Annotated in this window: 223 protein-coding genes, 8 tRNA genes, 1 other RNA gene, 1 pseudogene and 1 riboswitch (1 of these 234 only partly in view); of the genes and pseudogenes, 90 read left to right on the top strand and 143 right to left on the bottom strand. The window is 63.2% G+C overall.

Annotated features, from left to right (window positions below):
- The 17 genes from rplC to B9A15_RS07075 all read right to left on the bottom strand — a co-directional run.
- Window positions 1-213, bottom strand: partial view of a 50S ribosomal protein L3 gene (rplC, locus tag B9A15_RS07160; RefSeq protein ID WP_084409352.1) — the beginning only. 516 nt of this gene lie to the left of the window's left edge; only the first 213 of its 729 coding nucleotides appear in the window; it begins with the start codon at window positions 211-213; its stop codon lies off the left edge, out of view.
- Between the two features lie 26 nt (window positions 214-239).
- A complete protein-coding gene (gene rpsJ, locus B9A15_RS07155; protein ID WP_007066362.1) occupies window positions 240-548 on the bottom strand; it encodes a 30S ribosomal protein S10 in 309 nt (102 codons plus the stop codon).
- Window positions 549-729: 181 nt separating this feature from the next.
- Window positions 730-1,905 carry an elongation factor Tu gene (gene tuf, locus B9A15_RS07150; RefSeq protein WP_084409335.1) on the bottom strand — a complete coding sequence of 392 codons (1,176 nt, stop codon included), beginning with the start codon at window positions 1,903-1,905 and terminating at the stop codon, window positions 730-732.
- A gap of 59 nt (window positions 1,906-1,964) precedes the next feature.
- Entirely contained in the window at window positions 1,965-4,055 is a 2,091-nt protein-coding gene (fusA, locus tag B9A15_RS07145; protein WP_084409351.1) for an elongation factor G, read from the bottom strand.
- Between the two features lie 34 nt (window positions 4,056-4,089).
- Entirely contained in the window at window positions 4,090-4,560 is a 471-nt protein-coding gene (gene rpsG / locus B9A15_RS07140) for a 30S ribosomal protein S7 (protein ID WP_084409350.1), read from the bottom strand.
- A gap of 39 nt (window positions 4,561-4,599) precedes the next feature.
- Window positions 4,600-4,971 carry a 30S ribosomal protein S12 gene (gene rpsL, locus B9A15_RS07135; RefSeq protein ID WP_084409349.1) on the bottom strand — a complete coding sequence of 124 codons (372 nt, stop codon included), beginning with the start codon at window positions 4,969-4,971 and terminating at the stop codon, window positions 4,600-4,602.
- A gap of 687 nt (window positions 4,972-5,658) precedes the next feature.
- Window positions 5,659-9,855 carry a DNA-directed RNA polymerase subunit beta' gene (gene rpoC / locus B9A15_RS07130; protein WP_084409348.1) on the bottom strand — a complete coding sequence of 1,399 codons (4,197 nt, stop codon included), beginning with the start codon at window positions 9,853-9,855 and terminating at the stop codon, window positions 5,659-5,661.
- 151 nt (window positions 9,856-10,006) lie between these two features.
- Complete coding sequence (rpoB, locus tag B9A15_RS07125; protein WP_084409347.1) at window positions 10,007-14,146, bottom strand: DNA-directed RNA polymerase subunit beta; 4,140 nt, start codon at window positions 14,144-14,146, stop codon at window positions 10,007-10,009.
- Between the two features lie 393 nt (window positions 14,147-14,539).
- Window positions 14,540-14,917 carry a 50S ribosomal protein L7/L12 gene (rplL, locus tag B9A15_RS07120; protein ID WP_084409346.1) on the bottom strand — a complete coding sequence of 126 codons (378 nt, stop codon included), beginning with the start codon at window positions 14,915-14,917 and terminating at the stop codon, window positions 14,540-14,542.
- Between the two features lie 54 nt (window positions 14,918-14,971).
- Entirely contained in the window at window positions 14,972-15,490 is a 519-nt protein-coding gene (gene rplJ / locus B9A15_RS07115) for a 50S ribosomal protein L10 (protein WP_084409345.1), read from the bottom strand.
- A gap of 396 nt (window positions 15,491-15,886) precedes the next feature.
- A complete protein-coding gene (rplA, locus tag B9A15_RS07105) occupies window positions 15,887-16,591 on the bottom strand; it encodes a 50S ribosomal protein L1 (protein ID WP_084409343.1) in 705 nt (234 codons plus the stop codon).
- A 5-nt stretch (window positions 16,592-16,596) separates the two neighbouring features.
- The gene (gene rplK, locus B9A15_RS07100; protein ID WP_084409342.1) at window positions 16,597-17,025 is read right to left on the bottom strand and encodes a 50S ribosomal protein L11; all 429 of its coding nucleotides are present in this window, start codon (window positions 17,023-17,025) and stop codon (window positions 16,597-16,599) included.
- Window positions 17,026-17,173: 148 nt separating this feature from the next.
- Entirely contained in the window at window positions 17,174-17,704 is a 531-nt protein-coding gene (gene nusG, locus B9A15_RS07095) for a transcription termination/antitermination protein NusG (protein WP_084409444.1), read from the bottom strand.
- 37 nt (window positions 17,705-17,741) lie between these two features.
- Window positions 17,742-17,939, bottom strand: coding sequence for a preprotein translocase subunit SecE (secE, locus tag B9A15_RS07090; RefSeq protein ID WP_084409341.1), 198 nt, complete (start codon window positions 17,937-17,939; stop codon window positions 17,742-17,744).
- Between the two features lie 132 nt (window positions 17,940-18,071).
- Window positions 18,072-18,147: transfer RNA gene (locus B9A15_RS07085), tRNA-Trp, on the bottom strand.
- Between the two features lie 214 nt (window positions 18,148-18,361).
- Window positions 18,362-19,201 carry a hypothetical protein gene (locus tag B9A15_RS07080; protein WP_084409340.1) on the bottom strand — a complete coding sequence of 280 codons (840 nt, stop codon included), beginning with the start codon at window positions 19,199-19,201 and terminating at the stop codon, window positions 18,362-18,364.
- Between the two features lie 142 nt (window positions 19,202-19,343).
- Entirely contained in the window at window positions 19,344-20,036 is a 693-nt protein-coding gene (locus B9A15_RS07075) for a glycosyltransferase family protein (protein ID WP_084409339.1), read from the bottom strand.
- 283 nt (window positions 20,037-20,319) lie between these two features.
- On the opposite strand from B9A15_RS07075, the gene B9A15_RS07070 reads away from it, so the two are divergent.
- Genes B9A15_RS07070 through B9A15_RS07060 form a run of 3 tightly spaced genes read left to right on the top strand, consistent with a single transcriptional unit; the run spans window position 20,320 to window position 22,568 of the window.
- A complete protein-coding gene (locus B9A15_RS07070) occupies window positions 20,320-21,246 on the top strand; it encodes a hypothetical protein (RefSeq protein ID WP_084409338.1) in 927 nt (308 codons plus the stop codon).
- Window positions 21,233-21,880 carry a hypothetical protein gene (locus B9A15_RS07065; RefSeq protein WP_084409337.1) on the top strand — a complete coding sequence of 216 codons (648 nt, stop codon included), beginning with the start codon at window positions 21,233-21,235 and terminating at the stop codon, window positions 21,878-21,880. The genes B9A15_RS07070 and B9A15_RS07065 overlap by 14 nt, the downstream gene beginning before the upstream one ends.
- Before the next feature lie 49 nt (window positions 21,881-21,929).
- Entirely contained in the window at window positions 21,930-22,568 is a 639-nt protein-coding gene (locus B9A15_RS07060) for a hypothetical protein (protein ID WP_084409336.1), read from the top strand.
- A gap of 271 nt (window positions 22,569-22,839) precedes the next feature.
- On the opposite strand, the gene tuf (B9A15_RS07055) is transcribed toward B9A15_RS07060, so the two are convergent.
- Together tuf (B9A15_RS07055) and B9A15_RS07050 are read right to left on the bottom strand one after the other, a co-directional pair.
- On the bottom strand, window positions 22,840-24,015 hold the full coding sequence (tuf, locus tag B9A15_RS07055; protein WP_084409335.1) for an elongation factor Tu: 1,176 nt from the start codon (window positions 24,013-24,015) through the stop codon (window positions 22,840-22,842).
- Between the two features lie 133 nt (window positions 24,016-24,148).
- Window positions 24,149-24,466, bottom strand: a complete 318-nt coding sequence (locus B9A15_RS07050; protein ID WP_210190484.1) for a hypothetical protein — start codon at window positions 24,464-24,466, stop codon at window positions 24,149-24,151.
- Between the two features lie 394 nt (window positions 24,467-24,860).
- Between B9A15_RS07050 and B9A15_RS07045 the strand changes: the two genes are divergently transcribed.
- Window positions 24,861-25,961, top strand: a complete 1,101-nt coding sequence (locus B9A15_RS07045) for a helix-turn-helix transcriptional regulator (protein WP_084409333.1) — start codon at window positions 24,861-24,863, stop codon at window positions 25,959-25,961.
- A gap of 160 nt (window positions 25,962-26,121) precedes the next feature.
- Here B9A15_RS07045 and B9A15_RS07040 read toward each other — a convergent pair.
- Window positions 26,122-26,195, bottom strand: a tRNA-Gly gene (locus B9A15_RS07040).
- Window positions 26,196-26,225: 30 nt separating this feature from the next.
- Window positions 26,226-26,310, bottom strand: a tRNA-Tyr gene (locus B9A15_RS07035).
- A gap of 221 nt (window positions 26,311-26,531) precedes the next feature.
- On the opposite strand from B9A15_RS07035, the gene rlmB reads away from it, so the two are divergent.
- The 3 genes from rlmB to rfbA are packed head-to-tail and all read left to right on the top strand — an operon-like array spanning window position 26,532 to window position 29,364.
- Window positions 26,532-27,338 carry a 23S rRNA (guanosine(2251)-2'-O)-methyltransferase RlmB gene (gene rlmB, locus B9A15_RS07030; RefSeq protein ID WP_084409332.1) on the top strand — a complete coding sequence of 269 codons (807 nt, stop codon included), beginning with the start codon at window positions 26,532-26,534 and terminating at the stop codon, window positions 27,336-27,338.
- Window positions 27,339-27,358: 20 nt separating this feature from the next.
- Window positions 27,359-28,450 (top strand): dTDP-glucose 4,6-dehydratase, encoded by a 1,092-nt coding sequence (rfbB, locus tag B9A15_RS07025; protein ID WP_084409331.1) that lies wholly within the window; start codon window positions 27,359-27,361, stop codon window positions 28,448-28,450.
- Window positions 28,451-28,479: 29 nt separating this feature from the next.
- Entirely contained in the window at window positions 28,480-29,364 is an 885-nt protein-coding gene (gene rfbA / locus B9A15_RS07020; protein WP_084409330.1) for a glucose-1-phosphate thymidylyltransferase RfbA, read from the top strand.
- Between the two features lie 19 nt (window positions 29,365-29,383).
- On the opposite strand, the gene B9A15_RS07015 is transcribed toward rfbA, so the two are convergent.
- The 3 genes from B9A15_RS07015 to B9A15_RS07005 all read right to left on the bottom strand — a co-directional run bounded on the left by B9A15_RS07015 (window position 29,384) and on the right by B9A15_RS07005 (window position 31,499).
- A complete protein-coding gene (locus tag B9A15_RS07015; protein ID WP_084409329.1) occupies window positions 29,384-30,448 on the bottom strand; it encodes a PDDEXK family nuclease in 1,065 nt (354 codons plus the stop codon).
- A gap of 228 nt (window positions 30,449-30,676) precedes the next feature.
- Window positions 30,677-30,753 (bottom strand) — tRNA-Met (locus B9A15_RS07010).
- A gap of 524 nt (window positions 30,754-31,277) precedes the next feature.
- Window positions 31,278-31,499: a hypothetical protein gene (locus tag B9A15_RS07005; protein WP_084409328.1), complete on the bottom strand. Its 222-nt coding sequence runs from the start codon at window positions 31,497-31,499 to the stop codon at window positions 31,278-31,280.
- 134 nt (window positions 31,500-31,633) lie between these two features.
- Between B9A15_RS07005 and B9A15_RS07000 the strand changes: the two genes are divergently transcribed.
- Window positions 31,634-32,539, top strand: a complete 906-nt coding sequence (locus tag B9A15_RS07000) for a LysR substrate-binding domain-containing protein (RefSeq protein WP_084409327.1) — start codon at window positions 31,634-31,636, stop codon at window positions 32,537-32,539.
- Between the two features lie 33 nt (window positions 32,540-32,572).
- On the opposite strand, the gene B9A15_RS06995 is transcribed toward B9A15_RS07000, so the two are convergent.
- The 3 genes from B9A15_RS06995 to B9A15_RS06985 all read right to left on the bottom strand — a co-directional run bounded on the left by B9A15_RS06995 (window position 32,573) and on the right by B9A15_RS06985 (window position 35,565).
- A complete protein-coding gene (locus B9A15_RS06995) occupies window positions 32,573-33,574 on the bottom strand; it encodes an extensin family protein (protein ID WP_170923196.1) in 1,002 nt (333 codons plus the stop codon).
- Between the two features lie 47 nt (window positions 33,575-33,621).
- Window positions 33,622-34,833, bottom strand: a complete 1,212-nt coding sequence (locus tag B9A15_RS06990) for a L,D-transpeptidase family protein (RefSeq protein ID WP_084409325.1) — start codon at window positions 34,831-34,833, stop codon at window positions 33,622-33,624.
- Between the two features lie 117 nt (window positions 34,834-34,950).
- On the bottom strand, window positions 34,951-35,565 hold the full coding sequence (locus B9A15_RS06985) for a CDP-alcohol phosphatidyltransferase family protein (protein ID WP_084409324.1): 615 nt from the start codon (window positions 35,563-35,565) through the stop codon (window positions 34,951-34,953).
- A 213-nt stretch (window positions 35,566-35,778) separates the two neighbouring features.
- Here B9A15_RS06985 and apaG point away from each other — a divergent pair, with 213 nt between their 5' ends.
- The 6 genes from apaG to sbmA all read left to right on the top strand — a co-directional run bounded on the left by apaG (window position 35,779) and on the right by sbmA (window position 40,479).
- Window positions 35,779-36,174 (top strand): Co2+/Mg2+ efflux protein ApaG, encoded by a 396-nt coding sequence (gene apaG, locus B9A15_RS06980; protein ID WP_084409323.1) that lies wholly within the window; start codon window positions 35,779-35,781, stop codon window positions 36,172-36,174.
- A gap of 110 nt (window positions 36,175-36,284) precedes the next feature.
- Entirely contained in the window at window positions 36,285-36,842 is a 558-nt protein-coding gene (locus B9A15_RS06975; protein WP_084409322.1) for a Uma2 family endonuclease, read from the top strand.
- Window positions 36,843-36,916: 74 nt separating this feature from the next.
- The gene (gene hisF / locus B9A15_RS06970; protein WP_084409321.1) at window positions 36,917-37,720 is read left to right on the top strand and encodes an imidazole glycerol phosphate synthase subunit HisF; all 804 of its coding nucleotides are present in this window, start codon (window positions 36,917-36,919) and stop codon (window positions 37,718-37,720) included.
- A gap of 32 nt (window positions 37,721-37,752) precedes the next feature.
- Window positions 37,753-38,085 (top strand): phosphoribosyl-ATP diphosphatase, encoded by a 333-nt coding sequence (locus tag B9A15_RS06965; RefSeq protein ID WP_084409320.1) that lies wholly within the window; start codon window positions 37,753-37,755, stop codon window positions 38,083-38,085.
- A gap of 7 nt (window positions 38,086-38,092) precedes the next feature.
- On the top strand, window positions 38,093-39,070 hold the full coding sequence (coaA, locus tag B9A15_RS06960; protein ID WP_139798250.1) for a type I pantothenate kinase: 978 nt from the start codon (window positions 38,093-38,095) through the stop codon (window positions 39,068-39,070).
- A gap of 155 nt (window positions 39,071-39,225) precedes the next feature.
- Complete coding sequence (gene sbmA / locus B9A15_RS06955) at window positions 39,226-40,479, top strand: peptide antibiotic transporter SbmA (protein ID WP_084409319.1); 1,254 nt, start codon at window positions 39,226-39,228, stop codon at window positions 40,477-40,479.
- Window positions 40,480-40,610: 131 nt separating this feature from the next.
- On the opposite strand, the gene B9A15_RS06950 is transcribed toward sbmA, so the two are convergent.
- Window positions 40,611-41,462, bottom strand: coding sequence for a hypothetical protein (locus B9A15_RS06950; protein WP_084409318.1), 852 nt, complete (start codon window positions 41,460-41,462; stop codon window positions 40,611-40,613).
- 535 nt (window positions 41,463-41,997) lie between these two features.
- Between B9A15_RS06950 and B9A15_RS06945 the strand changes: the two genes are divergently transcribed.
- Window positions 41,998-42,561, top strand: coding sequence for a polysaccharide biosynthesis/export family protein (locus B9A15_RS06945; RefSeq protein WP_170923195.1), 564 nt, complete (start codon window positions 41,998-42,000; stop codon window positions 42,559-42,561).
- Between the two features lie 51 nt (window positions 42,562-42,612).
- On the opposite strand, the gene pyk is transcribed toward B9A15_RS06945, so the two are convergent.
- Both pyk and B9A15_RS06935 read right to left on the bottom strand, forming a co-directional pair.
- Window positions 42,613-44,049, bottom strand: coding sequence for a pyruvate kinase (pyk, locus tag B9A15_RS06940; RefSeq protein ID WP_084409317.1), 1,437 nt, complete (start codon window positions 44,047-44,049; stop codon window positions 42,613-42,615).
- Window positions 44,046-44,441 (bottom strand): DUF1036 domain-containing protein, encoded by a 396-nt coding sequence (locus B9A15_RS06935; protein ID WP_139798264.1) that lies wholly within the window; start codon window positions 44,439-44,441, stop codon window positions 44,046-44,048. Before B9A15_RS06935 ends, pyk begins: the two co-directional genes overlap by 4 nt.
- 322 nt (window positions 44,442-44,763) lie before the next feature.
- Here B9A15_RS06935 and B9A15_RS06930 point away from each other — a divergent pair, with 322 nt between their 5' ends.
- The 5 genes from B9A15_RS06930 to B9A15_RS06910 all read left to right on the top strand — a co-directional run bounded on the left by B9A15_RS06930 (window position 44,764) and on the right by B9A15_RS06910 (window position 47,789).
- Window positions 44,764-45,090, top strand: coding sequence for a DUF1244 domain-containing protein (locus B9A15_RS06930; protein ID WP_084409441.1), 327 nt, complete (start codon window positions 44,764-44,766; stop codon window positions 45,088-45,090).
- A gap of 204 nt (window positions 45,091-45,294) precedes the next feature.
- Window positions 45,295-45,558: a DUF2312 domain-containing protein gene (locus B9A15_RS06925; RefSeq protein WP_084409315.1), complete on the top strand. Its 264-nt coding sequence runs from the start codon at window positions 45,295-45,297 to the stop codon at window positions 45,556-45,558.
- A 176-nt stretch (window positions 45,559-45,734) separates the two neighbouring features.
- Window positions 45,735-46,838, top strand: a complete 1,104-nt coding sequence (ychF, locus tag B9A15_RS06920; RefSeq protein WP_084409314.1) for a redox-regulated ATPase YchF — start codon at window positions 45,735-45,737, stop codon at window positions 46,836-46,838.
- Window positions 46,839-46,857: 19 nt separating this feature from the next.
- Window positions 46,858-47,322 (top strand): MaoC family dehydratase, encoded by a 465-nt coding sequence (locus B9A15_RS06915; RefSeq protein WP_084409313.1) that lies wholly within the window; start codon window positions 46,858-46,860, stop codon window positions 47,320-47,322.
- The gene (locus B9A15_RS06910) at window positions 47,319-47,789 is read left to right on the top strand and encodes a MaoC family dehydratase (RefSeq protein ID WP_084409312.1); all 471 of its coding nucleotides are present in this window, start codon (window positions 47,319-47,321) and stop codon (window positions 47,787-47,789) included. The genes B9A15_RS06915 and B9A15_RS06910 overlap by 4 nt, the downstream gene beginning before the upstream one ends.
- 37 nt (window positions 47,790-47,826) lie before the next feature.
- On the opposite strand, the gene B9A15_RS06905 is transcribed toward B9A15_RS06910, so the two are convergent.
- The 9 genes from B9A15_RS06905 to ligA all read right to left on the bottom strand — a co-directional run bounded on the left by B9A15_RS06905 (window position 47,827) and on the right by ligA (window position 56,161).
- On the bottom strand, window positions 47,827-48,378 hold the full coding sequence (locus B9A15_RS06905) for an adenine phosphoribosyltransferase (RefSeq protein ID WP_084409311.1): 552 nt from the start codon (window positions 48,376-48,378) through the stop codon (window positions 47,827-47,829).
- A gap of 110 nt (window positions 48,379-48,488) precedes the next feature.
- Window positions 48,489-48,809: a heme-degrading protein HmuQ gene (gene hmuQ / locus B9A15_RS06900; protein ID WP_084409310.1), complete on the bottom strand. Its 321-nt coding sequence runs from the start codon at window positions 48,807-48,809 to the stop codon at window positions 48,489-48,491.
- Between the two features lie 105 nt (window positions 48,810-48,914).
- Window positions 48,915-49,838, bottom strand: a complete 924-nt coding sequence (locus B9A15_RS06895) for a cytochrome c1 (RefSeq protein ID WP_084409440.1) — start codon at window positions 49,836-49,838, stop codon at window positions 48,915-48,917.
- A 36-nt stretch (window positions 49,839-49,874) separates the two neighbouring features.
- Window positions 49,875-51,179 (bottom strand): cytochrome b, encoded by a 1,305-nt coding sequence (locus tag B9A15_RS06890; RefSeq protein WP_084409309.1) that lies wholly within the window; start codon window positions 51,177-51,179, stop codon window positions 49,875-49,877.
- A 23-nt stretch (window positions 51,180-51,202) separates the two neighbouring features.
- Window positions 51,203-51,763 (bottom strand): ubiquinol-cytochrome c reductase iron-sulfur subunit, encoded by a 561-nt coding sequence (gene petA, locus B9A15_RS06885; RefSeq protein ID WP_084409308.1) that lies wholly within the window; start codon window positions 51,761-51,763, stop codon window positions 51,203-51,205.
- Window positions 51,764-51,993: 230 nt separating this feature from the next.
- Entirely contained in the window at window positions 51,994-52,290 is a 297-nt protein-coding gene (locus B9A15_RS06880; protein WP_084409307.1) for an AzlD family protein, read from the bottom strand.
- Window positions 52,291-52,293: 3 nt separating this feature from the next.
- A complete protein-coding gene (locus B9A15_RS06875) occupies window positions 52,294-53,037 on the bottom strand; it encodes an AzlC family ABC transporter permease (protein ID WP_244556821.1) in 744 nt (247 codons plus the stop codon).
- A gap of 336 nt (window positions 53,038-53,373) precedes the next feature.
- Entirely contained in the window at window positions 53,374-53,883 is a 510-nt protein-coding gene (locus B9A15_RS06870; RefSeq protein WP_084409306.1) for a YbjN domain-containing protein, read from the bottom strand.
- 157 nt (window positions 53,884-54,040) lie between these two features.
- Window positions 54,041-56,161 carry an NAD-dependent DNA ligase LigA gene (gene ligA, locus B9A15_RS06865; RefSeq protein WP_084409305.1) on the bottom strand — a complete coding sequence of 707 codons (2,121 nt, stop codon included), beginning with the start codon at window positions 56,159-56,161 and terminating at the stop codon, window positions 54,041-54,043.
- A 173-nt stretch (window positions 56,162-56,334) separates the two neighbouring features.
- On the opposite strand from ligA, the gene B9A15_RS06860 reads away from it, so the two are divergent.
- Window positions 56,335-56,598 (top strand): ribbon-helix-helix domain-containing protein, encoded by a 264-nt coding sequence (locus B9A15_RS06860; protein WP_139798249.1) that lies wholly within the window; start codon window positions 56,335-56,337, stop codon window positions 56,596-56,598.
- Window positions 56,595-56,897, top strand: coding sequence for a type II toxin-antitoxin system RelE/ParE family toxin (locus tag B9A15_RS06855; protein WP_084409303.1), 303 nt, complete (start codon window positions 56,595-56,597; stop codon window positions 56,895-56,897). Before B9A15_RS06860 ends, B9A15_RS06855 begins: the two co-directional genes overlap by 4 nt.
- Window positions 56,898-57,009: 112 nt before the next feature.
- On the opposite strand, the gene B9A15_RS06850 is transcribed toward B9A15_RS06855, so the two are convergent.
- The 25 genes from B9A15_RS06850 to B9A15_RS06725 all read right to left on the bottom strand — a co-directional run bounded on the left by B9A15_RS06850 (window position 57,010) and on the right by B9A15_RS06725 (window position 85,505).
- On the bottom strand, window positions 57,010-58,119 hold the full coding sequence (locus tag B9A15_RS06850; RefSeq protein WP_084409302.1) for an FAD-dependent oxidoreductase: 1,110 nt from the start codon (window positions 58,117-58,119) through the stop codon (window positions 57,010-57,012).
- Complete coding sequence (gene recN, locus B9A15_RS06845) at window positions 58,116-59,789, bottom strand: DNA repair protein RecN (protein WP_084409301.1); 1,674 nt, start codon at window positions 59,787-59,789, stop codon at window positions 58,116-58,118. Before recN ends, B9A15_RS06850 begins: the two co-directional genes overlap by 4 nt.
- A gap of 134 nt (window positions 59,790-59,923) precedes the next feature.
- Window positions 59,924-60,769: an outer membrane protein assembly factor BamD gene (locus tag B9A15_RS06840; protein WP_244556832.1), complete on the bottom strand. Its 846-nt coding sequence runs from the start codon at window positions 60,767-60,769 to the stop codon at window positions 59,924-59,926.
- A gap of 345 nt (window positions 60,770-61,114) precedes the next feature.
- A complete protein-coding gene (lpxC, locus tag B9A15_RS06835; protein ID WP_139798246.1) occupies window positions 61,115-62,053 on the bottom strand; it encodes a UDP-3-O-acyl-N-acetylglucosamine deacetylase in 939 nt (312 codons plus the stop codon).
- Between the two features lie 306 nt (window positions 62,054-62,359).
- Entirely contained in the window at window positions 62,360-63,958 is a 1,599-nt protein-coding gene (ftsZ, locus tag B9A15_RS06830; RefSeq protein WP_084409299.1) for a cell division protein FtsZ, read from the bottom strand.
- A 133-nt stretch (window positions 63,959-64,091) separates the two neighbouring features.
- Window positions 64,092-65,417 carry a cell division protein FtsA gene (ftsA, locus tag B9A15_RS06825; RefSeq protein WP_084409298.1) on the bottom strand — a complete coding sequence of 442 codons (1,326 nt, stop codon included), beginning with the start codon at window positions 65,415-65,417 and terminating at the stop codon, window positions 64,092-64,094.
- Window positions 65,414-66,313, bottom strand: a complete 900-nt coding sequence (locus B9A15_RS06820; RefSeq protein WP_084409297.1) for a cell division protein FtsQ/DivIB — start codon at window positions 66,311-66,313, stop codon at window positions 65,414-65,416. The genes ftsA and B9A15_RS06820 overlap by 4 nt, the downstream gene beginning before the upstream one ends.
- On the bottom strand, window positions 66,301-67,224 hold the full coding sequence (locus tag B9A15_RS06815) for a D-alanine--D-alanine ligase (protein ID WP_084409296.1): 924 nt from the start codon (window positions 67,222-67,224) through the stop codon (window positions 66,301-66,303). Before B9A15_RS06815 ends, B9A15_RS06820 begins: the two co-directional genes overlap by 13 nt.
- 307 nt (window positions 67,225-67,531) lie before the next feature.
- Window positions 67,532-68,143: a LysE family translocator gene (locus B9A15_RS06810; RefSeq protein ID WP_084409295.1), complete on the bottom strand. Its 612-nt coding sequence runs from the start codon at window positions 68,141-68,143 to the stop codon at window positions 67,532-67,534.
- A 56-nt stretch (window positions 68,144-68,199) separates the two neighbouring features.
- Window positions 68,200-69,162, bottom strand: coding sequence for a UDP-N-acetylmuramate dehydrogenase (murB, locus tag B9A15_RS06805; RefSeq protein WP_084409294.1), 963 nt, complete (start codon window positions 69,160-69,162; stop codon window positions 68,200-68,202).
- A gap of 2 nt (window positions 69,163-69,164) precedes the next feature.
- A complete protein-coding gene (murC, locus tag B9A15_RS06800) occupies window positions 69,165-70,580 on the bottom strand; it encodes a UDP-N-acetylmuramate--L-alanine ligase (protein WP_084409293.1) in 1,416 nt (471 codons plus the stop codon).
- Between the two features lie 143 nt (window positions 70,581-70,723).
- Complete coding sequence (gene murG / locus B9A15_RS06795; protein WP_084409292.1) at window positions 70,724-71,815, bottom strand: undecaprenyldiphospho-muramoylpentapeptide beta-N-acetylglucosaminyltransferase; 1,092 nt, start codon at window positions 71,813-71,815, stop codon at window positions 70,724-70,726.
- A gap of 251 nt (window positions 71,816-72,066) precedes the next feature.
- Window positions 72,067-72,360 carry a hypothetical protein gene (locus tag B9A15_RS06785; protein ID WP_139798245.1) on the bottom strand — a complete coding sequence of 98 codons (294 nt, stop codon included), beginning with the start codon at window positions 72,358-72,360 and terminating at the stop codon, window positions 72,067-72,069.
- A 5-nt stretch (window positions 72,361-72,365) separates the two neighbouring features.
- Window positions 72,366-73,523, bottom strand: a complete 1,158-nt coding sequence (ftsW, locus tag B9A15_RS06780; RefSeq protein WP_084409289.1) for a putative lipid II flippase FtsW — start codon at window positions 73,521-73,523, stop codon at window positions 72,366-72,368.
- A 2-nt stretch (window positions 73,524-73,525) separates the two neighbouring features.
- Window positions 73,526-74,917, bottom strand: coding sequence for a UDP-N-acetylmuramoyl-L-alanine--D-glutamate ligase (murD, locus tag B9A15_RS06775; protein ID WP_084409288.1), 1,392 nt, complete (start codon window positions 74,915-74,917; stop codon window positions 73,526-73,528).
- Window positions 74,918-74,922: 5 nt separating this feature from the next.
- Window positions 74,923-76,005: a phospho-N-acetylmuramoyl-pentapeptide-transferase gene (gene mraY, locus B9A15_RS06770; protein WP_084409287.1), complete on the bottom strand. Its 1,083-nt coding sequence runs from the start codon at window positions 76,003-76,005 to the stop codon at window positions 74,923-74,925.
- On the bottom strand, window positions 76,002-77,513 hold the full coding sequence (locus B9A15_RS06765; RefSeq protein ID WP_084409286.1) for a UDP-N-acetylmuramoylalanyl-D-glutamyl-2,6-diaminopimelate--D-alanyl-D-alanine ligase: 1,512 nt from the start codon (window positions 77,511-77,513) through the stop codon (window positions 76,002-76,004). Before B9A15_RS06765 ends, mraY begins: the two co-directional genes overlap by 4 nt.
- On the bottom strand, window positions 77,510-78,955 hold the full coding sequence (locus B9A15_RS06760; RefSeq protein ID WP_084409285.1) for a UDP-N-acetylmuramoyl-L-alanyl-D-glutamate--2,6-diaminopimelate ligase: 1,446 nt from the start codon (window positions 78,953-78,955) through the stop codon (window positions 77,510-77,512). Before B9A15_RS06760 ends, B9A15_RS06765 begins: the two co-directional genes overlap by 4 nt.
- 332 nt (window positions 78,956-79,287) lie before the next feature.
- Window positions 79,288-81,015 carry a peptidoglycan D,D-transpeptidase FtsI family protein gene (locus B9A15_RS06755; protein WP_084409284.1) on the bottom strand — a complete coding sequence of 576 codons (1,728 nt, stop codon included), beginning with the start codon at window positions 81,013-81,015 and terminating at the stop codon, window positions 79,288-79,290.
- A complete protein-coding gene (ftsL, locus tag B9A15_RS06750) occupies window positions 81,015-81,371 on the bottom strand; it encodes a cell division protein FtsL (protein WP_084409283.1) in 357 nt (118 codons plus the stop codon). Before ftsL ends, B9A15_RS06755 begins: the two co-directional genes overlap by 1 nt.
- A gap of 7 nt (window positions 81,372-81,378) precedes the next feature.
- Window positions 81,379-82,404 (bottom strand): 16S rRNA (cytosine(1402)-N(4))-methyltransferase RsmH, encoded by a 1,026-nt coding sequence (gene rsmH, locus B9A15_RS06745; protein WP_084409282.1) that lies wholly within the window; start codon window positions 82,402-82,404, stop codon window positions 81,379-81,381.
- A complete protein-coding gene (gene mraZ / locus B9A15_RS06740; protein WP_084409281.1) occupies window positions 82,401-82,865 on the bottom strand; it encodes a division/cell wall cluster transcriptional repressor MraZ in 465 nt (154 codons plus the stop codon). Before mraZ ends, rsmH begins: the two co-directional genes overlap by 4 nt.
- 642 nt (window positions 82,866-83,507) lie before the next feature.
- Window positions 83,508-83,964, bottom strand: an RNA gene (rnpB, locus tag B9A15_RS06735) — RNase P RNA component class A.
- A gap of 66 nt (window positions 83,965-84,030) precedes the next feature.
- A complete protein-coding gene (locus tag B9A15_RS06730; RefSeq protein ID WP_244556819.1) occupies window positions 84,031-84,795 on the bottom strand; it encodes an N-acetylmuramoyl-L-alanine amidase in 765 nt (254 codons plus the stop codon).
- Window positions 84,792-85,505 carry a J domain-containing protein gene (locus B9A15_RS06725; RefSeq protein ID WP_084409436.1) on the bottom strand — a complete coding sequence of 238 codons (714 nt, stop codon included), beginning with the start codon at window positions 85,503-85,505 and terminating at the stop codon, window positions 84,792-84,794. Before B9A15_RS06725 ends, B9A15_RS06730 begins: the two co-directional genes overlap by 4 nt.
- A gap of 294 nt (window positions 85,506-85,799) precedes the next feature.
- Here B9A15_RS06725 and B9A15_RS06720 point away from each other — a divergent pair, with 294 nt between their 5' ends.
- The 4 genes from B9A15_RS06720 (at window position 85,800) to ppa (ending at window position 89,508) form a co-directional block, all read left to right on the top strand.
- Window positions 85,800-86,576, top strand: coding sequence for a glycoside hydrolase family 25 protein (locus B9A15_RS06720; RefSeq protein WP_244556818.1), 777 nt, complete (start codon window positions 85,800-85,802; stop codon window positions 86,574-86,576).
- Between the two features lie 225 nt (window positions 86,577-86,801).
- The gene (locus B9A15_RS06715) at window positions 86,802-88,037 is read left to right on the top strand and encodes a lytic murein transglycosylase (RefSeq protein ID WP_084409280.1); all 1,236 of its coding nucleotides are present in this window, start codon (window positions 86,802-86,804) and stop codon (window positions 88,035-88,037) included.
- 203 nt (window positions 88,038-88,240) lie between these two features.
- Window positions 88,241-88,747: a GNAT family N-acetyltransferase gene (locus tag B9A15_RS06710; protein WP_084409279.1), complete on the top strand. Its 507-nt coding sequence runs from the start codon at window positions 88,241-88,243 to the stop codon at window positions 88,745-88,747.
- Window positions 88,748-88,971: 224 nt separating this feature from the next.
- Complete coding sequence (ppa, locus tag B9A15_RS06705) at window positions 88,972-89,508, top strand: inorganic diphosphatase (protein ID WP_084409278.1); 537 nt, start codon at window positions 88,972-88,974, stop codon at window positions 89,506-89,508.
- A gap of 126 nt (window positions 89,509-89,634) precedes the next feature.
- Here ppa and B9A15_RS06700 read toward each other — a convergent pair whose 3' ends face one another.
- Together B9A15_RS06700 and B9A15_RS06695 are read right to left on the bottom strand one after the other, a co-directional pair.
- Complete coding sequence (locus B9A15_RS06700; protein ID WP_084409277.1) at window positions 89,635-91,032, bottom strand: uracil-xanthine permease family protein; 1,398 nt, start codon at window positions 91,030-91,032, stop codon at window positions 89,635-89,637.
- A 187-nt stretch (window positions 91,033-91,219) separates the two neighbouring features.
- Entirely contained in the window at window positions 91,220-92,221 is a 1,002-nt protein-coding gene (locus B9A15_RS06695; protein ID WP_084409276.1) for a 2-hydroxyacid dehydrogenase, read from the bottom strand.
- A gap of 217 nt (window positions 92,222-92,438) precedes the next feature.
- On the opposite strand from B9A15_RS06695, the gene B9A15_RS06690 reads away from it, so the two are divergent.
- A complete protein-coding gene (locus tag B9A15_RS06690; protein ID WP_084409275.1) occupies window positions 92,439-92,993 on the top strand; it encodes an SH3 domain-containing protein in 555 nt (184 codons plus the stop codon).
- A 574-nt stretch (window positions 92,994-93,567) separates the two neighbouring features.
- On the opposite strand, the gene irrA is transcribed toward B9A15_RS06690, so the two are convergent.
- On the bottom strand, window positions 93,568-94,014 hold the full coding sequence (gene irrA / locus B9A15_RS06685; RefSeq protein ID WP_084409274.1) for an iron response transcriptional regulator IrrA: 447 nt from the start codon (window positions 94,012-94,014) through the stop codon (window positions 93,568-93,570).
- Window positions 94,015-94,201: 187 nt separating this feature from the next.
- Window positions 94,202-94,693, bottom strand: coding sequence for a hypothetical protein (locus B9A15_RS06680; protein WP_139798244.1), 492 nt, complete (start codon window positions 94,691-94,693; stop codon window positions 94,202-94,204).
- A 133-nt stretch (window positions 94,694-94,826) separates the two neighbouring features.
- Here B9A15_RS06680 and fabA point away from each other — a divergent pair, with 133 nt between their 5' ends.
- The 3 genes from fabA (at window position 94,827) to fabI (ending at window position 97,719) form a co-directional block, all read left to right on the top strand.
- A complete protein-coding gene (gene fabA, locus B9A15_RS06675) occupies window positions 94,827-95,348 on the top strand; it encodes a 3-hydroxyacyl-[acyl-carrier-protein] dehydratase FabA (protein ID WP_084409272.1) in 522 nt (173 codons plus the stop codon).
- A gap of 179 nt (window positions 95,349-95,527) precedes the next feature.
- On the top strand, window positions 95,528-96,742 hold the full coding sequence (gene fabB / locus B9A15_RS06670) for a beta-ketoacyl-ACP synthase I (protein WP_084409271.1): 1,215 nt from the start codon (window positions 95,528-95,530) through the stop codon (window positions 96,740-96,742).
- Between the two features lie 128 nt (window positions 96,743-96,870).
- Complete coding sequence (fabI, locus tag B9A15_RS06665) at window positions 96,871-97,719, top strand: enoyl-ACP reductase FabI (RefSeq protein ID WP_084409270.1); 849 nt, start codon at window positions 96,871-96,873, stop codon at window positions 97,717-97,719.
- 130 nt (window positions 97,720-97,849) lie between these two features.
- Here fabI and B9A15_RS06660 read toward each other — a convergent pair whose 3' ends face one another.
- Together B9A15_RS06660 and B9A15_RS06655 are read right to left on the bottom strand one after the other, a co-directional pair.
- The gene (locus B9A15_RS06660; RefSeq protein ID WP_084409269.1) at window positions 97,850-98,809 is read right to left on the bottom strand and encodes a pirin family protein; all 960 of its coding nucleotides are present in this window, start codon (window positions 98,807-98,809) and stop codon (window positions 97,850-97,852) included.
- Between the two features lie 267 nt (window positions 98,810-99,076).
- Window positions 99,077-99,370, bottom strand: a complete 294-nt coding sequence (locus tag B9A15_RS06655) for a GNAT family N-acetyltransferase (protein WP_170923194.1) — start codon at window positions 99,368-99,370, stop codon at window positions 99,077-99,079.
- A gap of 460 nt (window positions 99,371-99,830) precedes the next feature.
- Between B9A15_RS06655 and B9A15_RS06650 the strand changes: the two genes are divergently transcribed.
- On the top strand, window positions 99,831-100,544 hold the full coding sequence (locus tag B9A15_RS06650) for a DUF4336 domain-containing protein (protein ID WP_084409267.1): 714 nt from the start codon (window positions 99,831-99,833) through the stop codon (window positions 100,542-100,544).
- 30 nt (window positions 100,545-100,574) lie between these two features.
- Here B9A15_RS06650 and B9A15_RS06645 read toward each other — a convergent pair whose 3' ends face one another.
- The 8 genes from B9A15_RS06645 to B9A15_RS23615 all read right to left on the bottom strand — a co-directional run bounded on the left by B9A15_RS06645 (window position 100,575) and on the right by B9A15_RS23615 (window position 106,650).
- Window positions 100,575-101,216 carry a thiamine phosphate synthase gene (locus B9A15_RS06645; protein ID WP_084409266.1) on the bottom strand — a complete coding sequence of 214 codons (642 nt, stop codon included), beginning with the start codon at window positions 101,214-101,216 and terminating at the stop codon, window positions 100,575-100,577.
- Entirely contained in the window at window positions 101,216-101,992 is a 777-nt protein-coding gene (locus B9A15_RS06640; protein ID WP_084409265.1) for a thiazole synthase, read from the bottom strand. The genes B9A15_RS06645 and B9A15_RS06640 overlap by 1 nt, the downstream gene beginning before the upstream one ends.
- A gap of 17 nt (window positions 101,993-102,009) precedes the next feature.
- Complete coding sequence (thiS, locus tag B9A15_RS06635) at window positions 102,010-102,207, bottom strand: sulfur carrier protein ThiS (protein WP_084409264.1); 198 nt, start codon at window positions 102,205-102,207, stop codon at window positions 102,010-102,012.
- The gene (locus tag B9A15_RS06630; RefSeq protein WP_139798262.1) at window positions 102,204-103,202 is read right to left on the bottom strand and encodes an FAD-dependent oxidoreductase; all 999 of its coding nucleotides are present in this window, start codon (window positions 103,200-103,202) and stop codon (window positions 102,204-102,206) included. Before B9A15_RS06630 ends, thiS begins: the two co-directional genes overlap by 4 nt.
- Before the next feature lie 75 nt (window positions 103,203-103,277).
- Window positions 103,278-103,406: riboswitch (TPP riboswitch) on the bottom strand.
- Window positions 103,404-104,015, bottom strand: a complete 612-nt coding sequence (locus tag B9A15_RS06625; RefSeq protein WP_084409263.1) for a DUF2937 family protein — start codon at window positions 104,013-104,015, stop codon at window positions 103,404-103,406. It overlaps the preceding riboswitch by 3 nt.
- 61 nt (window positions 104,016-104,076) lie before the next feature.
- Window positions 104,077-104,871 (bottom strand): aspartyl/asparaginyl beta-hydroxylase domain-containing protein, encoded by a 795-nt coding sequence (locus B9A15_RS06620; RefSeq protein WP_084409262.1) that lies wholly within the window; start codon window positions 104,869-104,871, stop codon window positions 104,077-104,079.
- Between the two features lie 158 nt (window positions 104,872-105,029).
- On the bottom strand, window positions 105,030-106,460 hold the full coding sequence (locus B9A15_RS06615) for a short-chain fatty acyl-CoA regulator family protein (protein ID WP_084409261.1): 1,431 nt from the start codon (window positions 106,458-106,460) through the stop codon (window positions 105,030-105,032).
- 61 nt (window positions 106,461-106,521) lie between these two features.
- Window positions 106,522-106,650: a hypothetical protein gene (locus B9A15_RS23615; RefSeq protein ID WP_273505034.1), complete on the bottom strand. Its 129-nt coding sequence runs from the start codon at window positions 106,648-106,650 to the stop codon at window positions 106,522-106,524.
- A 498-nt stretch (window positions 106,651-107,148) separates the two neighbouring features.
- Between B9A15_RS23615 and B9A15_RS06610 the strand changes: the two genes are divergently transcribed.
- Window positions 107,149-107,418, top strand: a complete 270-nt coding sequence (locus B9A15_RS06610) for an SMc00767 family acetate metabolism repressor (protein ID WP_084409260.1) — start codon at window positions 107,149-107,151, stop codon at window positions 107,416-107,418.
- 151 nt (window positions 107,419-107,569) lie between these two features.
- Window positions 107,570-107,833: an SMc00767 family acetate metabolism repressor gene (locus B9A15_RS06605; RefSeq protein ID WP_084409259.1), complete on the top strand. Its 264-nt coding sequence runs from the start codon at window positions 107,570-107,572 to the stop codon at window positions 107,831-107,833.
- A 52-nt stretch (window positions 107,834-107,885) separates the two neighbouring features.
- Here B9A15_RS06605 and B9A15_RS06600 read toward each other — a convergent pair whose 3' ends face one another.
- From B9A15_RS06600 to ytfQ, 6 genes are all read right to left on the bottom strand, one after another.
- Entirely contained in the window at window positions 107,886-109,151 is a 1,266-nt protein-coding gene (locus tag B9A15_RS06600; protein WP_139798243.1) for an adenylate/guanylate cyclase domain-containing protein, read from the bottom strand.
- 370 nt (window positions 109,152-109,521) lie between these two features.
- A complete protein-coding gene (locus B9A15_RS06595) occupies window positions 109,522-110,259 on the bottom strand; it encodes a FadR/GntR family transcriptional regulator (RefSeq protein WP_084409258.1) in 738 nt (245 codons plus the stop codon).
- A complete protein-coding gene (gene yjfF / locus B9A15_RS06590) occupies window positions 110,256-111,239 on the bottom strand; it encodes a galactofuranose ABC transporter, permease protein YjfF (RefSeq protein WP_139798261.1) in 984 nt (327 codons plus the stop codon). The genes B9A15_RS06595 and yjfF overlap by 4 nt, the downstream gene beginning before the upstream one ends.
- Complete coding sequence (locus B9A15_RS06585) at window positions 111,239-112,288, bottom strand: ABC transporter permease (RefSeq protein WP_084409256.1); 1,050 nt, start codon at window positions 112,286-112,288, stop codon at window positions 111,239-111,241. The genes yjfF and B9A15_RS06585 overlap by 1 nt, the downstream gene beginning before the upstream one ends.
- Window positions 112,285-113,832 (bottom strand): galactofuranose ABC transporter, ATP-binding protein YtfR, encoded by a 1,548-nt coding sequence (gene ytfR / locus B9A15_RS06580; protein WP_244556817.1) that lies wholly within the window; start codon window positions 113,830-113,832, stop codon window positions 112,285-112,287. The genes B9A15_RS06585 and ytfR overlap by 4 nt, the downstream gene beginning before the upstream one ends.
- Window positions 113,833-113,985: 153 nt before the next feature.
- Window positions 113,986-114,948: a galactofuranose ABC transporter, galactofuranose-binding protein YtfQ gene (gene ytfQ / locus B9A15_RS06575; protein WP_084409254.1), complete on the bottom strand. Its 963-nt coding sequence runs from the start codon at window positions 114,946-114,948 to the stop codon at window positions 113,986-113,988.
- A 307-nt stretch (window positions 114,949-115,255) separates the two neighbouring features.
- On the opposite strand from ytfQ, the gene B9A15_RS06570 reads away from it, so the two are divergent.
- Entirely contained in the window at window positions 115,256-118,849 is a 3,594-nt protein-coding gene (locus B9A15_RS06570) for a FecR domain-containing protein (protein ID WP_084409253.1), read from the top strand.
- Between the two features lie 2 nt (window positions 118,850-118,851).
- Window positions 118,852-120,909 (top strand): CHASE2 domain-containing protein, encoded by a 2,058-nt coding sequence (locus tag B9A15_RS06565; RefSeq protein WP_280173781.1) that lies wholly within the window; start codon window positions 118,852-118,854, stop codon window positions 120,907-120,909.
- 4 nt (window positions 120,910-120,913) lie between these two features.
- Here B9A15_RS06565 and B9A15_RS06560 read toward each other — a convergent pair whose 3' ends face one another.
- Window positions 120,914-123,418, bottom strand: coding sequence for a cation:proton antiporter (locus B9A15_RS06560; RefSeq protein WP_084409252.1), 2,505 nt, complete (start codon window positions 123,416-123,418; stop codon window positions 120,914-120,916).
- Window positions 123,419-123,672: 254 nt separating this feature from the next.
- On the opposite strand from B9A15_RS06560, the gene B9A15_RS06555 reads away from it, so the two are divergent.
- Window positions 123,673-124,107, top strand: coding sequence for an RbsD/FucU family protein (locus B9A15_RS06555; RefSeq protein ID WP_084409251.1), 435 nt, complete (start codon window positions 123,673-123,675; stop codon window positions 124,105-124,107).
- 54 nt (window positions 124,108-124,161) lie between these two features.
- Here the strand turns inward: B9A15_RS06555 and B9A15_RS06550 are convergent, their stop codons facing one another.
- From B9A15_RS06550 to B9A15_RS06425, 26 genes are all read right to left on the bottom strand, one after another.
- On the bottom strand, window positions 124,162-124,866 hold the full coding sequence (locus B9A15_RS06550) for an ABC transporter ATP-binding protein (RefSeq protein ID WP_084409250.1): 705 nt from the start codon (window positions 124,864-124,866) through the stop codon (window positions 124,162-124,164).
- On the bottom strand, window positions 124,863-126,164 hold the full coding sequence (locus B9A15_RS06545) for a lipoprotein-releasing ABC transporter permease subunit (RefSeq protein WP_084409249.1): 1,302 nt from the start codon (window positions 126,162-126,164) through the stop codon (window positions 124,863-124,865). Before B9A15_RS06545 ends, B9A15_RS06550 begins: the two co-directional genes overlap by 4 nt.
- Window positions 126,161-127,483 (bottom strand): proline--tRNA ligase, encoded by a 1,323-nt coding sequence (gene proS, locus B9A15_RS06540; RefSeq protein ID WP_084409248.1) that lies wholly within the window; start codon window positions 127,481-127,483, stop codon window positions 126,161-126,163. Before proS ends, B9A15_RS06545 begins: the two co-directional genes overlap by 4 nt.
- A 611-nt stretch (window positions 127,484-128,094) precedes the next feature.
- The gene (locus B9A15_RS06535; RefSeq protein WP_084409247.1) at window positions 128,095-128,358 is read right to left on the bottom strand and encodes a DUF1467 family protein; all 264 of its coding nucleotides are present in this window, start codon (window positions 128,356-128,358) and stop codon (window positions 128,095-128,097) included.
- Window positions 128,359-128,424: 66 nt separating this feature from the next.
- Window positions 128,425-128,829 carry a methylmalonyl-CoA epimerase gene (gene mce, locus B9A15_RS06530; RefSeq protein WP_084409246.1) on the bottom strand — a complete coding sequence of 135 codons (405 nt, stop codon included), beginning with the start codon at window positions 128,827-128,829 and terminating at the stop codon, window positions 128,425-128,427.
- Between the two features lie 124 nt (window positions 128,830-128,953).
- A complete protein-coding gene (locus B9A15_RS06525; RefSeq protein ID WP_084409431.1) occupies window positions 128,954-130,564 on the bottom strand; it encodes a ribonuclease J in 1,611 nt (536 codons plus the stop codon).
- Window positions 130,565-130,741: 177 nt separating this feature from the next.
- The gene (locus B9A15_RS06520) at window positions 130,742-131,518 is read right to left on the bottom strand and encodes a biotin--[acetyl-CoA-carboxylase] ligase (RefSeq protein ID WP_084409245.1); all 777 of its coding nucleotides are present in this window, start codon (window positions 131,516-131,518) and stop codon (window positions 130,742-130,744) included.
- A 15-nt stretch (window positions 131,519-131,533) separates the two neighbouring features.
- Complete coding sequence (nuoN, locus tag B9A15_RS06515; RefSeq protein ID WP_084409244.1) at window positions 131,534-132,976, bottom strand: NADH-quinone oxidoreductase subunit NuoN; 1,443 nt, start codon at window positions 132,974-132,976, stop codon at window positions 131,534-131,536.
- An 18-nt stretch (window positions 132,977-132,994) separates the two neighbouring features.
- On the bottom strand, window positions 132,995-134,503 hold the full coding sequence (locus B9A15_RS06510; RefSeq protein ID WP_084409243.1) for an NADH-quinone oxidoreductase subunit M: 1,509 nt from the start codon (window positions 134,501-134,503) through the stop codon (window positions 132,995-132,997).
- Entirely contained in the window at window positions 134,503-136,515 is a 2,013-nt protein-coding gene (nuoL, locus tag B9A15_RS06505) for an NADH-quinone oxidoreductase subunit L (protein ID WP_084409242.1), read from the bottom strand. Before nuoL ends, B9A15_RS06510 begins: the two co-directional genes overlap by 1 nt.
- A gap of 6 nt (window positions 136,516-136,521) precedes the next feature.
- Window positions 136,522-136,830: an NADH-quinone oxidoreductase subunit NuoK gene (gene nuoK / locus B9A15_RS06500; protein WP_084409241.1), complete on the bottom strand. Its 309-nt coding sequence runs from the start codon at window positions 136,828-136,830 to the stop codon at window positions 136,522-136,524.
- A gap of 22 nt (window positions 136,831-136,852) precedes the next feature.
- Window positions 136,853-137,470: an NADH-quinone oxidoreductase subunit J gene (locus B9A15_RS06495; protein WP_084409240.1), complete on the bottom strand. Its 618-nt coding sequence runs from the start codon at window positions 137,468-137,470 to the stop codon at window positions 136,853-136,855.
- 107 nt (window positions 137,471-137,577) lie between these two features.
- Entirely contained in the window at window positions 137,578-138,069 is a 492-nt protein-coding gene (gene nuoI, locus B9A15_RS06490; protein WP_084409430.1) for an NADH-quinone oxidoreductase subunit NuoI, read from the bottom strand.
- A 123-nt stretch (window positions 138,070-138,192) separates the two neighbouring features.
- Window positions 138,193-138,402, bottom strand: a complete 210-nt coding sequence (locus B9A15_RS06485; RefSeq protein ID WP_084409239.1) for a hypothetical protein — start codon at window positions 138,400-138,402, stop codon at window positions 138,193-138,195.
- Complete coding sequence (gene nuoH / locus B9A15_RS06480) at window positions 138,402-139,454, bottom strand: NADH-quinone oxidoreductase subunit NuoH (RefSeq protein ID WP_084409238.1); 1,053 nt, start codon at window positions 139,452-139,454, stop codon at window positions 138,402-138,404. The genes B9A15_RS06485 and nuoH overlap by 1 nt, the downstream gene beginning before the upstream one ends.
- A gap of 13 nt (window positions 139,455-139,467) precedes the next feature.
- A complete protein-coding gene (nuoG, locus tag B9A15_RS06475) occupies window positions 139,468-141,543 on the bottom strand; it encodes an NADH-quinone oxidoreductase subunit NuoG (protein WP_084409237.1) in 2,076 nt (691 codons plus the stop codon).
- Between the two features lie 2 nt (window positions 141,544-141,545).
- Window positions 141,546-141,800, bottom strand: coding sequence for a hypothetical protein (locus B9A15_RS06470; protein WP_084409236.1), 255 nt, complete (start codon window positions 141,798-141,800; stop codon window positions 141,546-141,548).
- 2 nt (window positions 141,801-141,802) lie between these two features.
- Window positions 141,803-143,107 (bottom strand): NADH-quinone oxidoreductase subunit NuoF, encoded by a 1,305-nt coding sequence (gene nuoF, locus B9A15_RS06465; protein WP_084409235.1) that lies wholly within the window; start codon window positions 143,105-143,107, stop codon window positions 141,803-141,805.
- Window positions 143,108-143,130: 23 nt separating this feature from the next.
- A complete protein-coding gene (gene nuoE, locus B9A15_RS06460; protein ID WP_084409234.1) occupies window positions 143,131-144,612 on the bottom strand; it encodes an NADH-quinone oxidoreductase subunit NuoE in 1,482 nt (493 codons plus the stop codon).
- 127 nt (window positions 144,613-144,739) lie between these two features.
- Window positions 144,740-145,309: a Uma2 family endonuclease gene (locus tag B9A15_RS06455; RefSeq protein ID WP_170923193.1), complete on the bottom strand. Its 570-nt coding sequence runs from the start codon at window positions 145,307-145,309 to the stop codon at window positions 144,740-144,742.
- Between the two features lie 130 nt (window positions 145,310-145,439).
- Entirely contained in the window at window positions 145,440-146,630 is a 1,191-nt protein-coding gene (locus B9A15_RS06450; RefSeq protein ID WP_084409232.1) for an NADH-quinone oxidoreductase subunit D, read from the bottom strand.
- A complete protein-coding gene (locus B9A15_RS06445) occupies window positions 146,623-147,060 on the bottom strand; it encodes a GFA family protein (protein ID WP_084409231.1) in 438 nt (145 codons plus the stop codon). Before B9A15_RS06445 ends, B9A15_RS06450 begins: the two co-directional genes overlap by 8 nt.
- A 10-nt stretch (window positions 147,061-147,070) precedes the next feature.
- Window positions 147,071-147,676 carry an NADH-quinone oxidoreductase subunit C gene (locus tag B9A15_RS06440; protein ID WP_084409230.1) on the bottom strand — a complete coding sequence of 202 codons (606 nt, stop codon included), beginning with the start codon at window positions 147,674-147,676 and terminating at the stop codon, window positions 147,071-147,073.
- A gap of 21 nt (window positions 147,677-147,697) precedes the next feature.
- Window positions 147,698-148,285, bottom strand: coding sequence for a NuoB/complex I 20 kDa subunit family protein (locus B9A15_RS06435; RefSeq protein WP_139798242.1), 588 nt, complete (start codon window positions 148,283-148,285; stop codon window positions 147,698-147,700).
- Window positions 148,276-148,641, bottom strand: coding sequence for an NADH-quinone oxidoreductase subunit A (locus B9A15_RS06430; protein WP_084409229.1), 366 nt, complete (start codon window positions 148,639-148,641; stop codon window positions 148,276-148,278). Before B9A15_RS06430 ends, B9A15_RS06435 begins: the two co-directional genes overlap by 10 nt.
- A 541-nt stretch (window positions 148,642-149,182) precedes the next feature.
- A tRNA-Asp gene (locus tag B9A15_RS06425) sits at window positions 149,183-149,259 on the bottom strand.
- Between the two features lie 760 nt (window positions 149,260-150,019).
- Between B9A15_RS06425 and B9A15_RS06420 the strand changes: the two genes are divergently transcribed.
- From B9A15_RS06420 to B9A15_RS06395, 6 genes are all read left to right on the top strand, one after another.
- Entirely contained in the window at window positions 150,020-150,487 is a 468-nt protein-coding gene (locus tag B9A15_RS06420; protein WP_084409228.1) for a hypothetical protein, read from the top strand.
- 123 nt (window positions 150,488-150,610) lie between these two features.
- Window positions 150,611-151,333: a MotA/TolQ/ExbB proton channel family protein gene (locus tag B9A15_RS06415; RefSeq protein ID WP_084409428.1), complete on the top strand. Its 723-nt coding sequence runs from the start codon at window positions 150,611-150,613 to the stop codon at window positions 151,331-151,333.
- 4 nt (window positions 151,334-151,337) lie between these two features.
- Window positions 151,338-151,724 carry an ExbD/TolR family protein gene (locus B9A15_RS06410; protein WP_084409227.1) on the top strand — a complete coding sequence of 129 codons (387 nt, stop codon included), beginning with the start codon at window positions 151,338-151,340 and terminating at the stop codon, window positions 151,722-151,724.
- A 25-nt stretch (window positions 151,725-151,749) separates the two neighbouring features.
- Window positions 151,750-152,187 carry an ExbD/TolR family protein gene (locus B9A15_RS06405; RefSeq protein ID WP_084409226.1) on the top strand — a complete coding sequence of 146 codons (438 nt, stop codon included), beginning with the start codon at window positions 151,750-151,752 and terminating at the stop codon, window positions 152,185-152,187.
- A 1-nt stretch (window position 152,188) separates the two neighbouring features.
- The gene (locus tag B9A15_RS06400) at window positions 152,189-153,265 is read left to right on the top strand and encodes an energy transducer TonB family protein (RefSeq protein WP_084409225.1); all 1,077 of its coding nucleotides are present in this window, start codon (window positions 152,189-152,191) and stop codon (window positions 153,263-153,265) included.
- 29 nt (window positions 153,266-153,294) lie between these two features.
- The gene (locus B9A15_RS06395) at window positions 153,295-154,068 is read left to right on the top strand and encodes a hypothetical protein (protein WP_139798240.1); all 774 of its coding nucleotides are present in this window, start codon (window positions 153,295-153,297) and stop codon (window positions 154,066-154,068) included.
- 121 nt (window positions 154,069-154,189) lie between these two features.
- Here the strand turns inward: B9A15_RS06395 and queC are convergent, their stop codons facing one another.
- Window positions 154,190-154,888 carry a 7-cyano-7-deazaguanine synthase QueC gene (gene queC / locus B9A15_RS06390; RefSeq protein WP_084409223.1) on the bottom strand — a complete coding sequence of 233 codons (699 nt, stop codon included), beginning with the start codon at window positions 154,886-154,888 and terminating at the stop codon, window positions 154,190-154,192.
- 300 nt (window positions 154,889-155,188) lie between these two features.
- On the opposite strand from queC, the gene B9A15_RS06385 reads away from it, so the two are divergent.
- Window positions 155,189-155,264: transfer RNA gene (locus B9A15_RS06385), tRNA-Val, on the top strand.
- A gap of 82 nt (window positions 155,265-155,346) precedes the next feature.
- Here the strand turns inward: B9A15_RS06385 and B9A15_RS06380 are convergent.
- Window positions 155,347-156,474: a site-specific integrase gene (locus B9A15_RS06380; protein ID WP_084409222.1), complete on the bottom strand. Its 1,128-nt coding sequence runs from the start codon at window positions 156,472-156,474 to the stop codon at window positions 155,347-155,349.
- Between the two features lie 584 nt (window positions 156,475-157,058).
- Here B9A15_RS06380 and B9A15_RS06375 point away from each other — a divergent pair.
- On the top strand, window positions 157,059-157,739 hold the full coding sequence (locus tag B9A15_RS06375) for a hypothetical protein (RefSeq protein WP_084409221.1): 681 nt from the start codon (window positions 157,059-157,061) through the stop codon (window positions 157,737-157,739).
- 119 nt (window positions 157,740-157,858) lie between these two features.
- Here B9A15_RS06375 and B9A15_RS06370 read toward each other — a convergent pair whose 3' ends face one another.
- From B9A15_RS06370 to B9A15_RS06315, 11 genes are all read right to left on the bottom strand, one after another.
- Window positions 157,859-158,239 carry a hypothetical protein gene (locus tag B9A15_RS06370; protein WP_139798239.1) on the bottom strand — a complete coding sequence of 127 codons (381 nt, stop codon included), beginning with the start codon at window positions 158,237-158,239 and terminating at the stop codon, window positions 157,859-157,861.
- Window positions 158,236-158,424, bottom strand: a complete 189-nt coding sequence (locus tag B9A15_RS06365) for a hypothetical protein (RefSeq protein ID WP_084409219.1) — start codon at window positions 158,422-158,424, stop codon at window positions 158,236-158,238. Before B9A15_RS06365 ends, B9A15_RS06370 begins: the two co-directional genes overlap by 4 nt.
- Window positions 158,421-158,624 carry a hypothetical protein gene (locus tag B9A15_RS06360; protein ID WP_084409218.1) on the bottom strand — a complete coding sequence of 68 codons (204 nt, stop codon included), beginning with the start codon at window positions 158,622-158,624 and terminating at the stop codon, window positions 158,421-158,423. The genes B9A15_RS06365 and B9A15_RS06360 overlap by 4 nt, the downstream gene beginning before the upstream one ends.
- A gap of 172 nt (window positions 158,625-158,796) precedes the next feature.
- On the bottom strand, window positions 158,797-159,285 hold the full coding sequence (locus B9A15_RS06350) for a hypothetical protein (protein WP_139798238.1): 489 nt from the start codon (window positions 159,283-159,285) through the stop codon (window positions 158,797-158,799).
- A 108-nt stretch (window positions 159,286-159,393) separates the two neighbouring features.
- Window positions 159,394-160,542 carry an HAD domain-containing protein gene (locus B9A15_RS06345; protein WP_084409215.1) on the bottom strand — a complete coding sequence of 383 codons (1,149 nt, stop codon included), beginning with the start codon at window positions 160,540-160,542 and terminating at the stop codon, window positions 159,394-159,396.
- 55 nt (window positions 160,543-160,597) lie between these two features.
- The gene (locus B9A15_RS06340; protein ID WP_084409214.1) at window positions 160,598-160,876 is read right to left on the bottom strand and encodes a hypothetical protein; all 279 of its coding nucleotides are present in this window, start codon (window positions 160,874-160,876) and stop codon (window positions 160,598-160,600) included.
- Window positions 160,873-161,271 (bottom strand): hypothetical protein, encoded by a 399-nt coding sequence (locus tag B9A15_RS06335; protein ID WP_084409213.1) that lies wholly within the window; start codon window positions 161,269-161,271, stop codon window positions 160,873-160,875. The genes B9A15_RS06340 and B9A15_RS06335 overlap by 4 nt, the downstream gene beginning before the upstream one ends.
- Window positions 161,268-161,987 (bottom strand): hypothetical protein, encoded by a 720-nt coding sequence (locus B9A15_RS06330; protein ID WP_084409212.1) that lies wholly within the window; start codon window positions 161,985-161,987, stop codon window positions 161,268-161,270. Before B9A15_RS06330 ends, B9A15_RS06335 begins: the two co-directional genes overlap by 4 nt.
- 91 nt (window positions 161,988-162,078) lie before the next feature.
- Complete coding sequence (locus tag B9A15_RS06325; RefSeq protein WP_084409211.1) at window positions 162,079-162,417, bottom strand: helix-turn-helix domain-containing protein; 339 nt, start codon at window positions 162,415-162,417, stop codon at window positions 162,079-162,081.
- Between the two features lie 133 nt (window positions 162,418-162,550).
- Entirely contained in the window at window positions 162,551-163,408 is an 858-nt protein-coding gene (locus B9A15_RS06320) for a phosphoadenosine phosphosulfate reductase domain-containing protein (RefSeq protein WP_084409210.1), read from the bottom strand.
- A 92-nt stretch (window positions 163,409-163,500) separates the two neighbouring features.
- The gene (locus B9A15_RS06315) at window positions 163,501-163,713 is read right to left on the bottom strand and encodes a hypothetical protein (protein ID WP_084409209.1); all 213 of its coding nucleotides are present in this window, start codon (window positions 163,711-163,713) and stop codon (window positions 163,501-163,503) included.
- A gap of 302 nt (window positions 163,714-164,015) precedes the next feature.
- On the opposite strand from B9A15_RS06315, the gene B9A15_RS06310 reads away from it, so the two are divergent.
- Window positions 164,016-164,666 carry a hypothetical protein gene (locus B9A15_RS06310; protein WP_084409208.1) on the top strand — a complete coding sequence of 217 codons (651 nt, stop codon included), beginning with the start codon at window positions 164,016-164,018 and terminating at the stop codon, window positions 164,664-164,666.
- Here B9A15_RS06310 and B9A15_RS06305 read toward each other — a convergent pair.
- Window positions 164,623-164,886 carry a hypothetical protein gene (locus B9A15_RS06305; protein WP_084409207.1) on the bottom strand — a complete coding sequence of 88 codons (264 nt, stop codon included), beginning with the start codon at window positions 164,884-164,886 and terminating at the stop codon, window positions 164,623-164,625. The two genes, B9A15_RS06310 and B9A15_RS06305, sit on opposite strands and share 44 nt — an antisense overlap.
- Window positions 164,887-164,938: 52 nt before the next feature.
- On the opposite strand from B9A15_RS06305, the gene B9A15_RS06300 reads away from it, so the two are divergent.
- The 17 genes from B9A15_RS06300 (at window position 164,939) to B9A15_RS06220 (ending at window position 180,069) form a co-directional block, all read left to right on the top strand.
- Window positions 164,939-165,283: a hypothetical protein gene (locus tag B9A15_RS06300; RefSeq protein WP_084409206.1), complete on the top strand. Its 345-nt coding sequence runs from the start codon at window positions 164,939-164,941 to the stop codon at window positions 165,281-165,283.
- A gap of 214 nt (window positions 165,284-165,497) precedes the next feature.
- Entirely contained in the window at window positions 165,498-165,683 is a 186-nt protein-coding gene (locus B9A15_RS06295) for a hypothetical protein (RefSeq protein ID WP_084409205.1), read from the top strand.
- Between the two features lie 821 nt (window positions 165,684-166,504).
- On the top strand, window positions 166,505-167,689 hold the full coding sequence (locus tag B9A15_RS06290) for a hypothetical protein (protein ID WP_084409204.1): 1,185 nt from the start codon (window positions 166,505-166,507) through the stop codon (window positions 167,687-167,689).
- A 150-nt stretch (window positions 167,690-167,839) separates the two neighbouring features.
- Window positions 167,840-168,631, top strand: coding sequence for a hypothetical protein (locus B9A15_RS06285; RefSeq protein WP_084409203.1), 792 nt, complete (start codon window positions 167,840-167,842; stop codon window positions 168,629-168,631).
- A complete protein-coding gene (locus B9A15_RS22485) occupies window positions 168,624-169,079 on the top strand; it encodes a hypothetical protein (RefSeq protein WP_139798237.1) in 456 nt (151 codons plus the stop codon). The genes B9A15_RS06285 and B9A15_RS22485 overlap by 8 nt, the downstream gene beginning before the upstream one ends.
- A 302-nt stretch (window positions 169,080-169,381) precedes the next feature.
- Window positions 169,382-170,065 carry a hypothetical protein gene (locus B9A15_RS06275; RefSeq protein WP_084409201.1) on the top strand — a complete coding sequence of 228 codons (684 nt, stop codon included), beginning with the start codon at window positions 169,382-169,384 and terminating at the stop codon, window positions 170,063-170,065.
- Window positions 170,066-170,216: 151 nt separating this feature from the next.
- Window positions 170,217-172,304 carry a terminase gpA endonuclease subunit gene (locus B9A15_RS06270; RefSeq protein ID WP_170923192.1) on the top strand — a complete coding sequence of 696 codons (2,088 nt, stop codon included), beginning with the start codon at window positions 170,217-170,219 and terminating at the stop codon, window positions 172,302-172,304.
- A gap of 10 nt (window positions 172,305-172,314) precedes the next feature.
- Window positions 172,315-172,560: a hypothetical protein gene (locus tag B9A15_RS06265; protein WP_084409199.1), complete on the top strand. Its 246-nt coding sequence runs from the start codon at window positions 172,315-172,317 to the stop codon at window positions 172,558-172,560.
- Window positions 172,560-174,125 carry a phage portal protein gene (locus B9A15_RS06260; RefSeq protein ID WP_084409198.1) on the top strand — a complete coding sequence of 522 codons (1,566 nt, stop codon included), beginning with the start codon at window positions 172,560-172,562 and terminating at the stop codon, window positions 174,123-174,125. The genes B9A15_RS06265 and B9A15_RS06260 overlap by 1 nt, the downstream gene beginning before the upstream one ends.
- Before the next feature lie 76 nt (window positions 174,126-174,201).
- Complete coding sequence (locus B9A15_RS06255; protein ID WP_170923191.1) at window positions 174,202-175,329, top strand: HK97 family phage prohead protease; 1,128 nt, start codon at window positions 174,202-174,204, stop codon at window positions 175,327-175,329.
- 18 nt (window positions 175,330-175,347) lie between these two features.
- Window positions 175,348-175,785 (top strand): hypothetical protein, encoded by a 438-nt coding sequence (locus tag B9A15_RS06250; protein ID WP_084409196.1) that lies wholly within the window; start codon window positions 175,348-175,350, stop codon window positions 175,783-175,785.
- Between the two features lie 57 nt (window positions 175,786-175,842).
- Window positions 175,843-176,826 (top strand): major capsid protein, encoded by a 984-nt coding sequence (locus B9A15_RS06245; protein WP_084409195.1) that lies wholly within the window; start codon window positions 175,843-175,845, stop codon window positions 176,824-176,826.
- Between the two features lie 107 nt (window positions 176,827-176,933).
- Window positions 176,934-177,299 (top strand): hypothetical protein, encoded by a 366-nt coding sequence (locus tag B9A15_RS06240; protein ID WP_084409194.1) that lies wholly within the window; start codon window positions 176,934-176,936, stop codon window positions 177,297-177,299.
- A gap of 118 nt (window positions 177,300-177,417) precedes the next feature.
- The gene (locus B9A15_RS06235) at window positions 177,418-179,109 is read left to right on the top strand and encodes a hypothetical protein (RefSeq protein WP_084409193.1); all 1,692 of its coding nucleotides are present in this window, start codon (window positions 177,418-177,420) and stop codon (window positions 179,107-179,109) included.
- Window positions 179,106-179,297: a hypothetical protein gene (locus tag B9A15_RS06230; RefSeq protein ID WP_084409192.1), complete on the top strand. Its 192-nt coding sequence runs from the start codon at window positions 179,106-179,108 to the stop codon at window positions 179,295-179,297. The genes B9A15_RS06235 and B9A15_RS06230 overlap by 4 nt, the downstream gene beginning before the upstream one ends.
- Window positions 179,297-179,602, top strand: a complete 306-nt coding sequence (locus tag B9A15_RS06225; RefSeq protein ID WP_084409191.1) for a hypothetical protein — start codon at window positions 179,297-179,299, stop codon at window positions 179,600-179,602. Before B9A15_RS06230 ends, B9A15_RS06225 begins: the two co-directional genes overlap by 1 nt.
- Window positions 179,599-180,069 (top strand): hypothetical protein, encoded by a 471-nt coding sequence (locus B9A15_RS06220; protein WP_084409190.1) that lies wholly within the window; start codon window positions 179,599-179,601, stop codon window positions 180,067-180,069. The genes B9A15_RS06225 and B9A15_RS06220 overlap by 4 nt, the downstream gene beginning before the upstream one ends.
- Window positions 180,070-180,073: 4 nt before the next feature.
- On the opposite strand, the gene B9A15_RS06215 is transcribed toward B9A15_RS06220, so the two are convergent.
- Window positions 180,074-181,366 carry a toll/interleukin-1 receptor domain-containing protein gene (locus B9A15_RS06215; RefSeq protein ID WP_244556816.1) on the bottom strand — a complete coding sequence of 431 codons (1,293 nt, stop codon included), beginning with the start codon at window positions 181,364-181,366 and terminating at the stop codon, window positions 180,074-180,076.
- A 35-nt stretch (window positions 181,367-181,401) separates the two neighbouring features.
- Here B9A15_RS06215 and B9A15_RS06210 point away from each other — a divergent pair, with 35 nt between their 5' ends.
- The 7 genes from B9A15_RS06210 to B9A15_RS06180 all read left to right on the top strand — a co-directional run bounded on the left by B9A15_RS06210 (window position 181,402) and on the right by B9A15_RS06180 (window position 188,881).
- Window positions 181,402-182,211 (top strand): phage tail tube protein, encoded by an 810-nt coding sequence (locus B9A15_RS06210; RefSeq protein WP_084409188.1) that lies wholly within the window; start codon window positions 181,402-181,404, stop codon window positions 182,209-182,211.
- 63 nt (window positions 182,212-182,274) lie between these two features.
- Window positions 182,275-182,808, top strand: coding sequence for a hypothetical protein (locus B9A15_RS06205; protein WP_084409187.1), 534 nt, complete (start codon window positions 182,275-182,277; stop codon window positions 182,806-182,808).
- A 197-nt stretch (window positions 182,809-183,005) separates the two neighbouring features.
- Window positions 183,006-185,291: a hypothetical protein gene (locus tag B9A15_RS06200; RefSeq protein WP_139798235.1), complete on the top strand. Its 2,286-nt coding sequence runs from the start codon at window positions 183,006-183,008 to the stop codon at window positions 185,289-185,291.
- Window positions 185,288-185,812, top strand: coding sequence for a hypothetical protein (locus B9A15_RS06195; protein WP_084409185.1), 525 nt, complete (start codon window positions 185,288-185,290; stop codon window positions 185,810-185,812). Before B9A15_RS06200 ends, B9A15_RS06195 begins: the two co-directional genes overlap by 4 nt.
- 218 nt (window positions 185,813-186,030) lie before the next feature.
- Window positions 186,031-187,791, top strand: coding sequence for a hypothetical protein (locus B9A15_RS06190; protein ID WP_139798234.1), 1,761 nt, complete (start codon window positions 186,031-186,033; stop codon window positions 187,789-187,791).
- Window positions 187,788-188,171, top strand: coding sequence for a hypothetical protein (locus tag B9A15_RS06185; RefSeq protein WP_084409183.1), 384 nt, complete (start codon window positions 187,788-187,790; stop codon window positions 188,169-188,171). The genes B9A15_RS06190 and B9A15_RS06185 overlap by 4 nt, the downstream gene beginning before the upstream one ends.
- Window positions 188,168-188,881, top strand: coding sequence for a hypothetical protein (locus tag B9A15_RS06180; RefSeq protein ID WP_084409182.1), 714 nt, complete (start codon window positions 188,168-188,170; stop codon window positions 188,879-188,881). Before B9A15_RS06185 ends, B9A15_RS06180 begins: the two co-directional genes overlap by 4 nt.
- On the opposite strand, the gene B9A15_RS06175 is transcribed toward B9A15_RS06180, so the two are convergent.
- Entirely contained in the window at window positions 188,878-192,399 is a 3,522-nt protein-coding gene (locus B9A15_RS06175) for a bifunctional DNA primase/polymerase (RefSeq protein ID WP_170923189.1), read from the bottom strand. The genes B9A15_RS06180 and B9A15_RS06175 overlap by 4 nt on opposite strands.
- 885 nt (window positions 192,400-193,284) lie before the next feature.
- On the opposite strand from B9A15_RS06175, the gene B9A15_RS22895 reads away from it, so the two are divergent.
- From B9A15_RS22895 to B9A15_RS06120, 12 genes are all read left to right on the top strand, one after another.
- Complete coding sequence (locus B9A15_RS22895) at window positions 193,285-193,449, top strand: hypothetical protein (RefSeq protein ID WP_170923188.1); 165 nt, start codon at window positions 193,285-193,287, stop codon at window positions 193,447-193,449.
- Window positions 193,446-193,970 carry a hypothetical protein gene (locus B9A15_RS06165; protein ID WP_084409179.1) on the top strand — a complete coding sequence of 175 codons (525 nt, stop codon included), beginning with the start codon at window positions 193,446-193,448 and terminating at the stop codon, window positions 193,968-193,970. The genes B9A15_RS22895 and B9A15_RS06165 overlap by 4 nt, the downstream gene beginning before the upstream one ends.
- Window positions 193,967-194,188 (top strand): DUF7940 domain-containing protein, encoded by a 222-nt coding sequence (locus B9A15_RS06160; RefSeq protein WP_084409178.1) that lies wholly within the window; start codon window positions 193,967-193,969, stop codon window positions 194,186-194,188. Before B9A15_RS06165 ends, B9A15_RS06160 begins: the two co-directional genes overlap by 4 nt.
- Window positions 194,185-194,736: a lysozyme gene (locus B9A15_RS06155; protein WP_244556815.1), complete on the top strand. Its 552-nt coding sequence runs from the start codon at window positions 194,185-194,187 to the stop codon at window positions 194,734-194,736. Before B9A15_RS06160 ends, B9A15_RS06155 begins: the two co-directional genes overlap by 4 nt.
- 97 nt (window positions 194,737-194,833) lie before the next feature.
- Window positions 194,834-195,166 carry a hypothetical protein gene (locus B9A15_RS06150; protein WP_084409177.1) on the top strand — a complete coding sequence of 111 codons (333 nt, stop codon included), beginning with the start codon at window positions 194,834-194,836 and terminating at the stop codon, window positions 195,164-195,166.
- Complete coding sequence (locus B9A15_RS06145; protein ID WP_084409176.1) at window positions 195,163-195,462, top strand: hypothetical protein; 300 nt, start codon at window positions 195,163-195,165, stop codon at window positions 195,460-195,462. The genes B9A15_RS06150 and B9A15_RS06145 overlap by 4 nt, the downstream gene beginning before the upstream one ends.
- Window positions 195,455-195,724 (top strand): hypothetical protein, encoded by a 270-nt coding sequence (locus B9A15_RS06140; RefSeq protein WP_084409175.1) that lies wholly within the window; start codon window positions 195,455-195,457, stop codon window positions 195,722-195,724. Before B9A15_RS06145 ends, B9A15_RS06140 begins: the two co-directional genes overlap by 8 nt.
- Window positions 195,724-196,026 (top strand): hypothetical protein, encoded by a 303-nt coding sequence (locus B9A15_RS06135; protein ID WP_084409174.1) that lies wholly within the window; start codon window positions 195,724-195,726, stop codon window positions 196,024-196,026. The genes B9A15_RS06140 and B9A15_RS06135 overlap by 1 nt, the downstream gene beginning before the upstream one ends.
- A gap of 2 nt (window positions 196,027-196,028) precedes the next feature.
- Complete coding sequence (locus B9A15_RS22890; RefSeq protein WP_170923187.1) at window positions 196,029-196,205, top strand: hypothetical protein; 177 nt, start codon at window positions 196,029-196,031, stop codon at window positions 196,203-196,205.
- Window positions 196,206-196,318: 113 nt separating this feature from the next.
- Complete coding sequence (locus B9A15_RS06130) at window positions 196,319-196,651, top strand: hypothetical protein (RefSeq protein ID WP_084409173.1); 333 nt, start codon at window positions 196,319-196,321, stop codon at window positions 196,649-196,651.
- A 182-nt stretch (window positions 196,652-196,833) separates the two neighbouring features.
- Window positions 196,834-197,556: a Crp/Fnr family transcriptional regulator gene (locus B9A15_RS06125; protein WP_084409172.1), complete on the top strand. Its 723-nt coding sequence runs from the start codon at window positions 196,834-196,836 to the stop codon at window positions 197,554-197,556.
- 73 nt (window positions 197,557-197,629) lie between these two features.
- Entirely contained in the window at window positions 197,630-198,766 is a 1,137-nt protein-coding gene (locus B9A15_RS06120) for a GGDEF domain-containing protein (protein ID WP_084409171.1), read from the top strand.
- Here B9A15_RS06120 and B9A15_RS06115 read toward each other — a convergent pair.
- Both B9A15_RS06115 and B9A15_RS06110 read right to left on the bottom strand, forming a co-directional pair.
- Window positions 198,763-199,125 carry a DNA-binding transcriptional response regulator gene (locus tag B9A15_RS06115; RefSeq protein ID WP_084409170.1) on the bottom strand — a complete coding sequence of 121 codons (363 nt, stop codon included), beginning with the start codon at window positions 199,123-199,125 and terminating at the stop codon, window positions 198,763-198,765. The genes B9A15_RS06120 and B9A15_RS06115 overlap by 4 nt on opposite strands.
- A 32-nt stretch (window positions 199,126-199,157) precedes the next feature.
- On the bottom strand, window positions 199,158-200,615 hold the full coding sequence (locus B9A15_RS06110) for a sensor histidine kinase (RefSeq protein ID WP_139798232.1): 1,458 nt from the start codon (window positions 200,613-200,615) through the stop codon (window positions 199,158-199,160).
- 536 nt (window positions 200,616-201,151) lie between these two features.
- On the opposite strand from B9A15_RS06110, the gene B9A15_RS06105 reads away from it, so the two are divergent.
- The 3 genes from B9A15_RS06105 to B9A15_RS06095 all read left to right on the top strand — a co-directional run bounded on the left by B9A15_RS06105 (window position 201,152) and on the right by B9A15_RS06095 (window position 202,560).
- Window positions 201,152-201,931, top strand: a complete 780-nt coding sequence (locus B9A15_RS06105) for a phage regulatory protein/antirepressor Ant (protein ID WP_084409168.1) — start codon at window positions 201,152-201,154, stop codon at window positions 201,929-201,931.
- Between the two features lie 64 nt (window positions 201,932-201,995).
- Complete coding sequence (locus B9A15_RS22885) at window positions 201,996-202,166, top strand: hypothetical protein (RefSeq protein ID WP_170923186.1); 171 nt, start codon at window positions 201,996-201,998, stop codon at window positions 202,164-202,166.
- Window positions 202,167-202,290: 124 nt separating this feature from the next.
- The gene (locus tag B9A15_RS06095) at window positions 202,291-202,560 is read left to right on the top strand and encodes a hypothetical protein (RefSeq protein ID WP_084409166.1); all 270 of its coding nucleotides are present in this window, start codon (window positions 202,291-202,293) and stop codon (window positions 202,558-202,560) included.
- A 66-nt stretch (window positions 202,561-202,626) separates the two neighbouring features.
- On the opposite strand, the gene B9A15_RS06090 is transcribed toward B9A15_RS06095, so the two are convergent.
- The 5 genes from B9A15_RS06090 to B9A15_RS06075 form a co-directional block, all read right to left on the bottom strand.
- Window positions 202,627-203,589 (bottom strand): metallophosphoesterase, encoded by a 963-nt coding sequence (locus tag B9A15_RS06090; RefSeq protein ID WP_084409165.1) that lies wholly within the window; start codon window positions 203,587-203,589, stop codon window positions 202,627-202,629.
- A 6-nt stretch (window positions 203,590-203,595) separates the two neighbouring features.
- The gene (locus B9A15_RS06085; protein ID WP_139798231.1) at window positions 203,596-203,997 is read right to left on the bottom strand and encodes a hypothetical protein; all 402 of its coding nucleotides are present in this window, start codon (window positions 203,995-203,997) and stop codon (window positions 203,596-203,598) included.
- Between the two features lie 71 nt (window positions 203,998-204,068).
- A complete protein-coding gene (locus B9A15_RS22880) occupies window positions 204,069-204,236 on the bottom strand; it encodes a hypothetical protein (protein ID WP_170923185.1) in 168 nt (55 codons plus the stop codon).
- Entirely contained in the window at window positions 204,233-206,203 is a 1,971-nt protein-coding gene (locus B9A15_RS06080) for an AAA family ATPase (RefSeq protein ID WP_084409163.1), read from the bottom strand. Before B9A15_RS06080 ends, B9A15_RS22880 begins: the two co-directional genes overlap by 4 nt.
- A 90-nt stretch (window positions 206,204-206,293) precedes the next feature.
- Entirely contained in the window at window positions 206,294-206,638 is a 345-nt protein-coding gene (locus B9A15_RS06075) for a hypothetical protein (protein ID WP_084409162.1), read from the bottom strand.
- A gap of 178 nt (window positions 206,639-206,816) precedes the next feature.
- On the opposite strand from B9A15_RS06075, the gene B9A15_RS06070 reads away from it, so the two are divergent.
- Window positions 206,817-206,910, top strand: a tRNA-Ser gene (locus B9A15_RS06070).
- Window positions 206,911-207,033: 123 nt separating this feature from the next.
- On the opposite strand, the gene B9A15_RS06065 is transcribed toward B9A15_RS06070, so the two are convergent.
- Genes B9A15_RS06065 through B9A15_RS06055 form a run of 3 tightly spaced genes read right to left on the bottom strand, consistent with a single transcriptional unit; the run spans window position 207,034 to window position 210,246 of the window.
- Window positions 207,034-208,059, bottom strand: coding sequence for an Hsp33 family molecular chaperone (locus tag B9A15_RS06065; RefSeq protein WP_084409161.1), 1,026 nt, complete (start codon window positions 208,057-208,059; stop codon window positions 207,034-207,036).
- 4 nt (window positions 208,060-208,063) lie between these two features.
- Window positions 208,064-209,002, bottom strand: a complete 939-nt coding sequence (gene argF, locus B9A15_RS06060) for an ornithine carbamoyltransferase (protein ID WP_084409160.1) — start codon at window positions 209,000-209,002, stop codon at window positions 208,064-208,066.
- A 26-nt stretch (window positions 209,003-209,028) separates the two neighbouring features.
- Window positions 209,029-210,246: an aspartate aminotransferase family protein gene (locus B9A15_RS06055; RefSeq protein WP_084409159.1), complete on the bottom strand. Its 1,218-nt coding sequence runs from the start codon at window positions 210,244-210,246 to the stop codon at window positions 209,029-209,031.
- Window positions 210,247-210,669: 423 nt separating this feature from the next.
- On the opposite strand from B9A15_RS06055, the gene B9A15_RS06050 reads away from it, so the two are divergent.
- Complete coding sequence (locus tag B9A15_RS06050) at window positions 210,670-211,278, top strand: GcrA family cell cycle regulator (RefSeq protein WP_084409158.1); 609 nt, start codon at window positions 210,670-210,672, stop codon at window positions 211,276-211,278.
- Window positions 211,279-211,486: 208 nt separating this feature from the next.
- Here B9A15_RS06050 and B9A15_RS06045 read toward each other — a convergent pair whose 3' ends face one another.
- The 5 genes from B9A15_RS06045 to ettA form a co-directional block, all read right to left on the bottom strand.
- Window positions 211,487-212,128, bottom strand: a complete 642-nt coding sequence (locus tag B9A15_RS06045; protein WP_084409157.1) for a DedA family protein — start codon at window positions 212,126-212,128, stop codon at window positions 211,487-211,489.
- Between the two features lie 481 nt (window positions 212,129-212,609).
- The gene (locus B9A15_RS06040) at window positions 212,610-213,008 is read right to left on the bottom strand and encodes a response regulator (RefSeq protein ID WP_084409156.1); all 399 of its coding nucleotides are present in this window, start codon (window positions 213,006-213,008) and stop codon (window positions 212,610-212,612) included.
- Complete coding sequence (locus B9A15_RS06035; RefSeq protein ID WP_084409155.1) at window positions 212,989-214,479, bottom strand: sensor histidine kinase; 1,491 nt, start codon at window positions 214,477-214,479, stop codon at window positions 212,989-212,991. The genes B9A15_RS06040 and B9A15_RS06035 overlap by 20 nt, the downstream gene beginning before the upstream one ends.
- 503 nt (window positions 214,480-214,982) lie before the next feature.
- Window positions 214,983-215,309: a carboxypeptidase-like regulatory domain-containing protein gene (locus B9A15_RS06030; RefSeq protein ID WP_084409426.1), complete on the bottom strand. Its 327-nt coding sequence runs from the start codon at window positions 215,307-215,309 to the stop codon at window positions 214,983-214,985.
- Window positions 215,310-215,509: 200 nt separating this feature from the next.
- Window positions 215,510-217,159, bottom strand: a complete 1,650-nt coding sequence (gene ettA / locus B9A15_RS06025; protein WP_084409154.1) for an energy-dependent translational throttle protein EttA — start codon at window positions 217,157-217,159, stop codon at window positions 215,510-215,512.
- Window positions 217,160-217,395: 236 nt separating this feature from the next.
- On the opposite strand from ettA, the gene B9A15_RS06020 reads away from it, so the two are divergent.
- The gene (locus B9A15_RS06020; RefSeq protein WP_084409153.1) at window positions 217,396-218,340 is read left to right on the top strand and encodes a DUF1499 domain-containing protein; all 945 of its coding nucleotides are present in this window, start codon (window positions 217,396-217,398) and stop codon (window positions 218,338-218,340) included.
- A gap of 46 nt (window positions 218,341-218,386) precedes the next feature.
- Here the strand turns inward: B9A15_RS06020 and B9A15_RS06015 are convergent, their stop codons facing one another.
- Window positions 218,387-219,397 (bottom strand): MBL fold metallo-hydrolase, encoded by a 1,011-nt coding sequence (locus tag B9A15_RS06015; protein ID WP_084409152.1) that lies wholly within the window; start codon window positions 219,395-219,397, stop codon window positions 218,387-218,389.
- 235 nt (window positions 219,398-219,632) lie between these two features.
- Here B9A15_RS06015 and B9A15_RS06010 point away from each other — a divergent pair.
- The 3 genes and pseudogenes from B9A15_RS06010 to B9A15_RS22480 form a co-directional block, all read left to right on the top strand.
- Window positions 219,633-219,707 (top strand) — tRNA-Gln (locus B9A15_RS06010).
- Between the two features lie 106 nt (window positions 219,708-219,813).
- Window positions 219,814-221,793 (top strand): DUF6538 domain-containing protein, encoded by a 1,980-nt coding sequence (locus tag B9A15_RS06005; RefSeq protein ID WP_342170269.1) that lies wholly within the window; start codon window positions 219,814-219,816, stop codon window positions 221,791-221,793.
- Between the two features lie 347 nt (window positions 221,794-222,140).
- Window positions 222,141-222,915: pseudogene (locus B9A15_RS22480) on the top strand (IS3 family transposase); the annotation flags it as partial.

Raw genomic sequence — 222,915 nt, 5'->3', positions numbered from 1 at the left:
CTGAGCGAAGACGCCTCGCATGGCCTTCGACGTGTTCTTCACCTTGGCAAGGCCGGCACCGAGCTGAACGGCGGTATAGCCATTCTTGTCGACGGTACGCTGGCCAACGACCTGCAGGTTCTCAACTCTCAGAACGGTCACGGGGACATGCTCTCCGGCATCCGTATAGATGCGGGTCATCCCGACCTTCTGCGCGATCATTCCTGAACGCATGGGTGTCATCCTTCCCCGGCTCTCGATCAGAGCTTGATCTCGACGTCGACGCCGGCGGCGAGGTCGAGCTTCATCAGCGCGTCGACCGTCTGCGGCGTCGGGTCCACGATGTCGAGAAGACGCTTGTGGGTCCGCATCTCGAACTGCTCGCGGCTCTTCTTGTCGATGTGCGGCGACCGGTTCACTGTAAACTTCTCGATCCGCGTCGGAAGCGGGATCGGACCGCGCACATTCGCTCCGGTGCGTTTGGCGGTCGAAACGATCTCGCGCGTCGAGGCGTCGAGGACACGATGGTCGAACGCCTTCAGGCGGATGCGAATATTCTGGCCGTTCATTTCATTCGTCCTCTCGTCGGAGCCTGCCGGCGGGCCGGTGCTGTCCGAGCGCTCTTGTCTTCTTGTCAGCCAATTCGGTGGCGGGTCGCCCGCCCTCCCCTCGTCCGGACAAACCCGGGCGAAGGATCAAGAAAAAAGCGCGCCCCGCTAAGGCCGGGGCGCGCCCAACTCCGCTCGTCGATTACTCGACGATCGATGCGACGATGCCGGCGCCGACGGTGCGGCCGCCTTCGCGGATGGCGAAGCGCAGCTTCTCTTCCATCGCGATCGGAACGATCAGCGTGACGTCCATCGTCACATTGTCGCCCGGCATCACCATCTCCGTGCCCTCAGGCAGCGTCACCACGCCCGTCACGTCCGTCGTGCGGAAGTAGAACTGCGGGCGGTAGTTGGTGAAGAACGGCGTATGACGGCCGCCCTCTTCCTTGGTCAGGATGTAGGCTTCGGCCTTGAACTTCGTGTGCGGCTTCACCGAACCCGGCTTGCACAGAACCTGACCGCGCTCGACGCCTTCACGGTCGATACCGCGGATCAGCGCGCCGATATTGTCGCCCGCCTGGCCCTGATCGAGCAGCTTGCGGAACATCTCGACGCCCGTGACCGTCGTCTTGCGGGTGTCCTTGATGCCAACGATCTCGACTTCCTCGCCAACCTTGACGATGCCGCGCTCGACACGGCCGGTCACGACCGTACCGCGACCCGAGATCGAGAACACGTCCTCGATCGGCATCAGGAAGGGCTGGTCGACCGGACGCTCCGGCGTCGGGATATAGGCGTCGACCTCGGCCATCAGCTTGCGGACCGCATCCTCGCCGATCTCCTTGTTGGAGTCTTCGAGAGCGGCCAGAGCCGAACCCTTGACGATCGGAATGTCGTCGCCCGGGAAGTCGTAGGACGACAGAAGCTCGCGAACCTCGAGCTCGACCAGCTCCAGAAGCTCCTCGTCGTCGACCTGGTCGACCTTGTTGAGGAACACCACGATCGCCGGAACGCCGACCTGACGGGCGAGCAGGATGTGCTCGCGGGTCTGCGGCATCGGGCCGTCGGCCGCAGAGCAGACCAGGATCGCGCCGTCCATCTGAGCGGCACCCGTGATCATGTTCTTCACATAATCGGCGTGACCCGGGCAGTCGACATGGGCGTAGTGACGGTTCTCCGTCTCGTATTCCACATGCGCCGTCGAAATCGTGATGCCGCGGGCCTTCTCTTCAGGCGCCGCATCGATCTGATCATAGGCGCGGAACTCGCCGAAATACTTCGTGATCGCCGCCGTCAGGGACGTCTTGCCGTGGTCGACGTGACCGATCGTCCCGATGTTCACATGCGGCTTGTTCCGCTCGAACTTACTCTTGGCCATAAGGCCCTCCATTCACTTCTTTAAACTGGCTCGCGAAGGAGCCGGAAACCGTTCGGAGATCAGGCGTATTTCTTCTGGATCTCGTCGGCGACCTGGTTCGGAACCTGCTCGTAATGATCGAACTGCATCGTATACTGCGCGCGGCCCTGAGACATGGAGCGCAGCGTGTTGACGTAGCCGAACATGTTGGCGAGCGGCACGAAGGCGTTGACAACCTGCGCGATGCCGCGGGACTCGGTGCCCTGGATCTGGCCGCGACGTGAGTTCAGATCGCCAATCACGTCGCCCATGTAATCCTCGGGCGTCACAACCTCGACCTTCATGATCGGCTCGAGCAGACGCGGACCGGCCTTCTGGATGGCTTCGCGGAAGGCCGCACGGGCTGCGATCTCGAAGGCCAGAACCGAGGAGTCGACGTCGTGGAAAGCACCGTCCAGAAGCTCTGCCTTGATGTCGACCATCGGGAAGCCCGCGATCGGACCCGAGGTCATGACCGAATTGATGCCCTTCTCGACGCCCGGAATGTACTCCTTGGGAACCGCGCCACCGACAATCTTCGACTCGAAGGAATAGCCTTCGCCGAGATCGGCCGGAGCAAAGTGCAGCTTGACGCGAGCGAATTGGCCCGTACCGCCGGTCTGCTTCTTATGGGTGTAATCGACGTCGGTCGCCCGCGAGATCGTCTCGCGATAGGCCACCTGCGGCGCACCTACATTCGCCTCGACCTTGAACTCGCGCTTCATGCGATCGACGAGAATGTCGAGATGAAGCTCGCCCATGCCGGCGATGATGGTCTGACCCGATTCCTCGTCGGTCTTGACGCGGAAGGACGGATCCTCGGCGGCCAGACGGTTGAGCGCCAGACCCATCTTTTCCTGGTCGGCCTTGGTCTTCGGCTCGATCGCGATCTCGATGACCGGATCGGGGAACTCCATACGCTCAAGAATGACCGGCTTCAGCGGATCGCAGAGCGTGTCGCCCGTCGTCGTATCCTTCAGCCCCGCCAGAGCGACGATGTCGCCGGCATAGGCTTCTTCGATGTCCGAACGCGAGTTCGAATGCATCTGAAGCATGCGGCCGACGCGCTCGCGCTTTTCCTTCACCGTGTTCATCAGGGACGTGCCCTTGGTCAGAACGCCGGAATAGATGCGCGCGAAGGTGAGCGAACCGACGAACGGATCGTTCATGATCTTGAAGGCGAGCATGGAGAGCGGCTCGTCGTCGGACGACTTGCGAACCAGCTCGGCATCCGTCTTCGGATCGATGCCGCGGATCGCCTTCACTTCGACCGGGGAAGGAAGGAAATCGACGACCGCGTCCAGAAGCGGCTGAACGCCCTTGTTCTTAAAGGCCGAGCCGCAGAGGACCGGCGTGAACCAGACGTCGCAGGTGCCTTTGCGGATCAGACGGCGCAGCTCGTCATTCGAGGGCATCTCGCCTTCGAGATACTTCTCCATGGCCGCTTCGTCGATCTCGACGGCCGCCTCGATCATCGCTTCGCGATACTCTTCGGCCTGTGCCTTGAGATCCTCGGGGATATCGAGAATGTCCCACTGCGCGCCGAGGGTCTCGTCGCGCCAGACATAGGCCTTCATCTCGATCAGATCGACGACGCCCTTGAGCTCGCTCTCGGCACCGATCGGCAGCTGAATGACGATCGGGCGCGCACCGAGGCGCGACTTGATCATCTCAACGCAGCGGAAGAAGTCGGCGCCGATCTTGTCCATCTTGTTGACGAAGATCATACGCGGGACTTCGTACTTGTCGGCCTGGCGCCAGACAGTCTCGGTCTGCGGCTCAACGCCGGCATTGGCGTCGAGAAGCGCGATCGCACCGTCGAGAACGCGCAAGGAACGCTCGACTTCAATCGTGAAGTCGACGTGACCCGGCGTGTCGATGATGTTGAAGCGGCGCTTCTTGCCGTCGCGACCTTCCCAGAAGGTGGTCGTCGCAGCCGACGTGATCGTGATGCCGCGCTCCTGCTCCTGCTCCATCCAGTCCATCGTTGCGGCGCCGTCATGGACTTCGCCGATCTTGTGGGACTTGCCGGTGTAGAAGAGAATACGCTCGGTCGTCGTCGTCTTGCCGGCATCGATGTGGGCCATGATGCCGAAGTTACGGTAGTCTTCGATTACGTAGTCGCGTGCCATTTGGCGCTCGCCTCTTGAAATTTCGAAGCCAGAATTACCAGCGATAGTGCGAGAACGCGCGGTTGGCCTCAGCCATACGGTGCGTGTCTTCGCGCTTCTTGACGGCCGTACCGCGGTTGTTGGCGGCATCCATGAGCTCGCCGGACAAACGGTCGACCATCGTGGTCTCATTGCGGTTGCGGGCCGCCGTGATCAGCCAACGGATCGCCAATGCCTGACGGCGCTCCGGGCGAACGTCGACGGGAACCTGATAGGTCGCACCACCAACACGACGCGAACGAACTTCGACATGCGGCGCGATGTTCTCAAGCGCCTGATGGAAGACCGCGACCGCGTCCTGACGGGTCTTGTCGTGAACGGCGTCGAAAGCACCATAGACGATGCGCTCGGCAGTCGACTTCTTGCCGTCATACATGACGGCGTTCATGAACTTGGACACGATGAGATCACCGAACTTCGGATCCGGGTTGATCTCACGCTTTTCGGCACGATGGCGACGGGACATTCGCTGCTCTCTTAAAGATCGTTGCGGCGCGACAGGCGCTTACTTCGGACGCTTGGCGCCGTACTTCGAGCGACGCTGCTTACGGTTCTTGACGCCCTGGGTGTCGAGAACGCCGCGGATGATGTGGTAACGCACACCCGGAAGGTCCTTCACGCGGCCGCCGCGGATCATGACCACGGAGTGCTCCTGAAGGTTATGCCCCTCGCCCGGGATGTAGCCGATGACTTCATAGCCATTGACGAGACGGACCTTGGCGACCTTACGCAGAGCCGAGTTCGGCTTCTTCGGGGTCGTGGTGTAAACGCGGGTGCAGACGCCGCGCTTCTGCGGGTTCGCCTCGAGCGCCGGAACCGTGTTGCGCTCAGTCGGACGAACGCGCGGCTTCCGGATCAGCTGGTTGATGGTCGGCATTCCAACCTTCCCTCTACTTTCTCAATCGCAATGTTCGAAACGAAGCAAATCCCTCGCGGCACGAACGAAGACATCGTCATGCGCGAAACCGAGCCATCGCCCTTGAAACAGGGGGGCGGCTCGGACAGAACCAGAGGATCACCCAAAGGCGATCATGAACCAGAGATTGGCGTCTCGTTGAACGAAGCCTTGTTTGAGACGAGTAACTCCCGGACGCGGCGTCTACGGGAAGAGTCGGCCTCACATCGGCTCTGTTGGAGCGCTACTTAACGAGTCGCTCAGTCATCGTCAACCCCTTGCAGGGCCGGGTTTGGCGCATTCTCAGCGCTCAGACGGGCTCGCACTGGCGTTTCGGCATCCCTGAGAGCGAGCGATCGCGTTAATTTAAATTAACAGCGTCGGTCTTCGCTCGAAAACCATAGGAAAATTTGACCGAATTCGTCGAGTCGCGGGCGTGTCATGGCATTTCCAAGGCGAGCCTGATCCGAGTCTCGCTGATGTCACTTTGTGAGGGACGGGTTTAGCGCCGGGTCGCATCAGGGTGCCCATCAGCATGTGATTCTCGCAGCAAAATCCGGCGTTTGGTCTCCCGCTTCGAATGAAAGGCGCCTTCGGGCGTGGTCAAAGGAAAAGGCCGCCCCGAAGGACGGCCTTTTCAGCATGTCAGCGATGACGGTTCTGCGGCAATTACTCCGCAGCGTCGCCCAGCGAGGTCAGGAGGTTGTCGCTCTCGGCCGTGTTCGAGGCCTTGCGACGATCCTCCAAGATCAGATCGTCACGCGAGGTCGCGATCCGACGGATCTGGGTCATCATCCCGCCCGTACCGGCTGGGATGAGGCGGCCGACAATGACGTTCTCCTTCAAGCCCTGCAGCGTATCGACCTTGCCGGCGACCGCCGCCTCGGTGAGAACGCGGGTGGTCTCCTGGAAAGAGGCCGCCGAGATGAAGGACGGCGTCTGGAGCGAGGCCTTGGTGATGCCGAGCAGCACCGGATTGCCCGAGGCCGGCTTCTTGCCTTCCTCTTCGAGACGCTCGTTGATCTCCGCCAGCTCGATCCGGTCGACATGGTCGCCCGGAATATAGCCGGAGTCGCCCGACTCGACGATCTCGATCTTCTGCAGCATCTGGCGAACGATCACCTCGATGTGCTTGTCGTTGATCAGAACGCCCTGCAACCGGTAGACTTCCTGGATCTCGTTGACGAGATAGCTCGCCAGAGCCTCCACGCCGCGAATGGCCAGAATGTCGTGCGGCGCCGGATTGCCGTCGAGAATGTAGTCGCCCTTCTCGATGAGGTCGCCTTCCTGGAGATGGAACGGCTTGCCCTTCGGGATCAGGTATTCCACCGGCTCCAGCGTCGAGTCGTTCGGCTCGATGATGATGCGGCGCTTGTTCTTGTAGTCGCGTCCGAACTTCACCGTGCCGTCGATCTCGGCGATGATCGCGTTGTCCTTCGGCTTGCGCGCCTCGAAGAGCTCGGCCACGCGCGGCAGACCGCCCGTGATGTCCTTCGTCTTGGCGCTTTCCATCGGAATACGCGAAAGCACGTCACCGGCCTTCACCCGCTGACCCGGCTCGACCGACAGAATGGCGTCGACCGACTGGAAGTAACGAGCGTCGGAACCGCGAGCCAGCTTCAGCACCGTGCCGTCATCGCCCTTGATGACGATCGCCGGCTTCAGATCCGAGCCGCGCGGGCTTGCCCGCCAGTCGATGACCGCACGCTTGGTGATGCCGGTCGACTCGTCCGTCTGCTCCGACACGGAAACGCCATCCACCATGTCCTCGAAGTCGATGACGCCTTCGAGCTCGGTCAGCACCGGGCGGGTATAGGGATCCCACTCGGCAATACGCTGGCCACGACGCACGGTGTCGCCATCGTCGACGAAGACGCGCGAACCGTAGGTGACGCGGTGCGAGGCTCGCTCGACGCCCTTCCCGTCCAGGATGAGGATCGCCATGTTGCGGCCCATCGCGACGAGACGTCCTTCGGAGTCGCGCACGACGTTGCGGTTGCGGATCGCAACGGTACCTTCATAGGACGCTTCCAGGAAGGACGAGTCCACCACCTGCGCCGTGCCGCCCATGTGGAAGGTGCGCATGGTGAGCTGGGTGCCCGGCTCGCCGATCGACTGTGCCGCGATGACGCCGACGGCCTCGCCCATATTGACGGGCGTGCCGCGCGCAAGATCGCGACCATAGCAGACGCCGCAGATACCGGTCCGGATCTCGCAAGTCAGCGCCGAACGGATCTGGATCGACTGGATACCGGCCTTCTCGATCAGCTCGACATCCTTCTCCTCGATCATCCGCCCGGCTTCAACGATGACCTCGCCGGACTGCGGATGCAGGACGTCCACGAGCGCCGTGCGGCCCAGAACCCGCTGGCCGAGCGAGGCGACCACCTGGCCAGCATCGACGATCGGCTGCATGGTCAGGCCATTCTCGGTGCCGCAATCGGTCTGCGTGATGATGCAGTCCTGCGCGACGTCGACGAGACGACGGGTCAGATAGCCCGAGTTCGCGGTCTTCAAGGCCGTGTCGGCAAGGCCCTTACGGGCGCCATGGGTCGAGTTGAAGTACTCGAGAACGGTCAGACCTTCCTTGAAGTTCGAGATGATCGGCGTCTCGATGATCTCGCCCGACGGCTTGGTCATCAGGCCGCGCATGGCCGCCAGCTGACGCATCTGGGTGGGCGAGCCACGGGCGCCGGAATGCGACATCATATAGATCGAGTTCATCGGCTTCTGACGGCCGTTCTCGTCGAACTCGACCGCCTTGATGCGGCCCATCATCTCGTCGGCGATCTTGTCCGTGCACTTGGCCCAGGCGTCGACGACCTTGTTGTACTTCTCGCCCTGGGTGATCAGGCCGTCATTGTATTGCTGCTCATATTCCTTGGCGAGCGCCTGGGTCTCGGCGATCATGTCCTTCTTGGTGTCGGGGATGAGCATGTCATCCTTGCCGAAGGAGATGCCGGCGAGACAGGCGTGCTTGAAGCCGAGCTGCATGATCCGGTCGCAGAAGATCACCGTCTCCTTCTGTCCGCAATGGCGATAGACCGTGTCGATCATCTTGGAGATGTTCTTCTTGGTCATCAGCTGGTTGCAGATGTCGAAGGGAACGGCGGCGTTCTTCGGCAGAAGCTCACCGATCAGCATGCGGCCCGGGGTCGTCTCGTGGATCTGGGATACGGGATTGCCATCCGCATCCACGGTCTTGAACCGGCCCTTGATCTTCGTGTGGAGCGTCGTCGTCTTGGAATAGACCGCGTGCTCCAACTCGCCGATGTCGGAGAACACCATGTTCTCGCCCGGCTCGTTCTCATTCATGATCGAGAGGTAATAGAGCCCGAGCACCATGTCCTGGGACGGAACGATGATCGGCGCACCATTGGCCGGATGCAGGATGTTGTTCGTCGACATCATCAGGACGCGCGCTTCCAGCTGCGCCTCGATGGAGAGCGGCACATGGACCGCCATCTGGTCGCCGTCGAAATCCGCGTTGAAGGCCGTGCAGACCAGCGGATGCAGCTGGATCGCCTTGCCCTCGATGAGGATCGGCTCGAAGGCTTGGATGCCGAGACGATGGAGGGTCGGCGCGCGGTTCAGAAGAACCGGATGCTCGCGAATGACCTCGTCGAGGATATCCCAGACTTCCGGACGCTCTTTCTCGACCAGCTTCTTGGCCTGCTTGACCGTCGAAGAATAGCCCTTGGCGTCGAGCCGCGCATAGATGAACGGCTTGAACAGCTCGAGCGCCATCTTCTTCGGCAGGCCGCACTGATGCAGCTTCAGGTTCGGACCGGTCACGATGACCGACCGACCGGAATAGTCGACGCGCTTGCCGAGAAGGTTCTGACGGAAGCGGCCCTGCTTGCCCTTGAGCATGTCGGAGAGCGACTTCAGCGGACGCTTGTTGGCGCCCGTGATGACGCGGCCGCGACGGCCATTGTCGAACAGCGCGTCGACGGCCTCCTGCAGCATCCGCTTCTCGTTGCGGATGATGATGCCCGGCGCGCGCAGCTCGATCAGCCGCTTCAGACGGTTGTTACGGTTGATGACGCGGCGGTAGAGATCGTTGAGATCCGACGTCGCGAAACGGCCGCCATCGAGCGGAACCAGCGGACGCAGGTCCGGCGGGATCACGGGCACGACGCTCATGATCATCCATTCCGGCTTGTTGCCCGACTCCAGGAAGTTCTCGACGATCTTCAGCCGCTTCATCAGCTTCTTCGTCTTGAGCTCCGAGGTGGTCGTCGCCAGCTCCTCGCGCAGGTCACCCGCGATCTTCTCCAGATCCATCGAACGCAGAAGCTCCTGCAGAGCCTCGGCGCCGATCAGGGCCGTGAACTGATCCTCGCCGAACTCGTCGACGGCGATCATGTATTCTTCCTCCGACAGGAGCTGATGCTCCTTCAGAGTGGTCAGGCCAGGCTCGGTGACGATGTAGTTCTCGAAATAGAGAACGCGCTCGATGTCCTTGAGGGTCATGTCGAGCAGCGTGCCGATGCGGCTCGGCAACGACTTCAGGAACCAGATGTGAGCGACGGGGGCGGCAAGCTCGATATGGCCCATGCGCTCGCGGCGCACGCGCGAGAGGGTGACCTCAACGCCGCACTTCTCGCAGATGATGCCCTTGTACTTCATCCGCTTGTACTTGCCGCACAGGCACTCATAGTCCTTGATCGGACCAAAGATGCGCGCGCAGAACAGGCCGTCACGCTCGGGCTTGAACGTGCGGTAATTGATCGTCTCCGGCTTCTTGATCTCGCCAAACGACCAGGAGAGGATCTTCTCAGGGCTCGCGAGCGAGATACGGATCGTATCGAAGCTCTGCGCGGCGACCTGCGGGTTGAAGATGTTCATGACCTCTTGGTTCATGCTCTGTCTCCTTGAGGCTTTCGCCTACAGCGGGCGGAGTGCGGGGGACCACTCACCCTCATATTTCTAGGAACCCGTCAGCCGGCGGCCCCGAAAGGGTCGCCGGCATCGACCGGCTTGGTAAAGCCGGCGGTCATGGATTCGCGGCGGATCACTCCGCGGCGTCTGGCAGTTCTTCCGGCCCACCGGCGCGCTCGGGCGCGTTCGACAGATCGACGTCGAGACCCAGCGAGCGCATCTCCTTGACGAGAACGTTGAAGCTCTCGGGGATGCCGGACTCGAAGGTGTCGTCGCCGCGCACGATCGCCTCGTAGACCTTGGTACGGCCTGCGACGTCGTCCGACTTCACCGTTAGCATTTCCTGCAGCGTGTAGGCGGCACCATAGGCTTCGAGAGCCCAGACCTCCATCTCACCGAAGCGCTGACCGCCGAACTGCGCCTTGCCGCCCAGCGGCTGCTGGGTGACCAGTGAGTACGGGCCGATCGAACGGGCATGGATCTTGTCGTCGACCAGGTGGTGCAGCTTCAACATATAGATGTAGCCGACGGTCACCTGACGGTCGAAGGGTTCGCCGGTACGCCCGTCATGGAGCGTCACCTGCCCCGAACCATTCAGCCCGGCCTTCTCCAGCCATTCGACGATGTCCTTCTCGTTCGCACCGTCAAAGACGGGGGTCGCGATCGAGACGCCCTTGGTCATCTGCTTGGCCAGCGTGACGACGCTGTCGTCGTCATAGGTCTTCACCGGCTCGTTGCGCTCGTTGTCCCCGAGCAGGCCCGAGATCTCCTGGCGGAGAGGCTCGACATTCTGGTCCTGCTTGTAGGCTTCGAGCATCTCGCCGATCCGCTTACCCATGCCGGCACAGGCCCAGCCGAGATGCGTCTCGAGGATCTGTCCGACATTCATGCGCGAGGGCACGCCGAGCGGGTTGAGCACGATGTCCACATGGGTACCGTCCGCCGTGAAGGGCATGTCCTCCACAGGCAGAATGCGCGAGACGACACCCTTGTTGCCGTGACGGCCGGCCATCTTGTCGCCTGGCTGGATCTTGCGCTTGACCGCGACGAAGACCTTCACCTGCTTCATGACGCCCGGGGGCAGCTCGTCGCCGCGCTGGACCTTCTCGACCTTGTCCATGAAGCGGGCTTCGAGGGTCTTCTTGGCCTCGTCATAGACGTTGCGCAGATCCTCGAGCTCGCCCTGGAGCTTCTCGTCCTCGACGGCGAACATCCACCACTGCGAGCGGGGATATTCCTCCATCATCTCGGGCGAAAGCTGGGTGCCCCGCTTGAAGCCCTTCGGCCCGGAGATCGCCATCTTGCCGGCGAGCATCTCGGTCAGACGGCCATAGACGTTGCGGTCCAGAATGGCCTGCTCGTCGTCGCGGTCCTTGGCGAGCCGCTCGATTTCCTCGCGCTCGATCGCCATGGCACGCTCGTCCTTTTCGACGCCGTGACGATTGAACACGCGAACCTCGACCACCGTGCCGTAGGTGCCGGGAGGCATGCGGCTCGACGTGTCGCGAACATCCGAGGCCTTCTCGCCGAAGATGGCGCGCAGGAGTTTCTCCTCCGGCGTCATCGGGCTTTCGCCCTTCGGCGTGATCTTGCCGACCAGGATGTCGCCCGGCTGAACCTCGGCACCGATATAGACGATGCCGGCCTCGTCGAGATTCTTCAGCGCTTCTTCCGACACGTTCGGAATATCGCGCGTGATCTCCTCAGGCCCGAGCTTGGTGTCACGCGCCATCACCTCGAATTCCTCGATATGGATCGAGGTGAAGACGTCGTCGGCAACGATCCGCTCCGAAAGAAGGATCGAGTCCTCGTAGTTGTAGCCATTCCACGGCATGAAGGCGACGAGCACGTTCCGGCCGAGAGCGAGATCGCCGAGATCGGTCGAGGGACCGTCCGCGATGATGTCGCCCTTGTTCACCTTGTCGCCCACGGTCACCAGCGGACGCTGATTGATGCAGGTGTTCTGGTTGGAGCGCTGGAACTTCATCAGTCGGTAGATGTCGACGCCGGACTTGCCGGCTTCGAGATCTTCCGTCGCGCGGATGACGATACGGGTCGCGTCGACCTGGTCGACGATACCCGTCCGACGCGCACCGATGGCCGCCCCGGAGTCACGCGCCACCACCGGCTCCATGCCGGTGCCGACGAAGGGCGCCTCGGCCCGCACCAGCGGCACGGCCTGACGCTGCATGTTCGAGCCCATCAGCGCGCGGTTGGCGTCGTCGTTCTCGAGGAACGGGATGAGCGCGGCGGCAACCGAAACGAGCTGCTTGGGCGAGACGTCCATGAGATCGACATTCTCGCGCGGCGTCATGAAGACGTCGCCCTGATGGCGGCAGACCACAAACTCGTTCTGGAACCCGCCCTCGTCGGTGAGGATCGCGTTTGCCTGCGCGACGTGGTGCTTGGATTCCTCCATCGCCGACAGATAGACGACCTCGTTGGTCACCTTGCCGTCGATGACGCGGCGATACGGGCTCTCGATGAAGCCGTATTTGTTGATGCGCGCGAAGGTCGCCAGCGAGTTGATCAGACCGATATTCGGGCCTTCCGGCGTCTCGATCGGGCAGATGCGGCCGTAATGGGTCGGATGGACGTCGCGAACCTCGAAGCCCGCGCGTTCGCGGGTCAGACCGCCCGGTCCAAGCGCCGAGAGACGACGCTTATGGGTGATCTCCGACAGCGGGTTCGTCTGATCCATGAACTGCGAGAGCTGCGAGGAGCCGAAGAACTCGCGCACGGCGGCAGCCGCCGGCTTGGCGTTGATCAGATCCTGCGGCATGACCGTGTCGATCTCGACCGAGGACATACGCTCCTTGATCGCGCGCTCCATGCGCAGGAGACCGACGCGATACTGGTTCTCCATGAGCTCGCCGACCGACCGCACGCGGCGATTGCCGAGATTGTCGATGTCGTCGATCTCGCCGCGACCGTCACGCAGGTCGACCAGCGTCCGAACCACCGCGATGATGTCTTCCTTGCGCAGGGTGCGCACGGTGTCTTCGGCCTGGACCTCCAGACGCATGTTCATCTTCACGCGACCCACGGCCGAAAGGTCGTAGCGCTCGGCGTCGAAGAACAGCGAATTGAACATCGCTTCCGCCGTCTCCATCGTCGGCGGCTCGCCGGGACGCATGACGCGGTAGATGTCGAACAGGGCGTCTTGACGGCTTTCGTTCTTGTCGGCCGCCAGGGTGTTGCGGATATAGGCGCCGATATTGACGTGATCGATATCGAGGACCGAGAAGGTCTCGTAACCGGCATCGACCAGGGTCTTCAGCGTCTTCTCGTCGAGCTCGTCGCCGGCTTCGAGATAGACCTCGCCCGTCGCGAAGTTGACGATATCCTCGGCGAGATAGTTCCCGTAGAGATCCTCTTCGCTGATACGGATCGCCTTCACGCCCTTTTCGGCGAGCTGACGCGCCTGACGTGCGGTGACCTTCTTGCCGGCCTCGACCAGCACTTCGCCGGTGTCGGCGTCGACGAGATCGGTGAGCATGCCCTGGCCGCGCACGCGCTCGACCGAGAAAGGCGCACGCCAGCCGATCTTGTCCTTGGAGAATTCGACCATATTGTAGAAGGTCGAAAGGATCTCCTCGCCATCCATGCCGAGCGCCATGAGAAGGCTGGACACGGGGATCTTGCGGCGACGATCGATACGCGCATAGACGATGTCCTTGGCGTCGAACTCGATGTCGAGCCAGGACCCGCGATAAGGGATCACGCGACCGGCGAAGAGCAGCTTGCCGGAGGAGTGCGACTTGCCCTTGTCGTGGTCGAAGAAGACGCCCGGCGAGCGGTGCATCTGCGAGACGATCACACGCTCGGTGCCGTTGACGATGAACGTGCCGTTCGACGTCATCAGCGGCATGTCGCCCATATAGACGTCCTGCTCCTTGATGTCCTTGATGGACTTGGAGCCGGTGTCTTCGTCGATATCGAACACGATCAGACGAAGCGTCACCTTCAAGGGCGCGGCGAAGGTGAGATCGCGCTGACGGCACTCCTCGACGTCGAATTTCGGCGCCTCGAACTCGTACTTAACGAATTCGAGCATAGACTGGCCGGAAAAGTCGGAAATCGGGAAGACCGACTTGAAGACGGCCTGAAGACCCTCGTCGGCGCGACCGCCGACAGGCTCTTCGACCATCAGGAATTGATCGTAGGAAGCCTTCTGAACCTCAATGAGGTTCGGCATCTCCGCGACCTCGGGGATGTGACCGAAGACTTTGCGCACGCGCCTGCGACCGCTGAACGTCGTCGTCTGTGACATCGTCGCTCCTTCTCGTGACGTCTCGCCCTTGACCAGAGGGCTGAATGATGGGCTTCCTTAAGGGAAGCACCGTCCGCTGGCGGCGCGGACGGGGAATTTCGAAACCGGGACCTCGGGACCCGCGTTTCCGCATGGCTCAATCCGTCGAGCCGTCCGGAAACGCGCCGCGTCCGGCGCATTGCCATATCGTTATCCGAGACCATTTGGCCTCTTCGTCGGAGCCTCGACGGCCCCGCGATCGTCTTGCGTCCTTAAGGCCTCTCATCCGGGCTGCCGATGACCCGCCAGACGGGATCACGGCGAAAGGACCATTATTCCAGCACGCAAGGCGGAACGGCAAAAGCCGTCCCGCCCGCGTCAATCGCATGATTTTCAGCGCGGCATCCGCCGCCCTTACTTGAGCTCGACCTTGGCGCCAGCCTTTTCGAGCTGCTCCTTGATCTTGTTGGCCTCGTCCTTGTCGACGCCTTCCTTGACCGGCTTCGGAGCGTTGTCGACCAGGTCCTTGGCTTCCTTGAGGCCGAGGCCGGTGAGCGCGCGGACTTCCTTGATGACGTTGATCTTCTGAGCGCCAGCGTCAGCGAGGATCACGTTGAACTCGGTCTGCTCTTCCTCGGCCGGAGCGGCAGCGGCACCACCGCCGGCAGCGGCCACGGCCACAGGAGCAGCGGCGGAAACGCCCCACTTCTCCTCGAGCATCTTCGACAGCTCGGCCGCCTCGAGGACGGTCAGAGCGGACAGGTCTTCAACGATCTTGGCGAGATCAGCCATGTTTCTCTTCCTTCAGTTCGAACAATTTGAGTTGAGCAGCGAGGAACCATTGCCTCACGCCGCTTCGTCCTTCGTGGCATACGCGTTGAGCACCCGGGCGAGCTGTCCCGCCGGGGCCTGAACGACACCTGCGATGCGCGTAGCCGGGGTCTGGATCATACCGACCAGCTTCGCACGCAATTCGTCCAGCGACGGCATGGTGGCGAGAGCCTTCACACCGTCTGCGTCGAGCGTTGTGGATCCCATCGCTCCGCCGAGGATGACGAGCTTGTCGTTCCCCTTGGCGAAATCGTTGGAGACCCTCGGCGCCGCGATCGGATCGCTGGAATAAGCGATCAGAGTCTGGCCCTCGAACAGGTTCGAGATGCCTTCGGCGTCCGTGCCTTGAAGAGCGATCTTGGCGAGGCGGTTCTTCGCGACCTTGACGGTGGCTCCCGCGTCCCGCATACGCGAACGAAGATCGTTCATCTGCGCGACGGTGAGGCCGGCATAGTGGGCCACGACAATAGCGCCCGAGTCCTTGAAGGTCTCGTGCAGCGTCGTGACGAATTCGCGTTTTTCCGCTCTGTCCACTGCCTCTCTCCAGTTGGCTCCTATCCCTTTCGAGAATGGAGCCGGTTGCCTTTTGCCGCCCGGGATCATCCGGACGACGCTCGGAGATCCTGTCCCCTCACCCGATCCTGACAATTCCCGAGGGAACCAGCAGGCGGCGCAAGGCATTCAGAGGTTCGAACCGAAGATGCAAGGAGCGATCCGCTCCCTTCAAATTCGGGACTTCACCCCGTCTCATGAAGGCTTTCTGACGATTATGGACCGCATGATGCGGCCCGCCCTCAATCTCGGACAGGCATTTGAAAGGAAGGCGAAAGCCGCCTTCCCTTAATCCGGGCAGAACCCGGAAACTCGAATGGGTGAGCCGCACATATAGGTGCGCGACCCGCCCATGAAAAGATGTTGTCGTTCCGGCGATTAGGCCGAAGCGACGGCCAGCGTCGACGGGTCGACCTTGACACCCGGACCCATGGTCGAGGTCAGCGCGACACGCTTGACATAGTTGCCCTTGGCGCCCGACGGCTTGGCCTTGTTCACCGCATCAGCGAACGCGCGGATATTTTCCGCGATCGCATCGGCGCCGAAGGAGACCTTGCCAACGCCCGCATGGACGATGCCAGCCTTCTCGACACGGAACTCGACGGCACCGCCCTTGGAAGCCTTGACGGCAGCCGTGACGTCCGGGGTCACCGTGCCGACGCGCGGATTCGGCATCAGGCCGCGCGGGCCGAGGATCTTACCGAGACGACCGACCAGAGCCATCATATCCGGGGTCGCGATCGCGCGATCGAAATCGATCGTGCCGCCCTGGATCTGCTCGACCAGGTCTTCCGCACCGACGATATCGGCGCCGGCGGCGCGGGCTTCGTCAGCCTTGTCGCCACGCGCGAAGACGGCGACGCGAACGTCGCGGCCCGTGCCATTCGGCAGATTGACCACGCCGCGGACCATCTGGTCGGCGTGACGGGGATCGACGCCGAGATTCATCGCAATCTCAACCGTCTCGTCGAACTTGGCGCTAGCGCGCGACTTGAGAAGTTCGACCGCTTCCTCCAGCCCATAGAGCTTGACGCGGTCGAGGCCCTCGCGGGCGGCGCGGATGCGCTTACCGATCTTTGCCATCGTTCTTACTCCGCGATCTCGAGACCCATGGACCGGGCAGAGCCCTCGACCATCGCCATAGCGGCGTCGATGTCGTAGGCGTTGAGGTCCTTCATCTTCTTCTCGGCGATGTCACGCAGCTGGTCGCGCGTCACCTTCCCGGCGGTCGCCTTGCCGGGGGTCTTGGAACCCGACTTGAGGTTCGCCGCCTTCTTGAGGAAGTAGCTCACCGGCGGGGTCTTCATCGCGAAGGTGAAGGACTTGTCCTGGTAGTATGTGATGACCACCGGGATCGGGGAGCCCTTCTCCGCTTCCTGGGTCTGCGCGTTGAACGACTTGCAGAACTCCATAATATTGATGCCACGCTGACCGAGCGCCGGGCCGATCGGGGGCGACGGGGTCGCCGAACCGGCCGGGACCTGCAGCTTCAGCTGGCCCGCAACTTTCTTAGCCATATCTCCTGCCTTCTTCTAGACGACCGATCCCGGCGTCATCGCCGCCTCGGCCTCTCTTGCAGTCCGCGCGGTGCGGGTCACGGGTCGGCTGAATGGCCCCGCTCGCCTTCCGCACGCTTGAGGCCCCTCGTAAGAGAGCCCTTCTCGATCAGACCTTTTCGACCTGACCGAATTCCAAATCGACCGGCGTCGCACGCCCGAAGATCGATACCTCGACCTTGAGCCGCGCCCGCTCGTCGTCGACCTCCTGAACCACGCCGTTGAAGGACGCGAACGGACCGTCGGAGACGCGGACCTGTTCACCCACATCGAAGGAAACGGTCGGCTTCGGCCGCTCGACACCCTCCTGAACCTGATTCAGGATCTGGTTCGCTTCCTTCTCGGTGATCGGGACCGGACGATTGTCAGGCCCGAGGAAGCCAGTCACCTTCGGCGTGTTCTTGATGAGGGAGAAGACCTGATCGGTCAGCTCCGCCTTCACCAGGACATAGCCGGGAAAGAACTTGCGCTCGGCATTGACCTTTCGGCCACGGCGCACCTCGACGACATTTTCGGTCGGGACGAGGATTTTTTCGAACTTCTCGGTCAGACCCTTCTGCCGGGCCTGCTCTTCGATCGATTCGGCGACCTTCTTTTCGAAATTCGAATAGGCGTGAACGATGTACCAGCGAGCGGCCATGAAACTCGTATCAACTCCGAAAAATTTGCTGTCGCCCTCAGGCGCCGGCATTCATGATAAAGCCGACGGCGAAGCCGAGGGCCTGGTCGGCCACGAAAAAGAAAGCAGCCGCAAAGGCGACCATCACGAACACCATGATCGTCGAGATCATGGTCTCCCGGCGAGTCGGCCAGGAAACCTTCGAGGTTTCGCTGCGAACCTGCTGCAGGAACGTGAAGGGATTGGTCTTCGCCATGGAAACTCAGCTATCGATTGGTCACGGCCAAAGCGCGTGCAGGCCACCCCGGCCCCACGCGCCTCAAAACCTTTTAGAACACTTAACCGCTGTCGCGGCGATTCTCAAGGGCCATTCGTCGCTTGCGATAAATGGCAGGGGCAGAGGGGCTCGAACCCCCGACCTGCGGTTTTGGAGACCGCCGCTCTACCAACTGAGCTATACCCCTTCGCAGCCGCTGACATAAAGCCGGCTTCGCCCGAGTGCAAGCCGATTCTTGCTGGGCGGGCGAAGACGGGGTGCGGGGGCTGCGAAACACCGCAGGGCTGAGGTTCACGCATCTGTGTTCCAGAACGTCCGATCAATTGCCGTCCACTCTGACGCCGCTCTTACACGTGATCGGGCTTGGGGCTCCGCGATTCGCTCCGCGGCCAAGACAAAGTCTATGACTGCTTGCCGTCTCGATTTTTCGATTCCTGCAGGCGCTCCTTGCGCGTCTTTGGCTTAAGGCGCCGCAAGAAGCCGTCGAAGCCAGCATTCACGCGGGTTAGCTGAAAGAGCCGATCAATCGCCTGGTTCGCCGAGGCAAGCCGCGTCGCTAGAACCTCTTCCGATGCCAGAGCAATCGTCTCGACCGGTATGTCCGGATAGCGAGAAGCAATGCGGACGAGCGGCGGCCGATCCGACAAACCCGGCACCACGAGGCGCCCCGTGCGCCCTAGAAGACGAATGACGGTTTGCTCGAAGGTCCAATCGTGATCGTCGAAGAGCTTCCAGCGTACGGAGCGAACGGCGGAGAAGCCTTCGAGAACCACGCGAGACGGCATCATATCCGATAGAAAGACCGCGAGGGCAAAACCGCTCGTCGGCAGATGGGTCTGGGGATAGAAATCCGTCATCAACGGCCCGGCGTGGAACCAGCCGACTTTCGCCCCGCCGAAATCGCTCGCGGGACTTGGTGCTTCTTCTCCACCGCAGGTGAGGTTGAGGATGCCGTCGAGCGATCCCGGCGCAAAACAGTCGAGCACGGTGCCCACCTCCTTGCGATAGACGATATTCGCGCCGGCCGGGCTGGAGCGGGCCACCAAGAGAGCCCGCCCTTCAAAGGGTGATGTGAGGACCTTGTAGGCCTTGTTGAAGAAGACATAGAGCGCGTCCGCGCCATGGCGCTCGCGCAAGCCGCTCATATCCGCCGCATCGCTATTGGCGACCAGCACGATTTTGGGAAAGGCTGAGAAATAGGCTCGCCAGTCGTCCTCACTCGCATGCCAATTCGCTGCCATGCCTCGTTTCCCCTTCGTCGCGGCCGCTCAGGACCGGTTTGCCGCGAAGACCTCGCACGCCCCCTCATTTCGAGCGCCAGTTATGAACGGTAGGCCGCTATTGCCAGCGGCCTGCCGTCTCATCCGTTCAGATGCGTGTGCCTCAGCCGGCGCGCTGCTGAACGAAGAGAGTGCGCTCGCGGGCGGCAAACCACTCATCGGCATAGTCGTCGTTCTTATATTCCTCGAAATACGGTCCGCCATCGGTGAAATGGACGTTCTTGGCGTCGTCTTTGTGGTCGTACTCGTTGACGAGCCAGTTCCACTCGGCCGGGATCTCGCCGATATTCTCGTCGCCCTCCAGCCATTTGAACTGATGCAGCTGCAGACCGGTCGCCGTGTTCACATAATCCGGCGTCAGCGCCCGGCATTTGGCATTATTGAACAGGATGACGCTCGACCAGTTCTTCTTTTCGTATTTGGTCTGGGTCTGGCCGAGGAACTTCGTCTCGACCTTCGGCGTGTAGTCGTGCTTGACGCACTGCACCGCATAGCGCTCGTCGCGCAGGGCCCAAAGCTCGGCGATATCGGCGCGCATCAGCATGTCGCAATCCATGAAGAGCGCCCAGCCCTGATAGTCGCAAAGGGCAGGCACCATGAAGCGCGAGAAGGAAAACTCCGTCGACTGGAGGCTGTTGCGCTCGCGGTCGAAGACCCCCTTCAGATTCGACAGAACCAGCGGCGAAAACTCGACCGGCATCGTCGAGTTTTCCAAAATACTCTGGCACAGGACGTGATAGGCGATCACTTCCTTCGTATCGAAACCGATGAATACGCGTGCAACGTCGATCGACATGAGACCCTCTCGGCAGGCTCCTCAGGGGGAGCATTGAAACTGAAATCCTCCGCTACCTATCGCCTCGCCACGGCAAGGTAAATCCTCACCAGTGGTGGGCCGCTTTGGCGAAGGTCGTCCTTGTCGTCTGCCGGGTAAAATGGCCGACACGATGTAAAGCGGCGGCTTGAAGTCCTCTTATCACCCCCATTCAGCTGCGATCATGGTGTCCAGACTCCTCGGCAAGGCGTATCGGCGAAGACACGGACTCGACGGCGAACCGGAAACACCCCATGAGAGCCGTATGACGAACGAACAACCGCACATCATCAAGAAGAAGCGACATCCGCTCTGGCGCCGGCTCGCCCTTCAGGCGATCGCGACCGGCACCGCACTGCGCGCAGCCCGCGGACGCATTCCGGCTACGAGCGACGCCACCCGGCACACGGTCCTCCGCAAGCCCGAGATCGGCCGCCCCTGCATTCTCGCGGCTGCCGACGACGTCTATTTCGGCAATTTCGCGATCCCGCTGATCCTCTCCTGCGCGCTCAACGCGCCCGAGACCCAGATCCATATCGTGCTCATCCGCCCCTCTCAGCAGACACTCGATCGGATCGAGGCGCTGGCCAACACCCTCGCGCCCTTTCGGGTCAGCTGGTCGGCGGATGAGAGTGCGATCCCGGACGAGCTGGCGATCAAGGCGATCTATTATACGAGCGCGCGCTTCGTTTTCCTGCCGACCCTTCTCGATCTCTGCGAGGACAGCGTCTTTTGCATGGATGTGGATGCGTTGGTCCTCAAGGATATCTGGCCGGTCTATAAGGCAGCGCGCGGGATGAGCGACATTCAGCTTTATGCGCGCAACGAGCGGTCGGCCTCGCGACGTTTCATGGCCGGCGCGATCGGCGTTGAGCCGACGACGGACGGCAAACTCTTCTCAAGAGCGCTGCGCGAGGCGCTTCTTTCGGCATTCCGTCTGAAGCCGCGCTACCATGTCGATCAGATCCAGATGAATTTCCTCCTCCAGACGCTCGATCGAGTCCACCCGATCGCGCGCAGCCAAGTTCCCGTCTCGCTCTGCGATTACGAGTTTTATCCGAACTCGGCCATCTGGACGGCCAAGGGTTGGGCAATCAAGAATTCCGATCAGTTTCAAAACGCGCTCGGCTCGGTCATGGACGGGGCAAGAGCGCGTTTCGGTTACCAGGACAAGATAGATGAATCGGCGTAACAGCCTCAAACGGATCGGCAAGATCGTCGACGAGCTCGACCTCTCCTCAAAAGGCTGGATCGTCTTCGGCTCGGCGCCCGATCCGATCCTCCCCGCTTCCCTCACCGGCCACTATGCGCGGGTCGACATCAACAATGCCGGGCGTACGGCGCAGGAACTCGGTCTCGGCCCGGCCGATCTCACCATCCGAACAAAGAAGAAGAGCTGGAGCGAGCATCCGAAGCTCGACACCAAGGCGCTGATCTGGATTCACACCATCCCCGCGCCCATGCTCCGCCTCCTGCTTTTGACCAAACCCCATCGCTCAATCGGCTGGGTCGCCAAATTTACCAAGGCAGAGCGCGACGCACTGGTCGAGACGGTCAGCGGCGTGCGCCTCGAAAATGTCGGCCCCTGGGACAAGGTGTCGAACGGCGTCGCGGCGGCCTGTCTCGGTCTCCATTTCGGCGTCCCGGAAATTGTTCTCTCCGGCATCTCGCTCAGCAAGGCCGGCCATTCCTATAATCAGCTGGGACGCACCCGCTATCAGGTGGATGAGGATCGGGCCGTGCTCTCGGCATTGGCGAAGGATCCGCGCCTTGCGACCTCCGAGCCCGATCTCGCGACCGATCTCGGCCTGCGGCTGGTGTCGTGATCATGTTGGCTGAGACCGCCCCTAAGCCGCTCGCGGGGTCCGAGCAGCCATGAAGATCGATCGCTATCGCGGATGGCTCGGCGAACTCGGCATTCTGGACCGACCATGGTTGATCCTCGGCTCGGCGCCCTCCCCGACCCTGCCCGCCGGCGTCCTCGCGGACCATGCGCGTGTCGACATCAACAATTCCGGTCGCACGGCCGAGCAGATGGGGCTCGGCCGCGCCGATCTCACATTCCGCGCCAAAGCCAAGCCGTGGAGCGAGCATCCCAATCTCGATACCCACGGGCTTCTCTGGATCCACACAAAGCCGCGCTGGTACGCCAAGCTGAAGCTTCGATACCGGCCCCACCGCCATATCGAGTCGTTGGAGGTTTTGACCCCAAAGGTCAGGGAACGGATCGTCATGGCCGAGACCGCCTTGCCAGTCTCCGAGATCGGCGATCTCGGCAAAGTCACGAACGGGATCGCGGCGGCCTGTTTCGGCCTCGCCTGCGGCGTTCCCTCAATCGTTCTGGCCGGCATATCGCTAACCTCCGGCGGGCATAGCTACAATCAGAACAATCGTGCGCGCATGCAGATCACCGAGGATCGCGCCGTTCTAAAAGCTCTCGCGAAGCGGAACGACGTTTCGACGACCGAAGCCGAGCTTGCCGAAGAGACGGGGCTCACGTTGTTTCGGCGTTGAATGCTCTGCACCTGCCCGGGGTGCAATCCCCATCTGGAACGAACGGCGACTGAAAGCTGGAAACTGATACGAAAACGGGCCCCGCAGGGCCCGTTCGCGTTCATTCCTTGCTGGCCGTCGGCCGCTTTCGGCACGACGTCCGCTCGTCGATTACTCGACGATCGATGCGACGATGCCGGCGCCGCCACGCGAAAACGGGCCCCACAGGGCCCGTTCGCGTTCAATCTTCTACTGGCCGTCGGCGCTTCTCGGCACGACGTCCGCTCGTCGATTACTCGACGATGGATGCGACGATGCCGGCGCCGACGGTGCGGCCGCCTTCGCGGATGGCGAAGCGCAGCTTTTCTTCCATCGCGATCGGAACGATCAGCGTGACGTCCATCGTCACATTGTCGCCCGGCATCACCATCTCCGTGCCCTCAGGCAGTGTCACCACGCCCGTCACGTCCGTCGTGCGGAAGTAGAACTGCGGACGATAGTTGGTGAAGAACGGCGTATGACGACCGCCCTCTTCCTTGGTCAGGATGTAGGCTTCGGCCTTGAACTTCGTGTGCGGCTTCACCGAACCCGGCTTGCACAGAACCTGACCGCGCTCGACGCCTTCACGGTCGATACCGCGGATCAGCGCGCCGATGTTGTCGCCCGCCTGGCCCTGATCGAGCAGCTTGCGGAACATCTCGACGCCCGTGACCGTCGTCTTGCGGGTGTCCTTGATGCCAACGATCTCGACTTCCTCGCCAACCTTGACGATGCCGCGCTCGACACGGCCGGTCACGACCGTACCGCGACCCGAGATCGAGAACACGTCCTCGATCGGCATCAGGAAGGGCTGGTCGACCGGACGCTCCGGCGTCGGGATATAGGCGTCGACCTCGGCCATCAGCTTGCGGACCGCATCCTCGCCGATCTCCTTGTTGGAGTCTTCGAGAGCGGCCAGAGCCGAACCCTTGACGATCGGAATGTCGTCGCCCGGGAAATCGTAGGACGACAGAAGCTCGCGAACCTCGAGCTCGACCAGCTCCAGAAGCTCCTCGTCGTCGACCTGGTCGACCTTGTTGAGGAACACCACGATCGCCGGAACGCCGACCTGACGGGCGAGCAGGATGTGCTCGCGGGTCTGCGGCATCGGGCCGTCGGCCGCAGAGCAGACCAGGATCGCGCCGTCCATCTGGGCGGCGCCGGTGATCATGTTCTTCACATAGTCGGCGTGACCCGGGCAGTCGACATGGGCGTAGTGACGGTTCTCCGTCTCGTATTCCACATGCGCCGTCGAAATCGTGATGCCGCGGGCCTTCTCTTCAGGCGCCGCATCGATCTGATCATAGGCGCGGAACTCGCCGAAATACTTCGTAATCGCCGCCGTCAGGGACGTCTTGCCGTGGTCGACGTGACCGATCGTCCCGATGTTCACATGCGGCTTGTTCCGCTCGAACTTGCTCTTGGCCATTTCCCACTCTCCGAATGGTCGGTCTTCAGTTTCGGCGCGACATAGAAGACCGAATCGAACAAAGCAAGAGTGCTGGCCTCGCATACGGGGCGGGCGCGTGGGCAGTTCGCGGGTCCCACGCGCCCGCAATGCATCATTCGTGCAGCGTGAAGGTGCCAAGATCACAGAGATTGACGTCGCGGCTTTCCGCTTCCTCGCCATCTTCGAAGACGGCGCGGATATCGTAGTCGCAGACCGAACGTCCGTCGGCGATTGTCGCCGTCACCTCGTCACCGGGAGCGACCGCGGAACTGACCATATTCTCTTCCCAGTCGTCTGTATCGACGGGCGAGACATAAAACTCGACCACCGTGCTGCTGGTGTCGTTGACGACGGTGAAAGCGAGATCTTCCGCAAAGGCCGGACCAGCCAAAGCGAAGGACATCCATGCGACGAAACTAACCCTGATCATTGTTGTCGAAACCCGATTGATGGGAATCGCAGATTATCGCTTGAAAGCCCTCGAAACCATGCCCTCCGGCGTGCGCAGCGCAGAATATTTCGAGCGTTCCGCATCCAGCTTCGCCCCGCGTCAGCGCGTATGCTAACGCTGAGATATAATCAGCATCGAAAGACGATATATAGCTCGCATGAGACACAACTGACTGGCGAAATGCGAGCGCCTGCCTTAAGGATATGGCCGGGATATTGGTACTCATCTCTTGCGCGCAATCGGAAACCCCACAGTTTGGCCGTGGGAGCTTGCTTGCCGAGGGCCGAACGTCAGCTGAGGCGCCGACATCGCTGCGGGGCGGGATCGACGATCGTTGGCCCGTGCGTCTGTGTGAACAAGGGTTTGTGGCCTCATGGCAGACAGAATCGAATCGACTATCGATGCCATCCATGCTGGCGCCCACGGCCATCTCGACTGGTCGTCCATTCTCGAAAAGACGGCCAAGACGGCAAGGGTCGAGCGGATGACGCTGCTGATCTTCGATCCGGAGAATGGCGTCCTTCAACAGACATGGCCCTTTGATCCGGAAGGGCTGCATCTCTACGCGACCACTTACGCGCCTTTCGACGTTCGCATCGAGCGCGCATTGTCGCGGCCCTCGATGCAAATCATCAGCACGCCGAATTTGATGTCGCCGGCCGAGATTGCCCAATGTCCCTTCCATCAGGAATTCGTGCGGATCTATCCCGACTCCTGGCACATGACGGGACTGTCCATGCGCAGCGGGCGCATCCTGGCGGCCCCCTTGATGCACAGCTCGGCGCGCCACGGCCCGCCCGACGAGGAACAGACGAAGTTCCTGTCGATCATCGGGCCGCATCTCGTCTCGGCCTATCAGTTCAGAACAGCGACGGCGGCCCTTCCGCCCAAAGCATCGCCCTTCGAAGACGCGTTCGATGCCATGGCGGACGGCATGGTGGTCTTCGACATGTCGGGATCGATCGTGACCCTCAATCCGGCCGCCCGGACCCTCATCGAGGCAGACGGAACGCTGAGGCTGGTCGGACGGACGCTCAGCTGCGAGGATCGGGCCTCGCGTGAACGGTTGGCACTCTTGATGGGCGCGGTTCTCCGATTCCAGGCCGGACAGACCTTCACCTTGCCAAGGCCGATCCTCGTCAAGCGCGCTTCGGGCGCCATGCCGCTGAAGATCAGCGCCTTCGCTTCGCCGGGCGCGAACCGCGCTCAGCCCTACGGCGTCCTGACCATCCGCGATATGGCGAAGGCAAGGCTTCCCTCCGCCGACATGATTCGGCAAGTCACACCCTTATCGAATGCCGAGGCCAAGCTTTGCGAAGCGCTGCTCGTCGGCACCAGCATGTCCGCTTACGCAGACGCGAACGGCCTGTCGGAGCACACGGTTCGAACCCAGTTCAAAGACGCCAGAGCCAAGCTGAACGCGTCCAACCAGGCCGAAGCGATGGTGACCTTGATGCGGCTATGCGGCAGCTGAAACCTCGCAGCGAGGCTCAATGCGCTAAAAATACCAGGACAATCGGTCCTTTCCGCGAAGACGACATTCGAACCAGCAAAAAGCGATCGAACGGCGCGTCCGACGCGCAGGAGATTGCCTGAAAGCGGCAAGCCGAAAAACAGTGGAATCAGGGAAATGATGGAGCGGGTAGCGGGAATCGAACCCGCGTATTCAGCTTGGAAGGCTGCTGCTCTACCATTGAGCTATACCCGCATGCAGGCATCATACGCGATTTCGCGGCGGTGGTGGAGGGGGCTGGATTCGAACCAGCGTAGGCTTAGCCAACGGATTTACAGTCCGTCTCCTTTAACCACTCGGACACCCCTCCGAGCCGCAGCGTTTCCAGTGCATTCGCACCGGAAACCCGCCTTCCGCTGCCGAAGCGGCGAAAGCGATGAGCGGCCTTATGGAAGGAGGGACCCGGACTTGTCAACGCCCTTCTCGCATCGAATTTTTCCGCAGCGCTCGGCATGGGGTCGAGGACGGCGCATCCATCGTGCTCGAAGACCAGCAGTTGTCGCCCTCCTCCGCCTCGGCTAAAGCCATGGAATGACCGATCGTCCTGCCTCCGGCACGCCCAAAGACACCCACTACGCCAAGCTGCGCCGCGCCCATCGCGACCGGCAGCGACAGGAGCCGAGCGCCGACACCGGCCGCGTGACGCTCTACGGCATCCACACGGTGACGGCCGCGCTCGCCAATCCCCAGCGTCGACTGCATCAGCTGAAAGCGACGCTCAATGCTCTGCGCCGGATGGAGATCGACGAGGCCGCCCCACCCTGCCCTCTCGAGATCGTCGAGCCCAAAAAGCTCGACGCCGAACTTGGCGGCGAGGCCGTGCATCAAGGCGTGATGCTGGTGACGGAGCCTCTGGAGCCCTTGCGCTTGGCCGATCTCGGCGATGCTCGGCTGATTCTCGTCCTCGACCAGGTGACCGACCCGCATAATGTCGGGGCGATCCTGCGCTCGGCCACCGCCTTTGCCGCAGACGGCCTCGTCACGACGGCTCGGCATTCCCCGCAAGAGAGCGGTGTCCTGGCCAAGGCCGCCTCCGGCGCGCTGGAACATGTGCCGCAGATCGAGGTGCGAAATCTCGCCGATGCGCTGGAGGCGATCTCACGAAAGGGCTTCAAGACGATCGGCCTCGATTCGGAAGGCGAATCGACCTTCGAGGAGTGTTTAGACGCCGACCGGATCGCCATCGTACTCGGCGCCGAGGGCAAGGGTCTGCGTCAGAAGACCCGGGCAACCTGTGATGCCTTGGCGCGGCTCGAAATGCCCGGCGCGATCCGTTCTCTCAACGTCTCCAACGCCGCGGCCGTCGCCCTTTATGCGACGCGCCGACGGCTTGGCTGACCGAACGCTTGCCGGCCGCCATGACGCTTGATCCGCAGCATGCCTCCGAGCCTTTGCGATTTCTCGTCACCGGCGGCGCGGGCTTCATCGGATCGGCGCTGGTTCGCCACCTGATCGCGCAAACCCGGCACGAAGTACTCGTGGTCGACGCGCTGACCTATGCCGGGAATATCGCCAATCTGACGCCGGTGGCGGACGATCCGCGCTATCGGTTTCGCCAAGCGGACATTCGCGACGGCGACGCGATGGAAAAGGCATTCGCCGAATTCGATCCCGATATCGTCATGCATCTGGCCGCCGAAAGCCATGTGGATCGCTCGATCGATGGGCCGATGGACTTCATCGACACCAATATCGTCGGGACCGCCGTGTTGCTCCAGGCCGCGCTCCGCCACTACGGAACCCTTGCAGAGCCCCGGCGAACCCGTTTCCGCTTCCATCATATCTCGACGGACGAAGTGTTCGGATCACTCGGGGCCACAGGCCACTTCTCCGAATCGACGCCCTATGATCCCCGTTCGCCCTATTCGGCCTCGAAGGCGGGCTCCGATCATCTCGTTCGCGCCTGGCATCACACTTATGGCCTGCCGATCCTCCTCACCAATTGCTCGAACAATTACGGGCCGTATCATTTCCCGGAAAAGCTGATTCCGCTCGTCATTCTCAATGCGATCGAGGGCAAACCGCTCCCGGTTTACGGCAAAGGCGAGAACATTCGCGACTGGCTCTATGTGGAGGATCACGCCCGCGCGCTGGCCCTTGTCGCCGAATCCGGCCGGCCGGGGGAGACCTATGCGATCGGGGGCCATAACGAGCGGCGCAATATCGACGTGGTCGAGACGATCTGCGCGATTCTGGATCGAGTAAGGCCGGACCCGCAGGGCCCTCATGGCCGGTTGATCACTTTTGTTGCGGACAGGCCGGGCCATGATGCCCGTTATGCGATCGATGCTGCGAAGATCGAATCGGAACTCGGCTGGCAACCGGCGGAAAGCTTCGAAACGGGCCTCGAAAAGACGGTGCGGTGGTATCTCGACAATGAAGACTGGTGGAGCGCTATCCGCTCCGGCCACTATCGCGGCGAAAGGCTCGGTCTTCACGGCCGGTCGTGACTGAACAGTAAGCGCATGGGCAGGACGATATGAGAGGCATTATCCTCGCTGGCGGCAACGGCACCCGGCTTCATCCGATGACGCTATCGGTCTCCAAACAGCTCCTGCCGGTCTTCGACAAGCCGATGATCTATTACCCGCTGACGACTTTGATGCTCGCGGGGATCACCGAAATCCTGATCATCTCCACGCCGCAGGATCTGCCCCGCTTCCAGGCGCTTCTGGGGGACGGCGCCCGCTGGGGGCTCAAACTCTCCTATGCCGAGCAGCCAAGCCCGGACGGGCTGGCCCAGGCGCTGATCATTGGCGAGGATTTCATCGGCGGCGAGCCATCGGCGCTGATTCTCGGGGACAATCTCTTTTACGGCCATGCGCTCTCGGAGATGATGAAAAGCGTGCGCGAACACGCCCTCGCCGATCGCGGCGCAAGCGTCTTCGCCTATCACGTGGCCAATCCCGAACAGTATGGCGTTGTCGAATTCGACGCCGAGAGGCGCGCGATCTCGATCGAGGAAAAGCCGCAGGCGCCGAAGTCGAAATGGGCGGTGACCGGGCTTTATTTCTACGATGGGCGCGCCTCGCGCTTTGCGCGCTCGCTGAAACCCTCACCGCGCGGCGAGTTGGAGATCACCGATCTTAACCGCATCTATCTGGAAGAAGGCACGCTGGAGGTCGCCCTGATGGGTCGGGGCTATGCCTGGCTCGACACCGGCACGCCGGAGGCCCTCCTCCAAGCGGCGGAATTTGTTCGCACCTTGGAGCAGCGCCAAGGTTTTAAGATCGCCTGCCCCGAAGAAATCGCCTTCCGTCTTGGCTATATCGACCGCCAAGCCCTGCGCCGGCTCGGCGAGAGCCTCGGCAAGAGCCAATATGGCGAATATCTTCTGAGCCTCGACAACGACCGGCTGGGATAAGGCGACGGTCTCGCCACCGTCATTCGCTCGGCGCGAAGGCAATCCGATGATTTGGGAAGGCGTCACGCAGATTGGCCATGGCCTGCATCCAATCGGACCCGCCCCACTGGTTCAAGAAGGCATAAGTCCGACCGCCGATATGGACCAATTCATCCTCGCCGCAGAAATACCGGATCGGATCGAAGCCACGCCCCTCCTTTTCCCGCTCTTCCCGGGCCAGGCGAATGAAGTCCTCGGAATTGACCTCGCCTTGGACGGAGACGAGAGCGCGGTTGGCTCTCGGGCCGCACTGTTCGGCGACCCGTTCCGGCGAGACACCGTTTTCGACGAGGTAACGAAACACAAGATGGATTGCATGGCGCTTTGCCAGCCCCTTCAATGTGCGATCTCCAAGGATGACATCGTAGCTGGTCCGATCGCGCGCCCCCGTGCGTGCCTCTCGCTCCTTGCGCTTCTTTTCGCTGACTCGGACCTGATAGTCCGCGACCTCGCGAAGCGGAATGATCTGCTGGACATCGACGAGAATCCGGCCGTCGATGTCGTAAGGCTGCAGACGCACACAGCGAATATCGATGCCGCGGTCGATCAGCCACAGAACCGATGTCGTCAGTTCGCGGCTGAACTCAGCGGAAGCCAGGACGATGCGGACGTCCTGCGCGAAGGCATTGTCGTCGGGCTCGTCCCAGCCGAGGAAGTCGAGCAGCTCGGCCCGCGCATCCCTGGCCTCATTGCCGGTCTGCGCGAGGTAGCGAGCGAACACATCGGCGGCCTGAGCGAAGGTCATGGTCGAGACCATCGCCGCGTAGCGGATGGACTGAAGATCCATATGGCCTCCGTCTTCCGTCCGCTTCAATTCGATCACCACGAGATTGGCGTTGCGGTCGATACCGAGTAGATCGATGCGCCTGCGCGACTCGTCCCAATCCCCGAACTCCTCCGCGATCACCAGCGTGTCCGGCGCGACCACCGAGATGTTCGCCCGCAGCAGGCGCTGGAGGTCGCGCCGTTCCCGCAACTGCGCGAGACTGAAAGTGGTCCGGCTCAGAGGGCGGATGTCTTCACTGGCGAACTCATAGATCGGCATGGGCAATTCGAACCTATCGGGAATTGCACCTATCCAACCGCAGCGACGACGCCGCCGCAAGCACCATCGGCCGCCAAAACCCCGCCCGGTGCCGCATCCGTGCCGCACGGAGCAAACGGGATTGGTCATGATGCTTCAAAAGCTGTCGGGACGAACCAACACAGAATGCAGCGAAACGCAAAAAGCCGCCCATGGGCGGCCAAAACGTATCATTTTTTGTCGGAAAGTTGGTTGCGGGGAGAGGATTTGAACCTCTGACCTTCAGGTTATGAGCCTGACGAGCTACCGGGCTGCTCCACCCCGCGCCACCTCCGAAGCGCCGTGTTTTGTGTGCGGCGCCGTTCGGTGAGCCCTACTTATGCGACGTCTCGATGAATGCCAACCCCCCGCCTTCAAAAAATCGCAGAGCGAAGCAGAGATTCTGAAAAGCGCATGGATAACAGCGGCTTGAACAGGGGCGCCGCGCGATCCCATTCGGGCCATATGCGGCGATGAGGGCGCTTGGTTCAGGAACTGGGAGCGAATCGAGAGGCGTTTCGAACCGGGGCAATGGGGTCGGGGCGACCCAGCCCGCTCTCGTGTTCGAGGCCTGAAGTTGGGGGCGCCTGTTTGGTCTTGGGATTCGAAGTCCGATGGCGGAAAGGTCGCATGAAGGCCGAGGGGCGCGATCCGGGGGTTCGGCAGCGCGACGCCGTTTTTCAGGGGACAGGGCACCGTGCGAATAACGACAGATTCCTCAGCGCTTCGGGCAAGAAAAAAGCGGACTGGCCATCATGGTCAATCCGCTCTTCACTGTGCGTTGATTGTGTTTGACGACGCCCAGCGCCGATTAACCACGCGAAGCTCCGCGATAGCCCGTAAAGCGCAGCTCATGCAGCATACGGGACATGAAACCGGTCGACTCGGTGGTGTCGCTGTCCTTAGCCATGCCGAGATCGGCGAGCATGTGGCGGTCGAGGGTCTTCATGGCCTTGGCGGCGAGCTCGCTCTTGCGGCTGGCATTGGGCTGGCGGCCGGGGGCGAAAATGGCAGTCTGATGGTTGAACCACATGGCATCACCTTGATGTGTCGGGAGTGCGTTTGCACCCCTCATCTGTGCGTCCGAGCTTCTGAAATCCAGCGAAAAGGACTAAAGGGTCCGATGAATGAAATTCATCGTAACCGCCGCTTAACCAAGGCAATCCCATGAACACGGCATCGGCGTCGCTTCTCATCGAAATGGACCTTGCGCGAACCGTGGTGGCCATCTGCGAAACGCAGAGCTTCACCCGGGCGGCCGAGCGGATCGGACGCACGCCGTCGGCCGTCAGCATTCAGGTCAAGAAGCTCGAATCCCTGCTTGGCCGAGAGCTTTTCCAGCGCCAGGGCCGCGCCGTTCTGCCGACGCCGGACGGGGACGTTCTCCTCGGCTATTGCCGGCGCATGCTGCAGGTGAATGCCGAAGCAGTTTCCCATTTCTTGACGCCGGCCGTGGAGGGACGGGTCGTCTTCGGGGCGCCGGACGATATCGGCCACATCGCCATTCCGCAGATCCTGCAGCGCTTCGCCATGACCCATCCCCAGGTGGAGATCGATGTGCGGCTGAGGACGAGCGAGGAACTTCGGCGCATGTGCGATGCCGGAAAGCTCGATCTCGCGGTCCTCTCCTGCCGCGACTATGGGGCGCGCAAGGTGGAGATCGTCCACACCGAACAGCTTGTCTGGGCGGGCCTGCGCTATGGGATGGCGGTGGAAAAGGAGCCGCTGCCGCTCGCTCTGTCGCGGACCGGATGCGCGTGGCGACAGATCGCGGTCCAGGCGCTGGAAAAGGCGGGCCGGCGCTTCCGCATCGCCTATTCGAGCGAACACAGCCAGGCGCAGATCGCGGCGGTGCTCGCCGATTTGGCCGTCGCGCCCCTGCCCGAAAGCCATGTGAAGCCGCCGCTTCGGCGACTGGGGGCCGCAGAGGGCTTGCCGCCGCTGCGTCGCTATGAAGTCGCGCTGATGAAGCGAGATGGTGCGGGCGAAGCCGTCGAAGCGCTGGCGCGCACGGTTATCGACAGTTTCGCCGATGCGTCGATCATGGAACCGAACCTTGAAGGTGCAGCCTGACCACGCCCGGCCGGATGTCCGCCTTGTCGGGGATTACTGGCAGAACGGCCCGTTCGAGCGCGCGGCAAGATCAAGGTGGAAGTGGTTTGCATGATCGGCGTCGGCGCCAGGGCCAAGCACGGTCGAGAACGGGCCGCATGCGCCCTCATGGGCCGCTTTCTGAAAAGCCTCTCCCTCGCTGCCCTTCTGCCGAGGCGAAACGGAACGTTCACCATCATCGAAGATGAAGGCGCCGATATCGATGGCGCTGCCGCGGGCATGTTCGGAGATTTTCTGGCCCGATCCCCGATCTCGGCAGACATAAGTCGAGACCTGCCGAAGACCCGTTAATGCGTGATCCGGCTCGAAGGTCTTCGCCGCCGGCAGAAGCGTCTGCCTTGTCCAATCGTCCAAGGCGAGAACTGTAGGGCACCAAAGCGCGGTTGCCGGCTCGACCGTGATGCCCGAGGAAAGCTTGGTGACGGCGACCGGGCGAAGGACGCCGCAGCGATCCTCGCTGATCGACGGGCGGACGTCGAATTCGATGCCGCGTTCTCTGAGGATGTCCTCGCAAGCCAGCGAAGCCGCGACCGCTCTTGCAGCTCGGACCGCCGCAGAGGGCGTTATATCCGGCTTCTCGGATCGGTTCGGAACAGCGCCAAGCGCTCTTGTGTCTCGCGCCTTGCTGCCAGTGGGTTCGGAAGGCGCAGGTGGGTCAATCGGCGCGGCAGACGGATCGGGCCGTGCGCTTGGCAACGGGACATCGCCCTCCGCCGGCTCGGAGTTGAGCGGGTCGCCTTCGGAAGGCCGAGAAGCGTCGGCCGTGGCCGGTTCGGCCTGTTCGCCCGCTGCTCGCGGACGGTCACCATCCGGACCGGATGGTGACGCCTCACCACTCTCCGGTTTCACCGCATCGTCGGAGCCTTCGTCGGTCGGCGCCGCCGTCTCTGACGTCTGGGCAGCTTCGAGCTTTGCCGCATCGGGCTTTGGCTCGGGGATCGGGACGTCTTCCGCAAAAGCGGGAGCGAAGGCACAGAGGATAAACGCGACTGTCACGAGGCCTGAACGACCGAGCGTCCTTGCCGGCCCAAAGGCAAGTGGTCTCACGGCAGAAACTCCACCTTCGTCTCGTTCGGCAGGACGAGATCGGCAAGGTTCTGCGCATCCCAATTGGTCAGCCGAACGCAGCCATGGCTCTGGGTCTTGTCGATCAAGGCCGGATGAGCCGTGCCGTGAATGCCATAGGTCGGCTTCGACAGATCGATCCACATGGAGCCGACCGGCCCGTTGGGGCCCGCCGGCAGGGTCAGCGGTTCGCGATTGTCGCCTTGGGTGAAGTTGACGTCCGGCTTGTAGTGATAAGTGGGATCCGGGGCCGCGCCGAGCACCGTGACGGTGCCGCTTGGCGAGGGCGTATCGGAGGACCCGACCGTGGCAGGCGCGCTCATGACGATAGTGCCGCTTTCGTCGAAGGCGGTGACGAGGCCCCGCCCCTTATCGACGGTGATGCGACTGACTTTCGTATCGGCTGGGTCGGCGACGGAGGCGACGAGCAATTCCTCGCCGGGCGCAGAAAAGGTAGCATTCGGATTGAGCGTTTTCAGAAGCTCCTCATCCATATGAAAGCGCTCGGCGAGCATTTCGGCGGGCCCGTGAAAGCCGAGCCACTCCATTTGAGCCATGTCTTCGTAATCGTCCGGGATCGTCTCGACATAACGCTTGGACAGATCATCCTCGGTGATCTGATAGGTTTTCGCCGCCTCGCCCGTATCCACCACCAGAAGGGTCCACATCTCCTCATCCGGCTCGCCATCGACGGCCAATCCACGCATTTCCTCGTAGGCTCGGATCGCCTTTCGCGTGTTTTCCCCGAGATAGCCGTCGATCACGCCAGGCGAGACATGGGCCCGATCGAGAAGGATCTGGAGCCGCACCAGAAACGGGTCCGGCGTCTCCTCGCCGCTCAAGGGCTGGACGCCCGTTTCGTCCGGCACGTCGGTGGTATTGGCGGGCGTCTCGACGACGACGGACGGCTGGCCGGTCACGGCGACTTCGGCCGTCGCCGAGCCGCTATCGGCCTCGCCCGGCGCGGGCGCCGCGCCCTCGCCCGGTTCCGCCGGTTCCACATCCAACCCGCTAGGCGCGTCGACGCCTTGGCGCGCCTGCCATTCAGCGAATGTCGCGCTCTCGATCGCTTGCGGCGTGATCGCCTGCGCGCCCGCAGACGCGACGAGCGGGCCGGTCACCAACGAGGCCGAGGCCAAGCCGATGACGCGCAGCGAAAGAAGAACGGAATGCGGCAATTGGGTCGTCATGAAGTCCCCTTGGCAGAATGAATGTCTTGCTAAGGAAACTCGTCAAAGGCGGAGTGGCTCCCGATCAATCGGGCCGGGAGGCCTTATGGTCAACAAAATCTAAAGGACGTTCGCGCCTTAACCTTCGCCGATGAGCCGCTGCGCAAGCACGATGCGGGCGAGACATGTGTAGGCGGTCATCGCTCCGAAGACGACCGCGATCCAGACGAACCATTCGGGAAACAGGCAGGCGAGAACGAAGGCCGCAAGGGTCTCGGAGGCCTCGGCAAGGCCGACCGTGAACATCAAGGATTTCCCGCCACGCCCGCTCGTCTCTGCGATGCCGCGCTTTTCGGCCATGATCGCGAAGGCGAGAACGCTGGCGCCATTGGCATAGAAGGTGAAGAGGAGGAACGCGGCGGCCAGCCCGTTTTGGGCTGGATCGAGAAGGGCGAAGCCGAGCGGGATCGCGCCGTAGAAGATGAAGTCGAAGACGATATCCAGAAAGCCGCCGAGATCGCTCGGGCGGGTCTGCCGCGCGATCGCGCCGTCGAGTCCGTCGCAGAGACGAGACACCAGGATGAGGACAAGGCCCACAAGCGGCGCGCCGAGCGCGATCGACCCGGCGGCGGCAAGCCCGAGACCAAGACCTGCAAGGGTGACGAGATTCGGCGTCGCACCTCGACCCGCGAGCCAGCCTGCCAGCGCCTCGATCGGAGGATCAATCCGTCGCCTGAGCGCGGCATCGAGCATAGCGGTGTCCTTCCCTGGCATTGCACTCAACGTTCGAGCGCCTATTCGCTGGTCGAAACGCATTCATTACAATCGAACAAGCCTGACCTCCCGCCTCGCCTCACCATGAATTTGCCAACTCGCATTGATCGATGGGTGGTGGAAAAGCGGACGCTCCCTCTCTAGCTTTCGCCTACAAGACACAGTCTGGACGGCGGAGCGGCAGCGAGAGTGATGTATCAGGCGACCACCAAAGGCATCCAGGTGTCGGTGACGCCGGCCTATCTCGAACAACAGTCCGAGCCCGGCGAAGGGCGCTGGGTTTGGGCCTATACAATCGAGATCGAAAATATGGGCGACAGCACGGTCCAGCTCATCGATCGCTACTGGCATATCACGGACGCCCATGGCCGTGTCCAAGAGGTCTCCGGTCCAGGCGTCGTCGGCGAGCAGCCGGTACTCGCACCCGGCGATAGCTTCACCTATACGTCGGGCTGCCCGCTCCAGACCTCCTCCGGCATCATGCGGGGCCATTTCGGCATGGAGGAGCGCGGCTCCGGCATGCGCTTCATGGTCGAAGTGCCGCCCTTCTCTCTCGACAGCCCGAATGAACGCCGGACGGTGAATTGAGATGGTGAGCGGCGCCGTCGGGGATTGCCGCGTCGAACCATTCACCTCTGCGGGTATCCTTTCCCTCTCTCGCCTTCCGCGGCGGGCCGGCCGATGATAGGATCGAACCCATGAGCATTCACAGGCACAGCTTCGAGACATCCGAGGCCTTCCTGCGCTGGAACGAGGGGCGCGAGGGCAAGCGCGAACTCGTGGATGGCGAGGTGATTGAAATGATGACGGGCGGCTCCAAGCGGCATGCTAGGCTGATGCTTGACCTCGCCTTGTTCCTTTCGAATGGTCTCAGCAATTCCGGTCTCGTCGTGACGGCGGCCGATTACGCCGTTCGCACGCCCTTCGGCATAAGATATCCAGATGTGTTGGTTACCCCAGGACGGGAAACAGGCGATAGCCTAGCCTCGTCTGAGGCGCTCCTTATCGCCGAAATCCTCTCGCCCTCCTCACTCGCCATGGACTTCGGCGAGAAAGCTGCCGAATACACCGCGATCGACTCACTCGCCCATTATCTCGTCCTCTCCCAGGACGAGCCCCGCGTTTGGGTATGGTCGAGAGGAGAAGACGGCAGCTTCGAGAGACCGGTGATGATCGCCGGGCGCGAGGAAACGCTTCATCTTTCGGCCCTCGGCCTCGATCTGCCCCTTGCCGACCTTTATCGCGGCATCGCATAAACGGCGCCCTCAGGCCTCATGCTGCCGGCGACGAACCGGCGCATGACCGCATCGACAAAAAGGCTGCCGGCGCGATGACCCTCAAGACCCGCATCATTCCCTGTCTGGACGTCAAGGACGGGCGTGTCGTCAAGGGAATCAACTTCGTCGATCTGATCGACGCCGGCGACCCGGTGGAAGCGGCCCGCGCCTATGACGCGGCCGGCGCGGACGAGCTTTGCTTCCTCGACATCACCGCCTCCTCCGACGAGCGCGAGACGATTTTCGACGTCGTGCGCCGCACCGCCGAACAGTGTTTTATGCCGGTGACCGTCGGCGGCGGCGTGCGGACGGTGCAGGACGTGCGCACCCTGCTCCTGGCCGGTGCCGACAAGGTCTCGATCAACACGGCGGCCGTGAAGCGGCCCGAATTCGTCGCGGAAGCCGCCGACAAGTTCGGCGATCAATGCATCGTCGTCGCCATCGACGCCCGGCGGGTTTCCGGCGAAGGCGAAACGCCGCGCTGGGAGATCTTCACCCATGGCGGACGCCAGGCCACCGGGATCGATGCGATCGAATTTGCCCAGAAGGTGACTGGTCTCGGAGCAGGTGAAATCCTCCTCACCTCCATGGACCGCGACGGCACGAAGGCGGGCTTTGATCTCGACCTCACCCGCGCCGTGGTCGATGCGGTCGCCGTGCCGGTCATCGCGTCAGGTGGGGTCGGCACGCTCGACCATCTCGTCGAAGGCGTAACGAAGGGGGGTGCCGGGGCCGTGCTCGCCGCCTCGATCTTCCATTTCGGCACATACACCATCGCCGAGGCCAAGGCGCATATGGCCAAAGCCGGGGTTCCCATGCGTCTCGATCCGTCCGATATAGCGGCACCCGCCCTTTGACCCGCCCAGGATTCGACGACAAGTCAGGCGTTATGACCGATTTTTCCCTCACCGACCTCGAAACCATCATCGCAGACCGCGCTTCGGTGACCGACGGCAGCTCCTATACGGCGAAGCTGTCCGAAAAAGGGGTTTCCCACGTCGCCAAGAAGCTCGGCGAGGAAGCGGTCGAAACGGTCATCGCTCTCGTCTCGGAAGATGAGAAACGGGTCGTCTCGGAAAGCGCCGACCTGATTTATCACCTGCTCGTCGCGCTGCGGCTGCGGGGCGTTCCCATGTCCGACATCCTCGCAGAACTGGGGCGTCGAACGACGATGACGGGATTGGAGGAAAAAGCCTCCCGGCCGGGCGATCCGACGAGCTGACGCGGCGATGAACGGCAAGACGATGGACCAGCTCGCTCCGACGACCCGGCTTTCACCTTACCGGTTCTTCTCGGCGGAGGCCTGGGCGAAGTTCCGAGCCGATATGCCGCTGACGCTCGAGGCCGACGAGCTCGAGCGCATCCGCTCCATGAACGACCCGGTCGATCTCGACGAGGTTCGGCGCATCTATCTCGCTTTGTCGCGGCTGCTATCTGCCCATGTGGAGGCCTCGCAGCTGCTGTTTCGCCAGCGCCAGAGCTTTCTGTCCGGAAATGGCGGCTCGCGAAAGACGCCCTTCGTCATCGGGATCGCCGGCTCGGTGGCCGTCGGCAAATCGACGACGGCGCGCCTCCTGCAATTGCTTCTCGGGCGCTGGCCGTCCTCGCCGCAAGTCGCTTTGGTCACGACCGACGGCTTTCTCTACCCGAACGCCGTGCTCGAACAAAACGGCCTCATGCGCCGCAAGGGCTTTCCCGAAAGCTACGACGTCGGCGCGATCCTGAGATTCCTTTCAGATGTCAAAGCCGGCGCCCCCAAGGTGAAGGCGCCGGTCTATTCCCACTTCGTCTATGACGTCATCGAAGGGCGATCGATCACCATCGACCGACCGGATATTCTGATCTTCGAGGGGCTCAACGTCCTGCAGGTGCAGGATATGCCGCCCAATGGCCGGGCGATCCCCTTCGTCTCGGATTTCTTCGACTATTCGATCTATATCGACGCGGCCGAGGACGACATTCATCGCTGGTATATCGACCGCTTCATGCGGTTGCGCGAGACGGCCTTCCGCGAGGAGGGCTCGTTCTTCCACCGCTATTCAAAGATTTCCGATACGGATGCTCTGGAGATTGCGGAAGGCCTATGGGCCGACATCAATGCGGTCAATCTGAAGGAAAACATTCTTCCGACCCGTCCGCGCGCCGATCTCATCCTGACCAAAGGGCCGGATCACCTGATCGAACAGGTCGCTTTGCGCAAGATCTGACCGATCCGGCTATATGCCGGCATTTGAGGATCGGCCAATCAAGGTCAGGCCAAGCTTACCGACTTTTCATGAGGCCAAACGCCCCGGCAGACTGTAGAAGCGGGCGAGCGGCCCTGCCGCCTCCTGTCGTCGGCCCGATAGCTTCGAGGTTCGCCTTGTTCGTTTCCTACTTTCCCAATCCCAAGCCGTTCTTTCTGTCAGCCGTCGTCTGGACGATCCTCGCCGTCGCGCTTTGGTATGGCTTTGCCTCAGACGCCGGCCCTTGGTTCGGTCTGCCGCGCCCTCCGATGGGTGAGGAGCCAGTTGTGGGCATTTCGGTCTTCTGGACGCCGGATTTTCTCTGGTTCTATGTCTATTACACGGTGATGGTCGGCCTCTTCGCCGCCTTCTGGATGATCTATTCACCCCATCCCTGGGCGCGTTGGTCCATTCTCGGCTCGGCGCTGATCATTTTCGTCGTCTATTTTCAGGTGCAGGTCTCCGTCGCCATCAACGCGTGGTACGGCTCCTTCTACGATCTCATCCAAGCGGCTCTCGGTAAGACCCGGGTGGTGACGGTCGAGGAATTCTACGCCGGCGTCGCGACGTTCCTGTCGATCGCGCTGGTGGCGATCACGATCGCCGTGCTCAATCTCTTCTTCGTCAGCCACTACATCTTCCGTTGGCGGACGGCGATGAACGACTACTACATGTCCCACTGGTCGAAGCTGCGGAAGATCGAGGGTGCGTCCCAACGTGTCCAGGAAGACACGATGCGCTTTTCGACGACCACGGAGAGCCTTGGCGTTCGGCTCATCGACGCGGTCATGACGCTGATCGCGTTCCTGCCGGTGCTTCTGGCCCTTTCGAAAAATGTCACGCAACTGCCGATTATCGGCGAGGTCCCCTATGCGCTCGTTTTCGCCGCGCTGATTTGGTCAGCCCTCGGGACCGGCCTTTTGGCGTTGATCGGGATCAAGCTGCCGGGTCTGGAATTCAAGAACCAGCGGGTGGAAGCGGCCTATCGTAAGGAACTCGTCTATGGCGAGGACGATGCAAACCGCGCACGCCCGCCGGAGATTCGCGAGCTTTTCGGCCATGTCAGGCGGAATTATTTCCGCCTCTACTTCCACTACATGTATTTCAATGTCGCGCGCTTTGGTTATCTGCAAACGGACAACATCTTCGCGCTCGTCATTCTTGGCCCGACGATCGTGGCGGGGGCGATCACGCTCGGGGTCATGAACCAGATCGTCAACGCATTCGATCAGGTTCGCTCCTCGTTCCAATATCTCATCAATTCATGGACGACGATCGTCGAGCTGATGTCGATCTATAAACGTTTGCGCGCCTTCGAAGCCGCGATCGATGACGAACCGCTTCCCGAGATTGATCAACGTTGGCTCGCTGGCCAGACGGCGAGCGAATAGGTCGACACAGCGCTTGGAAGAAAGAGAAAGGCGGGACCCGATAGCCCCGCCTCTTCATGCATCTGGTCGAAGCAGCCGCCGGGCGCTTCAGAAAATTCGATATGCTTGCGACGCGCCCTGGCCGCCTTGGATCAGTTGTAGACGGGCGTCGCGTCGCTCTCGTCACAGACGAGGTGAAGAACCTCGCCATAACCTTGCTCGGCGATGAGGGCCGCAATCTCCACGACATCGTCCTCGTTCCTGCCCGAGGCCGCCACGACGATGGCGGTCTCGGCGCCCTTCAACCCGTCGACGTGGTCGAGGGCTGCGACCGGTAGATGGACGATGCAACTGCGATAGGCGCTCTGAAACGCTTCGAGATAGAAAGCGAGATCGGCCAATTCGTCTTGATCCAGCGCCTCGATGTCGATGCCGCCCGAGGGCACCACATGAAGCAGGCTTTCGTCGTCGCGATGGATGGCCTCGCCGATGCCGATCGCGCCGCCCACCACGTCGAGCCAACCCTTCTCCTCGCCCAGCCTGGCGCCAAGGCCCCTGGATTGGGCGAATTGGAGAAGCGCGACCGGCTGGAGTTGTTGGGTCATCGCGCGAGCCAGTGCGACAACGCCCTTTTCCGATGCCTCGTCGCCGAACGGCGTGACGACGACGAGGCGCGTGACCGCGCTTTCGCTCGCTGCCATGGTCAGTTCGTCGATGGTCACACGCTCGGGGCTCGCCGGATCGCTTGGGCTCACCCGCTCGGCATGGGCGCCCGCCTCGCTCGGGCGGCGCGCATCGTCCGTCTCGGCTTCAGCGGGAGCCGAAGCGCCCACCTCCATGTCGATACTCGCCATATCCATCAACGCCTTTTCATAACCCTGTCCGGGGCCCGCTTCGATCGCCAGCCGCGCCGACTTGTCGGTCGACTTCCCTCTTGCGGCACCCGTCGAGGCGGCGTGGATCGGCGCCGATTGGCCGACACCCGATTCGTCTGCGCCTTTCATCACACCACCTCTCGAAATCCATCTCGGCCAACGCGTCGCGCAAAGCCCGAAGTATCGTCGCCTCTCATCTCCGCCATCGCGCAAGGCCTGGCTCGACGGCTCGGTTGCGGCCGCCCCTGCGTCGATCCGAGCTGCCCGCCACCATGTCGCGGCAGCCGGCCCGGCTTTGAGCCCTGCCGAAAAGGCCGATCGGTCAAGAGTTTGGCCTGGAAGGGTAACCAGGCCGTTAACCGGCCGTCGCAAGACATCAGGAGACGCCGAAGCACAGGGCAGCATTCACCAATGCTTAACCCTAACAAATGTAAATCATATGGGGTCGGATACGTCTCGGAAGGCTCGTCTGAAGCGACAGCGCGGACGGGACGGCGCGGCGGACAGGCAGGGCGAGCGGGCGTCGAGACAAGGGTCCCGGCATCCTCGCAGAACGCTGGATGGGAGAGCGCCGCAAGCGCGATCGGACCATCCATCCTTGCGTGCGAGCCCTCAAAGACAATGGTCACGGCACGAGACGGGCGATCCGGAGAAGAGACTGGACATGATGAGGAAAGCGGCACTTTCGGTCTTCGGCGTGGTGCTCGCCATCACCGCCGGTTGCGCGTCCTACAAGCCCGCGCCACCCGCCTTCCATTCCGTGATCAACAAGCCCTATCATCTCGATAGCGGCGACGTCGTCCGGCTGACGGTCTTCGAACAGGCGGAATTGACGAATGCCTATCCGGTCGACAAGGCCGGCTATATCTCCGTGCCGCTTATCGGCGCCGTTCCGGCCCGCGGACGCACCGCGAACCAGCTCGAAGGCGAAATCGCCGACCGCCTGCGCGATGGGTATCTGCGCGATCCCGATATCACGGTGAGCGTCGAGCAGTACCGCCCCTTCTTCATCATGGGCGAGGTCACCCAGGGCGGCCAATACAGCTATGTGCCGGGGATGACGGTGCAGAAGGCCGTGGCGATCGCCGGCGGCTATACGCCCCGCGCCGAGCAGGAGAATGTGGACATCACCCGCGAGATCGGCGGGCGCGTGGTCACCGGACGGGTGAACATTTCCGACCCGATCCTGCCCGGTGATACGCTTTATATTCGCGAGCGCTGGTTCTGATCGCCGATCCAGCGCCCGCCCAACTTGTCTTCTGAGATCGCGAGCGCGGCGTCAGACAGCCGAGAGGCCGTCCGAGCCGATATAGGCGATCCGCAGCATATTGGTCGCGCCCGGCATGCGCAGCGGCACACCGGCCGTCACGATCAGCCGCTGACCGGCTCGCGAATAGCCCTGCTCCACGGCCAGCCGGCAAGCTTTGTCGACCATGTCGTCGAGCGATTGCGCGTCCTCAGTGACGACGCAATGGAGCCCCCAGGCGAGCGACAGACGGCGAGCCGTCTTGGCGACCGGCGAAAGAGCGAGAAGCGGAATGCGCGGCCGCTCGCGCGAGGCGCGAAGACCCGTCGTTCCGGTCGCCGTGTAGGTGACGATGACCGAAACGTCGAGGGTTTCGGCCATCTGACGCGCCGCGAGCGAGACCGCGTCCGCGCCCGTTGCTTCCGGTTCGGGGCGCTGGGCGAAGATGATGCCCGGATAGAGCGGGTCCTTCTCCACCTGAATGGCGATCCGATCCATGGTCGCGACCGCCTCAACCGGATAATCGCCGGCAGCCGACTCGGCCGAGAGCATGACCGCGTCCGCGCCTTCGAAGACGGCGATCGAGACGTCCGACACCTCGGCGCGTGTCGGCACCGGCGCGGTGATCATCGATTCCAGCATCTGGGTCGCGACGACCACCGGCTTACCGGCCTTGCGGCAGGCGCGGGTGATGCGCTTCTGAATGCCGGGGACCGCTTCCAGCGGCAATTCGACGCCGAGATCGCCGCGCGCCACCATGATCGCGTCGGAGAGTTCGATGATCTCGTCGAGACGCTCCACCGCCTGCGGCTTTTCGATCTTGGCCAGAAGCCAGGCCCGGCCGCGCGCGATCTTGCGCGCCTCGGCCATGTCCTCCGGCCGCTGGATGAAGCTGAGCGCCACCCAGTCCACATCGGCCTCCAGGACGGCGTCGAGATCGCGCCGGTCCTTGTCGGTCAACGCACCGCTCAAGAGTGTCGTGTCGGGAAGCGAAACGCCTTTGCGGTCGGAAATCTTGCTTCCCGCCACAACCTTGCAGCGGATCGAGCGCTTGTCGGTCTCGATACATTCGAGAAAGAGACGCCCGTCGTCGATCAGGAGGCGGTGACCGACCTCGACCGCTTCCAGAATTTCGGGATGGGGCAGATGGACACGAGTCGAATCGCCCGGCTCGGGATTGTCGTCCAGCGTGAAGTCCTGGCCGATCTCCAACATTTCCGAGCCATTGGCGAATTTACCGACGCGCAGCTTCGGGCCCTGCAGGTCCGCCAGAATGCCGATCGGACGGCCGATCGCGGCCTCCACATTGCGGATTCGGCCGACGAGCGCGCGCATCAGGTCATGATCGGTATGACTCATATTGATGCGGAAGACGTCGGCGCCCGCCTTGTGCAGTTCTGCGATCTGCTCCTCGGTCGACGATGCCGGGCCGAGGGTCGCGAGGATCTTCACGCGTCGATTGCGTCTCATTGCTGCTCCGTTGCCACGCCGGGGGTTTCGGTGAGTTGCACCATCCAGCTTGCCTGTTCGCCGGTGTCGTATTCGCGAAAGCCCATGCGCTGATAGCCACGCTGGAAGCATTCGGAGACGCCGGCGATTTTGAATTCGTTTTCCGCCACGCACATATTGATGTCGCCGGCCCAGCGGGCCTCGCCATTGGCGTCCTCGGCATAGAGGTAATAATAGCGGGAGGAGAGCTGGCCCTCGATGATCGTCTTGCAGCTCGTCGCCGGAATGCGCCACCAGCCTTCGCTGGTCCAGCCGGCATCGGCGCGATAGCCGATCGCGACGCCCACCAGAGACTGGGTTCCGTTGCAGACCCTGAAATCGGCACGGGCCTCGCCGGCTCCGACAAGCGTCATCAGCGCCGCTCCGCCAGTCACCGACAGGACCGCGACAAGCCAAGGCCGCGCCCGTTCGAACCCCACCGCAGTCATCGGTATTGGACCCTCATGCGAATCGATTGAAGGCTTCGACAATGGTTGTAGCCCCGTCTCAAGTCAACGAGACGACGCTCATGCAGCAAAGCTGCGGCAAGAAAATGAAGCCGTGAGACGCCGATCGATGGCCGGTCTCCGAGGCGCAACCGCGAAAATGGTGAGGCGCCTCACGCTTGATCGATTGATGTCGGATGGCGATATCGGACCCGACGAGACTGAAATCGAAGAGAAAGGACGGCGCCCGATGAGCGACGCGACCAAGACCGCAGCCCCCACCCTCGCCGGCGACAACCGAACCGAATTCGAGGCCGCCGCCTTTCGCCGCCTCGTCGAGCATCTGCGCGAGCGCAACGACGTTCAGAATATCGATCTCATGAATCTCGCCGGCTTCTGCCGCAACTGCCTGTCGCGCTGGTATCAGGAAGCGGCCGAGTCGGGCGGCGTCACGCTGACCAAGAGCGAGGCCCGCGAGATCGTCTATGGCATGCCCTATGACGATTGGGTGGCCGAGCATCAGAGCGAGGCAAGCCCGGACGCCAAAGCCGCCTTCGAAAGCCGGGACAAGCATTAAGCGGCACAGCGTTTTAGACAGGCGCTGGCGAACGGGGCGTCCATAAGGCGATCGATGGCGGAAAGGCCTCGTTAACCCTATGGTCACGCCTTGCTGCGAGATGTCGTCCATCAGAGGGCGCGCGCCTTCCGACCTTGCCGCATTGGGCGACGAGGCGGATCACGCCGACGCCAACGACCATTCAAGCCGAGGAGCGAGGCATACATGTCCGATGTGAGCGAAGTCGCGGGAGACCAGTTGCGTTCCTTCGTCGAACGCATCGAGCGGCTCGAAGAAGAAAAGAAGACCATCGCGGACGACATCAAGGACGTCTATGCCGAGGCCAAGGGCAACGGTTTCGACACCAAGGTGCTGCGCAAGGTCATCTCGCTGCGCAAGCAGGATCAGAACGAGCGCCAGGAGCAGGAGGCGATCCTCGACCTCTATCTCCAGGCTCTCGGCATGGCGCCGGATTTTCCGCAGAGCTGATTGGCTCCGTCGGGCCGCTTCGATCAATGCCAGGGCGATCGCTCTCGAAAGGGGACGGTCGCCCTGATGCTTTTCGTCGCCATGTTGACCCTTGGCGCGGCAGGTTGCAAACAGCCTTCCCAAAGGCGGCGCACAGGGATGGCGCCGCGACCTGTGCGCTTTCGAAGGATCATCCGATGGGTTTCAGATGCGGCATCGTCGGCCTGCCCAATGTGGGCAAGTCGACGCTTTTCAACGCCCTCACCAAGACGGCCGCGGCCCAGGCCGCCAATTACCCCTTCTGCACGATCGAGCCGAATACCGGCGATGTCGCCGTGCCCGATCCACGCATGAAGGCGATCGCCGGCATCGCCAAGTCCCAGAACATCATCCCGACCCGCATCACCTTCGTCGACATTGCCGGCCTGGTGCGCGGCGCGTCGAAGGGCGAGGGTCTCGGCAACCAGTTCCTCGCCAATATTCGGGAAGTGGACGCGATCGTCCATGTGCTGCGCTGCTTCGAGGATGACGACATCACCCATGTGGAAGGGCGCATCGATCCGGTGGCCGACGCCGAGACGGTCGAGACGGAGCTGATGCTCGCCGATCTCGAGAGCCTCGAACGCCGCATCGTCAATACGCGCAAGAAGGCGACCGGCAAGGACAAGGAAGCTCTCGCCCAGCTGCCGATCATGGAAAAGGCACTCGCTGTCCTCAACGAAGGCAAGCCGGTGCGCGTCGCAGCCAAGGAGATGGACGCGGAGGAAAAGCGGGAGCTGCGCGGCCTCAACCTTCTGACCTCCAAACCCGTCCTCTATGTCTGCAATGTCGCCGAGGCCGATGCCGCCGAGGGCAATGCCCATTCGGCCGCCGTCGCGAAGATGGCCGCCGACCAGGGCGCCGGCACGGTCGTCATCTCGGCCGCGATCGAGGCCGAGATCGCTCAGCTGCCCGAAGACGAGGTCGGCGATTATCTGGAAGCCATGGGCCTTGCCGAGCCTGGCCTCGATCGGCTGATCCGCGCTGGCTACGATCTTCTCGATCTCATCACCTATTTCACCGCTGGTCCGAAGGAAACGCGCGCCTGGACCGTCGGCAAGGGCACCAAGGCGCCCCAGGCCGCCGGCGTCATCCACACCGATTTCGAGAAGGGCTTCATCCGCGCCCAGACGATCGCCTTCGATGACTATGTCGGGCTCGGCGGCGAAGTTGGTGCCAAGGAGGCGGGCAAGGCGCGTGACGAAGGCAAGGAATATGTCGTCGTCGATGGCGACGTGATGCTTTTCAAATTCAACGTCTGACGGCGATCGGAGCTTCTCAATGCTCGTTCTCGAAGATTTCACGCCTGGACGTGTGTTTCCCCTCGCCGACTACGCGGTCACGCGCGATGCAGTCGTGGAATTCGCCGCTGAGTTCGATCCACAGCCCTTCCATCTCGACGAGGCGGCGGGCGCCGCCTCGATGCTCGGCGGGCTCTCGGCCTCGGGCTGGCATGTGGCCGGGATCATGATGCGGATGATCTGCGACGCCTATCTTCTGAATTCCACGTCGCAAGGCTCGTCCAGTGTCGATCACATCGACTGGAAGAGGCCCGTCAAGCCTGGAGACGTCCTATCGGGCAGCTCGACCGTTCTGACGTCGCGCGTATCGACCAAGAAGCCCTTTCTCGGCCTCGTGACCCTGCGCACCGAGCTCCAAAATCAGACCGGCGAGACGACCGCCGTGTGCGAACATCTGCTCTATTGCCTCACCCGGCAGGCCCATGAGGAAGGAACGATCGCATGAGCCTGTGGGACTCCATCGAATTGGGCCGTACGCACGATCTCGGCTCTTACGAATTCACATCCGAGGCGATCATCGCCTTCGCCGAAAAATACGATCCGCAGCGCTTCCATCTCGATCCCGAGGCCGCCAAGAAGACGCTGCTCGGCGGTCACTGCGCGTCCGGCTGGCACACGGCGGCGGTCTATATGAAGCTCAATGTCGCATGGCGGAAGCGCATCTTGAAGGAATGGCTCGCGGCAGGTCATTCGATGCCGAAATTCGGCCCCTCGCCGGGCATCAAGTCGATCCGCTGGCCCCATCCGGTCTTTGCGGGCGATTGGATCGCCTATAGCCACCGTGTTAGCGAGAAGCGCGTGTCACGCTCACGGCCCGGCTGGGGGATCATCGGTTTCGCAGTCGAAGCGGTCAATCAGGACGGCGTGTCCGTGATGACGTTCGACGGCGCCGCCTTTCTCGGCACCGATTGAAGAATGGCGCGGCCCGGCCGCGCCTTCATATTTTCGTTCAGTGTCCCTCGAAGGACACCAGCGTCCGTACATCGACGCCGAGATCGCGAATCCTCTGCGCGCCGCCGAGATCGGGAAGATCGATGACGAAGCAGGCGGCGACGATCTCGGCGCCGAGTTCCCGCAGAAGCTTGATGGCGCCCGTCGCCGTCCCGCCGGTGGCGATCAGATCGTCCGTCAACAATACGCGCTCACCCGGCTTGATGGCGTCCTTGTGAAGCTCGATCTCGTCGGTCCCGTATTCCAGATCGTAGGAGACCCGGATGGTCTCGTGCGGCAGCTTGCCCTTTTTGCGAATGGGCACGAAGCCGGCGGTCAGCTGATGGGCGAGCGCCCCGCCGAGAATGAACCCACGCGCCTCGATCCCGGCCACATGGCGAATGCGCTGATCGGCATAAGGGGCAACGAGCGCATCGACGGCGGCACGGAATGCGATTGGATCGGCCAGCAAGGTCGTGATGTCGCGAAACAGAATCCCGGGCTTCGGATAGTCGGGGATCGTTCGAATGGCAGCACGGAAATCGGTCAAGGGGCTCTGCTTTTCTGACATCGACGCCGAAGCCCCGAGATCAAGGGGCCTCAGCGCTCGTTGAATATCTACGGCACGATCTCGCGCGCGTTCGCCGTCTTCAGAATCGCCGAAACGCGGGATGCGCTTGTTCAGCTGGCCTTCTGGATGGTCTGAATGACCTCGAAGCCCTCGAATTCGGGATGGCCCTGATAGAGCGGCTTGGTCGAGCCGGCGCCGCCATGGGCCTGGCGGAAGGCTTCGGACTTGGTCCAGGCTTCGAAGCTCGAATAGTCGGCCCAGATCGTGTGCGAGGAATAGAGCTGATAGCCCTCGCGTTTCGGGCCTCTCAGGAGATGAAACTCCACGAAGCCAGGAACGTCCCGCAATTTCGAGTCGCGCCCCATCCAGACCTGTTCGAATTCGGCCTCGGCGTCCGGCAGAACCTTGAAGCGATTCATGGCGATATACATCGGGATCCTCCTCGATCGATCGTTCGCCCCTGATAGCGAAGCCCCGAGAAAACGAAAAGGGAGCCGAAGCCCCCTTCTCTACGTCTCAGAATGTTGGGTGCGTCCTTAGTGGGCGAAGCCCGACCAGACACGGCGCTTCACCAGGAACATCAGGACCGCGAAGATGATCAGGAAGATCATCGTGATAAAGCCCGTGGCCTTGCGCTCGACAAGATGGGGCTCCGCCGCCCACATCAGGAAGGCCGAAACATCCCGCGAATATTGATCGACCGTTTGGGGCGTCCCATCGGGATAGTCCACCTGATCGTCATAAATCGGCTGCGGCATGGCGAGCGCAGGACCCGAGATGAAATACGGATTGTAATAGGTCCCGTCGAGAATCGTCACGTGCGCCGGCGGCTCTTCGCCATAGCCCGTCAGAAGCGCATGGATATAGTCCGGTCCCGCCTCCTGATATTGGGAGAACAGGTCGAAGACGAAGGTCGGGAAGCCACGCTCGACGGCGCGGGCCTTGGCGATCAGCGAGAAGTCCGGCGGGACCGCGCCGTTGTTGGACGCCGCCGCCGCTTCCGGGTTCGGATAGGGCGCCGGGAAGTAGTCCGAGCCGGTGGCAGGACGATCGAACATCTCGCCGGAAGCGTCCGGTCCGTCGGTGACCGTATATTCGGCCGCGATCGCCGAAACCTGCTCTTCGCTGTATCCGAGCGCTTCCAGATTGCGGAAGGCCACGAGATTCATGGAATGGCAGGCCGCGCAGACCTCCTTATAGACCTTGAAGCCCCGCTGGAGCTGGCCGAGGTCCCATTTGCCGAAAGGTCCGGCAAAACTCCAATCCATCTCGTGCGGATGCTTCAGAGGGTAATGCGGGGTTTCCGCGTGTCCCTCTTCGGCGGAGATGACGCCGGCGTCCTCGACCGCCTGATCCGGGTTGGACTCGATGGAGGCGCCGTTCTCCATCGTCTGCTCTTGAGCCGAGGCCATGCCGACAGGCATGACCATCAGGCAGGTGGCTACGATAGCCAGGTGCATTTTTTTCATAGGTTCTATCCCCAACGCTTGAACCCGTCAGCCCTTGGTGTCCGGCGATGCCGCCGCGCCCGCAGGCTGACCGGCGCCACCTTTGGCCGCCGCCTTTCCGAGCACCGCTTCGGTGATCGAGTTCGGCAGCTTCTTCGGTGTTTCTATGAGGCCGAGAACCGGAAGGACGATGAGGAGATGGGCGAAATAGTAGATCGTGCCGATGAGCGCGAGCGCCGGATAGATGCCCTCGGCCGGACGCGAACCGAGCCATCCGAGGAAGACGCAGTCGGCGGCAAAAATCCAGAAGAAGATCTTGTACATCGGCCGATAGGCGGTCGAGCGGACCCGGCTGGTGTCGAGCCATGGCAGGAAGAACAGCACGATGATCGAGCCGAACATCACCAACACGCCGCCGAGCTTGGAGTCGATCGGGCCGATATTGAAGGTGATGGCGCGCAGCATCGCGTAGAACGGCAGGAAGTACCATTCGGGCACGATATGCGCTGGCGTCTTCAGCGGGTTCGCCTCGATGTAGTTATCCGGATGGCCGAGATAGTTCGGCAGGTAGAAGATCATGTAGGCGAAGAAGGCCAGGAACACGACCATGGCAAGGCCGTCCTTGACGGTCGCATGGGGCGTGAAAGGCACCGTGTCCTTGGAGGACTTCACCTCGACGCCGGTCGGGTTGGTCTGGCCGGTCACGTGCAGCGCCCAGACGTGAAGGATCACGACGCCAGCGATCATGAAGGGCAGAAGGTAGTGTAGCGAGAAGAAGCGGTTCAACGTCGCATTGTCGACCGAGAAGCCGCCGAGCAGAAGCTGCTGGATGGGATCGCCGATCAGCGGGAATGCGGTGAAGAAGCCGGTGATGACCGTCGCACCCCAGAAGGACATCTGACCCCAGGGCAGAACATAGCCCATGAAGGCCGTCGCCATCATCAGAAGGAAGATGACCACGCCGAGGATCCACAACACTTCGCGAGGCGCCTTGTAGGAACCGTAATATAGGCCGCGGAAGATGTGGAGATAGACGGCGATGAAGAAGAAGGATGCGCCGTTCGCATGCATATAGCGCAGGAGCCAACCCCAGTTGACGTCGCGCATGATCTTTTCGACCGACTCGAAAGCCAGAGCCGATGAAGCGGCATAATGCATAGCCAGGACGACGCCGGTCAGGATCTGAACCGCGAGGAACAGCGCCAGAATGCCGCCGAAGGTGTAGGCGTAGTTCAGATTGCGCGGAACCGGATAGGCCACGAACGAGTCGTAGACCATGCGCGGCAGCGGCAGCCGCGCATCCAGCCAGCGCATAATGCCGTTCGACGGCACATAGGAAGAATGACCACTCATCTTCGTTTCTTTCCTCCCTCTCGTCAGCCGATACGGATGGTCGTGTCGTCGGTGAAGGCGAATGGCGGGATCGCCATATTCTCCGGCGCAGGCCCCTGCCGAATACGCCCGGCCGTGTCGTAGGACGAGCCATGGCACGGGCAGAAATAGCCGTCATAAGGGCCGGCCTGTCCGAGCGGGATACAGCCAAGATGGGTGCAGACGCCGACCATGATCAGCCAGGCTTCCTTACCCTCGGCTGAGCGGTTCTCGTCGGTGGCGGGCGCATCGCCCGGCAGATTGGCGTTGCGCGCGATCGGGTCCTTCAGATCGGACAGATCGACGGCCTTGGCTTCCTCGATCTCCTGGGCCGTACGCTGGCGGATGAAGATCGGCTTGCCACGCCATTTTGCGGTAATCGACTGTCCCTCGGCCACCTGGCTGACATCGACGTCGATCGATGCGAGCGCCAGCGTTGCCGCGTCCGGGTTCATCTGGTCGATGAACGGCCAGGCGACGGCTGCGGCACCGACGACGCCCACGGCGCCAGTGGCAATGTAGAGAAAATCACGGCGATTGGGATCGGCGGTTTCGTTCACGCTCACGGCTGAGCCTCTCCTTGACTCACGATGTCCAGGTCACCCCGGTTCTTGCGAAATTTCAGTGGCCGCGGCAAGGGTTTGGCGCACCGCCTATGGTCGCACATCGCCGCAGGGCAATAGAAGGTTTCGCGCTTCTATGCCCCCAAGAACCGGCTTGTCCAGTCTGGAATGGGTCGAAATCGTGGCGGCCGTGGCAATCGGGCAAGCCTCACACCGCCTTTGGGCCGAGGGCTTCAGCCGATGAGCGCGCGCGTCAGAGCGACGCCGGTCGCCCCGACGGCCACCGTGACGATCAACGGCAGGCGCAGGGCGAGAAGACCGCAGATCACAAGAGCGATTCGCTCCGGCCAATCGCCCGTAATTAGCACCGGCGCGAAGATCGTCGTCAACACGGCGGCCGGCACCGCGTCGAGCGCCGCCTCCAGACGCGGTGGCAAGCGTCCGATCCGCGAGATGAGGATATACCCACCGAAACGCGTCACATAGGTGAGGAGACCGGCGAGGACGACAATGATCCAGAATTCCGACATCGCTTAGGCCTCCTTCTCCGTCGAATGGGTCTCGCCACGCTCTGGTGGCTTCATGGCGGCGGCCACCGCGATGCCCGCCAGCGCCCCGAGGGTCACGTGCCAGGGCGGGCCAATCACGTAAGTCACGGCGATCGAGACGATGGCGCTCGTTCCGGCGACGGGCCAGAACGTGCGCCGACTGCGAAAGGTCATGACCAAAGCGAGAAAATAGACCGGTAGAACGAAATCGAGGCCGAACGCCTCCGGCTCCTCGATCAGCGAACCGAACAAGGCGCCGATGAGCGTCGAGGCCAGCCAGCAGATGTAAAGCGCCATCCCGTAAGTGAAGTAATAGCGCTTGGTGAGCGGTCTTTCGGCCGCACGTGCTTCCGCCGCACCGAAGATCGGATCGACAAGAAGGAAGAAGGCCGCTGCCTTGGCGGCTGGCGAAAAGCGAGTGAGATGGCGCCCGATCGACGCCGAATAGAGAATGTGACGGAAGTTCAGGGCGAAGACGGTGAGCAGCACCGTCCAGACCGGGGCTCCGATCCCGATGAGCTGCAGCGCCGCCAATTGCGAGGCGCCGGCGAAGACGGTGGCCGAAAAACCCATCGCCTCGAGAAGGGTCAGCCCATCGCCGAGGGCGATCGCGCCATAGACCATGCCGAAGGGGAAAACCGCCAGAAAGACCGGAAAAACCTGTCGGAGCGCAGCTTCGATCTCTGAGCCCGCAAGTTGATGAAGATCTGAAGACCGAGTTTGGGACACGCGGAACGACCCCTCCTTCGAACAGAGAGTGAAAGAGTACAGAGCGGGATGGGGCGACGAACCCGGCCTAAGAGGCGCGGGCCGACGGTCGGGAACGCGATCAAAACGGCTTCTCCCGCCATCGCTGCCGGAAAAGCTTGCCGCGCCGCATGCTTGGGCGGTCTTCGGCAGAGCGAGGAGTTAGGCCCCACGCTCCTGGAGATCAAGCAGCCGTCTCACCTCTTTGCGACTGGAGAGAGTGAAGAGCGCTCGCTCTCTTCCCTTAGAACCGATCTTCCGATGCCTCTCCACCATTCAGGTCTCGTCGAGGATTTTCGACCAGACCCTTCGAACGGATCATTCTTCGGGATAGACGACGCTGCGCGGGAACTCGGCGAGCGCGATGGTCCATTGGTCCAGCACGTATTTCAGTTGACCGGGCGCGATGCCGCCGGCCAGCGGCAGGCTCATCTCGATGACTGGGCGGTTCTCTTCCGTCAGATAGGCCTTGTTGAGCGGCGCAGTCCGGTTCCACAGATTGATCGTGCCGACCGAGACGGTCTGGACATCCCAGACCGCATAAAAGTTGAGGGCTTCGCAGGCTTTTCCATCGGTGCAGTCGAGGAAGAACAGCTGATAGGCCGTGCCATTGATATCGCCGACGATCGCCGGATCGCCATTGTCGAGTTCGACGATCCGCGCCTCGCCATAGCCTTCCGCGATCGCCCGGATCGCTTCGGTGTCGTCGGCGCCGATGAGGCTTTGAGTCTCGTCGGCGACTGGGATGCCGATCGCCCCGGCCGCATCGGCTGCGGGAATGGCGGCGAAAAGCAGAGAAGCCGCGAGGGCGGCACGGGAGAAAGGCATCGCAAGTCCTTGGAATCGATCGCCCCTATCTCAGGGCGAGCGACCGCCTTTCGCAAGCGCTCAAAACCGCTTGACGCCGAATTGAACCGGCCCCGTTGCCCTGACGCATCGCGGGCGTCCTTGCCGGCCTCGGCCCTGCCCGATCGTCACGCACCGCTCACCCGGCGGGCACGTCGCGCCCGATCCGCGCAAACCAGGCATCCTCGTCGATCACCTCGATGCCGAGTTCCGAGGCCTTTTTGAGCTTCGAACCGGCACCGGGACCCGCCACGACGAGATCGGTCTTTTTCGAGACCGAACCGGCCACCTTGGCGCCGAGTCCCTCGGCTATCGCTTTGGCCTCGTCGCGGGTCATCTTTTCGAGAGCGCCGGTGAAGACGACCGTTTTGCCGCTGACGGGCGAGGTCTCTGCGGGCTTCTCCACAGCTTCGACTTGAAGCTCGGCCACAAGGGCTTCGACAAGTTTCAGATTGTGATCTTCGGAAAAGAAGCGCGCGACAGCCGTGACGACCGCATCGCCGATATCGTCGAGCGCATCCATCTCCTCCCGCGCGGCTTCGTCTTCGGCCGCGATCTTCAGCCCCGCCTCGTGAAAGGCCTCGAAAGTGCCGTAGGCGCGGGCCAGGACCCTCGCCGTCGCCTCGCCCACATGCCGGATGCCGAAGGAGAAGATCAGCCGGTCGAGCCCGATCGTCCGCCGGGCTTCGATCGCCTCAAAGAGGTTTCTCGCGGAGACCTCGCCGAAACCTTCCTTATCCCTCAGCTTCTTGAGACCCGCGTCGTTGCGCCGCTTGAGGGTGAAAATGTCGGCCGGCGTGCGGACGGGAAAGTCCGGATCGTCGTAGAAAAAGTCGACCTGCTTGTCGCCGAGCCCGTCGATGTCGAAAGCCTTTCGCGAGACGAAGAGCTTCAGATGCTCGCGGCGCTGATAGGGACAGGCGAATTCGCCCGTGCAGCGGCGCACGACGCTTTGCGCGCCCGAGGCCGTCTCTTCCTGAACGATGTCGGTCTTGAGTTCGCAAGGGCAGACGGTCGGAAAGAGGAAGGGCTCGGCCCCTTTCGGCCGCTTGTCCTCGACGATGCCAAGCACCTGCGGGATGACGTCGCCGGCCCGTTGAATCTCGACCGTGTCGCCGATCCGAATGTCGAGCCGGGCGATTTCGTCGGCATTGTGGAGCGTCGCATTGGTGACGACGACGCCGCCGACGGTGACCGGATCGAGCTTGGCGACCGGCGTGAGCGCGCCGGTGCGGCCGACTTGGATCTCGATGTCCTTGAGGACGGTCGTCGCCTTCTCGGCCGGAAATTTGTGGGCGATCGCCCAGCGCGGCGAGCGCGAGACGAACCCCAACCGCTTCTGAAGCGCCAGATCATCGACTTTATAGACGACACCGTCGATGTCGTAACCGAGGCTCGCACGCTGCGCTTCGATCAGGTGATAGTGCTCGATGAGACCTTCGATGGAATCGAAGCGCTTCATCAGCGCGTTGACCTGAAAACCATAATCCGCGATCGCGGCGACCACCTCCGTCTGGGTTTCGCCGGGAAGCTCGCTCGCCTCCCCCCAGGCATAGGCGAAAAATTTCAGCTTGCGCGAGCGTGTGATCGAGGCGTCCAGCTGGCGCAGGGAACCGGCGGCGGCGTTGCGTGGGTTCGCGTAAATCTGGCCGCCGCTTTCCGCTTGCCGAGCATTGAGTTCGGCAAAGGCCTCATGGCTCATATAGACCTCGCCCCTCACCTCGAAGACCTCCGGCGCAGGACCCTTCAAGCGATTCGGAATATCGGCGATGGTGCGGGCGTTGCGGGTCACGTCCTCGCCCGTCGTCCCGTCGCCGCGTGTCGCCGCCGAGACCATCTCGCCTCTCTCGTAACGGATCGAGAGCGACAGGCCATCGATCTTCGGCTCGGCCGTGATGGCGAGCGGCGCGTCCTCCTCCAGCTTCAGAAAGCGGCGCACGCGCTTGGCGAAATCGGCGACATCCTCGTCGGAGAAAGCGTTGTCGAGAGAGAGCATCGGCAGCGCATGGCGGATCTTGCCGAACTTCTCCGACACCTCCGAACCGACGCGAACGGAGGGCGAGTCCTCGCGAATCAAGCTTGGAAAGCGCGCCTCGATCGCCGCATTGCGCCGGCGCAGCGCGTCATATTCCGCGTCGGAGGCGGTCGGCGCGTCCTCGCGATAGTAGCGCCGATCATGTTCGGCGATCTCGGCAGCGAGCCGCTTCAGCTCTTCGGCCGCCTCCTCCGCGCTCATCGTCTCCACGTCCGGCTCGCTCATCGTCTCAATCCGTCCCCTGCTGACGCGGTTGCCACAGCCCGGCACGAGCCGGGCGCCCGGCGGGTCTTAGACCTGTTCGATCAAGTGAAACTAGTGTCGAACACCCTGGCGGACATCTTGCGTCCGCCGATCTTTGGGACACATCATGGGCCGAGCCGATCGAGGAGACATCCATGCCGCGAACATTGACAGTAACGCTCCCGGACGAGATGGCGGACCGTGTCATGCAGCGCGTGGAAACCGGAGAATTCGCCAGTCTGGACGCCCTGATGCGTGAAGCCATCGCGAGTCTCGACGGGCCTCTCGAGGACGCGGACAGCGAAGATCTTCGCGAGCGCATGCGGATCGCGAAGGACGACCCCAGACCTCGTGTCGAGCTCAGCACCGCGACCGAGCAGGTTCGCGCCGAGCTTCGAAAGGAATTTGGAAGGCTTTGAAGCAGCTTCCCGTCTTCCTCACAGCCGTCGCGATCGACTCTCTTTCCTCCATCGCGCATTTCATAGCGGACAAGACCGGCTCTCTCGATGTCGCTTTGTCCTTTGTGGACCGTATAGAGCAGCGATGTCGAAAGATCGGTGACGCGCCGACCGGCGGTAGGCTACGGTCTGACCTTGGACCCAACATCCGCACGGTCCCGTTCGAGAATAGGGCGGTGATACTCTATCGCGTCGAGAACGAAAGCGTCGAAATCATCGACATTCTCTATCGCGGCCGCCAATATGTGGCAGGTGACTAGAGCATGCTGCCGCCCAAGAAGTTGCATGACTTTTCGGGCAAAATAATGCAGAAAAAACACTTATGGTGAAATAGCGATCCCGACTCATCGCATTTCGGTCTTACCGCGATATTCACCTATCGAGCCACTCCGGCTTGGGTAGATCGAGCGCCAGGATGCGCGCCGCGAGGCCGCGTCGGACGGGCGGCAGATGGAGCGCCAAGGGCAATCCGTAGCGCAGCAAGGTCCGTGCCCAGCCCGGCGGGCCCGAAACGAAATCCGTCATCGCGCGCGTCTGGTCCAAGATCGCCCTGACACTCGGCAGGCGTCGCATTTCATATTCGCTGGCGCGCCCTTCGGAGAGGAGGAAAGCCAGCCAGGCCGCATCCCATATCCCGAGATTCATGCCGCGCCCACCGACCGGCGAATGGACATGGGCCGCGTCGCCGGCGAGGAACACCATGCCACGGGCCATGCGCTCGGCGTGCCGGAAGGCCACATGGAAGCGCGATGTCCAGCCGACATCCGTTACGCCCTCAAGATGCGCGACGAGGTCATCTGGGTTCGTGACCATGCCGATCAGCCTCGCGCGGCCATCGCCAAAGGGAAGAAGCGCCCGCGCTCCGCCGTCAGTGCCGAGATCGACGATGCCCGTGGAGGGATCAGGCCTCGGGTCCAAGGTGACATCGGCCAGCGAGAAGTCGCCGGGATAGCCCTCGCCGCTCCACGGAATACCGAGCGCCTCGCGCACGGTCGATCGAACGCCATCACAGCCCGCAAGGGCATGGGCGTCGATCATATCGCCGCTGGACAGCCGAACTTTCGGACGGTGAGTTTGGGAGACATCCTCCACCGCGACGCCCCATTCGATGGCGACGCCGCGCTCTTCCAGCAAGGCTAGCAGATGGCGCTCGGTCCGCCCCTGCGGGAGCGAGAGGATGAAGGGCGTGTCTGTGGGCGCATCGCTCAAGGGCAGCCGTACCGATCGTCCCGGACCAAACCGCATCTCCATTTGGCGGATGGGGTGTCCGTCAGCCAGCAGGCGATCGGCCACGCCGGAGCTCTTCAGAACGGCAAGCGTCGTCGGCAGGATGGCGAGAGCGCGGGATTCCTCCGGGGGCGTCGGCCCCTTTCCGCGATCGACAATCCGAAAGGGGAGCCCGCGCCGATGGAGCTCCACGGCCAGAGTGAGGCCGACAGGCCCCGCGCCCGCAATGACGACAGGTCCGTCCTGCGGCGTCATGATGCCTGCGCGCCGATCAACTGGGCCGCGGCCGCACGCGCTTCGTCCGTCACCCTCTCGCCGGCCAACATCCGGGCAATCTCTTCGCGGCGGGCGTCCATGTCGATGGCCACGACCTTGGTCGCGACCTTGTCCTCGCCATTGGCGGCGGCTTTGGAGATGAGCAGATGAGTGGCGGCCCGCGCGGCAACCTGAGGCGCATGGGTGACCGCTAGCACCTGAACGGTCTTCGAGAGCCTGGCAAGGCGCCGCCCGATCGCGTCAGCGACCGCCCCGCCGACGCCGGTATCGATCTCGTCGAAGACGAGCGTCGGCGCCGATCCGCGATCGGCCAGCGCCACTTTCAGGGCCAGGAGAAAGCGCGACAACTCGCCGCCCGAAGCGACCTTCATCATCGGGCCGGCGCGTGTGCCCGGATTGGTGCGCACATGGAATTCGACTTCGTCGATGCCGCTTGCCGAGGGTCGATCGCTATCGCTGGCGAGGGCGACGATGAATTCGGCGCGTTCGAGCTTGAGATCCGGCAATTCGGCCATGACGGCGGCAGCTAAGCTTCCGGCGGTTGCATGGCGCTTGGCCGAAAGGCTCGCGGCCGCAGCGTCGAAGGCCTCGCGCCGCGTCGAGACCTCGTTTTCCAGCTGCCGCAGGCGCTCTTCGCCCGCATCCACATCGGCAAGGTCGGCAATCATCTTCGCCGCCAGATCGGCAAGTTCATCGACGGGAACGGAAAATTTACGGCCAGCGGCGCGCAAGGCAAAGAGGCGTTCCTCGGCCGCTTCCAGCGCCTGGGGATCGAATTCAAGCGTTCGGATTGCGCCTTCAAGGGCCATTTGCGCGTCGGCCAGCGCGTCGACGCCCGTGCCCAGACGTTCGATCACCTCGTCGAGAAGGCCGGGCACCTCGTCACGCTTGCGATCGAGACGTTTCAGAAGATTGACGAGGCCCGGCACGGGCGAGCTGTGGCCGGATAATTCTTCATGAGCGTCGTTGACATCGGTCGCGATCTTTTCCGAGCGCATCATGACCGCGCGCTTTTCGGCAAGCTCTTCTTCTTCGCCAGGCAGGGGGTGAAGCTCGGACAGCTCTTCCACCGACGCGCGGAGATATTCCGCCTCCCGCGCCGCACGCTCGACCTTTTCCGTCTGGGTCTTCAGCGCATCGGCCGCCTTGCGCCAAGCCCGATGGGCGGCAGAGACCGCTTCCACATCCAGCGAGAGACCGCCGAAGGCATCGAGCAGGGAGCGGTGGGCCGCTGGATCGACCAATGCGCGATCGGCATGCTGGCCGTGGATTTCGACGAGAGCCGCGCCGATATCGCGCATCAAGGCAACGCTGGACGGACGATCATTGATGAAGACGCGGGTGCGTCCGTCGGCGTTCTGGACCCGGCGCAGGATAACGTCGCCATCGGTGTCGAAGCCGTTGGCGCCAAGAAGCTCGCGCACCGGATGGATGGCCGGCACGTCGAAGACCGCCGTCACCTCGCCCTTGTCCTCGCCATGGCGAACGAGCGAGCCGTCACCGCGCCCGCCAAGGGCCAGCGAAAGAGCGTCGAGCATGATGGATTTACCCGCGCCGGTCTCACCGGTCAGGACTGCAAGGCCTTCCTCCAGTCCGAGGTCCAGCCGCTCGATGAGAACGATATCGCGGATCGCAAGATGAACGAGCATGGCCTGACGGGTAGAAGAACAAAGCCGGAATGGCAACGGCACAGTCGCCGCGCCGACCAAAATAGGTCTTCATCCGGCGTGTCGCCATGCCTTTGGCGACACGAGCGCCCGTGTGAGGAAACTGATGGTTCGGCTCAGGCGCCGGTGAGCTTGCGGGCTGCCGTCGAGAACCACGATCCGACGCCGCCGGCCCGGGGCTCTAGGCCACCTTGCTGGAGAAGCGCATAGGAGTCCCGATACCACTGGGAATCCGGGTAGTTCTGCCCAAGAACGGACGCAGCTGCCTGCGCCTCGCCGGTGAGACCCATGGCGTAATAGGCCTCAGTCAGACGCGCGAGTGCCTCTTCCACGTGACGCGTGTCCGGATAGACATCGACGACGTTCTTGAAGCGGTTGATCGACGCCACATATTCGCGCCGCTCAAGATAATAGCGCCCGACTTGCAACTCCTTGCCGGCCAGCTGATCGCGGGCGATGCGCAGCTTGTTCTGGGCATCCTCGACATAGGGCGAATCGGGATAGCGGTCGATCACCTCACGCATCGCCGCCGCCGTGCGCGCCGCATCGGCCTGATCGCGCGTGATGTCGGGGATCTGCCGCCAATAGCTGAGGCCAATGATATATTGGGCGTAGGCCGCTTCGTCCGTGCCCGGATAGAGCGACAGATAGCGCTTGGCGGCGTTGATCGCCTCTTCATAGGCGCCCGAACGGTAGTTGGTGAAGGCCTTCATCACGAGCGCCTTGCGGGCCCATTCCGAATAGGGATGCTGGCGGTCGATCGCCTCGAACTTGGCCGCGGCTTCGCCGAGCCGGCCGCCTTCGAGATTGGCAAGGCCCTGATTGTACAACACGTCGGGCCGTTCGGTCTGAGCGGCAAGCGCCAGGACATCGACCTCGGATCCGCCATCGGACATACAGCCCGAAAGCCCGATCTGGGTGGTGGCAAGAGCAAGGGCGAGCCCGGCACCCTTCAGGCGCATCGACACTCTTGTTCCCCCAGCCTTGTACGACTTCATCATCCCCAAAGGGCCCCCTGCCCTGCGATCGTCTCGGCCCCTTCTCCGTTCAGAGACCGGCGCGTTCTCGGCCACGCATACACATTGGGACAGGGCCATTTTATGGCGGCCAGAGTCAATGCGCGTGGCGCCTGGAAATTGGTAATGAATGATTCATTCCTTATGAAATGCAGATTTCCCGCCACGCTTAAGGCTCGCCCCCGACGCGCAACCAATGCAAAACGCCCGGCGCGCGCGAGCGGCCGGGCGTCGAAACATTGTCTGTCATGGACGCTCGCGTGCAGGAGGCAATCCGCCACCCAATCCCGCTCAGAGCATTTGCGGCCCGTAAGCCGGCGCGGCGACCGCCACGAGCGGGGCATGACGAACCGGATCGACCCGGCGCGAGGGAAGCTCGACCACTTCATAGGCCGTGCGATCCGCCAGAAGCGCCGACAGCGCCATGGCGTTCAGGCGATGGCCGCCGCGATAGGACGCGTAGCAACCAAGGATCCGCGAGCCCGCCAAAGCCTGATCGCCGACCGCGTCCAGCGCCTTGTGGCGAACGAACTCGTCCTCATAGCGAAGACCGTCCGGATTGACGATCGCACCATCCACATCGATTACGACGGAATTGGCGAGCGAGGAGCCGAGAGCATAGCCATTCGCCCAAAGCCGCTCCACATCCTTCATGAAGCCGAAGGTGCGGGCGCGCGACAGATCGCGCTTGAAGCGCTCCGCGGTCAGGTCGGCGGCATAGGTCTGCTGGCCGATAGTCGCGCAGTCGAAGTCGATCGCGATCTCGAACCGGGTCGTGTGATGCGGGCGATATTCGGCCCGCGCGCCATTCATCTCGACGGAAACGGTCTTCAGCACGCGGATGTAACGACGCTTGACCGGCTGGCTGACGACGCCGGCCTCCTCGATCGCCGAGACGAAAGCCGCCGAACAGCCATCCATGATCGGCGTCTCGGCGCCGTCGACCCCGACGACGACATTGTCGATGCCCATGGCGTAGAGCGCAGCCATCAGATGCTCGATCGTCGCCACATGAACGCCACTCGGATCACCGATGACGGTGGAAAGATCCATGCGAGGGGTATTGGCCGAAAGCGCCGCGATTTCACGAACCGAGCCGTCGTCCAGACGACGGCGAAACAAAACGCCTGTATCGGCACTCGCCGGCTGAAGGGTGAGGCAGACCGGACTCCCGCTATGGACACCGACACCATTGAATGTGACGGGCGCGGCAATCGTCTGCTGATACATCAACACTATCGGCAACCTTTCCCGCCAAGCCATCCTTCCAGCCTCGAACGACTGTGGGCGATGGCGGATGTTTCCCCATGGTGATCGCTATCGCTCTAATCCGGCATCCCCCTGCCGACGAGCCAGCGACATCGTAGGAAATTTACTATGACGGACCTTGGGAATCGACAAATCACGCTTCTTTACTCCGTGTTACCGGATGCGGCGCGGCTGAGGTAAAAAACCTATATTTTTCAATACTTAGAACGAATGAGGCCCGCCGTTTGTGACGGCGGGCTTTGTGTCAGTCTTGCAACGCTGTGACGATCAGTTCGCCTGACGCCGCAAAAAGGCGGGGATTTCGAGCTGATCCTCGTCGGATAGGGCGCGCGGCTGGGGTGCTGGGCGGGCCGCCGACTCGGCAGCCATACGGCGCGGCGTGGGAGCCGGCTCCTGATGACGCGGCTCGCTTGCGCGGGTTTCGCCAAAGCCGCCCTCGTCCTCTTCACGGCGCGACAGGCCCGTGGTCAGACGACGAAGAAGACCCATCGGACCGCGCTCGTCCGCCGGATAATCGGCAGCCTGTGCCCGGTTCTCGATCTCCGCCTTCACCACGCTCGGGAAGTCCTCGATCTGGGGCATGCGGCCCGTCGGTGCCTGAGGCGCACGGGCGACGGGAGCCGCCTGAGGCTTCGGCTGGGCCGGCGTCACCTGAGCGATCTCAGCCGCGAGCGCTGCGGTGAAATCGTCGTCCATGTCGATGTTCTCGTCGCTGGCCTGCGGACGCGGCGCCGGGCCGGGACGCTGGGCGGTCGCGGCCGGGGCTTCAGCGCGGGCAGCCGGCACCTGGGGCATCGGCGTGCGGGCGGGCTGGGGCGCGGCGGCCGCGGGCTGAGCGGCGGCCGGACGTGGCGCGGTCTGGGCGACGGCCGGCTGAACCGGCTCGGCCTTCGCCATTTCCACTTTGTCGATGCCGGTCGCGACGACCGAGACGCGAATGACGCCTTCGAGATTCTCGTCGAAGGTCGCGCCGAGGATGATGTTGGCCTCCTGGTCGACTTCCTCGCGGATGCGGGTCGCCGCCTCGTCCACCTCAAAGAGCGTGAGATCGCGTCCGCCGGTGATGGAGATCAGAAGGCCGCGCGCGCCCTTCATCGAGGTCTCGTCGAGAAGCGGATTGGCAATGGCCGCTTCGGCCGCCGCCAGAGCGCGGTTCTCGCCGGAGGCCTCGCCCGTGCCCATCATCGCCTTGCCCATCTCGCGCATCACCGAACGCACGTCGGCGAAGTCGAGATTGATCAGGCCTTCCTTGACCATCAGGTCGGTGATGCAGGCAACGCCGGAATAAAGGACCTGATCGGCCATGCCGAAGGCGTCGGCAAAGGTCGTCTTGTCATTGGCGATGCGGAAGAGATTCTGGTTCGGAATGACGATCAGCGTGTCGACATTCTTCTGCAGCTCTTCGATGCCCTGCTCGGCGATGCGCATGCGGCGCATGCCCTCGAAATGGAAGGGCTTGGTGACAACGCCGACAGTCAGGATGCCCTTCTCGCGCGCCGCGCGGGCAACCACCGGGGCCGCGCCCGTGCCGGTTCCGCCGCCCATGCCGGCGGTGACGAAGCACATATGCGAGCCGAGGAGGTGATCGCAGATCTCGTCAATCGACTCTTCGGCCGCCGCACGCCCGACTTCAGGCTGAGAGCCAGCGCCGAGACCCTCGGTGACGGCGACGCCCATCTGGATCAGCCGCTCGGCCTTGGAGGAGCGCAGCGCCTGGGCGTCCGTGTTGGCGATGACGAATTCGACACCCTCGAGGCCGGCATTGATCATGTTGTTGACGGCGTTGCAGCCGCCGCCGCCAACGCCGAACACCGTGATGCGGGGCTTCAGTTCGGTGATGTCGGGCTTGTTGAGGGTAATGCTCATTGCCTTTTTCCTCTTTACCAATTTCCGAGGCCGTTTTGCCGCGCGGCCTGCCCATGTCTCTTTTTGGTCGAGCGACGCGCGGCACGCGCCGTTTTCTTCTTGCCGGGCCTTCGACGTCGAAAGGCCCGGAAACTCAGATGCTTCGCTTCAGCCAGGTTCCGAACCGGCCGGCGCGTGTCGACTGATCGAGCATGCGCGCGGCGAACGAGGGCTGGGCGACGGCTTCACGATGGACCACCTGCGGATAGATCAGGAGGCCGACAGCGGCCGCGAAGGCCGGGCTTTTATTGGAGGGGCTCAGCCCCGAAACGCCCACCGGGCGCCCCAGCCGCACATTGCGCTGCAGGATCGTGCGCGCCGTGTCGGGAAGGCCCGCGAGCTGGCTCGCCCCACCGGTGAGAACCACGCGCTTGCCGATCACATGGCCGAGGCCAGAGGCGGCAAGGCGATCGCGCACCAGCTCCAAAATCTCCTCGACACGGGGTCGGACGATCTTGGCGACGACCGAGCGGGACACGGTAACCGGCATATCGGCACCGTCCTCGCCGAGCGTCGGGATGGTGATCGGCTCGCCATCGTCGGACAGACCCGCCAGGGTCGAACCGTGAACCACCTTCAGGCGCTCGGCATCGGCCGGCCGGATCGACAGGCCGCGCGCCAGATCCATGGTGATGTGCTGACCGCCGATTGCCACCTGGTCGGCATAGACGAAGCGCGAATTCTGGAAGATTGCGATCGTCGTCGTGCCGCCACCCATGTCGATGGCGGCCGAGCCCATCACGGCCTCGTCCTCGACCAGGGTCGAGAGCGCCGAGGCATAAGGCGTCGCGACGAAAGCCTCGACCACCAGATGCGCCCGGTTGATCGCCGTCTCCAGATTGCGGAGCGGCGCTTCTTCGGCCGTCAGCACATGGATGTCGGCCGAAAGCGTCGAGCCCATCATGCCGATCGCATTGTCCATGCCGCCATCGCCGTCCACGGCGAGGTCGATCGGCACCGAATGCAGGGCGAGACGGGACGGATCGAAGTCGATCCTGGCTGCTTGGGATGTGACGAAGGCGACGTCGGAGGCACCAATCTCCGCAATCGGCTGCATCGAAGCCTTTCCGCGATAGCTTTTGAGGCGCCCTGCCGTCAGCGACACGACGAGCGATTCGACGGTGAGACCCGCAGCGCGCTCGGCTGCGTCGACGGTCGCCCGGATCGCTTGCGCTGCGGCTTCCAGATCGACAACCGTGCCGGATTTGATGCCGCGCGAACGCTGATGGCCGACGCCAATTACCTCGATGAGATGGGTGCGCTCGGGCAGAACCTCACTCTCAAGGCGCGGACGAAGCCGCGCGATGAGACAGGTCATCTTCTCCGAGCCGACATCGAGCACCGACACCACCTGGGTCCGGCGGGGCGAGATCGGCTTCAGCCGAGGCAGATCGTTCCGGGTACGAAAGAACAAACTCATGCCGGATTGTCCTTCTTCCGGCGCTTAAGCATCTTTTCGCGCTCTTCGAGGGCCGCATTGCGCCGCGCCAATGCGTCTGGCGTCAGCTTGATCACGATGCGGTCGTCGAGGCGCATGTCGACGGATGCGATATCGCGCGACAACAAGCCCTGTTCGCGGTCCATACGCTCAATCTCCGCCAACGCCTCGACCGGCTCGCTTTCGGGAAGACGAATCGTCACGCCGTTTTCAAGGCGCAAGTCCCAGCGCCGGTCCGCGACCCGAATATAGGCCTTCACCCTTGCGCGAAGCTCGGGAACGACCTCCATTTCATCAATAAGATGAGCTGCTTCGCGCGGCGCGCCGACGCCCACGATGACGGGAAGATCGGCAAAGCGGCCGGGCGTGAAGGGCACGATCTCCCGTCCCTCGCGATCGACGATCACGAAGTCTCCGCCGCGCTGCCAGATGGCATAGGGGCGATGCTCCATGAGTTCGATCCGCACCCGGTCGGGATAGTATTTGGTGATCGCCGCGCGCTCGACCCAGGGCATTGCCTCGATCGCATTGCGAGCCGCAGTCGGATCAAGACTGACGAGGCTTTGCGAGCCCGTCCCCCAGAGCGTCTGGAGGATGTCGATCTCCGACGTCTCGTCATTGCCGGAGACCTCGATCTTGTCGATCGAGAAGCCGAATGGCGTGGCAAGCGCATCGACGAAGCCGGTCGTGTGGCCGCCCAGCGTCATGCCATAGAGGCCGGTGCCACCGAGAACGACGATCGCCAGCGAGCGAAAACGCGGCAGCGGCCAGCCGGCCAGCCGGTGGTGCAGATTTCCAATCCGCCCCGAAAGACGCCGCGCTTGCGCCAGAAGCGGGCGCAGCCGATCTTGGCCTGATGTCGCGTTCAGCGGTCGCATGACGCATCCTCCACCATCCAGGTGAGAAGCTCGCCGAAGCTATGGCCGGCCGCGCGCGCAATGTCCGGAACGAGAGAGACGGGGGTCATGCCGGGCTGGGTATTGATCTCCAGCCAGGCGATCTCGCCCTGCTCGGAAAACCGGTCGTCGTAACGAAAGTCCGAGCGGGACACGCCCCGGCATCCGACCGCCTTATGGGCCGCAAGCGACCATTCCTGAATCTTTCGAGCCACGACCGGCGGAAGGGCGGCCGGCACGATATGGATCGAACCGCCATCCGAATATTTCGAATCATAGTCGTAGAAGGCAAAGCCCTCGGTCGTGATCTCGCAGACATCGAGCGCGACGTCGCCCATGACCGCGCAGGTCAGCTCTCGGCCATGAACGAAGCGCTCGACGAGAACCATGTCGCCGAACGGCCAGTCGGCGGCATAGAGTTGTTGCGGGGGCTGGGACTGGTCCTCGCGCACGATCAGAACGCCGAAGCTCGACCCTTCCGCCACCGGCTTGACGACATATGGCGGCGTAAAGGGATGCTTTCTGGCGACGTCGAGACGATGCATGACGCGCCCCTCGGCAACCGGAACGCCGGCCGCCTTCGCGACGATCTTGGCGCGCTGCTTGTCCATGGCGAGCGCCGAAGCGAGCACGCCGGAATGGGTATAGGGAATGCGCAGGAATTCGAGGATGCCCTGGATACGCCCGTCCTCGCCGCCCGGACCATGCAGGGCGTTGAAGGCGACGTCCGGCTGCATCTCGGCCAGCGTCTTGGCGATGTCGGCGTCCACGTCGACGCGCAGGACCTTATAGCCCTCCGCTTCGAGCGCGTCCGCGCAGGCATTGCCGGAGCGCAAGCTCACAGGCCGCTCCGCCGACAAACCGCCCATCAATACAGCCACAGTCTTGGCCATCGGTTACCGAACCCTCATCAATTTGGGTTTTCGGCACCATCGCGCGGATTTCGTTAATCGAAGGTTAAAGGCTCAAATGTCTGGAAAGACATTCGCAAGGTTCACGGCTTCGTGCGCGGCGAGTGCGTGAAATCGGTCACGCTTTTCCGCAGGGCGTGAACCCTTTGGAAAGGCAGGAATGATCCATCCTGAACGTGATTCGGCGCCTTTCCAGTCATTCTGCCCTTGCAAACGGGATGACCGCACAGATCTCGCCGCGCGCGACCGCATCTTCATAACGTTCGTAAAAAGAGAGAGGCGGTGGCACTCAGGCGGACGCCACGAGGTCGGATATCACCGGCAACAGCGAGACGACGAGGAGAGCGGCCATGGCCCAATTGAAGGCCCGCCGCCGCTTGGTACTCGACAGGAAGCGCTTGAGCCAAGCCCCTCCCAGCATCCAGGCCGAGGAGAACGGCGTGCCAGCGATCAGGAAAATCGCGGCGATGAGAAAAGCTTCCGTCACCGGATCGGGTGCACCCAGGCCGTAGGTGACCGTGGCGCCAGTCGCCATGATCCAGGCCTTCGGATTGATCCATTGAAAGAGTGCCGCCTCGATAAAGGTGATCGGTCGGCCCTTAATGGCCGTATCCTTTGCCGTTTCAGCCGTCGCGATCCGAAAAGCAAGATAGAGAAGATAGACGATGCCGCCGATCCTGAGCGCGATCTCGAAGATCGGAAACTGCAACAAGGTCGCACCGAGCCCGGCAGCGACCGTGAAGATCATCAGAGCAAAACCGAGATTGACGCCCGCGAGATGGGGCAAGGAGCGACGAATCCCGAAATTCGCGCCCGATGCGAGCAGCATCGCGTTGTTCGGTCCCGGCGTCCCGACAGCGACAATGGCAAACAGGGTCAGCGGAAGGAGTTGCTCGGGCATCGACAAAGATCCTGGTCGCGTTTCAGCCCCTTAAGACGAGGCCTCAAGCTCCGGGCTTAAGCGCCGAGAAACGGCCTCACAATCCGATTTTCCGAGAAGTCGCCAATCCGCTTGATCTCCCATTCCAGAGAGATGCCGCTGGTTTCGCGAACGCGTTTGCGGACGGTCTCGCCGAGCGTCTCAAGATCATAGGCCGTGGCCGAACCGGTATTGAACATGAAATTGCAATGGAGTTCGGACATCTGAGCGCCGCCCACCATCAGCCCGCGGCATCCGGCCTTGTCGATCTCCTTCCAGGCGGAGGTTCCCTCTGGGTTCTTGAAGGTCGAACCGCCGGTCTTTTCGCGCACGGGCTGGACCGTTTCGCGATGGTGCTGGACCTCGTCCATCTTGGCGCGGATCTCGTCTCGATCGGCCGGGACGCCTTCGAAGATCGCATGGGTGAAGATCAAATCGCCGGGCGCCGCCGAATGGCGATAGGCATAGCCCATGTCGTCCAAGGACAGCACATGGCGTTCGCCGCGCCGGTCGACGGCGTGAACCTCGACGACCCGTTCCCGGGTTTCAACACCGTTCGCCCCGGCATTCATGCGCAAAGCGCCGCCAATCGAGCCGGGAATGCCATGATAGAAATGAAAGCCGCCGAGGCCCGCCTCCAGCGCGAGCGCGGCAAGCCGCTTGTCGGGACAGGCGGCGCCGGCCTGAAGCTGCCTATCAGACAGCTGCTTTGCCTCGCCGAAGCCCTTGGCGGAAAGCCGGATGACGACGCCTTGAATTCCGCCGTCGCGCACGAGAAGGTTCGAGCCGATCCCGACGACGCGCACCGGCACCTCTTCGGGAAGCGCGGCGAGAAAGGTCGCCAGATCGTCCGCATCGGCGGGCATGAACATGATTTCGGCCGGACCGCCGACCCGGAACCAGGTCACTTTGTCCATGCCGGCCTGTTCGGTGAGGCGCCCCCTCACCTCCTTGAGCCTGTCGCCGAGCCGAGCGAGCAAGGTCGTCTGTTCGCCTGCCATCTTCAAAGGTCCTTGCCGCGCAGCTTGGCGAGGTCCTTGGGCAGCGCATAGGCCCATTGGGTGATCGAGCCGGCGCCCAGAAGGATCACGATATCGCCCTCGCCCGCCAGGCGATCGACGAGCTCCGCCAGCTCTTCCGGTCCGTCGATGAGACGGGCATCGCGGTGGCCACCGAGCTTGATCCGCTCGACCAGCATTTCGGAATTGACGAATTCGATCGGCTCTTCGCCGGCGGCGTAGACGGGGGCGATGATCACCGTATCCGCGTCGTTGAAACAGGAGGCGAAGTCGGGGAACAAGGCCTGGAGCCGCGTGTAGCGATGGGGCTGGACGACGGCGATCACCCGGCCATGGGCCGACGAGCGCGCAGCCGCGAGCACCGAGCGAATTTCGACCGGGTGGTGGCCGTAATCGTCATAAATCGAGACGCCGTCCACCGTGCCAGTATGGGTGAAGCGGCGCTTGACCCCGCCAAAGCCTGCGAGACCCTTCTTGATATCGTCGGGCGAGAGGCCGAGCCGATCGGCGACGGCGATGGCGGCGGTCGCGTTGGAGACGTTGTGGCGCCCGGGCATGGGCAGAGAGAGATCGTCGATCCGAACTTCGGTACCCTTCACCCGGTCGCGCAAAGTGACGGCGAAGCTGGAACGGCCCGGCTCGAAGGAGACGTCGTGGAAGCGCACATCGGCCTGGGGGTTCTCGCCATAGGTGATGACGCGCCGATCCTCGATCTCCGCGACCACCGTCTGCACCACCGGATGGTCGATGCACATAACGGCAAAGCCGTAGAAGGGCACGTTCTCGACGAAGTCGCGAAAGGCTTCCTTCACACGCTCGAAAGTGCCGTAATGGTCGAGATGCTCGGGATCGATATTGGTGACGACCGCGACATCGGCCGGCAGCTTCAAGAAGGTCCCATCCGATTCGTCCGCTTCGACGACCATCCAGTCGCCCGCGCCCATGCGCGCATTGGTGCCATAGGCGTTGATGATGCCGCCATTGACCACGGTCGGATCGAGCCCGCCCGCATCGAGCAGCGTCGCCACCATCGAGGTCGTCGTGGTCTTGCCATGGGTGCCGCCGATGGCGATCGCCTGGCGGAAACGCATCAGCTCGGCCAGCATCTCGGCCCGCCGCACGATCGGCAGGAGACGCTCGCGCGCGGCGGCAAGCTCGGGATTGCTGCGCTTGATCGCGGTCGAGACGACGACGACCTCCGCCGCGCCCAGATTGGCCGCGTCATGACCGATCGCCACATGGACGCCCTTTTCCCGCAGGCGGGTGACATTGGCGTTCTCGGCCTGGTCGGACCCTTGGACGGTATAGCCGAGATTGACGAGCACTTCGGCAATGCCGCTCATCCCAATGCCGCCGATACCAATGAAATGGACCGGCCCGATATTCGGCGGCATTTTCATCGTCGTTTCCCCTTCGACGTCTTGCGAGCAGAGCGATCAATCCGATGTCGCGAGATGCTCTCGATTCTTTGGACGACGCGCCGAGCGGGCGAATGGACCGGTTGCGGCTTCCCGCCCGGCGCATCGAACAATCAACTGGGTGTTCAAGCGGTTCGCGGCATAGCTTCAACCAGATCGGCAAGCAAGCCGGCGGCGTCCGGCCGGCCCGTTCGCTTGGCCGCAGCCGCCATCGCCTCGGCCTTGGCCGGCTCGGTGGCGATATCGGTCACGAGTTCGGCAAGCCGTTCAGGCGACAGGTCCTGCTGGCGCACCACCAAAGCCCCACCTTCCCGCTCCAGCCGCGCGGCATTCGCCGCCTGATCGTGGTCGAGTGCGTAAGGATAAGGAACGAGGATCGCGGGCCGGCCGATCACCGCGATCTCGGAGACCGTCGATGCGCCCGACCGGCTGACCACGAGATGTGCCTCGCCGATGCGCTTTGCCATGTCGGTGAAGAAGGGCGCGACCTCGGCGGCGATGCCGTGCTCGCCATAGAAAGCTCGCACGCGCTCTTCGTCGTCTGCGCGGGCTTGCTGGGTCACGACCAGCCGGGCCCGCAACGCTTCCGGCAACAGCTCGATCGCCTTCGGCATCGCGTCGGAAAAGAACTGCGCGCCCTGACTGCCACCAAAGACGACGAGACGGAACGGCTCGCTCTCGCCTGGCGCCTTATAGGGCGTTTCGGCGGCCTTGAGCACAGGACCTCGCACCGGATTGCCGGTCACCACGATCTTCGATCGGACGGTCTCCTCGACCTTTTCCTGCTCGATGCCGACGGCGATGCGATCGACGCGGCGAGCGAGCATCTTGTTCGCCCGGCCCATGACGGCATTCTGTTCGTGGATCACGGTCGGCCGCCCGGCGCGGGTCGCTGCCATCAGCGGCGGAACAGTCGGATAGCCGCCAAAGCCGACGACCACATCTGGCCGAATGCGGCGCACCAATGCACCCGCCTCGCGAAAGCCGCGCCAGAGGGTCCACAAGGTGGCCGCGATCTTGATCGGGTTCTTGGAGGAGAGGGTCGCCGACCGGATCGTGTGGATCGCCTCGCCGGGGAAGGTCGCGGTGAAACGCCCGACCCGGTCGTCGGTCGCCAGATGGACCACATGCCCGCGCCGGATCAGCTCATGCGCCAAGGCTTCGGCGGGAAAGAGATGACCGCCGGTGCCCCCGGCGGAGAGAAGAATAGTGCTCATGGGGGGTCCCGGTAACGGGCGATGATGTCGGCAATGGGATCGTTCGCGGCGCCGGGGACCGTCACATGGATGTGGTTAAGTTTCGCTTACGGTTGCGCGACCCGAAGCGCGATTGATCGCGTCCCCGCGCTCCTGAGCCGCACGGGCATGGGCTTTGGCGGTGATTTTCTTTCCGTCTCGCAAAACCCAGAGAGCAATCAAAACCGCACTGACGGGCGTGAAGAGCACCGCGATCGCAACTTGAAGATAACTCATCGGTCCAGATCCTTCAGTGACCGTCGCGCTGCCCAATGTATGACCGGGCTTGCCCCAACGCAAACGATCGCGATGGCAAAGGCGATCCAAAAGTTCTGTTTTCCGCTAATGAGAATCGACGACGGCAGCGACAGACCCCCGACGAGAAAGACACCGATCGCGATCCCGCTCAGATAGGTCGCCCGGAGCTTGATCTGCTCGCGTTCCGCCTCGGTCTTTTGGCGCGGAGCGAGACCCTCATCGCCCGACGCCTCCGTCTCCAGAGCGCCTCCCTCCCTCAAAGCCACCATCCCCATCAAACCCCGTGGAGCAGCGTCGTCCTCTCCAGAAGCTTGTCCGTATAAGACCGGTTCTCCGGCCGCTTTCGGGTCAACGCCAGAACGAAGCCCGCCGAAATCGCAATCGCGATCATCGAGGAGCCGCCATAGGAGATGAAGGGCAGCGTCATGCCCTTGGCCGGCATCAGCTGCAGATTGACCGCCATGTTGATGATCGATTGGAGGCCGAAGATGAAGACGAGGCCGGAAATGGCGAGGCGCGTGAAGACATCGCGCTGGTTGAGGGCCACCGACAGGGCGCGCAGGACGATGAAGGCGAAGATCGTCGCCAGCAACATGCAGGTGAGGATACCGAATTCCTCGGCGATGACGGCGAAGGCGAAGTCGGTATGGCTGTCCGGCAGGAGGCGCTTGACCGTGCCCTCGCCCGGTCCCTGGCCCATCCAGCCGCCATGGAGGATGGCGTCGCGCGCCGTATCGGTCTGATAGGTGTCGCCTTCGCCCGTCCAGAACCGATCGATGCGGCTCGCCACATGATCGAAGGCCTCATAGGCGAAGGCCGCGCCGGCAAGGCCGACGGCGCCAAGGACCACGATCCACATCCAGGGCATGCCCGCCATGAAGAAAAGACCGCCCCATGCGGCTGAGACCAGGATCGTCTGTCCGAGATCGGGCTGGGCGACGAGAAGCGCAACGACGACAAGAAGCAGGATCAGGGCGAAGAGGTTGCCGGGAATGTCCGGCCTTCGGGCCTTCTCGGCAAAGAGAAAGGCGCAGATGACCACGAAGGCGGGCTTCATGAATTCCGAAGGCTGAATGCCCAACGGACCGAAATCGATCCAGCGCCGCGCGCCCTTGATCTCGGTCCCGATGAAGAGGGTCAGGATCATCATGACGACGGAAACGCCGAGAAGGATGAAGGCCGCCCGTCTGACCCCTCGCGGCGTCAGCAGCGAGCAGGCGAACATGACCATCGCCGACGGCACCAGGAACAGCGCGTGGCGCTTGACGAAGTGGAACGGTTCGAGGCCGATCCGCTCGGCGACCGGCGGGCTCGCGGCAAAGGACAGCATCACCCCGCCGACCAGGAGCACCAGAAAGGCGGTGAGCAGCCAGTAATCGAGCCCGCGCCACCAGTCCGCGACCGCGATGCGTTTAGCGGAAGTTCCCGCCATGACTAACCCTTTCCGATCACGTCGATGCCGGGCAGCGCGCGAACGAGCGCCCGAAACGCGTCGCCGCGAACTTCGAAATTCCGGTACTGATCGAAACTCGCACAGGCCGGAGACAGAAGGACGACAGCTTCGGCACCAGCTGTGGCGGCATCGGCCGCAGCGCTTGCAACCGCATTCTCTAATACTGCCGAAATTTCGTAAGGAATTCGTTCACCAATCGACGCGGAAAAGGCAGGCGCCGCCTCGCCGATCAGATAGGCTTTGGCGATGCGCGGAAAGAAGCCTTCAAGCGAGGCGATGCCACCCTCTTTAGGCAGGCCGCCAGCGATCCAATAAATCCGCTCGAAGGCCGCAAGCGCGGTCGCGGCCGCATCCGCATTGGTCGCCTTGGAATCGTTGACGAAGAGAACCGGACCCAACCGGCCAACCTCTTCCATCCGATGGGCAAGCCCCGGAAAGCTCGTCAGACCCGCCTCGATCTCCGCGTCCGAAAGCCCGGTCAGCGTGAGCGCCGCGACCGCGGCGGCGGCGTTTTGCCCGTTGTGGCGGCCGCGCAAGGAGCCGATCCCCGAGAGATCGAAAACCGCATCGCAAAAGCCGTCCATTGAGCGAACGACGCGCGCGCCGTCAAAGCCGACACCGTCATCGAGACGGCTCTGCCCGCTGATCCGCACGACCGTCTTGCCGGCACCGTCGAGCCGGTCGGCAATGGTGCGGCAATAAGTATCGTCGACGCCGATCACCGCCGCCTCGCTACCTGCCACCAGTCGCGCCTTCACCGAAGCGTAGTGCTCCATGGTTCCGTGGCGGTCGAGATGGTCGGGTGTCAGATTGAGAAGTATGCCTACCGAAGGGCGGAGCGTCGGCGCGAGGTCGATCTGATAGGAGGAACATTCCACCACATAGTGGCGTTCCGGCGCCGGTTCGGCGAGGGTCAGGACAGGCACGCCGATATTGCCGCCGAGTTGCGTGTCACGGCCCGATGCCCGGATGCAGTGGGCAATCAGAGCCGTCGTCGTCGACTTGCCATTTGTGCCGGTGATGGCGACGAACGGCGCGGACGGCGCTTTCGCCCCTCGCTCGCGCCCGAAGATTTCGACATCGCCGATGATGTCTGCGCCTGCCGCATGGGCGAGATCGACCGTCCAATGGGGCTTGGGATGGGTCAAGGGAACGCCCGGCGCCAGAACCAGACATTCGACCCTGCTCCAGTCGATCTCGCGAAGATCGCCAGTCGGGATTCCCTCCTCGCTCGCCGCCGAGACAGAAGCCGGATTGTCGTCGAAGGCACACAGATCGGCGCCCGCCTCAGCGAGCGCGCGCGCCGTCGCCCGGCCCGACCCGCCAAGGCCGAACAGCGCGACCCGTTTCCCCGCAAAACTGTCCGCCTTCATGGGTCCTACCGCAGCTTCAGGGTCGAGAGGCCGACGAAAGCCAGCATGAAGGCGATGATCCAGAAGCGGATCACGACCTGGCTTTCGGTCCAGCCGAGCTTCTCGAAATGATGATGAATGGGCGCCATCAGGAACACGCGCTTGCCGGTCATCTTGAACCAGCCGACCTGAATAATGACCGAGAGGGCTTCGATGACGAAAAGCCCGCCGATGATGGCTAGCACGATTTCGTGCTTGGTCGCGACCGCGATCGCGCCGGTCATGCCGCCAAGGGCAAGCGAGCCGGTATCGCCCATGAAGATCGCCGCCGGCGGGGCATTGAACCAGAGAAAGCCGAGGCCGGCGCCGATCACCGCGCCGCAAAGAGGCGCGAGTTCGCCGGTTCCGGCCACATAATGGATCTGCAGGTAATTGGAGAAATTCACGTTGCCCGAGAGATAGGCGATCAGACCGAAAGCGGCCGCCGCGATCATGATCGGCACGATCGCGAGGCCGTCGAGGCCGTCGGTCAGGTTCACCGCATTGCCGGCCCCGACGATGACGACGGCGGCGAAGGCCACATAGAACCAGCCAAGATCGAGCAGCAATTCCTTGATGAAGGGGAAGGCCAGCGAGGTCGAGAAACTCCCCTCGCCCGACGCCACGATCAAGGTTACGGCAAGCGCCGCGATGATGAATTCGAGCGCCAGGCGCGAGCGGCCGGAAAAGCCCTTGTCGCTTTGCTTGGTCACTTTCAGATAGTCGTCATAAAAGCCGATCGCGCCGAAGCCGACCGTGACGAGAAGCACCGTCCACACATAGATATTGCGAAGATCGGCCCAGATCATGGTCGAGACGAGAACCCCCGACAGGATCATCAACCCGCCCATGGTCGGGGTGCCGGCCTTCTTGAAATGGGTCTGCGGACCATCGGCGCGGATCGGCTGACCCTTGCCCTGGCGCAGGCGCAAGGCGGCGATGATCGCCGGCCCGAAGAGGAAAACGGTGATGAACCCCGTGATCATCGCCGCGCCGGTGCGGAAGGTGATGTAGCGAAAGACGTTGAAGATCGCGATCTGATCGGCGAACTCCCCCAGATAGGCGATCATCGGGACGGGCTCTCCTGGTTCTCGTCGGTTTCAGCCGCGCTCGGCTCGCTCGCTTCCATCGGCTCCGGAATGGCCGGAGCCTCTTCGTCTTCGGCGCCGAAACGGCCGCGAAGCGTCTCGACGACCTTTTCGAGACCAATGCTGCGCGATCCCTTGACGACGATCGCATCGCCGGCCCGCATATACGCCATCAGATCATCGGCGACACCGGCGACGTCTTCATGCCAAGACGCCGAGAGCTTGCCCGCGACCGCTTCGTCGAGCGCCTTCATCTCCTCGCCGACCATGAACAGCTTGTCGATGCCGGCGGCCTCGATCGGCTCGGCGAGTTCCACATGCATGGCTTGGCTGTGACCGCCCAGCTCCTTCATGTCGCCCAGGACCGCTATTTTGCGCCCGCCCTCGCCGAGCGGGGTACGCGCGATGGTGTCGAGGGCGGCGCGCATCGAGGCCGGATTGGCGTTATAGCTGTCGTCCAGGAGCGTCACCCTGCCGCCGCCCGGCATTGTCAGGCTATGGCGCTCGCCGCGTCCCTTGACCGCCCGCCAGTTCGACAGGCGCTCGGCAACAGCGGGGACATCCGCCCCAAGAATGTCCGCCGAGCCGAGCACGGCGAGAATGTTCTGAGCGATATGACGGCCGCCCATGGCGAGATGGAGCGCCACCGGCTTTTCGCCGATGACCGCCTCCACGCGCGCGCCCTCGCCGTCGGAGTCAAACGAGACCAACCGGAAGTCAGCGCCTGGCGCCTCGCCGAAGGTGCGCACATCGCTGACGCCGGCCGCACGTGCGGCACCGGCAAGCCGCATGCATTTCGGATCGTCGGCATTCACAAGCGCCGTGCCGCCCGGCACGATGCCCTCGAAGATTTCCGCCTTGGCATCGGCGATGCCGTCGAGATCCTTGAAATGGCCGAGATGGGCGGGCGCGATCAGCGTCACCATCGCTGCATGGGGGCGAACCAGCTTGACGAGCGGCCGAATCTCGTCGGGATGATTCATGCCGATCTCGAAGACGGCAAAGCGCGCATCGGCCGGCAGCCGGGCAAGGCTCAGCGGCACGCCCCAATGATTGTTGAAGGAGGCCGCGCTCGCATGGACGGTCCCGCAGGCCGAGAGCCCGTGGCGCAGCGCCTCCTTGGTCGTCGTCTTGCCGACGCTCCCCGTGACCGCGACGATCCGGGCACGGGCCCTTGCGCGCGCCGCCTGTGCGAGCCGTCCAAGAGCCGCCAGAACGTCGTCGACGACGAGCATGGGCGACTGGACCCGGCCGAGAGCGGCGAGCTTTCGCTCCGAGACCACATGCAGCGCGGACCCCGCCTTGGACGCCGCCGTCAGGAAGTCGTGCCCGTCGAAACGGTCACCGGTGATGGCGAAGAATGCCTCGCCGCGCTCTAGTGTGCGCGTATCGATCGAGATGCCCGTAACCCCTTCGGGAAGGGGACCGCCCATAGGGCGGGCTCGCATGGCCTCGATCAGGATATCGGTTTCCCAGAGCCATTCGGTCATCGGCCAGCCTCCGCAATGGCAGCGCGCACTTCCGCATGATCGCTGAAGGGATGAACGGTGCCGGCGATCGTCTGGCCGGTCTCGTGCCCCTTGCCGGCGACGACCACGGTATCGCCAGCCCGCGATTGGGCGATCGCAGTGCGGATCGCCTGGCGACGGTCGCCGATCTCTGTCGCATTCGCGGCAGCCGCCATGATGGCGGCGCGGATCGTGGCCGGCTCCTCAGAGCGGGGATTGTCGTCGGTGACGATCGCGACATCGGCGAGCCTCGACGCAATCTCGCCCATCATCGGGCGCTTGGCCTTGTCGCGGTCGCCGCCGCAGCCAAAGACGACGATCACACGGCCTGTCGTGAAGGGCCGCACGGCAGCCAGCACATTTTCGAGCGCTTCGGGCTTATGGGCATAATCCACGAAAACCGGGACGCCTTGCGATGTCATGCCCGCCTTTTCGAGACGACCGGCCGCGCCTTTCAAATGCTCCAACGCTTCGAGCGCCTCGACCGCCGACACACCGGTCGCGATCGCAAGGCCCGCGGCGACGAGCGCATTGGCCATCTGGAATTCGCCTGCGAGCGGTAAGACGATCCGATGGATCGAACCGTCGACCGCGATCTCGGCGATCTGGCGATCGCGCTCATGTTCGAGGCGCTTCAATGTGAGGAGAGAACCATTGCGGCCGACGGTGAGCACTTTCGCACCGGAGCCTGACGCCACTTCGATCGCTCGGCCACTCCAGCGATCGTCGGAATAGATGACAGCCGGCGCTCCCTTGGGAAGAAGACGGGTTAAGAGGCCCATCTTCGCCGTGAAATAGCTTTCGACATCCGGGTGATAGTCGAGATGGTCATGGCCGAGATTTGTGAAGGCGGCAGCTGCGAGGCGCACGCCGTCGAGCCGACTTTGATCAAGTCCGTGGCTGGAGGCTTCCATCGCGGCATGGGTCACGCCTTCACCCGCAAGCGAAGCCATCAGCCGGGCGAGATCGACGGGATCGGGCGTAGTCAGGCTGCCATAGTCATTCCGCGTCGGCGAAACGACGCCGGTCGTGCCGATGGACGCCGCCTGTTTGCCGGCCGTCGTCCAGATCTGGCGAACGAAGGAGGCGACGGATGTCTTGCCGGCCGTGCCCGTGACCGCGACGACGGTGTCGGGCTGAGCGCCGAAAAAGCGCGCCGCCATTTGCGCACCCGTGCGGCGGGGATCGGCGCTGACGATGGTGGGGACGCTGACTTCCCCAGCTGCCGCGGCAGCAAGAATGGCGACGGCACCGCGCTCGGCCGCGTCCTTCACAAAACGCGAACCGTCGGTTTTGGCTCCAGGAACCGCCACGAAGAGAAAACCAGGTTCGACCTTCCGCGAATCGAGGGTCAGCCCCGTCACCTCAGGGTCCGGACCTTCCGGACAATCCGCCAATCCACGTGCGAGTTCGCTCAGTTTCATCAAAGTCTCGTCCGGGCTCGTCGCGGCCAGCCGACAGGCGGCACCGCGAAGGGAGAAGTTCGCGGCAGCCTCTTACAGCATCACGCCGAAATTCAGAATCCCAATGCCGTTTTATCTCGCGCAACGTTCCGACGATGGGCCGGCGTCGATCGTCGTTTCGCCAAGTCCTGTTCGATGTGCAACAAACCGGCCTGATCAGCCATGACGCGACAGGCGCACTCCGCGCGAATTCGCATCGTCTCTCGCGCGAGGACAGCACCGCGCAAGGTCCAGGCTTCGGCAAGCCGCCTGCCGGGGCCTGTTCGGTCCCGGCACCGCGCCATCTGAGACGATCAATAGGAGACGAGCAGCGCCTTGCCTTCCGGGTCGAATTTCGGACGAACCTTCAAGAGGGCTGCGCAGCGACGGATGATGGCACCGACCGTCGGCGCGGCGTTCATGCCGGCCGTCGCATAATGCTGGCCCTCCTCGGGCTTCGGCTCATCGACGACGACCAGGACGACATAGCGCGGCTTGTCCATGGGAAATGCCGAGAGAAAGGCATTGAAGCGCTTGTTGCCGACATAGCGACCATTGATGACCTTCTCGGCTGTGCCGGTCTTGCCACCCACCTGATATCCCTTGACTTCGGCCCGGTTACCCGAGCCGCGCTGATCGGCGACATTGAGGCGAAAGAGATAGCGCATGTCGTCACTGGTCTTTTCCGAGACGACCCGCGTTGCGACGGCATCCGCCTCTTCTTTGGTGCGCGGCAGGAATGTCGGCGGAATGAGCTTGCCGCCATTGACGAGGGCAGCCGCGGCCACCGCCGTCTGCAGGGGCGTGGTCGAGACGCCGTGTCCGAAGGAGATCGTCACCGAATTCAGAAGCTTCCACTCCTTCGGCTGGGTCGGGTGGGCAACCTCGGGGAGCTCGGTCTGCATTCGCGTCAGGAGGCCGAGGCGGGTCAGGAACTCCTGATGCCCTGCGATACCCACCGCCTCGGCTTCTTTGGCCGAGCCGATATTGGAGGAATAGATGAAGACCTCGGGCAGGGTCAGAACACGCCGCTTTCCGTGGAAGTCGTTGATCGTGAAGCCGCCCATACGGATCGGACGCGACGCGTCGAAGGTCGAATTCAGATTCATCTTTTCTGAATCGAGCGCCATCGCGGTCGTAAAGGTCTTGAAGGTCGAGCCCATCTCATAAAGGCCGGCCGACATGCGGTTCATACGGTCCTTGTCGAGCGCCTGGGCCGGATCGTTCGGATCGTAGTCCGGTAGCGAAGTCATCGCGACGACTTCGCCGGTCTCGACATCAAGAACGACACCGCCGGCCGCGATCGCCTTGTAGCGCTTCATCGCCGCCGCAAGCTCGTCGCGGACGATATGCTGCACGCGCAAATCGATCGACAGCTTGACCGGCTCGAGCTCGGTATTGATGGCAAGGCCGGTATCCTGCAGAGCCATATAGCCCTGGTCGTCGATATATTTCTCCATGCCGGCAATGCCTTGATTGTCGACATTGACATGGCCGGTCACGAAGCCGGCGGTCGAACCACCGGGATAAAAGCGGCGCTGTTCGGTTCGAAAGCCGATGCCCGGAATGCCAAGATCGAGAATGGCCTGCTGCTGGCCAGGCGTCAGCTCACGGCGCAGCCACACAAAACCGGCTTTGGAGGCCAGGCGGCGATAGAGCCATTTCGGATCGAAATCCGGCAGCACCGTCAGAAGCAGTTCGCTCGCTTCGTCGGCATCGACGATGCGGCGCGGCTCGGCGAACAGGGACGCGGTGCGGATGTCGGTCGCCAGGATTTCGCCGTTCCGATCGACGAGATCCGGGCGCGAGGCCATGATCCGGTCGCCGGCGGCAATGCTGAAGCTGTTGTCCGTTTGTGCCGCGCCCCACTGAACAAGGCGACCACCGATCGCGGCATAGACGCAGAAGAACAGGCCAATCGCGATGACAAAGCGGTTCTTGTTGCGGGGCGGCGCAGTCAAGCGAGAGGGCGCGGGAGCGGCGCCGACTTGCCGACCGGGTTTGGAGGTTCCGCCACGCAGATAAGACTTGGGGAATCGCATCAGCGCACCATTGCGGTCGTATTGGAGGCGACGTCTTCGCTCTCGCCGGCACCATCAAGAACTGGCGCGACGGCGGGAGCGGGTAATTCGTCGGGTTCGATGATCTGTTCGGGCTTCAAGGGCTCGAGCTGCAATTCGGCCTGATAGGCCTCGGCCAGGCGCTGCAGGCGCGACGGCTGCACGAGGAGCGTCAGGTCGGCCGACAGGATGGCCATGGCCTCCTTCTGCGACTTGATCTGCCGCTCGACGGCGAAGAGCTGGTTCTCCAGCGCCTCCGCCTCGTGCTTGATCTTGTAGGTCCAGCCGGCCGCTGCCAGCATCACCGCGATCATGACGACTTCCAGTGTCTTGAACATCGTTCGCTCAGAGCCTCTCAATGTCGGCGAGAGCCGGGAGGCCGGCGAAGGAAAGCGGATCATTGGTGGTGCGGGCGGGGGCTTCCAGCCGCGTGCCCAATCTGAGCTTCGCCGAGCGCGCCCTCGGATTGACGGCGGCTTCCGCGTCGCTCGCACCGATGGCGCGGTTGCGGGCCTCGAAGGTCGGCACGACCGTAATCACGTCGGGAAGATGGCGTGAACCACCGCCGCTCGACGAACGATCCTGAAAGAAGCGCTTGACGATGCGGTCTTCCAAAGAATGGAAGGAGACAACGACGAGACGACCGCCCGGCTTCAGAAGCGTCTCGGCGGCAACGAGCGCTCGCGCGAGCTCACCGAGCTCGTCATTGACGAAAATGCGCAGAGCCTGAAAGCTGCGTGTGGCCGGATCGATCTTGTCCTTTGGCGAGCGCCCAACCGCCTTGCCGATGACGCGAGACAGATCGAGCGTGCGCGAAAAGGGCTCTTCCTCCCGGCGATCGACGATCGCACGTGCGGCCCGCCCGGCGTGACGCTCTTCGCCCAGAAAATTGAAAATGCGCGCCAAATCGCCGACGGACAATGTGTTGACCACATCCGCAGCACTCGGTCCCTCGCGCCCCATCCGCATGTCGAGCGGGCCATCCTTCTGGAAGGAGAAGCCGCGCTCGGCCTCGTCGAGCTGCATGGACGAAACGCCGATGTCGAGCACGACACCGTCGAGGGAGCCGGCACGATCGGCCAGAAGTTCGCCCATTGCGCCGAAACGCCCATGGACGGGCGTTAGCCGCCCTTCGAATCCCTCCGCCATCGACCACGCCGCCTCGATCGCGGACGGATCGCGGTCGATCGCAATCACATCGGCGCCGCGATCCAGGATCGCACGGCTGTAGCCGCCGGCCCCGAAGGTGCCGTCAACGACGATCTCGCCCGGCTTCGGGTCGAGATGATCGAGAACTTCGGCGAGAAGCACCGGGATATGCCGGGTCGGTCCGCCAATGGCAGGGTCCTCGGTCCCGCCATGACCCGTCATTGCCCTGGGGTCCCCGCCGATCCCGTGGTTCCCCGCCGCATCTCCGACTGTCGCTTGCGCAGCTCGGCCAGATGGGCCTCGAAATTCTCCGGACGCCAGAGCTGGAAACTGTGCCTCAGACCGACAAAGGTCACCCGGTCCTCGATACCGGTATGCTCGCGGATGAAATCCGTGACCATGATGCGCCCCTCGGAATCGGTCTTCAGATAGGCTCCGTCGCCATAGGCCAGGATCATAAGATCTTGATATTCCGGCGAGAACGGATCCAGCTTCTCCATCTCCTTCTCGAACCTGTCCATCAGTTCGGGCCCACCAACATCCATGACCGGTTGGTCCAGATTGCGCATGGCGAACAGTTCGCGAATTCCACGCGATGCGATCACCTGCCGGAAGGCAGCGGGGATCGAGACGCGTCCCTTGGAATCCACGTTGTGGACGTAGTTCGAGAGAAACCGGTCCATCAGTCAGGCAAAGCCCCTGCCCGACCGGTTTCGACGACATTTCCCCTCCCTTCGCGACGCATGGCACGCCTACTCCGTTCGCAGACTGGAACGATCTGCGCTCAAGACGCCCGAACGGACGGGACGCGCTCCTAGGTTGTTCGAAACGGAGGCTTTTTCGCCCCCCGGAAGATGACTTAGGGGATATCATGGGACCCCATGGGCGTCAATGGGAAGAGGCCTCGCGGAGACTGTCTCTCCACGGTCGCACCAGCTTGCCGCATGAGCGGTTAAAGGCCCGTTAACATTGACAAATTCTTGAAGGGTCGCGCGTCGCCCCATACCCTCCCATGTCGACGATCGGAGGCATTCAAAGCCCGGCGCAGCAAGGCGTTGGCGAGGATTGGACGGCGCGGATGGAGGAGGGCGTCGATGGCTAAAAACTTTTCCGCACCGCCGCAGACGCGCTGTGGGAAAGAGAGCTCGGAGCAAGGCCGCGTGCGTTCGAGATGACCCCTGTCAGGGGGCCGTCGAAGAGTCTGGCAAAGGACTGTTTGTGTTCGCAAATCCCGGCATTTCCGAAGATGCCGGCTTCGATCGCCGATGCGACCTGCGGTAAGCCTCACGCGCTGTGGATAAACCCTGTGGAAATGGGGAGAAGATGATGTCAGCCGGCCTGTAAGCCGGGTTCTGTCCGCAGCGCCAAGCGCCGCTGGGCGACCATTCCTCTGGGACGGCTCTTGCGAGACGCCTCGAGCAACCAACCCGGACGACTGGCCCGGAGACAGGCTGACCGCACCCGCACATGCGCGCAAAGCCGATCGCGTCGTCCCTATTCGGTTTTGCTCCCGGTGGGGTTTGCCCTGCCGTCGCCGTTACCGGAGACGCGGTGGGCTCTTACCCCACCGTTTCACCCTTACCCCGCCAACACTGCGGCTCGTCTTGAGGCGCCTTTTCGCGCCGTCGAGCCGCACTATAGGCGGGGCGGTCTGTTTTCTGTGGCACTGTCCCTAGGGTTTCCCCCGCCGGACGTTATCCGGCACCGTTTCTCCGTGGAGCCCGGACTTTCCTCTCCCGCCGCCTTTCGGCATTGGTCGGGAGCGGCCGCCCGGCCGGCTGACCCGCCCCGTCTGCGGGGGATGGGCCGCCATGTCAATCATGATCGCCGCGAAAAAGACCTATTGGCTCACATCTCGAAGGGCGAGCGCGGCAAGGCCGAGAGCAATCGATGCAGCGTCTCGACCGTCGAGACGTCGGCGACACCATCCACGCGTTCAGGCCGGAAATGACGCTGAAAGGCGATCGTCGCAAGGCGCGTCGCCTCGTCGAAGCGCCCGCCGGACTCGATGCCGTAGCCATAGGCGGCTAGAAGCTGGCGATAGGCCTCGACCGGCGCACCCTCATCGCCAATGGAGAGGAACCGCCCGCCACGAATCGGCGAAGGGCGGACCATATGACCGACACCGGCGAAGAAAAGCCGGTCCCATGGGAAGTGCTCGCCCGGGTCTTCCTTGCGATCGGGCGCGATGTCGGAATGGGCAAGCACGCGGTGGGGCTCGATCCCATGGCGCGTCACGCAATCCCGGCAAAGCGCGATCACGGCCTCGATCTGAGTGTCGGAATAGGGCGGCAGGCCGGCGACATGGCCGCCATTGACGATCTCGATGCCAATCGAACGGGAATTGATGTCGCCTTTGCCGCGCCATGATCCGCGTCCGGCGTGCCAGGCTCGCCGCTCCTCCGCCACCATCTGCACGATCCGACCATCCTCATGGACGAGATAATGGCTAGAGACTTCCGCTTCAGGCGATGTCAGGCGCTCCAGCGCCTGCTCCGCCGTTCCCATGCCCGTATAGTGCAGCAGGAGAATGTCTGGACGCGCCACGCCCACCCGCTCATTGTGGTTCGGCGAACGGAGGATGTCGCAAGGAAGGTCGGTATCGGGCGTCACGCGGCGCTCTTGCCTGAAATCTGACTATAGGCGGCGTTGATCGCCTTCATGCGCTCGGTCGCTATGAACATGAACTCGTCCGGCACGCCGCGAGAGGCGAGCCGATCGGGATGGTTTTCGCGCACGAGCGTCAGATAGCGTTTGCGCGTCTCGGCTGGCGGCGCGTCGGGGTCGAGACCCAGCACGGCATAGGGGTCGTCCGGGCCATGGACATGGCGCACGCGGATGCGCTCGAAGGCAGCCTCGTCGAGCCCGAAGCTCGTGGCGACGCCGGCCAGAAATTCGATTTCGCTCTCATGGATGAGTCCATCGGCCTTGGCGATGTGGAACAGGCCGTCGAGGACGTCCTCCAGCAGGCGGCACTGTCCGTCCTCGCAGGTGCAAAAGCCGCGCAGACGCTGGGCATAGGCCTGATAGCCAGCCGTATCCTGCTTCGCGATGTCGTAAAGCCGAAAGACGTTGCGCAACTCTTCCGGCGGAATATCCAGAATCTCGCGAAACGCGGCGACCTCTTCAGGGCTAACGATGCCGTCGGCCTTGGCCATCTTGGCCGACAGCGCGATGATCGCGACGGAAAAGGCCACGCGGCGCCGGGTCTCGCGATCGCCCACGACGGCCGATTTCAACGCCTCCACCAGGCCTTCGAGCGTGGCCCTGCCGCTGGCGCCGAGCGTCTGCAAAAGAACGCCGAGATTTGTTAAAATACCCATCGCCGAACCGGCCCGCTTGTGTCCGCCCGCCATTATCGGCGAGCCGTTTCGCTCATGCAACATCGGCGAAGCGATCGATACCCAGCTCCTTGAAGAATGGCCGATGCATCCGGGTTCCGTCAGCTCGGGGCGAGACAGATCGGGCAATATCGACCTTTGCAATAATTCCGCCGCTTTCAGAGCGAGACTGACCCTAGGGGACCCGAGGGGGATATGATGATTGAAGAGACGCAGGCGCCTCGACGCCTTGGCGGACAGAGCACCGGTGCGAATCGCCGGCTGGGGTGGAAAGGCTTGATCGCCCTGTGCGTCGGCGCGGCGGGCCTCATGCTTGGTGGTTGCCAGTCGAGTTCGCTCGACGCGAAATCGCTGGGCCTGACCGAGCTTGCCTATCCCCATCTCGAGCTCGGCCAATTCGCAGGACACAAGCCGTCCGACTTTCCGGTCCATGGGATCGACGTCTCCAAATATCAGGGCGAGATCGATTGGGACGCCGTGCGTGATGGCGGCATTGCCTTCGCCTATCTCAAGGCGACCGAGGGCGGCGACCGGCTCGACGAAAAATTCAACGACAATTGGCGAGCGGCAAAAGCCGCGGGCGTGCCTCGCGGCGCCTATCATTTCTGGTATCATTGCCGCCCTGGGATCGAGCAGGCCGCCTGGTTCATCCGCAACGTGCCAAAGGATCGTAGCGCCCTGCCCCCGGTCATCGACGTGGAATGGACGCCCTTCTCGCCCACCTGCACCAAGCGTCCGGCTCGCGAGGATCTCATCCGCGAAGTGACCGCGATGGCGGACAAGCTGGAAGCCCATTACGGCCAGCGCCCCATCCTCTACATCCCGATCGACGTCCATCGCGACCGCATGGTCGGCGCCTTTCCGCGCCACGAGGTCTGGGCCCGCGCGGTCGCCGATCATCCCGACAATGTCTATGAGAACAGGGCGTTCCGCTTCTGGCAATATACGGAAAAAGGCACGGTTCCCGGCATTAGCGGCGGGGTGGACAAGAACGCCTTCGCGGGCTCGCGTTCCGATTGGGCAGCGTGGCTGAAGCACCATCAAGGGAGTTGACCCGGCCCGCGAATTGGCGCACCGGGCGCTTCGGTTCGATCCGTCCACGCCTTTGAGCGGGGCGGATCGTCAGGCTGTCGCCCGGAGCCGGTCTCGACGCATCTCATGCGCCTCACCGCCACCGAGCTGTCGCTAGGAACGGGTTCGATGCGGGCTGCGAGAGAGATGATGGGAATCCGTTCAGGAGCAACCAGAGGGCGCGCGCGCCAGCAGGCCCGCGCCGCAATGTGCTCTCGCGCTAACCGGTCAGCCAGTTTGATCCTCTCTAGCGCCTTGGCGCTGCTTTCTCCGGGGCCGCTGCTGGCTCAAAAGCTCGCACCAGCCCCGACCAGCGAGACCAAGCCGGCCTGCGGTGGCGATTTTGCCGCATTCGTTGAAGGCGTGAAAGCCGAGGCCCTGGCGCGCGGCATGTCGCCGGCTGCCGTTCAGTCCTCGATAGCGGAGATGCGCATCGACAGCCGCGTTCTCGAACGCGACCGGGCCCAAGGGGTCTTCGCGCAGGACTGGCGCCAATTCGCGTCCCGCATGATCAATGCCTATCGGCTGAAGGAAGGCCGCGCCAAGCTCGCAGAGAACGCCGCAACCTTCGACAAGGTCGAAGTGGAAACCGGCGTTCCGGGCCCCGTGATTGCGAGTTTCTGGGGCCTTGAAACCGACTACGGCGCGGTTCTCGGCAATTTCGACACGCTGGCCGCGCTAGCGACGCTTGCCCATGATTGCCGACGCCCGGAGCTGTTCCTCCCGCATCTTCTCGCGGCTATCGAGATCGTCGACCGGGACTATCTGCGGCCGAAGGAGATGGTGGGCGCCTGGGCGGGCGAACTCGGTCAGACCCAGCTTCTACCGGAAGAATATGTCGCCTTCGGCTCCGATGGCGACGGCAACGGCCGCGTCGATCTCTTGCGCGATACGGCCGACGTCCTCGTCACCACGGGCAAATACATTCAGTCCCTCGGCTGGCGGCGCGGCGAGCCTTGGCTTGAAGCCGTTCGCGTGCCGGACGATTTCCCCTGGAAGCGCGCAGCGCTCGCCAACAAGGAGCCTCGCGCCGATTTCGCGGCCCTTGGCGTCACGAAAGCCGACGGCTCGGCGCTCCCCTCCGACGAGACGCCGGCAGCCTTGATCCTGCCCATGGGACGCGAGGGACCGGCTTTCCTGACCTATCCGAATTTCGACATCTATCTGTCCTGGAACAAGTCGCTGGTCTATTCGCTCACCGCGGCCTATTTCGCCACTCGGCTCGCCGGTGCCGAGCCTGTCGATATGGGCGACCCCGCGCCAGGGTTGGATGTCGAGGCGACCAAGGCGCTGCAACGGCGCCTTGCCGAACTCGGCCATGATACAGGCGGTGCGGACGGCATTGTCGGCGAGGCGACCCGCACGGCGGTGCGCAAGGAGCAACAGCGCCTCGGAATGCCAGCCGATGGCTGGCCCACCCAAGCCCTTCTCGATCGACTGTGAGCGCTTGGTGAACTGAGCGTCCCGCCATTTGGCGCGTCACCCGATCAATCGCCGACATCATGCGAAATCGGCTCCGGGCCGAAAGCATGGAAGGCGTCCACAATCGAGCAGGACAGCGAAAATTTTCCCCCGCCCTCTCACCTTGGTTAATTCTTGGTATAGATTTCTCAAGAATCGAAGATCACCGAGCCGGCACAGAGCCCATGACGACGATCACCGCCGATATCCGATTCGCCGAAACGACGGACGCCGACTGCCTGGCGCGTGTCCATGCCGAGGCTTGGCGCGAAGCCTATGCCGGCATCGTGCCTTATCGCGCTCTGGACGCCATGATCCGCCGCCGCCATGCCGGCTGGTGGACCAGGACGCTGAAGGCGGGCGCCGGCATCCTCGTCTGCGAATATGCCGGTCAGGTCATCGGCTATGCGACCCTCGGGCGAAACCGCACCCGAGCGCTCGATGTGGAGAGCGAGATATACGAACTCTACCTGGAGCCGAGCTTTCAGGGTATCGGCTTCGGCGGGCGATTGTTCAAGGCCGCGCGTGAGATCCTGAGCCGCGACGGCTCGGAGGGGCTCGTCGTCTGGGCGCTCGCCGACAATCATCGCGCTATGGCCTTCTATCACGCCATGGGCGGCAAGGATCTTGCCGAGGGGCGCGAGACTTTCGACGGGCAGGAACTCGCCAAAATTGCGTTTCTCTGGTCCTGACGACACGCTCACTGGCGGGCTAGCGTTCTCTCGCGCAGCCGGCCGCGCCCAAAAAAGCGCAAGCGCTTCGGGCCATTGCCTCTCATGGCCCGATCCGCTCTCGAGCCACGCCGCTCCCCTTTGCGCCCAAGGACGAGATTGACACCTTCGCCCCAGCCGGTAAGCACGCGGTCACCGCGCCCCTGCTGCGGCGCAAACGGACACTCCGAAAAAGGGACCAGCCCATGCGCATCGAGGCCATTCCTCGCGGGAAGAACCCGCCCGAAGACGTCAATGTCATCATCGAGGTGCCGATCGGCGGACAGCCGATCAAATACGAGATGGACAAGGACTCCGGCGCCCTGTTCGTCGACCGCTTCCTCTATACCCCGATGACCTATCCGGGGAATTACGGCTTCGTGCCCCACACGCTGTCGGACGACGGCGACCCGATCGACGTGCTCATCCTCAATACGAGGCCGCTCTTTCCCGGCTGCGTCATCGGCGTTCGTCCGATCGGCGTTCTGGTGATGGAAGACGATGGCGGCATCGACGAGAAGATCATCGCCGTGCCCCTGACGAAGCTCACGCGGCGGTACGAGAACGTCCAGACCTATACCGATCTGCCGGAGATCACGCTCAAGCAGGTCGAGCACTTCTTCACACACTACAAGGATCTCGAACCCGGCAAATGGGTGAAGATCGACAGCTGGAGCGGGACCGACAAGGCCAAGCAGCTCATCGTCGAGGCGATCGAGCGCTATGAGGCCGAGAAGGCGTAGGGCTGATAGCAGACGGCCCTTAACGGCCGGCGATCAACGCCTCCGGCATTTGAATGACACGAAGGCGGCGCATCCCTTGAGGGCCTGCGCCGCCTTTCTTTGTTTCGCAAGGAACTCTTTCAAGCCCTACTCCGCCGGCTCGGCCTGCTCGCCCGCAAGATCGACCGCGGCCGTCTCGCTCGCCTCTTCCGGCAGGATCAGGGACAGGATGATCGCGGTGAGACCCGACAGGGTGATGGGAGTGGCAAAGACCTGGCGGACGAAATCGGGAAGCTGCTGGGTCGCATCAGGGACGAGCGTCACGCCGAGGCCGAGGCCGAAGGAGACGGCCATGATATAGGCCTTGCGCCGGTCGATCTCCTGGGTGGCCAGGATGCGGATACCAGCCACCGCGATCGTGCCGAACAGGACGAGCGTCGCGCCGCCCAGAACGGGTTTCGGAATGAGCAGGAAGACGTTACCGATGATCGGCAGAAATCCCATGACGACCAGGATTACCGCCACATAGAGGCCCACATGACGGCTGGCGACCCCCGTCATCTGAATGACGCCGTTGTTCTGGGAAAAGGTCGTGTTGGGAAAGGTGTTGAAGATCGCCGCGAGGCCCGAATTGATGCCGTCGGCCAAGACGCCACCCTTGATGCGCGACAGATAGAGCGGCCCTTTAACCGGCTGGCCGGAAATAACCGAATTGGCCGTCAGGTCGCCCGTCGTCTCGATCGCGGTGATCAAATAGATGAAGGCGATCGGCAGGAAGATCGCAATGTCGAAATCGATCCCATAACGGAAAGGAATGGGGAGCGCGAAGATCGGCCCGGACCCGAAGCGGGAGAAATCCACCGCGCCGAGAATCGCGGCGACGACGAAGCCGACGACTAGGCCGAGCATGATCGCGGAAATGCGGATCATCGGATTGGCGTGGAAGGAGAAGGCGAGGATCGTCGCAACGACAATGAAGCCGAGGAGGAGATTGAGCGGCGCGCCGAGCGTATCGCCGGCCGTTGCTCCTCCTGCGAAATCCGTAAAGCCGACCTTCACCAGCGACAGACCGATGATGGTGATGACGATACCCGTGACCGTCGGCGTGATGATGCGGCCGAGCTTGTCGATGAACTGGGAGAGCACGATCTCGACCAGACAGCCGACGAGGCAGAGGCCGAAGATCATTGCGAGGATATCCTCGGGCGTGCCGCCCTGCCCTTTTACGGCAAAGCCCGCAGCCAGAATGGCGCCGAGAAAGGCGAAGCTCGTTCCCTGAAGCGAGAGGAGACCGGAGCCAACCGGCCCAATCCGCCGGCATTGGATGAAGGTCGCAACGCCGGAGACGAAGAGCGACATGGCGATGAGATAAGGCACCTCCGAGCCGAGCCCCAGCACACCGCCAATGACGAGGCTCGGCGTCACGATGCCGACGATCGAGGCCAGGATATGCTGAAAGGCGGCAAGCAGCGCCGGCCCCGGCGGCGGTGTGTCATCGAGGCCATAGATGAGACTGCCCAAAGGTGCTGCCTGTTTTTCGCTCATTTCGCGTCTCCAATCGCCAAAACCGCCCCCGACTCTTGAAAGAATTCGGTACTGTGTCACCGGAGCAGGTTTCGTGCCAAGCTTTTCGAGGCGTCTTGGCGTGGGCGATAGAGCGAAGGTTCGGCTTGAGCGATCCCGAACCCCGTATATGACCAATCGGTAGGAGCAGATGCGGGCCTGACGAGGATCACACGCGCGTCGGCAATATCCGATCCGGCGGCCGGTGGCCGTCCATCAGCGTGCGGATGTTGATGATGACCTTCTCGCCCATGTCGATCCGCCCCTCGATCGTCGCCGAACCCATATGCGGCAGGAGTACGACCTTACCGGCGGCGGCGAGACGCATGAGCTTGCGATTGCCGGAGGGCTGCTCCTCGAAGACATCGAGGCCGGCGCCGGCGAGGCGCTCCTCCTCGATCAACGTCACCATGGCCTTCTCGTCGATGACCTCGCCGCGCGAGGTGTTGACGATGAAGGCATGAGGCTGAACGAGGGCGAGGCGGCGCGCCGAAAGAAGATGGAACGTTGCCGGCGTCGAGGGGCAGTTGACCGAGATGATGTCCATGCGGGCGAGCATCTGGTCGAGGCTCTGCCAGTAATTGGCCTCGAGCGCGGCTTCCGTCTGGGGATCGACGCGGCGCCGGTTGTGGTAGTGAATTTCCAGGCCAAAAGCCTTGGCGCGGCGCGCCACCGCCGTGCCGATGCGCCCCATCCCGACAATGCCAAGCTTCTTGCCCCAGATGCGACGGCCGAGCATCCAGCGCGGCGACCAGCCTTCCCAAACCTCCGCTTCGCGCAGCCGATTGGCGCCTTCCACCAGCCGGCGCGGCGTGGCGAGAATCAGCGCCATGGTCATATCGGCCGTGTCCTCGTTGAGGACATTGGGCGTGTTGGTGACGTGGAGACCTTTGGCATGGGCGGCGGCGATGTCGATATTGTCGATGCCGTTGCCGTAATTGGCGATGAGCTTCAGCTTTTCGCCGGCCTGTTCGATGACGCCGCGATCGATCCGGTCCGTCACGGTCGGCACCAATACGTCGGCCTCGCGCACGGCCGCCACCAGTTCGGCCTGGGTCATCGGCCGGTCGTCGGCATTCAGCCGCACCGTGAAAAGCTCCGCCATCCGCGCCTCGACTGCCTCGGGCAGCTTGCGCGTGATGATCACGAGCGGCTTGCCGCGCTCTGTCATCGCTTCGGATCCTTCAAGACGTTGTTAACCCAGATCGGCGATCATGGGTCCTTCTGTCAGAGGGCCTCCCTAGCAAGGCAGAGCGCGCAAAACAAAGCGTTTCCGCCATGTCGGTCGCTTCAAGGGCGAATGGCTCGACCGCCTCTGCCGGAGGATTTCGACCCAAAGGACGACATTCGGAGTTTTTATGGTTCAGCGTATTTGTCCGATGGCTCAGATGACGCGATTGGCCCGTCGCCTCGCGACGATCCTGCCAGTGGCGGCGCTTCTCGTCACGACCGGCGCGCCGCTTATGGCCTTCTCACCCTCGCCCGCCGAGGCGAGCGAGCTCGGACGCTATTCGAAGCTTCCCCTGCCACGCTATGTGAGCCTGAAATCGGCGCGCGTGAACGTGCGCAACGGCCCGAGCCGGGACAACAAGGTCAACTGGCTCTATCTCAAGGCTGGACTGCCGGTGGAGATCATCCAGGAATATGATCACTGGCGCCGCATCCGCGATTCGGACGGCACCGAGGGCTGGGTCTATCATTCGCTTCTGTCGGGCTCGCGCACGGCGATTGCCGCGCCCTGGCTGAAGGGCAAGGCGGCCTATGTGGACGTTTATGCAAAGCCTGCCCTGGACGCGCCATTGGTGGCACGCATGGAGCCGGGCGTCGTCTCGAATGTGGAGCGCTGCGAAGCCGGCTGGTGCGAAGTCATGATCTCCAATCGCGACGGCTATGTGCGACAGACGGAAATTTGGGGCGTCTATCCCGACGAGAGCTTCGAGTAGGATAACTGGCTTTTCGCGAAGGTCGTCTCGCCTCCGCAAAAGTGGCGATTGATCGGCATGTCCCAATGGACGGGTTCAGCTAAGCGAGACATTCGTTCGTCGCTGAATGACAAGAATGGCTTCTGCCACGAGCTTTTGTACCAAGCGCGCATGACCTCGGCTGGTCGCCCCGTCCGCTGTCGCACAAAAGTGCGTATGCGTCGACACGTCGTCATCCTCGTGGCGCAGCCACGGGGACCCATGCCGGTCACTTCGATGCCGTCCTTCCTTCGAGGATGTGCGCCGACCCTTCGGCGACAGTTGATGCAGCATCCAGGGCTTGGCGTGGGTCCCCGGCCCTGACGGGCCGAGGATGACGACCGGTATGGATGCGTAAGTGACACCACCATCGCTGGCATCCCACTTGCCCGTGTCGCTTGCCGCCGGCGCCAACTCGATAAATGATTTAGCGCGAAAGACCATTTTCAGCCGACCGATCGCGAAACGAGCGCTACCGGCACCAAAACAAAAAAAGGCGGCCTGCCGAAGCAGCCGCCCTTGTCACACTCAGTCAAAACCGAATCGTCTAATATGATTACTCGGCCGCGTCCGCGACGACCGACTTCTTCCGAAGACGCACCACGACATCCACATTGACGATCTCCATCCCCTCGGGCGGCGACGGCAAGCGGCCGAGTTCCAGAGTCCCGTCCGGAATATCGACCATTTCGCCATCGTCCTCGAAGAAGAAATGATGATGGTCTGACGTGTTGGTGTCGAAATAGGTCCGGTGACCCTCGGCCGAAAGCGGGCGAACGAGGCCGGCATCGGTGAACTGGTGCAGAGTGTTATACACCGTCGCAAGGGAGACGGGCTCACCAGCGGACTGGGCTTCGGCGTGAAGCTCCTCGGCCGAGAGATGGCGGTCGCCTTTACCGAACATCAGATTGCACAGCGCCACGCGCTGGCGCGTCGGCCGCAAGCCGGCGGAGCGCAGACGTTCGAAGACACAGAAGGAGTGGTGCCGCCCTTGGGTGTTCATTGCCTCTGATCGCCTATCGGTATCCATTGCATTGGGATGCTCAGCGCTTGAAAGCGCGCGCACCCATCGGCTTCCTACATAATATAGGACGCTCAAGATCACAAATAGGAGCGTGCGTCACCCCCTGATTCCTGTGGCGGTTGCGGAAGACGCAACACACCGGCCGCGTCGAATCCCCTTCCAACGATCAGCTGCAACCTCGAACGAGACCATCGAGGGCGGCGGCCGACCCCTTCAGCGGCACGTCGTAGCGTCCGGCCGGCGTCGTCACTTCGACGGACTTTCCGCGTCGCAAATCCTCGATCAACGGCCTGATCGTGTCGATATCGCTTTGGTGGACCAGCACGCTGCTTCCGCGCAGCCGATAACTCGTCGTCGGCAAAATTCTCGCCAGCCCATCCACCGAGACGCCGACGCGGTAGGTCATCTTCTCCGGCAGACGCGCCGTGAAACCGGAAAAGTTGACCGTCACGCTCCGGCCTGCGCATCGCAGGAACAGCCCATTCGGCGCCCCATCCACATAAAGCCCCGCGACCGTCCCGTTCTGGCGCCAGACCTGCGCGTGGCCGGGCGTGGCGCCAATCATGACGGCGCAAATCGACAAAACCAGGGTGAACAGACCTTGCATTTGACCGATGCACTTCAGATCGGGGCTGGTCTCGGGGGCCGAGATCGCCACATCCTTACGACGAACGACGCGCGATCGGCGATCCGCCCGGTTTCCACGGCCGCGATTGGCATGATAAGGCGCAATCAACGAAACGAAGGCTCGAAAGAAGCCGACTGGATTACGGGGCGGATACGAACGGTTCATGACGACGCGCAAGAACTCCTACGATTATGACGACCTCATCGCCTGCGGGCGGGGTGATCTGTTCGGACCGGGCAACGCGCAGCTGCCGCTGCCGCCCATGCTGATGTTCGATCGAATCACCGAAGTTTTGGAGGATGGCGGCGAGGCCGGCAAGGGCTCGATCAAGGCCGAGCTCGACGTGCGCCCCGACCTTTGGTTCTTCGAATGCCATTTCAAAGGCGATCCCGTGATGCCGGGTTGCCTCGGCCTCGATGCGCTCTGGCAGCTCACCGGCTTCTTTCTCGGCTGGCTGGGCGAGCCCGGTCGCGGACGCGCGCTCGGCGTCGGCGAGGTGAAGTTCACCGGTCAGGTCACGCCGAACATCAAGCTCTTGGAATATGGCGTCGATTTCAAACGCGTCATGCGCTCCAAGCTGAAGCTTGGAATCGCCAATGGCTGGATGAAGGCCGATGGCGAGGTCATCTACCGGGCGAACGACATGCGGGTGGGTCTGTTCAAGGACGCCGAACCCGCCGGATAGGCAAAGAACGAGTTTAAGGCGTTGCGAGACCCATGGCGGCTCGAAACGTCTCGCTTGAATGAGATCACGCGCTCGGCCCTGTTGAAGGTCGTGGCTCGCAGAATGGACGCCGCGCTCTATGACTCCCTTGCGAGACCCGCAGGGGCGGTCGTGAGAGCCAAAGCATGAGGTGCGCTAGGATGAGACGCGTCGTCGTCACCGGCATGGGGATCGTCTCGCCGATCGGCAACGATGTCGGCGAGGTCGTGCAATCTTTGAAAGATGCACGCTCGGGCATCAGCTTTTCGGAGGAATACAAGGAGCTTGGCTTCCGTAGCCATGTCCATGGCAAACCGACATTGAACCCAGCCGACGTGCTCGATCGCCGCGCTTTGCGCTTTCACGGCGGTGGCACGGCGTGGAACCATGTCGCCATGGAACAGGCGATCGCCGAGGCCGGCCTGTCGCCCTCCGACGTCTCCAATGAGCGGACCGGCATCATCATGGGATCGGGCGGTGCGTCGACGATCACCATCGTCAACGCCGCCGAGACGACCCGCGAAAAGGGTCCGAAGCGGATCGGACCAACGGCCGTTCCCAAGGCGATGTCCTCGACGGCCTCCGCGACACTTGCCACTTGGTTCAAGATCAAGGGCGTCAACTATTCGATCTCTTCGGCCTGCTCGACCTCGAGCCATTGCATCGGCAACGCCTTCGAGACGATCGCCTATGGCAAGCAGGACCTCATGTTCGCCGGTGGCTGCGAGGATCTGCACTGGACACTGTCGGTGCTGTTCGACGCGATGGGCGCGCTGTCGTCGGACTTCAACGATCGCCCGTCCGAAGCCTCACGGCCCTATGACGCGGCACGCGACGGCTTCGTCATCGCCGGCGGCGCGGGTGTTCTGGTCTTGGAAGATTACGAGCGGGCGAAAGCGCGCGGCGCCAATATCGTGGCGGAGATCGTCGGCTATGGCGCGACTTCGGATGGCGCCGACATGGTCGCCCCCTCCGGCGAAGGTGCGGTGCGCTGCATGAAAATGGCGCTCCAAGGGCTCGAGGGCCCGATCGACTACATCAACCCCCATGCAACGGCGACGCCGGTGGGCGACAAGTCCGAGGCCTCGGCAATCCGCGAGGTCTTCGGCGATCAGATACCGCCGATTTCGGGAACGAAGGCGCTGACCGGCCATAGCCAGGGTGCGACGGGCGTCCATGAGGCGATCTATTCGCTTTTGATGATGAAGGAGAACTTCATCGCCAAGAGCGCGCATATCAACGAATTGGATCCCGAATTCGAGGGTCTGCCGATCCAGCGCGAGCGCAAGGACGGCGTGACCTTGAACCGAATTCTCTCGAACTCTTTCGGATTTGGCGGCACCAATGCCTGCCTGGTCTTCCAGAGGGTCGAATAGGGCGGTCGCACAGCCTGCGCGCGGTGCGCCGGCATGAACGCCCGCGCCTTGGCAGGCCTGAGCGCGGTGCAGACGAACGATAATCGATCGAGCCCGAACAGCTGGGCTAGGCGATCGAAGGGGGCAGAATGCCGGACTTGATGAAAGGCAAACGCGGGCTCGTCATGGGTGTCGCGAACCGCAACTCGATCGCATGGGGCGCGGCGAAGGCGCTTGCTGGCGAGGGTGCGGAGATCGCCCTCACTTATCAGGGCGATGCCTTCGGCCGCCGGGTCAAACCTCTCGGCGAAGAGATCGGCGCAAAGCTTCTCCTGCCCTGCGATGTCGAGGATGTCACCACGGTCGATACCGCCTTCGAGACGATCCGCCAGGAATGGGGCGGTCTCGACTTCGTCATCCACGCCATCGCCTTTTCCGACAAGAGTGAGTTGAAGGGGCTCTACGCCGATACGTCGCGTGAGAACTTCGTGCGCACCATGGTGATCTCCTGCTTCTCCTTCACCGAGATCGCCAAACGCGCCGCCGAATTGATGAATCACGGCGGTTCGATGTTGACCATGACCTATGGCGGTTCGGTGCGGGTGATGCCGAACTACAATGTGATGGGCGTTGCGAAGGCAGCGCTCGAGGCTTCCGTCCGCTATCTCGCCGCCGATTACGGCCCGCGCAATATTCGCGTCAACGCCGTCTCGGCGGGGCCGGTGCGCACATTGGCCGGCGCCGGTGTTTCCGACGCGCGGCTGATGTTCAACTATCAGCGGCACAACTCGCCCCTACGCCGAAACACGACGATCGATCAGGTGGGTGGCGCCGCCATCTATCTGATGTCGGACCTTTCGAACGGCGTCACCGGCGAGATTCACTACGTGGATTCTGGCTACAACATCATGTCGATGCCCTCGCTCGAAGAGTTGAAGAAGCAGGAGCATCACAAGGCGATCGTCGAGGGGCCGGACGAGGACGCGGAAGTGAAGTGAGGCGCCGTTAGAGTAAGACGCCAAAAGGTTGATCGACTTTTTGGATCACGGCTTACGACAAACAAGAGGTTAGAGTGAGCATGCGACCCAACTCGATCGCGTTCACTCTAGGTGCCTTACTCACCCGACCTCAGGCGTGCGATCGACCGGTGGCCAGACGCGGCTTGCCGATGGTCTCGGGCAGCGGAATGAAATGCGCCTCGTCTCCGGGCACGGTCTCGAAACGTCCTCGGCGCCATTCCTCCTTGGCCTGTTCGATCCGCTCTTTGCGCGACGAGACGAAGTTCCACCAGATATAGCGCGGACCCTCCATTGGCTCTCCACCGAAGAGGAGGAAACGGGCGTCACTCCGGGCCGTCACGGTCAGCGCATCTCCGGGCCGCAGGATGAGAAGCTGTCCGCGCTCAAAGCTTTGGCCGGCGATCTCGATGGTACCCGATAATGTGTAGATGGCTCGCTCTTCGACGCCCACCTCGATCGGCACGCGAGCGCCTTCCGGCAAGATGACGTCGACATGAAGCGTCTCGGAGGCCGTTTCGAGGGGTGATCTGGCCCCGAAGGACGTCCCGGCTATGATCCGGGCCGATCCGCCACCGAGATCGACGACGGGAAGCTCGTCCGCGCCATGGTGGATGAAGGCGGGATCGCTCTCTTCGAGCTGTTCCGGCAAGGCGACCCAGGTCTGGAGCCCGAAAAGACGTTGGCCGCTCGCTTTCTTGTCCGGCGCGGTGCGCTCGGAATGGACGATGCCTTTGCCGGCCCGCATCCAATTGACGGCGCCCGGTTCGATCGCGATATCGCTCCCAAGCGAATCCTTGTGGATGATCTGACCTTCCAGAAGAAAGGTCACAGTCGCCAGATTGATATGGGGATGGGGCCGAACATCGATACCCTGATCGGTCAGAAATTCCGCGGGGCCCATTTCGTCGAAGAAGATGAATGGCCCGACCATCTGTCGCTTCAGCGACGGCAAAGCCCGCCGCACCTCCATCTCGCCCAAATCGACGGCGCGAGGCACGATGACCATTTCGATGGCATCCACGCTTTCTGCCTCGCCAGGGATGGGATCGGGACAGGGAGCCCAGGTCATGACACATCCTTTTCTCGGCGGAGCTAAGATCATCGCCGTCCGCTCGTCGGTTCTGGCAGATTGATCCCCTCGGCGGCCCGAAGGCAAGTGACGAAACGTCAACGAACCGTCATTGGGCGCCGACCTTTACGTAGCGAGAGAAGTGGCATCCCGTCGCCTCATCGGGCGGCCGGCAACATTGCGCGTCTCTTTCTGGACGGGAAGCGAACGGCTCGGCCTGCGACATCGTCGAGGCGGATCTTGCGACGGGACCGAAAGGACAGTCGATCAGACAAAGAGATCACCCCATTCGGGATGTTTCTGCTTCTCATCACGCACGAACCGGCAAATGGGCACGATCTTCAGACCGGCTTTGCGTGCATCCTCAACAAGCCTTGCGACGAGGCGCTTGGCAATCCCCTGGCCGCGCAGCGGCCCGGGGACATAAGTGTGATCGGCGATCAGTTTTCCGTCGGTTGTCTCCTCGACATGCAGCACTGCTTCGTCGAGCAACCCGTTTCTCGATGCGGTATAGACGATATCGGAACCGGTCCCGCGGCGATTGATCGTCACGTCGTCCATGGGTCGAGGCCTCCTCATTTCTTTCACGCCTGAACTATATGGCCCTGATCAGTCGAAGTCTAAGGGGATTTTTTCTCCAAGAGCGAAGCCCGAATGGAAACGCCCAGCGCCGCCGCGTCGCTCGGCGTCGTTTCCAATACGGGAATCGACCTGCCGCATCGTTTTTGCGAATCACGTAACGATGTCCGGTCGGACGGCATGAGGCCCAGCGAAAAGGCTGCTCTAAGGGATGCTCCGCGCTCCGGTGGGCGGCTCGAAGAGGAGGTTCGGGCGTTCGCTCGCCCCGCTGGGGCGTCCAAAAGCCGTGCCTTCAAGTCTCCGCCGGCCTTGGCCTCAATGGGTGCACGACGCGGCATGGCCTTTGGTACAGGGCTTCTCCATCTGACAGCGACGCATTTGCGCCATAGATGGTTGCTTATCGCAACCAGACCGCTCCACGATTTTGGAAGATGATATCGCAATGGACAACGCACGCCTCACCTCGATCGGCGAAGGAATCTGGATTTCGGAAGGCGAACTCGTTTCCTTTTATGGCGCGCCCTATCCGACACGATCCGTCGTCCTTCGACTTCACGACGGGACCCTGTGGATATGGTCACCGATCGCGATCGATCCGGCGCTACGAGGCGAAATCGATGCGCTCGGACCCGTCCGCCATCTGGTCAGCCCAAATCGTCTTCATCATCTTTATCTCGCTGACTGGAAAGCCGCCTATCCCTCAGCGAGGCTATGGGGTCCGCAATCGGTCGCCGACAAGCGTGACGATCTGCGATTCGAGGGAATTTTGACCGACACGCCGCCCAAGGATTGGGCCGGGGAAATCGATCAGGCGCATTTTCACGGCTCGCCGATCTTCGACGAGGTGGTCTTCTTTCATCACGCCTCGAAAACGGCTGTCATCGGTGATCTGATCGAAGCCTTTGACGACGACTTTCTCCACACACATTGGTCCAGTTGGCAGCGCTGGCTGGCGCGGATCGGCGGAATCACCGATCATGATCCGCACGCGCCGCTGGAAATGCGCCTGTCCTTTCTTCGCCGCGCGCCGGCGCGCGAAGCTGCGAGAAAACTCTTTGGCTGGAAGGCGCAGAGGGTCGTCATGGCGCATGGGCGCTGGCAAGCCGAGGGTGGAGACGCCTATCTACGCGCGGCCTTCCAATGGCTCGAGGCTTGATCGCAGGAAGCAGCTTTGTGAATTAGGCCATCAAGTTCGCGTGGCTGAAAACCACGTCCGGCAACGCGCTTCCGGGTCTTCCGCGCGGGTCACGTCGGTAACAACCGCCGCGATGTCCGCGCCAGCCGCAAAAACAGCCGGCAGGCGCTCGACGGTGATCCCGCCGATCGCCACCAGCGGAATCCGGCCGATGAGCCGCTTCCACTCCTCGATGCGCGCCACTGTCTGCGGTGCCCATTTCATCGCCTTTAGCTTGGTCTCCCAAATCGGACCCAAGGCAATATAGTCCGGCTCAGCGGCGAGCGCGGTCTCGAGTTCCGCGTGATCGTGGGTTGAGAGGCCTAGCTTCAATCCGGCCCGGCGGATCGCGGAGACATCGGCCGTTATCAGGTCTTCCTGGCCGAGATGCACATAGGCGCAATCTTCCTCGATCGCGAGGCGCCAATAATCGTTGACGACGAGCGTGCAGCCATGGGCCTCGCAGAGGCGTTTCGCACGGCGAATCTCCTCGCGCAGACGCCCCTCTTCCATGTCCTTGGCCCGCAATTGCACAAGCTTGACGCCCATAGGCACAAGCCTTTCGGCCATGTCGGCATCGTCGACGATAAGATAGAAGCGATCGAGATCGGGCGGCAGGGACCGTTGGAGCCCCGGCGTAGCGGTCGGTGTCATCAGAGCCCTCCGAGGCTAGCCTGCCCAAGCATCGGCGTCGAAGGAGCGGCCATGTCCCGCGCCTCCATCGGATCGGCCTCATAGGCAAGGCGCCCCGCTTCGAGCGCGAGGGCAAAACCCTTCGCCATGACCACCGGATCGCCGGCTTTGGCGACAGCCGTGTTGAGAAGCACGCCGTCGAAGCCGAGCTCCATCGCGGCGACCGCGTGAGAGGGGAGTCCGAGCCCCGCATCGACGATCAATGTCTGCTGCGGAAAATGGGCTCGCATCTGCTTGAGCCCATAGCGATTGTTGAGGCCGAGCCCCGAGCCGATCGGCGCCCCCCACGGCATCAGCACCTGGCAACCCGCCTCCACAAGCTTGTCGGCGACGGACAGGTCCTCCACCGTATAGGGCAGGACCTTGAATCCCTCCGCGATCAGAATGCGGGCAGCCTCGACCAGGCCGTAGACCTCCGGCTGCAGCGTCTCAGCATCGCGCACGACTTCAAGCTTGATCCAATTCGTCCCAAAGACCTCACGCGCCATATGAGCCGTCGTGACCGCTTCCTTCACGCTATGACAGCCTGCGGTGTTGGGCAGAACGGTGAGGCCGAGTTCGCGGATCAGCGTCCAAAAACCCTGCCCGGCACGCTCGACGCCGGATTCTCGGCGCAGCGATACCGTGACGATCGAAGCACCAGACGCCTTGATGGCTTCAGTCATGATTTTCGGCGAGGGATAGAGCGACGTTCCAAGCATCAGACGCGAGGCAAAGGTCTGGCCGTAAATCTTCATATGATCGATCCTTGGCCTCAGCCGCCCTTCATCGGAGCGACGATCTCCACCCGATCGCCCTCCCCAAGCGCAGCGAGACCCCGCTCGCCCTTCGGCACGAAATTGCCATTCAGTGCCGTCGCGACGACAGCGTCGGCTAGGTCGAGTTCGCGGAGGAGCGCCGCGAGATCGCCCGCCTCGGAAGGTGTCGCTTCGCCATTGACGATCAGCTTCATGAGGCTTGCCTCCAGTTCGTTGTCTCAAAGGCTTTCGCGATATTGAGCGCTTCTTCCGCAAGGCTCGGCGCGAGCAGAAAGCCGTGGCGATACATACCGTTGAGGCGGATCACACGGCCGGATCGACGCGCCCTCGGCAGATTGTCGGGATAGGCCGGGCGCAGCCCCGCTCCGGTCTCGATGAGTTCGGCCTCCGCAAAGGCCGGATGGAGCGCATAGGCCGCATTCAGAAGTTCGGCGATCCCCCGCAAGGTGGGTCCGCGCCGATCGGCGCTTTCGACCATGGTGGCGCCTACCATGAAGAGACTCTCGCCCCTTGGCACGACATAGATCGGGCTGCGCGGATGAAGCAGGCGAATGGGCCGCGACAGCGTGAGCTCGTCGGTCTTGAGAATGAGCATCTCGCCCCGCACAAGACGCAAATCCGGCTCCTCATCGCTCAAGGCCGCGCCCCGGCAGTCAAGGACGACATCGGCAGACACCGTGGCAGGCTCAACCGCCATGCCGAAGCGAAGAAGGGGCGCCTCGCCGCTCTTAACGGTCATCAGCCGCGCGGCCAGTCGATCGAGCGCCATGCGCGGATCGAGATGGCCCTCACGGGCAAAGAACAAAGCTTCGGAAAAGCGGCCCGATAGATCGGGTTCGAGCGCGGCGATCCCTGGGCCATCCAACCGCTCGTGATCCCTGGTACGTCGGGCAAAGCGCTTCAAATCCGCCTGATCACGCCAAGGGGCGAGGACCAGCGTTCCCTTGCGCTTCAAGTCGATCGCCTGCGCGTCCCACCACTCGATTCCGGAAAGCCCGGGTTCGACGATCGAATCCTCGGCGCTTTCGGCTTCGCAAAATGGCGCTAGCATACCACCCGCCAGCCAAGAAGCCGCGCCGACGCCCAAGGTCTCCGCTCTCTCATAGACTGTAACGGCGTAGCCTGCTTCGGCAAAACGCGTCGCGGCGACGAGGCCCGTGACACCGGCGCCGAGAATGGCGATGCTCAAAGCCATGACGACGGCTCCAGCGCCGAACGCTGACCTCGCGATCCATGAAAATAGGAAAAGGCGCACAAAGCGTGATCTGAGACGTTCATCCATCCCTCCGCCGGCATAACCCGGATCAGGTTCATGAGGGTCGCGGTCGCCGCCGGGCTTGATGCCAGCCTGTCCGCCTCTCAGCCCCCTGCCGGGGCTCCCCTTGGTTCGCTACAAGATGTCGTGCGAGGCACCCCGAGTGTCAATGGGCTCTGCAACAGGCCGCTTCTCGTCGCTCGCATCGGCGACCGGCCGCTTCAGCGCTTCCAGCCGCTTGAGACGCCGCTTCTCGCGTCGCTTCTTGTCGAGACGAACGGCGCCGTGGCCCATCGAGCCGAACATCCAGCCCAAGGCAAAGCCGATCAATGTCAGGACGACCCCGTCCATGGTGACGGGAAGGGCCGGCCGATAATCTTCGAACGCGCGTTCCGCGATGTCCCAATCGGGATTTTGTAGAAAGACGACGGGGCGCAGGATCGGCGCCGTTTCGCGTAATTGGATATAGCGCGCCTCGACTGCCTCGGCTTCCGCGATCGTTTGCCCCATCTGCCGGCCCTGACCGGCAACGAAATCGTCCGGATTGCGGGTCAGGCGGTCGATGGCCTCGCCGCGTTCGAGGCCGCCAGCCCTAGCCTGTTCGTCGAACCGCTCGACAACCTCGCCCAGCGCATCCGCTGCGCCGCCCAGGCGCTGAAGATATTGCTGAGTGAATTCGAGAGACTGGCTGGCGACACCGGTCAGCGCAAGCGCCGCCAAGAGACGGCTCGCAACGGCGCCGATCATGGGCGCCGCCCCGCCTCAGCCTTTGGCCCGCATCGAGGCATATGCGGGCCGTCTCGCAAGGTCAGCGGTGCTTCGTGCCCTCGCCATAGAACATCTTTTCCCATTTCTTATGGGCCTTATAGCCTTCGCGAATGAAGGGCGTGAACATCGCCATGTTGAGTATGGCCTTGTTCGTCTGTTTAGCGGGAAAGTTCAACGGCTTTTCGAAGTCAACGAACAAGACGACGCGAACCTTGTCCGAATGGTTCCAGGCCTCGTGCTCATAGGCATCGTCGAAGATCAGCGCCTTGCCCTCTTCCCAATGGCAGGTCTGATCGTCGACCCGAATGCCGATCTTGTCCGGCTCATTGGGCACGAGAAGGCCAAGATGGAAGCGCAGCACGCCGTTATAGGGTCCGCGATGGGGCGGCAGATGCTTGCCCGGCTCGAAGATGGAGAACATCGCCGATTTCAGGCCCGGGATCTTCTGGAGGATGCGCCAAGTCTCGGGACATTGCTCGATCGCGCTTTCGGACTTGATCCCGTAGCCGCAGAGGAAGAACGTCTTCCAATTGTTGTCCGAAGAGATCGAGCGGACCTCGGACGAAATCTCATGGAAGGCCGGTAGATCGCCCTTGCGCACCAGGAGCTTGTCGAGTTCCTGACGAATGAGATGCCATTCGGCCTCGACCTCGCGGGCCCAGGGAAAGGCGTCGGTCGGAAAGACCGGCGGATTGCCGACGGCGGAATGCTTAAGATTGAGCCTCTCAGCCCGATCGACCAAGCCCTGAACGGCACGCGCCACGAACCCATCGCGGCTCATCGTATCTTCGAGACCTTTGGTCTTGAACTTCTGTTCGGCTGCCGTCTTGCTCATGTCGTCTCTACTCTGGTTACCGCAAACGTCTATCCGGTCTGCCGGAACGAACGCTCGATGGAAAGGTTCATCGAACCGTCACGAAGTTGCCTATCGAAGCCCATGCTTTGGTCTCATCACATGGCCTTGAGGCCCATGGGGTCGATTTGATGCGCCACTCACTGGAAGTCAAACGCGGAAAGGCCGGTGGCCATTTCGTCGAGCCCCAAAGGACGGGTGAGCGGCGGTTCGGCGCGCGCGAGACATCCCTGGCGTTCGCACAAGCGGCAGGACGGGCCGATGGGCGTGGAATGGGCGCGCCCGGCGGCGACGAGATGGCGTCCGTATATGGTTTCGTCTTTGAGCTGAAGATCGCAGCCGATCAGAATGGCGGTGCGTCGCGGGCGGTCTTCGAAGCCAGCCCTCAGCCCCTCCAGCGTGCGCGCGACCAGCAGGAAAGCGGTGCCGTCCGGCATTTCGGCGGCCTCGACGATCACCTGACCCGGCTGGGCGAAGGCCGCATGGATCGGCAGCTTGGGACACTCCCCGCCGAATCGCTGGACGGGAAAGCCGCGCGCGCCGCCCCGGCGGAAGCGATTGCCGGCATTGTCGACCTCCAGCATAAAGAATGGCAGGCCCGGAGCACCGGACCGCTGAAGCGTCGTCAGGCGATTGGCCGCCTGTTCGAAGGAGACCTGAAACCGGCTCGCCAGAATGTCGACGTCATAGGCAAGGCGCTGGGCCGCCTGATGAAAGAGGCCGTAAGGCATCACCAGCGAGTGGGCGGCATAACGCATGAGCTCGAAGCGTGCGAGGCGCTGAGCCTCGTTCGAGGAGAAGCTGAAGGTCTTCCCTTCGGCCTCGATCACCTCGGAGAGTGCGTAGCGGGCGACCTCCATGGCAATTTCGCGCTGCCGATCGGCGTGGGACAAACGCTCGGAGAGAAACAGCCGGCCGGAATGGCGGTCGAAGCGGCGACGCCAGTTGGGCATGGTCGCGACCGGCAGGACGCGCACGCTGATCTCGCGTTCGCGGCGAAGCCAGCCCTTTAGCGCGGCCGACAGATCATCGCCGGTCGTGACGCCGAGTGCGCCGTGGAAGGCTTCCGCCGCCGTTTCGATCTCGGCGAAGAAGTTCGGACGGGTTTCAAAGACTTCGTGGACCTCGTCGATCGGGAGCCGCGTTCCGGCGATTGCCGTTGCGTGGCCCTCCCGCGCAAGCAAGGCGGAAAGATCGGAGAGGCGCGTCTGCTGCTCGCGATAGGCGCGATAGAGTTTCAGGACGCCGGCCGAGACATTCGGCGCCGCGTCCGTGATCTCGGCGAGTTCCTGCTCGCCGGGAAGCTCTCCGGCCAAGAGAGGGTCGGAGAACATCGCCTTCAATTCATTGAAGACCTCACCGCGCCCGCCCTGCAGATCACCGGCATCGACCTCATAGGTCTCGGACAATTTCAGGATCAGCTGAACGGTCAGCGGCCGCTGATTGCGCTCGATGAGATTGAGGTAGGAGGGCGAAATGCCGAGGGCCTCGGCCATCGCCGTCTGGGTCAGGCCGAGAGAATTGCGGATGCGCCGGATGCGAGGACCGGCGAAGATCTTGTTCTCCGCCATGGCTCAGACCGCGCTCCGCCGAGCGATGCGCGATCCCTGGTAGGGCTTGAGAATCAGGGAATCAGGCAACCAGCTTCTGGCGCTTGGCGCATGCCGGCCCCGGTCCACGCATATAGTGGCGCTCGGGATGATAGGTCGGACTGAGGAAGGCCGCAGCCTGTTCCGCGAGGCGCATGAGGATGGCGAGCATGGTCCCAATTCCCAATTGGACACGTTTCGGAGGACGTCTACCAGGAGACTACGAAAACTCCGTTGCAAATGTGCAAATGGATATGCTTTCCGGCGGGTTTTTGACCAAGATTTCAGAGACATGAAAGACCGCGCCATCCTGTTGCATTTCAGTAACCCTACCGCCACCCTCCCATCTCAAGGACGGTGCGGACAGGGCACAGCTTTTGACAGCTTTTACAACTTGACCGCCCCGTTTTGTCAATCCCGCCACAAGCTGACCCGAATTCGCGGCACTTAGCCTCCGCCTGCCCTGTTCGCAGGCGCAATAAGGTGCAAACTCCTCACATGCAGGGCTTTCAAATTGAAGGCGACAGTGAAGACGAGCGTCGCCGGCAAGAAAGAGCGAATGAATCGCTTAAAGCGTGATGACCGATTTTTACAGACTATCGGGCAGCGCGCCGAAACGAGAGCGCGAAACGGCCAATTCGGTCGAATAGACGACAAAGGGAGATGGACCATGAGCGCAGTCATCGACATCAAGGACGAGCAGCAGCGCCCACGCACAAGGGTTCGCGAGCGCGCCGAGGAACAGTCCTCAGCCATGGAGGAAAGTCAGCAGACGGCGATTCGCATGCTCGCCAACGACCTGCACCGGCTGAACCAAGCCGTGATGCGGGCAGTCGAGGCCGGCGTTTCGGTCGAACTCGTGCGCTCGGCGCGCCATCATTCCGGTAATGGCAATTGGGGCGACCTGCTCATTCCCGTGGTCCTCAAAAGCGAGAGCTGATCGACGGTCGAGGTGGAACGAGCCGTGTCGGGCGGCATCCCCTCTCCTCGTCGGGATGCCAACCTCAACCCCGTCCGACACATCGACACATGCCTTGCACGTCAAAAGCGGACAGGCCAGAACGGGTCCATCGTTCCACGGGAGATACGACATGAGCGACAATCAGACTCAGCCTGGCGAGCGGCCGCGCACCCTCGTGCGCGAGCGGGCCGAAGAGCAGTCCAGTGCGATGGACGACAGCCAGCAGCAGGCCATCCGCATGCTGGCGAACGACCTGCATCGCCTCAATCAGTCGGTGATGAAGGCTGTCGAGGCCGGCGTCTCCGTGGAGCTCGTGCGCTCCGCGCGCCACCACTCCGGCAACGGAAATTGGGGCGACCTCCTCGTACCGGTGATCGTCAAGACCGCGGACTGACCGCTCGAAGCGCTCGGAAGCATTAAAGGGCGCCCGCCGGGCGCCCTTTTGCTTATCCTTCGGCCCGATACTCGCATGTATCCGCCTTGAAGGCGAAGACCTCGACCTCCTTGTCCAGCCCCCGCAAAGCGTGACGGCCGAGCGATTCGAGCGCCTGGAAGCATCCTGCCTTCTCGGCGAAGGCGCGCGAGACGAGAACGCGCTGCCTCAAGATCTTGGTCAGGCTTTCAAGCCGCGAGGCCGTGTTGACCGCCGGCCCGATGACCGTGAAGTCGAGCCGCTTGCGCGAGCCGATATTGCCATACATGACGTCGCCCACATGGACCCCAATTCCATAGTCCAGCGGCTCGCGACCGTCGGAGACGAGCCGTTCGTTGAGCGACGCCATCGAGCGCTGTGCTTCGGCCACCGCCTTGAGGAGATCGGCGCAGGCGCTCGGCCGATCCAGCGGAAAGATCGCCAGAAGACCGTCCCCGATGAATTTCAGGATCTCGCCGCCATGGGCCTCGATCGGCTCGCACATGGCGTCGAAATACCCGTTCAGGAGATCGATCACGTCGTCGCGCGGCCACAGCTCGGAGATCGACGTAAAATCGCGCATGTCGCAGACCATGATCGCCGCGGCGACCGTCGATCCGCTGCCGCGCGTAATCGCTCCGGCGAGGATCTGCTCGGCGGCGTGCGGTCCGACATAAGTTTCCAAAAGGGTGCGCGCGAGGCGATTCTTCAGCCTGACCTCGCTGGTCACCGCGATCGCCGGCACGAGATCGGACAGCATCTCGATATCCGCATCGGAAAAGCCGCCGGGCGCGTCGCTCGCAAAAGTCACCACATGCTGACGCCCGAGCGTATGCTCGATCGGCCAGGCGGCATAGTCGGTCAGCCCTTCCTGACGCAACGTGTCGAAGAGGTCGTAGCGATGTGAAGCGCTGGGACCGGTCAAACGCTCTCGCAAGAAGGCCGCGCCGCGGTGTATCTCGGCAACCGGACTGTCGTGATACTCCTTCCCATCCAGCGTTCCATGACCGAAGGTCTCGAGATCCATCTCTTCGACGCCCTTGCGCCAAAGAATACGCGCACCCTGCCATTGAGGGTGCTGAACGCGCAGATGAAGCGTCATACGCGCCACCGGGACGCCCATTCCGAGAAGCCGCTCGCACAACTCCTGAAGGATTACGTCGACAAAGCGCTCCTGATGGGTGCGCCGGATCAACCAGTCGAGAACCTCCGTCCGCTGCGACGGCCAGAATTCAGCTTCGTCCGATCCCAAGGAAAGGGCCGGCTCCACGCCCAAAGTGGAGAGCATCGTCGTGGTCATGTCGGCAAATTCCCTGTCGGTGGCCAGGTCGACCATCGTCGCCCCGGCGTTCCATTGCGCAATAAATAGGTGCAACAATGGCGTCCTCACAGTGGGCATCGATGATGGACACTGTGTCGACCGATCAGCCTTCGCTTGGCTCTGCCTGTCCGACATAAACCCGCCTCCCCGGAGAGAACCATTGGCGATCTGCACCACATGACGGAGCGGGGGCTTTGGTTGGTCTCTCCCGACGCGGCGCGTCGTGGAGCACCCATCGTTTGATCAAGGGCAAACGGCACCGCACTGATCGGCTGCAGCATCTCGGGAGTGGCCGCTTGATATTTCAGCCGGTCGGCATTCTCCAAGCTGCGAGCGACGGGACGAGCCCTTACTCTTTCCCGAGCGCCTGCTGGGTCCTCGTCGCGCCAAGCTCGATGACGTCGCGCATGGCGCGTCTGGCATTGTCTTCGTCGCCCGATTCGATGGCATCGACGATACGCCGGTGGCTCTTTGCAAGGTCCGTGATAAGTTCGGGATTGTCGGCGGGCGAGCTCAGCCGGAGTGCGATGGACAGTGCGGCCTCGATAAGGCCGCTCGTCGCGCGCATGAAGGGATTGCGCGAGGTGTCGGCAATCGCGATGTGAAAGTCGAGATCCACGTAGGCGATGCTGGCTCGGTCATGGCCGAGATCGCCGAGTTCGTCGACGATGGCATGCAGCCGTGCGATGTCCTCGGCGGTGGCGCGGCGGGCCGCAAGGGCTGCAGCCTCGGGCTCAAAGGCGAGGCGCATGGCCGCCAGATCCTCGATGAAGCCTTTGTCGAGCCCGGTCTCCACTCGCCAGCGCAAGACATCCGAGTCGAGAAGGTTCCACCGCTCAGGCTCAAGCACCTTGGTGCCAACTCGCGTCTTCGCCTCGATCAGGCGTTTGGCCGCGAGCGTCTTCATCGCTTCGCGCAGGACGGTTCGCGACACGCCGAAGCGTTCGCCGAGATCCTTGTCGCCGGGCAGGATGGTGCCGGGCGGAAAATAGCCGGAGACGATCTGGCGTCCGAGGCTCGCCACCACATGGGCGTGGCTCGTTCGCGAAGCGGCCTCGGGCGCGAGGGCCCGCAGGAGGCCAGTCATGCGTGCGCCGCAGCAGCGGCGTTGGCGCGCCGTTCGGTGAACCAGACCAAGCCGCGCTGGAGCACAATGAAACTGAACAGCAAAAGGCCGATCACGATTTTTGTCCACCAGCTCGAGAGAGTTCCATCGAATACGATATAAGTCTGAATCAGACCCATGACGAGGATACCGAGAAACGTGCCGGCGACAAACCCCGACCCGCCGGTCAGAATGGTCCCCCCGATGACGACCGCAGCGATGGCGTCCAACTCCACGCCGACGGCCGCGAGCGAGTAGCCCGCCGAGGTATAGATGGAGAAGACGATCCCTGAAATTCCGGCGAGGAAGCTCGACAGGGCATAGATGCCGATCGTCGTCGCCGCGACCGGCACGCCCATCAGCTCGGCCGACTGCACATTGCCGCCGATCGCATAGACATTGCGCCCGAAGCGCGTGCGATGGGCGAGGATCATGCCGCCGATAAAGACCGCCAGCATCACCATACCGATGAAGGTCAGGCGTCCGCCGCCGGGCATGCGGAAATATAGGCTCTGCAGCGTGTCATAGAGGGGTGCGTTGATCGGCACGGAGGCGGTGGAGAGCAGAAAGGCCATGCCGCGCGCAAAGAACATGCCCGCCAGAGTCACGATGAAGGCTGGCATGGCAAGATAGTGGATCATTGCCCCCATGGTCGCGCCGAAGGCCGTCACGATGACAAGGAGGAGGACGATCGCCAGAACCGGCGGGATGCCCCATTCGCCCATGCCGACCGCCAGAAACACGCCGCAAAAGGCGATGACCGACCCGATCGAGAGATCGATGCCGCCGGACAGGATGACGAAGGTCATGCCAACCGCGGCGATCCCGAGAAACGCATTATCCGTCAGGAGATTGCCGAGCACGCGCGTCGACAGCATGTTCGGGAACTGGGCGATGCACAGGGCATAAGCTAGGATGAAGATCGCCAGCGTCGTCAGAAGCGGAAGATAGCGGGACCCGATCATGATGCCTGTCTCCCCGGAGCTGGCTGTTGTCCTGCCGCCTCTTGCGAGGCCGAGCTGCGCTTGCGCCAGGCAAACGCCAGGAAAGCGCGGCTCGTTGGAGATTGCAGGACGAGGATGGCGACGATGATGACCGCCTTGATGACGAGATTGAATTCCGGCGGATAGCCCGAAAGCAGAATGCCGGTATTGATCGACTGGATGATCATCGCGCCGACCAGGGACCCGACGATCGAAAAACGTCCACCGAGAAGCGAGTTGCCGCCAATAACGACCGCGAGGATCGCGTCGAGTTCCAGCCAGAGGCCTGCATTATTGGCATCGGCGCCGCGAATGTCGGCGGCCGCGATCGTCCCGGCGATCGCGGCGCAAAAGCCCGACAGGGCATAGACGGCGAGAAGCAGGCCCGCAGTGCCGACACCCGAAAGATATGCGGCCCGCCGATTGACGCCGACCGCCTCGATCAACATGCCGAGCGCGCTGAAGCGCACGGCAAGCCCGACGGCCAGCGCGATGAGAATCCAGAGAACAACGGGCATCGGCACACCGAAGAGAATGCCGCTGCCTACAAAGATCAGACCCTGATCGTTGAAGGTCAGGATGACGCCTTCGGTGATGAGCTGAGCGATCCCGCGCCCGGCCACCATCAGGATGAGGGTTGCGATGATCGGCTGAATGCCGAGAAAGGCGACAAGGGCGCCGTTCCAAAGGCCACACACAATACCGGTGGCGAGCGTCAAAGCGAGCGTTGCGGGAAGGCCGTAGCCGCTCGTGATCAGGGCGGCGGCGGTCGCGCCGCAGATCGCCATGACGGCCCCCACCGACAGATCGATGCCCTTGGTGGCGATGACGAGCGTCATGCCGATGGCGAGCAAAGCCGTCGGCGCCCCGCGATTGAGAATGTCGATGAGGCTGCCATAAAGGCGGCCATTGGCGAAGGAAATGTCGAAGAAGCCGGGGGCGATGGCCGCGCACAGCGCCAGGATAACGGCGAGCGCCGCAATCTGTGGGGCAAGCCGGAGGAGACCGGAGCGAAGCGAGGCGTTCATGAGCGTGCCTCGCCGGTATTGTCGCCTTCGGCGGCCGCGATGGCGCGCATGATCCCGTTCGCGGACACGTCCTCTCCTTCCAGTTCTGCCACATGCTGCCGATCAGCCAGGATGCGCACGCGCGTCGCATAGGCGACGAGCTCTTCCAGCTCGGACGAGATCACGGCCAGCGCCATGCCTTCGGCGCAAAGCTCTTCGATCAACCGGATGATTTCGGCATGGGCGCCCACATCGATGCCTCTGGTCGGCTCGTCGAGAATGAGAAAGCGCGGATCGGTGGCCAACCAGCGGGCGAGGATCACCTTCTGCTGATTGCCGCCTGACAGGAACTTGATCGGCTTTTCACGATCGGAGGTGCGGATGTCGAGCGCTTCGATATAGCGATCGGCCAGCGCGTCCTGTTCGCGGCGCGAAAGCGGCTTGGCCCAGCCACGCCGAGCCTGGAGCGCCAACGCAATATTCTCGCGCACCGAGAGATCGTCGATGATGCCATCCTGCTTGCGGTCTTCGGGACAGAAGCCGAAGCCCTTGCGAATGGCATCGCGCGGCGAGCCCAGGCTGGTCTTGGCGCCATCGATCTCGATCGCTCCGGTGTCCGGCTCGTGAATGCCGAACATCAATTCGGCGCTCTCCGTCCGGCCCGAGCCGAGGAGCCCGGCAATGCCCAGGACTTCGCCCCGCCGCACCTCGATATCGAAGGGCGCGATGCGGCCCTTTTTGCCGACCTTTTTAAAAGCGGCGACGACCTCGCCCCTGACCTCGCTCGCGCGGCCATGATCGCCGCTTTCGGCGGACTCCAGTTCGCGCCCGAGCATCATCGAGACGAGTTCGATCCGCTTCAGGCTTTCGAGCGGGCGCGAGCCGACCAGCCGGCCGTTGCGCAAAACGGTCACGCGGTCGCAGATACGATAGACCTGATCGAAGAAATGGGTGATGAAGATGATCCCAAGGCCCCGCGCCTTGAGGTCGCTCAAGATGGCGAAGAGCCGGTCGACCTCCGCCGCATCGAGGCTGGCCGTCGGCTCGTCGAGGATAAGGACCTTACCGGAAATATCGACGGCTCGGGCGATCGCCACGATCTGGCGAACCGCGACGGAATAGGTCGACAGAAGCGCGGAGACGTCGATCGACAGGCCATAGCCTTCAAGGATCTCACGCGAGCGCTTGTTGATGGCGCGGCTATCGACAAGGCCGAAGCGCTTGGGCTCTCGGCCCAGAAACAGATTTTCCGCGACGGTCAGGTTCGGCAGGAGATTGACCTCCTGATAGACCGTACCGATGCCGAGCGACTGGGCGTCCATCACGTCGCGCGGGTCGATCGGCGCCCCGTCGAGGCTCACCCGCCCGTCGTCCCGGCGATAGGCGCCGGTGAGAACCTTGATCAGCGTGGACTTTCCGGCACCGTTCTCACCGAGCAGCCCGTGGATTTCACCGGCATGGAGGTCGAAATCGACGCCGTCCAGCGCGGTCACGCCATGAAAATATTTCGACAGCCCTCTCGCTTCGAGAAGGGCTCGCTCGGCCGCCATCGCGATAGTCTCCATGAATGAAGCCGGCGGGACCCCGCTGATACCGTCAGCCATTCAAGACAACGGGATAAGCTCAAGGAGGAGCACGCCCTCCGAAACAGGCTGACCGGCGAAGCGGTCGCCCGGCTATCACTGCCGAGCGACCGTCCGGGAGGATCGACGCTGCGATCAGTAGCCGAGGTTCTTCTTTTCCTCGTAGACCTTCATCGGATCGTCGGCCTGGGTATAGAGCTTGGATTCGGTCTGGATCCACTTCGGCGGCTCGGTGCCGTCGGCCTTATACTTCTCCAGAGCGTCGAAGGCCGGGCCAGCCATGTTCGGCGTCAGCTCGACGGTGGCGTTCGCCTCGCCATTGGCCATCGCCTGGAAGATATCCGGCACGGCGTCGATGGAGACGACGAGGATATCCTCGCCCGGCTTCAGACCGGCTTCCTTGATCGCCTGGATGGCGCCCACGGCCATGTCGTCATTGTGCGCGTAGAGAGCGCAGATGTCCTTGCCGCCATTTTCGGCCTTCAGGAAGCTCTCCATGACTTCCTTGCCCTTGGTGCGGGTGAAGTCGCCGGTCTGAGAGCGGACGATCTTGATGTTGTCGTGATCGGCAATAGCCTGCTCGAAGCCCTTCTTGCGATCGATCGCCGGAGAGGAACCGGTCGTGCCCTGCAGCTCGACCACGTTGCACTGCTCGTCGCCCACTTTGTCCGCGAGCCACTGTCCAGCCACATTGCCCTCATGGACGAGGTCCGAGGTTACGGCGGTCAGATAGAGATCATCCGGCGCGTCGATCGTGCGGTCGAGGAGAACGACCGGGATTTCAGCCTCCTTGGCCTCTTCGAGCACCTGATCCCAGCCCGTCGCGACGACCGGAGCGAGAAGGATCGCATCGACACCCTGGGCGATGAAGGAGCGGATCGCCTTGATCTGGTTCTCCTGCTTCTGCTGGGCGTCGGCAAATTTCAGATCGATGCCACGCTCTTCGGCCTGCTGCTTGGTCAGCGTGGTCTCGGCGGCGCGCCAACCGGATTCCGATCCGATCTGCGAGAAGCCAACCGTCATGTCGGCGGCGAGTGCGGTGGTGGTCATCAAGCCTGCAAGCGCGGCTGCGCCGACAAGGGTCTTCAGAATGCGCATCGAGTTTCCTCCCTGGAAAAGCTGGCCTCCAGACCAGCGAGTCGCAGGGTATTATAATAATACAAATGATGTCTAGCGGGTCCGAGAAAGAATCTAACGTCTGGTATCAGGTGCCTTCCGGAGACCGGTTGGCTCGCGGTCGGCGCGAACCGTCTCACGGCGCCACCGGCCGTATCCCAAGCGCAACGTCCTGAGCATTTCATAACGCTGCGGAACCAGGAGGCCTCGCCAACCCCCTGTTCCATCTTGACTTGTCGAGGCTTCAGGCCAAAGCGTTGCTGGTTCGTTTTTCCTCTGGACCTTTCCCATGAACGGGTTTCGGCATGTGTCCGCGGCCATGACGGCCGCAATCTTCGTCACCGCCTCGGCCCGAGCCGAGCCTGTGCCACGCGTCGCGCCGGCCGCAGGCTCGGTCATCGCGACGCAGATCGGCGAGGAGATCGAATTCGTCGACGCGCCGTCCTGGCGCAATGTGGAAGTGCTGCAGGACGTAAAGGCCGGCGACGTTTTGCGCACCAATGCGCAAGGCCAGCTGGCCATTCTCTTTTCCGACCAGACCCAGATTCGCGTCGCTCGCAATTCGACCCTCGTCGTGAAGGAGCGCATCCCCGGCGGTGATACGCGCCTCAGCCTCGAAGCCGGCCAGATCTTCGCGCGGGCCGCGCGCGGCGGACCGCAGGTCTATGTCGAGACGGCGGCGGCGACCGCCGCCATTCGGGGCACCGACTGGACGATGCGCGTCGATGGCGACAGAACGACTTTGAGCGTTCTCGAAGGCGCCGTCGAATTATCCAATCCGCAAGGGTCGGTGACCGTTCGCCAGGGCGAAGCCGCCGCCGCGACCCTCGGCTCGGCGCCGAGCAAGATCGTCATCATCGCCGACGATGTCCATGAACAGATGCTCGTCAATGTCACCGTGCGGGCCGCTTTCGAGGCCTTTCCCGTGGCGACGATGCAGGGCTCTTCTCTGTCGGCGGCCCGTGAACGGCTCAACGCGGTCCCGCTCACCAATCGGGGCGCGAGCGAGCGCGTTCTTGCCGCCGAGATCGCACTCGATCGAGACGGCATGGCGGCGGCGATCGAGGCCGTGCGGCAAGCGCGTCAGCTGCCGCTGTCAGTCAGTGAGGATGCCCGGCTGACCTTTGTCGAGGCGCTGATCGCCGGCCGTGCGGGACGCTATGGCGAGGCTGCGCGGCTCTTCGACAAGGCCCGCCCGCGTCTCTCGGGCGAACAGGCGATGACGGCGACCTATCAGTCCTATTTCGCCCGGTCCCTGGCCGATCCGACGCTCGCCCTGCCCCGCCCGCCACTCGATCGCTCGAACCGAATTTCGGTTGCAGGCGACGCTCTGATCACGGCAATCGTGGACTCGCCGCGAGCCGCCCTAGAAGCCATCAAGCTGGCCGAACCGCGCTTTCGCAACGATGCACTATTTCAGGCCTTCTTCGCTCAGATCGCCCTCATCGCGAGCGACTACGACACGGCGAAAATCGCCGTTGATCGGGCGAGCGCTCTCGATCCGGGCGATCCGGAAGTCCTCTCGACGCGCTCGGACTACAAGGCCGGCGTCGCCTTCGATCTCGAAGGCGCCCGAGCCGATGCGGAAGCCGCGCTCGCACTAGCGCCCGGCAGTTCCACCATGTGGAACAATTACGGGCTCATCCTCGACACACGCGGCGCCGACCGGGAGGCGGAGGCGGCCTTCCTCAAGGCCGTCGAGCTCGACCCTCTCGATCCGGTCGCCCTCGCCAATCTCGCCCTCTTCTATCTAGACCATGGGCGCATCGAGAAGGCGCGTGCGCTGATCGACCGGGCGCTCGAAGTCGACCCTGCTTTCGACGTCGCGCTCTTCGTTCGCGGCCGCCAGCACATGCTGGAAGGCGATCGCGAAGCCGCTCTCGATAGTTTCCTCAGGGCAACGACCGCCAATCCGGGATTTGCCAATGGGCTTCTCGCTCTCGGCGCTCTTCATGCGGCCGATGGCGAGATCGATATGGCCGAACAGGCCTTCGAGAATGCCGACCGCCTCGATCCCAACGCGCCGGAGATTCCGCAATATCGCGCCGCTCTCGCGCTCTATGAATATCAAGCCGATGAGGCGATCCGCTTCGCGCGCGAATCGGTGCGCCGGACGGAAGCACGCGGCGGCGATTATGAATCGATCCGCGCCACGCGCGACGGCGGCTCAATCGTCGGCAGTGCCTATCGCAATCTCTCGCTGAATGCCTGGGGCCGCTATTATGGCGATCTGACTTTCGACAGCTTCGAGTCCGGCGGCTATTTCGACCAGGCAATCGCCGGAACGGCGCCCGTCTTCGCTCTCGATCGCGGTCTGACGGTAGCCAATCCCGACAGCGGGACCGATTCCCGCTTTCTCTCGCTGCTCGCCCAGGGCCTCCTCTTCGACCCGTCCGGTCTGGTCGGATCGGAGCTCTCGCCGGCCTTTCTGGCAACACCCTTCTTCGAGACGAATTTGACGGGCGGCTTTCGCCACCGCGACGATCGGTTCGGCGGTTTCGGCGATGTGACGGTGCAGACGCTGGGCTATCTGCCGATACCCTATTCGCTTCTCGCCAGCGTCAGTTATGACCGGATCGGCTACGACTATGCCGAACAACGGGACAAGACGGTCAATGCGACACTCGGTTTCGGTCTGGAACCGACGCCCTACGACCGCATCGCTGCCTTTGGGACCGCTACGTTTTCCGATGGCGGGCTGGCACTTCCAACGGCACGCGAAACCTTCTTTGACCGAAACGGCTCCGATGCCGGAGTAGGCTTCATCGGCTGGAGCCACACCTTCGCCTATCACAACATCCTCAATGTCGCGGTTTTCGGGCAGACCGGAGCCCAGACACGTTCCCGCCTGCGCCCCGATCCCTATGTCGGTCTGTTTCCGACCATTTATGATTTCCGCACCGACGCCGATCAGGTGAAGGTCAGCGCGTCCCATCTCGTCGAACTTGGCGGCATCACCATGCGCTATGGCGGCGAGGTCGGCCGCAGCCGGCAGACCGTGAGACGCAATGTCGTGATCGAGGGCGAAGGCGAGCGGGCCGAAATCCTCGACGAGACGGATCAGGACAAGGTCGACAGGGCGCGCGGCTGGCTCGATGCGACGGTCGAGTTCACGCCGCATTTCCAGGCGGAAGGCGGCGTCTTCGTCCGCCATCGGGCCTCCGATGCCGGCGGCAGCGACGACGATATCGATGGGCGCATCGGCGCGGCCTTCATGCCGATCGACGGCCAGTGGCTACGCGCCGCTTATCTGCAGCAGCGGCCGGAGGATGATGGCGACACGCTCGCCCCGGTGGCCCTGCTCGGCCTGCGTGCCAACGCAATCCCGTCCGCCGAACGCGTGGAAAGCGCGATTGTGCGTTGGGACAGCGAATGGTCGCCCTGGTTCTTCACGGCACTCGATTATCAGCATCAAAAGCTTGAGGACCTGTCCCTGTCGATCCCCAATTACGACGCGGGTATCCTCATCGAAGACGGAACGATCGACCGGATCGCGGCCTCCGCCGATATCTGGATCGGCGACGGGCTCGGGGCCTCGCTCACCGTCGCGCGCAATTTTTCCGAAGGCAGCCTGCTAGGGACCGAATCCCGCCTGCCCTATGTGCCCGACTGGAATGGACGCCTAGCATTCACCTATGTCGATCCACGCCGTTTCACACTGACGCTCGCCGAAACCTATCTGGGTGATCGTCTGTCTTCGGAGAACGGGCTCGTTCTCGACGACGCGTTCGTCACGGACATCTCGGGCAGTTGGGAGAGCGAGAACCGACGCATCCGTATCGATGCCGGCGTCTACAACATTTTCGACGAGGCGATCGAGGTCGCGCCGCTGGTCCCGACCGCCGGCCGCATGATCACCGCGAGCGTGAAGGCGCGGTTCTGAGCGTGACGCAGGAGACGGTGTCCGCCGGGCGAGCTTCCGGCCATCGCCCCGGCCGGTTGCCCTGGCGCTTTCGCCGTCGCGCTGATCGCCAGCCGGCGGAGACGTCGAAGGGCCGGCGACGGCTCGTCGAAACCCTCGTCGTCGCCGTGATCGCGATTGCCGCCGCCCTGTCTTTGTCCATGTGGCAGCCCTTCCGCATGGCCGAGGCACGCTATTTCGATTATGTCGTGCCGCTCTTCGCACCTGACCTGCAGGCCTTGAGCGAGGAGGACGGCGGCGTCGTGATCGTCGCGATCGACGAGCCGTCTTTTGCCGAGATCGGCCTGCAATGGCCCTGGCCCCGCGCTTTGCATGGGCAGCTTGTCGAAGCGTTGCGAAACGCCGGGGCGAAGGCCGTCGGCCTCGATCTGATCTTTGCCGAACCGTCGAGCGAAGGCTCCGACGAGGCGCTGGCGGCCTCTCTCGGACCGGACGTCGTCTTGGCGGCCGACGAGAGCATCATCGAAACGCCGCATATGAGCCAGCTCGTGCGCACCGAGCCGCTGCCGATGTTTCTGGCCAAAGGCGCCCGTGCAGGACTTGCCTCCGTCGTCCTCGACCGGGACGGTGTCCTGCGCCGCATCCCGGCCTTCCCGGACGGCTTTGCGGCCGAGATCCTGACGGCGGCTGGCGAGAGCCCGCAGCTCCCGCTGGTAGAAGCGGCTGGCCGCATGGTCCAGACGATGGGACCCGCGCGCTCCTATCCGACCATTTCCTATTACCAGGCGCTCGACCCTAAGAGTTTCCTGCCGCCGGATTTCCTGAAGGACAAGATCGTTCTCGTCGGTCGAAGCCTGCAGATGTCCGTTGCTTCCGAGGTCGGCGGCGTCGACAGTTTCGCCAGTTCCGAGACGGCTCGCGACGGCTTTCTCGTGCCGGGCGTCGAGATGCAGGCGACGATCCTCGACAACCTTCGCCACGGCCTCTCCTTTGGCTGGGCGAGCACAACGCAGAACGCCCTTCTCATCGCGTTGTTCGGCGCGCTTGCGGCGGCACTCGCCTGGCGTCCGGCCGACCTTTGGACGCTAGCCGGCGCTCTCGCTCTCATCCTCGTCGTTGTCGCGGTCGATCTTCTGGCTCTGCAAGGCTTTCGCCTCTTCCTGCCGCCGCTAGCGCCTTCCCTCTGTATCGCCGGCGTCCTCGCGCCACTCGCGGCGCGCGACATCGCCGAGGAGCGGCGCATGCGCCGGGACGTCACCCGCGCCTTCGGCCATTATCTCGCGCCGGCCATGGTCGATAAGCTGGCCCGCGATCCGAAGGCGCTCAAGCTCGGCGGCGAAAGGCGGGAGCTGACCATCCTTTTCAGCGACGTGCGCAACTTCACTGTCCTTGCCGAGTCCATGAAAGACGAGCCGGAGCGCCTGACACAGCTGATCAACCGCCTGCTGACCCCATTGTCCGACGCGGTGCTCGAACGCGGCGGCACGATCGACAAATTCATCGGCGATTGCATCATGGCCTTTTGGAACGCGCCGTTGGACGATCCGGATCATGCGCGCCGTGCGGTCGAGGCCGGGCTCGCCATGCTGGCCTCCGTCGAGGGCGTCAATCGGGAGCTGCGAGAGGAACTCGGCGAGAGCGCGCCGGCTCTCTCCATCGGCGTCGGCATCAATAGCGGCATCTGCGTCGTGGGAAATATGGGCTCGTCTCGCCGCTTCGACTATTCGGTGCTCGGAGATGCCGTGAACTACGCTTCACGGCTTGAAGGCGCGTCCAAGAGCTGTGCCGTCCCGCTGCTTCTCGGCGAGACCACAGCGACGCAACTCGCAACGACGATGCGCCCGGTCCTCGTCGATCGCATTTCGGTCAAGGGCCGCAGCGGCGTTGCGCCGGTCTATACGGTCCTTTCCGGCGCTTCCCCGACATCGCAAGAGGTCGCAAGCTTCGATGCGGCCGTCGAACGGCTTCTGACCGGCGAGGAGGCAGCGCAGGCCGGAGCCAAGATGCGCCAGGAGCTCGAGGACCTGCTCGCCCGCATTGCCGAGCGCGAGAGGCAGCGCCGCAGCGCATCGATGGTCTGATCGGCTACTCGGCCACGACCGGCTCGGCCGCATTCGATTCATTCAGTGCGAGGCGCCGCCTCGCGATCGCCTCGATCGAGCTCCTCAATTGGGGGTGGCGAGCGAGGAAGCGTTCGAAATCCTGGGCCGAGAGGCGCAGAAGCGAGGAATAGGCGATGGCGTTCACATCGGCCTGACGCGGCAGGTTGAAGACCAGCGCCATTTCACCGAACACGTCGCCGCTGCCGAGCCGGAAGCGGGCATTGCCGGTTTCGACCTCCATCGCACCGGAGGCGATGAAGAAGGCGGCATCGCCCCGTTCGCCGATCCGGATGACCGGCTCGCCCGGCGCCACGAAATAGGCTCGCAGGAAGCGGGCGAGATCCTTGCGATCGGCTTCCGACAAATCGGAGAAGAGGTCGCAGCGCTCGATGAGGCGCATCGTGTCGAGTTCGAGATCGAGCGGGGGGCTCGAGGCTGAGACCGCACCATCCCCATCGAGTTCGCCCAGAAGGCTTCGCGCGACCTCTTCACTGATGACGCCCGCCTGGTGCAACCGATCGATTTCTCCAGCCTGAAAGGCGTGCGCCGCCCGGGCGACGATCCAGCCTTCGAGCTTTTCCACATATTGCGGATATTGCAGCCGGAGCGCCGAGATCTCGCGTTCCAAGAGGCTTTGCCGTTCGGACAAGATAGCGATCGCCGCCTCCACAGGTTCTGCGCCGAGAAGCGGGCGAAGCTCGGCTCTCGCGTAAAGCGTCAGACGATCGATGACGAGTGAGAGTGCGACGAGCCGCTCGAACCGGTCCGCAAGGCGCCGGGACATCGGTCGGCTGATGCCGGTTCGCCGCTGCAAGGCAAGGCTGAGCCGATCCAACCGGTCGAAGCCGATTTCCGCCCCATTGGCTTTGCGATAGCCCTCTTCCCCGGCGAGCCTGACGGCATCGAGGCGGCGTCGTGCCTCGCTCGCCAATTGCCGTGCGATTCCCGGGGACATGCGCCCTTCGGCAAATTGGCTGAGCACCACCTCCCGCTGGCGAGCCGTCAGCGTCACGAGGGCCAAGGTCAGCTTCTCTTCGGGTGTCAGATCGCGGGTCGAAACCGATCCGCCCTGCTCCACCGGTTCGTCGAAGCCGATATAGGCAGCGTCCGCCCTCGCCTGCTCGCTGCGGAAACGCAGGGCGAGAGCGCGAGCGAGATCCTCGACCTTCTCGACGGTCGCCTTGAGCGCCAGATCGCGCACCGCCCGGTCGATGCCAGAGAGGACGTTCAGATGCAGGCGCTGGATGAGAAGGCGCAAGGTCGTGCCCTGCACGAAAAGCGTCAGCAGGGTAAAGCCCGTGGCGAGAGTCGCGACGAAAGCGGCGATCGGCCGGGGAATGGCCGGGTTTTCAGTGATGGCAAGCGCTAGAGCCAAGGTCATCGAACCGCGCAGCCCGCCCCAGAGCATGACCGTGCCATAGGTCTTCGAAATCCCTTCCGATAGCCGCAGCCGCGCGAGCAGGGGAAACAGGCCGAAGATGATCAGGGCCCGGGAGAGAAGCGCGGCGACGAAGACGACGGCGAGGAGAAGGAGGTCCGTCGCATCCGCCCCCTCGACGAGTTCGGGAACCCGCAACGACGTCAGGACGAAGATCAGGATGGCCGCGAAGGAGGCGAGCTGCTCCCAGGTGTCGGTGAGATGGCGCCAGGTCCGCTCGGCAATGCGCCCCGGCGTCAGCGTCGCCAAGGTGACGCCGGCAAAGACCACGGCGATGACGCCCGAAACGCCGAGCACGTCCTCGGCGAGAAAAAAGGAGATGAAAGGCACCGCCAAGCTCAAGGAGACGACGGAGACGCGGTCGTCGATCAGTAAGCGGGCGAGCAACAGGAAGATCATCGCCACCCCGGCCCCGACCATCGCGCCGCCCAAGGGCAGGAGAAGGAGCGAAGCCAGAACGCCGCCGACCGAAAGGGTGTGCGGCGCGACGATGGCGGCGGTAAAGATGAGGAAGAGCGAGATGGCGGCGGCGTCGTTGAAGAGGCTTTCGCCCTCGACGAGCCGGGTCAGGCGCTCGGGGGCCCCGACCTCGCGAAAGATGGCGATGACCGCGACCGGATCGGTGGTCGCGACCAGCGCGCCGAGGAGAAGGCAGGCGAGAAGCGGCACGCCCGCCAGCGGCCAGAGCGCCAGACCGATGCCGAAGGTTGCGACGACGACCGCGACGAGTGCCATGATCAGGATCGGCAGAAGATCCTCGCGCACACGGTGCATATCGACGCCGAGCGCCCCCTGAAAGATCAGGGTCGGCAGGAAGACATAGAGGAACAGGCTCGAGCCCACCGACAGGCCCAGCAACTGCTCGGACAGCTCGGCGGGAAGGATGGCGCCGGGATGGTTGAGCGAATGGAGGCTGACGACGCCGAGCGCGATGCCGCCGGCCGCGAGCACGATCGAAGCCGGCAGTCGCAGCCAGCGCCCGAGCGGACGCGCCAGCGCCCCGAGGGCGACGAGGCTCGCGACGAGAACAACGGCGGTGATGATCGACATGGGGCGCGAACTCGATCGAGGCGGGTCTTATTGCTCTGCCGTCAGCGATCGGAAAAGACAAGCATGAGGGCGCCGCAAGGTCATGGCCCTGTCACGGTAAAAGGGACGCCCCTCCCTGACGGACACATTGCGAGGCGTCTCCACTGTTGCCCTCGCCCTCTTTTCATTATCCCTTCGAGCGCCGAGCTCGCCGCGGACGATCCGTGGTGACGCAGCGAGCCCTCAACCCCAAGCGCCTCGTCAAGGAGACATCCATGCTGCGCAACATTCCGGCGATCCTCTCGCCCGACCTTCTGATGATCCTGCGTGCCATGGGCCATGGAGACGAGATCGTCATTGCCGACGCGAATTTTCCGGCGACCAGCATGGGTCAGCGCGTGGCTCGGCTCGACGGCATTCCAGCGACAGACGTGCTGGAAGCCGTTTTGCGCATCATGCCGCTCGACGCATTCGTGGAAGACCCCGCACTGACCATGCAGGTCGTCGGAAATCCGAGCGCGGTCCCGGACATCGTGGCGCGCTTCCAAGAGATTGTGAACAGCGAGGCCGACAACCCTGCCGAGATCCAAACGCTGGAACGATTCGCCTTCTATGAGCGCGCGAAAGGCGCCTATGCGGTGGTGCAGACCGGCGAGACCCGCCTTTATGGCAATATCATCCTGAAGAAGGGTGTCATTAAGCCGGCTTGAGGCCTGGCGGTTCAGGCGGGCGCCGTCCTCGGAAGGTCTGCCCGCCTCAAACCGTCAACGAGCCGGATCGACCGACAGATCGAGCGGCACGACTCGCCCGCCATCCAGCGTGACCGCGCGGTCCATCTGTGCCGCGAGATCGTGATTGTGGGTGGCGATCAAGGCCGCGACGCCTGACTGGCGCACCAGCGACTTCAGCGATCCGAAGACATGATCGGACGTGGACGGATCGAGATTGCCCGTCGGCTCGTCGGCAAGCAGGACCTGCGGGCTATTGGAAACCGCCCTCGCGATCGCCACGCGCTGCTGCTCGCCGCCCGACAATTCGCCAGGACGATGCTCGGCGCGCGGGCCGATCCGCATATAGTCGAGAAGCTCCATGGCCCGTTCGGAAGCCGCCTTCTGGCCGACGCCGAGAATGAGTTGGGGCATCATGACATTTTCCAGCGCCGAGAGCTCGGGCAGGAGATGATGGAACTGGTAGACGAAACCGATGCTCGCCCGGCGCATCGCCGTGCGGGCCTTGTCTTCCATCTGGCCGCAGGAGCGCCCCGCCACGAGGACATCACCCTCGTTGGGCCGCTCCAAGAGCCCGGCGATGTGCAGGAGCGTCGACTTGCCCGAGCCCGACGGCGCGACGAGGGCGACCATCTCACCGGGGACCATGTGGAACTCGGCATCCTTCAAGACGACGAGCTCGTTCGTGCCCTGGCGAAAGCGCCGATGGACCGCATTCAAGGATAAAGCGAAATCGGTCATTCGTAGCGCAGAGCCTCGACCGGATCGAGCCGCGACGCCTGCCAGGAGGGCAGGATCGTCGCCAGGAAAGACAGGCCGATGGCCATCGCAACGACCAGAACCACTTCGCCGGTCTCGATCTCGGCCGGCAGCTGGCTCAGGAAGTAGATCTCGGGATCGAAGAGATTGACGCCGGACAGCCAGGAGAAGAAGGCCCGGACGCTCTCGATATTCAGACAGAAGACGACGCCGATGATCAGGCCGGCGAGCGTGCCGGCAACGCCGATCGAGGCGCCTGTGATGAAGAAGATCCGCATGACCGAGCCGCGCGAGGCGCCCATGGTGCGCAGGATCGCAATGTCTCGTCCCTTCCCCTTCACAAGCATGAAGAGGCCGGAAATGATGTTCAGCGCTGCCACGAGAACGATCAGCGTCAGGATGATGAACATGACATTTCGCTCGACCTCGAGGGCCGAGAAGAAGGACTGGTTCTGGGTCTGCCAGGTCACCGAATAGACCGGACGCTGCGCGGCCGCCTCGATCTCGGGCTGCATCGCCTGGACGTTGTCCGGATCGTCGACGAAGACCTCAACCGACTGAGTCCTGTCTTCCGAATTGAAATAGAGCTGGGCCTCGGTGAGCGGCATATAGACATAGCCGGCATCATATTCGGACAGGCCGATCTCGAAGATTGCGGTGATCGGATAGGCTTTCACGCGCGGTGTGGTGCCGAGCGGCGTCACGTCGCCGTCTGGGGAAATCAGGGTGATGAGATCGCCTAGCCGCAGCCCGAGGCGCTCGGCAAGGCGGCTGCCGACCGCGACGCCCTCTCCGGTGTCGAACCCGTCCAGCGTTCCCTGTTTCACATTCTCCGCGACCGGCTTCAGATGTTTCAGATCGGCCTCGCGCACGCCCTTGACGAGCGCGCCGGTCGATGAGGTGCCCTGCCCCGAGGCGAGCACTTGGCCCTGAACCAGCGGCATGGTGAAGGCGACGCCCGGCACCTTGTCGATGCGATCGGCGACGGCCGCGTAATCGGTCAGGGGCTGGTCGATCGGCATGACGATGACATGGCCGTTCACGCCGAGGATCCGGCTGAGAAGTTCGGTGCGAAAGCCGTTCATCACGGACATGACGATGATGAGAGCGGCGACCCCCAGCATGATACCGATGAAGGAGAAGCCCGCGATCACCGAAACGCCGGCATCGCGGCGGCGCGAACGCAAATATCGCCCGGCCAGCAACCATTCGAAGCGCGAGAAGGGTCCCGCGCCCGGCTGGCGCTTCGCCGCGCCGCGTCCCGTATCAGCGACCGTCACGCCGAAATCCTAGCCACCACCTGATCGATCGAGATGGTATCGCGCGCTCCGCTTGCCCGATCCTTGATCTCGACCTCTCCCACCTTGGCGCCGCGTGGGCCGACAATGACCTGGGTTGGCAGGCCGATCAGATCCATCGAGGCGAATTTCGCGCCTGCGCGGGTGTCCTGATCGTCATAGAGAACATCGATGCCCTTGGCCTGCATCTCGGCGTAAAGCCGCTCGCAAGCCGCGTCGCAATCGGCGTCGCCCGGCTTCATATTGATGAGGCCGACATCGAAAGGCGCGAGCGCCTTGGGCCAGATAATCCCGTTCTCGTCATGGGAGGCTTCGATCGCGGCGGCAATCAGGCGGCTTGGCCCAATACCGTAGGAGCCCATATGAACCGGGACATTGTTTCCGTCCGGCCCGGCGACGACAGCGCCCATGGCTTCGGAATATTTCGTGCCGAAATAGAAGATGTGGCCAACCTCGATGCCGCGGGCGCTGACGCGCTCCTCCTCCGGCACCGCATTCCAGACCGCCTCGTCATGCATTTCGTCCGTCGCCGCGTAGGGCGTCGTCCAATCCTTCACGATCCCGGCCAACTGATCGGCATTGGCAAAATCGACGTCTTCGCCCGGCTCGTTCATGGCGAGATAATCGCGATGGCAGAAGACCTCGCTCTCGCCGGTGGAGGCGAGAATGATGAATTCATGGCTGAGATTGCCGCCGATGGGGCCGGTATCGGCGCGCATCGGGATCGCTTTGAGACCGCAACGTGCGAAGGTGCGCAGATAGGCGACGAACATGCGGTGATAGGCCGTCTGAGCCCGATCGAAGTCGAGATCGAAGGAATAGGCATCCTTCATCAAGAATTCGCGCGAGCGCATGACGCCGAAGCGCGGGCGAACCTCGTCGCGGAACTTCCACTGGATGTGATAGAGGTTGAGCGGCAAGTCCTTGTAGGAACGGACATAGGACCGGAAGATGTCGGTGACCATCTCCTCGTTCGTCGGACCGTAGAGAAGCTCGCGCTCGTGGCGATCCTCAATCCGGAGCATCTCCTTGCCATAGGCATCGTAGCGGCCCGACTCACGCCACAGATCGGCCGACTGGATCGTCGGCATGAGAATCTCAATGGCGCCGGAGCGGTTCTGCTCCTCGCGGATGATGTTCGACACCTTGTCGAGCACTTTCAGACCGAGCGGCAGGAAGGAATAGATGCCCGCAGCCTGTTGGCGGATCATGCCGGCACGCAGCATCAGCCGGTGGGAAACGATCTCCGCTTCCTTCGGCGTTTCCTTCAAGATCGGCAGAAAATATCGCGACAAGCGCATGGAAAACCCGTTCTTCTGGCGTGGCGATGCAAGGAACGCCTCTGATTGGCCGCCTCTTAACCCTTCATCACGACCTTGGAAAGGCGCAACGCGACGCGAGATGCGACGAAGGTCTTGCTTTGCGATGAGGCAGCCTCGACTGCGTGAAGGCTCAACGCGATCCGATGCGCGCACCGGCGGTCATCGTGTGAAAGCGAAAAGTGCCCGCCTCGATACATTAATATACGCATCAGATAGCAACATCCTGCTTTCGAAATGTGCATAGATCAAAATTCGATCACGCTGTGAAACGCCGGAAAATTTAACGTGACAATATGGCAATCCTCGAATAGGGTTCCGTTCCGTCGACACAGTTTCAAGCAAGAAAAACTGGTCGCAGCGGTCTAGTCTTGGGAGGACGTGATTTCAGGCGCGGTTTCGCCGCAGCCCCGTTAAAACGGTAAAGAAATCCAGACACGCAATTTCTGATGCAAGGCTTCTGGCCTTGCATTTTTTTTGGGCCGCAAACTGCACGAGTGATATGCTTTGTCGGTTTCCGGTGAATTCTATCGCGCGCCGCAATTTCGTCTTCGAAACGACATGCGCCGAACACCCACGATTGGACTGGTCATTCAGGTACCTGGAATGATCGAGGGGATGTCGTCCAAACCGAACCCGACGACCTGCGTCATCACATAATAAGTTACGAACACAATGATGGAGATCAGCGTCGTGATCAGGGCCATCCGCCCGATCCGCGGATTGGTGGGCGTCCCTTCCTGGGTCCCGAGACGCAGCTCTTCGTTTTCCGGCACACGCATGCCGAAGGGCAGAACCACGAAGAGCACGGTCCACCAGATGACGAAGAAGACCGCGATGGCGGAAATGATGCCCATGGGACTGGCTCCGTAGCAAAGAGTGGTTTCAGGCTCGGCCTTCTGGCCTTGTCGTCGCGGGCCGCGTCAGACTTCTTCCAGCTCGGTCAGTGTTCCAAACACATCCGAGGGATGGAGAAAGAGCACGGGCTTTCCATGCGCCCCGATCTTCGGCTCGCCATCGCCGAGCACCCTTGCCCCACTCGCCACGAGCCGATCCCGCGCTGCGCGAATGTCGCTCACCTCGTAGCAGACATGGTGCATGCCGCCGCGCGGGTTCTTGGCGAGAAAGGCCGCGATCGGCGAATCGGCGCCAAGCGGCTCCAGCAGCTCGATTTTGGTGTTGTCGAGTTCGACGAAGACGGCCGTAACGCCATGCTCTGGCAGTGGCTGAGGTTCGGAGACCGACGCGCCGAGCGCCGTGCGGTAGCGCTCGGCTGCCTCCGTGAGATCGGGGACGGCGAGCGCCACATGGTTCAAACGTCCGATCATGGGTCTCCTCCCCATCCCTCGACATGATGCAATCGGCAATCGCTGGGCACCAAGTTCCCCCGGCCTGCCGCAAGCCACGGCAGCGGCGGCTTTGCCCTTTCGTGCGAAGGCCACCCCGACAGGTTTAGCCGATCGTGACAAAGACTGTCGTCAGCGGCTTCTTGCCCCAGGCCTCATAGGCCGCGCTGCGAACCGCGCGGCGGACGGCCTCGCGGACCTTGTCGGCATCCTTGCGCCGCTCGGGCGGAATGCTCTCCACCGCGTCGGCTGCCGCATCGATGAGGATATCTTCCAGATCCTCACCCTCGCCATCCTCGATCGGCAAACCGATCGAGACGATATCGGGATCGTCCTTGAGCGCCCGCTTCTTGTCGAGCTCGATCAGGATCGAGACCTGACCGACGAAGGACAAGCGCCGGCGCTCCAGAATGCCCATATCCTCGGCCGTGCCGAGAAGACGCCCGTCCTTATAGAGACGGCCGACCGGGACTTCGTCGACGATCTCGCCTTTGCCCGGCGACAGGAGCACCATCTTGCCATTGCGCGCCTCGACCACGTGCTTGACGCCGAGTTCACGCGCCAATTCCGCATGGGCCGCCAGATGGGCCGGCTCGCCATGGGCTGGGATCGCCGTTTGAGGGCGCAGCCACTCATACATTTTGCGCAATTCACTGCGGCGCGGATGGCCGGACACGTGAACGAGCGCGTCGGAATCCTCGAGAATCTCGACGCCGCGCTCTAGAAAAGCATTCTTGATGTCGATGATCGGCTTCTCGTTGCCCGGAATCGCGCGCGAGGAGAAGATGATCAAATCGCCCTTGGCGAGCGCCACCTGCGGGTGTTCGTCGCGTGATAGACGCGCCAGCGCCGCACGCGGCTCGCCTTGGCTCCCGGTCAGGATGATCACGACCTTGTCGCGCGGCACATAGCCGAAATCCTGTTCGGTCAGGAAATCGTTGACCCCCTCCATATAGCCAAGCTCGCGGGCGACATCGATCGTTCGACGCATCGAGCGGCCCATGAGGAGCACTTCGCGCCCACATTCCTGAGCCGCGAGCGCAACGGACCGAATCCGGCCGACATTGGAAGAGAAGGTCGTGACCGCGACGCGACCCGACGCCTTCTGAATGATATCGCGAAGCGAGGCCGCGACCTCCGTCTCGCTGGGGCTCACGCCCTCGCGCATGGCGTTGGTCGAATCGCAGACGAGGGTCATCACGCCTTCATCGCCGATCTCGCGAAGGCGTTTCTCGTCCGTCGGCTGGCCGAGAACGGGACGCTCGTCGATCTTCCAGTCGCCGGTATGAAGGACGAGGCCGGACGGCGTGCGGATCGCCAGCGCCACAGGCTCGGGGATCGAGTGGGTGACGTTGATCGCCTCGATCTCGAAGGCGCCGAGCTTGAAGCGGTCGCCCGCCTTGAAAATCTCGACCGGAATCTTGGGCGCACCCGGTTCACCCTCGCGCTTGGCCGCCAGGAGGCCTGCGGAAAACTCGGTCGCATAGACTGGCGCCTTCAGGCGAGGCCACAGATCAAGCAAAGCCCCATAGTGGTCCTCATGGGCGTGGGTGATCACGATACCCTTGAGGTCGGACAGCTTGTCTTCCAGAAAGCGGATGTCCGGGAAGACGAGGTCGACGCCCGGCATGTCCGGCCCGGCGAAGGATACGCCGCAATCGACCACGATCCACTCGCGCTCTGCTTCCGGGCCATAGCCGTAGAGGGCGAGGTTCATACCGATCTCGCCGATGCCGCCCAGCGGCACGAATACCAATTGTTTCAAGTCTAGTCTTTCATATCTGTTGCCGCTCGGCCATCGGCCGGGAGGCAGTCGTTTGCGTTCTAGGTTCACATTTCTTGAGGCCGAGGCTGCCGGGCAAATCGTCCGGCGCCAATCGGGGTCGCAGCCGTCTCAGGGCGCGCCGCTGAAAAACACGTCGCCTGCGGATATAGGCATTCGCTCACCATTCGCGAGGGCAAGAAGCAGCCGGCCCTCGGCATCGAGCGCTTCGAAGGTCCCCTCAATCGTCTGGTTCGTCAGGCGCACCGTACAGGCCGCCCCAACGCCGACGGCATGAGAGAGCCAGCGCTCGCGGGCTTGATGAAATCCCGCTCCCCGATGAAAAAGGCCGAGTTCGCGATCCATGGCCGAAGCGAGCGCCTCGAAAACGCTCTCCAGATCACCGCGAAAGCCTTCCAGCGAAAGCGCGGTCGCCTGATAGGGCAGATCGGAGGGCGGCTCGGCGACATTGATTCCGCATCCGATCACGACGGAGGTCGAGCCATTGGCGAGCCGTTCGCTTTCCAGAAGGATGCCGACACATTTGCGTCCGCCCACCAGCACGTCGTTCGGCCATTTAACCTTTACCTGCCGCTCCTCGCCGAGGAGGGACGCGAGCGCGTCTCGAACAGCCAAGGCGACGACGAACGGCAATTTCGCCAGATGCTGGGGAGGCGCCGGATCGATCAGCAGAAGGCTGGCATAGAGATTGCCAGCCTCCGACACCCAAGCGCGCCCGCGCCGGCCTCGCCCTTCGTTCTGGCGAGCCGCCGTGATCCAGAGACCGCCCGGATCGCCGGAGCGGGCCGCCTCGCGCGCCAACGTGTTGGTCGATGTCACATCCTCGAACGCCAAGCGCCGGCGATGGCCGGCGCTTGCGCGATGCTTGGAGAGCGGTGGAACGGGCAAGGCTGCTCCGTCCTCCTAGAAGAACGACCGGGCCGCAGCCTCCGCCGCCGAGAAGACCGATCCGCCCACAAACAGATAGACCGGGAAGACGAAAAGCCCGGCTACCCACAGCACGACCTTCAGCTCCGTCGGTGCCGGCAGGAAAGCCGTTGCCGGCTCATCGAACCACATCAGCTTGACGATGCGTAGATAGTAGAAGAGGCCGACGACGCTCGCCAGAACGCCGATCACAGCCAGGGTATAAAGCCCGGCTTCAACGGCTGCCATGAAGACGAAATACTTGGCGAAGAAGCCGGCGAGAGGCGGAAGACCGGCCAGCGAAAGCATCAGGATCGTCAGGAACATCGCCGTGACCGGCTGGGTCCGCGACAGTCCGGCCAAATCCTCGATCTGATCGACCTGTCCATCGTCTCGGCGCATGGAGAGGATCACCGCGAAGACGCCGAGCGTCATGGCGAGATAGATCGCCATATAGAGCGCGACGCCGCGCACCCCTTCGACATTGGCGGCGGCGAGCCCCACCAAGGCGTAACCCATATGGGAGATGGAGGAATAGGCCATCAGGCGCTTGATGTTTTTCTGCCCGATCGCGGCGAATGCCCCGAAAACCATCGATGCGATCGAGATGAAGACAATCACCTGCTGCCAGTCGACTGCAACGGGCGTGAACCCCTCGACGGCGAAGCGTACGATGAGCGCCATTGCGGCGACCTTCGGCGCACCGGCCAGCAGCGCGGTGATCGGCGTCGGGGCGCCCTCATAAACGTCCGGCGTCCACATATGGAACGGCACGGCCGAGACCTTGAAGGCGAGGCCCGCGAGCACGAAGACGATGCCGACCAGAAGACCGAGCGAGCGCTCGCCATCGGCCAATCCAGCAGCGATCGCCTGGAATTCGATCTGCCCCGTGAAGCCGTAAATCATCGAGGCGCCATAGAGCAGCATGCCCGACGAAAGCGCGCCGAGGACGAAATATTTCAGGCCTGCTTCAGTCGAGCGAACGCTGTCGCGATTGATCGCGGCGAGCACATAGATGGCGAGCGACTGGAGTTCTAGGCCGAGATAGAGCGTGATCAGGTCACCGGCGGAGACCATCATCATCATGCCGAGGGTCGACAGGACGACAAGCACCGGAAACTCGAAGCGATTGAAGCGCTCGGTCTCGGCATAGCCCACCGACATGACGATTGCGGCGCCAGAACCGATGAGGACCAACATTTTCATGAAGGACGCGAAGCTGTCCTGGATGAAGGAGCCGCCGAAGGCAACCCCGTTCGGGGTCACGAAGACGAGCCAGAGCGCCGTGATGATGACGAGCGCCACGGCGAGCCCGGTCACCGTCTGGGTGCTCTTTTCGCCGAGGAAGACGCCGACCATCAGAAGGATCATGGCGCCGATGGCCATGATCAGTTCGGGTCCGACGATCGGAAGGCTGGTTGAGACCATATCCGAGAGCATGAATTGGCGTCCCCGTCCTTAGTGCAGACCAGCGACGGACGCGGCCTGTTCGAGCCCGGCGCTGTAGGTGTTGAGAAGCGCGTCGACCGAGGCGGCCGTCACGTCGAAGACCGGCATGGGATAGACGCCGAAGAAGATGGTGAGCACGATCAGCGGATAGAGAAGGATCTTCTCGCGCCGATTGAGATCGAGGATCGAGCGCAGGCTTTCCTTCTCCAGCGCGCCGAAAATCACCCGGCGATAGAGCCAAAGGGCGTAAGCGGCCGAGAGGATCACGCCGGTCGCCGCGAAGATCGCGACCCAGCTATTGACCCGGAACACGCCCATCATGGTCAGGAATTCGCCGACAAAACCGCTGGTGCCGGGTAGACCGACATTGGCCATGGTGAAGATCAGCATGGCGACGGCGTATTTGGGCATGCGGTTCACGAGCCCGCCATAAGCCGCGATCTCGCGAGTATGCATGCGATCATAGACGACGCCGACGCAGAGGAAGAGCGCGCCGGAGACGAGGCCGTGCGACAACATCTGGAAGATCGCCCCCTGAACGCCCTGCTCATTGGCCGCGAAGATGCCCATGGTCACGAAGCCCATATGGGCTACGGAGGAATAGGCGATCAGCTTCTTGATGTCCTCCTGCATCAGCGCCACCAGCGAGGTGTAGATGATCGCAACGACCGAGAGGGTGAAGACGAAAGGCGCGAAATCGAAGGAGGCGATCGGGAACATCGGCAGCGAGAAGCGCAGGAAGCCGTAGCCGCCGAGCTTCAGGAGAATGCCCGCCAGGATGACCGAACCGGCCGTCGGCGCTTCCACGTGAGCGTCGGGCAGCCAGGTATGAACTGGCCACATGGGCATCTTCACCGCGAAGCTGGCGAAGAAGGCAACCCACAGCCAAGGCTGCATCGAGGCCGGGAAGTCGTGGGCCAGAAGCTCGGGAATCGAGGTCGTCCCGGCGTTCCAATACATCGCCATCATGGCGACGAGCATCAGCACCGAGCCGAGGAAAGTGTAGAGGAAGAACTTGTAGCTCGCATAAATACGACGCTTCCCGCCCCACACGCCGATGATCAGGAACATCGGGATGAGGCCACCTTCGAAGAAGATGTAGAAGAGGATCAGATCCAGCGCGCAGAAGACGCCGATAACGAGCGTCTCGAGCACCAGGAAGGCGATCATATATTCCTTCACCCGGTTGGTGACGCTCTCGAAGCTCGCCAGGATGCAGATCGGCATCAGGAAGGTCGTCAGGATCACGAACAGCATCGAGATGCCGTCGACGCCCATATGATAGGTGATGCCGGTGCCGAGCCATTCGGCCTGCTCGACGAACTGGAAACCTGTCGCCTCCTGATCGAAATCCGCCCAGATCCAGAGCGAGATGACGAAGGTGAAGACCGTCGTCAGGAGCGCCACATTGCGGATGTTCTTCCGGGCGAGCTCGTTGTCGTCCTGAATGAACAGGATCAGCAGCGCGCCGACCAGCGGCAGGAAGGTGATGGTCGAGAGGATCGGCCAATCGGTCATCAATTTGCTCCCCCGAGCATCATCCAGGTGACCAGCGCGGCGACGCCGATGAGCATCGCGAAGGCGTAGTGATAGAGATAGCCGGTCTGCAAACGCACGACGCGGTTGGTGACGTCGACGACACGCGCGGAAACGCCGTCGGGTCCGAGGCCATCGATGATCCGTCCGTCGCCGGTCTTCCAGAGCGTGCGGCCCACAGCCATGGCGGGGCGGACGAAGAGGACGTTGTAGAGCTCGTCGAAGTACCACTTATTGAGGAAGAAGCGGTAAAGGCCGCGATGGGTCTCGGCGAGGCGCTTCGGCGCCGCCTTGTCCTTCACGTACATCCAATAGGCGACGACAAAACCGAGCGCCATCATGACGGTCGGCAGGATTGCGATCCCGAACGCCACCTCGTGCATGTCATGGAGCACATGGTTCTCTGCGCCGGTGAACAGCGCTGCATGCCAGAAGTGCTCGTAGCCTTCGCCGACGAAGCTGTGTTCGAAGAGAATGCCTGCCAGAAGCGCGCCCGCCGACAGGACGAAGAGCGGCACCAGCATGACCATCGGCGACTCATGGACATGATGCATGACATCGGCCGAGGCGCGAGGCTTGCCATGGAAGGTCATGAAGATGAGGCGCCAGGAGTAGAAACTTGTCAGGAGCGCCGCGATCACCGTCATGCCCCAGCCATAGGTGGCGAAGGCATTGTGGCCGACAAAGGCCGCCTCGATGATGGCATCCTTGGAGAAGTAGCCCGCGGTGAACGGGAAGCCGGTCAGCGCGAGGGTGCCGATCACCATAGTCCAATAGGTGATCGGGATGTGCTTACGCAGGCCACCCATTCGCCGCATGTCCTGCTCGTCGGACACGGAATGGATGACCGAGCCCGCACCCAGGAACAGAAGCGCCTTGAAGAATGCGTGGGTGAAGAGGTGGAAGATCGCCACCGAATAGGCGCCGACGCCGAGAGCGACGAACATGTAGCCAAGCTGCGAACAGGTCGAATAGGCGATGACGCGCTTGATGTCGTTCTGGACAAGGCCGATCGTAGCCGCAAAGAAGGCCGTGGTCGCACCGATGAAGGTAATGAAGGTCAGGGCCGTGTGGCTGAGTTCAAAGACCGGCGACATGCGCGCGACCATGAACACGCCGGCGGTGACCATCGTCGCCGCATGGATTAGGGCCGAGACCGGGGTCGGACCTTCCATGGCGTCCGGCAGCCAGGTGTGGAGGCCGATCTGGGCCGACTTGCCCATGGCACCGACGAACATCAGAAGACAGACCGCCGTCAGCGCTCCACCCATGGTCAGCGCATAACCGGCGAAGTTCAGGACGACATCGCCCATCGCCGCAGTGCCATGACCTGCGGCTTCAGCGGCCGCTTCGCCGCCCTCAGCGCCCATCGTGGCCGCGATGTCCGCGGCGCCCGCGAAGATGGTGTCGAGATTGACCGAGCCGAACAGGACGAAAACGCCGAAAATGCCGAGGATGAAGCCGAAATCGCCGACGCGGTTGACGACGAAGGCCTTCATGGCGGCGGCGTTGGCCGAGGGCTTCTTATACCAGAAGCCGATCAGCAGATAGGATGCGAGGCCGACGCCCTCCCAGCCGAAGAACATCTGCACGAGATTGTTCGACGTCACCAGCATCAGCATGGCGAAGGTGAAGAGCGACAGATAGGCGAAGAAGCGCGGCCGATGCGGATCGTGGTGCATGTATCCGATCGAATAGATATGCACCAAGGCCGAGACCGTGTTGACGACGACCAACATGATGAGGGTCAGCCGGTCGATGCGCAGCGACCAAGACACGTCGAGACCGCCCGACTGCATCCATTGCAGCATCTGGACGCGGATCGTCTCGCCCTCGCCCCAGCCGAAGGAAAGAAAGCCGATCCAGGACAGGACCGCCGCGATGACCAGGAAGGACGAGGTCGTGTATTCCGACGCCTTGGCGCCGATGGCCTTGCCGGCGAGACCTGCGATGAGGAAGCCGGCGAGCGGAAGGAGGACGATGATCTGATACACGGCCGGTCAGCCCTTCATCGTGTTGACGTCGTCGACGGCGATCGAGCCGCGATTGCGGAAGAAGACAACGAGGATCGCAAGGCCGATCGCCGCTTCAGCCGCTGCGACCGTGAGGACGAACAGCGCGAAGACCTGACCGACAATGTCGTTCAGGAAGGCGGAGAACGCCACGAAATTGAGATTGACCGACAGGAGGATCAACTCGACCGACATCAGGATCGTGATGATATTCTTGCGGTTCATGAAGATGCCGAACACGCCGATCACGAAGAGGATCGCCGCGACGGTCAGATATTGGCTGAGACCGATTTCCATCTTTTCCCCTCTCCGGTTCCCGTCAGATACCGCGGCCGCTTTCGACCTTGCGAACCTCGATGGCCGTTTCCGGCGTGCGGGCGACCTGCTGCGGGATCGACTGGCGCTTGACGCCTTCCTTGTGGCGCAGGGTCAAGACGATCGCTCCGATCATGGCCACGAAGAGGATCAGACCTGCGAGCTGGAAGAACAGGATGTAGCGTGTGTAGAGAACGCTGCCCAAGGCCTCGATATTGGACGCCGCCGGAATGCTCGCCATCGGCAGCGCCGTATTGGTCGACAGTACCGGATCGGAAAAACCGCCCGTCGCGGCGATGACGAGTTCGGCTAGGAGCACGATGCCGATAATCGCGCCAAAGGGCGCGTATTCCAGTGCGCCCTGCTTCAGCCGTCCGACGTCGAGATCGAGCATCATGACGACGAACAGGAACAGGATGGCGACGGCGCCGACATAGACGACGATGAGAATGAGCGCCAGGAACTCGGCGCCGGCAAGCAGGAACAACCCGGCCGAGGCGACGAAGGTCAGGATCAGGAACAGAACCGAATGGACGGGATTCCTGGCAAACACCACCATCAGGGCCGAACCGACCGCGATGAAGGCGAAGATATAGAAAAAGAGTGCCTGAAGACCGAGCATCGGGGCTCCTCGTTGGCGCGTTCAGCGCCCGTGGCCGGAGCGGTCCTCCTCGTCAGTCGAGGTGATCGAGACCGCGATTCCCGGCGCTGGGCGGGCGTGGGGTCGGCTTACCTGTACGGCGCGTCGAGCGCAATGTTGCGGGCGAGTTCCCGCTCCCAGCGATCGCCGTTGGCGAGCAGTTTCTGTTTGTCGTAATAGAGCTCTTCGCGCGTCTCGGTCGCGAATTCGAAATTCGGGCCTTCGACGATGGCGTCGACCGGGCAGGCTTCCTGGCAGAAGCCACAATAGATGCACTTCACCATGTCGATGTCGTAGCGGATCGTGCGGCGCGTGCCGTCGTTCTGCCGGGGTCCCGCCTCGATCGTGATCGCCTGAGCCGGGCAGATCGCCTCGCAAAGCTTGCAGGCGATACAACGCTCCTGGCCGTTCGGATAACGGCGCAGCGCGTGCTCTCCCCGGAAACGCGGGCTGACCGGTCCCTTCTCGAAGGGATAGTTCAGCGTCGCCTTCGGCTTGAAGAAGTAGCGCATCGAAAGGCCGATCGCCTTCACGAACTCGATGAGCATGAAAGATCTGAGCGTCTGTGCGATCGCGGACATGATCAGTTCCCAATCAATAGTGTCGACGCGGCCTGTCCGCGCCAAGGCAAACGGCGCTCGGCGCCGCCTCCCGTCGATCCTTTGCGACCCGAGGAGCCGGTTCCAGCTCTTCGGGCTTCGGCGTCATCCCATCAAGGCCGGTCCGACGAACCAGCCGACCAGCGGGAAGAGTATCAGTTGCGACACCCGCGCGATTTCGATCGCGACTGAGGCGCCAAGGCGCTCCGAGGGTCTCTCGGCCGCCATCCTCGCCTTCACGAAGCCGAGGACGACGAAGTCGACGATCCCGAGCGCCAGGCCCGCCAGCGCTCCGATGATCGCCGGATCGCCCATCAAGCCGCTGCCCCCCAGCCGAAGAGCTGGATGACGAAGGCCGTGATCACTACCATGGCAAGCGACAGCGGCAGGAAGACCTTCCAGCCAAGCTGCATCAGCTGATCGTAGCGGTAACGAGGCACGAAGGCCTTCACCAGCGCGAACATGAAGAAGACGAGACCGGCCTTCAGCATGAACCAGACGATGCCCGGCACCCAGTTGATGAGGAAGAAGTCGACCGGAGGCAGCCAGCCGCCGAGGAACAGGATGGTCGTCAGGCAGCACATCAAGGTGATGGCCGCATACTCACCCAGCATGAACATCATGTAGGGGGTCGAGCCATATTCGACCATGAAGCCGGCAACGAGCTCGGATTCGGCCTCCGGCAGATCGAAAGGCGGCCGGTTCGTCTCGGCGAGCGCCGAGATGAAGAAGACGATGAACATCGGGAACAGGCCGAGCCAATGCCAATCGAGGAAGGAGCTCGGCAGGCCGACCATCGTTCCGAGGCCCGTGGTTTGAGCCATGACGATATCGGTGAGGTTCAGCGATCCGACGCAAAGAAGGACGCAGACGATGACGAAGCCGATCGAGACCTCGTAGGACACCATCTGCGCGGCGGAGCGGAGCGCGCCGAGAAAGGCATATTTCGAGTTCGACGCCCAGCCGCCCATGATCACGCCATAGACCTCAAGCGAAGAGATGGCGAAGACGTAGAGGATGCCGATATTGATGTCGGCGATCACCCAGCCTTGCGCCACGGGGATCACCGCGAAGGTCGCAAGCGCCAGCGTCACGGCGACGAGCGGCGCAAGCAGGAAGACCGGCTTGTCCGAACTCGCCGGAACCACCGGCTCCTTCAGGACGAACTTCAAGAGATCGGCGAAGGATTGGAACAGGCCGAAGGGCCCGACCACATTGGGCCCGCGCCGAAGCTGCACCGCCGCCCAGACCTTGCGGTCGGCCAACAGGATGTAAGCGATAAGGACCAGCAGCACGACCAGGAACAGGACGCTCTGCGCGATCATCACGATCGCCGGCCATAGATAGAGGGAGAAGAAGTCTTCCACGCCTGTCTGTCCCTTATTCCGCTGCTTCGAGTTTGGTGCCCTGGGCGAGCTGCGAACATTCGGCCATGACCTTGGACGCACGCGCGATCGGATTGGTGAGGTAGAAATCCTCGATCGGCGAGGCGAAGGTCATGGATGCGAGCTGGCCCGCACGATCGGCGAGCTTGGTGATCGCGTCGGCATCGGCGGCGACGATCGCATCGCTGCGCATGAAGCCGTGCGCCTCGTAGATCTCGCGGCGCAGCTCGAGGAGCGAGTCGAAGGGCAGCGTATGCCCGACCACCGCCGAAAGGGCGCGGATCACCGCCCAATCCTCGCGCGCTTCGCCCGGAGGGAAGGCCGCGCGGCTTGCGACCTGTGCCCGGCCTTCGAGATTCACATAGGTACCCGACTTCTCGGTATAGGCGCCGCAGGGTAGAATGACATCGGCGCGATGGGCGCCGCGATCGCCATGGGTTCCCATATAGACGACGAAGGGCCCTTCGCCGATCTCGATCTCGTCGGCCCCCATGGAGAAGAGAAGGTCGACACCGCCCGACGCCATCTCCGCAGCGGTCTTGCCGCCCTCTCCCGGCACGAAGCCGATATCGAGACCGCCGACGCGCGAGGCCGCCGTCTGCAGAACGTTGAAGCCGTTCCAGCCTTCGGTGACCGCGCCGATCTCGCGAGCGAGCGCGGCGACGGACGACAGGATCGCCGAACCGTTTTCACCCTTCAACACGCCCTGGCCGACGATGATCATCGGACGTTCGGCGTTCTTCAATGCGTCGAAGAAGCCCTGGCTCGCGCCCTCGATATTGGACAGCGTATCGGTGCCGGCGCCAAGATAGGTGTAGTCGAAACGAAGATCGGAATTCTGACCGATCACGCCGACCGGGAAGTTGCCGAGACGCCAACGCTTGCGGATCCGGGCGTTGAGGACGGAGGCCTCGAAACGCGGATTGGCCCCGACGATGAGAAGCGCATCGGCATCCTCAATCCCGGCGATGGTCGAGTTGAAGATGTAGGAGGCACGACCGTCGGCCGGATGGTTGATCGAGCCGTCCTGCCGGCAGTCGATATGGGCCGAGCCGAGCTCTGCCATCAGCCGCTTCATCGCCCACATCTCTTCGACGGCGGACAGATCGCCGGCGATCGCGCCAATGCGGGACGGATCGGTCGCGTCGACCTTGGCCTTTACGGCTGCGAAGGCTTCCTGCCAGCTTGCCGGCTGAAGACGGCCGTCGCGCCGCACATAGGGACGGTCGAGACGCTGGGTGCGGAGCCCGTCCCAGACGAAGCGCGTCTTGTCGGAGATCCACTCCTCGTTCACCGCCTCGTTGATGCGCGGCATGATGCGCATCACCTCGCGGCCGCGCGTGTCGACGCGAATGGCCGAACCGACGGCGTCCATGACGTCGATCGTCTCGGTCTTGGTCAGCTCCCAGGGCCGCGCTTGATAGGCGTAGGGGCGTGAGGTCAGCGCGCCGACCGGGCAGAGGTCGATGACATTGCCCTGAAGCTCGGAGGTCATTGCCTGTTCGAGATAGGTCGTGATCTCGGCGTCCTCACCCCGGCCGACGAGGCCGAGCTCGGAAATGCCGGCGACCTCCGTCGTGAAGCGAACACAGCGTGTGCAATGGATGCAGCGCGTCATGATCGTCTTGACGAGCGGGCCGATATATTTGTCCTCAACCGCGCGCTTGTTTTCCTTATAGCGCGAGGAATCGACGCCATAGGCCATGGCCTGGTCCTGAAGATCGCACTCGCCGCCCTGATCACAGATCGGGCAGTCCAGCGGATGGTTGATCAGCAGGAATTCCATCACGCCCTCGCGGGCCTTTTTCACCATCGGCGTCGTGGTAAAGACTTCCGGCGCCTCGCCATTAGGGCCCGGGCGGAGATCGCGCACGCCCATGGCGCAGGAGGCCGCAGGCTTGGGCGGTCCACCCTTCACCTCGACCAGACACATGCGGCAATTGCCGGCAATCGACAGCCGCTCATGGAAACAGAAACGCGGAACCTCGGCACCGGCCTCCTCGCACGCCTGAAGCAGCGTGTAGTGATCCGGAACCTCGATCTCCCTGCCGTCGACCTTGAGTTTCGCCATGGTCATACTTTCTCTTCCAGACGATCAATGCGGCCTTCGAGCGACTTCCGCCGCTCGCTGACCCGCTCGTGCCGGACATTCGCATGGGTGGCGAAACCGGCGATCGTGTACATCGTCTCGTGAATTTCGTCGTTGCGCTGTTCGAGATGAGCGAGCCGACCACTCATCTCGTCGAACCTGGGATCATGGTCTTCGAGCTTCGCGCGGATCTCGCGCAGCAGTCCCAAGACCAGATTGTCCGGCTCGCCTGCCATCATCCTTACTCCGCAGCCACCAAGGTCGGCCGATCGGCATCGGCATCGCGGCTGAATTCGTCAATGCGACGCTCGATCTCGGCACGGAAATGGCGCACCAAGCCCTGGATCGGCCAGGCTGCCGCATCGCCGAGAGCACAGATCGTGTGGCCTTCGACCTGCTTCGTCACCTGAAGCAGCATGTCGATCTCACGCTTCTGCGCGTTGCCCACGGCCATGCGCTCCATGACGCGCCACATCCAGCCCGTGCCCTCGCGGCAGGGCGTGCACTGACCGCAGCTCTCATGCTTATAGAAATAGGAAATGCGGGCGATCGCCTTCACAATGTCGGTGGACTTGTCCATGACGATGACCGCCGCAGTGCCAAGCGAGGTCTTGATGTCGCGCAAGCCGTCGAAATCCATCGGCGTGTCGATAATGTCAGCGCCCGGAACGAGAGGGACAGACGAGCCGCCGGGGATGACCGCCAACAGATTGTCCCAACCGCCACGAATGCCGCCGCAATGCTTCTCGATCAGCTCGCGGAACGAGATGCCCATGGCCTCCTCGACCGTGCAGGGCTGCTCCACATGGCCGGAGACGCAGAAAAGCTTCGTGCCGGTGTTGTTCTGACGCCCAATGCCAGCGAACCAACCGCCGCCACGGCGCAGAATGGTCGGCGCGACCGCGATCGACTCCACATTGTTGACCGTCGAAGGGCAACCATAAAGGCCGACATTCGCCGGGAAGGGCGGCTTCAGCCGGGGCTGGCCCTTCTTGCCTTCCAGGCTTTCGATCAGCGCCGTCTCTTCGCCGCAGATATAGGCGCCCGCACCGTGATGGACGACGATGTCAAAATCCCAGCCGCATTTGTTGTCGCGCCCGAGAAGGCCGGCCTCATAGCATTCGTCGACGGCCCGCTGCAGCGCCTCGCGCTCGCGGATATATTCGCCGCGAATATAGATGAAGGCCGTATGGGCCCCCATGGCAAAGCCGGCGATTACACAACCCTCGACCAGCGTGAACGGGTCGTTGCGCATGATCTCCCGGTCCTTGCAGGTCCCAGGTTCGGATTCGTCGGCATTGACGACGAGATAATGGGGGCGGCCGTCGGACTCCTTCGGCATGAAGGACCATTTGAGACCGGTCGGAAAGCCGGCGCCGCCGCGCCCGCGAAGGCCCGACGCCTTCATCTCATTGATGATCCAGTCACGCCCCTTGCCGATGATGTCGGCGGTGCCGTCGAAATGGCCACGCTTCATGGCCGCCTTCAGGCTCTTGTCGCGGAGCCCGTAGATATTGGTGAAGATGCGGTCCTTATCGGAAAGCATGGGTCTCCGCTCCTTCTGGCAACTTACGAACCGGACGGCGTCTGGCCGCCATCGGCGAGGGTTTTCGCCTGTTCGGTCCATCGATCACGGACCGCACGCCCTCTGAAGTTAAGATAATTATCCACCCAGACGAGCTCTTTCTCGCGCCATGCGGCGATCTGCCAGAAGTGATAGACGCCCAACTCGTTGAGCTTGGCCTCGATCACAGGCCCGATCCCCTTGATCGCCTGAAGATCGTCCTTTTCGCCCTTCGGCTCCGCGAGCAGATCCTGCGGCTTCTCGCCCTCTCCGGCAGGACCATGGGCGGGATCACCCTGATCGCCTTGAGCCTCGGACGCGAATGTGTCGTCATGGGCCGCGCCTGAGCTCACATCATCCGTGCCGGTCCGCTCGCCTTCCAGTTGCCGAGCGTTGCGATTGACGAGATCGGCGTCCTTGCGCTCGGAGCCGACGACGGCTCCTTCGGCATCATCCAGCTTATGACTCGGCGCAATGATCGCCGCACGGGCCGCAGCCTCTTTGCCGATGATGTCGCCACCTGAAGCCGCGCGATCGGCCTCGCCGTCGTCGGCTGTCACATGATCGGTCTCGGCCGCATCACGCTCGGCCTCGCCGGTGCCGCCCTCACGCGCGCCGCCCTCCTGACCGGAAGCCGGCTGGTGAGCTTCAGCGACGAGTTTCTCGCTCTCCATATCCTCGGAGGCATCCGGGACATTGCCGTCCTCGGCCTTGCCGGCACCGCCGATCGCCTTGTCGGTATAGGGCGTCTGCGTATCGGGGCGACCGGCCTTTGAAGGCGGCGTCGAAGCGGCACCGCCGCCAATGCCTTGATCAGACGCACCATTGGCCGGGCCGTGGCCAAATTCCTGCTCCTGCTCCTGGATCAAGTCGTCATAGTCGCCTGTCAGGGAGGTCAGCCCACCGATCGGTACCGACAGATGGCGACCGTTCTGCGGGCCAGGCTTGATGCTCGCCCCCTTGCCGGCATCGAACGCCTCGATAATCTCTTCGAGACGCTCGGGCGTCAGATCCTCATAGGCGTCCTTGAAGATCATCACCATCGGCGCGTTCACGCAGGCGCCCTGGCACTCGACCTCTTCCCAGGACAGCGTGCCCGATTCGTTTCGATGGAATGGCTCGGCGTGAATGTGCTTCTTGCACACCGCCTTCAGATCTTCTGCGCCGCGCAGCATGCAAGGCGTCGTGCCGCAGACCTGGATATGGGCTCGCGTGCCAACCGGGGCCAGCATGAACTGGGTGTAGAAGGTCGCGACTTCGAGCACACGAATGAGCGGCATACCGAGCCGGTCCGCCACATGCTCAATGGCGGCCTTCGTCACCCAACCATCTTGCTCCTGGGCACGCATGAGCAACGGAATCACCGCCGATTGCTGGCGGCCTTCCGGATATTTGCGAATCGTCTGATCGGCCCAGGCGGCGTTTTCGTCTGTGAAGGCGAAGCTCTTAGGCTGGACGGCATCATCCGCGAGACGTCGAACGGACATCGGACCTCGACTCTGGAACCATTTCAATAAGCGCGGTTTCGGCGCGTTCTATCACAGGCTGGGCAAAAGGCCAGCAGAATGAGCAATCCCTGCCGCATTGCGGCAATCGGCACAAGGGGTCTGGCCCTCAAGCCTCCCCGGAGCCCGCATCTTCGGGCAAATCGGCGAAGAATTCGGCGACAGCCAGTCTGATTCCTGGCGGGTCGAGCGACAATTCGTCCGCAGACCCAGCGATACGAACCTGAAAGCCTCCGCCTTCGATCGCGCGTTCATAGTGGATGACCCGCCGGTCCGGGATCAGAACGACAAGATAATGCCGGACCGAGGGAATCGCGAAATAATCAATCAGCTTGCGTTCGCGATCAGTGGTGGCCGAGCTCGGCGAGACGACCTCGACGAGAACCACGGGATTGTCCGCAATCTTGCTGTTGGGATCGAATGGCCCGCAGTGAACGAGCACGTCAGGCTCGCGAAGCGTATCCTCGGCGATGCGGACGCTGACGCCATCGATGAAAGCGTGGCAGGTCGATCGCTCGGCCGCTCTGAGCGCACGACGCATTTCGATGGCGATCGAAAGTTTCACCATCGCATGGGCGATGCGCTCGGCTTGCAGACGGACCGGAATGCCGTCGACGAGCTCATAGCGCTCGCCCTCCCCCCAGCTTGCGGACCAGGCTAGGAATTCATCTGCCGTCATCGGCGATCGATCATCTCGAAGAGCGCTCATGGGGCAAGACTACCATGCGAAGGCGCATAGGGCAGGCTTAAAATGCGAAAAGCGGCCGGAGGGCCGCTCATCAAATCGTCAGCGTCGAGGCCCGAGAAGCCTAGCGGTCGACCTCGCCGAACACGATATCGAGCGTTCCGAGAATGGCCGAGACGTCGGCGAGGAGATGGCCCTTGCACATGACGTCCATCGCCTGGAGATGGGCGAAACCCGGTGCGCGGATCTTACAGCGATGCGGCTTGTTGGTCCCGTCGGCGACGAGATAGACACCGAATTCGCCCTTCGGTGCCTCGACTGCGGCATAGACCTCCCCTTCAGGCAGGTGGAAGCCTTCCGTGTAGAGCTTGAAATGGTGGATCAGCGCTTCCATCGAGCGCTTCATCTGCGGGCGCTTCGGCGGAACGAGCTTGCCGTCGGTCGCGGAGACCGGGCCTTCCTTCTCGGTGCTCGACAGGCGTTCAATGCACTGCTTCATGATGCGCGTGGCCTCGCGCATCTCAACCATGCGGATCAGATAGCGGTCGTAGCAGTCGCCGTTCTTGCCGATCGGGATGTCGAAATCCATCTCGTCATAGCACTCGTAAGGCTGCGACTTGCGAAGATCCCAGGCCGCGCCCGAACCGCGAACCATGACGCCCGAAAAGCCCATGGCCCAGCAATCGTCGAGTTCGACGACGCCGATATCGACATTGCGCTGCTTGAAGATTCGGTTGTCCGTCAAAAGGCCTTCGAGATCGTCGCAGACCTTGAGGAACGGGTCGCACCACTCGCCGATATCGTCGACGAGCTCCTGCGGGATGTCCTGGTGAACGCCGCCGGGGCGGAAATAGCCGGCATGAAGCCGTGCGCCGGACGCCCGCTCATAGAAGACCATGAGCTTTTCGCGCTCTTCGAAGCCCCAGAGCGGCGGCGTCAGCGCGCCCACATCCATGGCCTGGGTCGTCACATTGAGGAGATGGGAGAGAATGCGGCCGATTTCGGAATAGAGGACGCGGATCAGCTGGCCGCGCTTGGGGACCGTCACACCCGCGAGGCGCTCGATCGCGAGGCAGAAGGCGTGCTCCTGATTCATCGGCGCCACATAATCGAGCCGGTCGAAATAGGGGATCGCCTGAAGATAGGTCTTCTGCTCGATCAGCTTCTCGGTACCGCGATGGAGAAGGCCGATATGCGGATCGACCCGTTCCACGACCTCGCCATCAAGCTCCAGCACCAGACGCAGAACACCATGAGCGGCCGGATGCTGCGGGCCGAAATTGATGTTGAAATTGCGAACGTCGATTTCAGCCATTGGGCGTGCCCTGGTCTTGCGTGAATTGGGCGAGGAATTCGGCGCCGGTCATCTGCTTGCGATCGCCGGCGAAAGCGTACCAGTCGGGCTTCGAATCGATGAACAGTTCGACCGGGAACGCCACATCGCCCAGATCCTCGATCGCGGTCGCCGACACGGCATATTCACTCGCCTCGCGATTGCGCCAGAAGAGCGTCGAGCCGCAGGCCTTGCAGAAGCCGCGCTCACCCCATTCCGACGATTGATAGAGACCGATCAGATCGGTTCCAGCGAGTGTCACGGCTGTGGTGACATGGACCGCCATGAACGGGCCCGAGCTCCAGCGTCGACACACGTCGCAATGGCAAGCGCCGACTTGCGGCTCCTCGCATTCGAAATCCAGGCGGACACCACCGCACAGGCACTTCGCCTTCCACTGCCGCGCAGCCATCGTCCGCCTCCTAGTGCTTAGCCTTTTCGTCGCCGGGCAGGACGTATTCCGTCCCCTCCCAAGGCGAGAGGAAGTCGAAATTGCGGAACTCCTGGCGCAGCTCGACCGGCTCGTAGACGACCTGCTTGCGCTCTTCGTCGTATTGGACCTCGACGAAGCCGGTCAGCGGGAAGTCCTTGCGCAGCGGATAGCCCTCGAAGCCGTAATCGGTGAGGATCCGGCGAAGGTCGGGATGGCCGGTGAAGAGGATGCCGTAGAGATCGTAGGCTTCGCGCTCGTACCAGTCGGCCGCCGGAAAGACGTCCGAAACCGAGGGAACCGGATCATCCTCGGCGGTCGCGGTCTTGACGCGAATGCGGCAGTTCTGGCGCGGCGACAAAAGATGATAGACCACCTCGAAGCGCTTGACGCGCTCCGGGTAATCGACACCGGCGAGATCGATGAAGTTCACAAATTGCGCCTTCGGATCGTCGCGCAGATAGGTCAAAACCTTCACGACATGTTCGGGCGAGACGACGAGCGTCAACTCGCCGAAGCGGAAGAAGTGCTCTTCCAGGCGGTCTTCCAGAGCCTCGACGATGGCATCGCGAAGATCGGCGGAAATGAAGTCCTGCATGGTCAAGGAGGCCCTTTCCGCTCAGCGCTCGATCGTGCCGGTGCGGCGAATCTTCTTCTGCAGCAGCATCACGCCGTAGAGCAGCGCCTCGGCGCTCGGCGGGCAGCCCGGCACATAGATGTCGACGGGCACTACACGATCGCAGCCGCGCACGACCGAATAGGAGTAGTGATAATAGCCGCCGCCATTGGCGCAGGAGCCCATGGAAATGACGTAGCGCGGCTCGGGCATCTGGTCATAGACCTTGCGCAGAGCCGGGGCCATCTTGTTGGTGAGCGTGCCCGCGACGATCATAACGTCCGACTGGCGTGGGCTTGCGCGCGGGGCGAAACCGAAGCGCTCGGCATCATAGCGCGGCATCGACATCTGCATCATCTCGACGGCGCAGCAGGCCAGCCCGAACGTCATCCACATGAGCGAGCCGGTGCGCGCCCACTGGATGAGATCGTCGGTCGAGGTGACCAGAAAGCCCTTGTCGGCAAGCTCGTTATTGATGTCGGTCACGAAAGGGTCGGGCGGCGCAGTCACCGAACCCGGCGCGCCAGCGCTCGCCACGTCCGTAGCGGGGGCCAGAACCTTTCTGTCGTCAGCTCCGAGGATCAATCCCATTCCAGAGCCCCTTTCTTCCATTCATAGATGAAGCCGACCGTGAGGACGCCGAGGAACACCATCATCGACCAGAAGCCGAACCAGCCGAGAGTCCCGAAGCTGGCAGCCCAGGGAAAGAGAAAGGCGACTTCGAGGTCGAAAATGATGAAGAGAATCGACACGAGATAGAAGCGCACGTCGAATTTCATGCGCGAATCATCGAAAGCGTCGAAGCCGCACTCATAAGCCGACATCTTCTCGTCGTCCGGCGCCTTGAAGGCGAGCAGGAAGGGGGAGACGAGAAGCGCCAGCCCGATCACGAGACAGATGCCGACAAAGATGACGATCGGCAGATAGGCGGAGAGAAGATCTTCCATCGAATGCGCAATCCTTCGGGCGTCGGGCCGTGCGACTGATTATAGTGCGCTGAACCCCAACCGTCGGCGACCATTAGCCCTACCGGCCTTACCCCTCATCGTTCGCGGGGGCGCATGAGGCCCGTTGACCATAGTCCGTTCGCCGAGACACCTAGCCCTTCAGCGGACTCTGCGCAAGCGCGAGAGAGAGGGTCATTTAGACGCTTTCCAATCCCCGCGAGCGCCGAAAGACGGCAATCTGGCGGGCGATTCTCGCCTCAATGGTCACGAATCATGACAAGCACTCATGTCGCGACGCAAAATCAGTCGCGGCAAAGCGAACCTGCCGAACGGACAGCGAGGACGTCGACGTTACGTGGGCGATTCGCGCAACACGGCGAAGGACGAGGCGCAGCACGTCCCTCGCCTCAGCCCTATCATCTCATCGAGATCGCAGGCGAGACGACCGCAATGACACGCAAAAAACCCGCGACGACAAACATCGTCACGGCCCAAAGTCCCATCGAAATTTCCGAGAAAAACGTGGCCACCCATGAGAGGGTGGCGCGAGTGACGGGGCTCGAACCCGCGACCTCCGGCGTGACAGGCCGGCACTCTAACCAACTGAGCTACACCCGCTTTTCCCCGCCGCCGAGGGCGCTTTTCGGCGCCGCCTCGTTGGCGATGACGGTCGTTTACGGGGTGCCATCCGCAGTGTCAAGCGCCCCGTTTGAAAGTTTCTCGGCGCAGGACGCCTTGGCCGCAAAACCCGACGGCTTAGGGCAAGACTGGCGCCCCGTGACAGATCGATGTCAGTGGGCAGATAGGCGGGATTCCGGGATCCAGCGCCAAATTTCGTCAGAAGTGACGCGCCCTGCCCCGAGCTGCGCTCCAGACGATGACCTGGGATGATCCATCGACTGACACGGCCATCGCGCCGGCGAATCGAAACGGCGATTCACCGGCGGGACGGTGTTGCCCCTTTCTTCAAGTCTCGCCCCTCGCTCTCCCCTTCGTCGGGCCGAAGCTACGGAGTCTGTGAACAGGGCGGGCTCCTTTTTCCCATCAGTACGAAGGGGGCGGGTGGAAAAGAGAACTGACTCACGGGTTTTGGGGCCGGTGAACGCGGTAACCCGACATCGACGGATAGAAGCTCGTTTAAAATGACATTACAGATCAGATATTCAGTCAGCCTCACCAAGGAAATCAAACCAGATTTCCGCCGGCCGACGCGCCCGATTTGGAATAATTCCACGATGCGGCTGGAATGGCTCTAACCCAGAAAAGGCAACGGCTCCTTTTCGGCGTAGATAACCGTCCTGCCCTCGCGCAATAACTTGACTCTTATATTCTTATTTCTTAGGGCGAAGACCATCCAGTCCCGTAGCAGGGTAACAGCATGTTTTCACTCCGCTCGCATGGGCGCGGCCCAACGCTCGCTTTCATGGTCGCCCTTGCGGCGACCGCCCCAACCATGGCGCAGGACACGTCTGCCGAAGCCAGTGCATCGACCCCGTCGCCGTCCTTATCGCTCGAATTGAACCGAGCAATCGCGACCGATAATGGCTGCCGGCTTGGTTTCGTGACGACGAACAAGATGGGCGCCGATCTCTCCAAGGCGGCCTTCGAGATCGTGCTGTTCAATCCAAAAGGGTTGATCGAGCGCCTGCTGGTCCTCGATTTCGGCGCCATGCCCGATGGGCGCACCAAAGTCCGCGAATTCAACCTTCCGGGCTCGCCCTGCGATTCGATCGACCGCGTCCTCGTCAACGGCGTGTCGGCCTGCGAGGGCGACGGCGTCTCAAAGGAGGCCTGCGCTTCAGCGATCCAGGCATCGTCGCGCGCCGATATCGAATTCGGTCTTTAGACAAGGCCAGCGTCCAAGGCGTGTCCAAGCTTCGATGGGCCGCCCAAAACCGCCGCGCCTCATCCTCACGGAATGAACCGCCAGACCGGGTTCTCCTCACTCCTCTTTTCGGTGGCTTCCTCGATGACGTCTTCAATAGTCCTTCAGCCGATCGTCGATCTCTATGAGCTTGGCGGCTTCGTCGTCCTGATTCTCACGGCGCTCTCCGTTATTGCCGTCTCCGTCGTCCTTCTGAAACTTTGGCAGTTTCTAAGCGAAGGCGTCGGCCGCCGCCGTGGCAGCGAGCGAGCGATCGAAGCCTGGGTGCGCGGCGAGGCTGACCAGGCACTTCTTCTCGCGGAGAAGGCGCATGGCCCCGTTGCGATCGTTATCGCCTCGGCGATTCGCGGTTCGATCGCTCGCGATCTGCCCCGTCAGACCGTCGAAGAGGACGTCCAGCGCGTCGCGACTCAGCGGCTACACCGCTTGTCCCGAGGCCTGCGCCTTCTCGAGGCAATCGCCCAAATCGCGCCGCTTCTCGGCCTGTTCGGCACGGTTCTCGGCATGATCGAGGCATTCCAGGCAATGCAGAATGCCGGTGCCGATATCGATCCCTCCCAGCTCGCCGGCGGCATTTGGGTCGCGCTGCTGACCACGGCGGTGGGCCTTGCCGTCGCCATGCCGGCTCAACTTCTGACAACATGGTTCGATGGGCGGATCGATAATGAGCGGATCGCGATGGAGACGGCGATCGCGGCGATCTTTACGCGCCGGGTCACCGATCGTGCGTCAATCGCCAGGACGCAGGCCACCGAGCCTCGCGAGGCCGCCGGCATGACAGGCGCCCGTCTCGCGCCGGGCGAATGAGCCGATGCGGATCGCGGCCAAACGCAAGAAGCGCTCGGCGCTGTCGGTCACGTCGCTCATCGATGTGATCTTCCTGCTTCTGCTCTTCTTCATGCTGACATCGACCTTCGTGCGCCATCAGGAGGTTCAGATCGCGGCCCCGGCCCCTCAGGGCGCGAGCGGGCGGAGCGTTCCGGACGTCCTCATGCGCACCGAGGCGGACGGCGCGATCGCCGTCAATGGCGAGGCGATTTCCGCGAGCGATCTCGTTGAGCGTCTCGCGGCCCTTCATGCGGCGGGTGGCACGACGCTCCTCGTCAAGGCGAGCGAGGGATCGGACAGCCAGACCCTCGTCGGCGCCGTGGAAGCGGCACGCCGGGCTGGGTTTGCCACGATCTCGGTCGCCGACTGACAGTTCAAATTCGAGAAGACGCGCCATGCAGCTGAACCGTCCCGAGAAGCGTCGCGGCCAGGATCCGACGATCGCCCTGATCAACATCGTCTTCCTGATGCTGATCTTCTTCCTCCTGGCCGGCACCATCGCCTCCCGGGGCGATGGCGATATCGAGATGATCCGCACGAGCGAGGCCAAGAACTCGCGTCCGCCGGCCGGCCCCATCGGGATCACGGCCGAGGGCGAGATCCATTATGGCGGCAAGACCGTGAGCGAGGAGGCGCTGCTGACCGCGCTCCGTGAAACGCGCGCCGCGCCAGCCGCCGAGCCGGAAGAAGCGGACGAGGCGTCCGCCGGCGAACCGGTCTCCATCGTCGCCGATCGCGCTTTGCCGGCGCGCGACCTGATCGCCTTCTTGCGCACGCTTCGCGAAGCGGGCCTGTCGGCGCGTATCGTCACGCGCTCGGGCGGGAGCCTTTGATATGGCCTTTCGGCGCCGAAGCATCGCGATTGCCCTGATCCTCTCGCTCGCTCTCCATACCGGTGTCGCGGCTTGGCTGACATCTTCGGCCCCTGACGAGAAGCCGATGATGGAAGGCGGGCCGGGTGTCGCCATGGCCGTTTCCGGCGATCCGTTCGATGCGTTGGCCGAAGGCGAGGAGACCAGCGAATCGGACGTCGCCCCCGCCGCCCAGACGAGCGAGACGGGTGAAGCGGAGAGGCCGACGGAAACCGCGCAACCTGATCAGAGCGTGGAAGCCGCCGAGGCCGTGGCTCCGAGCGAAACCGCAACCGCCGAGCCGGCGCCTGAGATCCAGCCTGATGATGCAACCGAGGCGCAAGCCGTACGGGCGGTCGAGACGGTCGCGCCTCAACCGGCCGAGCCACCAAGCGAAGTCGAGGCTGCGCCGGTCGAAACAGCGGAGGTCGCCGAAACCCTCCAGAGTACCGACGCTCAGGAGGTCGCAGCGATCGAGCCGCAAGCGCCGCCGGTTGCTCCCGTGACCGAGTCGGTCGAAGCGATGGAACCGCAGCCGGACAATGTCCCCCTTCCCACACGCCGGCCGAATCCCCCGCCGCGCCGTGTGGTCGAAGAGACGCCGGAGCGCACACGGCCAACGCGCCAACGCGCCGAACCCCAGAGGACGGAACAGCGCGAGACACGCAGTGGCAATCGCGGACGCCAAGAGACCAATGCCCAGCGCGGCTCGCGCGAATCCGGCCGTGCCCAACGCAGCGGCGGCGGGGGGTCTGGCGCCAACGCCACGGCGGCCCGTTCGAACTATTCGGGCCAGATTCTATCCCGTATTCGGCGAGCCCAGCGCTATCCGGCCTCCGCACGGCGCCAGCGCGCCGAAGGAACGGCTTCGGTCGCCTTCACGGTGACGGCACGCGGTGGCGCGAGTGGCATTCGGCTGGTCCGCTCGTCGGGTAATGCGCTCATCGATCGGGCTGCGGTCGATACGATTCGCCGTGCCTCGCCCTTCCCCCCGATCCCCCGCGAGGCCGGGCGAAGCTCCATGAGCTTCACGGTTCCGATCCGATTCCAGTTGCGGTGATGTCGCCTCCTGCGGCGGCTGCGATCGCTATGGCCCCTTCGAACGTGCTTGGCGCGGGAATACACGGACAGGCCTTTCGCGACCTCCTCTCGATCTCAGCGCCCCAAGCCGGCGAAGAGATCGTCATGCGGGCGGCCCGAACGTTGGATGTCACATCCGGTGCGGAGCCCCTGGCCGCCTGGCTGACGAATATCCGTCTCAGGCGGACGATCCTTCGCGAGAGACGGCTCGGGGCGCCTTCGAACAAGATCGCCGAGGCACAGGTCCATCGCAATCTATGCCGAGCGATACTCGGCTCCCTGTCCACCTTGTGGCTGATCGAGGGGCAGATTCCGGGCGGGGAGACGCTCGACTGTGTCGAGCTCGTCCGCGAAGGCGACGAACCAAGACCGGCGGTCAGGTTCTCCTCGGTCATTCATGGAGATGTCGAAGCCTTCGGCGCCGTTGTGGCCGACGTCGCGTCGCGCCTTGTGGCGATCGGCCAGTCGCCATCCGGCATCGCTCCCGCCTTGATGGAAAGCAATGGCGCGATCGGGCTTCTGGCTCCCTATTTCATTCTCGCGCGCCACGGGATCGAGGCGCGGCCGCTCTCCTCGGCGATCGACGCCTTTCTGAGGGAGACCGCTCCCCATTGGCGGCAAGCCGTCCGGCTTCCGTTCCTGGCTGCCAGCCTATCCGGCGCCGTCGAAATGGCGCAGCCGGGCCGCGCCGTCATTCGTGCGACCTGTTGCGCGAAATATGCCTGCGGCCAACGGGGTTTTTGCGGCACATGCCCAAAACGGTTGCAGGACGAACGGGCCTGAAGCCAAAAGACCGGCAAAGCGTCCCAGCGATCTCGATGGGCGAGACGGGGGTTAGCAAGGCCCCTACGCGCGAACATCCCGATGCCGTCTTCGACGGTTGCGACTGCAACGCCCTCGTGCATCAAGACCCATGTGCCTTAAGCGCGGATCGCCAGTAATCGGGATCCTCGTAAGCAGTCGGATCGTCCACGCCTGCCAGATGGAAGGCCTCTCGCCGCTCGACGCAGGTGCCACAGCGCCCGCAATGACGGTCCCCGCCCTTGTAGCAGGACCATGTCTCGGCGAAGGGCGTTCCAAGCCTTGCGCCTTCTAGAACGATATCCGCCTTGGTCCGGTGAACGAAGGGCACGTGAAGAGCCACATTGGCGTAGCCGTCGAGGGCGGCGCGTTGCATGGCCGCAAAGGCGTCGGTGAATGCGGGTCGGCAGTCCGGATAGATGAAGTGGTCGCCGCCATGAACGGCCGCCGCGACGGCCTCGTCCCCTTGGGCCGCCGCGATCGCGAAGCCGATCGTCAGCATGATGGCGTTGCGGTTCGGGACGACGGTGACCCGCATCGTCTCTTCGGCATAATGGCCGTCGGGAACGTCGATCTCGTCGGTCAGGGCCGACCCCGTCAATGCCGCACCGAGGCCGCTAAGATCGACGAGATGAAACGGCACGTCCAGCCTTTCCGCCGCCGCCCGGGCGAATTCGAGTTCCTTGCGATGGCGTTGACCGTAATCGAAGGAGACGATCCGGGCGAGAGTACCCTTCGAGGCGAGGATATGCGCCAGCGAAACGGAATCGAGCCCGCCGGAGCAGACAAGTGCGGTGTTCATCGGAAAAGACCCTTGTTTTGATGACCGGGTAGGCTGCGACCGGTGTCTATGTTTTAAACCCACGGAAAGTGGGCGTGAATCTTGGAGCTTCGTGGCTTCGGGTTTAAGCGTCAGATGACAAACCATCCATCGCGGCATTGAGCGATAACTCCAGATCACCTCGCTCTTCGTCATGATCTTGCCGCAGAGCCAAGCGATCGGAAAGCGGAAGGAAAGGTGCCGCCAGCCCGCTTATCCGCCTGAACGAACGGGAAACGGCACTTGACGGCGAACCCTTCGTGCCCCTAGAGCACGAGAGTGGGGCGGTTAGCTCAGTTGGTAGAGCGCCTCGTTTACACCGAGGATGTCGGCGGTTCGAGCCCGTCACTGCCCACCATTTCTCCCTTGTTTTTCAGTGGCTTGCGAATCGGTATACTGATACCTTCTACTACTGCTACCGTTATTGCTACCGAAACCCCTTAGCGCGATGCCTTCCGCCGGCCGGCCTGCCGCATGAAGAGGGCGCCGACTTCGCGCTGCGCATCGGGGTGATGATGCCCGTAAACGCGGAGGAGAACGTCGCGCGTCATCGACAGAAAGTGCGCGATATCGTCGACGTTCCCGCCGGACCACATCAACCACGTTGCACACGTATGACGGAAGGAATGGATGACGAACGGGTGGTCTTCGCCGAAGACGTCATCGAACGCGCGGCCGAGCGCTTTCTTGGGATTCGCCGCCCTGCCCTGCCACTCGACGAGGTTGTCCCGCTGCCGGGCCCACCGCCTCAGGTGGACGAGTAGCCGCTCCGGGATCCGGATCGAACCTGCGCGCTTCGTCTCGGAGACGATCTCACCCTGCGCGGCGCGATAGAAAACGCCGCCTTCGACATCGATCCACGGCCGGCCGGGCGTCTTTTTGAAGCTCGCCGTCCAGATGCGCCTCGACCGCGTCCCGGTATAAAGGGCGACCAACACGAACGGAACGATATGCCGGAGCGCCCGGACAGGCGTCCGCTTGCCGCCCTGGGCGACGCGAGCGGTCCAGAGGTGGTGGATCAGCGCGGCCGCCTGCTCGCGCGTGAGATGGTCCTGCCTCGGCGCGGCCTTCCGCGGAACGGTGATCCGGACCGTCTCGCGGCACAGACCGTCCTTCACGTATAGATTCACGGCGGCCCGCAAATCCTCCAACTCGCGCCTCGCGGCCTGCTCCGACGTCCGCTGAGCCGCATACGCAGCGCACGTCCGCCGATTCACGTCGTCGAGCGTCATCTCGCCCCAAAATTCGAGGAGCATCTGCAGCCTCGTCGAGAGGTCCTTGGGCCGCGCGACCTTGCTGCCCTTTTCCTTGGCGTAGTGCGCCACGACGTCGGCGATCGCCGTCTCCGCTGCCCGCTTGTCCTCGATCTCGCCTTCGGTCGCGTGCTGTTCTGCGAGATAGCGGGCTAGAGCCGCCTCAGCGCCTCGACGGTCATCCTCGCGGCATCCCGTGCTGCGCTTCTTTTCGCCGTCGCGGACGTACCAGGTCGCGTGCCTGATGACGGAGCCGTCCTTGTCCCGGCGTTCCGGGAAGAGCCAGAGTCGGGCGGGCTTCGATGCACGCGGCATGCTTCTCTCCATTCTGCGATGCCGCGGCGCGTGACGAAGATGCCTCGCCCGAGCCTCTCGGCCGGCAGGGTTCCGTTCGCGATCGCGGTCCTCAGGACCTTTTCGGAGAGCGCGCCGGCGAGTTCGGGCAGCCAGACGGCATCGGCGAGCCGGAGCGGCTCGTCGAGGTGCGCATCGGCAACGTCGGGGAGCGTCGTCGTGGAGGCGATCAACTGGTGCACGCGGAATCTCCGTTTCGGGGCGCGCCGGCATGACCGGCCCTCGCCACTTGATTCGGACTCTATGTCCGAGGGAGCGCGCCATTCAACGGAAGACTGCGGACAGGGTAAACGAAACCCCTCGCGGCGACGGACGCCGGAGGGGCTGTTTCGTAACCGGCAATCGCCGGTGTCGGGGCACTGCCCTCGGTCAACGGTCACGTCGAGAACGAGACGATCTAAAGCTACGCCTGCAGCCAGCGAGGCGCAAGTGGCCGATCGGCGGCATGGTTGCTGTTTCCCCACCGGGACGTATACATTTGCCCCCACGTTTCACCACACGACCAGTGGCGAAATGTGTGGTGAAACCGGACTCTGGAGAGGTGAATGGAAAGCCGCAGCGCGACCAACATCCTCCTCGCCATCATCGCGGCGACACTCCTTTTCGGCGCAGCGCAGGTGACGAGCGCCCTTTCCATCGTCTTCATCGTCGGCGCCGTCTTACTCGTTGGCGGGGCTATCATCTATTTCGGACTGTCCTGGGTCACGGCTTGGCTCGAGACGATCGGGACCGAGTGGGGCAAGCTTCAGGACGGAGACGCGTCGATCGAGACGCGGTGGACAGTCACCGTTTTCGCGATGATGCCGATCGCCGTCGTCGTCGGGATCGGCGCCGCATGGATGTGGCTCGGCGGAGATCCGGATCCGCTTTGGGCTTTCTTCGGAACGTTCCCCGGAGCGCTCTGCGGATTGGCGGGTGGCGTGATCCTCGCCTGGTTCTCTATCCATGTCGCGAGCGCCGGGCTTTCTTGGATGTCCGAAAACTACGGCACGATACCCGGCAGGGCATGGAGCTTCGCGGCCTATCTTCTCGCGGCCCTGTTCGCCGTCGTGGCGCTGCCGCGTCTGGCGTGGCGACGATCCCGCAAGGCCGGTGACGGAACGGTCGGGACCGTCGTCAGCACCTTATTCGCGGCGGTATTCGGTCTGCTGATCTCAATCATGACGGTCGGCATCGGCATCGCCTTGTTCGCCGGCATCGCGGACAGCCTCGGATACCACGTCTGACGCAGTTGCCGCTTTCCTCCGAATCAGTCTTGGGTGTCGTCAGCGCCATGCGCACGAGGTCCTCGGCGAGGGCTGGCGAACGGCTCCGGACGCACCACTCCGGAGCCGTTTCGTTTTGATCACGTCGCTTCCGGATCGAGATCGGACGGAAGATCGTCGATCTCGTCGGCGTAGAACGGACCGATTGGCTGAAAGTCGGAGACGGCTGCAGGCCGCCAGTCGGTCCGGTATTCGAAGCAAGGCCACGCAGGAGGATCCTCGATCACGTCAACGATCTTGGCCCTGCACGTCCACCATCCATCTTCGATCACGCGGACCCAACTCCCTCGTTCGAACTCGTCGAGGGCCTCGATCTCGCTGATCTCAACGATATGAATGCCGCTCTTATCCGAGCGAACGAGAACGTCGAACTCGATCGCGGGACCGCCGCCCTCGTCCTCGTCGAACGTCCCAGGCGCGGCCGCGCTTCTCATTGCTGCCAGACTATCGGAAGAGATCATGACGCCCTCCCGCTCGTCGAGATCGTGACCTCCGCCGGCCGGCCACAGAGGATTTCGGTCAGCATCGCCCTCCTCACGGACGCGATCGCCTCGTCCAGGCTCAGAAACTCGATCTGGCCGCGCCGGGCGCTCCGGACCACGAACGTCGGCGCCGGCCGGCCGGCGGTGACGCGCGGCCCAGTCATGACGTCCTCCTCGCGGCCTGCCATCCTTCGAACGCCGGCCAGAAGCGCGATCGCTCGCCGGGCTGCCTGGCGCTGATCTCTCCGTCCTTTCGCAGGACGAACGGCTGCCCCATGGGCGAGATCTCGAACGAGACGGTACGCCCGTTGACGACGAGGATATGAGGACCGTCCGCGAGGCTGACGTGCACGAAGTCGTTCATGACGCCCTCCGCGTGATCCGCCGCGCCTGCCTCTGCCGACGGCGCTCAGCCTTCTTTTTCTGACGCCGGCGCTCTTCCTTCGTGGCGATCGGCGGCTTCGTTCTCCATGGCGTGCCCAAGAGGCGCTCGACCTCGTCGTCAATGCCCAGGGCTTCGGCAATGGACATCGTCCTCATGCCGCCACCGCCTTCCCGTCCGTCGAGCCGACGATCTGCTTCCTCGCCCGCTCGACCCGCCAGAGCCGGTGGACGGCCTGCCACATCTCCTTACGGTCCTGGGTGAATTGTGAGGCGCGCTCGGGCGTCCTCTCAGACGCCATGAGGGCCTTCTCGGCGCGCTCCTCGCGCTCCGCGACGTCCGTCCGGTATCCGAGTTCGATGAGGGCGCGAGGAGCGAATGCCGGAACCTCGATACCGTGCAACGCCAGGCTCTCCTCCGGCTCATCGCCGATCTCGCACTGACCATCCCAGTCGCCGTGCTCGTCCCGCAGCATCCATTCGACGTCCCGGCACTCGAGATGTCGGCGCGTTGTCGAGAACTCGCCGTCGTCGATGACTTCGACGACGTGATGCCGGATGCCGATCGGGATGATCTGATGGCAGAATGCGCAGGAGTAATCCTTGCGGCCGTTGACTTCCTTTTCCTTGCAGTGGAGCGCCATCGTGTATTCCTTTGCGCTGCCGGCGTAATCCTTGAGCCGGTCGGTTGCCACGGGCCGCCGACGGCGACCCGCTCATGAATGTGCTGGATGCGTCAGAAAGAGACGACGCTACGCGGTCGACTTTTCGAGCGCTTCACGGTAGCGGCGATCGTCGGGCCACAGCCTGTCCGCCTGCGTTTCGTTGCGGGGGTCGCATGCCGGGTTGGTGCACGCGATCGGGAACTCGTCCTCGACGCCTTCCGGATCGAACGGCGCGTTCCGCATTACGAACCGCAGCGGGGTCCCGCAGTACTGGCAGGTGCAGCCATAGACTGCGGGGACGGCGGAATGGTCGTAGAGGTCGGCGTCGGCCTCTTCGTCGACGGCGGCCGCCGCGCAGGCCGGGCACTGCCCCCGATCGTCGGGCGCGAAATATTCCCTTCCGCAGTCGCACCCGTGAAGCGCCATCATTGCCGTGACGGGAACGTCGGAGACGGTCTGGATCGGGTCAGCAGTCTCGATCACGCGGGAGGAGATCTCCGCGAGGTCCTCGTCGTAGCCGTCGATCGGCTGGTGGCCCGCCCGGAACTCCTCATCTGTGAGAACGTAAAGGCTTCCCGTCGCGCCTCTCACCACCCAAGCGTTCGCAGGCACTTCGATCGGATACTGGCTATCGACCTGCTCCAGTTCGATATCGAAAACCTTCCTCTCGCCACCTTCGTCGTCGGCCTGATCGTAGAAGTAGGCCTTGCCTGCCACGACGGCCGCGAGGAACCAGTCCGGCACGGCGGAAACCGGCATGTCCACGACGAACTGGAACGCCTCGACCTCGATCGGGAGCCTGCGGTAGGCGGCGGCCGCACCGTCCTTCTTCGCCTCGGCCGGCTTCTTATTCCACGGCGCGAAGGCATCGATCTCGTCGAGGCTCGGCCACTCGCCCTCGAACCGCACGCACCGATCATCGACATGCAGGAAAGCAGGCGGCTTCGTGCCGTCCCCGACCCTCACGCCGGCCGCGACCGTCAGCCCGACGACCTCGCCATACGCCTCCGTCAGGTGCCTATCCAGCCACGACCGGATCGCCTCGCGCCCTTCCGCCCGGTCGCACCTCGAACTGCTGATGACCACGTCAAAGCGGCCGTCCTCGACGAGCGAACGGAGGAAGGCGAGAGCGCCGGGAACGGGGGCGTCGGACGCGGTGCCGGCGCCCTGCCAGCCGCTCGAGTAGGAGTGCAGGACGCCGTCGAAATCGATGGAAATCAACTTCTTGCGTGCCATTGTTCTTCCTTTCATGCCGGCGATCGCCGGTCTTGGGTGAAGGCGATTGATGAAGTTAGGCGGCCAGGCTCTTCGTCCGACGCCAGCGGCCGCCGGAGATGTGGCAGTCGCCGCCCGGTAGATCGATGAATCGGTGCGACCACAGTCCGGCCGGCGAGCAGTAGACTTCGATCGAGGCCGGTTTGCCGTCGAACATGATGAGGTCCGCAAGGAAGCGCCGGCCGGCTGCTACCCTCTCGACGGTCACGGAGATGACCATGCGATGAGCCGCCGGGCGGCCGTCCTGTAGGCAGGACGCGAGGTGGCGGTCGACGATCTGGGTGGGAGAGTTCATGCTGCGAGCCTCCCGGCCTCGGGATAGACGCGATCCGCTATCGAAGCCCGCGCCCACAGATCCAGATGATACCGGCGCTCGGGCGCTTCCGGCACGCGGCCGGCGACGATCCTCGCGTCGAGGCTCCACCATGCCACCTCGAGCGCCCGCAGCACCGCGACGACGCCGTCGAGCAGGCGGGTGTCGCTGAGATCGGCCGGCAGCGCTAGGCCCTCAAATTGCCGGTACACGGCGGCGTGCTCGCCTTCCGGATCGATCTCCAGAGTGAAGCCTGGGCGGCCGCCCTCCCTGTGCGAGGCGATCGCGAGACCGGGCGCGGTGAGGCGCCAGTCGGAACGGTCGAGGACGACGAATTCGCGGCCGTCTGTGCTGAGGTCGTAGCGGTACCGGGTCATGCCGCCGCCTCGGCGACCGTGCCTTCGATCCGCGCCCGCAATTCCTTCGACATCTGCTTGCGGTAGTGCTTGGACAGAGCCACAGCCCAAGCGTCGGACAACTGGGACCGCAAGAACAGCGGCATCCGACCGATGAAATGCCCCCAGATCGTATGGCTCTTGCCGAAGCCCCTCCTGTTCGCCTCGATCGCGTAGTCTTCGTCGAAGTCTGCAAGGATCCGACACGCTTCGTACCCGGCGACGATCTGGTCCTCGGTTGCGTCACGGGTCTGCTCGAGGACGCGGAGGGTCGTCTTCGACCAGTCGTCGGGACGGCGCCGAAGCATCGTCACGCAGTTGTCGATGTGCCGGAACTGCTGGTAGGTGAACGTCGGATCGAATTCGTCGTGCCCGAACTCCTTCAGGAACTCGACCACGTTCTCTTCGAGAGCGATCCGCGGGTGGCGGGCGACGATCGCGACGCGTTCGATGTCGGCGGCATTCCGCAGGTCACCCTTGACCGAGAAAACGCTCCGATGGGTAAAGCAGATGCCGAGAGCCTCGATCTCTTCGATGAACTGCGCAAACCTCGGCGTCTTCCGTCCGTAAGAGTCGAAGCCGGAGCACTCTTCGCCGTAGACGGTGAAAGGAATACTGCCGTCTTCGCGGGGACGTTCCCAACGCCCGCCGAAGGTGAGGCAGGCGATGATGTTGTCGGTATCCTTCTCAATGAACATGCACGTTCTCCGTTCGCGCGCTCGGGCGCGTTGCTAAGTTGCTGACATTTCTGGACAGTTCGGCCCGCTTCCCGGCTCTATTGTTATGTTCTCAAGCCGCTCGATCCCGGCGTCGCTCGGCGGCCGCGAGGAACCGCCCGACAAGTTCGGAGACGGTCTCCAGATCGCGGGCGTCGAGCCTCGAAAGACCGGGCACCAACTTCTCCGCGGACGCGTGCCCGGTGTGCTCGTCGACGAGGCCGAGGAGCCAGTCGACCGAGACGCCCAGGACCCCGGCGAGGCGGACGAGGGTCGGCGCGGACGGGGCTTTCTCGGCGGCTTCGTATGCGCGGACGGTCCTGAGATCGACGCCGGCGGCGCGGGCGATGGCGGACTGCGTGAGATCGCGCGCTTCGCGGACGAGGCGCAGGCGGTCGGAAAGCGTGGTCATGAGGACCTCCGAATTCGGTGAAGCTTGCCGGCGACCTGTGTGCGCCGGAGACCAGTGAGGAAAGCGATCTCGCGGACGGTGAAGCCGCAGTCCGCGAGGAGGAGGACGCGGCTAGTCTGGAGCGGGGTCCACGTCATGCGGCAGCCCTCATCTCGTCGATGCGGATCCCCGTCACGTCCTCGAGCGTCCGCTTCACGCCCTTCGCCGGCATCATCATCGTCTGGCCGATCTCGCGTTCGAGTTCGACGTATTCCCGATAGAGTTCCGGGCGCGCCCTCGCGGCTGTCGCCAGATCGCTCGCGGACGCCATGATGCAGAAGCAGCATGAAAGCCGCGACATACCGAGATCGTAGGCGTAGTGGCGCTTCTGGCCGGCGTCGGCGATCGTCGCCCAGACCTCGCCGATCGTCATTCCGTGGACCGGAAGCCAAGTCCACCACTCGCGGCCGGCGGCGGCTTTGCTGAGTTTCGTGCCCTTGGTGCGCTTCGCTTCGTGCTCGCGTTCCGAGTCGTTGACGAGGACCTCGCGCTTCGCGCGTCCGGGGCTCTCTTCCGCCCGCAGGCCGATGCAGTCGACGACGCGGCCGCCGAAGCGCGGGTGGGCGTGCAGATATCTGGCGATTTCGCGATGGATCGGGCCGCGCTTGAGATCGCTGGTGCACTGGCGGTTCTTGGGCGACGGGAACATGCCCCGGTTCGCCGTCATCGAGAGGAAGTCCTTGTTCTCGTTGCGGCAGACGATCAGCGGGAGTTCGCCGATGGTCTCCCGAATGTGCTCGACGTTGCCGGGCCATTCGACGCGACCGAGATCGGCATGGATGACGAGGATCTGGTCGGCCGGCACCAGCGACCGGATGACGATCGCCATCGCCTGGCTGTCCTTGCCGGCGGAGTGGTTGATGACGAAGAGCGCGCCCGAGGCGATCAGATCGCGGATCTGGTCGGGGACGGCGTGCTGGCGGGGTCCGAAGTCGAAGGCGGTCTGGGTCACGCGGCGATCCTCGCGTTCGCGCCGGCTTCAGCGAGGAGCCGTTCGACCGCCTCGACCCGAAGGCCATACTGCAGTGCCAGCCGGCTCGGCCGTCAACCCTCGCGAGCGCGCTCGACGATCCGCTCGCAGTAGGACGGCCCGATGCTGCGGGCGGCGAGCAACCCGATCCGGCTGGCACGCGTCCACAGAGCCGCCTTCGACCGCCCCGTGACCTCGACGATCTCGTCGAGCGAAATCCCGGACCGCCACATCGCCGCCAGAGCGTCGTCGTCCGCCCCCGTCCACGCTTTCCTACCCTGCCGCATAGCACCCTCTGCGCCTGTATTTCTGGCCCGCTTTCAAAGGGCCTCGAAAACAAGATGCAGATTCGGCGTTCACCCCGCAAGTACCTGATCTCTTGCCAACATCGCGTCTACCAGCCCGTTAAAGTCGTAGACGACGATCTAGACCTGAATTCCAATCCTTCCGGACAGAAACCCGTAATCCTTTACTGCCCCCTAAAATGGGGCGGTCTGGATTCCTTTCGGTGAGGAAGGAGGTTTCTTGCTGGCCCGCGCGATATTTTTTTCGAGGGCGCCGGTTGGGCGTCGGAAAACGGAGAAACGGGATGCGTGAGATGGTGAAGGATGCCGGCGCAGAGGTCCGGGATCGGGTGCGCGGGATGGTGGAGGCGATCGTCGAGCGCGTGAGGATGCTCTTCGCCTGGCTGACCGGGGGCGAGTATGTGCCGCCGGCGCTGGCGAGCCGGGCGGCGGCTACGATCGCCAAGGCGGTGCAGGAAGACGCGGCCGTTGCAGACGACGATCTCCCCGTCAGGCGGATGCCGATCCCGCTGCCGTCGCTGGGCGAGCGCGTCCGGCGGGCGGCGGACTGCATGCGCCACGACCGGGCGATCGGGAAGAACCTGCTCAATCCGGCCGACCCGGAGGAGGCGAAGATCCTGGAATGGCTGAAGCGTTATAAATTGGAGGCGCTGGATGCGATCGCCTCGACGCCCGCGTTCGCGCTGCAGATGCACGTCACCGGATGCAGGAGGCATCCGGGACTTCCGGGAATGAACGAGCCGAAGAAGGGCGTTCCTCTGGACGGGCTCGAGTGGGCGGCCTGGCTCCAGCGTTTCGAAAGGGAACGAGGCAACCAGGAGCCTTGCCCCGAGCGCATTCGACTGATGGCGATCGCTCTCGAAGAGCGGAATTTCAGCGTCGAGGAACTGATTACGCAGGCACGCCGAGGTCGCGGAGCATCTGACGCAGCATGAGGAGTTCGCCGTACGCCTCGTCGAGAGCCGCTTCCGCTTCCTTGCGGCGGCGGCGTTCTGCGTGGAAAGCGGCGGTCAGCATCTCGACCGCCTGCTCGCCGGACTGATCGACGGCTTCAAGGCGGCGGACAGCGGCTTCGAAGCGAGCGTTTTCGCACGCCGCGGCGATCTGGGTCGCGACCCCGAAACCGCCAGCGATCAACTTGTTCTCGAGTGACATGGCGGCCTCCGTTCGTTCAGTCATCCACCGTATGCATAGAGGAGTTAAAATCGTGTCAACATCGGATTTCCGCGAGCGTTTCGCGGCTGCCGAAGCCACGCGAAGATGGCGCGAGGCGAATGCTCACCGCCCCGATCCGCGCCGCTGCGACCGTGTGATCGTCGAGGCGCTCGTCGAATATCTTCGAACGACGCCTGGCTCCGACGCGCTCATGGCTCGCCTGATCGCCGACGCGACGGCTGGGCTCGTCCTGCAAGGCTATCCGGAAGAGCACGCCCGTCGCGAAGTCGCGAGGAGGTTGCGCTACATGACCGAACCCAAAGGCATTGCATCCGGCTCCGTTCGCGGGGCCCTCGACCGCCGACGCTATGCCGAGAACTGCCCGCTGACGCTCTGAGCGAGCCCTCCAAGACCGACGAAGACGACGACCCCGGAGGCCCATGGTTTCCGGGGTCTCTTTATATACGGCGTGATCGTCCAGACCCGAGTACGCCCCCGTTACTTCCTCATACGCCGTATCAGTTCCGGAATATCGAATCGCCGATCCAGAACTCGGCGCGACTCCGCGCAGGGTCGGCGCCTCGGTCGAGACACTGTCGAAGGAGCAGGTCGTGAGGGCGGAGGCATTCGTCGGGCTCGACCTCGACCGCGGCTTCGAGGGCATCCAGGATCGGCACTGGGGCCGACTCGGGATGCTCGCCGACGCGCTGTCGTTTCAGCCGGAAAGCCGCCGGCGGGTGACGCGGATGGTGGGGTGCTGGGAGGCACTAGCGGACCGACGCGACGCGCTCGTCTGACCCGCCCCGACATCGCCGGATTGACCAAGGCCGCCTCCTAATCCGGGGCGGCCTTCCTCGTTCCGGGACGGACGTCTGGACGGCCGGGAGGCGTCGTGCGAGACAGAGCCGGACCGGATGCACTCTGGCCGCGAGAGAGGCTCCTGACGCGCCTGCGGAGGTATTTCAGCCGGTCGTGACGATTGCAACCGGGAGGCTGTAGACGGGTTTCGGGTGCAACCGTATAATCGCGCATGCGGACACGATAACTTTCAGGCGTCGTAGACGCCGCACCGTGGTATATACTGATGCACCCCGTTTCGAGGTTGTAGGCGATTCTGCACCGCGGTGGGGGTTTATCGTATTGCGGTCACTACGTGCCCGCCGTGCCTCATCCTGAAATGTCCGGGACTGTCACGAACGATGAAAGGCCGGGGGCCTCCGGCCTGACTGACTGGCACTCCATGATCGGCGGCAGTTTCTCTTCCGGCACCGTGGTGGAATCGGGTCGTGCCAGCCCTCCCAGGCGGCACCCTTCACGGACGTGACGCGACCGTCGTGCCCTGCCCGGCACCGGCGCTCTCCACCGGCGAAAATTATTTTCACCCGCCATGAGCGCGTCTGATGCTCGAAAATGGCACTCTCGGCGGCAAGGCAGTCACCGCCGCGTTTCCGACCACGCAGCACCCCTCCAGACGCCTCTCCGGCCCTTTCCGAACGACGCCCGGAACACCTCTTAACGGGCTTTAACCTTCAAGGATCGCAGGCACTTGCGGCATTCCGGCCGTGCCGGCATCGTCCGATTCGCATACCCGGAAACGGCTCGAAAGGAGCATCGCCGCATGACCGACACCGACTTTCTTCCCGAACACGTGGACTTCGACACGACCGGCCTTTCCCCGGAGCAGATCGAGGAGCGTCTCGCGTACAGGCGGCTCGCGAACGAAGAGCGCCGGGACTATCTCGACAACGCCTACCCGCTCCCGGACATGCCCTGGATCGCCGCGAGGCTCCCAATACGTGCGATCTTGGAGCGCGGCCGCTGGACCACGGAACTCGTCGACCGTCTCGCGCCCGGCGACGTCGTCCTCGTCGTCGAGACCGGCGTCACGGATTACGGGCCGCGCGAAGGCGCCGGCGTCCGGCGGAAGCACGCGGATCCGGACCTGAAGGCTCGAGTGCCCCGCCGTGACGAGAACGGCGACGTCGTCCGCGGGGTGCGGATCGTCTACGGGCAGGTCTACGATCTCTTTCCGGCGACCGCGCCGGCCGGCGCCACGGGCGACCATATCGACCACGGTTGCCTCGCACGCGTGCGCGTCCATCCGATCGCGAGCGAAGGGACGGATGCCTTCGAAGGCGAGCCCGAGCGCCTCGCGGCCGGCCACGACCCCCGGCATCACCTCGTTTTCGACGTCCATCTGGCCTGCCTCGGCCTCGACAGCCCGAACGCCGTGAAGAAAAGGCGCGTCATGCGGCTCGTCGGAAGCGGCCCGGACGCCGAGGACCGCGAGTTCTACTGGGAAGAGAAGATCCGCGCGATGATCCGCGTCCGCGTCGACAACCTCTCGAAGTGGGCGAACGAGAAGGCCGCCCTTCTCTCGAAGATGGGCACCGCGGCCGCCGCCAAGGACGAACTCCTTTCGCTCCTCGACCCGGACGACCTCGACTGGTCCTTGCATGGCCCAAACGCGCATTTGTCGTGGGCCGCGAACGTCTGGTCCGGCGCTTACGGCATCCCCGCCGACATCCTCGCCGGCATCCGGGACGTCATCGCCGGCCGGCGGCCGCCGTCGCGTGATCCCCTCACGATCGATCCGGTCGCCATCACCGCCGACGGCAGGCCGATGGCCATGCGCAAGAGCGGTCCCGTGGTCGGGCGCGAGGAAGCCGAGCGCCGTGAGGCGTGCCGGATCGAGCGCGAGGACGAGAGCCCGATCGAGGAGTTCATGCCGTGGAAGTCCTCGCCCGAGTACCAGTATGCGCTCGCGGCCGAGTTCATGCCCGATGGCGGCGGCGAATGGTGACGCAAATGCCTGCAATTCCTTGCTTCTCGCGCGGCGACGCGTATAATCTGGTTCGCGAGACGTCTCCCGCGTGGGGCGAATCGAATAGTCACGACTCAGCCGGCCGAGCATTCCTCGCGCCGGCTTTTTTCGTGCGTGAGGAGGTAGCGCATGGCTGTTCGTGAAGGGCTCATCGAGATCGATCCGCGGCACCTCGCGCGGGTCCGCGAGCAGTACCGTGACCTCGGGGAGCAGGCATTCGGCAAGGCGCTCCAGAAGAGCGTCAACGAGGTCCTCGACATCGCCACGGTGAAGATCGGGCAGGCGTTCGAACGCGAGATCGAGGGCGGCCCGGTCCCGTTCACGCGCGTCCAGCCGCGCACCAAGAAGGGCAGCGTGATCGCGCTCAAGGGATTCTACGCGGCTCAGAGCGGCGAGGTCCTGGGCAAGGTCGTGGTCAGACCGATGCAGGCCGCGTATCTCAAATACCATCTGGGCGACGAGATGGTCCGCAGACCCGGCGACGCAGGTGTAGCCGAGGAATATAACTACATCCCGAGCGATGTGGCGGCTCTGGAACGGGGCCAAGGCGTCCGGCTGACAGCGCAGGGTAACCTGCCGAAAAACAGCCTCAAGAAGCTCATCAAGCGCGCCAACGCGACCAAGAAGAGCAAGAAGCACAGGCCGCTCTATTTCGGGCGCCTGGGCACGCCCGCCAACCCGGTCGGGCCGCTCGGCTTCTGGCAGACCCCCGAGAGGCCGGCCGGCTTCAAGGGTCGTGTCAAGAAGGAGTTGCTCATCCACGCGGCCAAGGAATCGAAATACCCGAGGGCATTCCTGCTCCCCCACTGGAACCGCGCCGTCGAGGAGGCCAGCACGCACCTGCCGCGCCTCCTCGACGAGTATCTCGCGCTCGAACGGACGCGGGCATCCGGCTCCGGATCGGGAGGCGGCAGTGTCTGATCGGCTCGACCTCGGCAAGCCCAATCGCGTCCATGACACGTGCACGGGCGCGGACACCGTCCAGACGCACGCGCACTGGATCGAACTGGAGACCGCGACCATGCGGGTCAGCCTCTGGCGCGATATCCGCCGCGGCGAGGACTGGCTCGTCAGGTATCCGGCGCACGACGGGTCCGGCAACAAGGGGCACGTCGAGAAGCACCGGACCGTCGAGGTCGCCCTCCACGCGGCCGCCCGGTTCCTCGCCCGGTTCGGGGGCGGCCGGCCCGTGGTCGCCCTCAACCTCCTCGTCCGGCAGGATGTCCGGACGGGACGCAGGACCGAATTCCTTCCCGCACACCTTCGACGTGCGTTCGGGAGGCCATCGCCGTATACGCGCCACGGAGCCGAATGGACGGCGGAACGAGAAATCCTTCGGAATCGGCTCGCGGCCCGCTCCGCCGCCTGACGGCCGCCGCCGGGCCGCCGCGGGGCCGCCGCCGCCGGCCGGGGGGCCCCGGGGGGCCGGGAGGCCTGCCGGTTGTTCGCCCGTCCGCGACGCTTTTCTCTGTATGGAGAAATTCCGGCGCATACCGCCGCCGCCGCCACCTACGGCCCTCGAAGCGACCCTTCCCGACGGTTTCGATCCCCTACGTGTCATGGCGTCCTGTGACGCTCATGGTTCGTCCTGACTGGCGGCACGATTCCAGTTTTCCGGCGAAACCCGCTCTCGCACCGTGATTGCCTGCCTCCGAATCGAAGGGGGACGCGATGACGGTCCGGAAGACGAACGAGCAGGCGGCGACGCGGCCGCGGACGAAAGCGAAGACGGACAAGGCGGAGCAGCCTTCCAGGGTCATGTCGCAGCGCCAGGCGATGCACTACCTCGGCGTCGACCGCGACACGATCGGCCGCTGGATCAAGCGCGGCTGCCCGTCGAAACCCGGCGGCGCCGGAAAGGCGACCCTCGTCGATCTCGCGGCGGTATGGTCGTGGCGCGAGGAACAGGTGCGTGCGGAAGAACGGGATCGCTTCGCACCGATCGACGATGGCGGCGGCGACGCTCCCGAGGTCGACCTCGATGCCGAGGTCAAGCGGCAGACGCTGAAGACGATGAAGGCGAAGCTGGGCCGTGACACCGCGGTCCTGGTCCATCGGCAGTCGTCCGAGCAGGCCTTCGCGCTCGCCCTCAACTCGATCCGCCAGACCATAATCGGCATCGCGGCCCGGCAGGAGCGCGACGTGCAGGGGTGGCCGCCGGAGATGGTCCGGAAATTCAAGGCCGACACGACCTCGATCTGCCGCGAGGCACTCCGAGACGCCCAGGCGATCATCGAGCGGGAGATGACGAAGATCGCGAGGACCCGCCTCGTCGAACTCGGTGTCGACGTGGACGAGGCGGACGACGACGAACCGAAGGACGCGGACGAGGAGGCTTTCGATGAAGAGGCCTGATCGTCGCCGCAAGTGGAAGATCCCGGGTATCGTCGATCCGGCTACAGACGCGGAGTTCATCGAGGAGTGCCGGGCTCTCGCGGCGAACGGCGAGATCGAGTTCTACCAGTCCCTCGGCTGGCTCTCGCATGGCATCGTCGCACCGGAGCCTATGCGGATCGCCGACTGGGCTTACGAAAACCTCGTCGTGCCGGCCGGCATGGGATCGCGTCACGGCAAGATGAAGCTGACCCCCATGCAGGCAGCAATCGCCGATCTCGCGCAGCGGCCGGGCGTGAAGCAGATCACGTACCTCAAGAACCCGCGTATCGGCTTCTCCTTCCTCGCGGCCGCGATGATGTCCTACATCTCGATGCACGAGAACGATTCGGTCATGTTCTACGACCGGAGCGCAACGGCCGCGAAGACCTTCTTCGAGGACAAGTGGATGAAAGTCGTCGATGCCTCTCCCGAGATCCGTGATCTGGTCCCGCAAGCCGCCTTCTCCGGCGACCGTCAACGCTGGGACAACCGCACGCTGACCAACGGCGCTAGAGTGAAAGGCCGTTCGTTCTCCAACAAGATCAAGAGCGATGACGCGAGACTGATCGTCGTCGACGAGGCCGGCGACAGTGCCCTTCAGGCGCGCCAGGCAAAGCCGGGTGCCAAGGGCAAGACGGACGAAGGCTCGAAGATGAGCCTGATAAAGCGCCGTGGCCAGGAATACGGGAACGGAGTCGTCCTCGTCGGTGGTACGCCCACGACCGTTGGAGAATGCGCGGTCTCCGACGAACATTCCCGTTCGACGCAACTCGAATGGTATATGGACCACTCGTGCTGCGGTCATCGCGGTCCGTTCGTCTGCTCGGTCGAGGAGGTCGACAAGGCGGAGAAGCACATCCCCCACGGCGCCGGTCTCCGCTTCACTGTCGGAGAGGACGGCTTTGCCGACGAGTGGTGGTACGAATGCGAGGCCTGCTCGGCTCATATCAACGAGCGCGAGAAGGTCTCGATGATGGCCACGGGGTCGTGGGAGATCGAGGTCTCCGGCGATCCGACGAACCTCGGCGTCCGCTCCTGGATGATCCACAGCCAGGATCCCGAAGCGACATGGAGGCACATCGCGAACGAGAGCCTGCACGCGAAACGGCACCCGGATGCCCTGCAGGCCTTCACCAACATGTTCCTCGCGCGGCCATGGTCGCCGCCGAAGCTGTCGTCGCTGGAGCCGCACGAATTCGTTGATCGGCAGGAGGAACTCCCGGAAGGCGCGGACATGCCGGACTGGGTGCTCTACCTGCATGCCGGCATCGACAGTCAGCAGGGCACGACGCTGCGCGACGACCGGCCGCCGCGGATGGAGATCGTCATCGTCGGCGTCGGGCTGAATTCCAGACGCTGCATCGTCCGTCACGCGATCGTCCACACGCAGCAGCTTTCCGACCGGGTCACCGGCGAGGTCGTCGACATGCCGGTCCTGCCGTTCACGCACGCGGCCGGCGAACAGGTCTGGGACATCCTCCGCAAGGAATACCGGACGGCGGACGGCCGGATGCTCCGCGTCCAGCGGACGTGCTGCGACGTGAGTTGGTCCACCGAGGACGGCATGCGGTTCTGCGGCCTGCCGGAGTCGCGTGGCCTGAAGATATTTCCGGTTCGCGGCGAGCGGGGACGGTTGCCCGTCATCGCGCCGACGGCCGACCGGGCCGTGTCCTGGCGCAAAGGGGGCAGCTATCAGAAGATCGGCGTTCTGAACGCGAAGGAGCATCTGGCCATAACGCTCGAGAAGCCCTGCCCGTCGCCGCAGTCGTGGTTCTTTCCCTCACATCTGAACGCGGACTTCTTCGCCTCGATGTGCGCCGAGCATCGTGTCGAGACGCCGGCGGGAAACCTGATCTGGCAGTCGAAGGACAAGCAGCGCGAGACGGGCGAGGTGTGGGACTGCATGGTCTACGCCTTTGCCGCCGAGATGATGGAGCGCCGCTGGACCGGCGGCTACGGCGTCAGGATGGAGCGGGCGATCGCCGTCGACCGGCGAGCGGAGGACGCGGCGAACGCGGCCGCCGCCGAACGCGTCGTCGCGGAGAAGGCGGCCGCGAAGTCCTCCGGCACTTTTCCGGCGAAACCCGCGCCCGATCCGGAGCAGCCTCCGGAGGAGACGCCGTCGGACGAGCCGCGCTTCGAGATCATCCGCGAGGATCCGGTACCGGTTCCGGCTAAGGTGAAACCGAAGCGGCCCGCCGGCGTGGTGATATTCTGAGGAGCCGCCCGTGTACCATTTCTGGACCGCCCCCGACCTCAAGGAGGCGATCGTCGAGATCGAGCGCAAGATCGCGTCCGGCGCGACGGCGATCGCCAGCCCCGACGCAGGCAGCGCCTCGTTCATGTCTGTCTCCGACGCGAGGGCTCTCCTGAAGACCCTGTACCGCCGATACGAGGAGAAGACCGGGGAGCGCCTCCTGCCCGACCGGCGGTTCACCGTCGTCCGCATGTCCGTCAGGGGGAGCGAATACTGATGGATATCATCTCGCGCATCGGGGCCGCGTTCGGCGGAAAGCGTTCGTCCGGCGCACCCCGCCGTCCCGGCTACCCGACCTCGATCTATCCGGCGGCCGCGCCCTCATCGACGCTGCCGCGCTATCGCAACCCGTCGCCTCTCGACCTGGTGCCGGAGCAGCGCCGCCTCCGCGAGATCATGCGGCACATGGCCCGGAACAATCCGGACGTGAAGTGCATCCTCGACCGCAAGATCGAGACGACGATCGGCGAAGGCCCGCAGCCCGAATCCCGCTTCCGCGAACTGACCGAACTCTGGCGCCGGTCGGTGCCGTATCTGGATAATCGAGGAGAACGCGACTTCGGGGACTGGTTCGCCGAGGACGTCGGTCGGAACTTCTTCGTCGACCGCGATCTCGGCATCCGCGTCCGCGATCGCCGCGGTAGGAAGATGTGGGGCGAGACCGTCGTTCCGATCCAGTTCCAGGCCCTCACCTGCGACTGGCATCCGGACGATTACGAAGGTCCGTGGAGGGGCAACGTCCGCTTCCGCAACGGCGTCGCCTCGTTGCACGACCAGAAGCTCGCATACGCCGTCTACGACCGGCATCCCGGCGATGCAGCGAGACTGGGCGAACAGGCGAGGATCGTCCCGCTGGAGGCCGGCGAGTTCTTCCACGTCTTCTCGTCATCGACGGGCAATCCTCGCGGCGAAGTCGCCTGGGCCCCCATGATCGAACTCGCGGATCAGCGCGAGGTCCTGCGGCAGATCGAGGTCAAGCGCCTCCAGAACGCGACGATGCTCTCGACCTTCCTCGAGCAGATCGCCGGCGAGGAGAACGACGCGGGCGGCATTCCGGGCGAGCCCGACGACGAGGCGTCCGATCCGTACACGGCGATCCGGAACCTGCGCATGCAGGGCGGCGACATCGCGCTCCTGCCGCCCGGCCTGAAGGCCAACATGCAGTCGCCGCCGGCCGGCGCCACGTCGTACGATACGATGCAGCGCAACCAGGCGATCGCTATGTGCGCCATTGCCGGCGTTCCGTATTTCGAGGCGCTCGGTCACCACGACAACATCCCGGAACGTTCGATGCGATACATCGGCGCCGGCGTGACCCGTCGCGCGAACATGGAGCGCAAGCCGCTCACGAAACTCGCGCTCCGGAAGATCTGGATCGCGTTCGTGACGATGGCGATCCTGACGGAGCAATGGGCACCTCCCGCCGGCGCTACCCCCGAGGAGATCTTCGAGCATACGTGGAAGTGGCCGATCATCCAGTCGGCGACGCTCGATCGCGAACTGACGACAATGGTCGCCATGGTGAAGGCGGGCGCGCTGCCGCTCTCGAAGCTCGTCGAGGACTACTTCGGGATGGCCTACGAAGAGGTCCTGCGCCGGTTCGCCGACGACGCGGCCCGCGCTCAGGTCATGGGCATCCGGACTCTCGACGCGGAATGGAAGCCGGAGACTGACGTCGCGAAGGCGGTCTTCGCGGCCGTCGAGGCCGAGGAGCAGTACGAACGCTCGCTCGTCGATGCCGCGAAGGAGGACTCGTCCGTGCTTCAGAGCCCGATCTTCTGACCTCACTTTTCCGGCGAAACCCTCTCTCCTTCTCGGGCAGCATCCCTGCAACGATAGGAATCACAGGGATCTCCCGGTGCCGAAGAAGACCGCGACCACAGTGACGAGGAAGTTGCCGACGCTCGGCCTTCGCGCCGCCGTGGCCGCGCCCGCGACCTGGAACGACGAGACGCTGACGGTGACCGCCGTCCTCGCCACGAACGCGCCGGTCCGGATGTACGACTGGGACAACGGCCAGGCGTACGACGAGATTCTCGACGTCGACGCTCTGACGCCCGAGCAACTCGCCGCGTTCGAGGGCGCGCCAGTCCTCGACTCGCACGATCGCTGGACGACGAAGTCCATCGTCGGTCGCGTCGAGACGCCTCGCGTCGAGGACGGCCCGACCGAAGGTATCCGGGCGCTCGTCTCCGAAATCCGTTTCTCGCCGACGGAGACCGACCTGATCGCGAAAGTGAAGGCCGGTTTCGTCCGGGCGATGTCGCTCGGATACGGCCGCCTCGGCGCCGTCGCCGAGGAACGCGAGGGCGACGTCGTCCTCGTCCGCACCCAGTTCGACCCGGCGGAAGTCTCCGCCGTCGCCGTGCCCGCCGATCGCGGTGCCGGCATCCGCGGAGCCGAGCGCTCCGCATCCACGATCACGCTGACCACCAAGGGGAAACGCAGCATGGACGCCGAGAAGATCAAGGCCGCGATGAAGGCGTTCACGGACGCGATTGACGCCGCGCTGGAGGACGATTCCACCACCGAGGACGATGCCGCGAAAGAGGAAGCCGCTCGCGCGGCCGCCGCCGCTGCAACCAGATCGGCTCCCGCCCCCGTTCAGCCGCAGGCGCCCGCCGCTCCTCAGACCCCGGCTGCTCCGGCGGCCGGCGTCCGCTCCGAAGCCGACCAGAGGGCGATCGCCGGCTATCGCGCGATCGCCGCGACCCGCGGCAAGACCGACGAGTTCGACACGTTCGCGAACGGCGGCTCCGCCGTCCCGTTCCTGCGCTCGCTCGCCGAGGGCTACGTCGCCGGCAACCCGGTCGAGATCGACGGCACCGGCACCACCGTGACCGCACCGGCCGAGAACACCGGTCGCCGCGGCAAGGGAGCCTTCATCACCCACGCCGAAGCCGTCGCCGGCAAGCGCGCCTCGTCCGACGCCGACATGGCGGCCGCGATCGGCGCGGCGATCGCCGGCGTGCTCGGCAAGAAGTAATCGAGAGGAGACACGCAGATGGACGATTTCACCGTAGTTTCGGCGGCTCCTGCCGAGCCGCATAAGGACACCCGCTTCGAGCCGACGCACCGCACCGGTTCGCATCTCGCATGGGAAGTCAGCGCGGACTTCTGCCGCAAGAGCGTCGACATCGACAACTCGGCCGGCACCGACGCGATCATGCCGGGCACCGTTCTCAGGGACGGTAACGACGACCTCGTCGGCGTGCTCTACGGCCCCGCGGTTCCGGCGGGCGAGTCCGTCTCGCGGACGGTCACGCACCGCGGCCCTGTCATCGTCAACGGCCGGAAGCTGATCTTCCCGGTCATCGCAGACGTCGCCGCTGATCCGGACGCCACGCCGCCGGTCGCAGCCGTCGACGGCGCCGCCGAGACCGCCGCGCTCGAGGATCATCTTCGAGAGCAGATAGAAGCCGCCGGGATCTCGATCCAGTAACGCCAGAAATTCAACGACGGCCGGTGGGGACCGGTCGTCGAACGAGGGGAAACGACCATGGATTACGATCCGATCTGGGACCACGACGCCTTCACGAACGTCCAGATGACGGCGGCGATGAACCTGCTGCCGCGTCAGGGGCAGGACATTGCCGACCACGTCCCGTTCACCGAGACGCCCGTCTACACCGAGGATTTCGCCCTCGACCGCACCACCATCGGCGAGATCGACCTCATCCCGTCCTCGGATCCCGGCTCGCCCGGCGATCTCATGAAGGACTACGAACGCTCGACCGCGCACAAGTTCTCCATGCCCTACTTCACGCGCCGGACCACCATCCGGCCGTCCGAGGTCATCGGAGCCCGCATTCCGGGTTCGAACGCGACCCGCGTCTTCGAGACCGAGCGTCAGAAGAAGCAGACCTATCTCCGCCGCGAGTTCGACGCGACGAAGGCGCACCAGCGCTGGCACGCCCTGTTCGGCAAGATCTACGACTGCAACGGCCGCCTTCTGCTCGACGTCCTCAGCCATTTCCAGATGCAGCGTCTGAAGAAGACGATCACGCTCGGCTCCTCGGTCGAGGCGATCGACGACCAGGTGATCGACTGTATGGACAAGATCGAGCGGATCCTCGGCTTCACGCCCGAGTGGTACAAGCTCATCGTGACCGAGAAGGGCATGAAGGAACTCCGCCGCGACAAGGTCTACAAGGAGATCCGGACCTTGAACAAGCAGAGCACCTGGGTCGATCGGCAGGACGGCCGCAAGGGCACGATCATCGCCGAGAAGGTCGAAGTGGTCTACTTCCAGAGCCCGCACATCGACGAGACGAAGAACCTCCTCGTCCCGATGATCCCGGACCTCGGCCGCACGATCAACGGTCCGTCCGCCTCCATGGATTTCGAGGGCGAGGTCCTGCCATTCTACTCGCAGTCCCAGCCGCTCGCGTGGAACGAGGGTCTCGAGATCAAGGGCTCGATGCGCACGATCTCCTACACGACCAGGCCCGACGCCGCGATCGAGATCGACTTCTCGAAGTAATCCTTCCGGCCGCCGCCGGAGGGGACGAGTGGCGGTGCCGGTTGCGGGGCGGACGGGAAACCGCCCGCCCCGTTTTCCTTCGGACAATCCTTTAGACGAGGCGAGACATGCTCCGTGCAGCGCGTACGATCGACGGCATCTACCCGGCATTCCCGCTCGGCGGCGCCGTCGAGGTCCTCGAGGTCGGTTCGACCTGGCAAGAGATCGCGGTCGGCTCGACCGATCTCGCGATGATCCGGGTTCCCGCCGATACGAAGCTCGTCCACGTTATCGCGACCACGGACGACCTCGCGGGCTCGAATGCGACTGCGCCGCAGATGGACGCGTCGTGGCCCCTCGATCCCGGTGTCTGGACGTTCTGCACCGACCGTGACCCCGACATGCGCTTCTATCTCGCGGTCGATCCTACCGATGCCCGGCCCGGCATCTCCGCGACGGCCCGCGTCCACGTCGTCTTGGGAGCGACCGGATGACCGCGACCGCACCCGTTCGCCGCCGCCCGCTTCCCGCACCACAGCAGCAGCCAGCCAATGCGCGGCCGCTCGGCGATCTCGTCGATGACGTCAGGCAGATTTCAGGAGGGACCGCCCGATGATGAGTTCGTACCAGCCGTTCGGCGGCGGCGGAAAGGGTGTCGATCCTCAGCTTGCCGCGGACGTCGAGGCGCTCGACAACGCGGTCAACGACCCCGAACTCGGCCTGCGGCCGAAGGTCGGCAGCATCGAGATTGACCTCGACGTCCTTGAAGCCGATGTCCGTGGCCCGGTCTATACCGAGACGACGACGTGGCCCGCAGGCACGACGCGCGTCTTCACGATCCCTTATACCGACGGGTCCATACCGACGCTGGGTGATCTCGGCCTGACCGAGCCAGGCACTATCAACCTTTCTGCGGCAAGCGGTCCGGCTGCAGGGCTCCCGTTCTCGTTCGGCATGAGCCCTGATTTCCTGTTCTCGACGATATTTCCCTACATTCAGGATGTTCTCGGTACGATCCCGGTCCTCGGCGCGAACGGTTCCCCGTCGACGCTCGACGTCGTCGTCCAGCCGTCCGCGGGATCTGTCACCGTCGGCGCGACGAAGGCCGCCTACGATCTCGGCCTTGCCGGCCTCGGGCAGAGCCTGACCGAGCGCGTCGAAGCGCTCGAAGTGCCGAGTGGAGGTGGATCCGGCGGACTGCCGGCGTTCTGGGCGGACGGAGACATCGTGCGCGTGCCGGAGGATTTCTCGACGATCGCAAGCGCGCTGGCCACCATTCGCGCTCGCTACCCTGCTCCCGACGCACGCGTCACGCTGCAACTCGGCCCCGGCTACCACGACATCGACACCCTGATCGAACTGATCGATGAGGATTTGTCCTTTCTTTCGATCGTCGGCAGCCCCGCGATCTACGAGACAGGTCCGATCTCGACGACTGTCAGCTATAGCGGTTCGTCCGAAAACTGGTCTGTAACCTACGCATTGACCTCGGATGTTCTCTCGAATTTCGAAGTAGGAGACTACGTCCAGATCACGTCGACGGAGGTTTATACCAGTCCCAACCAGCTTTGCGCGCAAGGTTACTTCGGCGTCACCGCAAAGTTGGGAGCGGGCTTCACGGTTTCCAACCTCGGCGGCGTTTCGGCACTGGCGGGCGCTACCGTCAGCGTGAAGTTCAAGAAGTACGCCACCCACCTGCGCAGCGACGGCGTCCTATTCCGCGGCATCCGTTCCCGCCTCCCGCAGTTTCGCGACCTCGGTATCGTCAACGCTTCGGACAGGGACGCGAACGGGTACGCGTTCCATCTCGGTGATTCCGTCTTCACGGATGGCGGGTCGTATTACACGGACGATCAGGAGGTCCCGATCCGGTTCGCGCTGAACGGCTTCGGCATACAGGCGACGGGGGAGAGCCGTATCGATCTGGCCGTCGCGATCAGTAACGGCCGCGTTCCCGTCGGAGTGTACGACGGAGTCAAGACCCATTTTCCGCGCGTCGTCATCACCGGAAGCCGATACGAATCCATCGTCTGCAGGGAACAGGGACGGGTCACGATCGGACATCACGGTTCCCGTTTCGGCCGTTCCGTCATCTGCGGATCGCCGGTCAACGCAATCGTCAACGACGGCAAGTCTCTCGTGACGATCGGGAATGCTTCCGTCTACGGGGCATCCGCGTCGGTTCTCAGCAGGTGGGAGTCGATGGCGCAGTTTCTGTCGACCGCCAATTACAACTCGGCGTCGCCGGCTGTGAGCACGTCCGAGAGCACGTCAAATCGCGGGTCGAGGAGTATCACCATATGATCGTCGTCATCAAGAAAACGTTCCCGCACCTCGTCTTCGCGACGAATTCCGACGCGCAACTCGAAGACGTGCGCGAGATGTATCCTGCGGAGGAGTTCGATTTCCGGTCGTGTTCGGGGCCGGCCGTCGCGGGCGAGACGCTCCCAGAGGGTACGACGCTGATCGAGATCCGTCCGGAGCCCGCCTGATGAACCTCGCCGCCCTCGTCGCCCGCACCGTCGCGTCCTCCCTCGGCTCGCCGGCCGTCGCACGCGTCGACGGCGTCGACTACCCGTGCCGCGCGACGCGTGCGACTCGCGAGATCCGCGTCGTCGAAGACAACTTCCCGGTCACGAAGATCCAGTCGTCCGCCCGCGTCGAGAAAGCGTCGGTGCCCGTCCGTCCGATCAAGAAGCGCGACGTCCTGACGATCGACGGCACCGAGTATCCGGTCCTGTGGTGCGAGGACCGGGGGGCGGTCTGGCATGTCGGACTGATGGAGCAACGCCAGTGACGCACGTCAATCATCAGATCGTCACCGCCGTCCGCGAGATCGTCGCTCGTGACCTGCCGGAGTTCGGCGGCCGCGTCTATCAGACGTCGTTGTCTCCGTGGGACGAGGTCAGCTACCCGGCCGCGTTCGTGTGGGGCGAGCGCACGCCCGTCTCGCTCGAGAGCCGCCAGGGCCGCCTGCAGCGCCGGCAACTCCGGCTGCGCGTTTCGTTCGAGGACCGCGTGAATTGGGACACGGACTTCGGCGCCGCCGCCGGCGATCTCGCGGTCCGGCTCGAAGCGGCCGTCCTGTCGCTAGTCGAGGAGATCCCGATAGAAAGTATCGAACTCGTCGAGGATGCGGGCATCGCCGTCGATAGCGGCACTGGCGACGACGGCAACCCGCTGACGCTGGTGTCGTCAGGCCTGGCGTTCGACGTCGTCTACTATACGGCGGAGGGTAAGGCGGACGCGTTCGTGCCGGCGTAAGGCATCAGTTCCCCGCGAGGAGCCCGACGACCCGGTCGTCGTGTCCGCTCACCAGTTCGCGAAGGACGCCCCACGAAACGAACGCTTCGTGTGATCCGTAGACGAACGGCAGGACGTCGTAGGGCGAGAAATTGAACGTCACCCCGCGCCTGTCGAAGTTGAAGTGCGCGAGAAGGCGCCAGACGTCCTCGTCGTCCTCCTTGTAGCCGTCGAAGAAATCCCGATCTTTGAGCGTGCCTTCCTGAAACCCGGCAGCGATCACCTTCTCGCAATACCCAAGCACCTTGCGGGCTTCGGTAACCGAGTGGCCGAGCAGCCTCTGGATGTCCATCGTGCCGATATCCTCGCCGAAGAAGTTCAGCGTGGTGATGTAATGGTTCGGATGGGCGGCTCTCGCATAGCCGATGTAATTGTAGAACCGGAGCGACAGCCGGTCACCGTCGCGGAAGAACTCCTCGGTGCCGACCGACCACTCGGACGTGCGCTCGTCTTCCGGGAAATCGTCGATTTCCAGCGTCCGGAAGTCGTAACGCGTCGAGAAGAAATCCTCGAGCGCGTGCGCCGCGATGGCTGCGTTCACCCACGTCCAGTAGGGTCCTTCGCCGTCGTATCGGAGATATTCGCCGCGGCATTCGTAGGTCTTGGTGACGTCTTCGAACTGGATCTTCTGCGAACCGCTCACGGGACCCTCCTCCTGGGAAACGATGGTGCTGGCCTGCTGCGGAAGGGCACGAGGCGGCTCTGCTCTCGGAAGCCTCACGTCACGGTCCGGGGCGATCTGGCTCCTTCGCTTCTCTATCACGCGTTCCAGGCGTTCCCGCCAGTCGTCGGCGAAATGGTCGATGTACTGGAAGCGGACGAGTTCGGGCGGCAGCCGGATCGGTTCGAGGCGGATGGAGACCATGAATAGATGACCGAACGGCTGGTCTTCGACGAGCTTGAGCGATTGCTTGATCTCGCGGATGACGACGCCGCTGCGCTGGAGAATTTCCGTCGAGCATAGGTGGACGACGAGGTCTGCCGACCTCTGGGCTTCGGCGCGTTCCGCGTCCCAGTCGGTGCCCCCGATGAGGGCTTCCTTGTCGAACCACACCTCGTCGCCCCATTGCGTCAGGAATTCGTAGATCTCTCGCGCCGCTTCCAGTCTTTCCGAAGCGTATCCCAGGAAAATCTTCACAGCGTCCCCGTCCCAATCCTTTCGGTTGACCCCCTCGGTAGCATCGGCACGCGTCGAATGGAAACCGGGACTTTTCCGGCGAAACCCTCTCTGCTGATCGGGCAGCCTCCTCGCGAACATCGGTGACATTCCCGAATCGCGACGAGGACTGACGCATGAAGAAGACCGGCTCCGGCTACATCTACTCGACGCTGCCGAACGAACTGCGCACGAAGGCGAAGTGCCAGATCCTCGCGCGGATCAAGGGCGACAAGTTCTTCCGGTCCCTCGGCGACACGACTTCCGTGACCGGCACGCGGACTCTCGAGGAGAGCGAGGTCTACAGCAACGAGACTCCGGACAAGGATCTCGCGCTGACCGACATCACGAAGAACGAGATGTCCTTCAATTTCGTGCTTCGCCAGATGACGGCGTTCGCGAAGAAGATCCTCTTCCAGTCCGAAGAGGTCGTAGTCAGCCAGGCGGCTGTCGCGGCCGAAGCCGCTTCGTTCGTCGGAATCGCGGCGGGCGATATCGCCGACCTCGATCATCACTCGATCTCGCAGATCACAGTCGAATGCGCCGCCACGCAGACCGCCTATGTCGAAGGCACGAACTACGTCCTCGACGGCGAGATGGGACGCCTCGAAATCGTCGCTCACCCAGCCGGCGCGACCGTCGCCGTCGACGGCACGGCCGATATCGACGTCGTCTATGATGCCGATGCCGCGGACGTCGTGACCTACGGCCCGGCTTCCAAGACCGACGTCCGCGCCGAGATCATCATCCGTCAGAACAACCGCTGGGGCCCGAGCTTCGACTACGAACTCTGGGACATGCAGATGCGCCCCGACGGCGATCTCATTATGGGCCAGGACGGCGACGACTTCGGAGAGATGACGATCGTCGGGCGCGCCTACGCCGACTCCACGAAGGCTCCCGAATACCGGATCGGTCGCGTCCGGCAGATCCCGAAGGCCGCCTGATCCCGGCGGCGGGCTCCGGCCCGCGCCACGCTCCTCCCTCCGTAGCACTCGCAAGGAAAACGCATGTCCGCTCTCGCCACCATCCTCGCCTGTCGCAAGGACTACTCCGAGTCCGTCCAGGTCGACGCCGGCACCGTTGAGATCTGGCCCGCGCCGGCGCTCGACGTCGCCGCCCTCATCGCCGCCGATCCGCAGGTCGCCGAGGTCATGGAGAACGCGTCGGAGGTACTCGGCACCAAGCAGTTCGGAGCCGCGATCGGGCCCGGCGGCGGCCTGCGCAAGCCGATGAAGGCGCTCATCGCCGCCTGCGCCCGCGACCGCTCCGTCGAATTTCGGGATGCCCTGGAAACGCTCAACATGGCCGACTTCCAGCGCCTCGCGAACGCTTCCCTCGTCGCCACGTGCCCAAGGGGCTTCAACGGTTTTTTCGAGGAGGAGGTGCGGCCGGCGGTGGAGGCGATGGCGGGGATAAGTCTGGACGAAGCGGATCGGATCGCGAGGGAGGAGGCAGAGACCTCTTCGACCCAATCGCGATCGTCGAGACGTGCGCTCGCCTCGAAATCGAGGGTGTTGAAGCCGTCGAAGAAGTCTCGCTGACGCGCATGATGCTGCTGCACGGAGCCGTCCTTCAGAGAGAGGAGGAGTGGTTCCGGCGCGAAGCGAAGTCCGGCCGCACGGCGAATGCCGACGAGAAGGGCTGGAAAGAGATCATGGGGGCCTGACACGTGCAGAGACGTACCGCCGACATCGTCACGCGATTCCGAGTCGCCGGGTTGCAGGCGGTCGTTCAGTCCATGACGCAGGTCATCCAGGTGATCGACCGGGTCCAGCGCGTCCAGAACAGGGTCCGCGTCATCACGCAGCGCACCCGCGATTCACTTCGCCGCCTCGGCGATGCCGGCCGCCGTGCGACCGATCGGATCGTCCGCGGTGCCGGCAACGCCATGCGCTCTCTGGTTCGTCTCGCGACGGTCGCCGGTGCGGCCGGTGCGGCGTTGGCCGCGGCGGGAAAGGCATCGGCTTTCGCGTTTATCAAGGAGTCTGTGGACGACACCGTCGATTCCTTGCGGTTCCTCCGTCAGACGTCCGCGCTCCTGAAACTGCCGCCCGAGGTCGTCTCCGCATGGGAGCGGTTCGGTCTGCAGACGGGCGTCGAGAAGGAGGACACGGCGGCGATCCTGGGCGCCTTCAACACCGCGGTCTCCGAAGCGGCTTTCGATCCGGAAGCGCCGTTCACGAAGCTTTTCCAGGACATGAACGTGCAACTGGTCGATGCTCAGGGAAACCTGCGCAGCATCAGTCACATCTTCACGGATTTTGCGATCGCGTCTACGAAGCTCGGCAACCGCCGGGGCTTCTATCTGGCCCAGATCTTCGGGGACGGCGACGCCCTGAAAGCCGCGGAGATGTTCGACAACATCGCGCGGAAGGGCATCGCCGGGATGAACGCGTTCAAGGATCAGGAACTCGCCGAAGGCAACCTGGTCACCGGCGCGCAGGTGGAAGCCGCGAAGCGCTACGAAGCGGCGACGTCGAACCTTCGCGAGACCTACTTCGCCCTGAAACGTCTCGTCTTTGAAGGACTCGAGCCGACACTGACGCGAATCGCGAACGGGTTGGAGCGTGTCCTCTCCGACAAGAAGGCCAGGATCGCCGACTACTTCGTGAAGACCTTCGAGAACTTCTATCGGCTCCTGCGCGAGATCTCGATCGTTTTCACGCGGACCGACTTCGGCGTGACCTTCTTCGACGAAAGCCGAATCGTGGTCCAACGCGACTGGCTCTACGACGTCCACGACCTCATCATGGCGATCGCCGGCGTCCTCGGCATCCTGGGGCGTGCCGCGATCGCGGCCGGGCGGGCGGTCGACGCACTCATAAAAGATCTGACGGGCTTCAGCTTCTTCGATTTCTTCGCGAACTTCGACACCGATCGGCTGGAAGTCATCTTCACCAAGATCGTGAAGTACCTCGCGTCCCTGTTCCGCGACGTCGGCCGGCTGTTCGGCGCCGAGTTCGTCAAGGGCGGCGGAGGCATGGAGACCGGACTCGGCAAGTGGGCCGACAAGGCGTTCGATGGTCTGAAGGCCCGCTTCGACGCGTTCTCGGGCTGGGTCAAGTCGTGGGTCCAGACGATCGGCGACTATCTGCGGACCGGCTTCGCCGAGGCGCTCGCGTTCCAGTCCGGCGAGGCGTCCTTCGCGTCCCTGACGACCTCGCTCGGCCAGGTCCTCGGCGTAGTCCTGCGGGTGTCGTCCGCCGTCGGCAAGCTCATCGAGCAGTTCAAAAAAGTGGTGATCGACGAGCAGCGCGCCGATCGCGGCTACGAATGGATCGAGCGCCTCGCGGATCGGGTCGAGTACATCACCGGCGTCTTCGGCGACTTCGTCGACATCATGCGCGCGATGTTCGGCTGGCTCGACACGATAACGATGGGCTTCGTGAAAACCCACGCCGCGGCGATCCTTCTCGCCGGCGGATCCCTCTTCGCGATCGCGCGGGGGCTCAACGCCATCTCCGGCGGGCTGCTCCTGCTCGGCGCAAAAGCGGCCTTTTCTGCACTCGCCACCGGTTTCTCGGCTGTCACGACCGCTCTCGCCGGCACCGCTGCCGGCCAGACGATCGCGGCCGCGTTCACGGCACTGGGAACCGCTCTCGCCGGTCTCGCGGCACCGATCGCGCTCGTCGCGACGGCCGTCGGCGTGTTCGCGTCCGCTTACGCGGCCTGGAACAAGATGAAGGAGGCGGAGGAAAGCGCGAAACGGGAGCGCGAGGCGATCGCCGCGAACGACCGGCACGCGCTGTCCTACGGCAAGGCGGCCGCCATCGCGACGCCGGCCGAACTCGCGAGATACCGCTCCCGCTGGGGCGACGACGCGATCACGCAGCGCGCCCAGACGATCATCGACAACGGCGGTGTCACCGCGTGGAACAAGTCCACGGAGGATTACTACAAGAAGAACCCCGGCGTGCCCGTGAACTTCTACCTTAACGGTTCCGGCCCGTACGAAGGCGAGATCGCTTCGATGGACGAGTTCAACCTGATGAAGCGCGATTACTCCAGGATGACGAGCCGATGACCGCCGTCTCCCCGCTCTTCGCCGACCTACCCGTCGATCGTCGCGCCTCGATCGGCGTCCAGGAGACCCAGACGCCGGTCGGAAGCTTCGAGGCGCGCCGCACGTGGAACGGACGGACAAAAATCCTTAAGCCGACCTGGGGCACCAAGTACTCGCTTTCGCTCAGCGTCGACGGCGACCGCGTCCGCATGCCGCCGATCGAGGCGCTTCAGCCGGGCGCCGCTCTGACGGTCTACTCGTCGGTCTGGTGGTGCCAGCGCATCGCGCCGTGGCAGCAGGAGACGATTCTGCTCCGTGACCCGGTGCCAGGGACGGTGCATGCACGCGACGCGGCGACGGACGCCGACCTCGGCGAGACGGTCGCGGGCCGGGTCGTCTCGATCTTCGGGCGAGTCGGCAAGACAATGGTCTGGTACCGGCCTACTTTCTATTGTGTCGTCGTCCGCTTCGAGTCTCGCGGCGGATCTACCGACCGCTCGTCCGGATGGTCGCTCGAGGTCGAGGAGGAGGTCGCTCCGTGAGGCTCTTCCTCGCTCATATCGACGATCTCGACACCGCCTTCGATCCTTCGATCCACTGCGACGTCGCGAACGACGAGTTCCGGCTGCAGATGACGGAAACCGAAGGCCAGATCGTCACCCTTTCGATCGAACGCCGCCAGTCCGGCCTGTCCCTGTCCGGGCTCGGATCGGCGTCGCCGCGCTGCGTCCTGATCTCCGAATCCCCGACCGGCGATGCCTTGGACGCCGTCCTGATCGCGCGAGGCCGGATCGTGGGGTTGCCGGACGACCTGTTGTCGCCGACCCAGACGATCGAAGTCGAATGCGCTCCGGCCGACATCGACGACCTGCTCCTCGAATGGTGCAAGGACAATCTCGCGGACGGCCCGGAGACGGATTTCCTTTTCTCCGACGCGGACCCCGAAAGCGTCGAGACCTACCTCCTCGGACGCTCGGGCACGCTCCGCGTCGATCCCGCGACCCATGAGATCTCATACGTCGACGATCTCGTCGGCGAGACGATCCACGACCTCGCGGGCGTCCTCCTCGTCGACGGCGACGCGTGGTCGATGCCGCCGGGAATGTACGATCCGCCGTCCAAGGAATACCGGGCGGAGATCACGTGCGACTGGACGCAGGAGGCGTCCGGGAAGACCGACATCGGCGCGTGGATCGGCAGCATCTCGAGCATGGATCCGAGTTTCGGCGGACGGATCGAGCAGGCATTGTCTGTATCCGGCGCCGAGGGTTGGTCGTCCGCCGGCGTCGAAGCGGTCCAGCGCCGGACGACGGGCATGTCGGTCGGCGGGACGTATGCGGTCTACTCGACGACGCTCAAACCTCTAGTAGCATGGGAAACCGGCCCCTTCGCCGAGTACGTGCAGTTCAGGGGTGAGCGCGCGGACGGCGTCTTGGAAAACACGACGCTGCGCGGGACGTATGCGGTCTTCACGACGACGGTCAAGCGCTGGAATGTACAGTATTCGTATTCGCAGGCGCGGCAGGAGCGCGTCTTCGCGAGCCTCGAGGTGCCCGTCTGGGACACCGTGTTCGTCCGCGAAAAGGACCCGGAAGTCCTCCGACTCTCGCTCGGCGACATCTTCGTCTCGGACAAGATCCACGCGTGGCTCGAGGACACGGACTATGTCGCAGGCGATCGCGTAGAGCACGACGGCAGGTACTACGAAGCCGTCGCCGATCATCGATCGAGCGAGTATTTCGACGAGCGCAATCCCGCCGGCGAGACCCGGAGGTCGACTTACGAATCGGCGATCGTGCGATCCTACGAATCGACGTGGACGTATTGGATCCGCGTCTATCCGGACGACATCCCGTCGCGCGCCGCGACCTACAAGTGGTTCGACACGCCGAGAGGCCAGCGGTGCATCGAACACGCGCTTTGCCGACTCCGGAAGACCGGGCGCCGGAACTTGCGGGCCCGGCACATCGTCGGCAATTTCCTCTGGGAGGACGTCCGGGACGTCTCGGTCGCGGACTCGATCTCGGTCGTCGTACCGTGGGACGGCGGCACGACCGGCCGGCGGATCACGGCGAAGGTCGTCACGATCGAACGCGAGTGGGACGGCGATCGCGCTGTCGCGCGGATCGAGGCCGGCATTTCGCTCGGGACCGGTGAGACATCCGAATCGCCGCTCGGCGACGTCTATGCCGACGACTGGTCCGACCCCGATTACGCCGGCGCGCCGGGCCTCGCTATTCGCGAGATCGAATACGTCACCGATGCGGACCCGGCTTCGCGGCCCATCCGAGCCGAGCGCCTACGCTACGGCTCGTACGCCGTCGAGTCGGTCGATGTCGGCAACGGCGCCAACGCGCAGTGGTCCATCATGTCCGGCTTGAAGGACCCTGCGCAAGCACCTGTTTTGAAGCCGACATATCTGGATATCCGTCTGAAATCGCTAGCGACTTCGGACGTGCTGACGCGCGAGATCGACATCGCCGCCAGGCTCAATGAATCGCCGATGGGTATTGCGCAATGAGGCGGAACACGAACCTTCCCACGACTAGGGCGCGCATCAACCGCGCCCTAGTCGAAAAGATCGCGCAGAGCCGGATCGACCGCGGCCGCGGCGAAAAGCCCATTCCTCGCGTCCGTCAGTCGGCCGGCGGCATCGCCTCGCGCGGGGTGCCGTCCGACGTCACCGGATCGCCGGCGGTACTCGTCGCGGTGACGTGGACGGGCACGCACCTCATCCAGCCGCCGATCCTCGAAGGCAACTACTACCGGGGCACTTTCGCCCGCCGGTTCGTCCACGTCTCCGGCCCGGTCATCGGACAGACGGACTGGACGGCCGAAGCGATCGCCGGACTCCGCGACGGCGAAGAGAATCAGATCGATCCCGAAGGAGAGAACGCATGATCACGTACCGGGACGACCTCGGACGCCCGCTGACCTCGGTCGAAGTCGACGCGAATTTCCGCGAACTGGCGGAAGGAAAGCTCGCCGACGCGCCGGCGGACGGAAAGGAATACCTCCGAAAGGCCGGCGCGTGGGTCGAGCCCTCCGCAGCGCCGGCTGGCATCGCGGAAGCGCCGGCGGACGGCACGCCGTATGCCCGACAGGACGGCGAATGGGTCGCCTTCGACGGCGGTGGTTCCGGCGGCATCGCCGACGCGCCGGCGGACGGCACGGATTACGTCCGCCGCGACGGGACGTGGACGGCGCTGACGCATCCGGCGGCCGGCATCGCCGAGGCGCCCGGAGACGGCACGGTCTACGGGCGCAAGAATGGCGCCTGGGAGCCCGTTCCGGCCGGAACCGCCGGTGGCGGGGTGAAATACGACATGTTCTACGACAACGCCAAGTCATACGCCGCCGGCGACATCGTGCGTCGCTACAACCACATGTGGCTGTCGTACTCGGGCTCACAAGGCATCGGGCCGGATTTCGGCGAGGGGCTCTACTACTGGGTTCCGTTGACGATGGGTGCTGTTGAGGCGGCTGGGGTAAGCGTCACCCAGAACCTCTATCATTCCGACGCCAACGGCAACACGATACAGAGCCTGCGCGCCGTCATCGTCGATCTCAAGAGCCGGATCGCCGCGCTGGAAGCGGCCACTGCCGCCTAGAACGGGATGTCCGGGGGCAACTCCGGCACTTTGAAATCGTCTTCCCACTCATCCGCGGCCGCCATGGCGGCCGTTTTCCTTTCCGGCTCCGGAACGGGCGCGGTCGGCGACCCCTGAGCCGCGCAGTCCGCGGCTCTCTGCGCGAGGACGGCTTCCAGAAGCGCGTTCGCGGGCTTCGGTACGGCGACTGGCGGCTTCCCCGTAGGCGATCTCGCGGCCGTTCGCAGGATCCGGGCGCCGCGATCGGCTGCGATCGAGCGCACGTCGTCGTCCGCGACCCAGCCGGCAACGAGGATCCTTGTTCCGGTTCCGGTCTCAAGGTGGTGGAAGGCGGCCGCGAGGGCCTCGTCGCCGTCGACGGCGCGGAGGAATCGCTTCCAGACGCCGGTATTCGTCGCGCGCGACTCGTCGGCGATGCCGTCGGCGTGGGAAAGGAGGCGACCGCGGTCGCGGATGTGATCGACGAGCGGCTCGACCTCGTCGACTATCGTGCCCTCGGGCACGCACGACCCGACGATATAGAGATGCGGCATGTCCGAGCGATATGTCGCGCGGAGACGCCCGAGCGCCTGGACGATCTCCTCGTCGCGAATCATGCGGAGGAGCCGGGAGGAATACTCGCCAGAATATTCCTGGGTCTCGATGTCCATCGTCCGGCCATCCCGCATCCGGAGCGTTCTCGCACGGTAGACGACCGCTCCGTCCGGCGAGTCGCCGTCTCCGCGCGGGTCGAGCGGGGTCTCAAGGTCTTCGTCTTCGGGCGTCAGGGCGGCCGTCATGCCGTCTACGGTAATCCTGTCGGGATACATCGCACCGAGCACAATGCAGGCACGGTGCTGCTTCGCCCAGTCCTTGCCCCTCAAGGCCCCGAAATGCAAAATGTCCACGTTCGCCGGGCGTCGCCAATGGCGTTCGAGCATCGCCTCGACCGCTTTCGGGCACGTGACAAGAATGCGCCCGGCCCCGTGCTCGGCGGCGGTCTGGGCTATCAGTTGCCGCAGCATTTTCCGGGTCGCGCGCTTCTCACGGCGCTTTGGCGCGGCGTCGGATTCGCGGTCGAGGATCTGGCTCTTCGTAAACGTGCTGCCGGTCAAAACCTTCGTCCACATGCGCTGATCGGCCGTGATCTCCTCGACGTGCGGCTCGCGGCCGAACACCGCAGTCACGACCTTCTCGTCCGCGCTAGCATCCAGAAGCAGCGTCGGCAGGTGCCCGAAAGGATACTGGCTCAACCACGACAGCCGCACCCGGTCACCCGCGAGCGGCGCGATCCGGCGGTCGAGGCCTGACGGCATCGGCACGGAGCCGTCGTTAGGGACGGATACGGCGGCGAGATAACGCTCGACGCGCTCCGTCAGCAGCCTCCACAACTTGGCCTCTTCGCCGACATTCCGCCCGGGAGTCTCGCCAGCGAGGCGCTCGATCTCCGCGTTCGAGGTTGCCGGGGTGATCGTCGCGTTTCGGCTCGCTGCACGGCTGGCGACGAGGAGCGCGGAGGCGAGGCAGTCCTGCCTGACCTTCGCAGACTTCTCGCGCTTCTCCCGCTCATGATCCTCCTCGGCATCGGGGATCCTGTCCGCGCCGAGGGCGATTCCTTTGGCGGGATCGCGCCCGCGCTTCCAGCATTCCTCCACAAATGCGACGAGGCGGTCCCGATCGTCGAAGCGCTCGCGCACCCAGCCGTCGACTTCGTCCGCCGACGGGTTGTCGCGACCGAAGACCGCCAGCTTCTCGGTCTTCGTCATGTACGGAGGCTTCCGCGGGCCGCGCAGGACCGACCTCGAGAAGGTGATGACGTGGCAAAGCTTGTCCCAGACCGATTCATCGATCACGACCGCCGCGACTTCCTTCATCAACTTGGGGGCATTGACGGCGACATATGAGTGCACCGACACGACGAGATCGTACTCGAGCAGATTCTGTCGATCGAGTTTGGCCTGACACCAGTCGTCCGGATTCGAGTTGTCGTCTTCCGGGTTGTGTCGGCAGAAGACGTCTTCCGTCGTCCTTTCGCCGGGCTTTAGCGTACCCGACTTGTGAACGGTCGCGCGACAGAGGCCGGCACCCGACAGACCCATGGCCGACAAAGCCTTCTGCTTCGCATGCATGAAACATCCGGAGCGCTCGTCCTGGAGGCCGAAAAGGTGCTTGGTCTTCAGTCCGGCGGCCTGCGCCTTCACGACGACCTCGACCGCGAGATCGTGCGTCGGGACGAGCAGCAACGTCGTCTTCCGAAATTCCTCGGGCATGTCCGCGAACAGCCGCACGAATTCCTCCGATGAGATCGAATCGAGGAGCGAGGTCGTCTTGCCCGTGCCGACAGGACTCTTGAGAATCGCGAGCGGCGCGATGGGCGCCTCGGCTCCCTCGGGCAGCGTCGCGAGGTCGAGGTGGTGCTGCGCGGTCGCGCCGAAGAAATTCGCGAAGAACTCCTTCATCTGAGCGGAGATCCTGATCGACTCCTCGCCGGCATCCGGCAGGACGACCGGCAGCGTGTCGTCGGAGAGCGTCGAGAACGAGACGCCTTTCATTTCCTTCGCCGTCGAGAAAGATTTCCGCTCTCGGTGCGGCACGATCGCCGTCATTTCGCCGCGCGAGACCTTCCCGGCTGTCCGCTCGATCTTGTCCTTTATAGATGTCGCAAGCCGGGACCCAGACCACCGCCCCGAAACCTCAGCCCGCCGCCCGAATTCCTCGCGCGACGCGGTCATCAGACGCTCGCGGCCCTCGCCGGTCTGACACGCGGCTGGATTCGCCCTGCAGATGAGGCCAGTCAGATGCAGCAGGAAAGCGTCGCGACCATCACGCACGAGGCCGTCGCGTTCGGTCCAGTCCGCGTCGCGCGGGGTCGAAAAATTCGGGACTTCGACGCCGTTCGAACTCGACCACGACATCTCGACGAGCCCGCCGGACGCCGCCCCGCCCTTCCGCTCGAAGCCGCGGATCTTTTCGACCTCGCTCAGGAACCGCTCGATCTGCGCCGGCGTGACCAGCGGCGCGGCCTCCGGGCCGTGCGTCGACGGCGACGCGCCGCGCATCCACGAGAACCGGTCTCCCGTCTTATGGTGCCGGCCGTTGACGGTCAAAAGCTTGCCCTGACCGAGGATTTCGACGAGATGCGGCGAGACCGTCTCGCCATCCTCCTCGAGCAGCCTCACCGACCGGTTCGCGGGCAAGTCCTCGGGATGCTCGACGCGGAAGAAGATCGCGGCTTTCGGATAGTTCCCGACGCGGACTAGCGGTGTGCGGCCGAGGCATTCGTCAGCGGCCGACTGGATCGCCCACGACAGCATCTCGTCCGTGACATCAACGTCGATTGCGAAGCAATTCGCGGACGCCTTGCCGAGAATGATCGCCGCGTTCATCCCGATGGCCTGCCTCGACCACCGCTCCACGGTCTCGAGGTCCGGCCCGACGTCTTGGTACGTCGACCATTTGAGGCGCTCGCCGTCGACCTTCGCGGGCATGCGCCCGTTCTGCTCTTGCGGAATTACCGCCCAGCCGCGCTCGGCGATCATCGGCCCGAATTTGCCGAACAGGACCTCGCCGAGGCGGGTCGAGACGATCTCCTCGCCGATCAGCGCGGAGAAGTCAGCGCCTCGATAGAGGTCAGCGTCCTCGGGAGCGTACCACGTCCGCTTACCGGCTTGCAGACGGGCGGGCTTCGGCTCTGGTGCCGGCGCGGCGACAGGTTCCCGTGCCGGCGCGACGGGGGCCGACACCGGGAGTTCGAAATCCCCGGGGAATGACCGTTGGAATGCCGCGAGGGTGCCGTCCGGATCGACGTAATCGTCGACCTCGGCGATCGGCTCCGGCTCCAGCGGCGGCGCGGCGACCCGGGGACGCGAGTACTCTGCGTCCTGTTGCTCGGCGAGCTTTAGGAAATCATTGGCGAGGTCGGAAAGAGGGCTGTCGGTCATCTCAACCTGAGGATGCGATCGAAGAGTCACTGTCTGCCCGACGTTGGCCGTCGGTGCGTTGATGAGAGGATGCCGAGTCGCCCGGCAGGCTTCAAGAGATAAAAAGCGGGATCGTTAAGAAAATAATGGCCCGCGCGCCCTCAATGTGCAGTATTTTTCACATCGGCGGAACGCTAACGCGATACCGTTCCGCAGATCATCCGAACTTCGAAGTATCTCCGTAAAATTCTTCGCTTTTCCTTGCCGACAGGGGTTGCGCCTTTCGCGCGATTCGGCATCCTGCAGTTATAGGAATGATTCCCTGCGCGGGGGGTGCGGGGAACGGGATCTGAGGGGGTCTCATTGAACGGGAATTTCGGACGGCGGCCGCGGCCGGCCGCGCTCGAGGACTGTGCCGTCAGGGCGCTTCTCGCGCGCGAGATCGGAGGGCGTCTGAACCGGCTGACGAAGGGTAGGATCATCGGGTCTCGGCAGGCTTTGTCGATGCGGCTGGACATCTCGGTGAAGGCCGTCGACGAGTTGAACGCGTTCGTCAGGAATCGCGGGGAGATCGACACCTTCTCGACCGCGAGGGCGCTGGTCGTCGCGGAGCGACTGGGCGTTCCGGTGCGTCTGGTAGTCGGCGAACAGGACGAGGTGGCGGCATGAGGACGCTCGCCTTCGACCAGGCCACGCATACCGGCTACGCGATCCTCGACGTCGGCGGCATCGTGGCGGCCGGCTCTCTCGATCTCGGAGCGGGTATCAGGACGTCCGGCAGGAACGCGGTCCCGACCGACGTCCAGCACGTCCTCAAGTGCCGGGTCCTGCGCGATCTCGCGGCCGAACTGATCGAGCGGCACGACATCGAATGCGTCGCCTGCGAGCGCGATTTCGGTCGCGGCGTCGGCGGCCGCCTGCTCGTCTCTCTTTATACGGCGATCCAGGACGCCGCGTATTCGGCAGGCCTGCCGTGTCTCGGCATCCGGATCGGGGACTGGCGGCGCTCGATGCACGGGACCGCCGGCCGGACAGGGAAATGGCAGAAGGCCCAAGCCGTCGCTGCGTGCGCGGAACTCGGCTGGGCGCTCGACGAAGACGCCGCAGAAGCCGTCCAAATCGCGCGATACGTCCGCAAGCGGGTTCGGATCGTCCCCGACAAGCCGTCGAGCCGGAGGGCCGCGGCATGAAGCTCGCCCTCGACCCGAACTGGAAGTCCATCGCGAAGCGCGCCTGGTCGATCCGCCTGATGCTCCTCGCCGGCGTCCTGTCCGGCGCCGAGGTCGCGTTGCCTCTGCTCGACGGCCTCCTGACCATCCACCCCGGCCTGTTCGCCGCGGCGTCCGGTCTCGTCACCGCCGCCGCGTTCGTCGCCCGGCTGATCGCTCAAAGGGACCTCGACGAATGAGTTTCATGTCCGCCATCGCCCGCCTGTTCGGCCGCCGCCAAAGGATTACGACCGTGCCCGCAAGGATTTCTCCGAAGACCTCGTCCCGACTCAAGAAGTCCGGCACCCTGATGGCGGCCGCCGTCGCGCTCGTCGGCACATGGGAGGGGATCCGCACGGTCGCGTACCTCGACACCATCGCCTCTCCGCCCGTCTGGACGGTCTGCGCCGGCGAGACCCGCGGCGTGAAGAAGGGCGACCGCTACACCCGGGCGGAATGCAACGACATGCTCGCCGAGGGCCTTGTCCAGTTCGAGAAAAAGATGCGGTCGTGTCTCTCGGCGCCCGACGCTCTCCCGGACGGCGTTTACACCGTTTTTCTCTCGCTCTCCTGGAACATCGGTACCGGCGGATTTTGCCGCTCGACGGTCGTCAAGCGCGCCAATGCCGGCGATCTGAAGGGTGCCTGCGACGCCATCAGAATGTGGAACCGCGCCGGCGGTCGCGTCGTGAAGGGCCTCGATAACCGGCGCAGAGACGAGCAGCGCATCTGTCTGGGAGCGCTCTGATGCTCCCGGAAATCATCATCGCAATCGTCGCGACCGGCGCGATCGGCGGCTTCGTCGTCTACGCCTGGGCGACCGCGCACGTCCGGAGGGACTGGGTATGACCAAATACCTCCTCGCCGGCCTCAGCCTCATCGCAGTCGTCGCCGTCACCGTGGCCGGCGTCCAGAGCACCCGTTTGTCGTCCGCGCAGTCCGCACTCGCGACCGTCCAACAGGAACTCACCGCGTCCGAAGCACGCAGACGGGGCGCCGAATCCGCACATCGGGAAACCCTGCAGGAACTCGCCACCGAGCGCCGTGAAGCCGACGCCGCCGCTCGCCAAGTCGCGGATCTCCGAGATCGTATCGCCCGCGACGCCGGCACCAATCGGGACGCCCCGACTGCGCCAGTTCTCGAAGACACAATCCGCTCGATCGGAGGCCGGCCATGACCGCCGCTTCCGCGCACAAATTCGGAATCGTGTGCGCTTTTGCCGGCGTCCTCGCCTTCGCCGGATGCGCGACCAAGAACGTCATCGTCCCGCCGCCGCCGCTCGCAGACCGCATCCCTGCGCAGTTGCTGGCGTGCCGGGAAAGGCCGGTCGCCGGCGAACTCACACGACAGAGCGACGTCGCGAAATACGTCGTCGAACTCGACGCGGCGGGCGAGGACTGCCGCAGAAAACTTAATGGAATCAGAGGGCTCGTCCAGAGGGACGCGGCCAGGACAGGAGGCGAACATGACTGAAAAGCAGAGGGCATCGGAAGCCCTGATCGAAGCGATCGAGGCTGCGAAGACGGCAACGCGGAATCTAAAATCAATCCCGCACACTGAAACCATCCGCAGGCATCTCGACGACGCACTTGAGGCCGCGCATCTCGCAGACGAGGTCGAGTGGTCGCGGACTTCGTTCCGAAAAATCTACTCGGCGCTTTCCGATATCGAGCGGAAGATCGGTGATCTCGGAGATCGCCTTTCGTCGCTCGACGCCGGCGGGGAGGCTGCGTAATGGCGACGACAAGCGAAACCATCGCCGCCCTGCGAGATCTGTACGCTCAAATCGAGGCAGCCCAGCAAAAACTGCAGGCCGTCGAACTCGCGACCGATGACGGCATGAGCGGATACCGCGAGATCCGAGGTCATCTGGTCCGAGCCCGCGCCGCCGTCGTCAACGAGATCGTGGCGCAGGAAAATGGTGAGACCGCCGCGACCATCGAAGCCAGACGCACTGCAAACGGCCTCGACATCAAGGTGCGGGCGACGGGCGACGTCGTAATCGGCGACATCCGGCTCGGCGCGATCGAGATCTGACAATGCGCCTGAACGTCGCCGAACCCTGTCCCGCAGACTACCCGGAGCGCGCCCTGGGCCGACCGATCCTCGACCGGTTTCTCGACGACGAAAATGGCGACGAGGACATCGCCGAGCTTATTCGGGTCGCCGGTCTCGGGGACAGGCGCCGGCGATGGGTCGGGGACGACGACAACTGAATGAAATGAGGAAGCCCGGCTGAGGGGTCGCCGGGCTTCGAGAATGCATAGGAGGGTCGCCGGTAGAACGCATGGGGATGCGACCGGTTCCTCTCTCACGAGGGGAAAGTGTTGTGAGTATCCTGAACGCCGAATTTCTGACCGCTGCCGGCGGCGCCATCACTGTGGGCGGCGGTGCGGCACGCTGGGTCTGGGTCCAGTTTTCCGAGAGAATGAAGCGCCTCGAAGAACGCTTGGAAGCCGAGCGCGCCCGTTCGGAGGCTATGCTGCGCGGGCAGATCGACGAGCTTAGAAGCGAGATCCGCCAACAGGACGGAGAAATCACCTGGCTTCGCAGGGTGAACGAGGCCTACATGCGTCATAGTCTCCGCCTGGAGGCCATGGTCGTCGGCGCTGGTTTGAGCGTACCGGAAGTCGAACTCCCCGAACGGCCCCAGACGCCCTGATCAGGCAGCTCCGCCAGAACCTGACTTTGAAATTACGACTGCGGCGAACATATCGTACTTTAAAGATCAGGCGGGCAACGTTTGTGTAACTCGGCGAGCGTTCAACCGGAACCGGATCAGGCGTTCCCTGGTTTTCGCCGCCGGATCAGAAGCCTTTTGGAAGGACAATACGGATCACATCGATGGATGCCGGTTCGGGAAAGCAGACGTTAACACCTCTACTACGGAAGATCGGGCGAATCTCCGCGGTTCCTGACAAGGAACGACTGGCGCTGCAGTCGATCGGCAGTCACGTCGTCCGCGTGGCGAAAGGAGTCGCTCTCCCGGTTCCGTCGACGGACGCCGCCGCGGTGATCGTCGTGATCGCGGGCCTCGTCGGGGAGATCCGCCAGTTCCGAGATGGACGACGCCAGATCCTGGCCATACACATCCCCGGCGACACGCTCTGCACGGGAGTCTCCGCGTCGTCCGTCGATCCCATGTTCCCGCTGGTCGCCCTGTCGGACTGCGGCGTCCTGATGCTTGACGCCGCGAACGTCGGCGGTGAATGTCCCTCGATCGCCGCCGCGCTCGCCGCTTTCGAACGGATACGGGGCCAAATAACGCGTGAATGGCTGATCGACGCGGGGCGCCGCTCGGCACGCGAAGCGATCGCGCACCGGATCTGCGAGTTCCACGCACGGTTCCGCCTGTCCGGTCTGATCGACGGGAACCGATTCGCGTTACCGTTGTCGCAGACCGACATTGCGGACGCAGTCGCGGTGACGTTCGTGACTGTCAACCGTATCCTCATGAGTCTGCGGCAGGAGAAACGCGTGGTCTTCCGACAGCGCGAAATCGATATCCTCGATCCGGAGGGGCTTCGCGCCCTGTGCCGGTTCAACGACCGGTATCTTCGTCCCTGACCGAGTGGCCGTCAACACGGTCTTAACCGGCACATGTCGATATGATGCGTCGTGAACGGAGACATCTTTCGGCATGGATGATATCGGCGAACTCATCCTGGCGCTGATCCGCGGGATCGGCGTCCTCGCCCTGCTCACGCTCGCACATGGGTTCGTCTCGAGGACCCTGTCGGCGGTAGTGACCAAAGGAGTCGCGGTCGGGATCGTCTTCGGCCTCGGCGCTATCTTCACGATGTTCGATCCGTTCGTCCTTCATCCCGGCGTCATCCTGGACGCTCGGGGCATCATCCTTGTGCTTGCGGCACCGTTCGGCGGACCCACTGCGGCCATCGTAGCAGGGGCTGCAGCAGGCGCATTCCGATTCTGGCTGGGGGGCGCAGGCGCACCGCTCGGCATCATCGTCATCTTAACCGCTGCGGCAACCGGACTTGTCCTGGGTCCGGTCCTTTCGAAGCGAAGCGGCGGATACGATCTCGGACCACTTCTTCTTCTCGCCGTAGCCGGATCCGGGCAGAGCATGCTGCTTCTGCTCCTTCCTGCGTTCGTGCCAGGTATAGATCCGTGGCCGATGATTGCCCCGCATCTTGTCACCAACTGTGTCGGCATCATCATCCTCGGACACTTCCTCTCCGCAGAGGGACGCCGCCAGCACGCCCATCGCCTAGCGGAAAGTCAGGCCACTACCGACCCTCTTACCGGAGTCGGAAACCGACGCATCTTTGAACAGACCGCGTCTATCGTCTTTTCTCGGCAGGAACCGGCTGCTTTACTGCTGGTGGACATCGATAACTTCAAGCTTGTCAACGACCGGTGGGGCCATGACGTCGGCGACCGCATTCTGCGCCAGGTCGCCAACGCGATCCGGGCTGCGGTCCCCAAGAACGGCGTTGTCGCACGCTACGGCGGAGAGGAGATGATCGTCTTGCTGCCTGGCGCGAACGCAAGAGACGCGACGGCAGTTGCCGAACACATCCGGCGAATTGTCGACGAAGAGGTTTTCTATATCAGCCGCACGGTAGGGAACGTCACGGTGAGCGTTGGAGCCTTCGTTTCGGAACGCGCTGACAGCTTCGAACAGGCGTTCGTGCTCGCCGATAAGGCTCTTTACCAAGCAAAGGATGCCGGGCGGAACCGCGTAGAGTTGTATGTCGCGGATACCCGCGAGAACGCACGGATGGATCATGGCCGCCGGACGTTTGTCACCGCTTAATCAGCGGATGCTGAAAACGCCTCGCGCAACAAGCTCATCAAATCGTAGATGTTGTAGGGTTTCCCGAAATATATGCAGCCGGGCGGCATCGTTTTCGGATCAGGCGTTCTCCCAGCGGACGTTACGACGATCCGGATGTCCGGGCGCAGGCGGTGAACCGTCCATGCCAAATCCATCCCATCCGCACGCTCGGCTAAGTCTGTATCAACGAAGATCGTGCCAAGATCGTCTCGCTCGTCCTGGTTGAGAATCTGAAGAGCCCGCGCCGAGTCACGCGCTTCGTAAGGAATGAGGCCGGCATCCGCAGCGGCATCGGATGCAAACAACAGAAGCAGCGGATCGCTTTCGACGACGAGCACGCCGAGTCTTTTAGTCTGCGTCATATAAGGGTTCACTCCGACTGCAACTTGCCTAATAAGCGGAAACGGACGCCCGTCACGTCGAAATCAAGACTGCTCGTGCCGTCGAAATAGAGAGCTGTCGTCCGCTCGACGAGGCGCGTCCCGAATCCGCGTCGCGAAGGGGAGCTGACAGGTGGCCCGTCCGTTTCCTTCCACGTGAACTCGAACGTCCCGTCCGGATCGGTATTCCAGTGCATCGCGACATGACCGCCCGCGACGGAGAGCGCTCCGTACTTGACGGCATTCGTCGCCAGTTCGTGCACGGCCAGGACCAGGCCGAACGCCTGATGGCCGGACAGCATCGCTGGCGGTCCTTCAATGCGAAACCGTCCCTCTTCCGTCATGTAAGGACGAATCGCCGACTCGACGACGGCACGGACGTCCGCCGCCGGGTTTTCAGTCTGGGACAGGAGATCCTGTGCCGAAGCGAGCGCGAGCAACCGTGCCGGCAAGGTCGCCCGTGCCTCCTCGATCGTGGCAGCTTGTCGCAAGGTCTGTCCGGCAATCGACTGAATGATCGAGAAGGCATTCTTCAGACGATGGGACGATTCCCGGACGACCATCTCGCGCCGCATTTCGGCTTGTCGCCGGTCCTCTATGTCGATCACGGTGCCGACATAACCTTCGAACACGCCGTTGTGGAACCGGGGAGCGCCGGTATCGACCGCCCAGCGGTAGCGTCCGTCGTGACGGCAAAGACGATACTCGAGGGAGAACGGTATGCGTTTCGCGTTCGCTTCGAAGAAAATTCGTCCGCTCTCCTCCCTGTCGTCCGGATGAACCGCGTCTAGCCAGCCGAAACCTTCCGACTTCCACTTCGTCATTCCGGTGTAGTCATACCAGCCCCTGTTCAGCCAAACGCAGCGTCCGTCGGTGTCGGTGACCCAGATAATCGCGGGAGCGTCGTCCGCCATCGAGCGGAAGCGCCGCTCAGTCTCTCTCGCCGTCTTTAGGGCCCGATTGCGCTCCACTACGGCCTTGCGCAACTCGAACTGCGTCATCGCCTGTCGGGCAAGCAGACGCAGCGTCCGAATCTGGCTCTCATTGAGATCACGAGGACGATAGTCGAGGACGCAGACCGTCCCGATCGGCACGCCGGCAGCGGTCTTCATCAGTGCGCCGGCGTAGAAGCGCAGATGCGGTTCGTCCGTCACGAGTGGATTACAATCGAATCTAGGGTCCTTCGTCGCATCCGGGATCACCATCATGTCCTCGGACAGGATCGCTTGCGCGCAGAAAGACGATTCGAGCGGCGTTTCGCGCACACCGAGTCCGACTTCTGCCATGAAGAACTGGCGGGTCGTATCGACCAGGTTGACGACGGCGATCGGCGTGCCGCAGACCTCGGAAGCGATCGCGGCAATATCGTCGAACTCGGGTTCGCGAGGGGCGTCAAGCGCGCCGTACGATGCAAGCACGGAGGAGCGACGGCGCTCGGCGCTTGACACGTTCGCTACTTGCCCGTCCTGCAAATTAGTTGCCCTCCGTTTCGTGGTATCGACTCCTATCGGGTGTCCCTGTTGATTGGAAGCACGGACAAACAGGGCGCGAACTGAACAGCGGGCGTGGCTATCGAAATGCGTTCTCGTGCCGAATGGGGAGTTTTCTCTCTTTTAGGTTAGACTAAAATTATGCTGACCGGTTTAAACGCTCCCAGATTACTAGCTTCCCGTTCGAAGGCATTCAGTCGTCCTGCATCAGAGAAGCGCGTCAGCGGGCGTTCTGGAAAGAGTTTTCATCATCTGATCGTTCGCAAGTCGTTTCCTCCAAGTCGTCGTCAGTCGATCCTTCAAGAACGGAACGAAATATTTTTATCGTTCGCTTTTCTGTACATGCGGTGACGGGGTAAAACAACACTAAAAACAGTGTCTTACTTGACTCTTGCTATGATTCGCGGATGATGAGGGGGCGTCAAAAATGACGCGGCCCGGGGCGGTGCGCTAACACCGACAGCCCGGGCCTAACCCTGATCATGGAGTGACCCATGTCCGAGTCTCGGGCTATTCTACCGCATGAGCCGACCCTTTACACTAGGGACGGGCGCGTATTCACTAATTCAATGCATGTCGCGGAGTTTTTCGGAAAGCTGCACAACACGGTGCTGCGCGACATTCGCATGCTGGTGCTCTCGGACGAATTCCGTGAGTACAATTATGTACAGACGCTGGTTTGCAAGGGTTCTGGCGCCGTAGAGCGCTCAACGCCCGTCATCGAGATGACCCGCGATGGCTTCATGTTTCTCTGCATGGGATATCGCGGCGAGAAGGCCGGCTTGATCAAGGAACGCTACATCGCCGCGTTCAACCGGATGGAGGAAGAGCTTCGTCGTTTGATGGCGAACCCGGCTCCAGCACCCGACCTCACCGATGCTGCGACCCTTCGTTCCGTTCTTCTCGGCTACACGGAGCGCGTCCTCGCGCTCGAAGAGAAGGTCGAGGAGATGACGCCTCAGGTTCAGGCCCTGAGCCGCATTTCCGAATCCGGAGGGTCGCTTTGCATCACCGACGCGGCCAAGGATCTGAAGCTTCGTCCGAAGCTCCTGTTCGATTTCCTTCGGTCGCGCCGCTGGATCTACAGGCGCACCGGCTCGAACAGCGATATCGCGTATCAGGACAAGATCGAGTCAGGTCTACTCGAACACAAGACGACGACGATCACCCGGTCGGACGGGTCCGAGAAGACCGTCAGCCAGGTCAGGGTCACGCCGAAAGGCCTAGCGCGGCTCGGGCAGGAATTCCCGCCGCTCCTGCAACTGGTCGGCTGAGGGAACGGCGATGGAATTCGTGAGAACGACCTCGCACTCCGAAGATGATCAGGCGGACGCGATCATGCTCCGCCGCATCCTCGGCGAGTTCATCATGCCGACGCAGCGCACTCGCGCGATGATCGAACTCGAAGAGCGGGGTTTGATGAAGTATCAGCCCCGGCACCTGAAATTCTTCCCGACTGAAGCCGGTCGCGCCCTCCTCGACAGCGCCTGCGGGAGGGCAAAGAGTTAACACCTCAACCACCTGTAATCGCTGGATTGATGGCCGTTTTCAGTCCGAATAGTTAACACCCTCTGGACTGGATCAAAACGAGAACATTCTCTAGCCTCCGGTTCATCGAATCGGAGGCTTTCCCATGTCCAGACGCGCCCGCCACAAACGCCCCCTCGGCCGCCTCGACGACCATGTCGACAACACCGACATGCACATGCGGACGATCGTCATGCTCGCGATCCTCGAGGTTCCGCCGGACCTCCTTCAAAAGATTTCGAACGGCCGGCCGAAGACCAGTCCGCAGGATTACGACGCTGCCCGAAAGGAAATCGCGGAGCACCTCGTCGTCCGGATCCGCGAGATCGTGCGGTGCGAATACGGGCAGTCGGGCGCTGCCGGCGGACACGGGTGATGTCGCTAAAGTGCGCGTAAAGCCCCCCGGCGGCGGTCGAAACCGTCGCTAGGGTGCGCGTAAGCGTCAGCGCCTGAAGCCCGGCGCCGCGCTCGACGACGGCGACGATCGCCGGGAGGAGATGTCGTCGCCCAGCGCCTTGAACGCCGCCATGGGATCTTCAGGCCTCTGCTCCCGATCTTCGCGCGGCGCCGGGGTCGGGAGATCAATGACGAACCTCGGGTCGAAATTCGTCGGCTCGCTGACCAGGCCGCCGCCGTACCTGGCCTCCGCACGCCACGTATATCCCCTCGGATTGCTGACAATCCGGGTTCCGGCGACTTCGTAATCCCTGGCCTCATGCACGTGTCCATGGATCCAGAGCGCCGGCGAATGCTCCCGCATGACGTCCTCGAGGTCAGAAGCGTAAGCGGCATCCGTGTGATCGATGCCGACGAAGACCGAGCCCTCCTTGAGAGACTTTTCGGACGGCGCGTGGTGCGTGACGACGACTGTCGGGCCTTCAAACGGCGTCGAAAGTACCTCCTCGATGTACCTGCGATGCCGGGCATGCAGCGCCTGCAGACGGTCCGGCGTCAGCCTCGACCGGACGCTGCCGGTGCCCGACTTCGCATACCGGAAATCGTTCATGCGGGCCGCGCAGTCGCGCTTCGCCTGCCACTCATAGTTTGTGATCTGATAGTCGGTCCAGAGCGTCGCGCCGACGAACCGCACGCCGCCGATCACGACCGTATTGCAGTCCAAAATATGGATGCCGTCGTCGCTGAGCCGCTCGCGCGTGCGTTCGACCTCGCGATCGACGCTACCTCTCCAATAATCGTGATTCCCCGCCACGGCGACGATCGGGACGTCGGGCATGCGCCGGCGCGTGCGTTCGAGGAGGAGGCGGCCGCCGGTGGAGAGGCGGCCGTCGATGTCGCCCGCGACGACGATGACGTCTGCGGAGACGTCCTCGACCTCGAAGGGCACCTGGAAGGCCGGCTTGCAGATATCGTCGTGGATGTCGGAGAGAATGTGGATGCGGGTCATACGACTTTATTCCTTTCTGTAGTCGGACAGCCGGACGATAGCCGCGTCGTCAGCAAGATTCCTCGGCCGCTTCTCTGCAAGAATTCGCATCGCGTGAAGACCGAAGCCCCGCCGTTCTTCTTCGGTCATCAATGAGAGTGCTTCGACGACGCTGCGCGCGAGCGGATGTGGATCCGGCTTCCCGGCATCAATTTCGGACGCGAAACGAGCCGCGGTGTCGGGCGTGAGAACGAGGATCATGGCATCGGCCTCCCGGTCATCATACATCTTTAGTAGCAGGCTGGAGACGCGGCCGCCGGCGTCCGGAAGCGGCTCTGCGGCGAGCGCGACGAGGGCCCGGCGTCCGGGTTCGGATAGCGAAACGAAGAAGTCGGCAAGCGCGGCGACGACGTTGCGCCGGTGAAGCATGGCCGCCTCGCAGGCATCAGTGAACGCGGCGAGACGGCGGCGGCGGGTGGAGCGCGAGTGCGAGATCCACATCAGTGCTTGACCTCGCCGATTCCCATCAGCAACGCGAAAGCGTCGTGCACGACGTACGTCGTCAGAGCTTCCTCGATGAGGCGTTCGAGACTGATGCCCCGGCGGTCGGCGATCGCCTGCAGCCGGGGCTCGATGTCCGGCGCGACCGGTACCGTGAGCGTCTTCATGCGAGCCCCCTCTCGTTCGCGAACTTCCGGAGCGCGTCCTCACTCAAGACGCGGCGGTCGACCGCGAGCCGCGCGAGGTCGAGGATCGCGATCCGGTGCGTCAGGACGAGCATGAGCGCCTCGCCATAGACCCTCCGGATCCGGGCTTCGACGCTCGCGCGATCGGGTCCGCCGGGCGTCAGATAGCCGCCGAGACCCAGTCCGCCTTCGACAGCGCTCAGAACCGTCGTCGCGCGCTCGAGATCGCCGACGGCGCCTGCGCTCGCCTCTCCCAAGATGACGTCCTCGGCAGCCCGGCCGGCAAGCATAGGCAGAACCATGCTCTCAAGATCGCCCAGGCGCTGCTCGGTCACGACATCGCGCGGTCCTTCCACGTAACCGCCCGCGCCGCCACTGCTGATGATCGACATCGCGAGAGGCACACGGCCGGTCGCGAGGTATGCCATCGCATGCCCGGCTTCATGGATTGCAGTCCGCCATACGACGGCCGCCGACCTGGTCTCCGGCGGCATCGCAACCTGGAGGATGTCCGAGCCGGCGATCGGCCGCTTCGCGTGGCGTGCGAGACGCTTGGCTTCGCGCGCATACCGTGCGACGTCGGCACCCGAGGCCGTCCCGGCAAGCGCGGTTGCCACCGGTTCGATAGCGGCTGCCGGCAGATCGGGCGCATGGTGCGCGAAGATCCGAGCGAGCGCCTGGGCATCCGGCAGCCCGATCTCGAAACGGCGATCGAGGCGCCCCGAACGAAGAAGCGCGGGATCGAGGCCGTCCGCATCGTTACAGGCAGCGATGACGACGATGCCCTCCGTCCGGAGCGTGCCGTCGACGCACTCGAGGAGGGTGTTCACGATCGGCCGCCAGTAGTCGTCGTGCCGCGCTGACATTCCCCGGCGCGGCAGGGAATCGATCTCGTCGATGAAGAGCAACAACGGGATGTTCGCGGCGGCGGCTTCGAAAGTCTGCCGCATCGCGCGGATCGTGTCGCTCTGATAACTCGCCCCGGCGGCAGCCCACTGACCGAAACTGGAGGAGATCATGGGCAGGTCGCAGGATGCCGCCAACGCCGCCGCGAAGAGCGTCTTCCCCGTGCCGGGAGGGCCGACGAGGAGCGCGCCCGTATCGACTTCGCTCCACGCGATCTCGCCGGCACGATATGCCGCGATATCCGCGACCAGGTCCGACGCCCACGCCGCCGCCTCGCCGTAGCCCGCGAGATCCTCGACGCGCGGGCTCGTCGGCCGAAGGATATCGATCTTGGCGCCGCTTCCGCGCCGCGAAGCGTTCCGGGCAGCTTCCTTTTCCTTCTCTTCCGTACGCCTGATAGCCGACTCGGCCCGCTTCCGCTCCTCGACGGCGATCTGGACGCGGACAAGGCGTTCCGCGGCCGCCGCGTCCGCGCCATAGACGAGTGCGTAATCCAGTGCATGGTACGGCATCCGGCGCGGCAGAAGGTCGGCCGGCCAGTCGATCTGACGTCCGAAATGATCTGAGACGATCTGCGCGACGTCTTCAGGACGATCGTCGCGAAGGTCGAATTCCGCGAGAGCGAACAGCCGGATCTCGTCGTCGAACGGATCGTCATCGTCGTCGCGCGTCATGATGATATGGCGGCCGAGTTCGGCCGCGCGAGCGAGCAGCGACAGGTCGAAGCCGCGTCCCCACTGGTAGTGGTCGAATGAAATATGCAGCGACTTCCCGATCGTCCGGACCAGGGTGTTCGTCCAGCCATCCGCTCCGCACTCGACAAGCCAGACGCCGGGGACGCCCAGAGCGATCCGGTCGCGGAATTCCTGCATCAAACCGGAACGCTCAAGCACGATGCGGGCGACGCGCTGCGACGGCCGCAGGTCCGGATTCGGAGCAGGGTCGTCTTCGTCGTGAAGGAATTCGGAGGCGAGGTCGTGGATGTCGTCGTCAACCGGCACTTCGATGCCGCCGCCGACGATCCGCATGCTGCGGTTCGCCATAGGAGTCTCTCCATTAAGCCCGCGATCGGCAGAACCGGTATGCGGACGGGAACGGGAGGACGATGCTATCGCGAAATCCTTAAGAAATCCTTACTCGCCGTCTTTCGGTGCGGTCTCGGACAGCGTTTTCGCATACTGCCGCATCCTCAACCGCATATAATGCTCGCTGAGACCTGCATCCCGGTGCCGTTTGACGACGTCGTGGAGGTCGCGGCCGAACGCCTCGACGAGGGGCGCGTCGCGTTCGAGGCGTTCGATGACGGGGTCGGGCACGGGCTTGCCGCCCAGCCAGCGTTCAGCCGTTCTTTTCGCGACGCCGAGGACATACTGAGTGTCATCGACGTAGATGCCGCCGGCAACGCGCTTGATGAGCGCGAGGAAGCGGTAATGCGCGGGGTCGTCGGTCCGGATTTCGGGGTCGCGGTCTTCAGTCATGCGGTCATCGATAGCGGCGGCGGCTGGAGCGGAGCGGGTGTCGGAGAATGTCGCACAGAGATGACATTTCGGGCCGTTATGGCAGCCGTGCGTGACATTCGGGACCGGGAACGAACTGGTTACTGCTACCGACTGCTACCGAAACGACGGTCGCAACCGGGAACGGGACGGGAACCTCGGGAAACCGGAACCCCGGAAACGCAGGCATTGCGTGGCGCGCTCCCTCGTTTACACCGAGGATGTCGGCGGTTCGAGCCCGTCACTGCCCACCATTTCCAAGCCGCACCGAATACATCCAACGCGCCCGGCCGTTCCACGGCGCTTGAGCTGCGTCATTGGGCCGGACGAGTGGCGACGTTGGCCAGGGTGACCCACGCCGCCATGTTCCAATTTGGTCAGTGCTTCAAGCCGGTTTCGTCTTCCGTGGACTTGTCGAACTCGGCCGGATCGAACTCATAGGTCTCTCCGCAGAATTCGCAGGTCACATGGATATGGCCGTCCTCGATGCTTTCGGCGAATTCCTCCTCGCTGAAGCTGTCGAGAACGCTCTGGATGCGCTCGCGCGAGCAGGAGCAGTCGTCCTCCACCGGATTGGACGGAAAGACGCGCACACCGCGCTCGTGAAAGAGCCGATAGAGAAGGCGTTCGACGCCGACTTCCGGATCGGTGAGTTCGGAGACCTCGACCGTATCGACGAGCGCTCGCGTTTCGAGCCAGGTATCGTCGAATTCGATCGTATCCTCGACCTCTTCCGCACCGTCCGGTGCATCGCCGCCGGGAAGGTCCGGCATGCGCATGCGATCGGGCGCATCGGGCAGGAATTGGACGACAAGGCCCCCTGCGCGCCAGGTCTCGACGAAGCCGCTTTCGCCCCTTCGCGCGATCTTGGCGACCGCGAGCTTGACCGCCGTCGGGATCTGTTCCGACTGGCGGAAATAGGACTCTGCGACTTCCTCGATCGAGGTGCCATTGAGCTCCACAATGCCCTGATAGCGCTGCATATGCGTGCCTTGATCCACGGTCAGCGCCAAAATACCATGGCCGAGAAGCTCGGGCGAACTCGTCGCCCCGTTTGCTTCGGCCTCGGCAATCCGCTCATCGTCGAAACGGGCATAGGCCCGCACGGCAGACGGCGTCGAAAAATCGACGACAAGCAGATCCACCGGTCCATCCGTCTGGGTCTGGGCGATGAACTTGCCGTCGAATTTAAGCGACGTGCCAAGGAGCACGGTGAGAGCGATCATCTCGGCGAGAAGCCGAGCCACCGGTTCGGGATAGTCATGGCGCGCCAGGATATCGTCCAGCATCGGCCCGAGCTGGACGGCGCGCCCGCGCGCATCGAGCGGCTCCACATGGAACGGCACGACAGCGTCGTCGCCGGCCAGGGTCATCTCCGCCAGCGTCGTTTCGTGTTCAGCCATCGGTTCAGCCCTTCTGAATGGGGCCCGCGACACTCTCGTTCACCGCATCGAACACCCAGGCGATGATCGACTTCTGTGCATGAAGACGGTTTTCCGCCTCGTCGAAGACCACCGATTGGGGGCCGTCGATCACGGCATCCGTCACCTCCTCGCCCCGATGGGCAGGGAGGCAATGCATGAACAGAGCCTCGGGGCTGGCATGCGCCATCAGGCTCTCATTGACCTGATAGGGCATGAAGACATTGTGACCGCGAGCACTATCCTCGCGGCCCATGGACACCCAGGTATCGGTCACGACGCAATCGGCGCCGCTGACGGCCTCAACCGGGTCCTTGGTAGTTAGGATCTCGGCGCCCTCTTTGCGAGCCCAGTCGAGATAACGTTCATCGGCTTCCGAGCCGTCCGGGGTCGCGATATTCAGCCGAAAGCCGAAACGCGCCGAGGCCTCGATGAAGGAGGAGAGCACATTGTTGCCGTCACCGGTCCAGGCAAAGGTCTTGCCCGCGACCGGCCCACGCTTTTCCTCGAATGTCAGAAGATCGGCCATGATCTGGCAGGGATGGGTGTCGTCGGTCAGGCCGTTGATCACCGGAACGGTGGCGTATTCCGCCATTTCGAGAAGCCGGTCATGGGCCGTCGTGCGGATCATGATCGCATCCACATAGCGCGACATGACGCGCGCCGTATCGGCGATCGTCTCGGCCCGGCCGAGCTGCATTTCGGAGCCGGACAGGAAAAGGGTCTCGCCGCCGAGCTGGCGCATGGCGACGTCGAAGGAAACGCGCGTGCGGGTCGAGGGTTTGTCGAAAATCATCGCCAGCACCTTGCCAGTAAGCGGCTTCGGGCCCGCCGCTCCCAGCGCCTTGCGCTGGGCCGCGTCGTTAATGATGGTGCGAAGATCGCCAGCCGAAACGGCGGACAGGTCGAGAAAATGCTTGGTCATGGGACTGATCGATCCAGATCTCGGTCTCAGGCGCTCTTCTGGCGACGGGATTCGGCGGACAGGGAGGCAACGCCGGTTTCAATGCGATCCATCGCCTCGCGCACCTCTTCCGGGGTGATGATCAGTGGCGGCAGGATGCGCACCACATTGTCGCCGGCGGGAACGGAGAGGAGGCCTGCCTCGCGGAAAGCGGCGACGAGATCACCATTCGGCACGACGGCTTTGAGGCCGATCAACAGGCCCTGACCGCGCACCTCTTGAACAACGTCGGGACAGCGGTCGGTGAGCGATGCGAGCGACTGCTTGAAGAGGATCGCCGTGTCGCGAACCTTGTCCAGAAAGCCGTCCTCGAGAACGATGTCGAGAACGGCGTTACCCACCGCCATGGCCAGCGGATTGCCGCCATAGGTCGAGCCGTGGGTGCCAGCCGTCATGGCGCTGGCGCAGGCTTCCGTCGCAAGGCAGGCGCCAAGCGGAAAGCCGCCACCGATGCCCTTGGCGGAGGCGAGAATGTCCGGCGCGGCACCCGAATGCTGATAGGCATAGAAGCGCCCCGTGCGGCCGATGCCGGTCTGCACCTCGTCATAGATTAGAAGCACGCCGCGCTCGTCGCAGAGTTCGCGCAAGCCCGTCAAGCATTGCGGGGGAACCGGGCGGATACCGCCCTCCCCCTGGATTGGCTCGATCAGGACGGCGGCAACGTCCGGCTCGGCGATGGCAAGGCGCAAGGCGTCGTGATCGCCGAAGCGCAATTGCTTGAAGCCGGGAAGCTTCGGCCCGAAGCCTTCCAGATATTTCGCCTGTCCGCCCGCGGAGATCGTCGCAAGGGTCCGACCATGAAAGGCGCCCTCGAAGGTCAGGATCGTCGTGCGCTCCGGCGCGCCATTCACATAATGATAGCGACGCGCGGTCTTGATCGCACATTCCAGCGCCTCGGCGCCGGAATTGGTGAAGAAAACCTTGTCGGCGAAGCTGGCCCCGCACAGCCGCTCGGCCAGCCGACGCTGACCGGGGATCTCGAAAAGGTTCGACACATGCCAGACCTTCTCGGCCTGATCCTTCAGCGCCTGAACGAGATGGGGATGAGCATGGCCCAGCGCGTTGACGGCGACGCCGCCGGCGCAGTCCATGAAACGTCGCCCGTCGCGCGTCTCCAGCCAGACACCCTGGCCGCGCTCGAAGGCGAGGTCGGCCCGATTGTAAGTGGGATATATCGGCGAAGAGGGCTGCGTTTCCTGCGGCATGGCGACTTGGCTGATCCTGAAAAGAGCGGATGACGTCACGGTCGATCGCAACGATCGACCGAAACATTGAAGCCTGCCGCGAGGGCAGGCTTCAATGTTTCGGTCCATATATGGCCGCGTTCACACCGTCTATACCACGCTGCAAGGCGCCACTGTCAACGAAACGCGGGCAATGCCAAGCCTTTGCGCATTGTGCAACAGGGGCCAGAATTGTTGCGAAAGGTTGGGGAAAAGCCTTCAGCCTCCGATCTTGGGCCCGCCTACGCTCTTGTCTTGCGCGGGAGCCGTAGCTAAATTGACTGTTAAACTACCATATCTTGTGCGGCAGAACCAAGCAGTCTCTAGATATTGCCCCGGCCCGGCGATCCTCCCCGCTTGGCCCGGTTAGAGTCCGTCGCGCATGAGCGCCGAAAGGAACGTGCCATGAGCTGGACCGATGAGCGGGTCGATCTCTTGAAGCAATTGTGGTCGGAAGGTCTCAGCGCCAGTCAGATCGCCGATCGCCTCGGCGGCGTCAGCCGCAACGCCGTTATCGGAAAAGTGCATCGCCTGAAGCTGGAGTCGCGCGGCAAGACGAGCGTCATCGACGCGAAATCGGTGGAGACGCCCGTCGAAGTCGAGGCTGAGACCGAAGAGCGTGTCGAGAAGACCCCCGAACCGCGTCTGGAGACGGTCGAAGAGACCGTTGAGATGGTCGTCCCGGCGCGGCTGGTCTCGTCTGGCGGGGGTATGTCGCGGGCAATGCCGCGCACCATGGGCGCAACGGCTTTGAAGATGGAACCGGGCGACGACGTCGACTTCGAGGCCGATATCGAAGAGGTCCAGGAGACACGGCCGAGCGGCGAGGTTGTGCCGATCGCGCGCAAGCTATCGCTTGTCCAACTGACCGAGCGGACCTGCAAATGGCCCGTCGGCGATCCTCTCCACGATGATTTCCACTTCTGCGGCAACACCGCACCCGACGCCTCGCCTTATTGCAGCTTCCACGCGAAGCTCGCTTTCCAGACCGTGGAACGGCGCCGCATTCGCTGACAATCAAAGAAGCGAGATCGATCTCTTCGGGCGGGTTCGACCAATGGTCGACCCGCCCGACGCGTTTTGACGATCATGGACGCTTGGAACAGGTCGCGCCGAATGACATCGACATCGCCCGAACAGAACATCTCGCGGCTCTGAATTGACTCCGTGAAACAACGGGCCCCGACAAGGCCCATCCCGCCATCGTTCGGCGCTCAACCAATCAACCTTCCGCCGTCTTCGCCTCGGCCTTCTCCGCTTTGCGGCGCTGGCGTTTGCCGAAGGTGGCGACACGGTAGACATAGGCCGCGACGATTGCGACGAGCACCGCGTTCGACACCGGCCCCACATAGGCCTGAACCGTCTCATATTGCTGGCCCAAGAGATAGCCGGCCATAGCGAGAAGGGTTGTCCAGGCGGCGCTGCCGATGGCGGAATAGATCAGGAATTGCCAGAGTGGCATGCGCGCGATGCCGGCCGGAACCGAAATCAGCGTGCGGACCGTTGGAACCAATCGTCCGAACAGGACGGCCCCTGCCCCATGCCGCTGGAACCAGTCGCTCGCCTTCTCAACATCGTCCGCGCCCATGGTGATCCAACGGCCGTGCTTGTCGGCGAAGGCCTTGGTTCGGCGCAGTCCCATGGCCTTGCCGAGATAGTACCAGGGAACGACGCCGGCGAGGGACCCAAGCGTGCCGGCGATGATCACCGCTGCAATCGACATCGAACCGGAAGCAGCTTCGTAGCCCGCGAGCGGCATAATCAATTCGGACGGGATCGGCGGGAAGATGTTTTCCAGGAACATCAGAAGGGCGATACCAAACGGTCCCAACGTGTCCATCAGGCTGTTGACGAAAGCATCCATCGGCTGTGCGCTTGTCCTTTTACTCGTCCCGTGGCGATAGGCGATACCGCGCCGCCATTTGATCCGCCCGCTTCGCTCACTCGAACGCGTCTCGCCTCATACGAAATCCGTTTGATCGCTTCGCGATACGGATTTCCAAGACGCTCAAACGCCGCGCGGGCTATGATACGGGATTAGTCTGAATCAGCCGAATCCCGTATCACAAGCGCGACCCACCGCTTTTCGTTCCGATCCGAAGGCGGCAGACCGGATCCTGGCTGAGCATATGGGGCTGGGATTGAGCGGGTTCGACCGGATTCGCTTGGAAGTGACCGCAAAAAATGCCGGCGCAAAGCTCAAACGGCGTCTATTCTCGGGTGGTTTTCGCCTGTGTGGTAGGCCGTCACGACAGCCGGGCGCGCAACAGCCAGAGGAAGGCTGAAAAGCGCTGCCCGCAAAACGGGCCGGGCCCTTTCGGCTATAGGTCGGGCATGGGGCGAAGTTACGCGACCGGCCAGACAACCCGCCGCATCGCTTCTTCGATCTGCTGGGTCGTGTAAGGCTTTTGGAGGATCGGATAGACGTGCCACTCTTCAGGAACGCCCTGTCGTCCGTAACCGGTCGCAAAGACGATCGGGGTTTGGCCGTCCCGAAGCCTTTCTGCGAGCGGAAAGACCGTCTCTCCTCCAAGATTGACGTCGAGAATGGCGACGTCGGCCTCAAGCCCTTCGTCCATCATTCGTTGGGCGGATTTCAAGCGCATGGCCGGTCCAAGCACCTCGCAGTCGAGATCGAGCAACATATCCTCGAGCTGCATGGCGATCAGGCTTTCATCTTCGACGATGAAGACGCGTAAGCCGTCGAACCGTTCCTTCGAGCTTTCAAGCGACGGACGTTTCAATGTCTCCCATCCCAGACAAATGGACCTGAAGGCGGCAGGCGAGGCCCTTCGGCTTCAGGTCGAGAGACAGCGAGCCGGCCAGCTCTCCCTCGACGATGCGTTTCAAGACCTTGATGCCGAAACCAGGCTTCAAGGGCTCGGGGCGGATATGAGGCGCGAATTCATTCCAACTAAAATGAAGGACGCGCTTATTTTCACGATGTTCTATTTTCCAATCGATATTCAAGGTCCCTTCGCCGTCCGGGCGCAAGGCGCCATAGCGTGCGGCATTGGAAGCTAGCTCGTGGAAGACCATCGCCAAGGCGATCGCCGGTTTTGATTCTAGCATAATATTCGGCCCCTTGACCGAAACGCGGTCGGGCGAAAATCCCGACAATTCGCGAGCCAGTAGAACCGATAGCCCGGCGGACTCCCATCGCCTGGCCGAAAGAACGTTATGGGCCTGGCTGAGCGCCATGATCCGCGCTTCGAACGCATATTGGGCTTCGGCGGGATCCTGGATGTTGCGGAAGCTCTGGCGCGCCATGGCCTGGACGGTCGACAGCGTGTTCTTGACCCTATGGTTGAGCTCGTCGACAAGAATGCGATGCCGGTGGGACGCGCGCACCGCCTCGGTCCGGTCGGCGCCTTGAAAGAAGACGCCGGTGATCTTGCCCTCTTCGTCCAGAAGAGGATTGCAGGTGAAGTCGAAATAGATTTCGGTGGGCGCCTCGTCCTCGGCCGAGCGCCGCAAGCTCATATGCGCGCTCTCGCCGGCGATGGGGCGACCTGTTTCGATAACCGTCGCCAAGAGGTCGGCGAACCCTTGGGAGGCGAGCTCCGGCAGAGCCTCGGGGAAGGGGCGCCCGAGCAGCGGACGCTTTCCAACAAAGCGAGACAGGCTGTCATTGACGAAAGTGAAGACCTGACCTGGCCCATCGAGAACGGCGACCATGCCCGGCGCCTGGCGAAACAGGCGGCGAAACTCGTCGACTTGGTTCGCGGTCTCCAGATAGGCTTCTTCGACGTCCTTCGCGCTCTCGATCAGCGCCGCCTCGCTCGGCACGACCCGGAGTGGCCAACGCCCCAATCCTTCTGCCCGCTCGGCCAGTTCCGTCACATTCGCGATGGAGGCGACGATGAATTCCGTCTGCCCTGCGGCATCGAGGATCGGCGAGCAGGTGAAGCTCCAATAGCGCGCTCCCGTCTCGCCGGCAGCCCCTTCCAGCGTCGGCTCGTCATGCCGCAGAAACGCGATCGAGCTGCGCCGGCCGGTTTGCAGGACCCGGTCGAGACAGAGGCGAAGACGATCGCCCGCCTCACCGCCATCGGGAAAGACGTTGAACACGCTTTGCCCACGCAACTCCGCTATATCGAGACCCAAAGACGCTTCAAGCGCTCCATTGGCCGCGACGAAGCGCAACTCCTTGTCGAAAAGGGCATGGGGCTGCGGAAGAGCCGCAAACAGCCGTTCGTAGTCAAACCCGGTCATGCCGGCCTATATGCCGCCAGGCGCGAAGTCGCGCAGACACATTCCAGTGAGAGCTTCGCCGCAGTCACGCTCTCCTCGATCAGCGGTCGATTTACGCCAGGTCCGGGCAATTCCTCGCCGCCCCCACTCGACCGATCGTCAATTGCCTTCGACCCCGCCTGCCGGCGCATTGACTGTCGCCTTTCCTATGCTGCTGCCGGAAGCCGATCGCCTTCCCGACAACGACACGTCATTTCAACGTCAAGGAGCCCTCTGCGGGCCGCCTGGGCCACCCCCTGCTCCGATGATCCACGTCGCTGACCAACCCAAGGCTTTGTCGGGCCCACGGATCTCTCGGCAACGCTCACCTGATGTTATGGATTGATGAGGCGCCGGGGCAAGGGGCGAGGTTGATCGAGAAGGCTGAAAGACGGATCGGCGTCATGCCCGGCCCTCGATCGACAAAGCTCCTGCGGGCGGTCACGGCCAATACGTTGCATTTGCGAACGCCCTCTGTCCGAACCTTACCAAGCGCAGATCTTCGTCTCGGTTTCCGGATTGGCCCAGCATGCCGGATCTGTCGTCTGGCGGACATAGAGGCCCGGCAGCGAGATGTTCCGGTCCCCCAGATTGACGAAAGCCGAGGCAAAGCCGGGCCTCTCGACCACGAGGGAATAGCTCACGGCCGGCCCCTCGATCGAAAAGCTTCCATCGCGATCCGTCGCCTGAAAATCGCAGTCGAAATAGCCGTCATCGGTCGAGAAACACCGCGCCGGCTTAGCATCGGCCCTGTCGACAGAGACCGCGCAGGACAGGACGAGACCTGCGAGGCAAAGGTGAGCGGCTTTCATCTGGGACCCTCTCGGACGATCGATGACCGACATGATCGCCGGCATCTTTGTGCCGCGCCAGAATAGATCATGGCGCTTCCCGCGAGAACGGGTCTCTTCAAGGTCGATCGCAGATCAGCGTCAAGCCGGCGAGCGGCCTGCAAAACGACGACAGCGCCGCCATTCGACTGGCGGCGCCGTGTCTTTCTTGCCTGATCGGCTCAGCGCGTCAGGCGCTTATAGGTCGGGCGCTTCGGGTTGACCGATTCCGGTCCAAGGCGCCGGATCTTGTCCTGCTCATAGTCTTCAAAATTGCCTTCGAACCATTCCACATGGCTGTCGCCCTCGAAGGCGAGGATGTGGGTGGCGAGCCGGTCGAGGAACATGCGATCGTGGCTAATCACCACGGCGCAGCCGGCATATTCCTCCAGCGCATCCTCGAGCGCGGTCAGCGTCTCGGTGTCGAGATCGTTGGTCGGCTCATCGAGCAGGATGACATTGGCACCGGACTTCAGCATCTTGGCCAAATGCACGCGGTTGCGCTGGCCGCCCGAGAGCGTGCCGACCTTCTGCTGCTGGTTTGGGCCTTTGAAGTTGAAGTTGCCCACATAGGCTCGGGAATTCATCTCGTATTTGCCGAGCTTCATGATGTCGACGCCGCCGGAAATCTCCTCCCAGACATTCTTGTCGGCGTCGAGGTCGTCGCGGCTCTGGTCCACATAGCCGAGATCGACGGTCTCGCCGATCTCGATCTTGCCGGAATCGGGCTCTTCCTGGCCGGTAAGCATCTTGAACAGGGTCGACTTGCCGGCGCCGTTCGGGCCGATGATACCAACGATGCCGCCGGCCGGCAGCTTGAAGGAGAGATTCTCGATCAACACGCGATCGCCGAAGCTCTTTGTGAGGTTCTCGACCTCGATCACCTTGTTGCCGAGACGCTCGCCGGTCGGGATGACGATCTTGCCATCGGCGGGTTTGCGGTTCTCGGCCGCCTCGACCAGCTCCTGATAGGCGCGGATACGGGCCTTCGACTTGGTCTGGCGAGCCTTTGCACCCTGCTGGATCCATTCGCGCTCGCGGCTGATCGCGCGCATGCGGGCGTCGTCCTCGCGGCCCTCCTGGGCCATGCGCTTCTGCTTCTTCTCCAGATAGACCGAGTAGTTGCCCTCGTAGGGCACGCCATGGCCACGATCGAGTTCGAGAATCCAGCCGGTGACATTGTCGAGGAAGTAGCGATCGTGGGTCACCATCAGCACCGAGCCTTCATACTCGCGCAGATGCTTTTCGAGCCACAGAATCGTCTCGGCGTCGAGATGGTTGGTCGGCTCGTCGAGGAGCAGGATGTCGGGCTTGGACAAAAGCAACTTGCAGAGCGCCACGCGGCGGCGCTCACCGCCCGACAGGTTGACCACATTGGCGTCGGCCGGCGGGCAGCGCAGCGCGTCCATCGCCATCTCGACCTGGTTCTCCAGGTCCCACAAATTCTGGGCATCGATGACGTCCTGGAGCTTGGCACCTTCCTCCGCCGTCTCGTCGGAGTAGTTCATCATCAGTTCGTTGTAGCGATCGAGAATCGCCTGCTTGTCGGCGACACCCTCCATCACGTTTTCCATGACCGTCTTGTCGGGGTCGAGCTGCGGCTCCTGGGGCAGATAGCCGATGGTCGCGCCTTCGGCTGCCCAGGCTTCGCCGGTGAATTCGGTGTCCTTGCCGGCCATGATCTTCAGGAGCGTCGACTTACCCGCGCCGTTCGGGCCGAGAATGCCGATCTTGGCATCGGGGTAGAAGGACAGATGGATGTTGTCGAGAACCTTCTTGTTCCCATAGGCCTTGGTAAGGCCGGACATGTGATAGATGAACTGGCGTGCCATGGCGCGCTTTATGCTCCGTCGATCGAAATGAGGTGAAAAGTTAGGCCGTCTCTAAGCCATCGATCGCTTGGCCGCAACGATGCAGGCGGCTCGCGATGTTCGCAACGTCCTGAGAGCCGCCAGCCAGAGGCGCGCTCATCCGTTGCGCCAACGCGACGCTTCGAGCCTTGCGCCTCGGCGCGGCACGCCGCATTCTGGGCCCGGCTCAAACTGAAAAACCTTGTTCGAAGAGGCGCATGTCCCGATCCGTCGTCACGCTGCCCCCGCAGGGCCACTATCTCAGAGGCAGGGTTCGCTTTGCGAATCTTGCGGCGCGCGCAGCCGGTTTCGCGCTGCTTCTCATGCTGGTGGGCATTCCGGTCTATCGGATCGGTGGGATCACCCCGCAAGCCTTGATCGCCGTCCTTCTTCTCGCTTTCGCGCTGGCGCTCGGCGCGCTGGTCGTCTCGCTTGCCGGCCTTGCCAGTGCATGGTTCCAAGCGGCCCGAGGCGGCGGCGCGGCCTTGCGGGCGGCTATTCTTTCGACGCTTGCCCTGGCGCCATTCCTGGTCCTCATTCTGATCGGCACTTCGAACCCCCGCGCCAATTCCGCCGCGACGGAAGGCCTTGCGGCGATCGATGTCTCCAATGCCGCCCCCCTTCGCCCGGCAAGCCCCGCTGATGCCTTCCTGAGAGGCCCAAGCGGCCGACTTGCGATGCTCGGCGCCAGCGCCAATCCGAGCGTGCTTCCATCCGCCCGCTATGACGCAGCGCCGGTCGAAATCGCGGCAGCGGTCGAGGATGCGCTCAAAGCGCTTGGCTGGGAGGTCGAAGAGATCGTCGCCGGCGAACCCGGCCAGGAAAGTGGCGGGGGACCGCTCGGCGTCATTCACGACAGCGGCGCAATCCCGATCCCGACACCTCGCGCCGAGATCGACAGCCCCAATGCGAGCGCCGCCGCCTTCTCGCTACCGGAGCGCAATCTTTATCGCGTCACGGCAGTCGCCCGCGACTTCATCTTCGCCCTGCCCAGCGACGTCGCCATTCGCATCGCCGGCAATGGCGACGAAACCTTCGTCGATCTGCGCTCGGTTTCACGCGAGACCGGCATTGATCTCGGCCAGAATCGCCGCTTCATCGAAGCCTTTCTCCAGCAACTGAATTTCGAGATGGCAGGCGAGGAGAGTCTGTCGCTATTTTAGACTCGCCTTCGCCGATAGAGTGCAAGATCGCGGCCAGACGCGGCCATCAGCCCCTTATCGCGCGAAGCCGGAACGGCCCGTCGCGGGTTACCGGATCGTCGCCATCGATCTCGCCACGCTCGAAAAGCTCGACCAGGTGAGCCCGGATGGAATGAGCGGCGGCCGGCTTCAGCGTTGGATCGAGCCCGGCATAGAGCTGGGCGACAAGGTCTTCGATCATCGCCGGCCGTTCGGCCAAGATGTCACGGATCATCCACTCCCGCTGACCACGATGGGCGATCACCGCCCGCAACAGGGTCTTCGGCTTGACGACCGCATCGCCATGGCCGGGTAGGAACATCCGATCATCGCGACTGAGCAACCGATCGAGGGACGCCCGATAGGCTGCCATCGACCCGTCCGGCGGAATGACGACCGTCGTCGACCAGCCCATGACGTGATCGCCGGTCAGAAGAAGGCCCGAATCGCCGAGTGCGAAGGAAAGATGGTCTGCCGTATGGCCGGGCGTTGCCACAACCTCGATACCGCGCCCCGCGAGGAAAAGCGTTTCACCGCCCGAGAGACGACGGGCGACATCATAGGCCGGTCGGTCGGCGATGTCCGATGCCAAGACGCGTGGCTCATCCGTTGTAAGAAAATCGCCCGGTCGTGTCGATGACTCAGACGAAGCGGGCGTTGATCGGCCAACGTCCTTCCCATCCTTCGCCGGGCGGTCACCCCGCCTGATCAGAGCTTGCGCAGCGGCGGCGCCCTCCCCCGTCCCTGCGAAGATCGGGGCATCGAACATGCTTGCCGCCTGAGCTGCGAGAGCGCTGTGATCCGGATGCCAATGAGTGAGAAGGATCGCCTCGACGCGCCGCTCGCCCACATGGGTCTTAAGGGCGGCAAGATGGGCGTGATCGGCGGGACCCGGATCGACGATGACGCATTCGCGGCTCGTGCCGATGATATAGCTGTTCGTTCCGCGATGGGTCATCGGACCGGCATTAGGCGCCGTGACCCGCAGAACGCCCTCAATCTCGCTGACGTCGGTCTTGCCTATCGCTTCCGGCGGCATATCGCCTCCCTCTCACTCACTTCAGCGCAGCGCTTGAACACGCGCAACGCCTCCCTTCCCCGCCAGTCGACCATGTCCCATCAAGCGACCAAGGGCCGCGCCCGTTCGGCAACGGAAACCGCAGTCTTTTTTGCCTGGCGGCCCAAAGCCTGTGCGATCGGCGATTTACAAGCGCGGTCCGCATTGTCTATAGAGTGCCGGCGCCGGTCCGGTCGAGACAGACCCAGCGGCCCATTGGGGCGTCGCCAAGCGGTAAGGCAGCGGCTTTTGGTGCCGCCATTCGCAGGTTCGAATCCTGCCGCCCCAGCCAAAGCCAGCTAAGTGATTGAAATTGCGATCGATCCGTTCCAGCTGGGGAGCCATTCCGCCAAGTGGGACACACGACTGTGACACAACCGTGTGACACGGAGTGTGAGATGGGGTTCGCAACAGGTCTCGAACGACGAGGCGCCGTGTACTACTGGCGCAAGCGCCTGCCAGATAGGCTCGCCGAGCGAATCGGTCTGACGCATGTTAAGTTAAGCCTTCGAACCCGAGATCCTCAGGAGGCTCGATATCTCGGGGCTTGCCTCAACAAGATGGCTGCCGAGTTGCTGATGAGCGTACTTCCAGAGATCACGCGGGAGCAGCTGCAATCGCTCTTCCGCAAGACATTCGAGCAGCATCGTCGAAAGCTCGCCCTTCTCGCCGACTTCGCACGAAGCGAACGGGGCTTTATGCCGTCGCAGGAGATCCAGGAAGAGACGGCGACGGGATGGGCGTATCAGCACTTTTCTCGGAAAGGGTTGCATGCTTCCGTGGATGAGGATGCTCGAGATCGCTTTGCGAAGGTCGGCCTGTCCGAGGAGGAGATCGAGCGCGTCACAGCTACTGTTGACCGTATGAAGGCAAGTGGCGAGGCGACACCATCGGCGTCTCGTCTCGCCGAAGCTATCACGGAAACCGGTGCCGAGGTCACGGCTGCAACGAAAGCGAAAGCGCAGCCGATCTATCTAAGGGCCCTGGCCGAAGCGCTTCTGAAGACGGACGAGCGCTATCGCCACGATCCTTTCGATTTCGATGCGGAGATCTGCGCGCTTGCACCTGAAGCAGAAGGCCTTTCCGAAGCAGAGAGAGGCTTCCGACCGGCATCGAGGACGACCTCGGAGCTTCGAGAAAATGGACCGGCGAGAGGGGATACTTCCACCCCGCCCTCTCGACCATCGCCGACCCCTTCGATGAAAACGGCGGCGGCACACACGGGCAGCGTGATCGCAATCAGCACCAAGCTGATCGAGAAGAAGCTTGCAGATGAGGTTTGGGACGAAAAGACCGCTCGCCAGGCCAGGATGATCTTCGATCTATTCGGGCGTTTCCTCACTGAAGAGGCAGGCGTCAACGACCTCGCCGAACTTCGACAACATCATCTTGATGCTTTCGAAATTTTTCTGAGGATTTTGCACAAAACATACGGGAAGAGCCCGAAAGACAGGCATCGGACAATTGCCGATCTGCGGAAGGATAGCGAACAAAGGCCGTCAACCGAACGGGGGCTTTCCGGTGCGACCCGGAACCGGCACTTGACCTTTATCGGCCAACTTCTGCGCCGGGCTAAGTCGGCTGGCGTTGCTATCGACCCGCAGCTAGATCTGACGGAGCTTCGTGCGCGGAAAAACAAACGTGGCCGCGACGACCGGCCTGTGCCGACCCGGATCCAGATCGAAACGCTCTTTCACCAACCGGTCTTCACCGGATGCGGCGATTGGGACGACATGCATCAACTGGGCGAGCATATATTCCACCGCGCGGCCTATTTCGGCCCCCTGCTTGCCAACTATCAGGGGATGCGACGCGAGGAGTATTGCGGCCTGTCCGCCGACGACATCATAACCGATAACGGCGACCATCCCTACATTCATCTCTGCTTAAATGAATTCCGAAGGCTGAAGAATCCCCAGTCGGTTCGGAACCTGGCTCTTCATCCCGAACTCATCCGCCTGAGTTTTCTCGATTACGTCGACGCGATCAGAAAGCTTGGATATCGTCGGCTGTTTCCCGACCTTCATTCCCCCTCAAGCCACAGTCTCCTGGGAGACCGCCTTTACGACGAACTTCGCCCGTCATTTCAGACATGCGGCTTCACGCTCCACCAATCGCGTCATTTCTTCAACAATGAACTGAAACAGATGCGTGTCGACGCCGAGTTCCGAGCGGACCTAATGGGACATGGTGGAAAGACGGAAACGACAGAACGCTACTGCAATCCCGCCGACGTCGTGAACCAGCTCGAGGATCTTTCGAAGGTGCCTATCGTGACAGCGCATCTTTCGCCGCACGCAATCAGACTAGTCCCATGGGTCGAAGAGAAGGCCATTGCACCGTGGAGCAGGGCAGCGAAAGCAAAAGCCAAGGCGTAGCAAAAGACCTCGCAGCCTGAGCAAACCGCGTTACATACAGACGCAAATGGGCCGATACCGGACGGTCAGCTCCAGAGCGAGATTGGCGAAAATCTGCCATTCGGCTTTCTTGAAGAGTTTCGGGCGCCGTGAGGCGTACGAAACTCTTCAAGAAAGCGGACCGGCAACTTTCGAGCGTTTGAGCGCGAAATCGGCCGTTTGCTTCACTTCACGCCGACCTCCTCCTCATGCCTCAACGCGATGGAAGGCTTCTTCGCCAAACTCACCCGCAGGCGGCTGAAGTGACGTTGCCCCTGTGGCTTGATCCAGGTTGAAGTTCGTTCTGGCCGATCAATAAGGACCAGAACATGAAGCGCAGCCGTTTCTCCGAAGAGCAGATCATCGGCATCCTGAAGGAACACGAGGCCGGAGTTCCGGTCGCCGAGCTCTGCCGCAGGCACGGCGTCAGCGACGCCAGCATCTACAAATGGAAAGCGAGGTTCGGCGGCATGGAGGTCTCGGAGGCCAAGCGGCTGCGGTCGCTGGAAGACGAGAACGCCAAGCTGAAGCGCATGCTCGCCGACGTGATGCTCGATAATGTCGCGCTGAAGGACCTCTTGGGAAAGAAGTGGTGACGCCCGCTGCCAGGCGGAAAGCCGTCGCTCACCTCATGGAGCGCCACGAGATGAGCGAACGGCGGGCGTGTAAAGCCATCGGCTGCTGCCGCATGACGATCCGCTATCGCTCCATCCGCCCCGATGACAGGGATCTGCGGGAGCGGATGATCTCTCTTGCCCGGGAGCGCCGCCGCTTCGGCTACCGGCGCCTGCACGTCCTGCTCAGGCGCGAGGGCCACACGGTCAATCACAAGAAGCTGTTCCGGCTCTACCGCGAGGAACGGCTGGCGGTACGCCGCCGCGGCAGCCGCAAGCGGGCGATCGGCACCCGAGCGCCGATGCTGGTGCCGCTGGTGCCGGGTGAGCGCTGGTCGCTGGACTTCGTCGCCGATCAGCTCGAGGACGGGCGCCGTTTCCGGATCCTCACCATCGTCGACGACTGCACCCGCGAGAACCTGGCGCTGATTGCCGACACCTCGCTGTCCGGCGTCCGCGTCGCCCGCGAACTGGATCGGCTGATAGTCGA

Source organism: Fulvimarina manganoxydans (assembly GCF_900176465.1).
Taxonomy (GTDB): domain Bacteria; phylum Pseudomonadota; class Alphaproteobacteria; order Rhizobiales; family Rhizobiaceae; genus Fulvimarina; species Fulvimarina manganoxydans.
Note: the sequence above shows the minus strand (reverse complement) of the source record. Positions and strands in the feature narration are given on the sequence as shown.

Bases quoted from the DNA above. Each gene is read 5' to 3' on its own strand.
- B9A15_RS06880 (WP_084409307.1), bottom strand. From the start codon at position 52,290: ATGTCGGAATTCTGGATCATTGTCGTCCTCGCCGGTCTCCTCACCTAT.
- B9A15_RS06230 (WP_084409192.1), top strand. From the start codon at position 179,106: ATGATCGTCGTCATCAAGAAAACGTTCCCGCACCTCGTCTTCGCGACG.
- B9A15_RS06305 (WP_084409207.1), bottom strand. From the start codon at position 164,886: ATGTCACTCGAGAACAAGTTGATCGCTGGCGGTTTCGGGGTCGCGACC.
- B9A15_RS06890 (WP_084409309.1), bottom strand. From the start codon at position 51,179: ATGAGTGGTCATTCTTCCTATGTGCCGTCGAACGGCATTATGCGCTGG.
- B9A15_RS06360 (WP_084409218.1), bottom strand. From the start codon at position 158,624: ATGAACGACTTCGTGCACGTCAGCCTCGCGGACGGTCCTCATATCCTC.
- B9A15_RS06595 (WP_084409258.1), bottom strand. From the start codon at position 110,259: ATGACTGGCCTCCTGCGGGCCCTCGCGCCCGAGGCCGCTTCGCGAACG.
- B9A15_RS06335 (WP_084409213.1), bottom strand. From the start codon at position 161,271: ATGACCCGGTACCGCTACGACCTCAGCACAGACGGCCGCGAATTCGTC.
- B9A15_RS06285 (WP_084409203.1), top strand. From the start codon at position 167,840: ATGGCTGTTCGTGAAGGGCTCATCGAGATCGATCCGCGGCACCTCGCG.
- ftsZ (WP_084409299.1), bottom strand. From the start codon at position 63,958: ATGAGCATTACCCTCAACAAGCCCGACATCACCGAACTGAAGCCCCGC.
- B9A15_RS06270 (WP_170923192.1), top strand. From the start codon at position 170,217: ATGCGGATCGCCGACTGGGCTTACGAAAACCTCGTCGTGCCGGCCGGC.
- ettA (WP_084409154.1), bottom strand. From the start codon at position 217,159: ATGGCACGCCAGTTCATCTATCACATGTCCGGCCTTACCAAGGCCTAT.
- ppa (WP_084409278.1), top strand. From the start codon at position 88,972: ATGCGCATCGAGGCCATTCCTCGCGGGAAGAACCCGCCCGAAGACGTC.
- B9A15_RS06930 (WP_084409441.1), top strand. From the start codon at position 44,764: ATGAGCGACGCGACCAAGACCGCAGCCCCCACCCTCGCCGGCGACAAC.
- B9A15_RS06065 (WP_084409161.1), bottom strand. From the start codon at position 208,059: ATGGCTGAACACGAAACGACGCTGGCGGAGATGACCCTGGCCGGCGAC.
- B9A15_RS06585 (WP_084409256.1), bottom strand. From the start codon at position 112,288: ATGAACGCCTCGCTTCGCTCCGGTCTCCTCCGGCTTGCCCCACAGATT.
- B9A15_RS06150 (WP_084409177.1), top strand. From the start codon at position 194,834: ATGACCAAATACCTCCTCGCCGGCCTCAGCCTCATCGCAGTCGTCGCC.
- hmuQ (WP_084409310.1), bottom strand. From the start codon at position 48,809: ATGTATATCGCCATGAATCGCTTCAAGGTTCTGCCGGACGCCGAGGCC.
- fabA (WP_084409272.1), top strand. From the start codon at position 94,827: ATGACGACGCGCAAGAACTCCTACGATTATGACGACCTCATCGCCTGC.
- B9A15_RS06330 (WP_084409212.1), bottom strand. From the start codon at position 161,987: ATGTTCATTGAGAAGGATACCGACAACATCATCGCCTGCCTCACCTTC.
- murB (WP_084409294.1), bottom strand. From the start codon at position 69,162: ATGGCAGGCGAACAGACGACCTTGCTCGCTCGGCTCGGCGACAGGCTC.
- B9A15_RS06645 (WP_084409266.1), bottom strand. From the start codon at position 101,216: ATGACACCGACCGCTACGCCGGGGCTCCAACGGTCCCTGCCGCCCGAT.
- recN (WP_084409301.1), bottom strand. From the start codon at position 59,789: ATGCTCGTTCATCTTGCGATCCGCGATATCGTTCTCATCGAGCGGCTG.
- B9A15_RS06250 (WP_084409196.1), top strand. From the start codon at position 175,348: ATGGACGATTTCACCGTAGTTTCGGCGGCTCCTGCCGAGCCGCATAAG.
- B9A15_RS07015 (WP_084409329.1), bottom strand. From the start codon at position 30,448: ATGCCGATCTATGAGTTCGCCAGTGAAGACATCCGCCCTCTGAGCCGG.
- B9A15_RS07005 (WP_084409328.1), bottom strand. From the start codon at position 31,499: ATGTGGTTCAACCATCAGACTGCCATTTTCGCCCCCGGCCGCCAGCCC.
- rsmH (WP_084409282.1), bottom strand. From the start codon at position 82,404: ATGACGGGTCATGGCGGGACCGAGGACCCTGCCATTGGCGGACCGACC.
- nuoG (WP_084409237.1), bottom strand. From the start codon at position 141,543: ATGGCGAAACTCAAGGTCGACGGCAGGGAGATCGAGGTTCCGGATCAC.
- B9A15_RS06715 (WP_084409280.1), top strand. From the start codon at position 86,802: ATGTGCTCTCGCGCTAACCGGTCAGCCAGTTTGATCCTCTCTAGCGCC.
- B9A15_RS06610 (WP_084409260.1), top strand. From the start codon at position 107,149: ATGAGCGCAGTCATCGACATCAAGGACGAGCAGCAGCGCCCACGCACA.
- B9A15_RS06415 (WP_084409428.1), top strand. From the start codon at position 150,611: ATGACGTCTTCAATAGTCCTTCAGCCGATCGTCGATCTCTATGAGCTT.
- B9A15_RS06050 (WP_084409158.1), top strand. From the start codon at position 210,670: ATGAGCTGGACCGATGAGCGGGTCGATCTCTTGAAGCAATTGTGGTCG.
- B9A15_RS06085 (WP_139798231.1), bottom strand. From the start codon at position 203,997: ATGCTTCACCGGCGCAACGTCGTCGCCGCGCTTGCCGACTTCTTCGTT.
- B9A15_RS06420 (WP_084409228.1), top strand. From the start codon at position 150,020: ATGTTTTCACTCCGCTCGCATGGGCGCGGCCCAACGCTCGCTTTCATG.
- fabB (WP_084409271.1), top strand. From the start codon at position 95,528: ATGAGACGCGTCGTCGTCACCGGCATGGGGATCGTCTCGCCGATCGGC.
- B9A15_RS06225 (WP_084409191.1), top strand. From the start codon at position 179,297: ATGAACCTCGCCGCCCTCGTCGCCCGCACCGTCGCGTCCTCCCTCGGC.
- irrA (WP_084409274.1), bottom strand. From the start codon at position 94,014: ATGAACACCCAAGGGCGGCACCACTCCTTCTGTGTCTTCGAACGTCTG.
- murC (WP_084409293.1), bottom strand. From the start codon at position 70,580: ATGAAAATGCCGCCGAATATCGGGCCGGTCCATTTCATTGGTATCGGC.
- ftsL (WP_084409283.1), bottom strand. From the start codon at position 81,371: ATGTTCAAGACACTGGAAGTCGTCATGATCGCGGTGATGCTGGCAGCG.
- B9A15_RS06185 (WP_084409183.1), top strand. From the start codon at position 187,788: ATGAGGCGGAACACGAACCTTCCCACGACTAGGGCGCGCATCAACCGC.
- B9A15_RS06325 (WP_084409211.1), bottom strand. From the start codon at position 162,417: ATGACCACGCTTTCCGACCGCCTGCGCCTCGTCCGCGAAGCGCGCGAT.
- rpoC (WP_084409348.1), bottom strand. From the start codon at position 9,855: ATGAACCAAGAGGTCATGAACATCTTCAACCCGCAGGTCGCCGCGCAG.
- B9A15_RS06315 (WP_084409209.1), bottom strand. From the start codon at position 163,713: ATGCGGCAGGGTAGGAAAGCGTGGACGGGGGCGGACGACGACGCTCTG.
- B9A15_RS06760 (WP_084409285.1), bottom strand. From the start codon at position 78,955: ATGAAACTGAGCGAACTCGCACGTGGATTGGCGGATTGTCCGGAAGGT.
- B9A15_RS06620 (WP_084409262.1), bottom strand. From the start codon at position 104,871: ATGAGCAAGACGGCAGCCGAACAGAAGTTCAAGACCAAAGGTCTCGAA.
- secE (WP_084409341.1), bottom strand. From the start codon at position 17,939: ATGGCGAAGACCAATCCCTTCACGTTCCTGCAGCAGGTTCGCAGCGAA.
- B9A15_RS06030 (WP_084409426.1), bottom strand. From the start codon at position 215,309: ATGAAAGCCGCTCACCTTTGCCTCGCAGGTCTCGTCCTGTCCTGCGCG.
- B9A15_RS06485 (WP_084409239.1), bottom strand. From the start codon at position 138,402: ATGGGCGATCCGGCGATCATCGGAGCGCTGGCGGGCCTGGCGCTCGGG.
- B9A15_RS06660 (WP_084409269.1), bottom strand. From the start codon at position 98,809: ATGACCTGGGCTCCCTGTCCCGATCCCATCCCTGGCGAGGCAGAAAGC.
- B9A15_RS06840 (WP_244556832.1), bottom strand. From the start codon at position 60,769: ATGCGCCTGAAGGGTGCCGGGCTCGCCCTTGCTCTTGCCACCACCCAG.
- B9A15_RS06395 (WP_139798240.1), top strand. From the start codon at position 153,295: ATGGCCCCTTCGAACGTGCTTGGCGCGGGAATACACGGACAGGCCTTT.
- B9A15_RS22895 (WP_170923188.1), top strand. From the start codon at position 193,285: ATGCGGCTGGACATCTCGGTGAAGGCCGTCGACGAGTTGAACGCGTTC.
- B9A15_RS07045 (WP_084409333.1), top strand. From the start codon at position 24,861: ATGGCAGACAGAATCGAATCGACTATCGATGCCATCCATGCTGGCGCC.
- B9A15_RS06495 (WP_084409240.1), bottom strand. From the start codon at position 137,470: ATGCTCGGTCTTCAGGCACTCTTTTTCTATATCTTCGCCTTCATCGCG.
- B9A15_RS22880 (WP_170923185.1), bottom strand. From the start codon at position 204,236: ATGAAGACGCTCACGGTACCGGTCGCGCCGGACATCGAGCCCCGGCTG.
- B9A15_RS06700 (WP_084409277.1), bottom strand. From the start codon at position 91,032: ATGAGCGAAAAACAGGCAGCACCTTTGGGCAGTCTCATCTATGGCCTC.
- B9A15_RS06125 (WP_084409172.1), top strand. From the start codon at position 196,834: ATGGATGCCGGTTCGGGAAAGCAGACGTTAACACCTCTACTACGGAAG.
- B9A15_RS06410 (WP_084409227.1), top strand. From the start codon at position 151,338: ATGCGGATCGCGGCCAAACGCAAGAAGCGCTCGGCGCTGTCGGTCACG.
- B9A15_RS06175 (WP_170923189.1), bottom strand. From the start codon at position 192,399: ATGATCGCCGAGCGCGGCTGGGCGGTAATTCCGCAAGAGCAGAACGGG.
- B9A15_RS07000 (WP_084409327.1), top strand. From the start codon at position 31,634: ATGAACACGGCATCGGCGTCGCTTCTCATCGAAATGGACCTTGCGCGA.
- B9A15_RS06820 (WP_084409297.1), bottom strand. From the start codon at position 66,313: ATGCGACCGCTGAACGCGACATCAGGCCAAGATCGGCTGCGCCCGCTT.
- mraY (WP_084409287.1), bottom strand. From the start codon at position 76,005: ATGATCGCCTATCTGGGGGAGTTCGCCGATCAGATCGCGATCTTCAAC.
- B9A15_RS06195 (WP_084409185.1), top strand. From the start codon at position 185,288: ATGACCGCCGTCTCCCCGCTCTTCGCCGACCTACCCGTCGATCGTCGC.
- lpxC (WP_139798246.1), bottom strand. From the start codon at position 62,053: ATGTATCAGCAGACGATTGCCGCGCCCGTCACATTCAATGGTGTCGGT.
- B9A15_RS06350 (WP_139798238.1), bottom strand. From the start codon at position 159,285: ATGGCGCTCCACTGCAAGGAAAAGGAAGTCAACGGCCGCAAGGATTAC.
- B9A15_RS06260 (WP_084409198.1), top strand. From the start codon at position 172,560: ATGGATATCATCTCGCGCATCGGGGCCGCGTTCGGCGGAAAGCGTTCG.
- B9A15_RS06810 (WP_084409295.1), bottom strand. From the start codon at position 68,143: ATGCCCGAGCAACTCCTTCCGCTGACCCTGTTTGCCATTGTCGCTGTC.
- B9A15_RS06290 (WP_084409204.1), top strand. From the start codon at position 166,505: ATGACCGACACCGACTTTCTTCCCGAACACGTGGACTTCGACACGACC.
- B9A15_RS06275 (WP_084409201.1), top strand. From the start codon at position 169,382: ATGACGGTCCGGAAGACGAACGAGCAGGCGGCGACGCGGCCGCGGACG.
- B9A15_RS22885 (WP_170923186.1), top strand. From the start codon at position 201,996: ATGCTCCGCCGCATCCTCGGCGAGTTCATCATGCCGACGCAGCGCACT.
- ftsA (WP_084409298.1), bottom strand. From the start codon at position 65,417: ATGAGTTTGTTCTTTCGTACCCGGAACGATCTGCCTCGGCTGAAGCCG.
- murD (WP_084409288.1), bottom strand. From the start codon at position 74,917: ATGAAGGCGGACAGTTTTGCGGGGAAACGGGTCGCGCTGTTCGGCCTT.
- B9A15_RS06340 (WP_084409214.1), bottom strand. From the start codon at position 160,876: ATGAACTCTCCCACCCAGATCGTCGACCGCCACCTCGCGTCCTGCCTA.
- B9A15_RS06035 (WP_084409155.1), bottom strand. From the start codon at position 214,479: ATGACCGGGTTTGACTACGAACGGCTGTTTGCGGCTCTTCCGCAGCCC.
- nusG (WP_084409444.1), bottom strand. From the start codon at position 17,704: ATGGCCGCTCGCTGGTACATCGTTCACGCCTATTCGAATTTCGAAAAG.
- B9A15_RS06180 (WP_084409182.1), top strand. From the start codon at position 188,168: ATGATCACGTACCGGGACGACCTCGGACGCCCGCTGACCTCGGTCGAA.
- ytfR (WP_244556817.1), bottom strand. From the start codon at position 113,832: ATGGAGACTATCGCGATGGCGGCCGAGCGAGCCCTTCTCGAAGCGAGA.
- B9A15_RS06440 (WP_084409230.1), bottom strand. From the start codon at position 147,676: ATGCAGGACTTCATTTCCGCCGATCTTCGCGATGCCATCGTCGAGGCT.
- B9A15_RS06895 (WP_084409440.1), bottom strand. From the start codon at position 49,838: ATGCACCTGGCTATCGTAGCCACCTGCCTGATGGTCATGCCTGTCGGC.
- B9A15_RS06135 (WP_084409174.1), top strand. From the start codon at position 195,724: ATGGCGACGACAAGCGAAACCATCGCCGCCCTGCGAGATCTGTACGCT.
- B9A15_RS06915 (WP_084409313.1), top strand. From the start codon at position 46,858: ATGCTCGTTCTCGAAGATTTCACGCCTGGACGTGTGTTTCCCCTCGCC.
- hisF (WP_084409321.1), top strand. From the start codon at position 36,917: ATGACCCTCAAGACCCGCATCATTCCCTGTCTGGACGTCAAGGACGGG.
- B9A15_RS06815 (WP_084409296.1), bottom strand. From the start codon at position 67,224: ATGGCCAAGACTGTGGCTGTATTGATGGGCGGTTTGTCGGCGGAGCGG.
- B9A15_RS06535 (WP_084409247.1), bottom strand. From the start codon at position 128,358: ATGGGCATCATTTCCGCCATCGCGGTCTTCTTCGTCATCTGGTGGACC.
- B9A15_RS06375 (WP_084409221.1), top strand. From the start codon at position 157,059: ATGGAAAGCCGCAGCGCGACCAACATCCTCCTCGCCATCATCGCGGCG.
- B9A15_RS07075 (WP_084409339.1), bottom strand. From the start codon at position 20,036: ATGTCGATCGACGTTGCACGCGTATTCATCGGTTTCGATACGAAGGAA.
- B9A15_RS06090 (WP_084409165.1), bottom strand. From the start codon at position 203,589: ATGACCCGCATCCACATTCTCTCCGACATCCACGACGATATCTGCAAG.
- B9A15_RS06945 (WP_170923195.1), top strand. From the start codon at position 41,998: ATGATGAGGAAAGCGGCACTTTCGGTCTTCGGCGTGGTGCTCGCCATC.
- B9A15_RS06435 (WP_139798242.1), bottom strand. From the start codon at position 148,285: ATGGGATTGATCCTCGGAGCTGACGACAGAAAGGTTCTGGCCCCCGCT.
- B9A15_RS06560 (WP_084409252.1), bottom strand. From the start codon at position 123,418: ATGTCGATCATCACCGCCGTTGTTCTCGTCGCGAGCCTCGTCGCCCTC.
- ligA (WP_084409305.1), bottom strand. From the start codon at position 56,161: ATGAGCGAGCCGGACGTGGAGACGATGAGCGCGGAGGAGGCGGCCGAA.
- nuoN (WP_084409244.1), bottom strand. From the start codon at position 132,976: ATGCTCTCGGATATGGTCTCAACCAGCCTTCCGATCGTCGGACCCGAA.
- B9A15_RS06200 (WP_139798235.1), top strand. From the start codon at position 183,006: ATGACGCAGGTCATCCAGGTGATCGACCGGGTCCAGCGCGTCCAGAAC.
- pyk (WP_084409317.1), bottom strand. From the start codon at position 44,049: ATGAGACGCAATCGACGCGTGAAGATCCTCGCGACCCTCGGCCCGGCA.
- rpsJ (WP_007066362.1), bottom strand. From the start codon at position 548: ATGAACGGCCAGAATATTCGCATCCGCCTGAAGGCGTTCGACCATCGT.
- B9A15_RS06615 (WP_084409261.1), bottom strand. From the start codon at position 106,460: ATGGCGGAGAACAAGATCTTCGCCGGTCCTCGCATCCGGCGCATCCGC.
- B9A15_RS06020 (WP_084409153.1), top strand. From the start codon at position 217,396: ATGTCCCGATCCGTCGTCACGCTGCCCCCGCAGGGCCACTATCTCAGA.
- B9A15_RS06045 (WP_084409157.1), bottom strand. From the start codon at position 212,128: ATGGATGCTTTCGTCAACAGCCTGATGGACACGTTGGGACCGTTTGGT.
- B9A15_RS06215 (WP_244556816.1), bottom strand. From the start codon at position 181,366: ATGTTCGCGAGGAGGCTGCCCGATCAGCAGAGAGGGTTTCGCCGGAAA.
- B9A15_RS06345 (WP_084409215.1), bottom strand. From the start codon at position 160,542: ATGGCACGCAAGAAGTTGATTTCCATCGATTTCGACGGCGTCCTGCAC.
- rpsL (WP_084409349.1), bottom strand. From the start codon at position 4,971: ATGCCGACCATCAACCAGCTGATCCGGAAGCCGCGCGTTCGTCCGACT.
- B9A15_RS06470 (WP_084409236.1), bottom strand. From the start codon at position 141,800: ATGATGGCAGGCGAGCCGGACAATCTGGTCTTGGGACTGCTGCGCGAG.
- B9A15_RS06950 (WP_084409318.1), bottom strand. From the start codon at position 41,462: ATGAAAGGCGCAGACGAATCGGGTGTCGGCCAATCGGCGCCGATCCAC.
- B9A15_RS06695 (WP_084409276.1), bottom strand. From the start codon at position 92,221: ATGACAGAGCGCGGCAAGCCGCTCGTGATCATCACGCGCAAGCTGCCC.
- nuoE (WP_084409234.1), bottom strand. From the start codon at position 144,612: ATGTCCGTTCGACGTCTCGCGGATGATGCCGTCCAGCCTAAGAGCTTC.
- B9A15_RS22890 (WP_170923187.1), top strand. From the start codon at position 196,029: ATGCGCCTGAACGTCGCCGAACCCTGTCCCGCAGACTACCCGGAGCGC.
- B9A15_RS07070 (WP_084409338.1), top strand. From the start codon at position 20,320: ATGACGAACGAACAACCGCACATCATCAAGAAGAAGCGACATCCGCTC.
- mce (WP_084409246.1), bottom strand. From the start codon at position 128,829: ATGATCGGACGTTTGAACCATGTGGCGCTCGCCGTCCCCGATCTCACG.
- B9A15_RS06445 (WP_084409231.1), bottom strand. From the start codon at position 147,060: ATGGCTGCGCGGCAGTGGAAGGCGAAGTGCCTGTGCGGTGGTGTCCGC.
- rpsG (WP_084409350.1), bottom strand. From the start codon at position 4,560: ATGTCCCGTCGCCATCGTGCCGAAAAGCGTGAGATCAACCCGGATCCG.
- B9A15_RS06725 (WP_084409436.1), bottom strand. From the start codon at position 85,505: ATGGGTATTTTAACAAATCTCGGCGTTCTTTTGCAGACGCTCGGCGCC.
- B9A15_RS06975 (WP_084409322.1), top strand. From the start codon at position 36,285: ATGAGCATTCACAGGCACAGCTTCGAGACATCCGAGGCCTTCCTGCGC.
- B9A15_RS06165 (WP_084409179.1), top strand. From the start codon at position 193,446: ATGAGGACGCTCGCCTTCGACCAGGCCACGCATACCGGCTACGCGATC.
- nuoK (WP_084409241.1), bottom strand. From the start codon at position 136,830: ATGGAAATCGGTCTCAGCCAATATCTGACCGTCGCGGCGATCCTCTTC.
- thiS (WP_084409264.1), bottom strand. From the start codon at position 102,207: ATGAAGCTGATCGTCAATGGCGAAGCGACACCTTCCGAGGCGGGCGAT.
- tuf (WP_084409335.1), bottom strand. From the start codon at position 1,905: ATGGCCAAGAGTAAGTTCGAGCGGAACAAGCCGCATGTGAACATCGGG.
- B9A15_RS06905 (WP_084409311.1), bottom strand. From the start codon at position 48,378: ATGTCAGAAAAGCAGAGCCCCTTGACCGATTTCCGTGCTGCCATTCGA.
- B9A15_RS06205 (WP_084409187.1), top strand. From the start codon at position 182,275: ATGTCCGCTCTCGCCACCATCCTCGCCTGTCGCAAGGACTACTCCGAG.
- B9A15_RS06755 (WP_084409284.1), bottom strand. From the start codon at position 81,015: ATGCGATTCCCCAAGTCTTATCTGCGTGGCGGAACCTCCAAACCCGGT.
- B9A15_RS06910 (WP_084409312.1), top strand. From the start codon at position 47,319: ATGAGCCTGTGGGACTCCATCGAATTGGGCCGTACGCACGATCTCGGC.
- B9A15_RS07065 (WP_084409337.1), top strand. From the start codon at position 21,233: ATGAATCGGCGTAACAGCCTCAAACGGATCGGCAAGATCGTCGACGAG.
- B9A15_RS06550 (WP_084409250.1), bottom strand. From the start codon at position 124,866: ATGACCGATTTCGCTTTATCCTTGAATGCGGTCCATCGGCGCTTTCGC.
- rplA (WP_084409343.1), bottom strand. From the start codon at position 16,591: ATGGCAAAGATCGGTAAGCGCATCCGCGCCGCCCGCGAGGGCCTCGAC.
- B9A15_RS06235 (WP_084409193.1), top strand. From the start codon at position 177,418: ATGATGAGTTCGTACCAGCCGTTCGGCGGCGGCGGAAAGGGTGTCGAT.
- B9A15_RS06080 (WP_084409163.1), bottom strand. From the start codon at position 206,203: ATGGCGAACCGCAGCATGCGGATCGTCGGCGGCGGCATCGAAGTGCCG.
- B9A15_RS06430 (WP_084409229.1), bottom strand. From the start codon at position 148,641: ATGGAAGATCTTCTCTCCGCCTATCTGCCGATCGTCATCTTTGTCGGC.
- B9A15_RS06005 (WP_342170269.1), top strand. From the start codon at position 219,814: ATGGGGTTCGCAACAGGTCTCGAACGACGAGGCGCCGTGTACTACTGG.
- B9A15_RS07050 (WP_210190484.1), bottom strand. From the start codon at position 24,466: ATGATCAGGGTTAGTTTCGTCGCATGGATGTCCTTCGCTTTGGCTGGT.
- B9A15_RS06370 (WP_139798239.1), bottom strand. From the start codon at position 158,239: ATGATCTCTTCCGATAGTCTGGCAGCAATGAGAAGCGCGGCCGCGCCT.
- B9A15_RS06105 (WP_084409168.1), top strand. From the start codon at position 201,152: ATGTCCGAGTCTCGGGCTATTCTACCGCATGAGCCGACCCTTTACACT.
- fabI (WP_084409270.1), top strand. From the start codon at position 96,871: ATGCCGGACTTGATGAAAGGCAAACGCGGGCTCGTCATGGGTGTCGCG.
- B9A15_RS06990 (WP_084409325.1), bottom strand. From the start codon at position 34,833: ATGACGACCCAATTGCCGCATTCCGTTCTTCTTTCGCTGCGCGTCATC.
- ytfQ (WP_084409254.1), bottom strand. From the start codon at position 114,948: ATGCGCATTCTGAAGACCCTTGTCGGCGCAGCCGCGCTTGCAGGCTTG.
- B9A15_RS06870 (WP_084409306.1), bottom strand. From the start codon at position 53,883: ATGCCTTTCTCCCGTGCCGCCCTCGCGGCTTCTCTGCTTTTCGCCGCC.
- ftsW (WP_084409289.1), bottom strand. From the start codon at position 73,523: ATGGCGGGAACTTCCGCTAAACGCATCGCGGTCGCGGACTGGTGGCGC.
- B9A15_RS06140 (WP_084409175.1), top strand. From the start codon at position 195,455: ATGACTGAAAAGCAGAGGGCATCGGAAGCCCTGATCGAAGCGATCGAG.
- ychF (WP_084409314.1), top strand. From the start codon at position 45,735: ATGGGTTTCAGATGCGGCATCGTCGGCCTGCCCAATGTGGGCAAGTCG.
- B9A15_RS06160 (WP_084409178.1), top strand. From the start codon at position 193,967: ATGAAGCTCGCCCTCGACCCGAACTGGAAGTCCATCGCGAAGCGCGCC.
- mraZ (WP_084409281.1), bottom strand. From the start codon at position 82,865: ATGGACCGGTTTCTCTCGAACTACGTCCACAACGTGGATTCCAAGGGA.
- B9A15_RS06095 (WP_084409166.1), top strand. From the start codon at position 202,291: ATGTCCAGACGCGCCCGCCACAAACGCCCCCTCGGCCGCCTCGACGAC.
- B9A15_RS06120 (WP_084409171.1), top strand. From the start codon at position 197,630: ATGGATGATATCGGCGAACTCATCCTGGCGCTGATCCGCGGGATCGGC.
- B9A15_RS06210 (WP_084409188.1), top strand. From the start codon at position 181,402: ATGAAGAAGACCGGCTCCGGCTACATCTACTCGACGCTGCCGAACGAA.
- B9A15_RS06015 (WP_084409152.1), bottom strand. From the start codon at position 219,397: ATGCCGCCGGAAGCGATAGGCAAGACCGACGTCAGCGAGATTGAGGGC.
- murG (WP_084409292.1), bottom strand. From the start codon at position 71,815: ATGAGCACTATTCTTCTCTCCGCCGGGGGCACCGGCGGTCATCTCTTT.
- B9A15_RS06075 (WP_084409162.1), bottom strand. From the start codon at position 206,638: ATGACTGAAGACCGCGACCCCGAAATCCGGACCGACGACCCCGCGCAT.
- B9A15_RS06850 (WP_084409302.1), bottom strand. From the start codon at position 58,119: ATGACGCCGCAGGACGGACCTGTCGTCATTGCGGGCGCGGGGCCTGTC.
- argF (WP_084409160.1), bottom strand. From the start codon at position 209,002: ATGACCAAGCATTTTCTCGACCTGTCCGCCGTTTCGGCTGGCGATCTT.
- tuf (WP_084409335.1), bottom strand. From the start codon at position 24,015: ATGGCCAAGAGCAAGTTCGAGCGGAACAAGCCGCATGTGAACATCGGG.
- B9A15_RS06405 (WP_084409226.1), top strand. From the start codon at position 151,750: ATGCAGCTGAACCGTCCCGAGAAGCGTCGCGGCCAGGATCCGACGATC.
- proS (WP_084409248.1), bottom strand. From the start codon at position 127,483: ATGCGCTTGTCGCGATATTTTCTGCCGATCTTGAAGGAAACGCCGAAG.
- rplK (WP_084409342.1), bottom strand. From the start codon at position 17,025: ATGGCTAAGAAAGTTGCGGGCCAGCTGAAGCTGCAGGTCCCGGCCGGT.
- B9A15_RS06785 (WP_139798245.1), bottom strand. From the start codon at position 72,360: ATGGTGGCTTTGAGGGAGGGAGGCGCTCTGGAGACGGAGGCGTCGGGC.
- B9A15_RS06690 (WP_084409275.1), top strand. From the start codon at position 92,439: ATGACGCGATTGGCCCGTCGCCTCGCGACGATCCTGCCAGTGGCGGCG.
- B9A15_RS06600 (WP_139798243.1), bottom strand. From the start codon at position 109,151: ATGACCACGACGATGCTCTCCACTTTGGGCGTGGAGCCGGCCCTTTCC.
- rfbA (WP_084409330.1), top strand. From the start codon at position 28,480: ATGAGAGGCATTATCCTCGCTGGCGGCAACGGCACCCGGCTTCATCCG.
- B9A15_RS06245 (WP_084409195.1), top strand. From the start codon at position 175,843: ATGGATTACGATCCGATCTGGGACCACGACGCCTTCACGAACGTCCAG.
- B9A15_RS06605 (WP_084409259.1), top strand. From the start codon at position 107,570: ATGAGCGACAATCAGACTCAGCCTGGCGAGCGGCCGCGCACCCTCGTG.
- rplL (WP_084409346.1), bottom strand. From the start codon at position 14,917: ATGGCTGATCTCGCCAAGATCGTTGAAGACCTGTCCGCTCTGACCGTC.
- rlmB (WP_084409332.1), top strand. From the start codon at position 26,532: ATGACCGATCGTCCTGCCTCCGGCACGCCCAAAGACACCCACTACGCC.
- B9A15_RS07060 (WP_084409336.1), top strand. From the start codon at position 21,930: ATGAAGATCGATCGCTATCGCGGATGGCTCGGCGAACTCGGCATTCTG.
- B9A15_RS06145 (WP_084409176.1), top strand. From the start codon at position 195,163: ATGACCGCCGCTTCCGCGCACAAATTCGGAATCGTGTGCGCTTTTGCC.
- B9A15_RS06640 (WP_084409265.1), bottom strand. From the start codon at position 101,992: ATGAAGATTTACGGCCAGACCTTTGCCTCGCGTCTGATGCTTGGAACG.
- rpoB (WP_084409347.1), bottom strand. From the start codon at position 14,146: ATGTCACAGACGACGACGTTCAGCGGTCGCAGGCGCGTGCGCAAAGTC.
- apaG (WP_084409323.1), top strand. From the start codon at position 35,779: ATGTATCAGGCGACCACCAAAGGCATCCAGGTGTCGGTGACGCCGGCC.
- B9A15_RS06965 (WP_084409320.1), top strand. From the start codon at position 37,753: ATGACCGATTTTTCCCTCACCGACCTCGAAACCATCATCGCAGACCGC.
- B9A15_RS06380 (WP_084409222.1), bottom strand. From the start codon at position 156,474: ATGCCGCGTGCATCGAAGCCCGCCCGACTCTGGCTCTTCCCGGAACGC.
- B9A15_RS07080 (WP_084409340.1), bottom strand. From the start codon at position 19,201: ATGGCAGCGAATTGGCATGCGAGTGAGGACGACTGGCGAGCCTATTTC.
- B9A15_RS06310 (WP_084409208.1), top strand. From the start codon at position 164,016: ATGCGTGAGATGGTGAAGGATGCCGGCGCAGAGGTCCGGGATCGGGTG.
- B9A15_RS06240 (WP_084409194.1), top strand. From the start codon at position 176,934: ATGCTCCGTGCAGCGCGTACGATCGACGGCATCTACCCGGCATTCCCG.
- B9A15_RS06555 (WP_084409251.1), top strand. From the start codon at position 123,673: ATGCTGCGCAACATTCCGGCGATCCTCTCGCCCGACCTTCTGATGATC.
- B9A15_RS06525 (WP_084409431.1), bottom strand. From the start codon at position 130,564: ATGAACCTCGCCCTCTACGGCTATGGCCCGGAAGCAGAGCGCGAGTGG.
- B9A15_RS06365 (WP_084409219.1), bottom strand. From the start codon at position 158,424: ATGACTGGGCCGCGCGTCACCGCCGGCCGGCCGGCGCCGACGTTCGTG.
- B9A15_RS06650 (WP_084409267.1), top strand. From the start codon at position 99,831: ATGGACAACGCACGCCTCACCTCGATCGGCGAAGGAATCTGGATTTCG.
- nuoI (WP_084409430.1), bottom strand. From the start codon at position 138,069: ATGTCCGCGATCGCACAGACGCTCAGATCTTTCATGCTCATCGAGTTC.
- B9A15_RS06765 (WP_084409286.1), bottom strand. From the start codon at position 77,513: ATGACCGAATGGCTCTGGGAAACCGATATCCTGATCGAGGCCATGCGA.
- B9A15_RS06985 (WP_084409324.1), bottom strand. From the start codon at position 35,565: ATGCTCGATGCCGCGCTCAGGCGACGGATTGATCCTCCGATCGAGGCG.
- B9A15_RS06710 (WP_084409279.1), top strand. From the start codon at position 88,241: ATGACGACGATCACCGCCGATATCCGATTCGCCGAAACGACGGACGCC.
- B9A15_RS06155 (WP_244556815.1), top strand. From the start codon at position 194,185: ATGAGTTTCATGTCCGCCATCGCCCGCCTGTTCGGCCGCCGCCAAAGG.
- B9A15_RS06925 (WP_084409315.1), top strand. From the start codon at position 45,295: ATGTCCGATGTGAGCGAAGTCGCGGGAGACCAGTTGCGTTCCTTCGTC.
- B9A15_RS06450 (WP_084409232.1), bottom strand. From the start codon at position 146,630: ATGGCTGAAATCGACGTTCGCAATTTCAACATCAATTTCGGCCCGCAG.
- B9A15_RS06935 (WP_139798264.1), bottom strand. From the start codon at position 44,441: ATGACGCTTGTCGGAGCCGGCGAGGCCCGTGCCGATTTCAGGGTCTGC.
- B9A15_RS06625 (WP_084409263.1), bottom strand. From the start codon at position 104,015: ATGATCGGCGCCGTTGCGAGCCGTCTCTTGGCGGCGCTTGCGCTGACC.
- rfbB (WP_084409331.1), top strand. From the start codon at position 27,359: ATGACGCTTGATCCGCAGCATGCCTCCGAGCCTTTGCGATTTCTCGTC.
- B9A15_RS06400 (WP_084409225.1), top strand. From the start codon at position 152,189: ATGGCCTTTCGGCGCCGAAGCATCGCGATTGCCCTGATCCTCTCGCTC.
- B9A15_RS06655 (WP_170923194.1), bottom strand. From the start codon at position 99,370: ATGGACGACGTGACGATCAATCGCCGCGGGACCGGTTCCGATATCGTC.
- B9A15_RS06055 (WP_084409159.1), bottom strand. From the start codon at position 210,246: ATGCCGCAGGAAACGCAGCCCTCTTCGCCGATATATCCCACTTACAAT.
- nuoF (WP_084409235.1), bottom strand. From the start codon at position 143,107: ATGCTTTCCGATAAGGACCGCATCTTCACCAATATCTACGGGCTCCGC.
- B9A15_RS06455 (WP_170923193.1), bottom strand. From the start codon at position 145,309: ATGACGGCAGATGAATTCCTAGCCTGGTCCGCAAGCTGGGGGGAGGGC.
- B9A15_RS06860 (WP_139798249.1), top strand. From the start codon at position 56,335: ATGCCGCGAACATTGACAGTAACGCTCCCGGACGAGATGGCGGACCGT.
- fusA (WP_084409351.1), bottom strand. From the start codon at position 4,055: ATGGCACGCGACTACGTAATCGAAGACTACCGTAACTTCGGCATCATG.
- B9A15_RS06510 (WP_084409243.1), bottom strand. From the start codon at position 134,503: ATGACCGATTGGCCGATCCTCTCGACCATCACCTTCCTGCCGCTGGTC.
- coaA (WP_139798250.1), top strand. From the start codon at position 38,093: ATGAACGGCAAGACGATGGACCAGCTCGCTCCGACGACCCGGCTTTCA.
- queC (WP_084409223.1), bottom strand. From the start codon at position 154,888: ATGAACACCGCACTTGTCTGCTCCGGCGGGCTCGATTCCGTTTCGCTG.
- B9A15_RS23615 (WP_273505034.1), bottom strand. From the start codon at position 106,650: ATGCTCGCCATCCTCATGCGCCTCGCGGAACAGGCTGCGGCCTTCCTC.
- B9A15_RS06570 (WP_084409253.1), top strand. From the start codon at position 115,256: ATGAACGGGTTTCGGCATGTGTCCGCGGCCATGACGGCCGCAATCTTC.